This is a genomic window from Bacillus sp. FSL K6-1366 (genome assembly GCF_037976695.1).
Taxonomy (GTDB): domain Bacteria; phylum Bacillota; class Bacilli; order Bacillales; family Bacillaceae; genus Bacillus; species Bacillus subtilis.
In genome coordinates this window covers 2,300,001-2,530,686 of the sequence record NZ_CP150268.1, presented here as the reverse complement: position 1 = coordinate 2,530,686, position 230,686 = coordinate 2,300,001, and the positions used below count along the sequence as shown (strand labels likewise).

The window sequence follows — 230,686 nt, the reverse complement described above, 5'->3', positions numbered from 1 at the left end:
TTCACGACAGCCGGCACACCGATGTACACGTCATCTGCACCGTATTGCCCGTCCAAATATGTGCTGACAGTTAATATGCTGTTTTCATTATGAAGAATGGCTTTTGTAATGCGAGCAAGACTCATCGCAACCCCATAATAAGTCGCGCCTTTTTTCTCAATGATATGGTAAGCTGCGTTTTTCACATCATCTACAATTTGGTCCAGCTCCTCTTGTTTGTATGCATCGTTTTTCTCAACGAGTTCACTGACCGGCACACCGCCGACATTCGCGTGGCTCCAAACAGGAAGCTCTGTGTCGCCGTGCTCTCCGATAATATGCGCGTGTACGTTTTGAGGCGCTGCGCCAAAGTATTCGCTCAGCATGAAACGGAATCTCGCAGAATCTAGTGTTGTGCCGCTTCCGATCACCCGCTCTTTTGGCAGGCCGCTGAATTTCCATGTTGCGTAAGTCAGGATATCAACCGGATTTGTCGCGATTAAGAAAATACCGTCAAATCCGTTCTCCATGACTTCACTAACGATGCCTTTGAAAATCTTCAAGTTCTTTTCTACTAATTCAAGGCGTGTCTCACCAGGTTTTTGGTTTGCTCCGGCGCAAATGCAGACAATATCAGCATCCTTGCAGTCTTCATATGTTCCGTAAGATGTTTTGACCGGTTGTGGCGCAAACGCCTTTCCGTGGTTTAAATCCATCACATCGCCCATTGCTTTTTCTTTATTTACATCAATGACCACAAGCTCATCTGTGATCCCTTGGTTAATTAACGCAAATGCATAACTGCTTCCAACAAAACCCGCTCCGATTAAAGCTACTTTATTTACATGTTTGTTCATCATTAATCATCCTTCCAGGGTATGTTTCTCTTTGATGTCTTTTTCTTTGTGAAGTATTTCACATTTATATTGTGCAACACTTCACAAACTTTTGCAAGGGAAAAGTTTTGTCTGATTTATGAACAAAAAAGAAACCATCATAGATGGTTTCTTTCGGTAATTCCAGTCTAGCCTTGCCCTCAATGGGGAAGAGAACCGCTTAAGCCCGAGTCATTATATAAACCATTTTGCACGTAATCAAAGCCAGGCTGATTCTGGCCAGGCACTTGGGCGCTGCCATTATTAAAAATCACTTTGGCGTTGATTGTATCCGTATCCGCAGGCAGCGTCAGCGTGTAAATTCCGTCTGCATTTTTAGTCATTGGTTTTCCAGGCCAAGATCCGGTCAATTCAATTGCCCCGCCCCCATCATGTTTATAGATATAAGCATTTACCTGGCTCCAATGATTCGGATTTTGATAGCCGATGGTTTTGGCCGAAGCTGGATCTCTTTTAACAAAGCTGTATTCCTCGGTCCTCGTTACACCATCACTGTTCGTTCCTTTTAACATGATGGTGTATGTTTTGCCAAATGGATCTCCTTTTCCGATTGTGAATTGATCTCCATCCTTAAACGCTGTCTCTGGTCCATTATTGATTTGATAAACGGCTTTTGTTGTATTCGCATCTGCACGCAAGGTAATCGTCAGTTGATCATTGAAAGAATGTGTTACACCTGTTTTGTAATTCTCAAGGAAAACATGAGGCGCTTTTGCAATATCATCAGGATAAAGCACAGCTACAGACCTGGCATTGATCGTGCCTGTCAGTTTACCATCGTTCACTTGAAATGAACCCGCTCCAGCTTTATTGTCATACCTGCCATCAGGCAATTTTGTTGGCGTATTGATAGAAACAGAGGATGAACCTGCATTTGCCAGCACAACGCCATGTGAGCCGCGCTGATTCATAAATATCTGGTTGTTTCCATTCGGGTTCGAGAGCTCCTCAGGCTGTCCAGCCATCACATTGTGAAATCTATTGACCGCAGTGATAGCCTGATCTTCAAATAAAGCACTCCCGCGATCGCCTATTTGGCTTTTCCCCGGGAATCTCACACCATTTCCGCCTCCCTCAGGTCTGGAAAAGAAAAGAGGCGTACTGCCTGAACGAGAAGCTATCACCGCCCAGCCTAAACGGATATCATCATCGCTCATCCATGTCGACTCTTCATCATCATTGGCATACGTATCATGCGACTCTACCCATGTCACTAGCTTGTCCGCAGACACATCAGATGCATAGTGGGAGAGATTCGACACGCCCAGATTGCGATTCTTTAAAGCGGACCTTATGGAATGCCCATAGTTAGACGCTGTCACATTCATATAATTCGCATATGCAGCATCTCTGGAGGCACTATCCTGCAGGATTTCTCCGTATTGGAACTCTGCAGCTGTATTTGTGATAGTCGGCCAAAATTGACTGCCGTAACTCCCATCATCCGGAAGCTCTATATGTTTGGCGGCATCAAATCGAAAACCGTCTGCCCCGTCATTCAAAGCCCTTTCTAAGAACCGTTTCAGATAGGACTGTACTTGTGTATTTTGTGTATTCCAGTCATACAGCCCGAGCAATGAATTCTGCGTGACATCCCATCGATCCGACCAGTTTTTAATTTGCGTGTTTCCATGTGTCCAGTTTGGAATACTCTTAATCTCATTGGAAATCGCGGCATAGTCACTGGTGGTATGATTTATGACCGCGTCAACAATGACCTTTATGCCATATTCTTCAGCGGCTGCACACATTTCTTTAAATTCTTGTTCAGTACCTAAGTAACGGTTGCCAATTTGGTACGATGTCGGCTGATACAGCCAGTACCAGTTCGACATGCTTTTATCTCCTTGGTTCCCTTCCTTTACTTGGTTAATCGGAGATGTCTGAATGGCTGTATATCCTGCATCATGAATATCCTTCATATTATGTTTTAACGTATTGAACGACCAATTCCATGCATGAAGAATGGTTCCGCTTTTGATCGACGGTGCTGTAAGCTCATTCGATTTGTTCGCCGTTTCAGCACTCGCAGCCGCCGGTCCTGCCAGAACCAAATGAAACAGCAATAAAAATCCAGCGAATAACGGCAGTAAAGAGGTTTTGAATCGTTTTGCAAACATTCTTGACACTCCTTATTTGATTTTTTGAAGACTTACTTCGGAGTCAAAAATCCCTCTTACTTCATTCTTCCGCTTCCTCCTTTCAAACTGATGTGAAGACTGGAGAATTTTGTTAACGCTTACATTTTAAATTATCACAATCACTCTATCAAAACAACTTGGCAGAGTGAATACAAATCAATGTTCCTATAAAAAAAGCTGCCCGAAACTGTGAACGCTTCCCTCGCTTTCCAAACAAAAAAAGAAACCATCTATTTTTCAAGATGATTTCTTTTTTATTTCTTCTTTTACCGCTCTTCTGTAAGCCAGCTTCACAATCACATACCGAAGCAGAAACAGAACGCCGCCGCAGACGATAAAAAGAAGAATCATTTTCAGCCAAGCGAAGAATGTATGGGGAATCCCCCTGTCGTACATCGTAAGCACCACTACCGCAAAGGCGACCGCAATTGATTCTATTCGCTGCTGCTTCACCCGTTTTTGCAGTTCTTCTTTGGTGTCTATTCTCGGCATGAGCATACCGGATGCCGCAGCCCTGATGCAGTAATATAAGATAATGATGAACAAAAACACAAGGCTTGCAGCCCATTCTTTAAACGGAAATTCAAACATAATGCCGCGGATGATCACATCAAGCAGCGCAAATGCTCCCGCTATCATCCCAATCTCCGACCAGATTTTTTGTTCTTTTTCTTTTACTCTCTTATTTTTCCCATTCACGCCTGAAAGTCTATTACGCAGATTATTCATGACCTTCCTCCCGCACTTTTACGAATGGCTTATGGCTTACATGTTACAATAACAGCCTGCGCTTCTGCAATGAATAACTCAAAAGCCCGCCGTACAAGCCGGCGGGCAGCAATCGTTAAAACGGCCCCCAATTGATCATGACGCCGATCACGATAAAGACAAGCCCGATCAAGAACCAAATCAGAGCAAGCGGCACCATAAACCGCAGCCACTTGACATACGGAATACCGCTGGCGGCAAGCACCGCCATGAGAACGCCGGATGTCGGGTTCACACAGTTGACGACCCCTTCTCCAAGCATAACTGCCTCCACCGCAACCTGTCTCGTGATTCCCATCAAATCAGCGAGCGGCGCCAGGATTGGAATAAATACAACGGCTTCGCCAGAACCTGAAGAAATGAGAAAATGAAGCAGCGCACTGGCGATATACATGCCGATTGCCCCGGCAATCGGGCTGAATCCATCCAAAAGTGAAGCCAAAGCATTGACGACAGTATCGAGAAGCTTTCCATTTTCAAGGATAACGGAAATGCTTCGTGCCATCCCGACAATCAGCGCCCCGTATACAAGACTTTGGCAGCCCGTAATGAAGGTTTTGGCAATATCGTTCGCCGCAAGCCCGCCTATTAAACCGGCAAGGACAGAAATAAAAATAAATGTCGCAGCCATTTGGGAATCTGACCAGCCAAGCTTCAAAGCGCCGTATAAAAATCCGACAAGTGAGAGTCCCGCCACAGCCAAAATCAGCTTATGGCGAACGGTAAACGGCACTGACTGATCTTCTTCTTTACCGGCTTCGCCCATTCCTGCCGCAGGGAACCAATCTGTTCCTAACACACTGGCATCTTTTGATTTTTTTAATTTTCTCGTATACAAATAGATATAAATAATAGAAGACAGCAAAAAGCATATGTATATCACAACTCGCAGGCCGATTCCAGAAAAAAGAGGGAGCTCCGCGATTGATTGTGATAAACCGAGCGGTGACGGTGATAATATGGTGGAGTTAAATCCAGCGTAGCAGCCGATGTAAATAACAGCGGCTCCCGCGACTGCGTCCCATTTTAAGGATCGTGCCACAATGAGGCCGATGGGGATAAAACCGATAACTGAATTCACGACAATCCCGGTTGTTCCGAGAATGGAGAACAATGCGCCGACAATACAAATAAATAATAATTGCTTTGTGCGGAATTTGCTGATGACATTGTAAATCAGGCCATTGATGGCACCCGTTTTTTCTAGAATAGCAATGGTGCCGCCTGTGAATAGAATCAGAAAGATGATGGGTGCTGATCCAACCATTCCATCCTGTAGAGAAGTAAAAAAGCTGATCAAGCTGACCGGAGACTGTTCAATTGAATGATAGCTTCCCGGAACAGCGGTCGTGACATCCCCCTTTGTCACGCGGTCAAATTCACCTGCCGGCACAATATATGAAGCGATTGCGCAAATGAAAGCAATCATAAATAAGAGGACATAGGCGTCAGGCATTTTAAATGTCATTCGTTTTTTCTTAGGCTGTGTTTCGGCTGCTGGCATACTCATATTTCGATCCATCCCCTCTGTTTGAAAATATTAATTATTCTGAATAGTAGCAATATGTGCTATATTATATACAGCCTATCTTCCTGTTTCAATATAAATAAAGTAAAGAAGGTAAAAATTCATTCTGATAGAAGGAGGTATTTCTTACCATGCAAAAGCTTTCAGAAGACATGAAACAAACCATTTTGGACATCTTCGAGCATCTGCACGCGAACCCTGAAGTCAGCTGGAAGGAATATGAGACAACTTCTTTTTTGAAACAAAAGCTTGAGGATTTAGGGTGCCGGACGCGCACGTTTTCAGACTGCACCGGGGTTGTCGGCGAAATCGGCTCAGGCTCACCTGTTGTAGCGGTACGCGCTGATATTGACGCACTGTGGCAGGAGGTTAACGGCACATTTCGCGCCAACCATTCCTGCGGACACGATTCACATATGACAATGGCATTGGGCACGTTAATGCTGCTAAAAAAACAACCTGAGCTTCCGAAGGGCACAATCCGTTTTATCTTTCAGCCGGCAGAAGAAAAAGGCGGTGGCGCCTTGAAAATGATAGAAGAAGGCGTGCTTGATGATATCGACTATTTGTATGGCGTTCACGTCCGTCCGATCCAGGAAACACAGAACGGCCGCTGCGCTCCGTCTATTCTGCACGGATCAAGCCAGCACATTGAGGGAACGATCATCGGGGAAGAGGCTCATGGCGCCCGTCCGCACCTCGGGAAAAACAGCATTGAAATTGCGGCATTTCTTGTACATAAGCTCGGACTCATTCATATTGACCCGCAAATCCCGCATACCGTCAAAATGACAAAACTTCAAGCCGGCGGTGAAAGCTCTAACATCATTCCAGGAAAAGCATCGTTCAGCCTTGATTTGCGCGCACAGACCAATGAAGCCATGGAGGCGTTAATCGCCGAAACAGAAAGAGCCTGTGAAGCGGCCGCCGCTGCATTCGGCGCAAAAATCGAGCTGCAAAAAGAACACAGCCTTCCTGCGGCAACACAAAACAAAGAAGCTGAAGCGATCATGGCAGAGGCCATTACAGATATCATCGGGGCTGAGCGGCTTGATGACCCGCTTGTCACTACCGGCGGAGAGGATTTCCATTTTTACGCCGTGAAGGTGCCGAATCTGAAAACAACGATGCTCGGACTAGGCTGCGGGCTCCAGCCGGGGCTCCATCATCCGCACATGACCTTTGATAGAAATGCGATGTTCAACAGCATTCACATTTTAGCGAATGCCGTGCTCAAAACATTTCAGAAGGCGGAATCACTTGCTGCCGCTAACGCTTCTTAACGCAAAAAAAGCAGCCTGGCTACAGGCTGCTTTCTTCATTACTTCTTCAAATCTTCAATTGAGTTGACGTTTTTCATATATTGAGGAACAACAAGCCCCATCTTCACACCAGTCATACTGGTGCCAATATCGTCATATTTGCCTTTATATTTAGCGGCGTATGCTTTATGGGTATTCGGCAGCCATGCGGAAAGGGATGCATCCGCACTTCCCGTCGCAATTGCAGTCCACATCGGCCCAGCCTCTACCTGAGTAAGTGTTACCTCATAGCCCAAGTCTTCTAAGACTTTGCCTATGACGTTTGTACTTGCAATCTCACTGTCCCACGCCACATAGGCAAGGTTGATTTTGTCTCCCTTCACCTTTTGAACGCCTTTTGTCCATTCGGCAATCTGATCCTTGTGTTTATTGACGTACTCAGCAGCAACTTTGGCAGGTTTCTCGCCTTCTTCCACCTTGATCATGATTTCGCCCATTTCGTCTTGCGTCCATTTAAACTGGCTCAGAAGCTTTGCGGCATTCGGCTGCTCTTTGCTGAAGCCTTTGCGTGTGATCGTATGGATTTCCTCTGCGCTGCCATAAGATTGTTTCGGATCATCGAGATATTTCAGCTTATATCTGGAGAACATCCAGTGCGGTGTCCATCCTGTAATGATAATCGGTTTCTTACGGTCGTATGACTTTTTAAGCGTAGCGGTCATCGCAGCACTTGACGCTGAAATCAATGTCCAGTCATTCAGGTCATAATCCTTCATCGCTTTGTCAGTCAGGGACATAATCCCTGAACCGGGGTCAATCCCGATGATGGTCTTATTCACCTGTTCTGCTGCGGATGCATTTTCATCGTTTTCTGAACCGCAAGCCGCAAGTGAGAGCGCCAGCATGGCGGAAACGCCGATGCCGATGATTTTTTTAAGCATCAGGCATTCCCCCTGCTTTTCTTCTTCACTTTAATATTTTGAGTAATACGGTCCAGCGTAATGGCAACGATAACGATGGCGATACCGGCCTCTACTCCGACCCCGGTTTTCAGCTGTGTAACGGCACTGTATACTTCAGAACCAAGTCCCGGTGCACCGACCATTGCGGCGATAACAACCATTGATAACGCAAGCATGATGCTCTGGTTAATTCCGGCCAAAATCGTTTTTGTCGCAAGCGGAAGCTGAACTTTAAACAAACGCTGAGCTGTTGTAGAACCGAATGCCTCAGTCGCTTCAATCAGATCCGCCGGCACTTGTTTAATACCGAGAACAGTCATGCGGATTGTCGGCGGCATCGCGAAGATAACAGATGCAACAACACCCGGCACAACACCGATGTTAAAGAAGAAAATCGCCGGCAATAGATATACGAAAGCAGGCATTGTCTGCATTAAATCAAGAATTGGCGTTACAATACGGCGAACCGTTTCTTTCTGAGACGCCCAAATTCCGATCGGAACTCCGACCACAATCGAAATAATCACAGATGTCAACACAAGCGCCAATGTTTGCAGCATTGGGTCCCAATATCCTAAATAATCGATCAGGAGGAATCCAATCAACGTAAATAACGCAATTCCCCTTGTACTGATCCACCACGCAAGTGCAGCGAAAATAATTGTTAACAAAATAGATGGAATAAATCCGAGTCCGGTGACAATTCCATTTACAAAAGCGGCCAATCCGTTTGCAATTCCGTCGAAGAATCCGCCAAACGTCATCGTAATCCAGTCAACAAAACGGTCAATGATATCTGCTAAAGGTATTCTAGGCAGTCTATCCATCTTACTTCACCTCCTGTGCAGAAGGATCTTGTGTTTGTTCGTTAGTGCCTTCAGCGTTGATATACTCGTTATTGCCGGCAAGTGCGCCAATCAGCGCGCCTCTTACGACAATTCCTTTCATTCTTTGCTTCTCATCCACAACCGCAATTGGAATATTCGCATCGGACACAACGTCAAAAATCTCAGTCAGATACGTATTCTCTGGTACAGTCGTAAATTCTGTATTCAAGATGTCTTGAAGTGACAAATCAGACTCAGCCGCTTTTTTCGCATCAGACGCATAGATAACACCTAATAATTTCTTTTGTTTATCCACTGCATAAATTGAAGAAATTCCAAGGTTTTTCATCAGTGTCAATGCTACGCGAGGCCCTTTATCAATCCGCACTGTTTCAGCGCGTTTCATAATGTGGCCTGCTGTGAGGACTTTAGACAAATCAACATCTTCGACGAATTTCTCAACATATTCGTTAGATGGATTCATCAGGATTTCTTCAGGCGTGCCGATTTGAACGATGTTGCCGTCCTTCATTAGGACAATTCTGTCGCCGATCCGCAACGCTTCGTCCAAGTCATGCGTAATAAAGATAATTGTTTTTCCGACATTATCGTGAAGATCAAGAAGCTCATCCTGCATATCTTTACGAATCAGTGGATCGAGCGCACTGAACGCTTCGTCCATCAGAAGGATGTCCGGATCATTTGTCAACGCGCGGGCAAGGCCGACACGCTGCTGCATCCCGCCGGAAAGCTGGTCGGGATATTGGTGTTCAAATCCTTCCAGTCCAACGAGCTTAAGAGACTCAAGCGCTTTTTGCTGCCGCTCTTGTTTGTCTACACCTTGAAGCTCCAGTCCGTATTCTGTGTTTTCAAGTATCGTTCTGTGCGGAAACAGAGCGAACTTTTGGAAGACCATGCTGATTTTTTTCCGGCGGACTTCCCGGAGCTGGTCTTTTGACATATTTGTTATCATGTCACCATCAATGTAAATATTTCCGGCAGTCGGTTCAATAAGCCGGTTTAACATCCGTACTAAAGTTGATTTACCGCTCCCTGATAGACCCATGATGACAAATATCTCACCATCATATACTTCAAAATCTGCCTGATTAACCCCAACGGTTGATCCGGTTGCTTTCAGGATCTCTTTTTTTGTCTTTCCGTTGGCAAGCATTTGAACTGCCTTCTTTGTTTGTTTCCCAAAAATCTTAGAGACTTTCTCGACTTTTATCTTAATTGGTTTCTCATCTACACTCATATTTTCCCTCCATATTAAGCAATCTTTATTACCGTAACATTTATGTAACTTCCCACACAAACAGCATATTCTCTTTTATTCTGTACCATTTCTTTATAAACATCCATGTGACCACATGATCTTATTTATGCTTCTAAATGCTCTGTAATCCTCCTATATGATTGTATTTTACGGGTGATTTTTCGCCTATCTTTAGTTGAAAGCGCTTTTATTGGAATTGAATTCCTTCTTCCTCTTATGACTTCCCTCTCCTTTACTGGAAAAATAAGTTGCTTTTTCAACACCCATTATGTATTATAGTTTCATGACTATGAAACAATCAGATGATCAAATCAGAGCGCAAATTTTTAAAGCACTGTCTGATGAATCAAGGCTTGCCATTATTCGTACGCTTTATGTCAGCGGAAAAGAACTCAGCTGCGGTGAAGTAGGTGAAAAGTGCAATATTGTCAAAACCACGGCATCTTATCATTTTAAAACGCTGCGTGAAGCGGGATTGACGGCAACCCGGAAAGATTCGCGGACAAAATACGTCAGTCTGCGTGAAGACACATTTCAAACATACCTGCCTGGCTTTTTGGAAACCCTCTAACAAAGGGTTTTCTCTATACATATCTGTTTCATAGTTTTAAAGTTATAAAACAATAGGAGTGATAAAATTTGAATCGCATTTGGCTTTTCTTCAGTGTCATGTTTGTCATTGGCACGGATACCTTTTTGCTTTCGCCGCTTCTCCCCCTTTTACAGGATCAGTTTCATGTCTCTACTGATTTGTCAGGCTGGATGGTCAGTGCTTATGCACTCGGTTATGCACTCTTCGCTTTCATTGCAGGCCCAATCTCAGACCGGCTGAACAGGAAAACAGTCATGCTGTGGGGACTTGCAGGCTTTATCGTATCCACATTTTTATGCGGCATCGCTCCCTCTTTTGCCGCCATGTGCCTGTTCCGTTTTGCCGCAGGCGTTAGCGCTGCGTTTGTGACGCCTCAAATTTGGGCGTCCATCCCAGTCATTGTCCAGCCTTCTCAGATCATAAAAGGCATGGGGATTGCGACAGCAGGTTTGGCCGCTTCACAAATGCTCGGACTTCCTATTGGAGGGTTTCTCGCTTCCTTTACATGGCATACGCCATTTTTCGTTTTGTCAGCGTGCTCGCTTATTCTACTATTGATCCTTGCGGCGGTCATGCCTGATATCCGGCCTTCTGAACCATTGGCGCGACCATCAATTGTCAACCCCTATCGGGAGCTTTTTTCATTGCCGAAAACATCGGTTATTCTGCTTGCCTATTTTCTGTTTCAAACCGGAAACTTCGCATCGTTCAGCTTTCTGGGTACTTGGCTTTCCGCGGATTATCATTTAACCGTGTCACAAATTGGCGCAGCTATGCTTGTACTCGGACTGGGAAATATGCTCGGGAGCCTTATCGGCAGCCGGGTTTCAGAAAAGCTGGGCATGTTTAAAACACTGATCAGCGGGATGCTGCTAATGGGCGCTCTCTATTTCGCTCTTCCGTTCTTTCCAAACTTGTTTTTAGTAGAAGCCGGCTTTTTTCTCACGTTCTTTACAGCTGGCATCATCTTTCCGTTAATGATGGGTGTCTTTCAATCCATTGCACCAAATGCGCGAGGAACCATCGCTTCCCTTTCCAATGCCGCTATGTATGCCGGGACCACTGTCGGTACAAGTATTGCAGGTTTTTTATATCAAAGCACACAGCATTTCGGAGCTGTCACAGGATTTACTGCCATTTTGTTCATACTTTCTATGACGCTCTACCAGGCAATCAGTAAAACCGGGAAACGCCAATCCGCAGCCCGGGCGCAAATGTAAAAATAGCACCTCATTCAAGAGGTGCCTCAGATTGTTGACAAAATCTTTTCAGCGTGATTGAAAACCCTTGAAGTCTAGGAAGGACGAGCATAGGAGCGGACATTCACAGGATGTGATGACGACGGCGTTTAGGCAGGACGCCTGAGAATTTAGCCGTTGATCCACTTCGCATTGAGCACCGAAGCGCAGTCCTGACAACGAATGCGAGGGTTTGTCGACACGCTGAAAGCACCTCTTTTAAGAGGTGCTTTTCCTATTCTAGCTCAGTTTGTTTCGTTTCTTTCCCCATAATCAAAATACAAGCAACCGCGAGTAAGATTGCAATGCAAAAGATTGAAAAGATGACCGAAAACGAAATATGACGGGCTGCCAGGGTTCCGACGAGCAAAGGCCCGAAGATGCCGCCGATTCTTCCAAACGCTGCTGTCGTTCCTGAACCTGTTGCTCGAATCGCAGTCGGGTATTGCTCCGGGGTATAAGCATACAGCACGCCCCACGCACCGAGATTGAAAAACGATAACAGCATTCCAGCCGTAAGCAGAAGACTTAAGGAATCCGCCGTTCCGAAGAAATAGGCGCTTCCTGCTGTGCCAATCAAGTAAACGACGAGTATCCACTTCCGGCCCGCTTTTTCAATCAGCCATGCGGCAGAGAAATAGCCAGGTAGCTGAGCAAGCGTCATCAGCAGGACATATTCAAAGCTTTGAATCATGCTGAAGCCTTTCAGCAGCATGACACTCGGGAGCCATAGGAACATGCCGTAATAAGAAAACACCACACAGAACCAAACGATCGACAGCATCACCGTCGGCCGTATATACTGTCTTGCCCAGACGCTTTTTACATTCTCCCACACCGACCTCTTTTTGGCAGAAAGCGATTCATATTTCGGCGAATCAGGTAGACTCGTCCGCAGGTACAGCGCATAAAAAGCAGTCAGCGCAGTTAACAGAAGGGCAGCCTGCCAGCCGAAGCTTGGTATCACAAAGTAAGAAATCAAGGCCGCTGCGAGCCAGCCCACGGCCCAAAAGCTTTCCAAAAGCACAATCACTCTGCCCCGCTTTTCAGGCACAACCGCTTCCGAAACGAGTGTTGAAGCGACTGGAAGCTCGCCGCCAAGTCCCATACCAATCACGAAACGAAGGATTAGAAATGCCGATAAGCTCGTCACAAAAGCGGAAATGCCGCTTCCGATGGAAAAGCATAAAAGGGTGATGATGAACACTTTTTTGCGGCCGATTCGATCAGCAAGCAAACCAAACAAAAACGCACCCGCAGCCATGCCGATGGAATTGACGCTTCCGATCCATTTCATTTCCTCGGGCGACAGATTCCACTCTACATGGAGCGCGGCGATAATAAACGATAATATTCCGACATCCATTGCATCAAACAGCCACCCCAAACCGGCGACGCCCAGCAGTTTACGCTGGGATATAGGCTGTTGTTTTCCCATTGCCAACACCTCTGATATGCAAAATGATTACCTTTTAAGTTTACACCTGTCTTTACATATTGTCATTAAATAAATGATGTAATTGAAATACCCCGCTTATGTTCCACAAGCGGGGTTTTTCTTATTGCTGCAATGCTGCTTTTTTAATATTATCCTGAAGCTGTGCAATTCGTCTCGCGCCGTCTTCGCGGAGGCGCTTGTTTTCTTCTTCGATTTGTTTTGTTTCCTGCATGCCGCTGACAATCGTGTTCCAAGACGATTCGATCGTTTCAATATCTATGCTCGGTCTGCCGGCCATTCTCGCAATTTCAACACTTTGGCTCGAGATGTTTTCAGCATTTCGTTTCAGCATCTCGTTTGTCCGGCGGTCAAGCTCGCTCATGGAATCAGCCACAAGCTTTTGCCGCTTTACCGTAACAGCCTGAATAATGCCGTTTTTGAAAATCGGAATGGTAATGATAAACGCGGAGTTGATTTTCCCGATCAGCTTTGCATTTCCGCGCTGCAGGAGACGGATTTGTGGTGCGGTTTGAAGCGCCACCATCCTTGCCATATCCAGATCATACACCCGTTCCTCAAGCGCCTGAATGCCGTTGCGCAATGTATCTAGCTGCATTTGCGCCAGCTGGTTTCCGCTTGCCGCTTTTTCCTCATATGAAGGAAGGATCGACTGCATCTCTTCCAGTTTCATCTGCCCGGCAACGACGTATTTTTCAAGCTCCATATAGTATTTGATATTGTTTTCATACATTTCATCGAGCGTGTAGTTCGTCTTCGTCATCTCATCTTTGTATTTTGAAATCTCAACGTGGATTTTTTCAATCTCTCCGCCAAGTGTCTGATACTTTTTAAAGATTTTTTCAATCATGCTGCCGCCGCGTTTGAAAATCTTCGCCATTAATCCCTTTGGCTCATCAAAATCATTTTTGTCGAAGCGGTCCATGATTTTCCCAAGCTGAGTCAGCATTGTGCCGGAGTCTGTCACGCTTGTTGTTTTCATCATCCCTAAGATGCGGTCAGAGAACTTGGATATTTCAACGGCCGGCTCCTTGCCGTACTCAAGCAGCTCCATTTGGTTTTTGACGTCAATTTGTTGAGCAAGCCGCTTCACTTCTGGTTCCTGACGGAGCTGAAGACGGATATCGTCAGCTTTTTGCTGGGAAATCTCTTCATTTTTATCGAGAACAAGCGGATTTTGATTTTCTGTTGTCATGCTTTTCTTCTCTCCTTATTTTTGGGTAATGGTTCTGAAGAGCCTTTTCACAATCGAAGGCTCTTTGTAGTCCTGCTGAAACACCATGTCATCCAGCCAGTGGATATCATACTGGTCATCTTCAATAAACTGCTCAATATCTTGGTGTCCGGGCGGATTATAAATGATGATATCGATTCCGATTTCATTCAGGAACAGCAGGGCGGCAGCATCCGAACGCGTGAGTCCGCCGCTCATTTCCGTATGATATAAAACGAGTTTCGGAACGGTTTGCGCATAGTCGAACATTTGAATCAATTTCAGCAGATTAGCAGGCAGGTTTGTTGTTTGTTTAAACAAATAGATTTGAACATCCTTGACTTGTTCCTGATGCAAGGCTTTAAGCCGCGGGTGCCTGCACATTCTCGAAATCGTTTTGGCAATGGCAGTCTGAACGCCCGCCGGCAGCTGTTTGTACTGCCACACATTGCTTGCCATCAGCTTGTCCGGATCAATGTTCCCTTCTTGATCAAGTGCGTGGCTGTAGTGAAATTGATAGTTCGACTTTATTTCTTCTGTAAATGGAAAGCTTCTGACCATTTCTGTTTCCTGATAATCCGCTAGAGTATGAAGCCTGTTCCAATATTCCTTATTGTCTTTCGACACGCCCATAATTTTGGCGAATACATTCGGAATCTCAATGGAATGTTTATCAGCTTTGAAATTCGGCCGAATAAAGGCGCGTTCTTTCGCGATTAAAAACAATTCATCATAGGTCGTTTTCAGCGTAACGGACACCGGTGTGTGATCTCTGAACTGCCATGGCTTGTACAGCATGGACTCCTCGTGATTCAGCACATGTTCAATTTCTTTTGTTGAGCGGTAGGCCACTGTTGATTTACGGTCTGGTTTTTCTTTCGGAAACGGCTGAAGCTCCGAAACATCCGGGAGCTTTTCCGTAAAACCGAGCTCCTGCTTCGGGTCGACAAGCGCCAGCTGATCCGTTCCCGCCGGATGGAACAGCAGTACATCACAGCCGACCAGCATCAGATAATATAAGAAATAGAGCTGGCTTTTCGTCGCATCTCCATACCAAACAACCTTCGGCATCTCCCGCTCTATATCGGTTTTTTCCAGCCAAGGGTTCAGATGGTTTAAGGAAAACTTCGAGACATCAAGCAGCACTCTGCGAAAATCAGGATGATTCAGCCCCTTTTCATGACTGTCCGCAAAGGTATGTAAAAGCGTCATCAGCGCTTTTCTTAAATGGCGGTGCATCAGGGGATTTGAGTGCTTCGCAATCAGCTTTTCCCCGTCCAGAAAGGCAACAAAGCGGCTGACTGACAGCCCTTTTTCTTTCTGATTGATGGAATGAATATGCTGAAGCTTTTGAAATGTTTCCGGTTCGATTGTTTTATCAAGCGTTTCACTCAAAATCGTTATGCGGTCGTTTACAGACAGCTCATACAGCTCGTTATAGTAGTCCGTCTCATCAATAGGCGTGCCCAATATCTGACCGGCAAGACGAGAAAAAGAAAGGCCTTGTGCAGTTTCATAGTGATCCCGCTCCGGCAATGGCTGAAACAGCAGGCTTTTCCAATCGCCATCAGCCGGAAGTGCTTTATGAATGGTTAGTTCTTCTTGTCTCATCATATCCTCCTTTCCGGTTTGTCATTGAACGATATTTCGGTAACAAAAAAGGAAGGACATTGAACCTCCCTCCTTGTTTTGTTTTATTCTTCTTTTGAAGCGGCTGTTTGTTCGCGCACCTGCTTTTGTTTATTGATGTAGTGAATGATCAATGTTACCGCAAATGCAGCGATAATGATGATGAAGAATACAGAGTGCGGCATTTCGTAATGGAAAGCGCTCCCCGCCATTTTCAGCGCGATAATGCCGATTAAGACGAATGCTGTGTTTTCCAGCTCAGGAATTTTATCAATCAGCACAAGGAACACTTTTGCCACTGTACGCATCATTAAAATACCAAGCATACCGCCGATCAGAAGCACCCATACTTTTTCAGATACTGCAAACGCGGCCAGGATGCTGTCCACAGAGAAGGCAAGATCCATTAATTCTACTGAAATGACAGTCGCCCAGAAGATCCCAAACGTGCGGACCATCCAAGAGTTTTTCTTGATGCCGTCCGCTTCCTCTTCTTTTTCGCCAATCCAGAAGTGCTTAATGACGAGCCAAGCCAGGTAAAGCGCGCCAAGCACCTTGATCCACCAGAATTTAATGAGAAGCATACCGAGCCCGATGAAAATAAACCTGAAAATATAAGCTCCAAACAAACCATACGTTAACGCTTTTTTCCGCTGTTTTTCCGGCAGGTGTTTAACCATGACCGCAAGAACAAGCGCGTTATCGGCCGATAAAAGGCCTTCCAGAACAACAAGGGAACCGATCAAACCCCAGGAAACAGGATCAGTCAGAACTTCCCCCCACATTTTCCAATCGAAAAATGAAGCATACGTAGACAAAATATGATGTAAAAAGTCCAAGTTTTTTCCTCCTATTAATTTGAAACGGTGACTTCTCTATTTGTCACTCGCTTACACTTGCAAACCGTAATTCCGGCACAATGCAGCCAGCCCGCCGGAAAATCCGCTGCCGATTGCATTGAATTTCCACTCGCCGCCGTGTCTGTAAAGCTCACAAACGACAACAGCTGTTTCAATGGAGAAGTCTTCTCCCAAATCGAAGCGAAGAAGCTCATTCTGCGTTTCTTCATCCACAACGCGGACAAATGCATTGGAAACTTGTCCAAAGTTTTGGCTGCGTGCTTCAGCGTCGTGAATGGTCACTGTGATGCCGATTTTCTCAATGTGAGCAGGGATTTTTGAGAAATCAACGATAATCTGCTCATCATCTCCGTCGCCCTCACCCGTGCGGTTGTCACCCGTATGGATGACACCGCCGCTCGGATGTTCAAGGTTATTATAGAAGACGAAATCGAGATCATTTACGCAGTTATCATGCGCATCAACTAAAAAGGCCGAAGCATCCAGGTCAAAATCGTGTCCGCCGGAGTACTTGTTTGTATCCCAGCCTAAGCCGATCACCGCTTTAGTCAGTCCCGGATTTGTTTTTGTTAAATCAATGCGCTGTCCTTTTGATAATTGAATGGCCATACTGCCTCTCTCCTTTCTGCTCTTCGTATTTGTCTTAACCGACTTGCAAACCGTAGTCTGTTGCAATGCGGGCAAGGCCGCCTTGGTAGCCTGAGCCGATTGCTGAGAATTTCCACTCGCCGTTATGTCTGTAAAGCTCCCCTGCAATGATTGCCGTTTCAATAGAGAAATCTTCTGCAAGATCGTAACGGATGAGCTCTTCATTTGTTTCTTCATTTACGATGCGGACAAACGCGTTTGATACTTGTCCAAAGTTTTGGCTGCGCGCTTCTGCATCGTGAATGGTAATAACAAATGAGATTTTATCAATGTTTGCCGGTACAGCGCTGAGATTTACTTTTACATTCTCATCGTCGCCTTCGCCAGCACCAGTCAGGTTGTCGCCTGAATGAACGACTGAACCGTTGCCGCCTTCAAGCTGGTTGTAGAAAATAAAGTCGTTTGGTGACGCGCATTTGCCTGCGGCGTCTAACAGAAACACACTTGAGTCAAGATCAAAGTCGTGTCCGCCGTCATACTTGTTCGTATCCCAGCCTAAACCGACAACAACCTTTGAAAGACCCGGATTTGTTTTTGTTAAATCTACTTTTTGTCCTTTTGCCAATGAAATTGTCATGTTTCATCCACTCCTTTTCTTTTATACATATCGGCTGATAATATCTTCTAATCTCGTATCGTTTGTGCCTTCACCGATCGCCGCAAACTTCCACTCACTGCCGCTGCGGTAGATTTCTGCTGTAATCAGGCTTGTTCTGCCGGCGTAATTGTCTCTCAAATTGTACTTGAGCATTTCCTCGTGATTAGATTGATCAACTACGCGGATAAACGCATTTTGAATCATGCCGAAATCTTGTTTTCTTCTGACACAATCGTAAATGTTTACTACAAATACAAGCTTATCGATGTTTGCAGGCACTTTATCTAAATCTATCATAATTTGCTCGTCATCGCCCGCACCGTCACCCGTCAGGTTGTCGCCTGTATGCTGTACACCGCCGCAGCGGCTTTTCAGGTTGCCGAAATAAATCAGGTTTTTCTTATCGGTGAATTTTCCGTTTTCCAGCATCAGCACTGAAGCGTCACAGTCGATATTCGGACCGCCTCCGCCAAGCAGTTTGCTGAAGAATCCTCCGCCTGAGGACACTGGGTCCCAGCCGAGACCGACCATCAATTTTGACAGACCGGCTTTTCCTTTTGTTAAATCAATTCGTTGACCTTTTTCTAAAGAAATTGCCACACGATTCACTCCTACTCATCAAAATGTGAAGATAGTCACATTTATTTTTACGCTCACAAGGAAAATAAGCCGTAAATTACTAATATATACGTTTGTTATTATATCAAAGTTTCGTAAAAGTTAAGAATAATTGACGAAAAACCTCGAAAAAAAACTTCCATATTTGATATATGATTTGCAAATGCTATAAAGTGCGCTTCTTAAACAAACCATTTGACGCGGGCAAGTCATTTTGCCTATCCTTGTGTCACCATCTAAAAACAGACAGAAAGGAAGCGGCCTTTTGATTCATTTAAGCATACTTGATCAGGCACCTGTTTCTAAAGGAGAAAGCCCTGTGACAACTCTCCAGCATTCGGTTGAGCTTGCCCAATTAAGCGAACAGTGGGGCTATAAGCGTTATTGGTTTGCCGAGCATCACAGCACGAAAGGACTGGCAAGCACAGCGCCTGAAATCATGATCGCCCGCATCGCAGCACAGACAAACACCATTCGTGTCGGATCAGGCGGCGTGCTTCTGCCCCAATACAGCCCATTTAAAGTGGCTGAAACCTTTCGCCAGCTTGAGGCCCTGTATCCAAACCGGATTGACCTCGGCGTCGGTCGCTCCCCCGGCGGCACGACAAAAACCAGACTTGCATTAACGGACGGGGTGAAAAAAAGCTTAACCGAATTTAACAGACAGCTGCAGGATGTCTCTTATTTTCTAACAGATTCCCTTCCTCCCGACCATCCGTATGCCGGAATCAAAGCGGCGCCCCTTATTGGTACGGCACCCGAGCTATGGGTGCTCGGTCTTGGTGAAAACAGCGCAAGACGCGCGGCGCACCAGGGGATTGGATATGTATTTGGGCATTTCATTAATCCCGAGCGAGGAGAAAATGCATTCCGCATCTACCGGGAAAGCTTTCGGCCCTCAGCCCATTTTTCGAATCCATCCGCACTGTTTACGATTTTTGTCATTTGCGCAAAAACAGATGAAGAGGCAGAAGAACTCGCATTAAGCCAGGATCTGTGGCTTCTTCGCGTCGGAAAAGGCTTGGACAGCCGCGTGCCAAGCATCGAGGAAGCGAAAGCTCATCCCTATACAGCGTCCGATAAAAAACTCATAGAAGAAAACAGAAAGCGGATGGTGATCGGTTCTCCCACCACTGTCAAACAACAGCTGTTAGACCTCACAGGCTGCTACGAAACAAATGAAATCATGGTTCTGTGCAATGTGTTTGATTTTGAGGCGAAAAAAGAATCTTATGAGCGCCTTGCCGAATTGTTTCTATAAAAAAAGCAGTTTTCCCTAGGGAAAACTGCTTTTCATGTTATCGGCTTCTTTTTTTGCGCTGAGCTTCTTTTTTGATAAACGTCCAAACTCCCTGAACTGCAAATCCGATTAATAGCAAAACGATCAATAGCAGGGTAATAGACGGACCTGGCGGCGTCCCGAGCTGATAGGATGATGTCAGCCCCGTAAATACGCTGAATAATGAAATGAGTATGGCTGTAATGAAAACCATGTTAAAGCCTTTTGCAATTCTGATGGCGAATGCTGCCGGCAATACGAGCAGGGCCGATACAAGAAGGACCCCGATGATCGGAATAATGACTGAAATCGCAAGGCCTGTGACAATACTGAATGACAACGAAAGAACGTTTGTATTGATTCCCGATGTTTTGGCTGTTGCTTCATCAAACGTCAGCAGGTAGAGCGGCCTTCTCAGTACAATAAAATAAAGCAGGATCAGCAGTGTGATAATACTGATAATATAGACCTGCTGCTGGTTTACTGTCACAAGCGATCCAAATAGGTATTGATCGATGCTCATATTGGCTGTGCCTTTGGAAAGGCTGATTAAAAACATCGCGAAGGACAAACCAGCTGCCATTAAGATGGCAATGGACACTTCTGAATAAGTCCGATACGCCCGCCGCATGTATTCAATTCCGATCGCGCCGATGGTCACGACGACTATGCTTGCTGCGGTTATATTGGTGCTGAGAAAAAAGCCGATGGCAACACCTGACAATGAGATATGTGAAAGTGTGTCAGCCATTAAGGCCTGTCTTCTGAGAACGAGATACACTCCTAGTATCGGAGCCATGACGGCGATCATGCCGCCTGCTAGAAAAGCTCGTCGCATGAATTCCAAGTCAAACATTTCCATCCGCCTTTTTCTCCTCTCTCTAATCGAATCACTTTATCTAAAAATTGCTGTACTTCGTTTTGTTCGTGAGTAACCATCACAACTGTGCGGTTGTGATTTTTCACAAGGTGATGCATAAATTCGTAAAATCCTTTTCTGCTGTCGTAATCAACAGCTGTCGTCGGTTCGTCCAGCATCAGCAGATCCGGGTTGCTGGCGAGCATTCTGGCGATACAGATTTTCTGTTTCTGTCCGCCTGATAAATCACCGATTTTACGATGGCGGAGCTCCCACATTTCCACCATTTTCAGTGCTTTTTCTACTTCAAGATGATCTTCTTCATTTAAACGTTTAAACCATTTCCCTTTTGTATAGCGGCCTGACTGAACAAGCTCCAGCACCGTGCTCGGAAAGCCGGCATTAAATGAAGAAATTTGCTGCGGGACGTACCCTATGGTCAGGCGTTTCCCTTCTGTATTCCTTTTACTGATCGTCACTGTGCCTTCCCACGGTTTCAGCATGCCGAGCATTACCTTTATGAGCGTCGATTTAGAGGCGCCGTTTGGCCCAGTGATGCCGACGAACTCACCGCTTTCAATATCAAGTGATACTTTATCTAAAACAGGCGTATGGGAATAGCCGAAAACGATATCTTTCAATGAGACGAGATTCATGTTAATCTTCCTTTCTCACAAAGAAATAGTGTGCACCCTCCGGCGCACACTATCTTATGATTTAACCAATAGTGAATCTTTCAGGGCATCGAGGTTTTGTTTCATAATGTCGATATACCCTAAACCTTTATCCTGTTCTTCTTTGCTCAAGCCTTCCAGTGTATTCAGCACTTCTGTCTTTGCGCCGATTTCACTGGCGAGCGTATCTGCGACCTTTGAGGATGCAATTTCTTCAAAGTAAATAACTTTTACATTATGTTCTTTGGCATATGTTTTCAGCTTTGCCAAGCTGGCTGCACTCGGTTCTTGGTCAGGTGAAAGCCCTGCAATCGGAACCTGCTTCAAGCCGTATTCTTTTGCCAGATAGCCAAAAGCTGTATGCTGCGTGATAAATTCTTTTTTCTCCGCTTTTTTTGCGGTTGTACGATATAGTTTATCAAGATCCTGCAGTTTTGCAATATATTCTTTACTATTTTTCTCATAGTATTCTTTGTTATCCGGGTCCTGCTTCACGATTTGCGCCGTAATATTTTTAACTTCCTTCTGTGCCAGAACAGGGCTGAGCCATACGTGAGGGTCCATTGCATGACTGTGCTCATGCTCCCCATGATCATGCTCTTCGTGTTCTTCTTCAGAGCCTTCCATTAAATCAATACCTTTGCTTGCATTAACGAAAACGGCATGGCCTTGGCCCATGCTTTTTTCAGCTGACGGAACCCATGTCTCCATGTATTCACTATTATAAACGAACAAATCAGCATCCTGAATGTTGGCAATGTCTTTCGGCGTCGGTTCCCAATCATGCGGTTCAACGGAAGATGGGATTAACAGATCCACATCGCCTTTGTCTTTTACAATTTGTTTTGTGAATTCATACATCGGGTAGAACGTTGTGACAACGTGCAGTTTATCACCATTTGAATCCACCGACCCTTTTGTTGATGAGTTGCCGCATGCTGCAACTAATAAAAAGCACGCTGCAATCACAAACAAACCGCTCCATTTTTTAAACATATCGTATATCCCCTCTTTTTCAGTAACTTTAAATCAAAATGATAACGATTTTGTAATCCTATATCATAATAAACCGAAGTCATTACGTTTTGCAAGAATAAATTTCATTTTCATTTATTCTTCCCGCCTGCAGAGCGAATATATGTACTAAAAAACCCGGCTAAAAATGCCGGGCTACTTCAATCATTAGTTTGTTTTGTCCAGAAGATAGACCCTGCTCTCATAAGGCCGGAACACCATTTCGTCAGCAAGATCATCGTTGTTATAATTGCTGAGAAGCAGAGAGGCCTGAGCTTTGCCGCAGTTCTTAGGCCACTGAAAAACAGCCTGCTCTTTTGAAAAATTATTGACCGACAAAAGCTGCTGTTTACTGTTTTCTCTCATGTATACAAACAACTGCGGATCGTCCGGAAGCAAAAGATCAAAGCTCCCTTTCATGAGGTCAGCGTACTGCTTTCTCAGGCTGATCAGCTTTTTGTAATAGATTAAGACAGAATCAGGATCTGCCTGCGCTTCCTCCACATTGATTGCGGTGAAGTTCGGATTGACCTTCAGCCAAGGCGTGCCGTCAGTAAATCCGGCATTTTTGCCGCTGTTCCACTGCATCGGGGTCCGGGCGTGATCCCGGCTTTTGGCTAAGATCGATCTCATCACATCATTTGGATCATAGCCTTTTTCAAACACCCGTTTATGATACATATTGATCGTTTGGATATCTTTGTAGTCTTCAATCCGGGTGAACGGCGCGTTTGTCATCCCGATTTCTTCTCCCTGATAAATATACGGCGTGCCCTTCATAAAATAAAGTACGGCTGCCAGCATTTTCGCTGATGCTTTGCGGTATTCCCCATCGTCTCCGAATCTGGACACAATCCGGGGCTGGTCGTGGTTGCACCAAAACAATGTATTCCAGCCTTGATGTTCAAGCTTCTTTTGCCATTTTGTCAAAACCGATTTTAAATCAGAAAGCTCAAGGGGCTTCAAATCCCAATGTTCTTTTCCGGGCTGCTGATCAAGCTCCATATGCTGAAAGTGAAAAATCATATTCAGCTCATGCTTATCTGTTCCCGTATATTTCAAGCCTTCTTCCGGTGTGACACTGCCGACCTCTCCGACAGACATGACATCATAATGAGAAAACACTTCATCTGTGATTTCTTTTAAATAGTCATGGATTTGTTCGCCATTTGGCTGAAAGGGCTTCGGCTCTGCCTGCTGATTGATATAGTCCTCATACGAAGGAAGATATTCTTTCTTAGAAATGAGATGGAGCTGATCAATTCGCAAACCGTCGACCCCTTTATCGAGCCAAAATTTCATCATGTCATACACCGCCTGGCGAACTTCGGGATTTTCCCAGTTTAAATCAGCTTGTTTGACGGCATTCATATGGAGATAGTATTCTCCGGTGTGCTCCTCGTATTGCCAGACCGGGCACCCATAGTTTGAGAGCCAGTCCGTCGGCGGGCCGTTCTTTGTGCCGGGACGCCAATAATAATAGCTGCGGTATTTGCTGTTTTTGTCCAGCTCCGCTTCTTTAAACCACGGATGCTCGACCGAGGTGTGATTTAACACAAAGTCCATCACCAGCTTTAATCCCCGCTGATGCACCTGGTCCAGCAGCTCGTGAAAATCGTCCATTGTTCCGTAAGAATCCATAATCGCCTTATGGTTTGTCACATCATAGCCGTAATCAACATTCGGAGAAGGATAGATCGGGCAAATCCAAATCACATCTGCCCCGAGCTCCTTTATGTAGTCAAGACGGGAAATAATCCCCCGCAAGTCCCCAATTCCGTCTCCATTGCTGTCCTGAAAGCTTCTCGGGTAAATTTGGTACACCACTGCATTCTTCCACCAGTCCGTTTTCATCCCGCAATCCCCCTGTTTTGTCTTCTATTCAAGCTGAGATGGATAAAGTGTCATTCCGCCGTCGACGAAAAGTGTTGCGCCGGTCACATAGCTTGCTTCCTCAGATACGAGCCAAGCTGCTGCTGCCGCCACTTCTTCAGGCTTTCCGAAGGCTTTCATCGGGATTTTTTTCAATTGTTTTTGCCTGCTCTCTTCCTTTTTCGTATCAACATTTGATTCTGTGGCAATGGTGCCGGGCGCTATCGCATTGACGCGGATTCCCTTATCCGCATAATTGAGCGCCAGCGTTTCCGTCATCATCTTGATGCCGCCTTTGGATGTGGAATACTGAACGTTGACAGGGCGCGGAATCTGCTGATGAACACTTGAGATATTCAGCACATTGCCCTTGATATTGTTTTTCATCATGTGGTTAAGTGCTGCTTTCGCTCCCAGAAAGGTTCCGGTAACATTGACATCAATCACTCTCTGCCAATCTTCAAGACTCATCTCATGCGGCATCGCCTCAACGCCGTTAAAACCGGAGTTGTTTACCATCACATCGAGCGTGCCGAAATGCTCTAAAGCTGTGTCCAAGAGCGCCTGAATCCCCTCTTCTTTTGACACGTCCGCCTCAACTGCGACGGCTTTCCCTCCGTTCTGCTTAATGATTTCCAGGGTTTCATCGGCTCCAGACGGGTCGCTGTGGTAGTTTACAACAACATTCATTTTCTCCTGTCCGAACCGTTCCGCAATGGCTTTCCCGATTCCTTTTGAAGACCCTGTCACAATCGCTGTTTTTCCGGTTAAATCTTTGTACATACTTGATATCCTCCTCTGTTTCTCACTATGCAGTGGAAAATACCCTGTTTTTCCGAGTTGAAAACAGCACAAAAAAAGCAGAGAACCTGTAGTTCTCTGCCATTTCCTATTGAAAACGCTGCTCGGCAAGCTTCTTTTTAATATTCATCAGCCTGCTGTAAAAGAAAGCGGCGGACTCGTAATGTTCCAGCTGATTGAAACGTTCCGCTGTATCATGCAGCAGATCTTCGGCGTCAGCAAGAAGCTGCCTGGATTCCAGCAGGTCAAAGCATTCTGTAAGCACGTTCAGGTCGCCGCTTCCAAGATACAGCTCATGAATGAGGCGGAATTTCGTCAAGTACATGTCATCCTCCCATTCAGCCGCGCTCTTTATCCCGCGGTCATACGCCTCTACTGCCTTGTCGTATTTTCCCTCTTTACAGTAGATATGGGTCAGTGAAAATACAGCTTGAACAGCTTGCTGAAAGTTGTGCTCCTCAAAAATGGCGGCGGCTGTTTTGAAATAGCCCTCCGCTTCTTTGTAATCACCCAGACTGTACTTACAGTGTCCGACATTATAATAGGCAGCGGCGATCATGTATGCTTCTTCAAGCTGCCTGGCATGATCTAAAGCGCTGCACAAGTGGGTCAGTGCTTTTTCATGATGATACACATCGGTCAAATTTCCGGCGATGATAAATTCACACTGAACCCGGCGGCGACCGTACAGTTCATATTTCGTATAGATATCAAGCGCCTGGCTCGCATAATTCATGGAAAAATAAGTTTGTTTGATGTGATAATACACTTCTGCGACTTTAAAAAGAAACTCAGCTTTTTCGATCTCATCCTCGACATACTCGAGCTTTTCCTCGGCATGTTTATAATGGTCAATCGCTAATATGAAATTTTTCTGCTTGAATTCGTACATTCCTCTGAAATAATAAAAGTAGTATTCCAATAAGCCCGTGAGTTTTTGCTGATTGCTTTCAATTTCGTTCAGCATATCAGAGAACGGAGGCTTGGTGTCGCTGTCTTTCACCGGCATCAGCTTATCAAGCATGATTCGATGCCGGAATTCCATCAAAGAAAAATATAAAAGCAAGTCCTGGTTCTCTTCCATATCTTCTAAATCGTATTCAATCTCCTGCTTTAACGCTTCTGCTTGATCTGCTTCAAATGCGCGAATGAGCTTGTACCATTCATTCAGCTTTACTGCTACTTCTTCTGATGGAATCTTTGCTCTCATCGGTCTGCCTCCTTCCTCCTGCTACTATTTATGTTATATTTTATCATAGCTGTTCGCTTTTAGAGAGAGTCAATCACTTAAAAGCGTTAACATTCAGCACATCTTGAGAAAGTGAGACCGATATGAAGTTACCCGCAAAAACACTTGTTATTTTATGTATTCTATTTCTTCTAGATCTTTGTTTTAGTTATATTCGGCATGAATGGCATTCTCAAAACGCCTTGCAGGACATGCCTGTCCCCTCGGATCTTCATCCGATTGTGAAGCAGAATGCCGATGCACTCAAAGCCGCTGCAGCGAATAAAGGCATTACCGTCGTCATTACTGAAGGATTCAGGTCCTTTAAGGAACAAGATGAATTATATAAACAGGGACGTACAAAAAAAGGGAATATTGTCACCTATGCAAGAGGAGGGGAATCGTATCATAACTATGGTTTAGCGATTGATTTCGCCCTTCAAAAAAAGGATGGAAGCATCATATGGGATATGGAATATGACGGCAATCAAAACGGAAAATCAGATTGGCTGGAGGTTGTCGAGATCGCTAAGACACTCGGTTTCGAATGGGGCGGGGATTGGAAACGATTCAAGGACTACCCCCACTTGGAGATGATTCCTAACTAGACACCCCTCACAGCCTTTTCTTTTTCCTTATGTGCGCATCAATATAGGAAGGGTAAACCGGCTTATAGACAAGTTTGCAGTGCTGGTCACTGCCTGCAGTAAAGTCAGGCTGCCATTCCAGTTTCACATCAAAAGCGGCTAAAAATGCTTCTTTCGCTTCTTCAGCGGAAACATCCGGCCTGTGATTTATCGCTTCCAATTGTTCAGGTTCAATATCAGGCGCCATAAAAGCGTCAATCAACCCAGTTTCCGGATTGACAATGATGCGGGCAGCGCCGAACCGCAGCGGCACTCCTTTATACCAGACAGAAAAATGGTTGCGGACTCTCCCTCTTTCATCAATTCGGACGGGATTCACCCTGAAAAACTCAGCTGCTCTCGGATAGAGGGCATACAAAAATTGAAGCGCTATCTCTTGGCATTCTTCCGTGGAGCATTGGAGGTTGTTCCGCCAGTCCATAAAAGAAAGCGCTGCTTTTAATTTTCCGGTTCTTTTATCCGTCTTCATTTTGATTGTATTTTTATTTCTCGTTTCAAAATAGCTTCCTATGCTTAAATCCTTACGCTCCGGCGCAGCGCCCCTGCGCCACGTGCTTCCAATTTGTTCTCCAAAGTCTCTTTCACTGACTTTCTGCATATCAGAGGTAAAACCCAGCAAGGCAAATATATCAACTTCTTCCTTGTTCTGAAGCGGCGGCAGTGGCGCCGTGTTTTCTATTCTTTCATCTGCGATATGCTGGTCGGGCACAATTTCGTCTACATCTGCGGGATAGCTGTATCCCGGTAGAATCGGTTCATATACAAGCCTTGGTTCCTGTTCGCCATCAATGACATCGTACATCAGCTCAAAAGACATTGTGTTTAAGTAATGGGACACAACCTTCTCTTTTGCTACAAATTCCGTCGGAACTTCGGCTTTATGCCCTTCCCCGTAATATAGAAAGTGGACAATCTGACCGCTTCGTGTCATATCAATTAAAAAGCCTGAATTGGGAATCGGAAGCCCCAGCTCCATTTTGGTATAGACAAACCGGATGTGCTGCCCCCTTTCTTCCTTGCCTTGAAAATGAAAATTCATAAATGTGCCGGGATGATTGGCAGCGGCAAACTGAAGAGCCGTCAGCTTCAGCTCGGCATCTGGAAGTTTTTTGTCTGTCTCGGAGTGGACAGTTGTTGAAAAGGTGAGCAAGGCGCCGTCATTTCTAAGTTCAACTGTAATGTGCTTTTCCGGATCTTTAGGGTCCTTCCAGATAAAATATGCCTGCCCGTACTTCTTTTGCTTTTGGTCGTAATCTTCTATCTCAAGCTCATAATGCGTCGGTACATTTCCGATCTCCTGCGCCTTCTTTTTCAGCTGTGTATTAACCAATGAAGTCATCCCTTTCAAAGAGTCTACGACAAAGAGAATCCTGTTTATTATATAAAAAGATCTTTCTTCTTTTAAAGTGAAGAAAGGTCCTTTTCTATTATTGTCATTGTTTTTCGAGATTCTTTCTGTTACTTTCATCACGTACTCTCTTCTATACCTGAGGCAATTGCGTGACTTTTGGCTGTTTTACCATGAGCTGAAGACAGGCTCTCCTGTATGTGCATCGATAAAACGCGGATACACCGGCTTATAGACGAGCCGGTAGCTGTGTTCTTCATCATCTCCGTACTCTCTTTCCCAGCCAAGCTCAACTTTAAAATGCTGCCAAAAGATAGCCTTGGCTTGTTCAACTGAAATGGCCGGCACAGGATCAATGGTTGCCAGCTCATTTGGGTCAATATCCGGTCCCATATAAACGGTGATATACCCTGTCTGGCGGCTGACACAAATTTTGATCTGCCCAAATCGGATCGGAACTCCGTGACAATGCGCTTCAAATGTAAAAACAGCGACTGCGTTTTCTTCTTCATCCTTTTCATCGTATCTGATCCTAAAATATTGATCGGCATTCGGAAATAAAGCAAACAGAAAGCGAAGCGCGATTTTTTCGCACTCTGCCAAAGTTACTGTCAGCGGCCCTTTTTCCTCCATAAATGACATGACGCCTTCGAGTTTTCCGGTTTCTTTGTTATAGATGGTTTTCAGCACTTGATGAGTCCGTCCCTTAAACCAGCTGTCCATGCTTTTATCCGCCGGCTGATACACAGGGTCATCCGGATTCCGCCAAACGATTCCGATTCTCCCATCTCCCAAATCCGCTTCCCGCTCTTTGACAAACCCATTTTCAATACCAATCATGCTGTCAGGATCGGCCTTTTCGCGGATGCCCTCGAATAAAGGGAGAGGAAAGCTCTCCGGCTCCCTGTAATCATCGTCATCATCAACTCCTCCTTGTTCTTCTTGAACCAAATCCGCAGGTACGGTAATCGCCCTACATTCAGGCTCATACACCAAATGCGGCTGATCATCTCCATTTCTGTAAACAGAACGATGGAGAACCTCAAACAAAAGGTCGAACTCCACGTCCTTCTTGATAAAGGCAAGTGCCTCTTCAACATCCGCGACCCTCTTTGGCTTGATGATGCTGCCTGCTTCGCCGTAATAGCTGAAGTAAACGATCTCTCCTGATAAGGAAACATCAGCCATAAATCCGCTCATGGGGAGAGGAAGCCCAGCCTCCATTTGAACATATGAAATTCTCACTTTATCGCCGTATGCACGGTCATTTTCTTCACGAACAAAGGCAGAGAGTGCCCCCGGATGATGAGTCTCGACAAATTGGCGCATGATATCCTCTAGTTTCTCCTCAGACAGCCTTTCTCCGATTTCAGGCTCAATATCACAGGAAAGGGATTCCAGCTCCCCGTCCGGTCCAAGTTCCACGATAATGCCGATATTCTCATCCTGAGGATCTCTCCAACAAAAATAGGCTCTTTTGTCATCACCGCCATAATCTTCAATTTCCAGTTTTAAGTGTGTCGGCACCCGGCCGATTTCCAGTGCTTTTTGTTTCAGTCCCTCTTTCTTCACAAAGGCAGCCCCTTTCATCCTTCTTAAGTTCCCTCCAACTAATCAAAAAGTAATAGTCTAAAATACACAGTTTTCTGAGTTTACCAGTTTTACCAGAACATTTTTCACCAAAAATAGGATGATGAACCTATTCAATATAAAAGCTAATAATCTTAAAATTAATTCCGTTGTAACTTTTTATAGGTCCATTCATGACAAAGGAGGGCGGAGTTTCCAGAAAATCCGGTGAAAACCGTGAGAAAAGAACTGATTTTTTTGGTTATATGATGCTAATCCATTCAAAAAGATCCATTTCTCAAAGACAAAAGACTCCCCTTTCCTAAACCATTTGAGGAGGAAAAATGAATGTTTCAGAAAAAAACGTACGCTGTTTTCCTAATTCTTCTGCTGATGATGTTTACAGCTGCTTGTTCCGGCAGCAAAACAAGCGCGGAGAAGAAAGAATCAGAAACAGAAAAAAGCTCAGATATAGCTCAAGTCAAAATCAAGGATGTCTCTTATACGCTTCCGTCTAAATATGATAAGTCCACTTCAGATGACCAGCTTGTGTTAAAAGTCAATGTCGCGGTGAAAAACACAGGAAAAGACCCGCTGAATGTAGACAGTATGGATTTCACATTGTATCAAGGTGATACCAAAATGTCTGACACAGACCCTGAAGACTATAGCGAAAAGCTTCAGGGCAGCACGATTAACGCTGACAAATCCGTTGAAGGAAATCTTTTCTTCGTTGTAGATAAAGGCAAGCAATACGAGCTTAACTATACGCCGGAATCTTACGGTGATAAAAAGCCAAAATCAGTTACTTTTAAAATTGACGGAAAAGACAAAAAAATCCTGGCGACGGCAGATAAGCTCCAAGATTCTGCAAAAGCGTTATCAGCTTATGTTGATGTCCTTCTTTTCGGCAAAGATAACGCCGATTTCGAAAAAATCACCGGCGCTAACAAAAATGAAATTGTAAATGATTTCAATGAATCAGCCAAAGACGGTTATCTCTCAGCTTCCGGCCTTTCCAGCACATATGCGGACAGCAAAGCGCTTGATAATATCGTGAACGGCATTAAAGAGGGATTAAGCAAAAACTCTTCCATTCAGGCAAAAACGACTTCAATCTCTAAAGACGAAGCAATTGTTGAAGCCACAGTTAAACCTGTAGATGCATCTTCTCTTTCAGACCGTATCGAAGACAAAGTGAAAGACTACTACAGTAAAAACTCTAGTGCCAGCTATGAAGAGGCAGTGAAATACGCGCTTCAAGTCTATCCTGAGGAATTCAAAAAGCTTGGACCTGCTTCATCTGAAAAAACAGTTGAAGTGAAAATGAAGAAAAATGACATCGACCAATGGCAGCTTGATATGGATGATTACAGAGCAGCAGAATTAGTCGAAGCATTCATCAAAGAATAAAACACCAAAAGGAAATAGCCATGACGGCTATTTCCTTTTTATTTGAAAATGTCGCTGATGAAATTCACTTCATCTTCGGTGAGTTCAATGTTCAAGGTTTTCAGGTTATCCTGTAATTGCTCAGGTCGTTTAGCTCCTGGAATAATGGCATCAATCGCCGGTCTCGTTAACAGCCACGCCAAGGCGACATGTGCCGTATCCGCTTGTTTTTCCTCCGCTACTGCTTTCAGCTTATCTACTTTTTTGAGATTGTGGATAAACGTTTCACCCTGAAATTGAGGTTTATCCTTTCTGAAATCATCAAAGACTGTGTCTCGCGTGAATTTTCCTGTCAGCAGTCCGGACGCAAGCGGAAAGTAAGGAATAAAGGAGATGCCTTGTTTTTCACAGTATGGAAGAAGCTCTTTCTCGGCATCACGCTGTATGAGAGAATATTCGGCCTGGAAGACCTCCAAATAGCCATCAGCATTAAAATCCTGCAATTGCTGATAATCGAGGTTCGAAGCGCCGATTGCTTTGATTTTCCCCTCATCCTTCAGCTCTTTCAAAGTGCCCGCCACTTCAGCGAGAGGTGTTTTTCCATCCGGAAAGTGAACATAATACAAATCAATATAATCTGTTTTCAGCCGCTTCAGGCTCTTCTCGACCTCGCTGCGAAGAAACTCCCGGCTATTGTCTAATTCAATGCTGCCGTCCACTTCTTTATGAGCTCCTTTGGTGGAGATGATGAGCTCATTCCGCACGCCGCGTTCCTGTACGACTTCGCCGATTAATTCTTCAGATCTCCCCAATCCATATATAAAGGCGGTATCGATAAAATTGACGCCGCCATCCAATGCCGTGCGCACTAAATCCTTCCCTGTTTCATCATTTAGATTTGGAAATAGATTATGCCCGCCGACCGCATTCGCGCCGAATCCGATCCGCTTCACCTTCAGCTTCGTTTTGCCGAGTGTACGTGTTTGATCCATTGTTCCTTCTCCTTTGAAACCAATTTTGATGAAAAATAGTGCAGGGTCACTTTTTGTATTAGATATCCTTTTTCTATTTTCCTTCTTTTTTCAGGATATACAAAAAGGAGAAAGTGTATTTCTCCTTTCGCAAGTTTATTTTGGGAGAACCCATTTGTCTTTCAGGAAGCAGGCTCTGGCTAGTAAAAAGAAGATGGCGATCAGCACGGCGATGGTTCCTGACGTAGACAAAATGGCAGCCGGATCAACCATCCCGAATAAAAGCTGTTTAAATAACGCATGCAGGTTCAGAAACGGGATGAGAAAGTATGATAAGTCAAATTGGTTCGGTGCCTTGCTGAAGATGAAAAACATCGGGAACACAGGCAGAAAGACGACGAGAGACATATAACTTTGCGCTTCTTTTACCGAGCTGGACATGATGCTGATGAAAAGCTCCATCGCAGATATCAGCAATGCAGAGAGCACAATGATTAAGGCTGAAGCGCCGATTACACTCCACATATGATCTCCCAGCTGGAAGGCCGTTTTTAAATTTTCGGTAAATAACACGGTGGACAAAATCAAAAACACCAAAGCAAATACACCTGAAGCCACGCCAAAAGTGGAAACCGCAAGCCACTTGCCGACCAGCACTTTGTTTCTGCTGACTGGCGTTAATAGCAGCGCCTCGATTGACTTTCGGTCCTTTTCACCGGCCATGATATCAAGAGCGATCGGCATTGCGCCGGAAACAATGGAAGTCAGAATCAGCATGGGCAGAATGGCGGAAAGCATAATAGCGGAAGTCCCTTTCTCCTCATCCGCTTCCTTTTGCTGAATTGTAAACGGCTGGATCACCGATTGATCAATATGCTTATTTGTTAAACGTTGCTGCACAATTTCATTTTTGTACTGATCTAAGGCAGACTGCACAAGCTGCATGGCATTTGACGACCCTTGATCGATTGAATTGCCGTAAACATCAACCTTAAAAGGTGTCATGCTGTTGACATATGAGTCGAACTCTTTCGGGACGTTCAGATAGGCATCTGCTTTTCCTTCATCAACTGCCTCTTCAGGCTTTGCAAATGTTTTTACGCTGATTTCGTCAATCTCATTAAGCTTGCTTTCCAGTGCGGGCGGAAGCGAATGGCCGACAGCCAGCGTGTACTGCTCCCCTTTGTCGGACAGCATGCTTTCATAAAAAAAGACAAGTCCAAGCATCATAATCATCGGCACTAAGATTGTGAGTAATATCGTTTTTCTGTCGCGTAAAGCGTCGATCATTTCTTTTTTATAAATATGGCTCAGCATTTAAGAAATCCCCCTGACAAGCTTAGACATAAAGATGTAATTCAAATCCTCACTGCGCTCGCTCTCGTATAGTGATTCAAGCGCCCCTCGGTAAATCACCTCTCCGCTGTGAATCATGATGACACTGTCACAGAGCGCCTGCACTTCCTCCATAATGTGGCTGGAGAAAAGAATCGTTTTTTGTTCTCTTTTGAGCTGCTGTATAAATTCGCGGAAGATGTTGCTTGACGTAATATCAAGCCCAGTTGTCGGCTCATCAAATAAAATGATGTCCGGATCGTGAATCAGCGCTCTGGCAATGGCGACTTTCTGCCTCATGCCTTTAGAAAACCCGCCCACTCTCCGGTTCATATAATCGCGCATGCCGAACCGTTTCGATAAATCTTCTATTCTTGCTTTGATCTCGTGGCGGTTCAGCCCATACAGCCTGCCGAAGTATTGGAGATTTTCTTTAGCGGTCATCCTGTCGTAAAGCCCGGTTTCTCCTCCGAATAAGACACCGATTCTTTGTTTGACCTCAGCCGGCTGCTTGACCGTGTCAAAGCCGTCTACTGTGATTACACCCTGTGATGGTTCAAGCAAGGAAGCAATCATTCTCAGCATCGTCGTTTTGCCGGCACCGTTTTCTCCGAGAATGCCGACGACTTCTCCTTTTTCAATTGTTAAGCTTACATCTCGCACCGCTTTGACTACTTTTTTCTTATCCTGAAACCTGCGGCTGCAATCGGTCAGTGTAATCATGTCACAATCTCCCTTATCTTTATTTCTAGTAATGACTATATACGAAAAGCTGGATTAGTTGGATAAAGTTGTCGCGAAGAGTTCTTTTTATGTCGCGAAATGGGATAGAATAAAGATGATTCTATGTAACTAGGGGAATGATAATGGTAAAAGTCGGACTTGTAGATGATTATCGAGTAGATTTAGAGAAGTTAGAAGCGATCGTGTCCAGAATGCAGGACGTCGAAATTGTCTTTTCCACCGATTCAGCGAAGGAAGCCTACAGGCGGGTAAAGAACGGAGACATTGATCTGCTGCTTGCCGATATCGAGATGCCCCATATGTCTGGCTACGAGCTTGCTGATTTGATCAAATCCCATTCACTTGATGTGGATGTGATTTTTGTTACCGGTCACGGCGGTTATGCGGTTCACGCCTTTGACCTGAACGTCCATGATTATATTATGAAGCCGTACTATGCCGACCGTCTGGCCGCTTCCTTCGACCGCTACTTGAAAAAGAAAACGGAAACGAGTTTGAATGGGCGTATATTGATAAAGCAAAAGTCTGAAATGCACGTCCTGCAAAAGAAGGATATTATTTTCGCAGAACGGACGGGACGTTCGACGACGATTGTGACAACCGCCGAAGAGGTGCAAACGTATCAAACATTAAATGATATTAAAGGCGACCTGCCCGAAAAGGATTTTCTTCGTTCGCATCGTTCCTTTATTATCAACATTCATTACATAAAGCATTTTTCCGCTTATACCAAGCATTCATTCACAGTTTCCTTTGAGGGAACGTCTAAAAAAGCGATGATCACTAAGCAGCAGCTTGATTATTTTCAAAACTACTATTTTTGAGGAGTTTAGTACGTGATTACCCTTTTTCAATGTCTTTATCTGATTTTATTTAGTTTCATATGTTATCAGGGAGCTGCTGCTTTTTCACACAGCACAGCCGCCTCTTGGCTCGCCGCTGCTTTAGGCGCAGCTGCTGCAGGATTGTACATTTGGAATACGAAGCGGGTGTGGAAACACTGTTCCTCAGGGCTTTGTGCGTGGATTGCTGTGATTCAAGTGATGTCGGCGGGAGTAGTGTTGATTGGCACAGACATCATGCCGGTATTATGTGTAATCGCGATATTTGCAGGGTGTGAAGGGCTCCGTATCGGACAGTCTGCTTTGCAGGCAAGGCTTTCTGATCAAATTGATAAGCTGACTCAAGCTGAACAGCACGCCAATCAAATGCTGATTGATGTCAGAAGCCGGAATCATGACACAATGAAACATATCACTGCAATCAAATCAGCTCAGCCCAAGGCAGATACACAAGCATATATTCAAAACTGGGCGGATCAATACAGCCAATATGACCGTTTTTTGAAAGGAGAGAACGCGTACGTTGCAGGGGTGCTTTATGATTTTTTAGAAAAAGCCCGCGCCTCGAATGTGAGTGTTTCGCTGCATATGCATACACCGCTTTCTTCCCTTCCGTTTTCGCCTGCTGATCAGGTCAGCTTGGTCGGCAACATATTAGAAAATGCGCTCGACAGCGCAGCGGAGGCCCGAGAAAAAGCAGAGATTAAACTGGAAACTTCACTGCGCAGCGGACTTTATGTACTGACTTGTGAAAACAGCACTCCCGGGATGGACCCAAAAGTGCTCGATACAATTTATCAATCGTTTGGCCGCTCAACGAAAAACGGCGCTCATGAAGGCATGGGCACATATATCATTCAAAAACTGGTGAAGAGCGCTTTTGGCAGGCTGGATTTTACCTACCGCCACCCCGTCTTCCGGTTAGAAATCAAAATTCCGTTTCAGAAATAAAAAAACCTTGAAAAGCCTGGCTTTTCAAGGTTTTTTCCATTATGAGGATAACGCTTGTGCAAAACGATCTGCTTCATCTTGCAGCGTGCTTTCAATTTCTTTGTAACGGCTGGAAATCGTTGATGCGCTAACGCCGTATTTTTTCGCCAGTTTAGCCTGGGAAACGGACGCGCCGTTAAGAGAAATTGCGTTTACATAATATTCAACTGCCGCCGCAAAAGCTTCCGGCTTTCTGATGACAGGTGATTTTTTCTCGCAGAATGTTTTCCAGATGTCAATAACAGCTGGGATCAATTCAGTCGGATACTCTTCCCCGCTCATGCCTTCTTCAATAGCCGCAGCGGTTTCTTTCTCCAAGTCATTTGCCCACTCAACAGTGCTTACTTCCGCTTTCTCTGCTTGTGGCTCTTCATCTTTCTCAGCTAACAACGCGAACAGAACGTTGTTGAATTCCTGCTTCATGAAGTCCTCCGGCGTTTTGCCGTCCTTCACAGCGGCATCCGCATATTTCTTCACCTTGCTGATCAGCGCTTCTGTTCTCTTCACCGGGAAGATCGTGAACTGCATGAAGAATTCTGCTTTTTCCGCTTCGTGGATTGGGTATCCAAGAATCAGGCTTCCCACTGGAGGAAGGTCTTGATTGCTGGCGTCCATTTCCACTTCGAATTGTTTTGCCGTAATGACATCTTCAAAGTGAATGATGCCTTCCTTCAGGTCCTTCAGCAGCAATAAAGCAGGCGTCATGCTCTGCCATGATTCTACGATCTCACGCGTTTTCGGACGAGTGATCGAATCGCCTTTTTTCTGAAGGTACTCTTCGAAGATTGTCTTCTCACCAGCAAGCGGGTGGAAGAAGATTCCCCAGATTCCTAAGTTAAATACGCTGATGTCTTTCGTCTGTCTGTCCATAGCAGAAAGAAAATCATGCTGGTTGATAAAGCCTGAAATGCTTTCTCTATGTACTGTGAAGGCATACTCCACTAAGTCTTCCTGAATTTGTTTCGCTTCTTTTGCCGCTAGTTCCGCCGGGAAGTCGACAACTTTACTTCCGCAGCATTTTTTATATTTCTTGCCGCTGCCGCATGGGCAAGGGGCATTTCGTTTCACTTTTCCCACAATAAACCCTCCGAATTCTGTTGTAACTTTTCTATTTTAACAAAAATAACTTCTGAGGGCTTGGTTTCGGGCTAAAAAAGAATTTGGTAATGTGATAAGCTGGCTGATTATGCCAATTTACCTATGACATTTTCACCAACTTTTGTGATTTAAGGCTTATCACCTATTCCCACTTTAGGCCCTTCTTTTTTACAATCATTAGGTGTTTATTTAACATTTTAAGGAGTGTTTCTATTGGAACTAGCTGGTTTCATGCTGCGCGCCTGCGCTCTTTTACTTGATGTAATCATTGCCGCAGCAGTGATTTTGGCAGCCGGATTTACGTTTGGCGATGGGTCCGCCGGTGTCATTATTGTCGCCATATTGATGCTGATTGTGTACCCTTTGCTGATGCCGCTGACAAATTGGAAGGGCACACTGGGCAAAAAAATCATCGGGCTGCAAATCGTGAGGGACGAAACATATAAAAAAATATCCTTCCCGCAAGCCATTGTCCGTTACCTGATAGCGTGGGTGCATGTGTTCTCCCGCCTGATCTATTTGACTGCCGCATTTACGAAGAAAAAACAAACCGTTCATGATATGGCTGCGAAAACCATTGTGCTGAAAGCAGAATAACCTTGAAGAATAGCATTCTTCAAGGTTTTGTTTTTCATTAATTCGTATTCTGGCCCCCGCCGTTCAGCCCTTCTTTAATCAGGCTGTTGACTTGGCTGCTGTACAGAAGGCCGATGTGTCCAACGCCATGGATTTGAACGTTTCTAGCACCATCTAATCTTGATAAGTAATTCATGACAATCATATCGGCACTGCTGTAAATGGATGTGTATAAAATCTTTTGATTTGGATCTGTTCCCGGAAGCGCCTTGCCTGTCGTCAAACGGTTCGCGCCGCCAAGCGTCACGACGTTTGCAACTTTATTTCCGCCGTCCAGATTTTTTATGTAGTAAAGTGTGTTCGCGCCCCCCATACTGTGAGCGACAATATCCACTTTTTTCGCACCCGTTTCATCTAAAACCTTTTGCACAAATCGTGATAATACCGGTCCATTGTTATAATTTGTGCCTGTCTTGTCCCAAAAATCAACTGCATACAGCTTGTCCCGCGACCAGCCCTGAGATACGAGATAGCTCTTAATTCCCGCAAAATTGAATGATGCCCCTCCAATGCCGTGAACCATAACGACTGGATTGTGTTCAGCGGCTTTTACTGACGGCTGCAACGCAAACAGCGATGTAACAGACAGCATCAAAATTGTTACAAGTGCAATGATCCTTCTTTTTACAAATTTCATAATATCCTCCTTTTTTTGTAACAAATTCTTCAATTATATTACGTTACCAAATTAATTAAGTAAAGGGTAATTTTGGCTTATTTTTAAAGAAATTTTAAGATTCAGAGGTCATTATTGGTCCTAAAAAGCCAAAAAAAGAAGGCTTATTCGCCTTCTTTTCTTCAATACTCATTGAAATAAGCTTGGATTTTTTGAGGATCATTTGTTTTGGTAAGCGCAAGCATCAGCAACATCCGTGCTTTTTGGGGGTTTAAAGAGTTCGATGCCAGCAAGTCCTTTTCCGCATAGTCTTGGTTTGGTGTGACGACACCATTTCCCGTGCGGGTAGAGCGCACCACTGTGACGCCTTTTTTGACTGCGCTGTCCGCCCCTTTTTCGGCTGCGTCAGATAAAGACCCGTTCCCAGAACCGGCAAATACAATCCCCTTTGCTCCGGCTTTTACAGCAGCGTCAAACAGGTAGCTTCCGTCATTTTGGTATCCATAGATAATGTCAACCTGCGGCAGCTCATCAAGATTAGAAACCGAGAAATCCGTGTCCTTCGTATGCTTACGAGTAATCTCATTATTAAAATAGATATCATCTGCAATTGTTCCGACGAAGCCCATTTCTTCTGATTTAAATGTATCTGTTGTGGTTGTGTTTGTTTTGGTGACATATCGGGCTGAGGCAATCCGGTCGTTAAGAACAACAAGCGTCCCTTTCCCTTTTGCCTCAGGGGCACCTGCCACTTTCACTGCATTGTACAGGTTAGAAGGCCCATCAGCGCTGATGGCTGTGGAAGGTCTCATCGAACCGACAATAACAACCGATTTATCACTTTTCACGGTAAGATTCAAAAAATAAGCGGTTTCCTCCAATGTATCTGTTCCATGAGTCACGACGATTCCGTCTACATCATCTGAAGCGAGCAAGTGGTTGATGCGTTTCGCCAGCTTCAGCAATATTTTATTATTAATATTTGTGCTGCCGACGTTAACAATCTGCTCGCCGCTGACGTTTGCAATGTCTTTCATTTCTGGAACTGCCTCGATCAGTGATTCAACGCCGACAACACCTGCTTTATATTCAGTTGTTGAGGTTTTCGATTGATCGGCACCAGCTATCGTGCCTCCTGTCGCTAAAATTCTAATGTTTGGCAGATCCTTTTTTTCAGAGGCAGAAGCCGAAGAGACTTTTTGTGTCTGCGTTTTTTCTTTCGGGGATTCTTTTGTTTCAGGAGAATGTGAACATCCGGTAAAAACAAACAATAGTGCGGTAAAAAGTACGAGCATTCGTTGTTTTTTCATCTATTTCTCTCCTTACATCCATATGATGATTAATCATTGTACATTTTATCTATTCAGTCAAAAGATCAGTCAGCTTTTCTCTCAGTATTTTTTGTTGTCATATCCTTCTTTTTTTGTCTTTTCATACAATGAATTTTTCTTGACAATTGATGATTGAATCAAGATAATAGACCAGTCACTATATTTTTGATTGCAATTCAGTAAGGTGGGAATGTTATGAGTTATGGAGATTCCCGTGAGAAAATCCTTTCGGCAGCTACCCGGCTTTTTCAGCTGCAGGGGTATTACGGCACGGGGCTGAACCAGATTATAAAGGAAAGCGGCGCGCCTAAAGGCTCTCTTTACTACCACTTTCCCGGGGGTAAAGAACAGCTTGCGATCGAAGCCGTGAATGAGATGAAGGAGTATATCCGTCTGAAAATCGCGGACTGCATGGAAGCCTATACCGATCCAGCGGAAGGCATTCAAGCCTTTTTGAAGGAGCTCTCCTGCCAGTTTTCATGTACGGAAGACATTGAAGGCTTGCCTGTGGGCTTGCTAGCGGCTGAGACGTCATTGAAAAGCGAACCGTTGCGCGAAGCCTGTCATGAAGCCTACAAAGAATGGGCCTCTGTGTATGAGGAAAAACTGCGGCAGACTGGCTGCAGCGAGAGCCGTGCAAAAGAAGCCAGCACTGTGGTTAACGCGATGATTGAAGGTGGCATCCTTTTATCTTTGACGGCAAAAAACAGTACGCCGCTCCTTCATATCTCCAGCTGCATTCCTGACCTGCTGAAGAGATAAAAAAACGACATACTACATGCAGTTGATAGAGAGGGGAAATGATTTTGGAAACAACAGCTAAAGCATCTCAGCAATACAAAGTGATGCCGATTATGATTTCCTTGCTGTTGGCCGGTTTTATCGGCATGTTCAGTGAAACAGCGCTGAATATTGCGTTAACCGACCTTATGAAGGAATTGAACATTACAGCGGCAACCGTCCAATGGTTAACGACGGGCTACCTGCTTGTACTCGGTATCCTTGTTCCTGTTTCAGGACTGCTGTTGCAGTGGTTCACAACAAGACAGCTATTTACCGTGTCACTTATCTTTTCAATTATAGGAACCTTGATCGCGGCACTCGCGCCAAGCTTCCCGTTTTTATTGGCGGCAAGGATCGTTCAGGCACTTGGAACCGGTCTTTTACTGCCGCTGATGTTTAACACAATCTTGGTGATTTTCCCGCCTCATAAACGGGGCGCCGCAATGGGAACGATCGGTCTTGTCATTATGTTCGCGCCCGCCATCGGCCCAACTTTCTCAGGATTGGTTCTGGAGCATCTCAACTGGCACTGGATTTTCTGGATCTCTCTTCCGTTCCTTGTGCTGGCGCTTGTTTTCGGTATCGCATATATGCAGAATGTATCTGAAACGACAAAGCCGAAAATCGATGTATTGTCTATCATCCTGTCGACGATTGGCTTCGGCGGCATTGTGTTCGGATTCAGCAACGCGGGTGAAGGCTCCGGGGGATGGTCCAGCCCGACTGTTATCGTGTCGCTGATTGTCGGCGTTGTCGGCCTTATCCTATTTTCAATCCGCCAGCTGACAATGAAGCAGCCGATGATGAACCTCCGTGCGTTCAAATACCCGATGTTTATTTTGGGTGTGATCATGGTGTTCATTTGTATGATGGTCATTCTGTCATCTATGCTGCTTCTGCCGATGTATCTGCAAGGCGGCTTAGTCCTGACTGCATTTGCATCTGGTCTTGTTCTCTTGCCGGGCGGTATTTTAAATGGATTTATGTCCCCTGTTACAGGCCGCTTGTTCGATAAATACGGGCCGAAATGGCTTGTCATTCCGGGATTTGTGATTGTCACCGTTGTACTATGGTTCTTCTCAAATGTCACGACCACTTCAACAGCTGTGCTGATTATCATCCTGCACACCTGCTTGATGATCGGGATTTCTATGATCATGATGCCTGCACAGACAAACGGTTTAAACCAACTGCCGCGTGAATTTTATCCAGACGGCACCGCCATTATGAACACGCTGCAGCAAATGGCTGGCGCTATCGGAACAGCGGTTGCGGTCAGCATTATGGCTGCAGGCCAGCATGATTATATGAGTACAGTTAAAAACCCTGCCGATCCGGCAGTCATCCCGCAAGCTTTGACAGCGGGTGTACAGCACGCATTTGTGTTTGCAATGATTGTTGCCATTATCGGTTTGATTGGCGCTTTCTTTATGAAGCGCGTGAAGGTAGATCATTAATATGAAAATCCCCTGACTAATGTTCAGGGGATTTTTCATGTTTACTTGTGGATCGTTTTCGCCGCGATTTCATCAATCGCGTGCCGCATTTCCTCCTTCGTATTATAAAAATGGGGAGCGAGACGGATAACTTTTTCCCGCGGCGCGCAAATCACTTTTTTCTTCTTCAGCAACGCCGCCGTTTCCGATGCCCGCTCATCCCGGATCGCAACCATGCCCGGCTGATCCCCACCTTGTGCCGCCGCCAGCTGCAGGCCTTTTTCAGCGGCATATTGAACTGCATCGGCACAGATCGTTTTCACATGATCCCTGATATGAGAAACCCCAATATGATTCAGCAGCGATAAAGCCGCTGCAGCTGCGTATACGCTGATAAAAGCTGGGGTGCCCGTTTGAAAACGGCGCGCGTCTTTTGCATAAGCCCCATCAAATCCGCTCTCTCTTCCGAACCAAGCTGATGCTTTCGGCTTCAGTGCGTCAGCCAGCTCCTTTCTCACATAAAGAAACGCCACACCCGGTATGCCGAGCAAATACTTCCGGGTGCCTGCTGCCAGCATATCTACGCCCCATTCCTTCACATCAATGGGAATATGCCCGGCTGATTGATAAGCATCTACAAACAATAAAGAGCCCTTTCTCTGAGAAATCTCGGCAATCGCTTTTATATCCTGAACATAGCCGTCACGATAATGAACGTGAGGAACACACGTCAGTACTGTTTCATCCGAAATATGCGTTTCATATTGTTCAAGCGGCAGCACGCCGTCTATTGATGGAATGACGGATACGGTATAATCGGAGTGTGCCTGCCAAACATGAGGCACCGCCGGAAAATCCATATCTGTATATACAACGTGCTTCTTTCCAAATGCAGTTAAGGACGATGCTACAGAAACCAGCGCATCAGAAACTGACGGCACAATCGCCACTTCATCCGGTTCAGCCCCGATCAGCTTTGCAAACTCGTTTCTCGCAAACTCTGTTTTTTCGATCGCTTCTTTCCAGTTCGTCCCCATATACAACAGGCTATCATGATAATCCTGGATCGCCCTTGATACAGGCTCTGCCAAAGCGCTCTGAGAACAGCTGGCAAGCATCGTATGCGTCTGCAAGGTTGGGAATAAATGACGATACTGCTGCGGCAAATGCTCCATTATGATTCACTCCTTTACATTATTTTGATGAAAAACCCATAAATAAACAATAGAATAAAAGAAAAAGGAGATGGGAGAATGAGAAAAAAAGTGCTGATCACTGGCTTTGACCCTTTTGACAAAGAAACCGTCAATCCATCATGGGAAGCGGCGAAACGGCTTAATGGCTTCGAGACGGAAGAAGCCATTATTACAGCGGAACAAATTCCTACTGTCTTTAGATCCGCTCTGGACACTCTGCGCCAAGCCATTCAAACACATCAGCCGGATATCGTGATTTGTGTCGGCCAAGCAGGAGGACGGATGCAGATTACACCGGAACGGGTGGCGATCAATCTTGCAGATGCGCGAATCCCCGATAACGAAGGACATCAGCCGATTGATGAAGAGATTTCTCCAGATGGGCCCGCCGCTTACTGGACAGGGCTTCCCGTGAAACGAATAACTGCTAAGATGAAGGAACACGGCATTCCAGCTGCGGTTTCCTACACAGCGGGGACCTTTGTATGCAACTATTTGTTCTACGGGTTAATGGATCACATTAGCCGGACATCCCCGCACATTCGCGGCGGTTTTATTCATATTCCTTACATTCCGCAGCAAACAATCGACAAAACAGCGCCGAGCCTCAGCCTGGACACGATTGTCCGGGCATTGAGAATCGCCGCTGTTACGGCCGCACAATATGATGAGGATGTGAAGTCACCGGGCGGTACGCTGCACTAAGCGGCCGCCGCTGTTTCTTCCCTCAGCCTCTTTTTGTAGACAAACGCCGATAGGGTGACACTCACTTCAAACAGGACAAGAAGCGGGATCATCACGAGAAAATCAGAAATAAAATCAGGCGGTGTAATCAATATAGATACGACAATCAGCAGAAAATAGGACAGCTTTCTCGCTTTGGCCAGTCTGTAAGGATTTAAGATGCCCAGCCTTGTTAAAAACATCACCACCAAGGGCATCTCAAACAAGAAGCCGAACGGCAGGCTCAAATTCACCATAAACCGAAAGTAGCGGTCAGCCGTAAACATCGTTTCAAAGTGGCCGGAGGATAAATGAGTCAAAAAGCTGAGCACGATCGGAAACAAGACAAAGTATCCGAAGGAGATGCCCGCCAAAAACAACGCAAATAAACCTGGTATGTACATGAGCGTCACCTTGCGCTCCGTTTTCGTCAGCGCCGGTGCAACGAAACGCCACAGCTGGTACGCGGCAACAGGGATAGAAGCCGCAATGGCACAAATGCCGGAAAGCATCATATACACCCAGAGGATTTCACTCGGCCCAAGCACAGCCAGCTTTCCATCCAAATCCCTGATTAGCCAGTCATAAATGTCCTGTACGAACAAAAAAGCCGTGATGAGAAATAGAAAAAATGCCGCGAGGGTTACGATAATCCGGCGGCGAAGCTCTTCTAAATGCCCGATCAAATGGGTTTCTTTTTTATCCATTCAAAAAAGCCCTCCCTTTCATAAAAAAAGAGGCAGACCCGGTGTCTGCCTCATCAGCATTCAGCCCGCGTTTTTGTCCTGCTTTACCGCTGTCAGCTCAGCTGATTTCTCTTCTTTTTCATCACCAGACACAAGTGATTTTGTGGCGCTTTTAAATTCCAGCAGTGTCCGTCCGGCGGCACGCCCGATTTCCGGCAGCTTGGAAGGGCCAAAAATAATGAGGGCGATGACGAAGATCAGAATCAAGCCCGGTATTCCAATGTTTGAAAACATAATTTCCACTCCTTAATTCGTGATTTTTGCCCGCTTCTTAATCATTTGTTTTTCGTGGGCTTTGTTGTGCGCAAAGAAACGATCCTCTTCGACCTCATCGGATTGCTTCACCCCGCCTTGGATTGTTGTGGATGATACCTTTCTCAACCCAGTTTGGTCTTTCTGGTAAACGAATGAAGCCCGCGTGGAAATGGCTGCGCCCGGCTCGGTCACAAACGGCATCACCCGATAATCGGCTTTCCACTGGTGAGGCGTCACTGTACAGCGGACATATCCGCGATAGTCGTTAAAGAACTTGATGTGCGGATTTTCTTTTAAAATTTGGTCCGTATCCGCCCGCTTATCGGCGCCGTTTCCTCCGGATGTGATCGAGGTTCCGACAAATTCGGCTCCGAATATTTTTGAACTTGTCTTCTCGAAATCGACATGCAAATTCGATGCCCAGCTTGCGTGTACATCACCTGTCAGTACGACAACATTATTCAGATTTTTGCTTTTAATGAAATTGATCACCCGTTCGCGCTGAGCCGGATAGCCGTCCCACGAATCCATGCTGTAGATCGGGCTTGCGCTTGTCCCGAAATTCCACTTGGCAAAGAAAATCTGCTGCGCCAGCACATTCCAGTGGGCAGTCGAGCTGCCCAAATTGTTGAAGAGCCACTGCTCCTGTTCTTTTCCAAGCAGGGTCCGATTCGGATTGCGCGATTCATCAGAAGGCGGCTTATTGCCGTCGTTATTGGCTTGGTCGTCCCTGTACTGGCGGGTATCAAGCACATTGAAGGACGCCAGGTTTCCGTACGTAAAGTGCCGGTACAGCTGCATATCTGGGCCATTCGGCAAAGAGGAAATGCGGAGCGGCATATGTTCATAGTATGCCTGGTATGCTGCCGCGCGGCGGAGCACGAATGCTTCAACCGACTGTCCTTTTTCCGGTATTTTATTGGCATAGTTGTTTTCAACTTCATGGTCATCCCAAGTTACAACCCAAGGGAATGCCGCATGTGCAGCTTTAAGATTGGCGTCAGAACGGTATTGAGCGTGACGGTTCCGATAGTCTTGCAGCGTAATGATTTCCGCGCTGTTGTGCGTGCGGACATTGCCTGTTTTTGATACATATTCATTTGGACCGTATTCATATATGTAATCACCGAGATGGAAGACAAGATCAAGCTTTTCCTTTGCCATATGCTTGTAGGCCGTATAATATCCGTGCTCATATTGCTGGCAGGAAGCAAATGCAAAGGTCATTTGCGGCACATTGGCGCCAGGGGCAGGCAGTGTTTTTGTTTTTCCGACAGGGCTTAGTTCATGGCCGGTTTTGAAACGGTAATAGTACACTTTGTTTGGCTCAAGCCCGTCCGCTTCCACATGAACGGAATGGGCAAGACTCGGTTTAGCCATTTCAGTGCCTTTTCTTACGATTTTGCGGAAATGCTCATCCTTTGCGACCTCCCATTTGACAGGCACTGCTTGCTTCGGCATTCCCCCGCCATTCAGCGGATCAGGTGCCAGGCGCGTCCAAAGCACGACACTGTCAGAAAGCGGATCACCTGACGCTACCCCTAATGTAAACGGATAGCTTGAGAATTTAGGCGCAGCATTTACTTCAAAGGCCCCAACCGACTGGGCAATCGTTAATCCAAGAGAAAGTCCTGCAATCTTCCCCGCTCCTTGAATAAATTTACGGCGGTCAAACGTATTGTTTTGAAAGCTTTCCTCTTTCAGTTTCTGTACCCATTCATCAAAACGACTGTCGTATGCCATTCAAGATCCCCTCTCTCCTCATTGATCGTCTCCATTATAGGAAATCATTGTTAAACGACTGTGAAGAAGTGTGAACCGATTGTAAGCGCTGAACATTAAAAACAGGTCTTCCCTCACAAGCCTGCCGCTGAAACATGCCGAAAGCTGGCTGAATGACGCGTTTTCTGCATATCCTGTCGTTTGCAAGCCGCCCATTCGGACTATTTTTCTTCACATGATCTTAAAAAAACAAAAACACCGAGCCATTTCGCAGAATGGCTCAGTGCCTTATCAGTTATTTCGAAAACAATCTGCTGAAAAAGCCCTTCTTTTTCGGCTTTTCAGCAGGAGGCTCTTGTTCTCTTACAATCCCTTTTTCCTTCGCTTCTTTCAGCCAAAATGGAAATTCAGCAAGCAGAGCATCATAAAGCTCATCATCAGAAATGCGGTCAATCTCTTCGATATGCAGGAAGTTCGTGTTATCAATGACATGCCCTTCTAACGTATCCAGTTTATTGAGAAAATCAAAGTTTCCGTTTCCGATGCCGACAAACTGCCAGAACACCGGTTTATCAGAAGAAGCTTCAATTATCGGTTTGATTGACTTTTTACAGCCCCCGTCATTGATAAAAACAATGAAAGCAGGATACGAGCTCGGTTCCTCCGCAACATATTTGCACAGCACGTCCTTCATGACTGGCGGCTCATCATTTCTGCCGAATTTATGCAAGCGGTCATTATTTAAAATTTCACGATCGACATAGCCCGAAAAATCCTTTTCTGAAACTGGCTTTAATCGGGAAAATTCATTATCATACACCCATACATCCAGCAAACCGTTATCATCAAACTGATCAGCCACTGCCAAAATCCGCTCCACCACATTTTGAACCGTCCCGTTTTTGTAGAGCGGTCTCATCGATCCCGTCATATCAAGAACCAGTCCGACACGAGCCGTCACCTTCGTTAACTGCTTTTTCTCCAGTACGATCTTTACACTTTTCTTTTGCAGGTCAATTGTTGCCATTCTGTCATCTCCGTCAGCTCTTTTTTCTTCGATTATCTCACAGGAATATTTTCCATTGCATCTTTTCAAATAAAAACACCGTTCAATTTGAACGGTGTCCTGTCTCTAAAATGTGTTATATACATTTTCACACGTCTCCGCCGTCGGCTGATAAAAGCAGTGTGACTTAAATCTGGCCACAAACGGCTGGTTATACCACTGGGCTGGACAGTCTCCCTCCGGCCTGAAGTACCACAAACTAAATTTTGCCGGCCAGCGTCTTTCACCGTTAATCGACCGCCGTGCAAGGGCACGCTCGCTATCTCGCGCCCTTTGATAAAAATATCCATGAGTCACAGCCTCAAACGCGTGTGGCTGATAAATCATCTGCCTGATGGTGCGGAGGCCTTTAAAATCTGAGCAATTCGCCCGCAGCCGATTAATTCCTACGTTGCCGACAAGCAGCATTCCCTGCTTGCCTTCGCCTTCCGCTTCCGCTCTGAGCAGCCTTGCCATCAGATCGACATCCGCACTCGTTGCTCTCACGACCGCCATCACGTCACCTCCCCTTGATCTCTTTTCATCATATTTCATTACTTCAAAAGTGATGACGGAGGGACAGGAGAAGTTTTTAAATTAATTCATCTAAAAACAGCAAACATAATGGGCTGTTGGGCGTCAAAGCAGCGTCCGGTGCGATACAAGCTTCACATTTCCGCTGTCGAAGCGCCGCAGCCTCAATTCCTGGATTCACATCATTGACCCCTCCCCAGCAGATTTGCACCCGCCTCCGAAAAGAAATAAGGTTTAACTTTTTACATTTGAGGAATTATACATAACAAATCAAATGACAAAAGGAGGAATTGTAATGACACATGTGAAAGCGCTCGCTATTAAAGGTATTATGACGATTATTGTGTTGTATCTGGTGCTTGGTCTGGGCTTTGGTTTCACGTTTGGTGATACGCTGCTAATGACGATTGTGTTAGGGGTTATTTCTTATTTGCTGGGCGATCTTTATGTATTGCCGAGATGGAATAATATGATTGCAACTTTGGCTGATTTTGGCTTGGCCTTTCTTGTGATCTGGCTGATGGGCATGCCGCTTTCCCTGGGGATGACTGGCGGTGAAGTTGCATTGGCGGCTTTATTCGGCGCGATCGTCATGGCAATCGGTGAATATTGCTTCCATTTCTATATGATGAGCAAAGAGATTGGCAAGAAGCATTATCTTGAAACAAGAACAGACTCATAATGGAAAGGCCGGTGCTGACAGCATCGGCCTTTTATACATATTGGGCGCCTTTGTTTACGCATCCTGCTTGTCCGCATTCCTGATCGCCATGTAGGAAAAGAATAAACCAAATGCCGCTAACGATAACGGGATATACACAACAGATGAAATCGAGAAGCCCGGACTTGTTGAGCTGATGAGCATCACAATTACTACAGATGAAATGATGGTCGCCGGAACCGAGTGTCTACGCATCCCAAAAAAGATGGGAACTAAACTGGTTCCAGCGGCGCCAAAAGCGAAAACCGCCATTTTGACCGCCTGTTGAGAAATGATCTCGGAAGTAAGCTCTCCCGGTATGAAATGGTAGATCGAGTTCAGCCAAAAGAAACCGGCGGCTATGAGTATATTTGAAAGTAAAATCGTGATAAACGTCAGTCCGCCCGCGATCATGAGCTTAGCGGTGAGCAGCTTTTTACGGCTGATCGGGTACGTGAACATCACAAGAATGGTTTTGTTTTTATATTCCGAAATCACCAATTTTACGATCAGCACAGCGCCAAATACGATAAATACCGCTCTGACGAAGGTGCCGATGATGAGGAATGCTTCATCCGTACTTTGGAACGAAACCCCGCCATCGGCTTTTTCGGAATAACTGATCAACCACATAAAGCCCATAATGATCACGTTGGCAATGAGGGCACCTCTGATATACCAGCCCATTTTCATTTTTCTTAATTCGATTCTGATCAAATTCATCAACGTGTCTCTCCTCCTTTACGCACTGATGCTATTGCCGTTGATCAATTTGATAAAATAATCCTCTAGCGACGTATACTTTCTGTTCAATGATTCAATGTCTACATCATTTAAAATCAGCGCTTTGGATATAGCAGCCTGAGAGGCTTCAGCTTCGTAAATTCGGATTGTTTTCTCATTTAAAATTTTAAAGTTGGTTAATTGCAGCTCTTTCTCCAGCACAAAGCAGGCCTTTGTCTGATTCGATGTAACAAGCTCGATGTATTCAGTGTTCTGACCCTGACATCCTCCATTGATACCTCTTCAAGCAGTCTGCCGTCCCGAATGACGCCGATTGTGTCCGCGATTTGTTCGATTTCACCCAGCAAGTGGCTTGAGATCAGCAGCGTCATACCGTACTCTTTGCTCAGCACTTGAAACAATTGCCTGATCTTTTTAATGCCGATAGGGTCAAGACCATTCACCGGCTCATCCAAAATGAGCAGGTCCGGCTTCGTGAGGATGGCACGCGCAATTCCAAGGCGCTGCTTCATCCCGAGGGAAAAGGTTTTGACGGGTTTTTTGTCGATTTGTTTTAAATTCACCATATCCAGCACTTCTTGTATGGCTTTTTTATTGTGGTATCCCATATATTCACAATGCAGATCTAAATTTTCTTCAGCTGTCAGGTTTTCATAAAAAATCGGATATTCAATCATGCTGCCGATGTTCCCCAGCACCTCATATGACGTGTGGGTGAACTTGTTCCCAAGGATGCTGATTTCTCCGCTTGTCGGTTTGACAAGACTCGTCAGCATTTTCATAATGGTTGTTTTACCCGCGCCATTCGGGCCGAGAAAGCCATAAATTTCGCCTTTTTTAATATGCATGCTGACATTGGAGACGACCTCTTTGCCCTGATATGTTTTGGTCAATCCGTTTGTTTGTACGATATAAGTCAACTTTGTTTCTCCTTCCCTCTCTTTTCCTGTTTTCTATTGTAGCGGCGAGCCCTGTCATTTTTATTTCTCAAACCTTAAGAAATTCTTACGATTAATATGTCATGCGTTTCAATGTGATCGTAAATGCAGTCCGTTCGTACGGCTTGCTTTGGACGGATATGGTGCCTCCCATTTTTTCTGTAAGCCGTTTTGTGATGGTTAAACCCAGGCCGCTTCCTTGAAATGCTTTATTTCTGGATTCTTCCAGTGTGTACAGCCTCTCAAACACCCGCTGCTGATCGGTTTCACTAATCCCTTTCCCGCGATCCCATACGGTGATGGCGATGTTCCTCTCATCATAAGACAGCGTCAGCCCGATTAACTTGCCGGCCGCGCCATATTGAATCGCATTGGACAATAGGTTTTGCAGAATTCTGTCCAGAGCCTCTTCATTCGCCTGCGCATACACCGGCGTATCCGGGATATCGATGGCTGCTTGAAAGCCTTTTGACTGAACAGCGTCATAATAGTGCAGGATATTTCGTTTGCATATGTCGTTCATATGTACTTTGGTGATCGGAATCTCTTTATCTTCAGATTCTAATTTCGCTAAATCAAAAAAGGAGTTGATCATCTGAATGAGTTCATTCGTTTTCTGGCGGAGCTTCTCCAGCAATCTTTCCCGCTCTTCGTCCGGCATGTTCGGGTCACTTTGAATGGCTTCGATATAACCGAGAATGACCGTTAACGGCGTTTTCAGGTCGTGCGACATATTGGTCAGCATCCGCTTCATGGATTGCTCTGTTTTGGCAAATTGGGCGCTGATCTGCTGACGATTCTCAACGATAAGATTGATGTTAACAAGCAAGCCTTTGAGCGAATGATCGTCTGTAGGAAGCAAAATTTGTCCTGCCGAATCCCGGCTGAGCATGTAGCTAAGCTGGTCAGCCGTGTAAGCCAGATTCCCGTCCCGCTTCTTTTTCATTATGAATTGAATCACATTCAGACACGCCAGAGCGATGACAGCGGCCACCCATAGCACTGTCATTCTAAAACTCTCCTAATTTATAACCGATGCCCCATAGCGTTTTAATATATTGAGGGGAGGAGGGGTCATCCTCAATCTTTTCTCTGAGCCGCCGCATATGTACGTTAATGATGTTCTGATCATCAAAGTACTCTTCATTCCAGACGGAACGGTAGATTTGTTCTTTCGTAAACACTTTTTTAGGATTTGATGCAAATAAGCACAGCAGCTGCCATTCTGTTGACGTCAGCTGGAGCGGTTGTCCGTTTTTCAAAACGGAAACATTGTCTACGTCTATCGCAAGCTGGTGAATCCGGATCACCTTATTCACAGCCGGCTCCTCTGCCGAATATTGCGTCGCCCGCCGTATCGCGGCTTTTACTCTGGCTGTCAGCTCAATCATCGAAAACGGTTTGGCGATATAATCGTCCGCCCCAAAGCCCAGTCCCAATGCCTTGTCCACATCTCCATCTTTTGCCGAAATCATTAAGACCGGAACGTTGCTTTTTTCCCGGATGATTTTCAGAAAATCCATGCCGTTCAGCTTCGGGAGCATGATATCAAGGAGGACCAAATCGTATGAACCCTGCTGAAACAGCCGGATGCCCTCTTCTCCGTCGAAAGCATGCACAATTCCAAAGCCTTCTTTTGTTAAATAATGATCCACCATTTCACTGATTGAGTGGTCGTCTTCTACAAGCAATATGCGCTGCATCTTCTCACCTAACCTTTACAAAATCAAAAAACACACACGTAATTACACTTATTGTAATTGAAAAACGTGTGTGTTTTATAAAAATTATTCTTTTTTTCCTGTTTTCAGCTTCCTGTATTCTATGCCCGTAATGACAAAGAATACAGCAGCGCATCCAATGACTTGAATAAGCCGGAGCCGTTCACCGAGAAATAAAGCTCCATAGAAAATCGTCAGGACAGGCCCTGCCATTGAAATGGCGGCGGCAGCTGCCTGTATAACAACACCGCATCTGGCTCAGCACCCATTTGGTATGCCCATTTTATCCAAATCGATTTAGACGCAAAACAAACTGTTCCGATCAGCAAAAAAATCGGACCTGCTGCGGCCTCACGAATCTTACTCTGCTCTTCTGCTCTCATCTCAGCTCAGCTTTTCTCCTTTACTTATTCAAATGCTTTTGGATAAAATCCAGAAGCGTATATCCTTGAGCAGTCAGAATAACACCTTTTCCGCTGCAGGCCGGGCAAGGTGTTCCTTCGATTTCTCCCGCTCTTTCACATTTAGGACATGCGACCTCAAGATCATCAGTTGCAATGACCATTTGATATCCTCCTTTCTAACTCATCTGCTATGCCACCACCAGCCATCGTCCATTGGCCGTCACCTCCTTTAAGAAACACAAAAAACCCCCGTCCTATGCAAAGGACGAGGGTCTCGCGGTACCACCTTTATTAACAGCTATACAGCCGTTCACTCTAAGTACAGAAAACCTATGTTTCGATACTCCTCTCTTGGTAACGGGGAGAGAAACCCGGCATCGCCTACTATCCGTTCAGCAAAGCAATTCAGAAGCCCATTCGGCATCAGGGGAGGATCGGTTCACACCTGCCACCGACTCTCTGAACCTCCATTCTGACACGTACTTGCTCTTCCTCACGATTGTTGATCCGTTCTATTATTTGTAGAGTTTATAATACTCGGTTCATGAAACGAAGTCAATTCTTAATCCGACGATGTTACACCGAGTGCTTCTAGCGCCATATTGACGTGCTCCTCCTGCTGTGTTTGCAGAGCGAATTTAGCTATTTCCAACGGGTATGCCGCTTGCATCTCTGAGATGTGTTCCTGCATTTTTGCCCATTTCCGGCCGCCTGCTTGATCATAGTATTCAAGCAAACGGGCAGTTTCTTTTTCTCCGAAAATGGTTTGATAAAGAACAAAATCCTTAGCTGGGTCAGCAACCTTCGCTTCTGTCCAATCCAGAAGTCCTGTGACACGTCCATTTTGATCGATAAGGATATGCGGCGGGTGGAGATCGCCGTGTATCAGTGCAGAAAAACCAGGCCAGTATGCATCATCATCTATCCACTTTTGCCATCTTTCCCAAAGCGTCGTAGATACGCCAAGCTTATTCTTCACATCAACCATAGAGTCTGCTGTCATTTGCCTGAAATCTTCTGGCCTTATCACTTCTATTCCGGATTGCCCAGCAGATATTTGATCCGTGCCATGTAATTCAGCCAGTATGTCGGCAAGTGTGCGGACAAAGTCGTCTGACGGCGGCTGATGATTCATATTCCAAACATATTGCTTTTGTTCCAAATCAATCCCGGCAGCCGGCGTTCCTTTTAACATTGGGTAAGCGATCAATTCCGGTGTATGAATTCTCCAATCCGGCACATCAGCAGTCAGATTCGCGCGGAGAAAGGCAAGCGTTATGCCTTCCGCAGATGCTCTTTCCACAACATCACTTCGCCGCGGTTTTCGCAGCACCCATGGCATACCTGTGTCGTCCTTGGCAAATACAACTTGAAAGTCCATTCCGGTTTCATTCAATTGCGCGTTCTCAGAATGAACCGTCAAACCTTGGCTGCGTGCAAGCCCGACAATCTCAGTGATAAGCTGTTTTTCGTTAAGGTTTGTCATCCCATTTCCCCTTTCTCATGCTCCGGCCTGCAGTAGAGAGAAGGGATGCTTGAAGGCACAAAAAAGGGCAGGCACGCCACCCTCTTTTTCGATAACCATATAAGGGCTCATACATAGGCGGATTCATCCCGATTCTCTCGCATTCAGGCGAGAGTTGCTCACTATTGAATTCGTGTCACTCGGAATCTCATGAATGCCATGCTGTAACCCCTCCGTTTCCTATACGCTGATTTTCATTTTACAGCATATTCCATCTTCCCGCTATAAAAACATGAATCAAGTCACTGGAGCAGGATTAAACAAGCACAAATCATTATGAAGACCCCAACGGTCTGCCCACGTTTGTTTGCGGCCGCTTGCCACATCCAAAATCGTCCTGAAGATTTCCCAGCCTACGTCTTCGATACTGGCCTCTCCTGTCGCGATTCGGCCGGCATTGATATCGATTAAATCAGCCCAATGCTCTGATAAGGAATGCCGCGTCGATACTTTCAGCACCGGCGCAGCAGCCAGGCTATATGGTGTTCCCCTCCCTGTCGTAAACACCTGCAGATTCATGCCCGCAGCCAGCTGCAGGGTACCGCACACAAAATCGCTTGCCGGTGTCGCCGCGAACAGCAGGCCTTTTTGCTCTGCTCTTTCACCAGGGCCGAGCACGCCGGAGATGGGGCTTGTGCCTGATTTCGCTACCGAGCCTAACGCTTTTTCCACCACATTGGATAATCCGCCTTTTTTATTGCCGGGTGACGGGTTTGCGCTTCGGTCTGCGTCTCCCCGCCGGAGATAACTGTCATACCACTTCATCTCTTTGATCAGCGATTGTCCGACCTCTTCACTGACAGCCCGCGGCGTTAATAAATGAATGGCATCACGTACCTCTGTCACTTCAGAAAACAAAACCGTCGCACCTGCGCGAACCAATAAATCAGCCGCATACCCCACGGCAGGGTTCGCCGTCACGCCGGAAAACGCATCACTTCCGCCGCATTGCAGACCGATAACCAGATCCGAAACAGGGCATGACACCCGGGTTCTGCTGTTCAGCCTGATTAACCGTTCCTCCGCCATTTCCAAAATGGATTGGATCATCGCCGCAAAACCTCGGTGATCCTGGAGTGATAGAATGTCATCATCATTTTCGGAGGCAATTCTTTCCGGGAGGAGCTTTTCACATCCCAATCCGATGACCATTACTTCTCCGCCGAAGTTCGGATGCTTCGCGAGATTTTGAATCGTGCGGATCGGAATGACAGCGTCGGGTGCATTGATCGCCACGCCGCATCCGTATTGATGATGCAGCGGCACAACGTCATCGACATTTGGGTATTTCGGCAGCAGCTCTTCTTTTATTCGCTTGACTGCATAATCCAAAACGCCAACAACACATTGAACACTTGTCGTGATGCCGAGAATATTTTTTGTCCCCGCACTGCCATCCGCATTTCGGTATCCTTCAAACGTGTAGCCTTCAAGAGGCGGCCGCGGCTGCGGCACCCTGTTTGCGAGAGGAAGATCGTCTAACACCGGAGGAGCGGGCATTCTCACGAGGGCTTCCCGTATCCAGCTCCCGCGTTTGATCGTCTCATCAGCAAATCCGATCACCTCTCCGTAACGCACGATTTCGTCCCCTTGATTGAGATCGGTGAGGGCCACCTTATGGCCTTGTGGAACATCCTCTTCAAGTACGAGCCCGCATGAGAAAACAGTGCCCTTTGGCAGTCCTCCATCATTTACAATAATCGCGGTGTTATCTATTTCATGCACTTTGATGTAAAGGGGCGCTTGGTTCTGCCTGAGGTTCATCGCCATATGAAAATCACTCCTCATATCTTAGTAAGCGTTTTCTAAATTGGTTTTAAAAAAACCGCAGCTCTTACGTTTCAACTGCGGTTGTCTCACCATTATTTTTCATCCATTCCGTTTAGAATTTTGTCACGGACAAATTTCAGGTGCTCATACATGTGGTAATGCGCTTTGTAAGGATCTCTTTTAGCAAGGGCGTCGTAGATTTTTTTGTGATATTCGACCGTTACATCTCTCTCCCTGTACGGAATCTGGCTGTCAATTTTCGCATGGGTGATTAAGAGGGACTGAATCATTCCCTCAACGACGGGGTTATTGGCGCTTAACGCAATAATTCGATGGAACTCTTTATCCGCTTCACCATAAAGATTGTCAGTGCTGTTGGCAATATCGTCGATCGTCTTCTGCAAACGCTGAAGCTCATCCCCATTGATTTTTTCCGCGGCAATTGTCACGAGTCCGAGTTCTAACGCCATCCGCGCTTCAATGATAGCCGGAAGATTATCAGTGGCCAAGGCAAGCATGACGGAAAATGGCTGCATGCCGATTTTATCGTTGAAATATGTGCCCCCTCGTGTTTTTCTCGTAATGACGCCCAGCGTTTCAAGTGAACTGAGTGCCTCCCGAAGCACCGGCCTGCTGACATGCAAAATGTCCATCAGTTCCATTTCTGTCGGCAATTTGTCTCCAGCCCTCAACTGTCCGCTCGATAATAAATGGACAATCCGTTCGATGACCTGCTTGGCTAATGTTTTCCGATTGACTGTATCGACTTTCAAATCCTCTAAACCTTCGTACACGAACAACTCTCCCTTCAGTTGTTCAATTGTAAGACAAAATAGCAGATATGACAATATTTACAATAAAACTTATCGCACAAGACACGGGCGCTTCCGGTCAAATTTCCAGTTGTTGATCAGGAATTGCATTGGGATCGCGTCATTCCGTGCGCCTAAATTCATTTTCCGGTAGATCTCATGCGCTTTTTCCACTTGTTCCATATCAATATCGACGCCTAGTCCAGGCTTATCCGGCACCTTGATACAGCCAGAGGAAATCTCAAAAGGCTGTTTCGTTAATCGCTGCCCGTCCTGCCAGATCCAATGGGTATCAATCGCCGTGATCCGCCCCGGAGCCGCTGCTGCCACATGGGTAAACATCGCTAGGGAAATATCAAAGTGGTTGTTGGAATGCGAGCCCCATGTCAAACCCCAATCATAGCACATTTGCGCAACCCGCACCGACCCTTGCATCGTCCAAAAATGCGGATCAGCCAGCGGTATATCCACCGCATGGAGCTGAATTGCGTGACCCATTTCCCGCCAGTCAGTCGCAATCATATTTGTCGCAGTCGGAAGCCCTGTCGCGCGGCGGAATTCAGCCATTACTTCACGAGCGGAGTAGCCATTCTCATCCCCGCACGGATCTTCCGCATACGCGAGCACATCTTGCTTTCCTTTGCATAATGCAATAGCTTCCTCTAATGACCATGCCCCGTTCGGATCAAGAGTGATCCTTGCCTCTGGAAAACGTTTCGATAATGCGGTAACAGCTTCGATTTCCTCTTCTCCCCGCAGCACCCCGCCTTTCAACTTGAAATCCTGAAAGCCATAGCGCTCCTGTGCGGATTCGGCAAGACGCACAATGGCCTCCGGCGTCAGCGCTTCCTCATGGCGCAGACGGAACCACGCACAATCTGACTGCTCATCGCTTTGATACGGCAAGGTCGTCCGCTTTCGGTCGCCGATGTAAAAGAGGTAACCGAGCATTTTTACTTCATCACGCTGCTTCCCTTCGCCCAGCAAAGCCGCGACCGGTTCCTGAAGAAACTTTCCAAGCAAATCTAACAAAGCCGCTTCCAGTGCGGTGACGGCGTGCACAGTGGTGCGCAAATCAAACGTCTGGTTTCCTCGCCCTCCCCTGTCCTGATCGCCAAACTGCTTTCTGACCGTTTGCAATATCGCCTGGTACGCACCGATAGATTTTCCGACAACAAGCGGCTCTGACAACTCCAGTGTGCGGCGAATATGCTCTCCGCCAGGCACCTCGCCGACTCCCTGATTTCCGCTGCTGTCCGTTAAGATTACGATATTCCGGGTAAAAAACGGGCTGTGTGCTCCGCTTAGATTCAGCAGCATGCTGTCATGTCCCGCAACAGGAATCACCTTCATTTCAGAAATAGATGGAATATTCGATCTTTTCTCTTTTTGAACCTGCTCTTGTATCGGTGAACTCATGCATTTTCCTCCCTTTATAAAGCGCTTTCATAAATATTAGACAGGCAACGATTGATCAGGGTCTTGTTCTTGTTTCTTTAACACGACCCGTTTGATCGGCCCGACCAGCAGCAAATAGCTGAGGATCGCCGCAATCGCGTTAGCGCCGACAAACACAAGCGCGCCATTGAAAGATCCAGTGGCATTGACAATGTATCCGATAATAATCGGTGTTGTAATTGAGGCAATATTCCCGAAAGTGTTGAACAAACCGCCGCTTAATCCTGCACACTCTTTCGGAGACGTGTCCGACACGACAGCCCAGCCCAGTGCGCCGAAGCCTTTTCCAAAAAACGCGAGCGACATAATAACAACGACAAGCCACGCTGAATCTGTATAGTTGCAGACAATCATACTGCAAGACAGCAGCATGCCGGCAATGATTGGCACTTTTCTTGCAAAGGTCAGTGAACGGCCTTTTTTGAGTAAGATGTCTGACACAATGCCCCCAAGGACGCCGCCGGCAAATCCGCACAGCGCCGGCAGGGAAGCGACAAACCCAGCTTCAAGAATAGACATGCCGCGGGCCTGAACCAAATATACCGGAAACCATGTGAGAAAGAAATAGGTGAGAGTCGTAATACAGTATTGCGCGATATACACACCAATCAGCATGCGGTTCGTTAACAGCTGTTTGATATACGGCCATTTCGATTCTGTTTCTTGTTTGCTTTTACTGTCATCCATGGAAATCAGCCCGCCGCCCTGTTCGATGTACGCAAGCTCAGCTTCATTAACCTTTGGGTGTTTTTTCGGTTCATACACCGTTTTTAGCCAGATGACAGCCAGAAGAATGCCCGCAATACCCATGACAACGAAGACGGAATGCCAGCCGAAAGAGTGGGTAAGCCAGCCCATTAAAGGAGAAAAAATGACGATTGCGAAGTATTGTGCTGAATTAAAAAAGGCTGAAGCTGTCCCGCGCTCGGAGCTTGGAAACCATGAGGCAACAACTCTGCCGTTTCCGGGAAATGAAGGCGCTTCTGATAAACCAACCAGAAAACGCAGTGCAAACAGCAGGATAATCGCTGTGCCGGCGGAGAAAAAGCCAATCGCCCCTTGCAGCAGCGTAAAAAACGACCAAAAAAAGATGCTTAACGCAATGATAGTCTTTGAACCAAAACGGTCCAGCAGCCAGCCGCCCGGAAGCTGTCCGATGACATAGGCCCAGCCAAAGGCAGAAAAGACATATCCCATGGCGACCGAGTCCAATCCCAAATCATGCTGGACGGAATCTCCGGTGATGGAAAGCGTCGCTCGATCCGCGTAGTTAATAGAGGTCACAAGAAACAGCATAAACACGATGAACCAGCGCACGGACGTTTTTTTGCCCGCCGGTGTAACACTCGCAAAGTCTTTTTTCATAGTATCTTCTCCTTTTCAAAGTAGAGAATCATATGCTGGCTGTGATAAAGCCGGGAAAGAGACGCACGCCTCTTTCCAGCACCATTACGGCTTCACAAAAACGGTTTTGATCGCTGTGAAAAAGTCCTTCGCTGCCTCACCCTGTTCTCGGGAGTGGGAGCTCGACTGCTTCATGCCGCCAAAAGGCGCCTGCAGCTCAACACCTGCGCTTTCTGCATTGATCCGAACCAGTCCGGCATCGATTTCATCAATGAAAGAAAGCATTCGGCCGATGTTTTCCGTGAAGATGGATGCACTTAAACCGAACTTCACATCATTGGCGATGTTCAGCGCCTCCTCCATCGAGTCCACCTTGATCAAGGCGATCACCGGACCGAAAATTTCCTCCTGGGAAATTGTCATCTCAGATGTCACATTGTCAAAGATGGCAGGCTGAACATAATAGCCGTTTTGATACTTTCCGTTCTCCAGCTTTTCTCCTCCTATTAAAAGGGAAGCGCCCTCCTGTTTGCCTTTCTCAATGTATGACAGGCAGTTATCAAGCTGATTCTTGCTGGCTATCGGTCCCATCCAGACATCCTCTTTTAAGCTGTCTCCGATTGTAATATCTTTTGTGCGCTGGAGCAGTTTTTCTTTAAAGCGCCCGTAAATTCCGCTTTGTACGATGACACGGCTTGTCGCGGTGCATTTCTGGCCGGTTGAACGGAAGGCCCCCGTTATGACAGCTTCGGCCGCAGCTTCCAGGTCAGCGTCATCAGCTACGATAACAGGGTTTTTGCCGCCCATCTCAAGCTGGTACTTGGCTCCCCTCGCTAAAGCGGCTTGCCCGATGATTTTTCCGACTTGATTTGAACCGGTAAACGTAACGGCGTTTACACCGTCATGCTCAGCAAGCCCCTGCCCGACAACAGAACCCGGGCCTGTCACCAAATTGATGACCCCTGCCGGGAGCCCCGCTTCTTCAAAGCAGGCAATGATCTTCGCGCATGTCACAGCTGTTTCTGTCGCCGGTTTGATGACAACGGTATTGCCGTATACCAATGCCGGCGCCATTTTCCAAATCGGAATCGCCACTGGGAAGTTCCACGGAGAAATCACGCCGACCACACCGAGCGGAACACGGGTGGTAAACATGAGCGCGTCTTTGTCAGTAGACGGAATGACGTCACCCGTTTTTCGCATGCCCTCTCCGGCGTAATAGCGCAGAATGGCAATCCCCCGGGCTGTTTCTCCCTTCGCTTCCGGCAATGTTTTCCCCATTTCACGCGTTGCACAGGCGGCGATTTCCTCCAAGCGCTTCTCCATGATATCCGCTGTTTTGTATAAGTATTGGCCGCGCTCGGCACCCGTCAGCTTTCTCCAAGCCGTTTTGGCTTCATTGGCGGCGGCGACGGCACGTTCCACATCTTCAGCCGTTGAATTCTGTACATATCCGACAATATCATTCACATCGGCAGGGTTTTCGACCTTGACCATATCGCCTGATTGAGACTTAACCCACTCTCCGTTAATAAAGTTGAGGTACGTGTTTTGTTCCGTGATCACAGACATGCCCATTGCCCCTTTCGTGTTTTTTCTGGTCAAACCGTCGCGGCTTTTTTCGGAAAACGGTCAGCCGCCTGCTTCAAAATTGCTTCCAATTGCTGATAATGATCTTTTTCAACCGGGCCGACAGGCGGTCTGGCTGTATTCCTTACATTCAAACCCATGATTTCCATACCGGCTTTAATCAAGGATACGGCGTAGCCTTTCCGTTGTTTGCGAATGTCGTTGATCGGCAGAATCACATGCCGATAGAGTTCCTTCACAAGCTCGTCATTTCCGTTTTTCAATGCATCATAGAACATTCGCGAAATATGCGGGATATAATTTGAAATCGCTGAAGAGTAAGAGTGGAACCCGATCGGCAGATAAGCCGGCATCGTCACTTCAGCCATCGGCATTCCGTTGAGCCATCCTAAGCGGTCGCCGATCGTATAGACGAGGTTGATATTCAAATCCATATTTCCTACCCCGTCTTTGACACCGACAAGCTGTTCACATTCGGTCAGACGTTTGATCTGTTCAACAGAGAGAACTGCGTTATCGCGCTGATAAAGAATCGCGTTCAAGTCAGTGCTTTCAATAATCGTTTTCGCATACTGGTACAGCCCCTCCTGTTCGCCATGCACCAAATACGGAGGCAGGATCAAGTAGCCATCGGCGCCTTTTTTCTCCGACAGCTGCGCCCAATCAAGCGCTGTGCTGAGGTTGCCGCCTACCCCCGTGTAGACCGGCACCTTTCCTCCGGCTGCCGAGACTGCGACTTCCACCATTTGCTCATATTCCTTCTGACTGAGAGATTGGAATTCACCAGACCCGCAAGCGATAAAAATCGCTTCCAAGCCCTCATTCAGCAAAAACTCAATGTTTTGAAAAAGAGCTTCTTCCTCCAGTTTTCCTTGTGTGTTAAAAGGAGCAACCGGAAAACCTAAAATTCCAGCGGGTGCTTTTCTGATACGGCTCATCAACATAACCTCCTGTTATTTGTGTATACAGCCTCTATCTGTAAGCGCTTTTATTAATTTTTCTTTCACATCCGCTCCTTCCCCATATATCCTTTTGTTTAATTGTAAGACAAATAAACAATAAGTCAATATCTTTATTTTCTGATATTTTATAAAAAAGCGGAAAATCACTGTCCGGCCGGAATTCTGCGCAGCAAAAAAACAGCCTGGTCAGCCGGCTGTTTGGTTTATATCCTTCTTTGTTTCATCGTCTCATGCAAAAGCTTTGCTTCTAAAAAAAACACGTGGATGAATTTTTTCATATTTATTCTAGCAGGTGCAAGGGGTTTTGCATCCTTGGATTGGAGCTCTTTCATTTTCTGGCTGACAACCGGAAAATCAAAGAATTTCGATGCATAGGTTTCAAATTTTGGATTCGAAAAATCAGTTGTGCCCAATGAAGCAAAATGGTGCAGCGAATGAATAATCGCTCTGCGGATACGCTGCTCCGAGGCTTTCATTTCGCGATTGACTTCCGTCTGTGAGGCCCCTGTCCCCAGCTTCCGTACCGCTACTTGGGTGAATATTTGTTTTAGCGAAGGGCTTTGTTTTTCGTGCGGCTCGGATTGCTCGTGTTCTGCTAAATACTGCAGGACCGCCATGAGATCATGTGCGCCGCCTTCTCCCATCATGCCCAGCTCGGACAACAGGAATGTTCCTGCCTCTTTTAAACCGCTGTCACTCTTCTGCTGGGGACGCGCTTTCCGTTCAGTCCGATTGACAAGCCGGCTTAGAGAATGCTGAATGGCTCCAATCGAGTGTTCAAGCTCGATCCGCTCCTTCACCTTTTGGAGAACCGTGACAATTTCAATGCGGTTAATCGGCTTATGGATAAAATATTCGATGCCGAGCGAGTACGCTTCCCCGACCATTTCCTTCGCCTCCACTTGAGAGATCATTACGATTTTGCCGGAGTACGTATTCTGGATCTGACGAATCGTCTCAATGCCGTCTCTTCCGGGCATTAACAGATCGATTAATAAAATATCAATCTGCTTAAATTGCAGCATATGCCCTTCCACTTGGCTTCCGTCGTCTGCTTCACCAGCAGCTTCCCCGAGATCTTCGTCCTCAATGATCTGCCTTAAAATTGACCGCACCGCACGGTCATCATCTGCAATAAAAAAACGCATAGCTTTCGGTTCACCCTTTCTGAATCAAATGCCGGACAGGCAGCCTGATGGCAAACACCACTCCCCGCTGCTGATTATCAAACGTGATATCCCCTTCTAGCTCTGTCACGATTTCCTTTACGTAGGAAAGTCCGATACCTGTAGAAGGCGTGCCAAATTCGTCATATTTTGAAGTAAAGCCCGGGTCAAACACAATGTCTCCGATTTTCTCGGAAATCCCGGGGCCATTGTCTTCCACCTGGAATTCTACCATACTCTCATTTGGCTTACGGAGCCTCAGGCTGACCATTCCCTCTTCATCCATAGCCTCTACCGCATTTGCTGTTAGATTATTAATGATCGAAAGCACGATAAATACGTGATATTCGTCATGCTCTCCCTCGATCGAGCAGTAAAAATCAATCTGCTTCCCTAGTGCTTCAGCGTACTTTTCATTCATTCGAATCACGAGCTGCAGCAAATCAGAAGCCCTCATATAATCTCTCAAACTCTCATTCGAAATCAGTTTTGAAAGCCCTGCGAATATCCGCTGGTTGTCCTTTTTCACTTCATGAATCTCTCCGGCCAGTCTCAGGATTCTGCCGCTCAGCTGAACATCCTTGCCCTTCATTTCCCGATAGAGCTGATACGAATCGTTTGTCACTTTCTCTGTCGTTTTCAATGTCTTTTTTAGGTGCACCGTTTCCTCATATAAATTGGAAACGATCATCAGCATGTGCTCGTGCTGCTGCCTTGTCTGTTTTTCTCTCGATTGTGTTTCATACAGCTTCAGCACACTATAAAAGCTCATCACAATAAATGTGTGAGAAATCGCAATCACCGCAATGTCAGTGATTTTCTCAGGCGTGACAACCGTATGAAAAATGAGAAATTGCACAGCCAGCTCGACACAATCTGACACAACTTCAATCATAAACCCAATGAAACCGAGCATAATCGGCCGTTCACGGAAACGATTGGCCTTTAATATGGAAAACAGACAGGCGTAAGTCATATAAAAGAAAAAGCCAGACGCTTGATCATACAGAATCGGAGTCAGTCCATTGTGTCCTCCGCCCCATAATTCCAGAAAGACGCGAAAGATGAAAACAGCCGCTCCAGTCAGAAAACCCGGCAGCACAGCGGGCACATGCCGCAACAATGATAAAAAGAAGAAAAAAACCGGTGCCCCAAAGCTGACCCGGAATTCTTCATTGAGGGGATAAAATTTCAGTTCACCGGCCAGCGGCACCGTAATCAGCATGAGGGCCAATATATATCCGTCTTTTTCAATAAACCGTTCCAGTTTTATGTTGATCACATCCTCGCTTTTTATTTTGGGGAATCGGGAGAAAACCTGCAAATTGCTTTTGACCCAGAACATGAGGTTTTTATAAATCTTACTGCTTATTTTCAAAATGTTTTTGTCGTATTTTGTATGATTCTGTAGTCTCCATTATACAGTAATTATACCTTCCGCTATTATGAAAGCGTTTAACGCCCCTTTAGCCTTCGTTTTGATTCACCTCAGTCCTTTAAGAAAAAAATCAGTGAGGAGGAATTCGATGAAAGAATTGATAAAAGAGCACCAGAAAGACATAAACCCTGCGTTACAGCTTCATGATTGGGTTGAATACTATCGCCCTTTTGCCGCCAATGGACAAAGCGCAAACTATATCCCCGCTTTAGGAAAAGTCAATGATTCACAGCTCGGCATCTGTGTATTGGAGCCTGATGGAACGATGATACACGCCGGCGACTGGAACGTCTCTTTTACCCTGCAAAGCATTTCAAAAGTGATTAGCTTTATTGCCGCCTGCATGAGCCGCGGCATTCCCTATGTGCTTGACCGCGTAGATGTCGAGCCGACAGGTGACGCCTTTAATTCAATTATTCGGCTCGAAATCAACAAGCCGGGAAAGCCCTTCAATCCCATGATCAACGCGGGTGCCCTCACCATCGCTTCGATCCTTCCCGGAGAATCGGCATACGAAAAGCTCGAGTTTCTTTACTCGGTGATGGAAACTTTGATAGGAAAACGGCCGAGAATTCATGAGGAAGTGTTCCGTTCTGAATGGGAAACCGCCCACCGCAACAGAGCGCTGGCCTACTATTTAAAAGAAACAAACTTTTTAGAAGCTGAAGTAGAAGAAACACTTGAGGTGTACTTGAAGCAATGCGCTATGGAGAGCACCACAGAAGACATTGCGTTGATCGGCCTGATCCTTGCTCATGACGGGTACCATCCGATTCGACGCGAGCAGGTGATTCCAAAAGATGTGGCAAAATTGGCCAAGGCATTAATGCTGACGTGCGGCATGTACAACGCTTCAGGCAAATATGCGGCGTTTGTCGGCGTGCCGGCCAAAAGCGGCGTCTCCGGTGGCATCATGGCGCTGGTGCCTCCAAGCGCCAGAAGAGAACAGCCTTTTCAATCCGGATGCGGCATCGGCATTTACGGGCCTGCCATTGATGAATACGGCAACAGCCTCACTGGCGGTATGCTGCTGAAGCATATGGCGCAGGAGTGGGAGCTCAGCATTTTTTAAACATGAAAAAAGAGGTGATTGTATGCAGCAAATCCTGGAACATATCGTCGGTATTGCAAATGATCTTTTGTGGTCAAAGCTATTAATTGTTTTGCTCCTTTCTCTGGGAATCTATTTTACGTTCAGGCTTAAGTTTTTACAGGTTCGCATGCTGAAAGAAATGGTCAGGGTATTAAGAGAAGGTGCTGCTTCCCGGTCAAAAAACACCATTTCTCCGTTTCAAGCCTTTTGCATCAGCATGGCGGCCCGTGTCGGAACGGGAAATATTACGGGCATTGCCATCGCCATTGCACTCGGCGGGCCCGGTGCAATCTTCTGGATGTGGATTATCGCTATTATCGGATCAGCATCCAGCTTTGTGGAAAGCACACTGGCTCAGATTTATAAAGTAAAAGATGTAAACGGCTTCCGCGGCGGGCCGGCGTATTACATGGAAAAAGGGCTGAACAAAAGGTGGATGGGCGCGCTGTTCGCTGTGTTAATCACCTTATCGTTCGGTATCGTCTTCAACTCGGTTCAATCCAATACAGTCAGCCTTGCCTTTGAAAACGCGTTTGGCACAAACCGCCTGACATTGGGACTCATTTTAATTGCTGTATTCGGCACGATTATTTTTGGCGGAGTCAAGCGCATTGCAAAGCTGGCTGAATCCATTGTCGTCGTATTGGCTGTCCTGTATATCGGAGTTGCGTTTTTCGTCATTTTCTCCAACATTACGCAGCTGCCAGGTGTGCTTGCGCTAATCGTGAAAAATGCGTTTGGTTTTGACCAGGCCGCCGGCGGGGCTTTGGGCGCGGCACTCATGCAAGGCGTCAGACGGGGAATCTTTTCAAACGAAGCGGGAATGGGAAGCGCACCGAATGCCGCTGCCACCGCCACAACAAGCCATCCCGTCAAACAGGGGCTGATCCAAGCTTTTGGTGTACTGACAGATACACTGGTCATTTGTACAAGCACCGCCTTTATCATCCTGTTTTCGGATGCCTATCATACTCCGGGTCTGAGCGGAATCGCCTTGACACAAGCCTCTCTCAGCTCCCATGTCGGATCATGGGCATCAGGCTTTCTCGCCATTCTGATTTTGTTATTCGGATTCTGTGCTTTAATCGGAAACTATTATTATGGCGAAACCAATATCGGCTTTTTGAACAAAAGCAAAAAACTGATTTTTGTCTACCGTATCAGCGTGCTGGCAATGATCGTGTTTGGCTGTGTTGCCAAAGTCCAGCTCGTCTGGGATCTTGCTGATTTGTTCATGGGTTTGATGGTCGTCGTGAATTTAATCGCGATTTTCTTACTATCAAAGGTCGTTTTTACAGCGCTGAAAGACTATACACGCCAGAAAAAAGCAGGCAAAGATCCGGTCTTTTATAAAGATGTGCTCAAAAACCACAATGGCATTGAGTGCTGGCCGGTTTCAGACACAAAGACTGACACGCACAACAAACAAATATCATAAAAAAAGGGTGTTCAGACATACGGGCTGAACACCTTTCTCTTGTTCGTTTATTGACAAACGTGTAAGCGTCCATTACGATTTTCATATCTTTTTCAAAAAAATCTGAAAGAAGGCATCGGTACATTCTATGAATCCTATCCAACACATTCTTGATACATACCCGCTCATCGTATTAGACGGCGCAATGGCAACCGAGCTTGAACGCAAGGGCTGTGATTTGAACGACAGTCTCTGGTCGGCAAAAATTCTGCTGGAAGAGCCGAACCTGATTAAACAAGTTCATACTGATTATTTCGCGGCAGGCGCTGACTGTGCGATTACCGCCAGCTATCAGTCTACGTTTGAGGGCTTTGCCGCACGCGGGCTGAGCGAAGTGGAAGCACGCCGGCTCATCGAGATGTCCGTCACCATCGCAGCTGAAGCACGTGATGAATTTTGGGCGGTTGAAGAGAACCGTCTGAATCGGCCAAAACCGATTATTGCGGCTTCTGTAGGCCCTTATGGCGCTTATCTTGCGGACGGCTCTGAGTATCGCGGCAACTACGGAATCTCAGAGGATGAACTGGTTGAATTTCATCGCCCCCGCATGAAAGCGCTGATCGAAGCCGGAGCTGATGTTTTGGCATGTGAAACAATTCCGTGTCTGACCGAAGCAAAAGCGATTGTGCGGCTGCTGAAGGAGTTCCCTGAAACATATGCGTGGATCAGCTTCAGTGCAAAAGACGGCCTGTACATCAGTGACGGAACACCTGCCGCTGACTGTGCGTCATGGCTTGATGAGCACCGCCAAATTGCAGCGCTCGGCATTAACTGCACGCCGCTCCAGCATATCCCTTCCTTGATAGAGGAGTTAAAAAAGCACACATCAAAACCGATCATCGTCTACCCGAATTCAGGCGAGCAGTATGATCCGGAAACAAAAACGTGGAACGGCGCAGCATGCGCAGAGCCTTACGGAACAAGCGCCCGCACCTGGCATGAAAAAGGAGCGAAGCTGATTGGCGGCTGCTGCCGCACAAAACCCGAAGATATTCAAGAAATTGCGGCTTGGGCGCGCTCATTAAAAACAACTTGACTTATCGGAATTGTTTGTATATTCTATCTAAAAGCCGGTACGCCGGAGTCTCGTGTCACTCGCTGACATGAGATTTTTTATTAGGAAGGAAATAAATCGCCGATAGAAAGTTGGAAAAAGATGAACTCTGCTCACAACAAGAATGAGACAAACTTTCAGAGAAGTATGAAAAGCCGGCACCTCTTTATGCTTTCCTTAGGAGGTGTCATCGGAACCGGACTGTTTTTAAGCTCCGGCTACACCATTCAGCAGGCAGGCCCGGCGGGAACGATACTCGCCTACCTAGTCGGGGCTGGAATCGTCTATTTGGTCATGCTGTGCCTCGGTGAGCTGTCAGTGGCCATGCCTGTAACAGGCGCCTTTCACACCTATGCAGCCAAATACATAGGGCCGGGCACCGGATTCACGGTCGCTTGGCTGTACTGGCTGACATGGACCGTGGCATTGGGATCAGAATTCACAGCAGCCGGCCTGTTAATGCAGCGCTGGTTTCCCCATACATCGGTTTGGATGTGGAGTGCCGTCTTTGCGCTGTTCATTTTCTTGCTTAACGCATTTTCGGTCAAGTTTTTCGCTGAATCAGAATTTTGGTTTTCCAGCATCAAAGTATTAGCCATTGTATTATTTATTCTTTTAGGCGGCTCTGCCATGTTCGGCATCATCCCGATCAAAGGCGGAGAATCCGCTCCGATGCTGTCCAACTTCACCGCGGAAGGCGGGCTTTTTCCAAATGGATTTGTCCCGATTTTGATGACGATGCTGTCCGTCAATTTTGCCTTTTCGGGAACGGAACTAATCGGAATCGCAGCCGGTGAAAGCGTTGATCCTGACAAGACAATACCAAAAGCGATTAAAACAACGGTCTGGCGTCTTTCACTCTTCTTTGTCGGAACTATTTTTGTGCTGTCAGGGCTGATTCCAATTCAAGATGCAGGTGTCATCAAAAGCCCGTTTGTCGCTGTCTTTGACAGAGTCGGTGTACCATACGCAGCCGATATCATGAACTTTGTTATCCTGACAGCGATCCTGTCAGCGGCTAATTCCGGACTCTACGCTTCTTCCCGGATGCTTTGGTCTTTATCAAAAGAAAAAACGCTTCATCCGACATTTGCAAAGCTGACGTCAAAAGGAACCCCGTTTAACGCGCTGGTGTTCAGCATGATCGGAGGCATTCTGTCGTTGCTGTCCAGTGTATTTGCACCAGACACTGTATACGTTGTGCTCGTGTCGGTTTCCGGTTTTGCCGTCGTTGTCGTGTGGATGGGTATCGCTGCTTCTCAATTCATGTTTAGAAAACGTTATATCGAAGCGGGAAACAAGGTTACTGATTTGAAATACAGAACCCCTTTGTATCCGTTCGTGCCGATTGCCGCGTTCCTGTTATGCCTGGCTTCCGTTGTTGGCATTGCCTTTGATCCGAATCAAAGAATCGCACTCTATTGCGGTGTTCCGTTTATGGCCATTTGCTATGCAATGTATTATGTAAAGAACCGCAAAAGCCAGCCGGCTGCTGATATGACTCATTCAAAATAAAAAGAACCTGCCTTCGGGCAGGTTCTTTTTCGATTTTCACACTTCCACTGTCCAGTTAAACGGGCCTTTCACCTTGCCAAGCTGAATATCTGTTATCGTTTCATACAGCTTTTTTGATAGCTCCCCGATTTGCCCGTCTCCTACAATCACCGTTTTTCCATGAATGTTGAGTTCACCGACAGGCGTAACGACGGCTGCCGTGCCTGTGCCGAAGACCTCTGTCAATTCTCCGCGTGCAGAGGCCGCATACACCTCATCAATCGATATTCTCTCTTCACGAACCGGAATGCCCCAGCTTCGAATCAATTCAATCGCAGACGCACGTGTAACCCCGCTTAAAATGCTTCCGCTTAAAGCAGGTGTGACAGCTTCCCCGTTTATGACGAAAAAGATGTTCATGCTCCCTACTTCTTCCACATATTTCTTTTCGATGGCGTCCAGCCACAGTACCTGGTCAAAGCCCAGTTCATTCGCTTTCCGCTGTGCCTGAAGACTGGCGGCATAGTTTCCAGCCGTTTTTGCAAACCCGACTCCTCCGTTGACCGCCCTCACATACTCATCTTCGACATAGATTCTAACCGGCTTCAGCTGATCGTCGCCATAATAGGAGCCGACAGGCGAAAGCACGATCATAAATGTATAGCTCCTGGATGCCTTCACACCGAGACTCGGTTCTGTGGCAATGACAAAAGGACGAATATACAGTGACGTTCCTTTTTCCTTTGGAACCCAATCTTTCTCCAGCTCAACTAATTGCGTCAATGCCTCAAGCACCAGCTCTTCGTCTAAAGGGGGCATGCTCATGCGCTCACACGATCTGTTCAGCCGTTTGATATTTTGATCCGGACGGAACAGCAGCACCCTGCCGTCGTCTGTTCTGTATGCTTTTAATCCTTCAAAAACAGCCTGGCCGTAATGAAAAACAGATGAAGACGGATCAAGCGTAAGCGGTGCGTACGGCGCAATTCTCGGATGATGCCATCCAATCCCCTCTTCGTAGTCCATCACAAACATATAATCTGTAAAATATTGTCCAAACCCCAAGGAAGACGGGTCGGGCTTTTCCTTATAATATACAGTTTTTTCTCGTTCAATAAGCTTATTCAATCTGATCAGCACACCTTTCATATAATTGTTTAAATATTCAGTCTTTTTAAAGCTGCAAAAAACATACAGCCCTTCCTTTCATGATACGCCGCACCACACCGATAAATTTCAGAATATTCTTTAGGATCATCAGCTATTATACACCACATTCATTGTCAGATGAAGCTGAAATTAAAGAAAACAGCCAGTTTTATTCTGGCTGTTTGATTTAGAGCGCTAAACAAAGGACGACAATGTGGCAAATCAGCAAAATATACACTGCGAATACAAATTGCCAATTGATCTTCCGCGCCCATGCAAACACCACCATCAAAACAGGCAGCATCACAGTCCCCGCCAGCTTGTTAACCGTCAGATCCGGACTGTTCGCAACATCATAATGAATCGGCATCTGCGTCGGCAGAAAAGGGTAAAATACAATTGAAAGGATGAATGCAGCAATCACTGCTCCCCACAGCACTTTTCCATTCGTAAATAAAAACATAGAACCACCATTCCCTTCTTAAAACACATTGCTTTATGAATGATATGACTGTTCTACGGTGAATTTCGTTCGGTCTCCCCGTGTAATAATTTGCGCATATTCCACCACTTCTTCATTTTTATCATAGGTAAGGGATTCTGATAAAAACGCAGGCGCTCCGACATTGGTTAATAAGTGTCCGCTGATCGTTTCATCCGTTAAAATCGGTTCGATCGATTCCGTGCCCCTGCTGATTTCAATATTGTATTTTGTCCTTAACAATTCAAACAGCGAGCCGGTGCATTCCTCCTGCGCCAGCCCCGGTGCCGCCTTCCAGGGAATATATGAGGTATGATACTGCAAAGGTTCCCCCTCGGCGTATCTGACTCTGACAAGCTTGTTGACAGGTTCATTCTCTTTCATTTTCAAAAGCTCGGCGATGGAATGATCGGCAGGAATCACCACAAGCTCAAGCACTTTTGATTCAGAACGAAGTCCTCTCATTTGTTCTGCAAAGCTCGTAATCTTATGCGGAATCGGCGTTTGTATTTTTGCCGCCGATACAAATGTCCCTTTTCCTTGAATTCTTTTAATATATCCCTCAAGCTCTAGCTGCTGCAGAGCCAGTCTCACAGTTGTTCTGCTGACATCATATTGTTCGCAAAACTCACTCTCTGTCGGCAGCTGATCATTCGCCTGATATTTGCCCGATTTAATTAACTCAATGATTTTAAACTTGATAACAGAATATAAAGCTGTCATTTCATTCTCCCCATTCTGTATGCATTCCGTTCTTTTTCATTGAGACCATAATACCATTTGCCATCCCAATATGAAAGATTTGTATCCTTCTTTTATAACAAATTTTCAGAAATTAATATTGACAGTTTGATAAGGGCGGTGCTAAATTCGTAATGACAAGTATCATAAATTGGTCATAACAAATAAGGTGCTTGTCTATCTCTTTGAGGGGGTGTCACATGAAGATTCTGATCGCCGAGCACTACGAAGAACTCTGTAAGTTAAGCGCTGCCATTATTAAAGAACAAATACAAGCTAAGAAAGATGCCGTTCTCGGCCTGGCAACAGGAAGCACACCGGTCGGCTTGTATAAGCAGTTGATTTCAGACTATCAGGCAGGCGAAATTGATTTTTCAAAGGTTACTACATTTAATTTGGATGAATACGCTGGTCTCTCTCCATCTCATCCGCAAAGTTATAACCACTTTATGCATGAGCATCTATTTCAGCATATCAATATGCAGCCTGATCATATTCATATCCCGCAAGGAGACAACCCGCAGCTTGAGGCGGAATGCAAAGTATACGAGGATCTCATCCGCCAGGCGGGAGGCATTGATGTCCAAATTCTCGGCATCGGCGCCAATGGCCATATCGGTTTCAATGAACCGGGATCTGATTTTGAAGACCGGACACGTGTTGTGAAGCTCTCGGAAAGCACGATACAGGCAAATGCCAGATTCTTCGGCGGTGATCCGGTGCTGGTGCCGAGACTCGCGATTTCAATGGGCATTAAAACCATCATGGAATTCAGCAAACATATTGTGCTTTTAGCAAGCGGCGAGGAAAAAGCAGACGCTATTCAAAAGATGGCTGAAGGTCCTGTCACGACAGAAGTACCAGCCTCCATTCTTCAAAAACACAATCATGTAACCGTTATCGCCGATTATAAAGCAGCTCAAAAATTAAAGAGTGCACCATGCTCATAAAACAATAAAAGGAGACTGTCATGTTTAAAAAGGCATTTCAAATTCTGCAGCAGCTTGGCCGCGCGTTGATGACTCCGGTTGCCGTCCTGCCGGCAGCAGGTCTTTTGCTCCGTTTCGGAGACAAGGATTTACTGAACATCCCTATTATAAAGGATGCAGGCGGCGTTGTATTCGATAATCTCCCGCTGATTTTCGCCGTAGGGGTCGCGATCGGATTAGCCGGCGGAGAAGGTGTAGCCGGACTTGCCGCTGTCATCGGATACTTAATTTTAACCGTCACCCTCGACAATATGGGAAAATTACTCGGCCTTCAGCCTCCGTATGAAGGAGCCGAGCACCTGATTGATATGGGGGTTTTCGGAGGAATCATCATCGGGCTTCTCGCCGCCTATTTATATAAGCGATTTTCATCAATCGAGTTGCATCCGGTCCTTGGATTTTTCTCTGGAAAACGCTTTGTCCCGATTATTACTTCCGTCAGTTCATTGGTGATCGGCGTCATTTTCTCATTCGTTTGGCCGCTGATCCAAAACGGAATTAACGCAGCCAGCAGTTTAATTGCCGATTCAACAGTCGGCCTGTTCTTTTATGCAACGATCTATCGTTTGCTGATTCCTTTTGGCCTGCATCATATTTTTTATACGCCTTTCTATTTTATGATGGGAGAATACACAGACCCATCAACAGGCAACACCGTAACCGGAGACCTGACAAGGTTTTTCGCGGGAGACCCGACAGCCGGGCGCTTTATGATGGGGGATTTCCCTTACATGATTTTCTGTCTGCCGGCAGTTGCACTTGCCATTATCCATACCGCGCGTCCGGAAAAGAAAAAAATGATCTCCGGCGTGATGATTTCTGCGGCGCTCACATCTATGCTGACCGGAATTACAGAGCCGGTTGAGTTTTCTTTCTTGTTCGTTGCGCCCGTGCTCTATTTGATTAACTCTATTCTTGCTGGCGTCATCTTTGTCGTTTGTGATTTATTCCATGTCCGCCACGGCTATACGTTCTCAGGCGGCGGAATTGACTACGTCTTGAACTACGGACTGTCTACAAACGGCTGGGTTGTCATTCCTGTCGGGATCGTGTTTGCTTTCATTTATTATTATTTGTTCCGATTTGCGATTCTGAAATGGAATTTGAAAACGCCCGGCCGTGAGACAGATGAAGACGGTCAGAATGAGGAGAAAGCTCCAGTTGCAAAAGACCAGCTTGCCTTTCACGTGCTGCAGGCCTTGGGCGGACAGCAAAATATCGCTAACCTGGATGCGTGTATCACAAGGCTTCGTGTGACCGTTCATCAGCCAAGCCAAGTCAGCAAGGATGAATTAAAACGGCTTGGTGCAGTAGGTGTGCTGGAGGTCAACAACAACTTCCAGGCAATATTCGGAACCAAGTCCGATGCCTTAAAAGACGACATCAAAACAATCATGGCCGGAGGCGTCCCTGCCACCGCCGCCGCGCTGGACACGGTAACTGACAAACAGCAGAAGCCCGATTCCGGTGAGACCTTTATCTATCCGATTAAAGGAGAAACAGTCTCTTTAGAGGATGTGCCTGATCAAGTCTTTTCAGAAAAAATGATGGGCGAGGGATTTGCGATTATACCATCAGAAGGAAAAGTCGTTGCACCTGCGGACGGCGAGATCGTCTCGATTTTTCCGACAAAACACGCCATCGGCTTTATGAGCGCCGGCGGCACTGAAATCCTGATTCATGTCGGCATCGATACCGTCAAACTGAATGGGGAAGGCTTTGAAGCACATGTCACAAGCGGACAAGCCGTCAAACAAGGCGAACTGCTTCTCACCTTTGATCTCAATTACATCAAGCAGCATGCCGCTTCAGCCATAACACCGGTTATTTTCACAAATACCTCTGAAGAAGATCTAAAGCACATTCAAATGAAGTAAAAAAGTCCCCCCTGCTGCGGGGGACTTTTTCGCCAACATAATGAAAGCGCTGTCAAAATAAAATAACTTGAAAAAAGGTGTTTGCATTTGAATCACGAATGATATGAATATGCCTACATTCTATCGTTCTAAAGGGGGATTCATTTGAAAAAATTAATCGCGTTTCAAATTTTAATCGCTTTGGCTGTCGGCGCAGTGATCGGCCACTTTTTTCCTGATTTCGGGATGGCACTGAGGCCTGTCGGAGATGGATTTATCCGCCTGATTAAAATGATTGTTGTGCCGATTGTGTTTTCTACCATTGTCATTGGAGCCGCAGGAAGCGGAAGCATGAAAAAAATGGGCAGCCTTGGTATCAAGACGATCATTTGGTTCGAAGTGATTACAACGTTGGTATTAGGGCTTGGACTTTTATTAGCGAATGTCTTAAAACCAGGTGTCGGGCTTGACCTCTCCCATTTGGCAAAAAAAGATATCCATGAACTTTCCGGCTACACAGACAAAGTTGTTGATTTCAAGCAAATGATCCTGGATATTATCCCTACAAACATTATTGATGTCATGGCCAGAAATGATTTGCTTGCCGTTATTTTCTTCGCCATTTTATTTGGTGTCGCCGCAGCTGGTATCGGCAAAGCTTCTGAACCAGTAATGAAGTTCTTTGAATCTACCGCTCAGATTATGTTCAAGCTCACACAAATCGTCATGGTCACTGCTCCTATCGGCGTGTTAGCCCTGATGGCAGCTTCTGTAGGCCAATACGGCATTGAACTCCTCCTCCCTATGTTTAAGCTGGTTGGCACCGTATTCCTTGGCCTGTTCCTGATCCTCTTTGTCCTCTTTCCGCTTGTCGGTCTCATCTTTCAGATTAAGTATTTCGAAGTATTGAAAATGATATGGGATCTGTTTTTAATTGCATTTTCCACCACCAGCACTGAAACCATTCTCCCTCAGCTGATGGATAGAATGGAGAAATACGGCTGTCCCAAACGAGTGGTATCATTTGTCGTTCCCTCCGGCTTGTCATTGAACTGTGACGGCTCCAGCTTATATTTATCAGTTTCTTGTATCTTTCTCGCACAGGCCTTTCAAGTAGACATGACATTGTCCCAGCAGCTGCTCATGATGCTTGTGCTTGTGATGACCAGTAAAGGCATTGCAGCTGTACCCTCAGGATCGCTTGTAGTTCTTCTGGCGACTGCTAATGCTGTAGGACTGCCGGCTGAAGGCGTTGCCATTATCGCGGGTGTTGACCGCGTCATGGACATGGCGAGAACGGGCGTGAACGTACCGGGACATGCGATCGCCTGTATCGTGGTATCAAAATGGGAAAAGGCCTTCCGCCAAAAAGAATGGGTTTCCGCAAACAGCCAAACTGAAAGCATATAGAAAAAAAGAACACCTCAATACGAGGTGTTCTTTTTTTATTCAGCAGCAGCGTGATCTTCTGTTTCAATCGCTGCCAGTCTTGCGTTTACTTCTTCTTCTGTCATATTATGCTCTTTCACATACAGGTTTCTTGGGTTCGTGCGGCATTCGTGGCTGCAGCTGCGCATATATTTATACTCATTTTCCGGTGTGCATATCATTTTTTTATTGCAAGATGGATTTGCGCAGTTCACATAACGCTCACACGGTTCTCCTGTAAAGTAGTCCTTACCGACAATCACATGCTCAACACGGTTGACAGGCACGCTGATTCTTTCATCAAATACGTAGCACTGGCCGTCCCAAAGCTTGCCTTGCACCTCTGGATCTTTTCCGTATGTCACGATTCCGCCGTCAAGCTGTGCTACATCTTCAAAGCCTTGCTTCACCAGCCATCCTGAGAACTTTTCACAGCGCACGCCGCCTGTACAGTACGTTAAAATCTTTTTGCCTTCAAGCATATCTTTGTGCTCTTCAATCCATTCAGGTAATTCACGGAAGGCTTCGATGTCAGGACGGACCGCACCTCTGAAATGGCCAAGGTCATACTCGTAATCGTTACGCGCGTCGATTACAATTGTGTTTGGATCCTGCATCTTCTCATAAAATTCTGCAGGCTTCAAATGCTGGCCTGTTGTTTCGTTCGGATCGACATCATCTTCAAGACGAAGCGTTACAAGCTCTTTTTTATGGCGGACGAAGATTTTTTTGAAGGCATGGCCTTCTGCTTCATCAATTTTAAATACCATGTCCGCAAAACGAGGATCAGCTTTCATTGTTTCCATATATTTTTCAGTCTGATCAACCGTACCTGATACCGTACCGTTAATTCCTTCAGAAGAAACAAGGATACGGCCTAACAAACCAAGCTCCTTACAAAAAGCCAGATGCTGCTCTCTAAACGCCTCTGGATCTTCAATCGGAACATATTTATAGTAAAGTAATACTCTGTATTGTTTTTCCATGTTTTAAACACCCTGTTCAATTATAGTTAGTTGCTATGCACACTCTTACTATATCATACAGGAAAATGCCGCAAAGATGAACAGATCCGCCCAGACTGATAAAAATAACCAAGCTCTTACAAACCTAAGCAGCACAAGGGTTTCTCATGGCAAACAAGTATTTTCCATTCATTTACTAATCAATATAGTTATCTGAAAACTATCAAACAAAAGGTGAACTCTACCTGTTATAGCACAGGAAGACGCCGCTCACTTGATAATGACAGATGGCGTGATATGCTCCAGCCAAATGACACCGTCATATTGTTCCTTAAGGATCATCCGCTCTTCCATGTACCCCCAATAGAGCGCAGTCCGCGGGGTATACATCCACGAAGTGCCTTTCTTGTTTTTTGTATGGAGAAAATCAACAAAAACAACTGGATGATCCGCAGCTTTCAGCAAAGCTTCAAGACTACCAGACGGCGGCGGGCTTGTAACCGGCATAACCGTCTTATTATCAGAACTATCCAGACTTGCACCTGAGTAAGCATAAATGCCAATCGTATATGTTTGTTTTTTCAGCCGCTCCGGCAAATAATCACCCATGTTAGGGCCGTTTAGCTGTACCCAGTCCTTTATCATCTTCGTATTCTGTTTGCGTAGATGGTAATTGTGGCCCCAGACAATGATTTTCTTTTTCGGATAAAGGGTGTCAGCTACCCACTGAAATTGTTCAGCCATCATGCGGTCTCTCATAAAGAATGAAAAATCCTCAATATTCTCCGGATACTCCTCTAGTTTTTCTCTCATTTCTTCCAGCATATACGTTTCCATTACGTCAATTCTTAGCTGAAGAGACCGCATAAACATCTCATAAGCTTTCGGCTCTTTTGGAAGGTTTTCTTTTAGCTCTGAAGCATGTGTTTCAGCGAACTTGATCAGCTTCTGATAGTTTTTCACAAGCTTTTCCTTCTTTTGCGAAAATTCATCAAACGTATTGCTGTCTGTCACTAATGTTGAAAAATTATTTTCTGATTGGGAGAGCAACTCTGCTTTCTCAGGGTCCAGCGCTTTTACCCATTGAGTCGCAGCATCATTGAATGAATTCTTCATGCTTTGAATATCAAAACCGGTAAGGATCAGCGGATCGCCTTTCTCTTTTTGCTCTTTCATGTAATCAAACAATTCAACGACATCTTCTGTGTGCCATACAGCGTAAATGGAGTTTTTCATCGTGCTTTTAGGGGTTAATTGGTCCATATTAAGGTAGGATGCATTTGTATCAGGAAAACCGGACTCAAAGGCCAATACATCGTATCCCAGCTCTTCGTGGAGATATTTGATCATTCTGACCTTTGTGGCGTTGATTTCACCAGCGCCGTGTGTGGTTTCTCCTAACTGAACGATTCGTTTTCCCTTCAGCACCTTCTTCAGAAAGCGAAGGTCTTTGTTTGAAGCATTGGAAGCATCCAGCGGCTGTGCATGTCGTTCAATCCATGAACCCCAATATTTTTCTTCAGAAGCAGCACGGGCAGAGGCTGAAAAAGAAGAAAACGCCAGACAAACGATCAGCAGCGGCAGGGTCATTCTCACTATCATTCGTTTCAATTCTATCTCTCCTTTTCTGCTAGGTTCTCTAGTCATTACGAGATAGATATAGAAAAAGTTTCCTTTTCCTACCAACAAAAAAAGCTTCTCTGTTGAAAGAAGCTTTAGCTGGATTCTCTCATCACCTGATGAAAGTAAAACCGATACGTATTTCGTAAAAATGTCTCAACCGGAAGCTGCACATCCGCTTGGTATTTGCTGATGATGAATGGAAACCGCTCGATTCCTTTTTCGCGCAAATTGTTCGCTTGTTCATCATCTATTGCCTTCTCTTGCAAAACCGCTTCAACGATCGGCCAGCACACTTCTCGCACTTGCCGCAGGACGGCTTCATCTCCGGTGTTCTGATAATCTGTAATCCAGCTGATGATTTGTTTCTCCATGAATCTCACCTTTCTTCAAAAAAAAGAGGCGCTGCGTTTATGCAAGCTCCTCTTTTTACTCTTCATAACCTATCAGTTCTCCGACTTGAACTTCTTGGCCTTCTGCTAAATGGGCGGACGGCTGGAACGCGTCTTTTTCAAAAATCAAAATGACGGTTGAGCCAAATGAAAAGTATCCCAGCTCTTCGCCGATCTCCAATTCAGCACGGGTGCTCGTCTGCACGATAGAATTAATATTCATCGCGCCGACAGGAATCATCAGGACATTTCGGCTGCCGCTATTCAGCTCGTACACAAACCGGTAATTTTTCGACAGCACATCTTTCCCGTATTTTAAGCCTAGTTGATTTACCGGGTAGGAGCGATTTCCGAGCTCGGCCAGCTTTTGATACCTGCAGCTGATCGGAGAATGGAAACGGTGATAATGCCTCGGGCTTAGATACAGCACGACGAAATATCCGCCGTTGTATTGATGGTCTGCGCTTTTACAGCCGGTCAGCTCAGCGAATGAGTAATCTTTTTCCTTCACCGTAAAGGTTTGATTCGGGTTGATGATTCCTACCGTCTGAACCACACCGTCAACAGGGCTGACCACCGCATGCGGCTCTTTTGACACAGGGCGCCGCTCCAGATTTATTTGTCGAATGAACAATTCGGACAGCGATCCGTAATCAGCAGCCGTACCGTCCACATCATCCCAATTCAGCCGAAAATGTTTTGAGAAAAGCGGAATGACCGGTTTGCTGATTTTCGACTCGCAAAATCCTTTAATCAGATAGGATGACAAACGATGATTCGTCAGCTCTATCAATGATCGATACAGAATCTTTACAGCCGTATTAAACATGAATAATCCCTATAACCCTTCCGATTGTAATAAAAACAAAGCACCATAAAAAGGCGCCGATTGCCGCAAACGCAACATACGTTTTCAGATCCATTTTGCCGATCCCCGAAAAGTAGCACGTCACATGTCTGACGCCGGGAATAAAATAACCTAAAATAAGAGAATATGGACCGTATTTCTTCATCCATTTTTCCACTTTCATCATTCTTTTTTCTTTTAAGCCGACCCACTTGCCGTACTTGTCAATAAACGGGCGTCCGGCTTTTCTGCCAATCATGTAGCTGATCAGCATACCTAACAAAGCCCCGACAAAACTAATCAATATCGAAAGCTCATAATTCAATACATCGGTATGCGTGAAATAGCCAACAACGGTCATCATCACTTCATCTGGAATCGGCAATCCTACAATTCCTAATACCAGCATCAAAAAAATAGCGAGATAACCGTAATCCGCTATGAGCTGCTGAACTAATTCCATCTCCCAGACTCCAGGTTTTCTGCCGCATGTTTTTTAAAATGAGGGAATTTTATTTTACTCACCATCAAATATGAAAGTCCGCAAGTGCCGATTGCCAGAAGGATCGGGTTATAGGTAAAGCTTAAAATAACGAGACACATGCCCGCAAACGGAATCGGCATACCGATAAATGTCGGGAGCTTGCTTTGTTCAATGTTAAATTTAGAGAGGCGAAGCATTCCGCAAATGCTGTACGTCAATGCGCATAAGATCCCGATAAATGGCAGGGTATACAACGCGACACTGTAAGCAAGCATAGAAGGAGCCACCCCAAACGTAACCAGATCGGCAAACGAATCCAGTTCTTTCCCCATATCAGAAACGGCATTCAGCTTACGAGCAGCCATCCCGTCAAAGAAATCAAGGAACATGCCTGTAAAAATAAAAAGCACTGCTGAATGAATGTTGTGATATAGCAAGGAATGAATCGCCAGCAATCCGCAAATGAAGTTTCCTATCGTAATCATACAGGGGATGTAATTCACAGTGTAACCAAACCTCCAATTGTAAAACCATCTATATTATTTGACGATAGTGATCGAATAGCGTTACAGGAAAAATTTTTCTCCAATAAGCATGATAACATAGAATGCTCCCAAAAAAAGCAGCATTCAAATTCTATTATTATACAACATTTGTTACCTTTTGAAAAATGAATGCCAATCTTTTCATGTTCCTTACTAGTTTATCCCCCCGCATAAAAAGGACAAGACGCGTTGATTGACGTACTCTGGCTGCTCCAGAGATAACAGATGTCCGGCGTTCTTTACGATTTCAGCCTGAATTCCCGGCACCAATACCGAAGCCCGCTCAAAGGCCATTTGCTGATGGTACATGACCTCGTGCTCACCGAACATCAGCAGTACCGGGACTTGTATCGATTTCAATTCCTGGTCTGTGAACACGTACGGAAAGCCGTTTTCTGTCGGCTTCAGGCTCCTTTGCTCATCCTTCCATTCCACGCCCGCCACAATTTGTCTTTGCAGTAAAGGATGCAGATCATAACTGTCGCCTGTGATCCACTTGATATATGATTCAGCTCCTCTTGCCCCTGTAAGCTCTGCAGCGTATTTATAGACATCCGGATGAAATGAAATAAACGCTTCAGCGGGACTCATAACAACCGCCCGCTCTACTCTTTCAGGCGCGCGGAGTAAGAAATTCACGATATGGGACCCGCCAAGCGAAAGGCCGGCCAGGTGTGCCGTCTCTAGTCCAAGAGAATCAAAGACATCTTTCATCCATTCTGCAAAATCAGCTCTCGTTTCCATGGCTGCTGATGGTATACTTTTATTTTTGTCTCCTATTATATCGACCGCATATGTACGAAATTGACTGCTCCACGCTGCGATATTCGGATACCACATCGCAGAGCTGAAAAGGCCTCCGTGAAGCAAAATGAGCGAAGGTGCGTCCTTTGGCCCACTTGCAATGATATGTGTTTTTCCAAAACGAGTAGAAACATAGAATGCTTCCGACTCAATCGGCCACAAAGAAAGGCTTTGATCATATGCCTGGTAAAAGCGCAGACCACTTTCAACCGCGGCAAACTGCATTGAATCTTGTATCATCTTCTTCTTTTTCCTCCGGGTTTGATTAATATAAAATAAAGGATAACGCCCCTTTTGTCTCGTAAGAAAAAATACCTATTTCTTATTATCTCACATAATAAATTTCCAGTATATAGTTTGGTTTCCTGCAATAAATAAAAAGGCAGTTCCCTTAAAATCAAGGAAACTGCTATTCTTTGAAGACTAATGGAATGGCATGATCTTTTTTATCCTCTGTTAACGAGATGTGATGGGTTACTGATGTTTCACCCTTCGTCAACGCGACTGAGTAATCGCCTTTTCTGCCGGTATCCCATTTGATATCTCCGTTTTTGTCTGTTTTACCGAGTATCTCGCCAATCTCTGTACTCGGCTCCTCATCTGAAGCAGGCGCTTTGACAATCGTCACTTGAACCCCTTCGACCGGCAGCCCCTTAGCATCCTCCACATGAAGAGTGACAGGAATAGTCGTTTCTTTTTGAGAAGAATGCGCCTGCGAACTGCATCCGCATAAAAACAAAATAGACATGAATATGGCTAGTTTGCTGTATTTATTGATTTGCCCAATATTGAATATTGTTGAATACATCGTTCGTCACCCTTGTTCCCAAGTTATATGACGATCCTCCGTTCGTGTGAATGGCAATCGCTGTCTGCCCTGTATCACTGTAGTTTCGATAAACAGGCGAGCCGCTTTGGCAGCCGTACGTATCGGTTGTATAGGTCAGCTTATACGTTTCAGCGGAGCGAATCGGCTTTGTATCAGACCACATCGTGCCAAAGGTTTTGTCACACGGGAATCCTGTCACTGACGAGGAAAGACCCACGGGACTGCTGCTGTTTGTAGTCCGGTAGCCGTACCAGCCAACCGTGTTTCCAGGAGAACCGTTTAATTTAATAGCTCCGTAATCATAGTTGGTGTCTTTGCTTTCCGTCCATCCTTTGACGGAGTAAAACATCGTGCCTGAATAAGTACCGTACGGATATGACGAACCATTGCGGCCCGGCGCGGCGGTTATCGTCGAAGCCCATCCATGATCCTGGCTGTACACACAATGTCCAGCCGTGACGACTGTATTTGGATTGACTAAAAATCCGGTACATCCATAAGTGCTTGAAGTGTTGGGATACTTGATTGACAGTTGAACGGTTGCTCTATATGGAAAAGATGTAGTGCTGGAGATTCTGGTGCGTTCATCAGTTCCGATAATGCTCGAAGGCTGTAAGGTTTGAATGTTTTTCTCCAGTTCCGTTTGGCCGCCGTATAACGATTTACTTGTTTTTCCGGTTCCCTCATAAGGGGCGGAAACCTGTTCTGCTTTTGACGTTTGGTTTTTCGTGGCATCAGCTTCTTTACCGGTATTCGATACAGAAGTTTGCGGGTTCTCTGCCGCTTTTGCCGGTACGCCAAAAGAAACCGCTGCTGCCAAAGCCAAACACAAAACCGTTAAGTAAGCGAACCATTGTTTTCTGAATCTTGGAACTAATTTCATTTTGTCATCTCCCTCCTTTAGTGTCAACCACCCGTATTGATGGAAGACTTTTACATTATAATCAGGTTTCTGATTCTTATGATAAAACTTTTACGGAGAAAGAAAAAAACAGGCCTTGTCCCATGACAAGACCTGCTCAAACTCTATTTTATCGTTAGCTGTTCCAACGCTTTCTTTGCATTCTCTCTTGCCGTTTCAACTGAATCAGCAGCAGAGAACGCAACTGCCATACGACGTCCGGCTTTCGTTATCGGCTTTCCAAAGACGCGCACTTGAGTCTTTGGGACTGCCAGTGCGTTTTCCAATCCTTCAACAGTGTAATCCGCTAATTCTTCCGGCGCTTTGAGGGGCCTGCTGGCGCCAGGAGAAAGCTGTGTGATTTCTGTAATCGGAAAGCCGAGAACCGCCCGGACATGCAGTGCAAATTCTGACAAATTTTGCGTCACCAGCGTGACAAGGCCTGTATCATGCGGACGGGGAGATACCTCACTGAAATATACCCTATCTTTCGCAAGGAACAGCTCAACACCAAACAGGCCGTATCCGCCAAGCTCATCCGTGATCGTTTTTGCAATATGCTTCGCTTCTTCTATTTGCTGCTCTGTCATATCATGCGGCTGCCATGATTCGATATAATCCCCGTCCTTTTGCACATGACCGATCGGCTCACAAAATGCCGTACCGTTAACCGCACGTACGGTTAAGAGTGTGATTTCTGATTCGAATGGGATAAACTCCTCAACGATCACGCGGCCGTTTTTCACCCGTCCGCCTTCCAACGCCGTCTCCCAGCAGCTCTCTAAATCCGCTTCAGAGCGGCAGATACTTTGGCCTTTTCCAGAAGAACTCATCAATGGTTTAACGACACAAGGAAAACCGATCTGTGCTGCCGCTTGTATAAATTCATCATATGTATTCGCAAATTCATAGCCAGCCGTCGCAAGTCCAAGCGTTTCCGCCGCAAGCCGTCTGATGCCTTCCCGATCCATCGTCAGCTTGGCCGCACGGGCATTCGGGATGACGTGAAACCCTTCCTCTTCAAGCTTCAGCAATTCATCCGTCGCGATCGCCTCCACCTCAGGCACAATCAAATCCGGCTTTTCTTTCTCAATAATGGTTCTGATCTGCTCGCGGTCCAGCATATCAACGACATAACTGTTATGCGCGACCTGCATCGCCGGAGCATGCTCGTAACTGTCAACTGCCACCGTCTGTACCCCAAGACGCTGGGCTTCAATCACTACCTCTTTACCTAATTCACCTGAACCTAACAATAAAACCTTCTTTGATTGATACATCTTTGCCCCTCCTATCTGTTCCAAACCATTATAACTGAAATATTTGAAAAATAAATTTTTATTAAAAAAGATAAAATTATTATTGAGGGTTAAAATCTTTTAAATTCTTAAACGAAAGCAGACCAATAACGGTCTGCTTTCTCTATTCCTAAACAGCAACATCATACAAGAAATCCCCCTAAATCATGCTACACTTAATCCAAGACCACCACACCGACAGGAGGCATCCCATGCAAAACGAAACCCGCACACTGCAGCTTGACCCACACCTTCATATAGAAGCCTACCGTTTCAAGGGAATTATGCAAAAGTTCCCGAACCACTTTCACGATTATTATGTGATTGGATTTATTGAAAAAGGGCAACGGTATCTGGCCTGTCAGGATCAAGAATATATCATCAATCCAGGTGATCTTCTCCTCTTTAACCCCCGTGACACGCATAGCTGTGAACAGATTGACGGCCGGACGCTTGATTATCGGTGTATCAATGTCATGCCGGATATCATGGAGAAGGCGGTGAAAGAGATTACTGGCGCCGGGCATCTCCCTTATTTCTCCCAGCATGTGTTATTCCGCCATGAGCTGACAGCCAGCCTGCAGGAATTGCATATTTTGATATCCGAGGAAAAACAAGCTTTGCGTAAGGAGGAGCTGTTTCTTCATCTATTAGAGGAGCTGATCCGCCATTATTCAGATGTCACGTTCCTTAGCAGCGTTCCAGAACCATCAGACGAAGTCAAAATGGTTTGTGAATTTTTAGAAGAGCATTATGCCGAAAATGTCACACTCAATGATTTGAGTGAATTAACAGGCTGGAGCAAGTATCATTTATTGCGTTCATTTACAAAACAAAAAGGCATTACCCCTAATAGCTACATGGAAACAATCCGGATTAATCAAGCCAAAAAACTCCTTGAACAAGGGGTAAGACCGATTGATGCGGCATTTCAGACAGGATTCAGCGATCAGAGCCATATGACGAAGTTTTTTAAACGGCAGGTGGGGCTGACACCGAAGCAATACATGAAGATTTTTGAAAAGGAGCTTCACAGATGAACATACAAAGAGAAACTTCGGGGCATATCGCAGCCATTGTGACCATTCTGATTTGGGGGACGACCTTTATTTCGACAAAAGTTCTGCTGGCTGACTTCTCTCCAATGGAAATATTATTTTATCGGTTTTTGATGGGCTTTATCGCTCTTATCCTTGTCCGTCCCAACATGATTCCGTTCAGGAATTGGCGGCAGGAGCTGTTATTTGCCGGGGCTGGTTTATTTGGCGTAACCTTATACTTTCTATTAGAAAATATAGCTCTCACCTATACATACGCATCCAATGTCGGCATGATCGTGTCCATTATACCGATGATCACTGCGGTTTTGGCCCATTTTCTGCTCGAAGGCGAAAAACTGCGTCTGACTTTTTTGATTGGATTTGTCTCGGCACTGATCGGGCTTTTATTGATTACGTTTAACGGCAATGTGGTACTGCGTCTAAATCCGCTCGGAGACATCATGGCAGCCGGGGCTGCTCTCGTGTTTGGCGGATACTCGATATTCATGAAAAAATTAAGCGCTTACGAATACCACATCATCGAGCTGACACAGAGAGTATTTTTGTATGGCCTATTATTTATGGTTCCCGCTTTATTTTTGTTCGACTTCCATTTTGACCTAAGCCGATTTTCATCTGCTTCAAATATACTCAACATGCTTTTCTTAGGGATTGGCGCTTCTGCCCTGTGCTTCGCCACTTGGAATTATTCAGTCGGCGTGCTCGGAGCCGTCAAATCCAGTGCGTATATATACATGGTCCCGGTTATCACAATCGCCGCCTCCGTCCTGATCCTGCATGAAAACATGACATGGATCGCTCTTCTAGGAGGCGCCCTTACACTTTTAGGCCTCTACATCTCGGAGATGAAACCGAAAGCGAAGCTGTTGGAGAACGGATGTAAAATGGATGCTTAACGGCATCCATTTTTTTTATTTTGTCCTACGTTTGCCACCTATAAATGAACGCAATCTAACAAAGGAGGAATCGAAATGGTTGATGAAATGGTCTTAATCACACAGCAATGGCTGAACGATACGTACAGCGGCAAACATGGGTATAACCCAGTTGAAGAAAGCGGGAAAACTGGGTGGGATACGATCTACGGTCTGACTCGGGCGCTTCAAATTGAATTGGGTATCTCAGAGCCAGCCGATAACTTCGGGCCGACAACACAGCGCTTATTTAAGCCTCTTAGACGCCAAGCTCCAGATTCAAAACCAAGCAACATGAATTTTATTTTACAAGGGGCTTTATGGTGTAAAGGCTTTAATCCCGGCGGTTTTACAGGCGTCTTTTACGAAAAAACAGAAAATGCGGTAAAAGAATTTCAAAAAGCTGCCGGACTGACAACACAGGATGGGATTGTCACCACGTTAATTATGAAAGCCTTATTAGACATGAGCGCTTTTAAGCTGGTGTCTGGGGGTGATTCAAGAATTCGCCAGATTCAACAAAACTTAAATCGGGACTACAATGACTATATCGGGTTAATGCCTTGTGACGGACTGTATGGCCGCGATACAAATAAAGCTCTTATTTATGCCCTGCAAAAAGAAGAAGGCATGAGCACAAGTGTTGCCAATGGATTTTTCGGAAACGGCACCACAAGTTTGTGCCCTACTTTAACTCCCGGCGATTCAAGAACAGGATTTGTCTTAATTGTTCAGTACGCCCTCTATTGTAACGGAAAATCGTTCGATCCTGGTGAGTTTGACGGCAAATATGGTGTGGGTGTTGTTTCAGCTGTTAAAGCATTTCAAGAGTTCATGTGCCTGCCGCAAACAGGTTATGCAGATATGCCAACCATTAAAGCTTTATTATCAAGCTCAGGAGACACAACTCGCGCCGCTTCTGCTTGTGACACTGCTACAATTATAACCGCAGAAAAAGCTCAAACACTGCGGAATAACGGTTATAAAACGGTTGGCAGATATTTGACCGGAAATGTGCGGACAAGCAGCGGTCTCACATCAAAAGCCCTGACATCTAAAGAGCTTGCAGTTATTCTCGATGCCGGATTGAAGGTTTTCCCAATTTATCAAGACGGCGGCTATGAATCTTCTTATTTTGTCAAAGACCAAGGCACAAGAGATGCATATAGCGCCGCTTCTGCTGCTAGAAGATTAGGTTTTCCGTCAGGCACGACCATTTATTTCGCTGTCGATTTTGATGCATACGATTATGAAGTGACCGATAAAATCATTCCTTATTTCCAAGAGATTAAGTCAGCATTTACAAAAATGCAGACATTTCCAACCGCACCTAAGTATGAAATAGGGGTTTACGGACCAAGAAACATTTGTATCCGTACAGCAGAAGCAGGACTGACAAAGTATAGTTTTGTGGCAAATATGTCAACAGGATTTAGCGGCAATCTCGGCTATCCGATGCCAAACAACTGGGCCTTTGATCAATTTTATGAAGGAACCATCGGAAGCGGTTCTGGAAGCATCGGGATTGATAAAGACGGATTTTCAGGAAGAGACTCAGGTGCAAGCAATGTAAATCCGCCGTCTGATCCGGTATATGATGCAAGGCTGCGTACACTGACAGACATTTTATCTACCATTCCGGCTTTAGAAAATCTAACAAGTTTGGCAAACGCAATGTTTGAATTTGATACGACAGAAACCATTTTCACATCACCTGAGTTGGATATTATTCTATCAACTTCACTTCTGGCAACCATACCAAGTGAAGGTTCACCAAACACAATTACCATTACAAATGGTAAACCAGGTGCCTATATCACGGGTTTATTGGGCGACACTCAAACGTCTCTCACTGCGTCACAAATCGACTCTTATCAAAACCTTTTAAATAGTCTGAGCTTATCAGTACGCAACGGTTATTTGGAGGTTTACGTAAATCCAACAGCTGAATCTTTAAATATTCAAATTAAAATCTATACACCTGATATTCCAGTAGGTGACAATGTCACAACTGGACTAACGACTACGATTACGTTTAAAATAAAGACGTACAAGGGAATACCAGTTACGTCTCCCGAGAGTGAATTAGCGTTAGATTGGCCGTCTTATGATCAATATTTATTCCCTGTTGTAGGTGTTGCTGCACTTTTACTAATTGGGAATATGGGCAGTGATTTAACGAACAATAAAGGAGTCAAAGTAGCTACCGCATTATCTGCTATGTTACTGGCCATTTTTGCTTATTATACTAGCTAACTTTAATACAAAACTGCATGAACATAAGTTAAAATATGCTCATGCAGTTTTTTTAGTTTATCTATCGTCTTTTGGAGGTTTATCAAAAATGAAAAATGATCAAATAGTTTTTGAAAAAACAAAAAACATCGCTCATGATATCAATCAGATGCAAAATCAGCAGGAGATAATAGATTATCTTTTTCGCCAAGATTCTCTGACACTCAACCAGTTGAAGCACTATTATTCGGAACCTTCTCTTCCGCTTCAGTTTCTTGTGAAAGTAGCAGTTTTATGCATGTTTATATCTATGACTTTAGCTTCTTTCCTTTTCATCCAAGCAAAAGAAGTCTTCACCAATACTATTCTTTCAGATATTTCACCTGCAGTGTTTTCTATTTTTACAGTCATTTGTATTTTTATGACTTATACTAAAATCATAAAAAAAGGAAATGAAAACAAAGGAAAAGCATCCCTTAATCAACGATCTGAATTCTATGAGAAAAACAAGTTAATTAATGCAATACTTTATAAAAAATATAAAATGGATCAACAAAACATACAGGCTAATAAACATACTGCCTCTGATAATGAAGATTCAATGAATTTTAGTGCTGTATTGAATCATGTTCTTACAATTAGTAAAAATGATAAAGAGCTTTTGGGCTACTTAGATACAAGAGATAATGCTATGCTAAGCCAATTAAAAGCATATTTTTCAACTCGTCCATTTTCCCTTCCACATTATATGAGTTTGATGTTTTGCGGAAGTATTATTGTTGTCTATGCAACTTCTTTATTTTCAGGACAAATCAATTACATTGACATACCACACATTTTTATCTTTCTATTATTAATTATTTTCTTGAAAATCCTTATTGATTTGATAAAGCTTTTAAATATATCTAGAAAAGGACAATTACATACTGTTCTGCACTTTGCACAGAGAGCCGAATATTTGCGAATGAGAGGAGTTATAGATTTTATTCTAACTGAAAGATATAACAAAAAAATCATGTAGTTTTGTTTCATCCTTACTAAGAAATACTCAATTTTTATACTTTAAGAGATGTATATATTGAATGTAGACCACCATACATATAAAGAAACAGAAACAGCAACTTTATTTTAGAACATAAAAAGATGATAAAGAACTTCTTATTTTCCTAAACAAATATGATTTAATCATGCTGAATCAATTAAAGGTATTCTTTAGTGAACCACAGCTTATATTCAAACACACTTTCCAAAATCGTATGTACTGTGACATTAATAACGTTATACTTCTATTTTTTCAGCACTCGTTTTAATGAATTAATAGAATTAGCTGTACAAATGTTTTTTGCCTTGATCGGCCTTTTTTGGGTTTTTATTGTTTCCCCATTTTCAAGAAAAGTTCAAATTTCTGAACGCTTCAAACAAAAATCCGAAAACGCCCGCATAGTCGGTATGATCGACTTCGTATTAGAACAAAAATACAAAAAAAGCATCTCTGAATAATCCCAAATCAGAGATGCTTATCCTCTGCTCTCATCACTTCTCTACCACAGCCGCACTGTCACGCGTAACCGCCGCTGGCTCCCTCAGCATCACATTCATTACGCTTGCAAGCACGAGCATTCCAATCGACAAATAAAAAGCCAGTGTATACTCACCCGTTACCGTGTAGATGACGCCGGGCACATACGCACCTAGTGCCGATCCGATCTGATGGGCGAGTGACAGCCAGCCAATCATGAGGCCGATCGAGTAGTTTTGAAAGTACTGGGTGGCGAGCATTTGAGTCGGTGCTACCGTTGCAAAGTCCACTAATCCAAACAGAATCGCAAAGGCTAAAAGCAAGTAGGGCTCGTGGCTGTAAATAAGAATCACGATCGACAGCGCCCGCACCGCATATAAAAAGCACAGGATTTTCCGGCTGCTCCACCGGTCCGCTACAATTCCGGACAGCAAGATGCCAGCAATATTAAAGCCTGCCAGCAGACTGACAGCAGCACTCGTGACTGTCGTTGAAAAGCCATGATCATGAGAAAACGGAATCAAATGGGTATCCATCAGCCCCACGGTCGTAAATCCACAGATCAAAAACGGAAAAATCAAGAACCAGAATTGCCTCATACGAAACATCCCGGCCACTGAAAGAGCTGTTGTTTTGGGTGCTGTTTCTTTTTCTGATGCAGCCAGTCCGCCTATCGGCTCTGTATTCTTTTCTGAAGGATTGTTCCGCAGCATCAGCAGCGCAGCCGGAAAGACAATCACGATTAACAGCAGTCCCAACACCACAACCGTCAGCTTCCAGCTAAACCAATGGATCAACATGAGTGAGCCGGGAACGAGAAGCATTTGCCCCGCGCCAAAGCCTGCTTCCATGATCCCAAAGGCTAGTCCCCGCTTTTTGCTGAACCAATTGACGACCAATACACTTGCCGCCACATTCGATGCTCCGCCCACTCCAAGCGAGACACCCAGCCCATAAAGCAGAAACAGCTGCCAAGGCGAAGTCACTAGGTATGTTAAGAAAATGCTGACTCCTGTCAGTAACGCACTCCATGCCAAAACAGCCCGGGCACCCCATTTGTCCACAAGCCGACCGATCACAGGCTGTGATATGCCATAAACAATAAAACTCATCGTCGAAATCAGCGAGATGGTGCTTCTATCCATTGAAAATTGCCGTTCCCACGGCTCCACAAACGCACCAAACGACAGCCGCACCCCCTGAACCGCCAATAAGATCAAGAAGGTGACGGAGACGATGATCCACGCATAATGCAGTCTTTTCATGACAGCTCCAAATCCCACCGTTCTTCTGTCAGCTGCTGTCCCCATAATGGCGCTTCTTGTTTTACTTCACTTATGCTGAATCCAAATTTTTCATAGAGCGGACGAGCCTCAGCCATGGTGCTCACCGTCCAAAGGAAAATGCGGTCAAACTTCATGTCTTGGCAGTATGCAACCAGATGCTCCAGCAATTGCGTGCCGAGCCCCCTGCCCCGAAAATCCGCATCAACAAGAAACCATCTGAGCTGGACTGTCTTTTCATCGTGCTTGACCAACCCGACAGAGCCGGCAAATTTCCCGCCGCTTTCTGCAATCCATATTTTTTCGATGTCAGCGTCAAATGTCTCCTGAAGATAAGCTAAAAACGTGTCATCCCAACCGTGAGCCTCCGCGTAAAATTGCCTTTGTTTCTCAATAAGGAGTTGAAGATCCTCCGAAAGAAAATAATCTCTAATCGATATCTCTGATGTTCTGGCAGAAAGCGACTGTGAAAGGATCGCTTCAATCTCTGCCATCGCCTCGGCAAGCCTGTGCTGCTCCTTTTGGTTGATTTCCTTCAGCATCAGTTCTACTTGTTCGTTGGCTTTCTCCTCCAGCTTTTTATAAATCGTTTTTCCTGTTTCTGTGACAAAAATGTAATGGTGGCGGGCGTCATCTTTGCTCCTCTGTTTATAAATCAAATCTTCTTTTTCAAACTGCTTCACAATCCTGCTGACATATCCCCGGTCAAGCCCCAGCTTATCCTGAAGAGCTTTTGCCGTACAATTAGGCGTATTATAAATCTCAAATAAAATCCGTGTTTCTGTTAAGGAAAACGGGCTGTCGTAAATGTGCTCATTAAGGAAACCAAGGACGTTTGTATAGAATCGATTGAACTTTCTGAATTTTAACCCGACAGATGATTCTCTTGTTTTCAAATCAATCCCCACTTTCTAATATTGTTGACTAAGGCAATTATAATCACATATAGTTGCTTTAGTCAACGATATGTCAGAAAGTGAGGTCTTTTTAATTTCCTGATTCCTTCCTTTTCTTTACCACAATCAATGTGATATAGGATAAAGCCAGAGAAACCAAGCTATAGACAACAGCCCATCCCAAAAATGATTCATTAAAAATGGTAAAGGTGAGCACAAGAGAAATCACCAAACTAAGCATTGGCATCAGATACGGGTTTTTACAAATACAGGTCCCGACAATCGATAGCAGCATAATTCCTAACGGTAAAATAAAGAATGCGATATCTAATTCATCCACCTTTAAACAGCCTCCCTCCAGATTTTTATATTACTAGTAAAAAATATAATTGCATTTAGTAAAAGGATAATATTTACTTCCCTAAGGCCCAATTTGAAAATTACCCGTTTACATTCGCTCCGGACTATGATAATTTAAGAAAGCGCTATCATGATAAGTTAATAGCTTGGATGGAGATGAGGAGAGCCAGGAATCCAACCCCTTTTGACAAGGGGTGTTTTCTGGCTCTTTTTGTTTTTCGGGAAAGGAGGCACGCCACACATCCAGCACAAACAGCAAAGGGGGATAATTATTAATGCTTAATATATTTAAACCGGCTCCTCATATTGAGAGACTGGATGATTCAAAGATGGATGCGGCATACAAACGGCTCAGGCTGCAAGTATTCATTGGTATTTTCATTGGCTACGCAGGCTACTACCTGCTGCGGAAAAACTTTGCCTTTGCCATTCCTTATCTGCAGGAACAGGGATTTTCGAAAACAGAACTGGGTTTGGTGCTGGCCGCTGTGTCCATTGCGTACGGCTTCAGCAAATTCATCATGGGAATGGTGTCTGACCGCTGTAATCCGAGATATTTTCTGGCGACAGGCCTATTTTTATCAGCAATCGTTAATATTCTATTCGTTTCAATGCCTTGGGTGACTTCGAGCGTCACCATCATGTTTATTTTTATGTTTATCAACGGATGGTTCCAAGGAATGGGCTGGCCGCCATGCGGCAGGACGATGGCCCATTGGTTCTCCATAAGTGAACGCGGCACAAAAATGTCGATCTGGAATGTCGCCCATAACATAGGCGGCGGTATTCTTGCTCCGCTTGTCACTCTTGGGATCGCGATGTTCGTCACTTGGAAAAGCGTGTTTTTCTTCCCTGCCATCATCGCCATTATCATTTCATTTTTAATTGTTTTATTGGTTCGTGATACGCCTCAATCCTGCGGACTCCCGCCAATTGAAGAGTATCGGAATGACTATCCAAAACACGCTTTTAAAAATCAGGAAAAAGAATTAACAACAAAAGAAATTCTTTTTCAATATGTGCTGAACAACAAATTTCTTTGGTACATCGCTTTTGCCAATGTATTTGTTTATTTCGTGCGATACGGCGTGGTTGACTGGGCGCCTACTTACTTAACAGAAGCCAAAGGCTTTTCTCCTGAAGACTCACGCTGGTCGTATTTTCTTTACGAATACGCAGGCATACCGGGAACGATCTTGTGCGGCTGGATCAGTGACCGATTCTTCAAAAGCCGCCGGGCACCGGCAGGCGTTTTGTTTATGGCGGGTGTTTTCATTGCCGTATTGGTGTACTGGCTGAATCCGGCCGGCAACCCGCTCGTAGACAATATCGCCTTAATCAGCATTGGCTTCTTAATCTACGGACCTGTTATGCTGATCGGCCTGCAAGCGATCGATCTAGCACCGAAAAAAGCAGCCGGAACTGCAGCCGGTTTGACCGGATTTTTCGGATACATCGGCGGATCCGCTTTCGCAAACGCCATTATGGGCTTTGTCGTTGACCGTTTTAACTGGAACGGCGGCTTTATCATGCTGATCTCTTCCTGCATTCTTGCCATCGTCTTCTTGGCTTTGACGTGGAATACAGGAAAACGGGCAGAGCATGTTTAAGAAAGACACATAAAAGATTAATAGTTTTCCAACACGCCGTTTACATCCGTTTTTTAATATGAAAGACAGGTAGTGCTTATCTATAAGGAGGAGAAATCATGAGAAAAAATAGAATACTGGCCTTGTTTGTTCTGTCGCTGGGCTTACTCTCATTTATGGTAACGCCAGTGTCGGCAGCGTCAAAAGGAAACCTGCTGTCACCTGACCGTATCCTGACCGTCGCGCACAGAGGGGCTTCTGGATATGTGCCTGAGCACACGATTCTGTCTTACGAAACCGCTCAGAAAATGAAAGCTGATTATATTGAATTGGATCTGCAAATGACAAAAGACGGGAAATTGATTGTCATGCATGACGAAAAACTGGACCGTACCACAAACGGAACGGGCTGGGTGAAAGACCATACGCTCGCAGACATTAAGAAGCTTGACGCCGGTTCTTGGTTTAATGAAGCCTATCCGGAAAAAGCAAAGCCGCAGTACGTCGGCCTTAAAGTTCCTACATTAGAAGAGGTATTAGACCGTTTCGGAAAGCACGCGAACTACTACATTGAAACAAAATCGCCTGACACCTACCCAGGTATGGAAGAAAAACTGATCGCTTCTTTGCAGAAACATAAATTACTGGGGAAACATTCTAAGCCAGGCCAGGTGATCATTCAATCGTTCAGCAAAGAAAGTCTGGTAAAAGTCCATCAATTACAGCCAAACCTGCCGACTGTTCAATTGCTGGAAGCCAAACAAATGGCGTCAATGACAGATGCTGCCCTGGAAGAAATCAAAACATACGCTGTCGGTGCGGGCCCGGATTATAAATCGTTAAATCAAGAAAACGTCCGTATGATCCGCAGCCACGGCCTCCTGCTTCACCCTTACACAGTCAATAATGAAGCAGATATGCATCGCCTCCTTGATTGGGGCGTAACAGGAGTGTTCACCAACTATCCTGATCTTTTCCACAAAGTAAAAAAGAGTTATTAAAAGCAAAAAACCTTGCGACAACTATCGCAAGGTTTTCTTCATATTTTATTCTTTTCCGGCAGCAGCTTCTGACTGTCCATTAAGCAGCTGAGAATTTATCTCTTTCGCATCCTTTAAGTATTCTGTCTGGTAGCCGCTCTTCAGCGCCCACACATAGAATACAAGTGATACCATCGCAATCAGAACCATATCCCAGCCATAATGAATGACATTCAGGCCGCCGAATTTATCACTGCCCAAATAAGAAATGACCATCATGGCCAGCAGATAAAACACCATCCAGACGCCGGCTTTAAAGTTCCGGCCAAACCCTTTCCATTTCGCCTTCGCCTGATAATAGAAATAAATCGGAAGACCGATCAGGATAATAAACAGAACCTGTCCTGTTAACGGCCAGCGCGCCCAATACAGCACTAGTGACGCAAAGATAAATCCAAGCGGCGCAATCACGTTTAAGCCTTTTAAACGAAGAGGCCTGTACAGGTCTTTCCCCGTCCGTCTCAATGTCATGACTGTGATCGGGCCGGTGATATAAGAAATTAACGTAGCAACGGAAATAATTTCCGCTAATACGCCCCACCCTCTGAACAGGAACAAAAAGATGAACGACACAATCAAGTTAAAGAACATTGCTTGTCGCGGAACGCCGTAAATCGGATGAAGCTTCCCGAATATACTTGGCATATATTTGTTTTTTTCCATTCCGTAAATCATTCGGGACGTTGTCGCCGTATACGTAATCCCTGTTCCAGACGGTGATACAAATGCATCCGCATATAACACAATAACTAGCCAGTTAATATTCAGCGCAATCGCCAGATCAGCAAAAGGAGAATTAAAATTCAGATGGCTCCAGCCGTGAGCAATATCAGAAGGATTCACAGCTCCAATGAAGGCGATCTGCAGCAGGACATAAATCACTGTCGCAACGAAAAGAGAGCCAACAACCGCAATCGGGATTGATTTCCCCGGGTTTTTTGCTTCACCCGCCATATTAATCGGGCTTTGGAAACCATTAAACGCAAAAACGATACCTGAAGTGGCAACCGCCGTCAGCACACTTGCCCAGCCATTCGGCGCAATGCTTTGACCGCCAGTAAAGTTTTCTCCGTGGAATCCGACAAACAGCAAAGCTCCAATCGTAAGACCCGGAATAATAATTTTAAAAATCGTAATTAATGAATTCGCTTTCGAAAATAGATTGACTGTCCAGTAGTTCAGCAGAAAATAAATGAGAAGCAATACAGAGGCAAATGCTAGTCCTTCCCCAGTCAGCGTTCCATTCTTCACCAAACCGCTTGTCCATTTCGCCCATTCCCAAGGCCAAGAACTCATATATTGAACGGAGGCCACCGCTTCAACCGGAATGACGGACACAATCGCAATCCAGTTGGCCCAGCCCGCAATAAAACCGATAAACGAACCGTGTGAATATTGCGTATATTTTACCATTCCCCCCGCTTCAGGGAACATAGAACCTAGTTCACTATAAGAAAGAGCAATAAATAAAATGACGACCATTCCAATAACCCATGAAATAATAGCAGCTGGCCCTGCTATTTGAGCCGCACGCCAAGCCCCGAACAGCCAGCCTGAACCGATCATCGATCCGAGCCCGACCATCATGAGGGAAAACGTTCCCATTCTTCGATGCAATTGATTCATATCGTAAACACCTTTCATGTATGATGACATTCTCTTGCTAATTATATTATTATTCTGATTACTTTACTTTGTCAATATTTATCGAATTTTGACTGAAACTATAATAAGTCAATGTATATTACCTTCCAATACAGGAATGAAGTCACTAGTTTCTTCTTAAATGGAATTTACTGTGAACCCCAATGATAAAAACACAATAGGTTTAGCTATTTCCAAAACGGGAATGATACAGGAAACACTATTCTTAAAATAGAAAGGAGTATCACCATGAAACAAAAGCTGTTACTTTCAGGTCTCGCTGTTTCAACTGTCGGCATCACTTCTTATCTATTAAAAGACCCGTCAAATCGCCAAAAGGCAAGAGAATTCATTCACAGCATGAAGATGAAAATAACAAAACAGCCCGACATGGAAACGTTCCCAGTTGATAAAGCCGGCCACCCGGACCCGCAAGATATCGAGGACAACAAAATGGTTTCAGAAGGCTCCATGTATCCCGTCCAATACTACGATGAAAAAAAGAAGTAATCAAAAAGCTCTCTTCGATAAAGGAAGAGAGCTTTTTAATTTAACTTTTTCGCCTGATTCCGCTCATTACGAAGCCGCTTTCAGGCAATGACGGCATTCTGGCGAGACTGTAATGCAGTGATTGTTCCGGAACATCGTATTCAATCTGATGGACGAGGAAATCCAGGCTCGCTTTCATGACTTCAATTGTAATGCCTTCCCCTGGACAGCGGTGGCCTTTTTCGGCGTGCCCCCCGCCTTGAGGAATCATATCAAACGGATTTTCTTCCCGCTCCGCAAATCGTTCAGGCCGGAATTCATCGGGGTGATCCCATAGACGAGGGTCGTGGTTCGTTCCATATACATCGAGCAGCACCGATGTGCCCTTCTTAAACTCACAGTTATTCCATACAAAATCCTTTTTGACAAGCGCCCCTAAAAACGGGCCGAACGGATAATATCTGCGGACCTCCTGCACAAACATTTCTCTTTCCCGGCTGTTTCCAGACCGCAGCCATTCCTTATACTTCGGATGCTCATGAAGCGCCAAAGCTGAAAACACCAGAAAGTAAGAAATGGCGACAATAGGCCGCAATACATTAATCAGCTCAATGGCTGCCATGCGGGAATCCAGCTGGCTTCCATCTTCTTGTGTGTGAAAAGCCATTTCATGCAGCGCTGTTCCGGGAGTCGTTTTCAGCAAGCCGGCACGAGCATCTTCAATCATGACTTCAATCCACTCTTCTGCACGCGGCCTTGCTCTTCTTCCCTTCCAATGCCGCGGTCCCACAGCACCGAACGCGTCGACCATGTCAATGAAGTCATCCGCTCTCTCTTTGACTTCCGTTTCCTTCAACGGAACACCTGCCCAATAGCACGCTACCCGGCACAGGATTTCTTTTGCTTCCTCAAATAACACAACCTCATCTGCCTTCTCCCATCTTGTGACTGCTGCTTTCCACTCCTCTGTCATCAACTTAGCCAAACGTTTTTGATGCGGCGGTGTCATCAATGACAGAAAAAGCATCTTCCGATGGATATGCGCGCTGCCATCCATTCCCTGAATCGCATTAACACCAAACAGCGATTTCTGCACCCGCTTAGGCAAAGCGTTCTGCCGCTGGAATCGATCCGTATCATAAAACACCTTCGCCGCCTCAGCGCCAGTCATGCAAATAAAGTTTTTTCCCAACAAACGGGCCTGAAACAGATCTGAATTGTAGCGCTCTGTTCTGTTTTTAATAAATAAATACCCTTCCTTCAGCAGTGTCAGACTGTTATCGAGACTTTTGTCATGTGGAATCTGCTCATTCATCCGCTTACCCTGCCTTCCTTTTTACCCTCTATTTTCACGTTATCTTCCGACTATAAACCCAGTAACAGTATTTGTTTGCAAAACCAAATTTAAGCGCTTTTTGATTATTTTTTAAAGGAAGAACAAACGAAAGAGAGAAAAGGTAGTTAATCAAAACAAAGGGGAGAACAAAATGAAAAAATGGATATATGTTGTGCTTGTGCTGAGTATTGCAGGAATCGGCGGCTTCTCCGTCCACGCAGCGTCATCTGCTCATGAAAAACACTTGAATGTCAGCAGAATGAATGTCGATGATGAATTCAAGGATACGGATGGAACCTTCATTCTTCACGATTTACAAAAGGAGCAGACATTTGTCTATAACAGAAAACGGGCAAATCAAAGACAAACTCCGCAATCCACCTTTAAAGTCGTGAACGCTTTAATCGGTTTGCAGGTCAAAGCTGTAAGAGATGAATACGATGTTAAACGATGGGACGGGGTCAAGCGTGAATTCGAATCATGGAATCGCGACCATACGCTTGGCTCGGCCATGCGCGAATCCGCAATCTGGTATTATCAGGAATTAGCGAGAGATATCGGCGAGGAAAGAATGAAAACATGGCTTCATACACTATCTTACGGCAACAAGGATATCAGCGGGGGAATTGACCAGTTTTGGCTGCAAAGCTCGCTCACAATATCTCCGCTGGAACAAGAAACCTTTTTGGAGAAACTATTTAAAGAGGAGCTTCCATTTGACAAACCGGTGATGAAAACCGTCAAGCGCATGATGATTCAAGAGGAAGGCGATCATTACACACTCTACGGGAAAACCGGAACCCGCCTGACTGATATGGGATTAGGATGGTTTGTCGGATTCATCAAAACAGAGCATGGCTCTTATGTCTTTGTCACCAATGTCGATGATTCCGGCACAAAAGCCAAAAACATCACCGTGGATATCCTGAAAAAGTATGGCCTGATCACATCCTAAATAAAAGAGCCCTGCACGGCAGGGCTCTAAATCTCATGCTCAAAACAATAATGATTCACAAGCTCTTCAATCAAATCATGATCGGGATATTCCCCGTTAAATTCAAATTCGATTTCTTCCACAAACTCTCCTTGATGGTACACATGGATGGCTCCGTTTTGACGGACAACGCTAAACTCCGGCTGAAATGTATATCCGCTTCGTTCAATTGCTCCCATTTCTTACCCGCCTTTCTCAAAGCAGTAATTCATACACCTCGTTTAATTCCTTGGCCCGTTTTTGATCCTGTTCATTCTGGGCATACTTAATTTCTTTTTCTAATACATGGTTCAAAAAAGACATTTCATTATCATCTAAGTCTTTTACAAATTCCTCTTCATTTGCATAACGCTTCGCCAGCATCTTCTTGCAAATACGCTGGCAGACTTCATTTTCTAGATGATTCGAAAGTGATTCGCGCAAATAACCGAGTGTAACATCCATTTCATGAACACCTTTCCTTCTGCTATCTTTACCCTATAGCTTGCTAAAATAGGGAAAATCCATACGCGAAAAATAAAAAAAGAGACATCCGTGAATGTCTCTTTTTTATCGTTATTCAGCTGCTTGTTCGCTTTTTGTCAAATTGGCCTGCGTGCGTTTGCCAATCCCAAACACATAATAACTAATGACCACAAGCGCTAAGAAAATTACGCCTACAATCAGAGAGATACGAGTATCATCGTTAAACCACATGCCAACCAGAACCATCAGCAAGAAAGCAATCGTCAAATAGTTAGTAAAAGGAGCAAACGGCATTTTGAATGGATGTTTATCTAATGCAGCACCCTTCGCTTTTCTGAATCCGATATGGCTGATCAAAATGATAAACCAAGGAATCATCCCTGGGAGCACGCTTGCGCTGTATACATAGACAAAGATCTTCGGCGGCGCGATATAGTTCAGTACAACACCGACAGCCAAACCGATCAGCACCGCAATTGTGCCATACAGCGGCACACCATTGCGTGAAATCTTCTTAAAGAATTTCGGTGCTTGTCCATTGACACCCAGTGTATACAGCATGCGGCCCGCGCTGAAAATACCGCTGTTACAGCCGGACATTGCCGCAGTAATCACGACAAAGTTAATAATGCCGGCCGCTGCCGTAATCCCGATTTTCGAGAACGTAGACACAAACGGACTTCCGAGTGAGTTGAGCTCATCCCAAGGATACACCGTCACGATCACAAAAATAGCGCCAATGTAGAAAATCAAAATACGCCAGATAATACTTTGAATCGCATTTCTTAGCGTGTTTTGCGGATCCTTTGCTTCACCCGCTGTAATCCCGATCAGCTCAACTCCTTGATAGGCCGCAATGACAAGAGACAGTGCAAAGAAGAAACCTGAGAAACCTCCTGCAAAGAAGCCCCCGTGAGACCACAAGTTCGACAAACCGATCGCATCTCCGCCATTGCCAAAACCGAAGAAAATAATTCCGATTCCCGCAATAATCATCAAGATAATCGTCACGATTTTAATCATCGCAAACCAAAACTCAAATTCCCCAAACGACTTAACAGAAATTAAATTCGCCGCACCAAGAATCACCATTGCCACGATACCAGGTATCCAAGCAGGCAAATCCGGGAACCAATACTTCATATAAGAACCGACAGCGATAATTTCTGACATGCCGACGATAATCCACTGGAACCAGTTGCTCCATGCTGTTATATAACCTGCCATCGGATGAATATATTGATGGCCGAACGTCGCAAAAGAACCTGTGCTCGGCTCGACATACAGCATTTCACCCATCGCACGCATAATAAAAAAGATAAAAATTCCGCATATTGCATAAGCCAGAAGGACAGATGGGCCAGTCCATGAAATCGTGCTGGCAGAACCCATAAACAAGCCAACACCGATTGTACCGCCCAAGGCGATCATCTGAATATGGCGCGCGCCCAGGCCCCTCTTTAATTCTTTATTTGCCACTCCTCTTCCTCCTCCTAACAAAATACTCATAAATGAGAAAACAGCAGACCTGCTTGCCTTCACATGAATCAGTGATAACAATCAGAAAATTCAAACTTAAAATTGTTATATAATCTCCTAAATTACTTATTTCATCATAATAAATTTCTCTGGAAAATACAATTGTTTTTTTCAGGTAAACACCTTTGTTCAGAGTTTTGAATCGTTCACTTCTTTTAAAATCTTTTATATAAAAATAATAAAATTATTTGAATATTTAAATTAATACACCCCTTATATTCTCATAAAAAATAAGCTGTTCTACATGAACAGCTTACCTAATAATTCACACCCGTTTGACGCTTTAATGCTTCAAGCCACCCGGTATCTCCGGTCCCATAGCTCTTGCTTTGTCCCACATCTCTCAGAGATCCATTGCTGTAATCAATTGATAGGATGAATTCCGGAATGGCATTATACCCGGCTTCCGCGATTTTACTGAGCTCTGAACGATAGTAAGATATAGCATAAGAAGCCGTTTGCTTCTGCGCTGGATCTTTTTCAAGCTCTTCCCTATATACATCTATTAAATCACGTCCATCAGGCGTGACGTACCGTCCATCAATGACTTCTAAATCCTTCAAATGGTAGCCTGTAACTTCGTACATCTCACGAGCAGCCTGATACTTTTGATATGCCTCTTCGGAAAATTGTGCTGAATCAGGACTCTGGCTTTTCATAATATGCAAAAATAGCTCTTTGCTGTTGTCCCCAGATTGCAGCACTTGCTCAATCTGCTTAATCAGTGCCTGATCGTCTGACCCGCTTACCCGCACCTGATAGTCAATCGGTGTGATTGTAAACGTCAGCTCCGTCCCCTCCGGAATGTGAATATGGTTCCGATTCAACAGCACTTGCAGCTGCTGGTTAACCTGTCCCCGCTGATACACCTTTTCATTCTCAGCTTCCACTTCCCCATGAAATGTGACATTCCGAAACGCAGCATCCTGGAGGTTATAGTTTTGCGCCTTCCCTTTGAATAACCATTCTGTTTCATTATCGTAAGCGGCCTGTCTTTCTGCAGCTGACAGATCACTTCTGAAATAAGGAGACTTTGAATTTTGGTACTTATCCTTAATATAGCCTAATGGATCAGACTTTGTTTTATTAATCGCATTCATCCTGCTGTATTTTTCATCTAGTATTTTGATTCTGATATCACTCTCAGATTCATAGGGGTTTTGGGATTGAATCACTGTTTCTTCCCCTGTGTCTGTCACTGTTCGATCATTCGCTGATTGATACACTTTGCTGAACGTCCCGCTGTTTCCCGACACGCCGGTTTTAGAATAATTGAACTGATTGATTCCCCCAGTTGAAGATTGTGACTTAAGCCTGCTGTATGCCTTTTCCAGAACTGCCGCTGGATTTTCAGTCGCATTCTCCCGTTTGGCAAGCGCATTCTTGCTCAATATGTTCTGTGCCATCAGCTGAGTGCGGATAAATTGCCGATTCAGACGCATTGAATTCCCTCCCGAGTATTCTCTCTTATTCTTTTTTATCGGCAAAGATAATGTATATATTAACCTAAAAAAACATTTATTTACACCTAAATCGTTATTATGTATGATGGAAATAAAAGGAGGTTGTTTGCATGGTGAAAAAATGGCTTATTCCATTCGCTGTTATGCTGTCTGTCTTATTCACCTTTACGTATTCGGCATCAGCTGTCGGAGTCACTGCTATCACAGGAAACAATTCATTTGATACCGCAATGCCGATCGGTTATTGGAAATATAAAAATATCGATACAACAATACTGGAAGCTGGACAAGATGAAGCCTATTTCACTTTTACGGCTAATAAGGGAGAAAAAGTATACGTGAGGAGTACATACCAGAGCGCGTATACAGGGATGAAAATTGAAATTTATGATAAGAATAGAATACCTGTTTCTCAAGGGACAGAAGTCATTAACCCTAATACGTTTTCTTCTTTTATTTATGCAAATGCAGACGCCCAAAACACGACGGATACCTTTTATGTGAAAGTGTCACGAGGCACCTATACCGGAAACATGTATTTTACACTTTCAATTGAAGACCGAATCAAATCGGGCAGCGGAACGTTCCAATTCAGCGGCGTTGCTGAAAATAAAGGAAATACAAGCCTTAGCCCCTCAGGTTCTGACTCCAGCGTAATCAAGGTAGATTTAACAAACCAATCCGGGATACCGCGTGATGCCATTGTAACCAGAGTTCAAACAACCGCCACTCAAACACCAAGCCAGGGAAATACACGCCATCTGATCATGACAAGCGAAAACAACGAATGGCGCCGTGCTCTTGTAAACAGCTCGACTTCAGGGTCTTATGATATCTCTTTGTCAGATCAACTCAGTGTGGCAAAGGTATGGAGTTTTAAATATAATACATTAGCGACAGCCAGATCGACGATGAGCAACGTAAAAGCAAAAATAGATTATGAATACGACGTGACAAAGCAGTTTTAACTTATACCGAGCCGGTTATCCGGCTCTTTTTTATTCTCCGTCTAGAAGGTAAACTATAGTCAGTACAACCAAGGGAAGTGCAGACATGGCATTAAAACTTCTAAAAAAACTGCTTTTTGACCGCCCTCTAAAGAACGGCGTTATCTTAAATCATCAATACAAAATCGAAGAGTGCCTCGGTATGGGAGGCTACGGTTTGGTTTATTTGTGCACCGATATCCTAACTCAAACACCTTATGTCTTAAAACAGCTTCGGCCGACAAAAGCCAAAAAGGAAAAAGAGACAGTCCGATTCCAGCAGGAAATAAAACTGCTCAAAAGCATTCACCACCCGCAAATTCCGGGCTTCATAGATAAGTTCATCATAGACGGACAGGCTTATTATGTCATGCAGTTCATCGAGGGAGAGAATATAGAAGAATTATTATTTTTTCGAAAACAGCCGTTCACAGAGCTTATGGCGTTACAACTGATTTCGCAGCTGCTTGAGATTATAGAATACCTGCATGATCGCCTAATCTTTCACAGCGACATCAGAACGCCTAATATCATCATCAATGACGGCAGGCTCTGCCTCATCGATTTCGGCCTTGCCAAACAATTGACTTTTGAAGAAATGGAGGAAATAAAGGTACGAAAACAGGATGACTTCTTCGATCTCGGAGAAACACTGTTATTCCTGCTGTACTCTCAATATAAAGGAAAAAAGAAGAAAAACGGCACTTGGCTGGAGGAATTAACACTGACAAAGGAAGTAACCCTGCTGCTGAAAAGATTATTGGGCATTGAGGAAGAGTATCAGCACACCGCTTCCATTCGCGAGGATCTAAACCGGGCCATTCAATCGGTCACATAAAAAAACCCTTGTCCCAAAAGCGGAACAAGAACTTTTTTTGGATTAACTGCTGCTGTAGCTCCGGCGTTTGTAACGATGACTGCCGCCATAACGGTCGTAGTGTCTACTTTTGCCTGAGCTGCTGCTGTAGCTGCGATAATGTCTGCGCCGGCTGCTGCTGTAATGCCGATGTCTGCGATATCGGTCACTAGAACTGCTTGAGAGGTACTTAATCGTTTTGATGATTTTTTTAAACATATGATGTTCACCCCATTTCTTTCTCCCTATTATATAAATTTTATAGGAGAAAGAAAAACATCAGCGGGGTCATTCTTTTGAAAACAAGAACCCCGTTCCGTTATCATTTGTATGCAGCTCATAAGTAATCGCAAGCAGCCTGCATGTATCCTCAATAATCTTTAACCCAAGTCCCTCACTGCCCTCATTCCGATCAAATCCAATACCGTCATCACGAATAAAAACATTGTCATGTTCAATCGTGACTTCCATCTTTTCAGCTTTTGAATGCTTTAACGTATTTTGAAAAATATTATCAAACAGCCTTTGCATCCATAACGCGTTGCTCATCCATATCACATCTTGATCTGCCGGCTTATAGTGCAGCTCAATCCCACTCATACTGTATAAATAATCCCACTTTTTCACCGCTGTTTCTAATAGCTCGTTTAGACGCACTTCTTCATTTACAATATAAGAGCTTTCCAGCGTCTCAGCGGAATATAGATTGAATTCATTGGTTAATTCCGAGATATATTCGATTTGCTGATACAATGATTCGAATACAGCCTGACCATGACATTGATCTTCCAAATAAAATAACTGCAGCCTGAGAGCGGTTAAAGGTGTATTAATGTCATGCCGCAGTTTTTGCAAAAGCTCCTTTTTGATTTCCTCCTGCTGTCTCAGCTCCAGTTCACGAAATGTCGTCCGTTCAATTAACAAATTGACCGACTTGATCAGTTCCCCGATTTCATCAGCACGCTTCACTTCAATTTTATCGGGCACCCTTTGATCACTCGCCAAATGCCGAATGGTTTGATTTAATAGATTGATTTTATGCAACAGAGAATGAATCGACTTTGAAAATAAAAAAGCTAACAATAAGAGTGATATCAAAAATACAACGATCATTGCCGGGTACGCAAACGACCTGTGAAAGGGCATACCATGATTCATCGGTTTAAACATGCTGTCATAAATCACCGACATCAAAACACTGACCGCCAGCAATAGCATCGGAACACTAATGACTGCCGTAAACAATAACAACTGATATTTTGTCTTGAGCTTCATTTCTTCACAACGGTATTCAGCCGATACCCTTCTCCATATATATTTTCAATCATCTCACCCGCTTGATCATTGATTTTAGCTCTGATTTTTTTAATATGCACATTGACAATATTCGGGTTTCTATCTTCGAGCTGCCATAGATATTCAAAGAAATGTTCCTTTGTCAGGATACTGTCTCTATTTTCATATAAATAAAAGAAAATTTTCCGCTCAATCGCAGTAAACAATACCTCATCATGCAGGCTTTCATTGAACACTTTTTTCGTTACCGCATCAATATACAAATGTTTGATTTGCGTAAAGGTGCCATAATGATGCTCAAGCATATTCCGCATTCTTAATAGCAGCTCTCTCGGATCAAAGGGCTTTACCATATAATCCTCGCCGATCTGCAAACCTTGAAGCTTGCTGTCCATGTCATTGCGGGCCGAGAGAAAAATAACCGGAATGCCCAGCCCCAGCTCTTTGATTTTTGCAGACATTTGATACCCGTCTTCACCCGGCAGCATCACATCCATAATGACCAAGTCCACCTTCTGAATCACCGAAAGCACATCCGCTCCATCTGTTTTCCATATCACACGATATCCCTCACGCTGCAAAATCTTTTGCAGCAATTCACCAATCATCACATCGTCTTCAACGATTAAAATATGATAACCCTTCATCCTAGCGAACCTTTCTCATAAACTCCATGGAAAGTTTATATATTTGATCAGGCTGATATAAATAAATACTGTGTGTTCCCCTCAGTTCCTTTATATCGGCTGTATTAAATTGAGTCGCAAACGCTTCATAATCTTTTCGGTTTTGTATGGCATAATTTGAATGTCTATTTTGGTCAGAGACCGCATCTAAAATCAAGACGGGAGTTTCCTTTGGCGCCGGCAGATTCACAGATTTGCTGCCGTTTTGGTAAGACTGTAAAAGCTCATGCTCCATATCTGCATTAAAAAATTGCTTAAAGTTAATGGCTTTATAGATTTCTTTTTCTTCATCAGTTAAAAACGACTGCCGAATCACCTCAGGATTATATACAGCGGAAGGCATAAACCGATGAAAACCAATCGAGGTTAACAGGTGGAACCCTCTCACTTTCAATCTGTCAACTCCGCTCAATTTATACGTGACGTACTGCTGGGGCAATCCAATATCCATCGCAATAATGGCCTTGATTTCCTTAGGATATTTCTGTGCCCAATACATCGCTTCAATCCCGGATATCGAATGAGGCATTAAAATATAAGGAGGCTTATTTCCGCTTTTCATAAGCGCTTTCCTCGTCTGTTCCAATACCGTATCAATATCTCTGTCATCGTGAGACACTTCACTGTATCCATAACCTGCCCGATCTACAACAGCAATCTTATTTTCTTTTGAAAACTTGCTGTACAGCCCCTTCATTTCATAAGCAGGCGCAGCAATCCCCGAACCGGACATAAACACAAATGTATCCTTCCCGCTTCCCTCTTGATACACATTCATCTTTTTACCGTCAACATCGACTACTGTGCCTTTACCTTTCAGCAGTGCCGCCTCCTTATTTAGCTGGAAATGGTGATAAATAAATACCGAGACGCATACAAGCAAAACCAAAGCAGCCAAGCTGACAAAAACAATTTTTAGGACTTTCCATAATGTTTTCATATGATGCTCCTTTCACGTGATACTGAAAGGATACAATATGAAAATAAATTTCTGATTAACTTTGGAACAGTTTTATTTTCACATTTGACTTTGCCCTTACGGAAAGGTGTACATTTGGAGCATAGAGGTGATCACTCGGCTATCGATCGGCGAATTTTCAAAGATATGCAAAGTATCAACAAAAACACTGCGATACTATGATGAAATCGGACTCATCCACCCAGAAGACATTAATCCTGAAATGGATATCGGAAGGTCTATCCGCAAAGTCCGAGAATTTCTTATACGCAGCCTTCTCCAACCGAGAACGACATTGAGAAGGCTACCGCTTATATCAATCTTTCACAAAACATAATTCAGGGGTATTTAATCTATTTATTCCTATTTATTCACACAACAAAGTCACCACAAAGCTTTTTTCTCTTCTTCCTGCTCGATAAACAGATAATTTTCAGGACGGGCCAAAACAGAAAAAAGTGCCAAAAGCAACTTCCAACCTCGAAGCGGACTTCCGCATCTAAACTTCAACACTTCTCCTTCCGCTAAAGTAAACCTCAAAGTTGGGCTTGTACACCAAGCAATCTTCACTTGAATAACATGCTCACCAGGCGGTAAATCAATTCGCAGCCTTCCTCCATCTTTGATAGTTCCCATCTCAGCCCCATCAATTAGCACTGAATACTCTCTCATTTTGTTGATGTACTGCGATGTCCTGCTCATTTCAATGTACGTCTTTTGATTCACGATGACACATCCTCAAAGTAATGATCTTACAGGCGAGAAGCGCTAGAACCCTTCCGCCATACCGTTATTTCCCTTCCTAGTATATTATAACTTGCTGTGCTTCAGCTCTCCGTCGGCAAAAATCCCTTTCAGCTTCAGTGTGCCTTCTACTTGAGCTTTTTAAAAAAACACCCGCTTGTATAACGAGCGGATGTTAGATCTTTCGAAATTATTGATTGATATCTTTTAGCGCTTGTTTCGGTTGCGAATTGAAAATCAGCAATGATGCAATAATGGCAATCATAACCCCTAACGCACCAACCCAGGTAATCGAGGCCAATGATACGTTTTCCACAAAAACCCCTCCTATACCTGCGCCGACCGCCATGGCGAATTGCATCATTGACTGATTCATGCTAAGCAAAACTCCTGACATTTCCGGTTCTATTGTAGCCAGGTGAAATTGCTGTGTCGGACCGGTGGACCATGCGGCAAACGACCATAATATGAGAATCACCAACACTCCGATATAGGAATGAGTAACAAGTGACAGAAGAATCAGTGTGACGATATGCAACGTCATCCCGCCAACGAGTGTAAAGGACACTCCCCATTTATCGGTGCTATATCCCCCAAACTTCGATCCAACCAAACTGGCAATTCCAAATATAAGCAAAACACCGCTGAGCAGCTTGCCATTTATACCTGAGATGTTCAAGAGATACGGTGACAAATAAGTGTAAGCAACAGAATATCCCCCGAGCCAGAAGAAAGTGATTGACAATCCCATAGCCACTTTCCGTTTCTTAAAAAGAGCAAGCTGTTGAAGCAAAGGCACAGGTTTATCCCCTTCAGTATGCGGAAGAGTAAAGAATATAACGACCATCGCGATCAATCCCAACAGAGCAATGGCACCAAATACAGACTTCCAGCCTAAAGCTACTGCTATCATTCTTCCAAGCGGAACACCTATGATTAAAGAAGCGGTAAAGCCCATCACGACCGTAGCGATGGCACTGCCCTGCTTCCCTTCCGATGCAATCTTAGCCGCAATCGTTAATGCGGTGACAACAACCACACCTGCTCCCATCGCCATAATGATCCGCGCTGCAATAAACCATCCATAACCAGGCAGTACAAAAGCCAGGACATTACCGAACACAAACAAACCTAGGGCATACATCATCAATTTGCGTCTATCCATACTCGCTGTCAATGCCATAAGTACGGGTGTAGAAAGAGCATATACAAGTGAGAAAATGGTAATAAGCTGGCCCGCGGCAGCTAAAGTGATCCCGAGAGTATGAGCAATTTGATCCAAAATTCCGGAAATGATGTACTCTGAGGTTCCAACTAAAAAGCTGACAATGGCTAAAATATAAATTTTCCAAGTGTTAGACATAAAACATTCACTCCTTAATTATTAATAAACATATCACGAATTATCGATTTGTTATTATAAAAAATAAACACATCGTAATATGTCGATATGTATGGTGTAAAAATAAACATCTTTTGATGTTTATTTTTATATCTCTGTTTTAAGAAAGTCAGCAAGTTTCCCAATGGCTTCTTCATCTCTTTTGTAATACGTGTACTTTCCGATTCGCTCCGCCTTAATTAGGCCGGCTCTTAAAAGGATGGTAAGATATTGGGAAGCCGTCGATTGCGTCATTTTCAATTTGTCTGTTATTTGACTGACACATACCCCGATTGTGTTCATATCAATCCCTTCATGGGGTGCAAAATGACGATCGGGCTCCTTCAGCCATTGCAAAATTTGCAGCCTTGATTCATTTGATAAGGCTTTGAATACTTCAATTGGTTCCATATCGATTATTATATCGTTATATTCCGATATGTCAATCCGTTTTTTGGATATATTTAATTAAAGGTTTATCTCTGACTAATTCCGTGAAATGAAACTGAAGACAGCATATCAATTTTGTTCACCGCTTAAATTTATCATCAAGCTTTACGAAATTGGTCTCATAATCATGTCACTAAACACTTGGGGGAACCTGGCAGGTGACAAGGATGTTTTCAATTAAAATGAATTTAGTATTGTTCAAGTGACTAAGTACAAGCATCAAATTCATGTATTTAAAATAGATGTAAAAAAACATCCGCTCATAACAACAGCGGATGTTAGATCTTTCGACAGGAATAACAAAACAGTATACTATGAATTGACATCTCTTTATGTCCGCTTAGGATATGAATAAAAGTTATCAATGATGCCATAATTGTAAAACAAAAGAAGCGGCAGTTCATTATGTTCAATTCACAACAGATTCCATACCGTCAAAACATTTTAATTTCTTTAGATTATAAGATCTTTTCCAAATTTTTCTCTAGATCATTACATAATTTAAATACCATCACTCGTTCACCTGTCCGGGAGCTTAAATCAGTATGAAAACTTTTCACTTTTTCTCCGGTTATTTTAAGGATAATATCCTTAAGGCCATCTATACCTGATTCGACTAACTCCGAACGAGTTTGTTTGATAGATAACATACCCTCTTTTGATCCACAAACTACATATTCGGCTGGTGTTAAAATCCCTTTTAAATTGACGATGATCATGTCCCGCAGTATATCAGTCTTAACAGATACAGACCCCCGCCCAAGATAATCCTTCTCCCATTGAGTAATGGACTTACTGATCTCTGATTCAATAGAACCCTTAGACTTTTTCATATCTAATACATCTCCTGAGCAAAAAAATTGGCATATTCTATTTGTGATTTCGTCTCATTAATATTCTCTTACAACATATCCTTCATATACACCTTCAATATCCAAATCAGTTTTACCGTTTCTTGTGACCACTATCATTTTGGATAACATATTTTCTTCCATCATAGAGTGGACATGCAAAAATCGAACGTTTCCTGAATGGGTTTCCTCAACTTCTTCATAAGATTTTAGATGATAAAAATCAATTGCTTTTCTAATTAGTTTTTTCATACATTCCATATTTTCACGATCAAACGAGTTCATTTCCTCTATTGTTTTCGTGACAAAATCAGTTAAATTAGCGCTCATACAATCTCCTTAGAACTGCTTTCTCCATATATGGGTGCGTTAGAAGTTGAACCTGCATTTCATCATGACAAGCAATGATCAGGTAAGGCTTGACCTGTTTTAATAGCTGGATCCTCCACAATTGAGGGTTCTCCATCCTTATGATGAACGAATAAACCTCTAACTTTAACATATGACGGCACTAGGGGGTGATGTCGAATCATATCAACACTTTTTTCAATGGTGTCACTGCTATTTTCATTTAGCCATTCATCGACCGTACCACCTAAAAATTCAGGCTTGCAATTTTGAAAAAGATAATCCAATGTTTGTATTTTATCTTTCATTGTTTCAAGTTGAGTTAGTCCATTACCTGCGGAAGTCTTCTTATCTTTTGTTCCTACTACAAAAATCTCCTCAACATCTTCCTGGTAAATCGCAAAAATAACAGACCTCATGATTTCTCCATAAGGATGTGAAATACCGGCACCATAGCTTTGTATAGTCAACATATTCTCTGCAGAAGTGTTAGTCGCTTCTTGTAAAATAGGCTCCAAACCGTTTTCAATATCCGTCAAAAATAATACTTTTTTATTTTGGTTTACATTCATACAGCACACCTCTTCCTTATGTTTATCATTTTTATTTTGAATAACAAATCCATTTGATAAATGCTTAGATTCATCATTACCAGCTTTCCCAACATCCTTCTGGATCAAGACTAGCCAGTCGGACCCATCCATTTTGAACTTTTTGCAGAAATGCTGAATCATTATTTAATAACCGTTCTACATATTCTCTAGGTGCTTGGATGAGTATCAATAAACGAAGAGGAGAATGATAGGCCTCGTGATCTGATTCCATGACGGATTGCCAAGGCAGTCCGGCTAACAAGTCGCTTGCATTCCCCTGCATAACGCCGAGACCTGCAGTAACGGTTTGAGTTGCTTTATTTCCGCTGCCATAATAATGAGGTGCTACCGTTGATGCGTAATATTGTAAATTAATCCATTGGGCTACAGTTCCAGGTCCTGCAATAATATTTGCTAGGAGTTCACCGCTTTCATCCTGCTTCCAATCATAATTATGGAGAAAGGCTCTGCCTTCCAAATCACAATCCTGAGTTAGTTCACGTTTACCGATAATAAAAGCGGCATTACGAGCCAGTCCCCATTCCGGACGTATCTCACTCCAATCTTCCGCAAATCGGTTTGCCTCAGCCTTCGGATTTTTTAGCTTCGATTGGAAATTCGGTAATTGGGCTAGACGTTCTGCGTTTACATGATGTCTCACTTTCGGCATAACGGCTTCAATTTGTTCAAATGCTTCTTGTGCAGCTTCGGAAAGCTCTGGTACATAAAGCCAATGTAATTCATCTACTGTTGTATTATGTTCAGCTGCTGCAAAAACCGTATCCTCAGGAATTTTAATTCCTTCAGCTAAAAGAGCTTCTCGTACCTCTGATAGATTACATAAAGCAGCTAAAACTCTTGCATTGAATCCACCGGCCGCTCCACCGCAGGCACCACAATCAAGGGCTGCAGAATAAGGATTATTAGTGCTTTGACTGCCATGCCCGCAAATTACGACCAATGGTGCGATGTTCTCTGTTAACCCCATCATTTTTAATGCTTGGCGAGCATAGTTCACTTTTTCTTCATCAGTAAAACCCACAGGTATTTCTGCCTCTGTAGCATCATGATGAAGCGAGAGTTTTGTATCAGGTTTGCGTAACCAAGCCTCACGGAGATTACGAATGAAACGACCCGCCTTTCTTGGCACAAAGCTACGGGCTGCCATTTGCAGAGTAAGCCAAGGTCCGCTTAGCTCAGGCAGTAGTAAGCTCGAAAGCGCATTCTGCTTCATCGTTTTAAAGGTATGGCTTAAAGAATGAATTGCTTGCTTCCGTTGATTGTATTTTTTGAATACATCCTCATCTGCGAACTCTTTTATTTTATTTTGCGGTTTTTGTATGATCGGCAAGGAAGCATGACTGTGTTTACTGCCAAGTTCACAAGTTGCAATTGGCACCCCGAAGAAACCAGCAATACCAATCGTTTCAAACGGGCCTTCTTTTTCTAGTTGACGACGAAAAGGTTCTGATCGTACATCGATGCAGAATGCTAATTGAGCTAATGCAGATTTTTCACGGCCGGTTTCACGTTGTTTCGAGATGATCTTCTGGCTTAATCGGTCAGTGTACGTTTGTTCCCAAGCTTCTAACCAAAGTTTCTTGCGAAGTTTCTCATCAAAGCTGTAGGCAAATGATAAATATTCGTTTTGTTCAATGGCCGTCATCTGTGACCATTCTTCTAATGTAAGCCCACCCCAATGAATCCAAGCTGCTATAAGGGGAGCAATTGAAATTGTTTTCTTAGATCGTTCATTAGTCAAAGGTAAATATGGCTTTATAAGAGCCCACTCCATGGATATTCGAACCGCTAAATATTCTGTTAGGAGTGCATGTTCGTGGCTCGATTGTTGGGAGCGCCAAAGCATCATCCCTGCCCATCCAGGTAATGAAAGTAAATGACCTTCAAGATAAGTCTGGATTTCTGACTTTGGGATTTCTAGTGCGAATAAAGCTTTCTGTAAAGCCAAATGTGCCTCTTTCGGCCAACCCTTTACCCTTTCTCGCTGCTTTTTGCTAAGTGCTGGATCATATTGAATGAGATGCTGCCAAGCACGATAGAAACCTTCCTCACGATTAGGCATTGTCCAGCCTGCTTGAGAGTCATCAAGATATAATTTACTCCACTTAATGACATGATGATCTAGTATATTGACTAGCCTTTCACCATCTTGATTCTCTATATGCGAACTTAGTGGCTGCATAAACACATTCTCGATATGATCCAATCCACTACATTCACCTACTAATTTCTCCAGCTCATGTGATGATAAAAGGTCGGAAGGCAGGGGATCTAACTTTAATGCAGCATGACAAAATCGCTCTGCCACGTCCCGTGGGATGTGATAGGAATGTGAATCAAGCCAACGCTGCAGCCCCATTTCCACAAAATCTTCATCAATCTCACCATTATTCTTTGCTGAACGGATCATAGACGCACTAGGGTATATATCAACATCACGAGTGTTTTTCAACCAACTTGCAACCTGATCAAAAGGTTGGTTTTCAAGTCCCATCCACGGATTACGTGCAGCAAATGTAGAAATAGGCCAAAGTGGCGCAATCACTCGGCTGGCAGATGTAATGAAAACGTTAAGATCCCTTTCTTGAACATCAATATCTGTATCTATCTTTTTTACATTATCTTTCGTTAATACGGATGTAATGCCCATCTCAGATTAGCTCCTTATGAAATATATTGTTTAAGGTAGTCTGGGTGACTCTCTACTGACTTTGGTTTTGCTTCACCTAATCGAACTAACCAAAGATAGAGTACCGCGAAAAAAACGGAAGAACGATGACGAGCAACCCACGTACCTAAAGCACTGCCAAATAGTAAGAGACATACGACAATCATGACAGCTGACATTGGAGGTTGAACACTTTGAAAAATGGTTGTATGCAGCCACTTATAGAAAAGGTTATGAATGATAAAATATACGAGGGCTGCTCCTCCTAAAACAGTTAAGCCGGCAATTCGGCCAATTCGGCCCTCTCCAAAAGCGACAAGCTGAGTCCAAGAAACGGACAATGACCACCCTAAGATCAGCGCACTTATTAAGTGATACCCGTCTCCAGGAGCAGTGAGCCAAAAAGCAACACCTATAACTAAGGATAAAATCCGACCAGCCATGACCCATAAATAGGATGTTCTTTCATTAGTGCGAGCCGATACTTCATGACGCCCTACTGCTGAACCAGCTTGTAGAAACAACGTAGCTTTGAATAAACCATGTAAAATAAGATGAATAATGGCTGCTATATAGGCGCCTAATGCACACTGAATGAGCATAAACCCCATTTGTCCAATCGTGGAGCCTACTAACTGGCGTTTATAATCAACCTGGACTAAACTAATTCCAGTTCCAATCAATACAGAAATGCCAGCAAGCAGAAGTAAGATAATCGAAGCGATACCACCATGAAATAGAGGTGAAAATCGAGTTAGTATTATTCCTCCAGCATTTACTAAACCTGCATGCATAATTGCAGAAACTGGGGTTGGAGCAACAATAGACTCAACCAACCATCTTTGGAACGGCCATTGACCTGCAGGAATGATCACCGCCAGTACAATCAATAGCTGAATCCCTGTTCTCTCCCATTCTCCCAGCCCAGCTATACTTTCATTTGTTACAACCAATGATAGCTGCCATTGACCTGTGGCATGAAAAAGCCACATCATCGCAAAAAACAAAGAAAACCAACTTAACAAAAATAACCGGCCAGAAATTTTGGCTGCTTCACTAGCCACTTGCCAAGCACTGTTTAACCTAATAAGTAAGGTTAATCCAACAAGAGTCGCTCCCCAAAATAGAACCATCAAGCGGAGATCACCACTTAACCATGTCATAGAAGCAGCACCTGTTGTGAAAGTAAAAAGCGCAAAATATTTTCGATAAGATTGATCCCCCATTAAGTAACGTACAGAAAAACGCTGAATGATGAATCCAATTGCAAGAACAAAGAAAGTCATTAAACAAGCTAAGGAATCTAAGTGCCAAGGGCCAACATTTCCACTCACACCACTATTGGCAAGAATCAGTAAGGAAACCAAAAGTGGTAAAGCCAAGATCCCAATATGAATGCGAACAAAACTCAAGGGTACTCGCGGATGTAAAAACAATAGTCCACTAATCCCAGAAGCCATAAGCATAATAAAAAATAATGTTAATAATGATGACAAACTCAGCGAAACTAACATTCTAAATTCTCCCTTTTTTAAAACTCATTATTGGTCAAAAGACCTTTCAATCAGATCATATTTGTCTATTATTTATTTCAATTTTTATTTATCTCTATTTTTTTCCAACAAAAAAGCCGACAACTTCAAAATTTCAATGATTATGTTAGATCATTGAATCCTGAAAATTGTCGGCTTCACTTCAACTAACTTCAGCGAAGTTTTTTGAAGTGCTACCTTATTATTGGTCTTTACTTTATGCTATGTTTTCATTTCCTTTAATATAGTCCTGATTATCAAATAAATCGACTCATGTTCTCTTCCTTTTTTATTAGGATACTTTTTCATCCTATCAATATTTAAAATGAAATATGAAAAGAATGCTAAAGGCCTACATATTTTAAAAGGAAAAATAAACATCTGCATCGATTATTAAGTTACGTATAAGATATGCTAAATTTTAAAAGTTGTCAAGTTTATCAGTAAACTGGTCTTTACTTTCCTCTAAAAGAATCCAACCCATTATAGATGATTCACTTTCAATGAGGAACATCCATTTCAGATGAAGCTCGCTTTTCCAGATCGAGGAGCAGTGTCTTCATTTCAAATCCGCCCCGATAGCCAGTTAATGAGCCATTCTTTCCTATTACACGATGGCACGGTACAGTAATTAATACCGGATTAGCCCCAATAGCCGCACCTACAGCACGAACAGCTGCTGGTTTATTTATATCATTTGCAATGTCGGAATAGGATTTCGTCTGTCCATAAGGAATTTCACAAAGTGCATTCCAGACGGCTAGCTGAAATTGCGTACCGGCGTACTCAACTGGAACAGTAAAGTTTTTCCGCTTTCCTTCTAGATATTGAGTGATTTCAACAGCATAGGGTTCAAGCTTATCATCATCTTCAACAAGAAGACTTCCTGGAAAGCGTTTCTTAGCCCATTCGAACAATTCCTCGATTGGTTTGTTCTGTGAACCTACAAACACAAGCCCCTTTAAAGTTGAAGCAATATAAAAATTCCAATTCTTGAACATTAGTAAAGACCAATAAAGGGTTGGTTTATTTGTTTCCATTGTACGTTTCCTCCATTTTACTCATTTGACGAAATTGTGCTGGTGTCTGTCCAGTTTTCTTTTTAAATAAAGTAATAAAATAAGGCGCGTTAGCTATACCCACACATATAGCGATATCTCCAATCGATTTATTTGTCTGAATCAAATACTTTTTAGCCGCGTGTACTCTAACTTGTTGTATATACTCAACCAGCGTAATGCCTTTAATCTTTTTAAATGTTCGATGCATATGATACGGACTCCCATGACAAATATCTGCTAACGATTCTAGCGTTAATTTTTCTGTGAAATTTTTATCAATGTATTCAGTAATTAAATCAACCCACTCGCTATCAGGCATTTTTTCATTAGTGGGCTTGCAACGTTTACAAGGGCGAAAATTTGCGCGGAGAGCTTGTTCTGCGTTTGGAAAAATGCATACATTTTCTTTTTTCGGAACGCGAGATTTACAGGATGGTTTACAGAATATCCCTGTCGATTTTACAGCGTAGAAAAATTGATTATTGTACGCTGCATCATTATTTATAATGGCTTGCCACTTTTCATCTGTTATCATTTCTGCATCATTCGAAATTCTATGCTCATGGCTCTCTTTATGTCCGTTATTGATACTATCCGGCATTTATCTCACCTCTCCTTACAATGCTCATCTAATTCAGTTTGAATTGAATCCCAATTTAAATTTTCGACACGCGTTTTTTATATCTTGGGCCATTTTTATCTACTCCCGTTTAGCATTCTTGATAACTACACTATAACCTCATAAATAGAAAAAAATAAGGTGGTTAGAATGTAATAGCAAGATAACAAAATGAGTAAAGATGATTATGTGATAAACTAATTTCAACCAGCGTGAGTTTTCTTATAATTATTTAAGATAAGGAGAATGAAAAAGTGACATGGCATGAAGTCAATGATGTTATCGTCATTACATTACCTGAAACATTCGACATGAATGCGAACCTAGGCTACCTAACCAGGGAAAAAAATGAATGCATGTATGAAATAGAAAACAATATCATTACAAAAGTTATAGCCATTGGGGAAATTCGGTCCTTAGTGCAGGTAAGCGTAATCAATAATAAACAAATGATTGTTCAATTCCTAAACGATTCTAGACCTGTTGAGCAGTGGAAACGGGAAGAGATTGTAAAATATATTCATGAATGGTTTGATCTTGATAACGATTTAACTCCATTTTATGAAATGGCAAAAGCAGATCCATTACTTAAAATGCCTGCCCGAAAATTTTATGGGTTGCGAGTGATCGGCATTCCCGATTTATTTGAAGCTTTATGTTGGGGAGTTTTAGGGCAACAAATTAACTTAGCCTTCGCGTACTCCTTAAAGAAGCAATTTGTAGAAGCATTTGGCGATTCTATTGAATGGAATGGTAAAAAGTATTGGGTGTTCCCACCGTACGAACGAATTGCACGGTTAACCCCTACCGACCTGGCAGATATTAAAATGACGGTAAAAAAAAGTGAATATATCATTGGAATAGCCAGATTAATGGCAAGTGGAGAATTATCGAGGGAAAAATTAATGAAAATGAACTTTAAAGATGCTGAAAAAAACTTAATTAAAATACGAGGAATCGGTCCTTGGACAGCCAATTATGTTCTAATGCGCTGCCTTAGGTTCCCGACAGCTTTTCCAATCGATGATGTGTGTCTAATTCGTTCGATAAAAATATTACGTAATATGAATCGAAAGCCTACGAAAGATGAAATCTTAGAAATATCGTTTTCATGGAAAAAATGGGAGTCATACGCTACCTTTTATTTATGGCGTGTCCTTTACTGAATCATTTCAACTTAAACCGGAATGTACTCAATAAAAAAAGGATGAACTTTAAAACCTAATCTCACAAGTACATTGTAAGTGCGACTTCTAGAATTCTTTTGCCTTTATTAATTGACAATAAAAAAACACGTTATCATTCCAATAGGCTCTCCGGTTTTCGGATTTCTAGCATGCTTTATTCCAACTGCTATCAAAAGCGTATCATAATGAGGAACTGCTCTCTTATATCTGTATTAACATTAGAAAACTCAGTTAGGCAAAAGTCTTAATGCCTTTTAACCTGATTGACCGACCTAATGTGGAAACATCTTAAATCTATAGCCATGGCCGATAGATAGTCGAGTCCTGTAGCATCACCTTCTTTAATCCATTTTTCCACTGTAGACGTTCTTTCTCTTTTGGACATAAAAACACCCCTTTAGACAATCTTATCCAAAGGGGTTAAACATTTATTACTCCACAGTAACACTCTTCGCAAGGTTACGCGGTTTATCAACATCACAGCCGCGATGCAGTGCAGCATAGTAAGCGATCAGCTGCAATGGAACAACAGATACCAACGGAGCAAGTGCTGGGTTTACTTCCGGCAGTACGAATCTGTCATCCGCATCGTCTAGGCCTTTCAGTGAGATGATGCATGTGTTTGCTCCGCGAGCGGCAACTTCTTTGACGTTTCCGCGGATGCTTAGGTTTACGTGCTCTTGAGTTGCCAGTGCGAATACTGGTGTTCCTTGTTCGATCAAGGCAATCGTTCCGTGCTTTAGCTCACCGCCGGCAAAACCTTCTGCCTGGATGTAAGAAATCTCTTTCAGCTTCAGTGCGCCTTCGACACATACGAAGTAGTCAAGGCCGCGTCCGATGAAGAAAGCATTTCTGGATACAGTCAGGTATTCACGGGCGATCATTTCCATTTCGTCTTTCTGGTCGCATAGAGCTTCCATTGCGTTTGCAGCGATACCGAGTTCTTTGACGAGGTCAAATCCGATATCGATGCCGTTTTTGTCAGCAGCCACAGAAGCAAGAACCGCAAGAACTGCAATTTGTGCAGTGTATGCTTTCGTTGACGCAACAGCGATCTCAGGGCCTGCATGAAGCAGCAATGTATAGTCAGCTTCACGAGAAAGCGTTGATCCAGGTACGTTTGTGATTGTCAGGGCTTTGTGTCCGAGTGCTTTGACTTGAACGAGAACCGCGCGGCTGTCTGCTGTTTCTCCGCTTTGAGAAAGGAAAATGAAGAGCGGTTTCTTAGACAGAAGCGGCATGTTGTAGGAGAATTCACTCGCTACATGCACTTCAACCGGCACGTTTGCCCACATTTCAATATATTGTTTACCGACAAGTCCTGCATGGTAGCTTGTTCCGCAGCCAATGATATAGATGCGGTCCGCTTCCGCTACAGCGGCAGCGATATCACCAGGCACAGACAGCTTGCCGTTTTCATCTTGATACGTTTGGATGATTTTGCGCATAACAACAGGCTGCTCATCCGTTTCTTTCAACATGTAGTGAGGGTACGTGCCTTTTTCGATATCACTGGCATCAAGCTCAGCAATATAAGACGCACGTGTAATCACGTCACCATCAAGGTTTTTGATGACAACTTGGTCATCAGTGACGATAACCATTTCTTTATCCATCAGCTCAACATATTCGTTGGTTACTTGAAGCATCGCCATTGCATCAGATGCTACGACGTTGAATGTATCTCCAAGACCTACTAATAGAGGGCTTTTGTTTTTCGCTACAAAAATCGTTTCTCTGTTGTCGTTATCGAATAAAGCAATTGCATAAGAGCCTTTTAACAGTGTAAGTGTTTTGCGGAACGCTTCTTCTGTCTCAAGTCCTCCATTGACGAATTGCTCGATTACTTGAACGACTACTTCTGTATCGGTGTCACTTTTGAGCTCTACATCTTGCAAATACTCTTGCTTCAGCTGAACATAGTTCTCGATCACGCCGTTATGAACAAGTGTAAAGCGGCCCAGTGCGCTTTGATGCGGGTGAGCGTTCAGATAGCTTGGTTCGCCGTGTGTCGCCCAGCGAGTATGCCCAATTCCGGCTTTCGCTTCTACATTGGCATCCACAACTTCACGAAGATCTGCAATGCGTCCTTTTTCTTTGAACACATGGATTCCCTGTTCGTTGGCAACAGCAATACCAGCAGAGTCATAACCGCGATACTCAAGCTTTTCTAACCCTTTTAATAAAATTTCCTTCGCATCAAGCTGACCGATATAACCTACGATTCCACACATATTTTTCTTCCTCCTAAGATTGTAAAAGGAGACGAAGAAAGTCAAATTTCAAGGGGACTTTCAATCGTCCCCTCCTACATGTTTTTTGGAAGATCATGTGATTTCTCTTTGTTCAAGGAGTCACCCCCTTGGTTTGAAGAAATCCTTACGGCTGTGATCTGCACACTCAGCCGGGAGGCATCCGCCGAAAATTCGATAACCTCCATCCTCGTCAACTAAGCCTTTTTCCGGGCGCTTAGTTCGGGCGCTATAATTATAGGTAAAGCAATAATCCCGTCTTCTTTTCCTATTGAGAAAATAAGAACAAGACAAGCTTGATTTTACAACATGTGGCATAAACGGTCAATTGTTTTTTAAACAACTTTGCCGTATGTCTCACAATTATCTTATGTAAACCTCGCTTGTCTTGTTCACTCTCTGATAATAGACTTCGTTACTCTAATCCCATTTCTGACCGGACGACTTCAACAATGCGATTGACATACTCATCGCACAGCTCTTTCGTCTTCGCTTCAGCCATGACACGGACGAGCGGTTCAGTTCCTGAAGGGCGCACCAAAATCCGGCCGTCGCCGTTCATTTCTTTTTCAACTTCAGAAATAACTGCTTTTACTTTTTCATTTTCTTCAACTTTATATTTATCAGTCACTCTCACATTGACTAACAGCTGCGGGAACTTCTGCATTTCAGCTGCAAGCTCTGACAGTGGCTTGCCTGTGGCTTTCAAAGTGTTCATCAGCATAATAGCAGACAATAATCCGTCCCCTGTCGTGTTGTAATCAAGGAAAATAAGATGTCCTGACTGCTCTCCGCCGACGTTGTAGCCGTCTTTTTTCATTGCTTCTACTACGTAGCGGTCGCCGACAGCTGTCTGTACGCTTTTGATGCCTTCTTTTTCGAGCGCCTTATAGAAGCCGAGGTTGCTCATCACGGTTGAAACCAAAGTATCATCCTTTAAACGGCCCTCTGATTTCAGATGTTTTGAGCATATGTACATGATTTGGTCGCCGTCTACAATATTTCCTTTTTCATCGACAGCAATCAGGCGGTCGCCGTCACCGTCGAACGCAAGACCAAGATCCGCGTTTTTCTCTTTGACAAACGCGCTGAGCGCTTCGGGATGAGTCGAACCGACGCCGTCATTAATGTTTAATCCGTTCGGGGAAGTCCCCATTGTAGAAACATCTGCATCTAAATCAGCAAACAGGTGTGTCGCCAAGGATGACGTTGCGCCATTGGCACAGTCCAATGCCACATGAATGCCTGTGAAATCTTCATCAGCTGTCTGTTTTAAGAATTGCAGATATTTTTGTCCGCCTTCAAAATAATCGTTTACAAGTCCAAGGTCTGCTCCGACAGGTCTTGGCAGCTTATCCTCAGGTTCGTCCATCAGGCGCTCAATTTCAGCCTCTTGTTCATCAGAAAGCTTAAATCCATCTCCCCCAAAGAATTTGATGCCGTTATCCTGCACTGGGTTATGAGAAGCGGAAATCATGACGCCCGCCTCTGCATCCATCGCTTTTGTCAAATAAGATACACCTGGTGTAGAAATGACACCCAGGCGCATGACTTCTGCGCCAATGGATAAAAGTCCGGCGACAAGGGCTCCCTCCAGCATATGGCCGGAGATGCGTGTATCGCGGCCTATCAGCACTTTTGGACGTTGTTTGTCTTTTGTCAGCACATAACCGCCGAAACGTCCGACTTTAAAGGCCAGCTCAGGTGTAAGCTCACTATTGGCGACACCTCTTACACCGTCTGTTCCAAAATACTTGCCCATTTTATAATCGCTCCTTTTTTATTCCGATGAGGATTGTGAATTCGCAGTGGATTCATCCTCATCCTGATCTTGGTTTTGATCTTTATTTTCGTCTTGGTTTTGATCGTTGTTGTTTTTATCAGTGTTCTTTGTATCTTCTTGCTGATTGTTCTTTTGATCATTTGTTTGTTTATCTGTGTCATCCTGGTTCCCTGATGTATTGCTGCTGTTATCATTCGTTGATGTATTGCTTTTCTTAGACGTCAGCTTGATTTTGGCGTTTTTCCGCCCCAAGGACCAAGTTACATTCTGTGGCCCGTTCACTTCAAGCTTCACGCTATGCTCCCCGTCCTCTAAATCTGAAACATTCACATACAATTCAATATCTGATTTTTTCAGCTTTTTTATATTCGTGGGAGAGCCTTTAGCCGTTACATCTATCGCTTGTGATTCAGGATCAAGAAATTCAATGTTTTGTGAGCTGCTCAGCCCTACAGTCTTGATAGGGACATTCTCGAACTTCTGATCCGCTTCACTATCGACTTCTATATGCAAAGTCACCTTTGACGGTGAGATTTTTTTGACACCGTCAGGAAGCGGAATATCTGCCTCGATATCGGAATCCTTGTTAATTTTACTTAAATCTAAGCTGACGCCGTCAATAAATTCAAGAGAATCCAACACATCCTGTGAGCCGTAAACCGTTACCTCACTGGGGCTGGATTCAATATTCGCTATGCTGACACCGTCAGGAAGGCTTCCTGTCCGTTCAATTTTAAAGGGCACTTTTTTACTCGGGCTTGTCACCGGAACGGTAATCTTGATGACCGAGGGCTCCACGTCGACAGGAAGCGCGTTTCCGTCTTTATCATAGACAGTCACTTTCGCTTCCTTTTCAATCGTTTCATCTGCGTTTTCCAAATTCACTGAAGCTTTTACAAGAGAAATATTATCGATGACATTTTTCGATCCGGTAATCTGCACATTTTTCGGACTGACAATCGGCTGCTCCGGAGAATAGCCTTTTTTCATCTTGCTTTTGTTGTAGTACTCCACTTCTACGGGAAAACTTTTGGTCGTCCGTTCCTGAATGGTCACTGTCGTAACAGACGGATTAATTGAGATTGTCAGCCCATCCGACACGTTTTTGGCCTTAAGCTCAACCTTATGTGTGCCGGTTTTCAAATGTTCCATATCAGCATATATTTCAAAGTTTTTGGTCTGCCGAGCCTTTTTCACGGCGCTTGTCGAGCCTTTTATCGTGACATTAACTGTTTGCGGAACACCCGTCACGACGTAATTTTCATCATCATAATACGCTTTAACCGGAATATCAGTCAGAGTTGCTTCATCAGTTGTTGATGTCGGAAAGAAAGATTCACCCGGTTTTTTCGGAGTCGGTGCTTGGTTGCTGTTAACCGCCACATAAAGCAAGAGCGCGAAAAGCAGAGCAATGATTTTCACAGCCCAGCGGTTGTTTAAGAATTTATCCATTTTTCTTGCCCCTCCAATACCAGCGGTTAGAAGAAGTGTCTCTGGTGTTTTTCTTAAACTCGGCTTCAAGCATTTCTTTCAGCGCTTCTTCCGTAAGCTCTCTGTGAAGGTCGCCGTTCTTTGCCACACTGACGCCGCCGGTCTCTTCAGACACAATAATCGTCAAACTGTCTGTTACTTCACTGATACCGACAGCCGCTCTGTGCCGCGTGCCCAGTTCTTTTGAAATAAACGGGCTCTCAGAAAGCGGCAGATAACAGGCGGCTGCGGCAATTTCATTATTTTTCATAATCACCGCACCGTCATGAAGCGGGGTGTTTGGAATAAAAATATTGATCAGCAGCTCAGAGCTGACTTTGGCATTTAGTGGTATGCCGGTCTCAATATAATCCCCCATTCCAGTATCCCGCTCAATGGTCAGCAGGGCGCCTATACGGCGTTTCGCCATATAATTGATCGCTTTTGTAATGGCCTCAATCGTTTTCTGCTGCGCTTCTTCAACAGGCGTGCCGCTCCTCGAAAAAAAGCGGCCGCGGCCTAGCTGTTCAAGCGCTCTTCTCAGCTCAGGCTGAAAAATAATAATAATTGCTAAAAATCCCCATGTTATCGCTTGGTCCATCAGCCATTGAAGTGTGCTGAGGCCCAAATATTGGCTGGCCATACGAACAAGCACGATGACTACAATTCCTTTTAACAGCTGAACCGCTTTCGTGCCGCGTATCACCATAATCAATTTATATATCACATACCAAACAAGGAGAATATCAACGGCATTGCCGAGGTACTGCAAAAAAGGGATATCCTCAAAAGCCATTTCCTCGTCCTCCAAGATTTCAGTCATTTCGTATTTTGTGTTTTACGTGTTACGCATATGTACTTTACATAGCGAGCCCATTATACCACATTTCGATTTAGCAAGTGAAATGTGCCAGCCCTCTCAGCCCGCAAAAAAAGAGCAAAGCGGCTAACGCGCTTTACTCTTCTCCGTTCGGACTGAATGCATCGAGTACACTTTTCCCCGCAGACTTCATCTTGTACCATGTCCAATCGAATAATTGATTGATTTCTTCAATCTGACCGGTGACTTGTCCAGCAGAGGCCATATATTTTTCTCCGTTTACGACGGTTACATCCCCGTCTATTTTGCCTTTAATAATCAGCTTGCCGTTTTTGACAGTGACATCACCTTTGACCGTCTCACCTTCTGGCACGGTCACAGTATGGTTATGAACCACAAGATTCGGCTGCTTGGACACGCTGAAATTGTGGTCATTATGCCAGCTGTTAAAAAAACCCCCGCCCATCAAAATGATGAATACCGCAGCAGCTGCGATAACGGGATGGGATCTGAACCATCTTTTTACAGAAGCTCTTTTCTTCTCCTTAGGCAATTTTGCCATGACATTAGCGGTAAAATCCGCGGGGGCTTCGACATGCGATGTGCTCCGTACGAGCGCTATGGATTTCTCCATCTCGTAAAAATGCTTTCTGCATTTCTCGCATGTCTCCAGATGTTCATTTAATACGTGTTCATCTTTTGGAAGGATATCTCCATCAAGATGCATATGCATAAGCTGCACAATTTGTTCAGGACAGCTCATTTCATCACCCCACTTAAAGATCCCTTAATTGTTTTCTAAGAGCCTCTCTGCCTCTGTGAATCCGCGTTTTCACAGTCCCCACAGGAATGTTTAGAATCTCCCCGATTTCAATTAATGAGAGTTCGTCAATATACTTTAATACGATGACTGTTCTGTATTTGTCAGGAAGCTTTAAAATTTTCTGCTGTATCGTGTTTGAGAGCTCCAGCGACACAACTGCATCTTCAGGCAAAACACCATCTGCGGCGATTTGAGAATACATGGTCAAGCCTTCCGTACCAGCCACCTCTGCATCGAGGTAATAATCCGGCTTCTTTTTGCGAATGCGGTCAATGGTCAAATTGGTCGCGATTCGATAAAGCCAAGTTGAAAATTTCCGGTTAATATCAAAACTGTCGATATTAACGTACGCTCTGATGAAAGCTTCCTGTGCAATATCCTCCGCCTCATGCACATTGCCAAGCATACGGTAGCAAAGCTGATAAATTTTATCTTTGTAAATATCTACGATGTCCGCAAATGCATCCTGGTCGCCTTTTTTGACTTGTTTAATTCTTTTTTTAATCATCATTTCCATATTTATCTAACCTCTGCCTTCACCGGTCTGTATGTATACGAGCTTCGTTTCAAAAGGTTTCAATTTTTTTATAAAATAAGTTTATCAAATTTTTGGCAGGGTGTAGATGGTAATTCGTGAATAAACTACCTTAACATATTTTTAAAATTATTATACAGACTGAACAGTTAGAAGTTGGAATGATTTTTCCGAAAAGAAAAAAGACACCTTTTGATCAAAGGTGTCTGTGACTGGGCTAGCTGGATTCGAACCAACGCATGACGGAGTCAAAGTCCGTTGCCTTACCGCTTGGCTATAGCCCAATAATGGTGGAGGGGGGCAGATTCGAACTGCCGAACCCTGAGGGAGCGGATTTACAGTCCGCCGCGTTTAGCCACTTCGCTACCCCTCCACATAAAATTTTGAAAAAACAGTGCCGGCAAGAGGACTTGAACCCCCAACCTACTGATTACAAGTCAGTTGCTCTACCAATTGAGCTACACCGGCAAGATGGTGGAGGATGACGGGCTCGAACCGCCGACCCTCTGCTTGTAAGGCAGATGCTCTCCCAGCTGAGCTAATCCTCCAAATGGTGACCCGTACGGGATTCGAACCCGTGTTACCGCCGTGAAAGGGCGGTGTCTTAACCGCTTGACCAACGGGCCGTTGTGTTCTCGTCGAGCTGACAAAAGTTATTATATACAGGTCACCCCCTGTTTGTAAAGAGAAAAATTAAATTTTTTATTTTCAAACTTTTTAACTCCTTTTTTAACTGAAAAAGCCTCCCAACTAAAGCCATTTATTTTATGATAGAGACAAGCAAAGCAAGAGAGGAGAAACCAATATGATTCTAGTCAGTTCTTGCCTTGGAGGCATTGAATGCAGATATAACGGCTCTCACGCAGCGTCGGAGAAAATCAGAAAACTAGTCGATGAAAAGAAAGCAGTCATGGCTTGCCCTGAACTTCTCGGCGGCTTCTCTACCCCACGCGAACCCGCAGAAATCATAGGAGGCACTGGCGAGGATGTCCTCAATGGAACAGCGAAAATCGTGACAGCTTCAGGAGAAGACGTCACAGAGCTATATATGGAAGGCGCCGCGAAAACATTGGCTTACGCAAAAGAAATCAACGCTTCTGCCGTCATATTAAAAGAAAACAGTCCATCTTGCGGAAGCGGTTTTATCTATAACGGCACATTCTCTGGCAAAAAAATCACCGGCAGCGGAGTAACCGCCGCACTGTTAAAACAAGCGGGCTACCGCGTCATTTCGGAAAACGAGCTTGACGACATATTGTAAGGAGGCCACCCCATGACTCAAGACATTTCTTTATCCTTCTATAAGCCTGAACACTTGCCCGAGCTTCAATCATTCACGCTCACCAACGATGACAAACGCTTTACCTCCCTCCCGAAAGAGGTGCTGTCTCAGGCTTTGGGCATACAGGACCGATATCCGGTTGTCATCTTAAAAGACGACCTTCCAGTCGGTTTTTTCATTTTACATGCATCAAAAGAAACGCTTGCTTCTTATTCTAACAATCCATTTGCTTTACTGCTCAGCTCCCTGTCTTTAAACGCTGTGCATCACGGAAAAGGCTATGCGAAAAAAGCCATGCTTTTGCTTCCCGCTTTTGTGAGCGGATATTTTCCATGGTGCGACGAAATCATCTTGGCCGTCAATCATCTGAACATACGCGCAAAACACCTTTATATGAAAAGCGGGTTCCTTGATAAAGGACGGCGAAGAATCGGCCCGCTTGGAGAACAGTTGATCCTTCATCATTTCTTATAGTCTTGAGTGAAATAAAATTTCAAAAATTTAAAAACATAGTTGAAATATCATAACAGCAATGAATATACTGAATATTGAGATATATCATTTTAAAACAGGGGGGCATCCTCATGTCAGAACCATTAAACCTTCACCGTCTTACAACGGAATCACGCAATAGTCAAACAGTTGAAATCCACAAAGCAAACACTCTCGGCATCCTTAAAATGATCAACAACGAAGATATGAAAGTCGCTGCAGCCGTTCAGGAGGTTCTCCCCGACATCAAAACAGCTGTAGACTGCGCATATGAATCGTTTCAAAATGGAGGCCGGCTCATATATACAGGCGCCGGCACAAGCGGCAGACTCGGCGTCATGGATGCTGTTGAATGTCCTCCCACCTACAGCGTAAGCCCTGATCAGGTCATCGGAATCATGGCTGGAGGCCCCAAAGCCTTTTTACAGGCAGCAGAGGGCATTGAAGACAGTGAAGAAGCAGGAGCTGAAGATTTAAGAAACATACAGCTCACTTCAAATGACACCGTCATTGCCATCGCAGCAAGCGGCCGCACACCGTACGCCGCAGGCGCCCTAAGATACGCCCGAAAAGTCGGAGCACACACCATCGCCCTTACTTGCAATGAAAACTCCGCCATCAGCAAGGATGCGGATCACAGCATTGAGGTTGTCGTCGGACCTGAGGCCATTACAGGATCAACACGTATGAAAGCCGCAACCGCTCATAAAATGATTCTAAACATGATATCTACCGCTGTAATGGTCAAAATCGGCAAGGTTTACGAAAACTTGATGGTAGACGTCAACGTCAGCAACAAAAAACTAAAAGAACGCGCCATCAGCATCATCCAAAGCCTTACAAACGCTTCATACGACACAGCCAGATACACTCTGGAACAAGCCGATCATCACGTCAAAACAGCAATCGTCATGCTCAAAACAAGCACAGATCAGAAACAAGCACAGACATTACTCGATGAAGCAAACGGTTTCATTGACAAAGCAATCGAACATTACCATCCATGATAAGGAGAGAACTAGAATGGCCACAGGCGGTTTAGCGATCATCCAATCAATGAAGCATAAGCTCCCTCCATCCGAGCGCAAACTTGCAGATTATATCCTAGCCCATCCCCACAAAGCAATCGAAAGCACGGTCAACGAAATCAGCGCCTTAGCCAATTCAAGTGACGCTGCCGTCATCAGGCTCTGCAAATCACTCGGTTTGAAAGGATTTCAAGATTTAAAAATGAGAGTAGCGGGCGATCTGGCAAAGCCTACTTTTCAGGGCTACCGGGATATTGTTCCCCACGAGCCGCTGCCCTCCATTTCCGAAAAAACGGCCGGCAATGCCATTCAAGCCATTCAGGATACTTCAGACCTGATGGACTACAAAGAGCTTGAGCGAGCGGTTTCTATGCTTCTCAAAGCTCATACCGTGCATTTTATCGGCCTCGGGGCTTCCGGCATTGTCGCCAAGGACGCCCAGCAAAAGTGGCTTCGCATTCATAAACAAGCAACCGCGTTTACAGACACTCATCTTGTGGCATCTTTAATCGCAAATGCAGATAAAGACGACATCGTATTCGCCATCTCGTTTTCAGGAGAGACACAGGAAATCATTGAACTGTTCGCCATGGCTAAGGAAAAAGGCATCACAACGATCAGCCTCACACAATTCAGTCAGACATCCGTCTCCGCACTGGCTGATGTCCCATTATATACAGCCCATTCCAATGAAGCCTTGATTCGAAGTGCGGCCACTTCCTCCCGCCTCGCCCAGCTTTTTATAATTGATGTTTTGTTTTTAGGCATGGCGGCTGAGCAGTATGAAACGACAACCGGTTATATCGATAAAACGAGAGCAGCCATCCAATCTATGAGAAAAAAATAAGGCATCTTGAAGGGGAGGGGTTTTAATGAGCAAAGAAAATAACTACCATCATCTCGCACAGAAAATCCTTGAGCTATGCGGAGGAAAATCCAATATTTCTTCATATACGCATTGCATGACACGCCTGCGCATTACGCCTTACGATGAAAGCAAAGCAGATGCTCAGGGTTTAAGAAAGCTTGACGGCGTATTGGGGGTCGTTGAAGCTGAAACCTTACAAATTATCCTCGGCACAGGAGTCGTCAATCATGTTACAGCTGCTTTCTCAAAGCTCGTGTCAGCAGAAGAAGGTGCCGATGTCAAAGAAGCAGCCGCCAAAAAGAAAGCCGATATCAATCGGAAAAATGCCACTCCTTTTAAACTTTTCTTACGTAAAATTGCCAGCATTTTTATCCCTCTTATTCCCGTTTTAGTCGCTTCCGGTTTAATTACTGGGATTACCAAAGCAATTATTCAAGCAGGCTGGCTCTCTGCAGACTCACAAATTGCGATTATCCTGACAGTCATTGGATCAGGGCTGTTCACTTATCTCGGCATTCTCGTCGGTATTAACGCTTCGAAAGAATTTGGCGGGACACCCGCACTTGGGGCTTTGGCCGGGATCTTGATTATCAATCCGGAGATCGCAAAAATCAGTTTATTTGGAGAAGAGCTTCTCCCGGGCAGGGGAGGTCTGATCGGCGTCCTTTTCGCAGCCATATTCATTGCTTACACCGAACAATTTATTCGCCGTTTTATTCCTCAATCACTTGATATCATTGTCACACCCACCGTTTCACTGTTAATCACCGGAATCGTAACGTATGTCGTATTTATGCCTTTAGGCGGATTCATTTCTGATGCTATTACATCCGGCCTACTGTCCATCCTGGACATCGGCGGCATCGCTGCAGGCTTTATTCTGGGCGCAACCTTCCTTCCTCTCGTCGTAACCGGACTGCATCAAGGCTTGACGCCTGTGCACATGGAACTGATCAATTCAATTGGCAATGATCCTCTGCTCCCTATTTTGGCTATGGGAGGTGCAGGACAGGTAGGCGCGGCCTTTGCCGTTTTCGTGAAGACGAAAAAAACAACACTGAGGAAAGCAATCGCCGGCGGGCTTCCATCGGGACTGCTCGGCATTGGTGAACCGCTTATTTTCGGAGTCACGCTGCCGCTCGGCCGTCCGTTTTTAACAGCATGTTTAGGAGCTGGAATCGGCGGCGCCTTTCAAGCTTATTTTCAAGTAGCCACCATTGCGATTGGTGTCTCCGGACTGCCGCTATCTTTTCTAGTCCTGCCTTCGCAAATCATCCTGTATATCGTTGGGCTCTTTATTTCCTACGCGGCCGGTTTTTTATTGACCTATGCATTCGGATATAAAGATGAAATGCCTTCTCAGTTCGATTAAATTGTTTCTGTTTTAGGGATAGTAAACGGGATAGAAGCACAGAAAGGGGCTAGCCTGTGAAAACAAAGACACTGTTCATATTCAGTGCCATTTTAACCCTATCGATATTTGCGCCAAATGAAACCTTCGCACAAACAGCAGACAACTTGGTTGAGCCGAAAACCATAAATGCAGAAACTGCACAATTCTCGACGAAGAAGCTAAGGAAGGTAGATCAGATGATAGAACGGGATATTGCAGCAGGATTTCCAGGCGCCGTTCTTGTGGTGGTGAAGGATGGACGCATCATAAAAAAAGCAGCATACGGCTACAGTAAAAAGTACGAAGGATCAGAACTGCTGCGCCGTCCGGCCAAAATGAAAACCCGCACGATGTTTGACTTAGCCTCAAATACAAAAATGTACGCAACAAATTTTGCATTGCAGCGCTTAGTCAGCCAAGGAAAACTTGACGTCTATGAAAAAGTTTCTGCATATTTGCCGGGTTTCAAGGATCAGCCGGGTGACCTCATAAAAGGAAAAGACAAGATACGTGTCATTGATGTCCTCCAGCACCAATCAGGGCTCCCATCAAGCTTTTACTTTTACACGCCGGAAAAAGCCGGCAAGTACTATTCCCAGGAACGGGACAAAACGATTGAATATTTGACGAAAATTCCGCTCGATTACCAAACTGGGACAAAGCACGTATACAGTGACATTGGATATATGCTACTCGGATGTATTGTCGAAAAACTCACCGGTCAACCGCTTGATGTCTACACGGAGCAAGAGCTCTACAAACCGCTCAGGCTGAAGCATACCTTGTACAATCCGCTGCAAAAGGGCTTTAAACCGAAACAGTTCGCAGCTACTGAACGCATGGGCAATACACGTGACGGCGTTATTCAATTCCCTAACATCCGCACAAACTCGCTGCAAGGAGAGGTGCATGACGAAAAAGCGTTTTACTCAATGGGTGGCGTGTCTGGGCATGCCGGATTGTTCTCAAATGCAGATGATATGGCCATACTGCTGCAAGTCATGTTAAACAAAGGTTCATACCGAAACATTTCTTTATTTGATCAGAAAACAGCCGACCTGTTTACAGCACCTTCAGCAACAGATCCGACATTCGCTCTTGGCTGGAGGCGGAACGGAAGTAAAAGCATGGAATGGATGTTTGGCCCTCATGCCAGCGAAAATGCTTACGGGCATACCGGCTGGACGGGGACAGTTACAATTATTGATCCAGCATACAATTTAGGCATCGCATTGTTAACAAATAAAAAGCATACACCAGTTATTGATCCGGAAGAAAATCCAAACGTCTTTGAGGGTGATCAATTTGCAACAGGCAGTTATGGAAGTGTCATAACCGCGATTTACGAAGCGATGGAGTGAATGATTAGACGATAGGAGGAAGTTTCTATGAGACCTGTCTTTCCGCTTATCCTTTCAGCCGTTCTCTTTCTTTCATGCTTTTTCGGGGCCAGACAGACAGAAGCCTCTGCATCCAAACGTGCAATCGATGCCAATCAGATTGTCAATCGTATGTCGTTAGATGAAAAACTCGGCCAGATGCTGATGCCTGATTTTAGAAATTGGCAAAAGGAAGGCGAGTCCTCTCCGCAAGCCCTTACAGAAATGAATGATGAAGTCGCCAGCCTCGTCAAGAAATATCAATTCGGAGGCATCATCCTTTTTGCAGAAAATGTAAAAACAACAAAACAAACTGTCCAGCTGACAGACGATTACCAAAAGGCAAGTCCAAAAATCCCGCTCATGCTGAGTATTGATCAGGAAGGCGGCATTGTAACGAGGTTAGGGGAGGGCACTAATTTCCCAGGGAATATGGCGCTGGGCGCAGCCAGAAGCAGAATCAATGCGTATCAGACCGGCAGCATCATCGGGAAAGAGCTCTCTGCCTTAGGCATCAATACAGATTTCAGCCCTGTCGTGGACATTAACAATAATCCTAATAATCCTGTAATCGGCGTACGGTCATTCAGCTCCAATCGAGAACTGACATCACGCCTCGGTTTATACACGATGAAAGGGTTGCAGCGGCAGGATATCGCGTCTGCCCTCAAACATTTCCCGGGACATGGAGACACGGACGTTGACAGCCATTATGGACTGCCGCTCGTTTCCCATGGCCAAGAACGGCTTCGTGAGGTCGAGCTTTATCCTTTTCAAAAAGCAATTGATGCTGGTGCTGATATGGTGATGACAGCCCATGTTCAGTTTCCCGCCTTTGATGACACCACTTACAAAAGCAAACTCGATGGATCGGACATTCTGGTTCCAGCTACACTTTCAAAAAAAGTGATGACAGGTCTTCTTCGTCAGGAAATGGGCTTTAATGGTGTGATCGTTACCGATGCACTCAATATGAAGGCAATCGCAGATCATTTCGGACAGGAGGAGGCTGTGGTCATGGCCGTAAAAGCTGGTGTCGATATTGCATTAATGCCAGCCTCAGTCACTTCAATGAAAGAAGAACAGAAATTCGCACGTGTTATTCAAGCTTTGAAAGAAGCCGTGAAAAACGGGGATATTCCTGAACAACAAATCAACAAATCAGTTGAAAGAATCATTTCCCTGAAAATAAAACGCGGCATGTATCCAGCGCGAAACAGCGACAGTACAAAAGAAAAAATAGCCAAAGCCCAAAAAATCGTAGGAAGCAAGCAGCACCTGAAAGCAGAGAAAAAAATAGCTGAAAAAGCAGTAACTGTATTAAAAAATGAACAGCACACTTTGCCGTTCAAGCCTAAAAAAGGCAGCCACATCTTAATTGTGGCACCTTACGAAGAACAAACTGCTTCAATCGAACAAACCATTCACGATCTCATCAAGCGAAAGAAAATCAAACCCGTATCTGTCGACAAAATGAATTTTGCCAGCCAAGTATTTAAGACCGAGCATGAAAAACAAGTAAAAGAGGCTGATTATATCATAACCGGCTCCTATGTCGTCAAAAATGACCCTGTCGTCAACGACGGTGTCATCGACGACACAATATCAGATTCAAGCAAATGGGCCACCGTGTTTCCGAGAGCTGTCATGAAAGCCGCACTGCAGCACAACAAACCATTTGTCTTAATGAGCCTGCGCAACCCCTATGATGCAGCCAATTTCGAAGAAGCAAAGGCACTGATTGCAGTCTATGGCTTTAAAGGATACGCAAATGGCCGTTATCTTCAACCTAATATTCCGGCCGGAGTGATGGCGATATTCGGCCAGGCAAAACCTAAAGGCACACTTCCAGTTGACATTCCGTCAGTCACGAAACCAGGGAACACCCTTTACCCATTTGGCTACGGATTAAATATCAAAACGGGAAGACCGCTTTAATAAGGAGGGACACATGAGAAAAACAATATTCGCTTTTCTGACAGGGCTCATGATGTTCGGAACGATAACCGCTGCCTTTGCTTCACCCGATTCAAAGAATCAAACGGCTAAAAAACCTAAAGTCCAGACTGGGATAGACACGCTCTTGCCAGACTATAAAAAACAGCTCAAGGGAAAACGCATCGGACTGATCACCAATCCAACCGGAGTAAACGCATCTCTGAAAAGCAGTGTCGATATCCTTTACGAGAACCCGGATATCAAACTGACAGCTTTATTCGGCCCTGAACACGGCGTCCGCGGTGACGCCCAGGCTGGAGACGAAGTAGGCTCTTACATTGACGAAAAAACCGGGGTTCCCGTATACAGCCTCTACGGAAAAACGAAAAAACCGACTCCAGAAATGCTGAAAAATGTCGATATTCTAATGTTTGACATTCAGGATGTCGGGACCCGTTTCTACACGTACATTTATACAATGGCATACGCAATGGAAGCCGCTAAAGAAAACGGCATTCCAGTTATGGTGCTGGACCGTCCGAATCCTCAAGGCGGGAATCATATTGAAGGGCCAATCTTAGAACCTGAATACGCCTCATTTGTCGGATTGTATCCCATTCCATTGAAGCATGGGATGACGATAGGCGAATTGGCTTTACTGTTCAACAAAGAATTTAGTATTGATGCCGATCTTACAGTGGTAAAAATGAAACATTGGAAACGAAAAATGGATTTTGACGATACCCGATTGCCTTTCGTCCTCCCTTCGCCTAACATGCCGACGGTGGAAAGCACATTTGTTTATCCTGCAACCGGGCTGATTGAAGGAACAAATATATCCGAAGGGCGAGGGACAACAAAGCCATTCGAATTGATCGGAGCTCCCTTTATCAAAAGCACAGAACTTGAAGAAACATTAAACAGCCTCCATTTGCCGGGCGTAACATTTAGGGCAGCATCCTTCACACCGACGTTTTCTAAACATCAAGGAACGCTTTGCCACGGTGTGCAGCTCTATGTGACAGACAGAGATAAGTTTGAAGCCGTTAAAACGGGTCTTTCAGTCATTAAAACCATACACGATCTCTATCCTGAGGATTTTGAGTTCCTGTCAACAGGTTCATTCGATAAACTGGCAGGCAACGGCTGGATCAGGACAAAAATTGAAAATGGAACTTCGGTTGAGGACATCATAAACAGCTATGAAAAAACACTCCAACAATTCAGCAAAACAAGAAAAAAGTATCTCATTTATTAGAACGTAAGCATCGTATGTTACACGTGTAACATATTCTTACTGAACGAAAGACCCTTACTTTTACACATAAGTAAGGGTTTTTTTCATGCTAAAAACCCACCCGCTTTATATAGGAAAACTTTCATTTATTTGGTACAATTTTTATTGAAAATGATTATCAATTGAACGTTTCTGAAAAGGTGGTCTACTCGTGCAAAATGCAGTGATTTATCAACCGGTACAAATTGAATATCTAAAAAAGACAAGTGATCTCTTCTCAGAACAGCAATTAGCCGATTCATTCGTGCTGATTTTTCATTTAAAAGGAAACGGCTATATTTCGATCGGAACAAACACCAATCCTTTGCAAAAAAAGACACTTTATGTTTGTCCGCCTAACGAGACCTTTGGCTTTATGCCAGCAGCCGATGGACATATAGATGCCTGTCTGATCAGGCTTCAAAGCTATATCAAGGAAGCCGGCCAAGATATTTACACACCGTGCACAGAATCGGAATTAGCCAAACTGAAGCTTATGAATGTTTCACATATCGAAAATCTTGCAGTCCGGCTTCAAGAGCTTGCCGCACAATGGAATGAATCGTCTCAGCTTTCTCAGCTAAAATGTGTGATTGAAGTACAAAGCCTGATTTATGATCTTTTTACTGCCAGTCTATCTGATCAAACGGATACACATTCAGCAATCGAAAAAACAAAACACTATATCGAAACCCATGCCGATACAAAAATCACGCTTGCCCAGCTGTCGCAAATGGCAGGAATCAGTGCCAAACACTACAGTGAAAGCTTTAAAAAATGGACAGGACAGAGCGTAACAGAATTTATTACGAAAACACGAATCACAAAGGCAAAACGGCTCATGGCAAAATCAAACTGCAAATTGAAAGAAATCGCACACCAAACCGGTTATCAAGATGAATTTTATTTCAGCAGAATCTTCAAAAAATATACAGGCTGTTCACCTACAAGCTATATGAAAAAACGCCGAAAGAAAATCGCCGCATACGGAAGGGGCACAATGGGCCATCTCATCCCTCTTCACCACATACCTTTTGCGGCCGCTCTGCATCCGAAATGGACGTCTTACTACTATCAGCATTATTCGACAGATATACCCGTCCAGCTCAGTGCATACCGGTTTAATGAAAAGTGGGAAGAAAACCTGTACACGTTATCACAGGCAGAACCAGATGTGATTGTCAGCATGGATTCTATTTCTCCAGAAGAACAAGATCGCCTGAATCGCATCGCAGAAGTCATGTACCTTCCTTCAGAAGAAAGCTGGAGAACCCACTTTCTGCAAACTGCCTCATTTTTAAAGGAGGAATCCGAAGCAGAGAAGTGGCTAGCGGATTATGACCAGCAGACAACAGCCGCCAAAAAAACACTTCAGCACGTTCAAGGGCTGCGTTTTCTCTTTTTGAGGCTGCATAAGCAAAACTTCTATCTGGCACATAACCGAAGTGTCCGCGAAGTTTTCTTTGGAGATTTAGGATTCAGCTCGGCAACAACGGCTGACACACCTTCAGAACAAGCGATTTCGTTAGAAAATATCGCAAATTACCAAGCTGACTGTATGATGCTTTTTCTTTTTAAAGAGCCGGAGACCATAGCTTACTACCAGCAATTACAGCAGACAGAAGCATGGCAAAACCTAAGCGCAGTACGAGATAACCGTGTTTATCTTCTATCCCTTGACCCGTGGAATGAATACTCAGCTTGCGGGCACGAACGCATCGTTCAGCAAACTGTTTCTTTACTATCCGGAGATTGTCCATGATAAATCAGGAATTTGTCCATGGCGTTATATCTGTTCATTCTCTATAATTCCAATTGATAATAGTTATCAATTGAACAGGAGGCTCTATAGATGAAAAAGATATCTCTTACCTTATTAATCTTGCTTCTCGCGCTGACGGCGGCAGCTTGCGGCAGCAAAAATGAATCAACTGCCAGCAAGGCAAGCGGCACAGCATCTGAGAAGAAGAAAATTGAATATCTTGATAAAACATATGAAGTAACTGTACCGACAGACAAAATCGCCATTACTGGAAGCGTTGAATCAATGGAAGACGCGAAATTGCTTGACGTTCATCCGCAAGGCGCAATTTCATTCTCCGGCAAATTCCCTGATATGTTCAAAGACATCACTGATAAAGCCAAACCAACCGGAGAAAAAATGGAGCCAAATATTGAAAAGATTCTTGAAATGAAGCCAGATGTTATCCTTGCTTCAACAAAGTTTCCGGAAAAAACGCTGCAAAAAATCAGCACAGCAGGCACGACGATCCCAGTTTCTCATATCTCTTCAAACTGGAAGGAAAACATGATGCTGCTTGCCCAGCTGACCGGAAAAGAGAAAAAAGCAAAGAAAATTATTGCAGACTATGAACAGGATCTAAAGGAAACAAAAACAAAAATCAACAATAAAGCGAAAGATTCAAAAGCGCTTGTCATTAGAATTAGACAAGGCAACATTTACATTTACCCTGAACAGGTGTATTTCAACTCCACACTATACGGTGATTTAGGCCTTAAGGCGCCGAACGAAGTAAAAGCTGCAAAAGCGCAAGAGCTGATTTCATTAGAAAAATTAAGTGAAATGAACCCGGACCATATTTTCGTCCAATTTTCTGATGATGAAAATGCAGACAAACCTGATGCCTTAAAAGATTTAGAGAAAAATCCAATCTGGAAAAGCCTTAAAGCAGTCAAAGAAGACCATGTGTATGTCAACTCAGTGGACCCTCTCGCACAAGGCGGCACAGCTTGGAGCAAAGTCCGTTTCCTGAAAGCGGCTGCTGAAAAATTGACACAAAACTAATTCAGAGTAGGTTTTTGTATGTATTCAAAACAGTGGACACGTATCATATTGATTACTTCTCCATTTGCTATAGCGCTGTCACTTTTACTTTCAATCCTTTATGGGGCAAAGCATCTTAGCACAGATATTGTTTTTACATCTCTTATTCATTTCGATCCGGGAAACACAGACCATCAAATTATATGGCATTCCCGGATTCCAAGGGCTGCCGGCGCTCTGCTCATAGGGGCAGCCCTTGCTGTTTCTGGAGCGCTTATGCAGGGCATTACGCGCAATTATTTAGCTTCGCCATCCATTATGGGTGTTTCAGATGGTTCAGCGTTTATCATTACGCTTTGCATGGTTCTGCTCCCGCAATCATCTTCGATTGAAATGATGATATACTCTTTTATCGGCTCAGCGTTAGGAGCTGTGTTAGTATTCGGCCTTGCCGCCATGATGCCAAACGGATTTACCCCCGTGCAGCTCGCCATCATCGGCACAGTCACAAGCATGCTGCTCAGCAGCTTATCAGCGGCCATGTCGATTTATTTTCAAATTTCTCAGGATCTCAGTTTCTGGTACAGTGCCAGACTTCATCAAATGAGTCCGGATTTCCTGAAGCTTGCCGCTCCGTTTTTCCTGATTGGCATTATAATGGCCATTTCTCTCAGCAAAAAGGTGACCGCTGTATCATTAGGGGACGACATTTCTAAAAGCTTAGGACAAAAGAAAAAAACCATTAAAATCATGGCGATGCTTTCCGTCATCATTCTAACCGGCAGTGCCGTAGCGCTGGCCGGAAAAATTGCGTTTGTCGGGTTGGTTGTTCCGCATATCACGAGATTTCTCGTCGGCTCTGATTACAGCAGGCTGATTCCGTGTTCCTGTCTTTTGGGCGGAATCTTTTTAACCCTGTGTGATCTCGCAAGCAGATTTATCAACTATCCGTTTGAAACACCGATTGAGGTCGTAACATCCATTATCGGCGTACCTTTCTTCCTTTATTTAATTAAACGAAAAGGAGGGGAGCAAAATGGCTAAAAAATATGCATTGTTCATCGCTTTGATTCTTGTTGTCAGCTATTTCAGCTTAACGAGCGGATCATTTTCTGTTCGTCCTGCTGAGCTGCTCTCCACTCTTTTTCAAATCGACCCGAATCCGCAGTATGAAATTTTGCTGTTCGATTTAAGACTGCCGCGGGTTGTCATGGCTGCTATTATTGGACTCGGTCTTGGCATTGCAGGCGCTGTTATCCAAGCCATCACGAGAAACGGGCTTGCTGACCCTGGAATTCTCGGAATCAACGCAGGGGCGGGAGCCGGCATTGTAGCGTTTATGCTCTTATTCCAAGGCCAGAAGGAAGTGACATCCATAGCTGCAGCGATGGGAATGCCGCTCTTTGGATTGATAGGCGGGCTCATCGCGGCGATCCTGATTTACATATTTGCATGGCACAGAGGCAATTTAGATTCAGGAAGAATTATTCTGGTAGGGATTGCGATCAATTCAGGATTCAGCGCACTGTCTTTGTTTTTATCTTTAAAAATGGACCCGCAAGACTATCAAATGGCCATGGTGTGGAAAAACGGAAGCATCTGGTCTGCCAACTGGACGTATATCACAGCCGTTCTCCCATGGATGCTGCTGTTTATACCGATTCTTATCGGCAAATCCCGCCTGCTCGACACCATTCGTTTTGATGAAGACACAGTCAGAAGCCTCGGCATTTCATCAAATAAAGAAAAAACCATCCTTCTCGTAGCCTGTGTAGCAATCATCAGCGCCTGTGTCTCCGTAGCGGGAAGCATGGCGTTTGTCGGCTTAATTGCTCCCCATATCTCACGGAGACTGGCTGGCGTCGAACATCGCTATATCCTGCCACTGAGCGGTTTAATCGGGATGCTTCTTGTGATAAGCGCAGACTTTGCCGGAAAACTGTTTTTTCAGCCTGCAGAAGTGCCCGCAGGCATCATTTTGGCGATCCTCGGAGTTCCTTATTTCTTATATCTGCTTTTCAAGCAAAAAAAGGGGGAGAATGCTTGAAAGGATCTCTTTCAGAACACAAAGCCGGCAACAGGAGGTTCACGCTGTACCTCCCTCCTTCCTACAGCACAGACAGCGGGGGATTTCCTGCTGTTTACGTGCAGGATGGCAGTTCTTTGTTCCAAAACCAAATCGAATTATTAGAAAGCGCATATCAACAGCAAAGGCTCCCTGAACTCGTGCTAATTGGTATCGAACCCGAAAACCGGCTAAATGAATACACACCTTGGCCGGCTGCATCACTCAGTGATCGGTTCACGGACTTCGGCGGAATGGGATATCACTATCTGTCTGATATAACGAACCAGTTCATTCCGCTAATCGAAGAAAACTGGAACGTCACCAGGGAACCGCAGTCAAGAGGAATGATCGGTGCCTCATTAGGCGGCCTCATCTCAATGTTCGCCATATTAAAATATCCGTCAATGTTCGGGAAAATAGGCTCTATATCAGGTTCATACTGGTACGAGAACGCAGCGGAAACCATTCATATATCTTCTTTAAAGCCCGGCACTGCACGTGTTTTCATGTCTATCGGGAGTGAAGAAGGCCGTGAAAAACAATCCATTCAGCGACATATGCTGAAAAGAACAAAGCAAGTTCATCAAAGTCTAAAAGAAAAAGGCTTCACTGAAGACCAGTTGTGTCTTTCAATTGAAAAAGGAGCGGTGCACCACCGCAAGTATTTCTGCAAACAGTTCATCAACGCGCTCGAATGGCTATACGGAAAAAACCGCTCAACCCTATGAGCGGTTTTTTTATGCCTTCTGCAACATTGGTTTTAATTCAAAACGATTCAGCATATAGCCAAACAAAGCAGCCAATATCTGCTGAAACAGCATGCCGATCACAACAGGAACGGCAACCTGAGACGGGAAGAACGTAACGGCAAGAACTGCGCCGGCACTAATATTCCTCATGCCTCCCGTAAATATAAGAGAGACTATTTCCTCTTGCCGCCTTTTCATCATTTTTCCGATCAGCCAAGCAGCGGCATAGCCTGTTAACGCAATAAAGAATACCGTTACAGCTATTCCTGCAAATCTCAAATCAATGGATTTGAAATAAGGAGCAATCGCTGAACTGTTAATCGCAATCACTGCCATCAAGCAAAGCTTTGAAAAAGGCGACAGCGCACTGCTCACAGACGCAGTTCTTTCTGGAGATGACATCTGATTAAACAGCATGCCCAAAAAAGAAGGAATTACGACCATTACAATCAGACCTTTCATCATTCCCCACACATCCATGTGAACCTGAGCGCCGGCCAGCAACGAAAGACTCAGCGGTACGATTAGCGGTGACAGCACAGTATCAACTAAAATAATCGAAAGTGTCAAACCGACATTCCCTTTGTACATCGCTGCCCAAATCAAGCTTGTAATCCCCGTAGGAATCACAACAGCCAATGTTAAACCGGTAATCGTCAAAGGATCACCTTTAAATATAAGATGGCCGCTGCCCCAAGCAAAAAGCGGCATGAAAATATGAAGAACGAATAGTGCAAGAATCATAGGGAGAGGATGAGACAATGCATGTCTCAAAGATTGAAAGTTCGCGCTCAAACTGCCTGCAAACGTAATAAAAGCAAAGATCCAAGGCACAGCCCATTCATACCCATTTAAAAACTGAGACAGCAGCACGCCCAGCACCACACTAGTCGGCGTCAACAGCGGCATAACCCTCCCCAATACACGGTTCAGCTTCTGAAGCATCATATGCAAGTCCCCTATTTAAAATTTCTCTTCTCTCTATTATATCAATGCTGCTTAAGTGTATGTTATATAAAAAAGCCCAGATCTCATTCATCTGGGCTTCTCTATTTTATGCCATCTGTTTCATTAAAGATTTACTCGCTTTATTCAAACCTTTTAACTCAGCTTCAATGCCTTGTTCCTTAAACTTCGCAACAATCTTATCAAGTGCGGCCGCTCCAGAATCGTCCCATACGTGAGCTCCAGTTAAGTCAATCACAACCCGCTCAATATCCTCTTGATATATAAACGCATTCGTAAGATCAGTCACTGACGCAAAAAAGATTTGCCCCTTCACTTGATACGTTCTAAGCTTTTGATCCTCTGCATGAGAAACGATTTTCAGCTTCGAGATTTTTGCCACAAAGAACACGGCACTTAAAAGAACACCGACAAATACACCCTTAGATAAGTCATCCGTCACAACAACCGTAACCACAGTCACAACCATGACAATCGAGTCCGTGAGCGGCGCTTTTTTGAGACCTTTTAAGGAAGACCAATCAAAAGTGCCGACAGACACCATAACCATTACAGCTACTAACGCCGCCATTGGGATTTTCACCACGACATGACTTAACACCGCAATTAAAAACATCAGAAAAGCACCGGCAACAAATGCTGACAAACGTCCGCGACCGCCCGCTTTTGTATTAATGACAGATTGTCCGATCATAGCGCAGCCTGCCATTCCGCCAAAGAGTCCAGTCACGATATTCGCAATTCCCTGTCCGCGGCTCTCTTTATTTTTATCACTGTCCGTATCCGTCATTTCATCAATAATCTGTGCTGTCAGCAAAGATTCAAGCAACCCGACAAACGCTAAAGCAATTGAATAAGGAAAAATAATTTGCAGTGTTTCAAAGGTAAACGGAACATCAGGGATTAAGAAATGAGGCAATGAACTAGAAATATTGCCCATATCACCAACCGTCCGCACATCCACATGGAAAGTGACCGCAATAATTGTCATCACAATAATCGCCACAAGCGGAGACGGAACAGCAGTCGTAAACCTTGGCAGCACATAAATAATAACCAACGACCCGGCAAGCATCGCATACATGCTCCAAGAAGCACCTTCAAACTGGGGAAGCTGCGCAGAGAAGATAAGGATCGCCAGCGCATTCACAAACCCGATCATCACAGAACGCGGGATGAATTTCATTAATCTTGCAATTTTACTGATACCTAAAATCACCTGAATAATGCCTGTCAAAATCGTAGCCGCAAATAAATACTGAAGCCCATGATCAGCAACCAGCGACACCATAACGACTGCCATTGAGCCTGTCGCAGCTGAAATCATGCCAGGTCTGCCGCCAAAAATAGAAATAATAATGGCTATGCAAAATGACGCATAAAGACCGACCATCGGATCCACACCGGCTATAATAGAAAAGCCAATCGCTTCAGGTATTAACGCTAACGCAACTAAAATGCCAGCAAGAATGTCTTTTCGGATATTCCCGAACCATTGCTGTTTTAATGTAAAACTATTATTCAAATATAACGACTCCTTTTTAGTAAAAAATAAATCCGCACCATATCTATTGTATTGGGAGCTTTTTTTATTTTACGGGAGAAAATGAAAAGAAAAACGACCGGGGAAAACGGGGAAACGTTGAGTATATTGTATTGAGGCAAGGAGTTGTCATACAAAGAGTATCATAATAAATTTTTATCAATTACGCAAGATGATTGCTGAAGAAAAAAATGGCTCAAATATAGTCTGAGACATTTTATCATATCCGGATGAAACCAAGAATCGTTTTAATGACAGTAATATCTTTTCTCTCATTTGACAACCCGGTCCGATTTTCGAAAAAATAACCTATTATCATTATCTCAGGCTGATAAATATGAGCGGCCTCATTTAACTCTGTATTTTGGCAATCAATAAAATAGCTTTTGCAGGGATTATTCTAAGTTTTTTCTTAGGACTTATTTATGGCCGGCATGTTCGCCATTATCTTAATTGTCACCAATCAATTTTATCATGAAAAAACAGAACAAACGACAGGCATGCTGCTCGCTGCCAATGGATTGGCGGCACTACCCTGCCAATTGCAGTCGGATGGATTCTGGATGAGTTTCCCGTTCAAACTGCATTTTGATTATTTATGACTCTCATGTTGATCATGCTGGGGTCGGCACAGATATAAAATAAAAAACCCAGCTCAATGAGCTGGGTTTAAGCTTGCTTGGCGGCGTCCTACTCTCACAGGGGGAAACCCCCGACTACCATCGGCGCTGAAGAGCTTAACTTCCGTGTTCGGTATGGGAACGGGTGTGACCTCTTCGCTATCGCCACCAAACAAATTGAGAGTGTTCTCTCAAAACTAGATAACAGGTGTGACATCATTCAAAAATATGGTTAAGTCCTCGATCGATTAGTATCTGTCAGCTCCATGTGTCGCCACACTTCCACCTCAGACCTATCAACCTGATCATCTTTCAGGGATCTTACTTCCTTGCGGAATGGGAAATCTCATCTTGAGGGGGGCTTCATGCTTAGATGCTTTCAGCACTTATCCCGTCCGCACATAGCTACCCAGCGATGCCCTTGGCAGAACAACTGGTACACCAGCGGTGCGTCCATCCCGGTCCTCTCGTACTAAGGACAGCTCCTCTCAAATTTCCTGCGCCCGCGACGGATAGGGACCGAACTGTCTCACGACGTTCTGAACCCAGCTCGCGTACCGCTTTAATGGGCGAACAGCCCAACCCTTGGGACCGACTACAGCCCCAGGATGCGATGAGCCGACATCGAGGTGCCAAACCTCCCCGTCGATGTGGACTCTTGGGGGAGATAAGCCTGTTATCCCCGGGGTAGCTTTTATCCGTTGAGCGATGGCCCTTCCATGCGGAACCACCGGATCACTAAGCCCGACTTTCGTCCCTGCTCGACTTGTAGGTCTCGCAGTCAAGCTCCCTTGTGCCTTTACACTCTGCGAATGATTTCCAACCATTCTGAGGGAACCTTTGGGCGCCTCCGTTACCTTTTAGGAGGCGACCGCCCCAGTCAAACTGCCCACCTGACACTGTCTCCCCGCCCGATAAGGGCGGCGGGTTAGAAGGTCAATACAGCCAGGGTAGTATCCCACCGATGCCTCCACCGAAGCTGGCGCTCCGGTTTCCAAGGCTCCTACCTATCCTGTACAAGCTGTACCAACATTCAATATCAGGCTGCAGTAAAGCTCCACGGGGTCTTTCCGTCCTGTCGCGGGTAACCTGCATCTTCACAGGTACTATAATTTCACCGAGTCTCTCGTTGAGACAGTGCCCAGATCGTTGCGCCTTTCGTGCGGGTCGGAACTTACCCGACAAGGAATTTCGCTACCTTAGGACCGTTATAGTTACGGCCGCCGTTTACTGGGGCTTCAATTCGCACCTTCGCTTACGCTAAGCGCTCCTCTTAACCTTCCAGCACCGGGCAGGCGTCAGCCCCTATACTTCGCCTTACGGCTTCGCAGAGACCTGTGTTTTTGCTAAACAGTCGCCTGGGCCTATTCACTGCGGCTCTCTCGGGCTTGCACCCTAACAGAGCACCCCTTCTCCCGAAGTTACGGGGTCATTTTGCCGAGTTCCTTAACGAGAGTTCTCTCGATCACCTTAGGATTCTCTCCTCGCCTACCTGTGTCGGTTTGCGGTACGGGCACCTCTCACCTCGCTAGAGGCTTTTCTTGGCAGTGTGGAATCAGGAACTTCGCTACTATATTTCGCTCGCCATCACAGCTCAGCCTTATGGGAAACGGATTTGCCTATTTCCCAGCCTAACTGCTTGGACGCGGATATCCAATACCGCGCTTACCCTATCCTCCTGCGTCCCCCCATTGCTCAAATGGTGAGGAGGTGGTACAGGAATATCAACCTGTTGTCCATCGCCTACGCCTTTCGGCCTCGGCTTAGGTCCCGACTAACCCTGAGCGGACGAGCCTTCCTCAGGAAACCTTAGGCATTCGGTGGAGGGGATTCTCACCCCTCTTTCGCTACTCATACCGGCATTCTCACTTCTAAGCGCTCCACCAGTCCTTCCGGTCTGGCTTCACAGCCCTTAGAACGCTCTCCTACCACTGTTCGAAGAACAGTCCGCAGCTTCGGTGATACGTTTAGCCCCGGTACATTTTCGGCGCAGAGTCACTCGACCAGTGAGCTATTACGCACTCTTTAAATGGTGGCTGCTTCTAAGCCAACATCCTGGTTGTCTAAGCAACTCCACATCCTTTTCCACTTAACGTATACTTTGGGACCTTAGCTGGCGGTCTGGGCTGTTTCCCTTTCGACTACGGATCTTATCACTCGCAGTCTGACTCCCAAGGATAAGTCATTGGCATTCGGAGTTTGACTGAATTCGGTAACCCGGTAGGGGCCCCTAGTCCAATCAGTGCTCTACCTCCAAGACTCTTACCTTGAGGCTAGCCCTAAAGCTATTTCGGAGAGAACCAGCTATCTCCAGGTTCGATTGGCATTTCACCCCTACCCACACCTCATCCCCGCACTTTTCAACGTGCGTGGGTTCGGGCCTCCATTCAGTGTTACCTGAACTTCACCCTGGACATGGGTAGATCACCTGGTTTCGGGTCTACGACCACGTACTCATGCGCCCTATTCAGACTCGCTTTCGCTGCGGCTCCGCATCTTCTGCTTAACCTTGCACGGGATCGTAACTCGCCGGTTCATTCTACAAAAGGCACGCCATCACCCGTTAACGGGCTCTGACTACTTGTAGGCACACGGTTTCAGGATCTCTTTCACTCCCCTTCCGGGGTGCTTTTCACCTTTCCCTCACGGTACTGGTTCACTATCGGTCACTAGGGAGTATTTAGCCTTGGGAGATGGTCCTCCCGGATTCCGACGGAATTTCACGTGTTCCGCCGTACTCAGGATCCACTCAGGAGAGAACGAAGTTTTGACTACAGGGCTGTTACCTCCTATGGCGGGCCTTTCCAGACCTCTTCATCTACCTCGTTCTTTTGTAACTCCGTATAGAGTGTCCTACAACCCCAAGAGGCAAGCCTCTTGGTTTGGGCTAATCCCGTTTCGCTCGCCGCTACTCAGGGAATCGCATTTGCTTTCTCTTCCTCCGGGTACTTAGATGTTTCAGTTCCCCGGGTCTGCCTTCTCATATCCTATGAATTCAGATATGGATACCACTCCATTACGAGTGGTGGGTTTCCCCATTCGGAAATCTCCGGATCAAAGCTTGCTTACAGCTCCCCGAAGCATATCGGTGTTCGTCCCGTCCTTCATCGGCTCCTAGTGCCAAGGCATCCACCGTGCGCCCTTTCTAACTTAACCGTTAAAAAGAATCACTATGTGATATCTTGTGTTACTAATTGAATGTGATGTCTACTGTTATCTAGTTTTCAAAGAACACATTTCGAAGGAATGATCCTTCAAAACTAAACAAGACAGGGAACGTTCTGTTTATAAGACCCAAGGTCTTATATTCCGTATAATATCCTTAGAAAGGAGGTGATCCAGCCGCACCTTCCGATACGGCTACCTTGTTACGACTTCACCCCAATCATCTGTCCCACCTTCGGCGGCTGGCTCCTAAAAGGTTACCTCACCGACTTCGGGTGTTACAAACTCTCGTGGTGTGACGGGCGGTGTGTACAAGGCCCGGGAACGTATTCACCGCGGCATGCTGATCCGCGATTACTAGCGATTCCAGCTTCACGCAGTCGAGTTGCAGACTGCGATCCGAACTGAGAACAGATTTGTGGGATTGGCTTAACCTCGCGGTTTCGCTGCCCTTTGTTCTGTCCATTGTAGCACGTGTGTAGCCCAGGTCATAAGGGGCATGATGATTTGACGTCATCCCCACCTTCCTCCGGTTTGTCACCGGCAGTCACCTTAGAGTGCCCAACTGAATGCTGGCAACTAAGATCAAGGGTTGCGCTCGTTGCGGGACTTAACCCAACATCTCACGACACGAGCTGACGACAACCATGCACCACCTGTCACTCTGCCCCCGAAGGGGACGTCCTATCTCTAGGATTGTCAGAGGATGTCAAGACCTGGTAAGGTTCTTCGCGTTGCTTCGAATTAAACCACATGCTCCACCGCTTGTGCGGGCCCCCGTCAATTCCTTTGAGTTTCAGTCTTGCGACCGTACTCCCCAGGCGGAGTGCTTAATGCGTTAGCTGCAGCACTAAGGGGCGGAAACCCCCTAACACTTAGCACTCATCGTTTACGGCGTGGACTACCAGGGTATCTAATCCTGTTCGCTCCCCACGCTTTCGCTCCTCAGCGTCAGTTACAGACCAGAGAGTCGCCTTCGCCACTGGTGTTCCTCCACATCTCTACGCATTTCACCGCTACACGTGGAATTCCACTCTCCTCTTCTGCACTCAAGTTCCCCAGTTTCCAATGACCCTCCCCGGTTGAGCCGGGGGCTTTCACATCAGACTTAAGAAACCGCCTGCGAGCCCTTTACGCCCAATAATTCCGGACAACGCTTGCCACCTACGTATTACCGCGGCTGCTGGCACGTAGTTAGCCGTGGCTTTCTGGTTAGGTACCGTCAAGGTACCGCCCTATTCGAACGGTACTTGTTCTTCCCTAACAACAGAGCTTTACGATCCGAAAACCTTCATCACTCACGCGGCGTTGCTCCGTCAGACTTTCGTCCATTGCGGAAGATTCCCTACTGCTGCCTCCCGTAGGAGTCTGGGCCGTGTCTCAGTCCCAGTGTGGCCGATCACCCTCTCAGGTCGGCTACGCATCGTTGCCTTGGTGAGCCGTTACCTCACCAACTAGCTAATGCGCCGCGGGTCCATCTGTAAGTGGTAGCCGAAGCCACCTTTTATGTTTGAACCATGCGGTTCAAACAACCATCCGGTATTAGCCCCGGTTTCCCGGAGTTATCCCAGTCTTACAGGCAGGTTACCCACGTGTTACTCACCCGTCCGCCGCTAACATCAGGGAGCAAGCTCCCATCTGTCCGCTCGACTTGCATGTATTAGGCACGCCGCCAGCGTTCGTCCTGAGCCAGGATCAAACTCTCCGATAAAGTAGTTTGACTGACTACGCACATCGCTGTGCGATTTTTAAAAACTGAATTAACAGGTACGTTTTGTCTTGTTTAGTTTTCAAAGATCATTTTGTTTGTCCGCTTTGTTAAAGCAACTTTATTAGTATACAACGTCACTTCTTCAAAGTCAATAACTTTTTTAAAAAATTACACTAACGTGCAATTGCTTGGCGGCGTCCTACTCTCACAGGGGGAAACCCCCGACTACCATCGGCGCTGAAGAGCTTAACTTCCGTGTTCGGTATGGGAACGGGTGTGACCTCTTCGCTATCGCCACCAAACAAATTGAGAGTGTTCTCTCAAAACTAGATAACAGGTGTGACATCATTCAAAAATATGGTTAAGTCCTCGATCGATTAGTATCTGTCAGCTCCATGTGTCGCCACACTTCCACCTCAGACCTATCAACCTGATCATCTTTCAGGGATCTTACTTCCTTGCGGAATGGGAAATCTCATCTTGAGGGGGGCTTCATGCTTAGATGCTTTCAGCACTTATCCCGTCCGCACATAGCTACCCAGCGATGCCCTTGGCAGAACAACTGGTACACCAGCGGTGCGTCCATCCCGGTCCTCTCGTACTAAGGACAGCTCCTCTCAAATTTCCTGCGCCCGCGACGGATAGGGACCGAACTGTCTCACGACGTTCTGAACCCAGCTCGCGTACCGCTTTAATGGGCGAACAGCCCAACCCTTGGGACCGACTACAGCCCCAGGATGCGATGAGCCGACATCGAGGTGCCAAACCTCCCCGTCGATGTGGACTCTTGGGGGAGATAAGCCTGTTATCCCCGGGGTAGCTTTTATCCGTTGAGCGATGGCCCTTCCATGCGGAACCACCGGATCACTAAGCCCGACTTTCGTCCCTGCTCGACTTGTAGGTCTCGCAGTCAAGCTCCCTTGTGCCTTTACACTCTGCGAATGATTTCCAACCATTCTGAGGGAACCTTTGGGCGCCTCCGTTACCTTTTAGGAGGCGACCGCCCCAGTCAAACTGCCCACCTGACACTGTCTCCCCGCCCGATAAGGGCGGCGGGTTAGAAGGTCAATACAGCCAGGGTAGTATCCCACCGATGCCTCCACCGAAGCTGGCGCTCCGGTTTCCAAGGCTCCTACCTATCCTGTACAAGCTGTACCAACATTCAATATCAGGCTGCAGTAAAGCTCCACGGGGTCTTTCCGTCCTGTCGCGGGTAACCTGCATCTTCACAGGTACTATAATTTCACCGAGTCTCTCGTTGAGACAGTGCCCAGATCGTTGCGCCTTTCGTGCGGGTCGGAACTTACCCGACAAGGAATTTCGCTACCTTAGGACCGTTATAGTTACGGCCGCCGTTTACTGGGGCTTCAATTCGCACCTTCGCTTACGCTAAGCGCTCCTCTTAACCTTCCAGCACCGGGCAGGCGTCAGCCCCTATACTTCGCCTTACGGCTTCGCAGAGACCTGTGTTTTTGCTAAACAGTCGCCTGGGCCTATTCACTGCGGCTCTCTCGGGCTTGCACCCTAACAGAGCACCCCTTCTCCCGAAGTTACGGGGTCATTTTGCCGAGTTCCTTAACGAGAGTTCTCTCGATCACCTTAGGATTCTCTCCTCGCCTACCTGTGTCGGTTTGCGGTACGGGCACCTCTCACCTCGCTAGAGGCTTTTCTTGGCAGTGTGGAATCAGGAACTTCGCTACTATATTTCGCTCGCCATCACAGCTCAGCCTTATGGGAAACGGATTTGCCTATTTCCCAGCCTAACTGCTTGGACGCGGATATCCAATACCGCGCTTACCCTATCCTCCTGCGTCCCCCCATTGCTCAAATGGTGAGGAGGTGGTACAGGAATATCAACCTGTTGTCCATCGCCTACGCCTTTCGGCCTCGGCTTAGGTCCCGACTAACCCTGAGCGGACGAGCCTTCCTCAGGAAACCTTAGGCATTCGGTGGAGGGGATTCTCACCCCTCTTTCGCTACTCATACCGGCATTCTCACTTCTAAGCGCTCCACCAGTCCTTCCGGTCTGGCTTCACAGCCCTTAGAACGCTCTCCTACCACTGTTCGAAGAACAGTCCGCAGCTTCGGTGATACGTTTAGCCCCGGTACATTTTCGGCGCAGAGTCACTCGACCAGTGAGCTATTACGCACTCTTTAAATGGTGGCTGCTTCTAAGCCAACATCCTGGTTGTCTAAGCAACTCCACATCCTTTTCCACTTAACGTATACTTTGGGACCTTAGCTGGCGGTCTGGGCTGTTTCCCTTTCGACTACGGATCTTATCACTCGCAGTCTGACTCCCAAGGATAAGTCATTGGCATTCGGAGTTTGACTGAATTCGGTAACCCGGTAGGGGCCCCTAGTCCAATCAGTGCTCTACCTCCAAGACTCTTACCTTGAGGCTAGCCCTAAAGCTATTTCGGAGAGAACCAGCTATCTCCAGGTTCGATTGGCATTTCACCCCTACCCACACCTCATCCCCGCACTTTTCAACGTGCGTGGGTTCGGGCCTCCATTCAGTGTTACCTGAACTTCACCCTGGACATGGGTAGATCACCTGGTTTCGGGTCTACGACCACGTACTCATGCGCCCTATTCAGACTCGCTTTCGCTGCGGCTCCGCATCTTCTGCTTAACCTTGCACGGGATCGTAACTCGCCGGTTCATTCTACAAAAGGCACGCCATCACCCGTTAACGGGCTCTGACTACTTGTAGGCACACGGTTTCAGGATCTCTTTCACTCCCCTTCCGGGGTGCTTTTCACCTTTCCCTCACGGTACTGGTTCACTATCGGTCACTAGGGAGTATTTAGCCTTGGGAGATGGTCCTCCCGGATTCCGACGGAATTTCACGTGTTCCGCCGTACTCAGGATCCACTCAGGAGAGAACGAAGTTTTGACTACAGGGCTGTTACCTCCTATGGCGGGCCTTTCCAGACCTCTTCATCTACCTCGTTCTTTTGTAACTCCGTATAGAGTGTCCTACAACCCCAAGAGGCAAGCCTCTTGGTTTGGGCTAATCCCGTTTCGCTCGCCGCTACTCAGGGAATCGCATTTGCTTTCTCTTCCTCCGGGTACTTAGATGTTTCAGTTCCCCGGGTCTGCCTTCTCATATCCTATGAATTCAGATATGGATACCACTCCATTACGAGTGGTGGGTTTCCCCATTCGGAAATCTCCGGATCAAAGCTTGCTTACAGCTCCCCGAAGCATATCGGTGTTCGTCCCGTCCTTCATCGGCTCCTAGTGCCAAGGCATCCACCGTGCGCCCTTTCTAACTTAACCGTTAAAAAGAATCACTATGTGATATCTTGTGTTACTAATTGAATGTGATGTCTACTGTTATCTAGTTTTCAAAGAACACATTTCGAAGGAATGATCCTTCAAAACTAAACAAGACAGGGAACGTTCTGTTTATAAGACCCAAGGTCTTATATTCCGTATAATATCCTTAGAAAGGAGGTGATCCAGCCGCACCTTCCGATACGGCTACCTTGTTACGACTTCACCCCAATCATCTGTCCCACCTTCGGCGGCTGGCTCCTAAAAGGTTACCTCACCGACTTCGGGTGTTACAAACTCTCGTGGTGTGACGGGCGGTGTGTACAAGGCCCGGGAACGTATTCACCGCGGCATGCTGATCCGCGATTACTAGCGATTCCAGCTTCACGCAGTCGAGTTGCAGACTGCGATCCGAACTGAGAACAGATTTGTGGGATTGGCTTAACCTCGCGGTTTCGCTGCCCTTTGTTCTGTCCATTGTAGCACGTGTGTAGCCCAGGTCATAAGGGGCATGATGATTTGACGTCATCCCCACCTTCCTCCGGTTTGTCACCGGCAGTCACCTTAGAGTGCCCAACTGAATGCTGGCAACTAAGATCAAGGGTTGCGCTCGTTGCGGGACTTAACCCAACATCTCACGACACGAGCTGACGACAACCATGCACCACCTGTCACTCTGCCCCCGAAGGGGACGTCCTATCTCTAGGATTGTCAGAGGATGTCAAGACCTGGTAAGGTTCTTCGCGTTGCTTCGAATTAAACCACATGCTCCACCGCTTGTGCGGGCCCCCGTCAATTCCTTTGAGTTTCAGTCTTGCGACCGTACTCCCCAGGCGGAGTGCTTAATGCGTTAGCTGCAGCACTAAGGGGCGGAAACCCCCTAACACTTAGCACTCATCGTTTACGGCGTGGACTACCAGGGTATCTAATCCTGTTCGCTCCCCACGCTTTCGCTCCTCAGCGTCAGTTACAGACCAGAGAGTCGCCTTCGCCACTGGTGTTCCTCCACATCTCTACGCATTTCACCGCTACACGTGGAATTCCACTCTCCTCTTCTGCACTCAAGTTCCCCAGTTTCCAATGACCCTCCCCGGTTGAGCCGGGGGCTTTCACATCAGACTTAAGAAACCGCCTGCGAGCCCTTTACGCCCAATAATTCCGGACAACGCTTGCCACCTACGTATTACCGCGGCTGCTGGCACGTAGTTAGCCGTGGCTTTCTGGTTAGGTACCGTCAAGGTACCGCCCTATTCGAACGGTACTTGTTCTTCCCTAACAACAGAGCTTTACGATCCGAAAACCTTCATCACTCACGCGGCGTTGCTCCGTCAGACTTTCGTCCATTGCGGAAGATTCCCTACTGCTGCCTCCCGTAGGAGTCTGGGCCGTGTCTCAGTCCCAGTGTGGCCGATCACCCTCTCAGGTCGGCTACGCATCGTTGCCTTGGTGAGCCGTTACCTCACCAACTAGCTAATGCGCCGCGGGTCCATCTGTAAGTGGTAGCCGAAGCCACCTTTTATGTTTGAACCATGCGGTTCAAACAACCATCCGGTATTAGCCCCGGTTTCCCGGAGTTATCCCAGTCTTACAGGCAGGTTACCCACGTGTTACTCACCCGTCCGCCGCTAACATCAGGGAGCAAGCTCCCATCTGTCCGCTCGACTTGCATGTATTAGGCACGCCGCCAGCGTTCGTCCTGAGCCAGGATCAAACTCTCCGATAAATGGATCACAGGTTAAGTTCACCGCATCCTGCGGCGACACCTGTGTGACCTGCGTCGTGCAGGCCCTAGTTTGACTGACTACGCACATTGCTGTGCGATTTATAAAAAATGAATTAACAGGTACGTTTTGTCTTGTTTAGTTTTCAAAGATCATTTTGTTTGTCCGCTTTGTTAAAGCAACTTTATTAGTATACAACGTCACTTCTTCAAAGTCAACAACTTTTTTTAAAACTTTTGGTGGAGCCTAGCGGGATCGAACCGCTGACCTCCTGCGTGCAAAGCAGGCGCTCTCCCAGCTGAGCTAAGGCCCCATAAAAATGGTCGGGAAGACAGGATTCGAACCTGCGACCCCATGGTCCCAAACCATGTGCTCTACCAAGCTGAGCTACTTCCCGATTTCCTATCTATTCTATTAAAAGATATGGCGCGCCCGAGAGGAGTCGAACCCCTAACCTTTTGATCCGTAGTCAAACGCTCTATCCAATTGAGCTACGGGCGCAATTCAATTTACAATATCCCGTTGGGATAAATGGAGCGGAAGACGGGATTCGAACCCGCGACCCCCACCTTGGCAAGGTGGTGTTCTACCACTGAACTACTTCCGCATCTCGCAATAAAAAAAGCTTTCTCCTTATTGAGAAACCTTGGTAATAATACATTTAATAAAGCTTCCAAGCGTAATCGAACCGCTGACCTCTTCCTTACCACGGAAGAGCAACTTGAAAGTTTATATCCGGTTTCTTAGGACAAAGGTAATTATAGCAGGGTTTTGATAAATGTCAATACGGTTTAGACAAATTTAGAAAGGTGGCGAATAATCGTGTTTGCCACCTTTCTGCCACCCTGGGTAGCGGACACCTAAAATTAAACGAATAAATAATTCATTAAAATTAAAAATTAGTGCAAAATAAAAAAACATCTATTAATAACATGGCTTCCATCTAACAACTCTCAATGTTCTTGGTAATCCTTCTTCCCACGTTAAATATTTCAGACCATCTAATAGCTCTCATTTATTTTACTCGGTGAGTTTTACCCTCAAGAAATTCAAAGCCTGTTCTTAAAGCTCTTTATCTGCCCTTCAGGACATTCTTTTTCTTTATACATTACCCAAGGTTATTTATGTTCCTCCAATGACTTATAGTAATCAATCTTTTCTACTATCTTCGTTAAGTTATCCTTTAAACCTTCAATTTCTTCAAGAACATTTTTTGATGCATTTCTAACAATTCCAGTCGCTTTTTCACCGTAGGTTCCCCTTGGCTTCTAAGATCGGAAAACCGTATCATGTCCGTAATTGACATCCCAGTTGTTCGTAAACGGATTAAAAAATTGATCCAAGACATATCAGACTCCGTGTACTTTCGATAACCGTTTTTATCCCGTCTCACTTCACGAAGCAACCCTATCTTTTCGTAGTAGCGTAAAGTGTGGACGGATAGTTTAGTCATATTTGAAATTTGCTGAATCGTATAAAGTTTTTCCATATCAATCATTTTAGCACAAAAAAAGTATTGCTTTAGAGTGCACTCTAAAGTGTAGCATTCAATTCGAAAGATCGACTAATCTAAAAGGAGAGAATGAAATGAACAACGATCGGTATCAGCGAGGTTGGCAAAAACTTATGGAAGTAGATGGAGAGGGTGGGCAACGTGTAATTGATTCACTTAAAGACATTGCTCCTGATCTCGGAAAATACGTAGTGGAATTTGCTTTTGGAGATGTATATCAGAGAGAAGGACTTGACCTAAAGCAACGACAATTAATTACAATTGCAGCACTCACTGTTGGGCTTTCACCAGGTGAGATAGTTGAATCAATATTTCACTGTACGCCTTATACCGGCTTTCTAAGAGTGCTGAATGCAACCTTTGTAGCAAAACGAATTTTTGAAGAGCATAACATTCAAACGATATCCACTTAAAAAATTATAAGCTTTCCCGTTTAGGCGCCAGAGGAACCCTGGCGTTTTATATTATGTTCTACTTTAATGGAAAGAATCGTTTTGAATGATTTGAAAAAGAAGACAGGAAAGAATGAAGAGGATATCCGTGCAACTGTGAAGTATGTTTAAGGTTATTACTATCATTTCTTGTTTATTCTTTTAATTTGATTTAGAACATTTATAAGTTAATGTTAATACTACAATACGGTTTCCTAAGAGCAACCTCAGTTCTACTATCGACCCATTAGCTTAAACGTAAAAAGCACCCGTTTTCAGGTGCCCCAAACAACTATGATATTTTCCTCAATCTATTAGCGCTGAATCCACTGCTTTGGTATGTTTTGACGAGATCGCCCAATCGTACCGAAAAGCCCAAGATGCCGCTGCCCCTGTTCGTTCCACGCGGTACATCATACCAATGTCCGCTCAATTCCACCGCTCCACTCCAATCGTAACTCACTTCCCCTTCTAACACATTGGTCCAATTATGACCACTGCCGTTGTCGCTTAATCCTACCCACCAGACCTTATTGTTATCGAGATGGCGGATGTAGTAAATGCCTCCATCGTCGCCTCGCCAGGTTCCTGTCAAATCGTACGCAGGTTGCCTCCAATGAGTTAATATAGGTACCTGATTGTAGTACATAAGTAGCTCTCCTCTATTGGAATTTTTATTCGTTACAGCATAAGTCCACTACATTTAATACCGAATTCGTTGCCATGTAGTCGCGCCAATTCCACCGGATACCTTAGTCAACCGGTCTCCACTACGGGCGACGACTAAGGTGCCACTGCCCCTGTTCGTTCCACGCGGTACATCGGCCCAATTTCCAGAGATCACCTCTGATCCAGTTTCATCAAACATCCGCATTCCATGAAACACGTGTGTCCAGTGTTGCCCCCTACCGTTGTCGCTGAAGCCTGCCCACCAGACATGGGGGTCATCATGCCGGATGTAGTACACGCCTCCATCGTTGCCTCGCCAGATTCCTGTCATATCCGCTTCCTGCCGAGTCACTTGTGCATCAACAAAAGACTCCCAATCATGCATATGCCTCCAATGAGTTAGCATAGGAACCTGATTGTAGTACATAAATAGCACTCCTCCATTGGAATTTTTGGGTTTATTACACATAACATATGATGAAACATAACAATTGAACCTAGGCAAATGCTGATTTGAGATTATAAATATCGATGAGAATCTGATTCAAATAATAGGTTAAATGACACACATCAAATTGATCATTTCGCTTTTTTAAAATGACATTACATTCTGCTTCTACTTTTTCTTATGGTAAAATTTCGTTGAAGCTTTTTAAATGAAAGGATATGATCATGAAGGTATTTGAAGCTAAATCATTGCTTTCTGAAGCTGAAAACCGTGCAAAGGAATACAAAGATACAAGGAGTCAAATGGTCAAATTAAAGAAAGCCTTCAAATCAGTGGCTGATCTTGATGACAGTGAGTTTTCAGGTAAGGGTGCCAATAACATAAAGGCATTTTATGAAGATCAAGCAGGGATCGCTGACCAGTGGATTGATTTGATTGACATGAAAATCGCATTTCTCACGAGTGTTACTGGCATTCTGGAAGACGCAAGCTTATCGGATGCCTACATAGAAGAATCTTTTTTAGAGCACGAGCTGGCAAACGCTTATACTAAATCAAAATCCATCATGTCAGAACAGAAAAAAGCAATGAAGGACATTCTAAATGACATCAACGACATACTACCGCTAGATTTATTCTCCACAGAAACTTTTAAAGACGAACTCTCTTCAACCGACAACAAACGTACCAAGACTATCAAAAAAATTTATGATATCGATGAAAATTTAACATCTGAATATGCGCTCTCAGAAGCAAATGAACAATTGATTCAAGCTGATTACCAAGCACTCATGAACGCTACATCAAAAGGCAAAAGCGCCTCCCCTATTTACTATAATGCAAAAGCTTATAGGGACAGTGAAATTCATAAGATGACCGAGGATGTAAAAAAACAATCTACTGATTATATTTCCTTCAAAGATCAGCAGGCCGAACAAAGAAGAATTGCGAAAGAACAGGAAGAACTCGCAAATAGGCCATGGTATGAAAAGACTTGGGATTTCGTTTGTAATTTTACGGGGGAAGTCTCCGGATATTATGATTATAAGAGAGCTGCTGATGGTGTCGATCCAGTCACCGGTGAAAAATTAACTGATGGGCAACGGGTGGCAGCTGGCGCAATGGCTGCGGCAGGATACATCCCTATAGTTGGCTGGGCCGGGAAATTAGCCAAAGGCGGAAAGGCTGTTTACTCAACGAGCAAAGCCATCTATAGGGCAGACAAAGCGCTTGATATCTATAAAACTTCTAAGACATTCCCTGCCCTTCAAAACTCCAGTAAAGGACTCTACGGTCTTGCGTCAGCGAATGGTTTTAGTGAAGCAATAACCGGTCGAGATATGTTCGGGAATAAAATTTCTGAGGAGAGACGTGAAAACAGCTTTAATAGTGCTCTAGCTGCTCTCGGGCCTATAGGAGCAATCGGAACCGGCAAAGTATTGAAAGCAAGCGTAGGAGCCGGAAAATCTTCAAATCTCTATCGCGGGGATAAAGATTTATATTCCACCAAAGCAGCTAATGGCTTAGGAAAATTACATATTGATCCGGACACCGGAAATCTTGTGCCAATAAATAAAGAAGGAATGTATAAAGGTAGACAAGTCACAGTAACAGAACATATTTTAGGCGGATTTAGAGGAGCCCAAAAGTCTAATAGTCCGTACACCAGTTTCACAATGAATAAAAATATAGTCACTAATTATGGTGATAATTCTATTGAATTAAATCTGCCGGCTTTGCGAAAGGCCATCCAGTCAGGAGAAGTAAAAGGAGTAGCTATTTTATCTCCCAAAAAAATTGAACGTCTAATAAAGAATGATAAGCATTCAGATTATTGGAAGAAAAGAGCTCTTAGTTGGACAAAAAGAGATACTGAATATTTAATAAGAGGTGAGATACCAAGCGAGTACTTCAAACTGCAATCAAAGGAGGAAAAATAAGTGTTCCTTTACTATAAAGATGAAAAGTTAGGCGAAATTCACGTCGTTAGCGGAGAAGGTATGTGGATGTACGGTATTCTCAGTCCATATGAAAACATTGAGACCTTTCGAGACCTTTTTAATGACCTTATTGACGAAGATGGTGACTTCGATGAAACGAAATACGACGAAGAATGGCTAAATGACGAAAACTGGTTCGTTTCGGATAATGGGAATAAAAGAGGCATTATTGTTCCGGCTGTTTATCCTGACGGTGCTATAAACTGGAGATGGATATAAAAAGGGGCCCAACATGGGCCCTTTTTTTATCCAAAACTAGAAACAGACGTATATAAATAATGTTTACTTACTCTTGATTTTAAATCGTAGTTGATAGACCCTTGTCCAATAACACCATATTTCAATCGATACCGAGCAGATGCAGAAGCTTTAGAAGTTTCTTGTGCACGAGTTATCTTTAGCTCATCACCTTGCACAGTAAATGGTGGCGCAACAAAATGCCATTCATCCCATGCCTTTGTGATTTTGCTGTAGGAAATTACTTTCTTCGGCTTTGGTCTACTTACTTTGATACGGTAGCTTAGATTTATTACTCCAGTATTCCAGTAGATTTTAAAGGTTGTTGTACCTACCGGAACAGGGTATGTACCCATAGTACTGAATTCATCTTCAGTCTTTTCTGGAATAATCCCCATAGTTCCAACATACTTTCCATTATCGTCATAAATTTTTTGCTCCTGAGGTTTGGTCGAATCCATGTCAAATGCGACTTCTTTCTCAGGTAAAACCGGTTGCTGTGGCATTTCCGCAGCCTTTGATGTGTTTTCAAATGTTGTTGACAAAACGAGAGCTAAAACCGTGGCAATAACGACTGTCACAAACTTTTTCATGCTACTCCTCCTATCAAACTTTTTTCGAAACAATGCCATATTAACACAAATATACAAATAAATACATACTTTTCTATATTTATTCCTACGAAAAAACATGTATAATGACACTTGAAATCTACAACTGCTTCTAGGTTACACTAGGAGAAAGCCTAAAAAGAAAGGTTGATGGGTTTGAACTTATATTTAGTAACAGCCCTTGTAATATCAGTATTATTAAACGTAATTTTATGTATTCAGCTAGGAAAATTCAGAACAAGTCGAATTTCCAAATGGAAAGAAGGCATGGGAATTAACACTCCATTCGCGGCATTAGTCTGGGCTTTCCTTGCTATAACAATTGTTTTGAGTCTTATAGGTTTATTGGCTGGAGTTAGTGATTTATAAAAGGAGGAACTAAAGTGGAAATGTTTCTAACTTGGATCACAACGATTATACCTTTTATCTTTTTGTTTATTGGAGTTAGCGTTATTTGGTGGGTAGTACGGTATTTACTCACGATTAGAAAAAATTCTTTCAAGAAGATTGAACAAAACAATGAAATCATCAGTCTACTAAAAAACAGGTGACAGACTCTCATCAATGAATTTTTAAAAAAGCCCTCCATTTTAGGGAGGGCTTTTTGTTATTTTAGAAGTCATTCAATTTTCGCTTTTGTCTTAAGTAGATCAATGTAACCGAATTGTTCTATGGATTTTTTCAGGGCATCATACTCCAGATCGCCTGGCTGAAGATCAATCCGGGGATTGTAGGGAGCGGGGTTAATCTTTTCTACTGATATAGTTCTAATATCCATGATGTTTCGCCTCCATATAAAAAAGCACCCAAATGGATGCTAAATAATTAATTAAACTTATTCTGCATATTTTTTATAAGCGACTTAATTTTTATTATGTTTTGTTCCTCTGTAGATTCAATGATATAGGATTCGGTTTTATCAGGAGAAATTAAAATCAACTCAAGATTTTCTTTTGAATCGTTTAACCACACAACATCCCAATTAAGTGCCAATTTCATTTTCATTTCTTTTATATGACTATTAAATTCCTCAACTTTTTTTAGTTTTTCTTCATAAGCTTGTTTAGTGATTAGATAAAGCCTCGATGTAATCCTTAAAGAAAATCTTCTTATCAATAAGCAAACTCCTAATATTAAAATTATATAGAGAAACATTTTAAATAAGAGTTCACCATTTCTGTAATATGCGCTATTTATTATGGCCTTTAATATCTCATCTAATTGGTTGTTTGCAGGATCTGCTATATCAAAAAACTCAAAAAAAGACTTGCTCGGATTTGATCTTGTTTCTTTTATGTATTCTTGTTGAATTCCAAAAGAAGTTAAACCAAATATAAATGTAAAGAGTGGAACTAAAAAGGTGACTGCAGCACTAAAGAAAGGCAATGTTATTAAATTAATGAAAGCTGCACGAGAAGCAAAGTTTTCTTTTCTTTTAAACTCATCTTCAGCTGCAATCTTTATCATTTCTAATTTATCTAGGCTATGTTCACTTATCAACCAATTTTTGATAAAACTCATTCTACCTAAACTCAATAAGTCAATAATATGCAATTTAGACTCTCGAGTATTTTTCAATATATAATTTTTAATTATTAAATCATTTTTCTCTAAGAGTTTCTTTATAAAGAAAACAAAAGCTACTACTAGTATTAGGGGAATAATCATCAAAATAACCTCCTGTAATCCCCCTTTATTTTACAGCATAATAAATTAAGTTAGAATAAGCTGTTCACCTTTTTCTTCGAATTCTACCCCCAACACGTCTAAATGTGTCACGTTTCGTTCCCATGATTTCTTCCCAATCCTGCCTTGTCAAAGGTTCATCTGCCTTTGTTGAGGGACTTAACACTTTTTTAAGCTGCTGTTTCGTGTCAGCAGATAAAACGTCTCTCATCTTCATCTTTCATTACTCCTTGCCGAATAAGCACCGCCTTACGCTATTCGCTTTTATTAATTTGTGGCCCGCCGATTTCCCCTAGGAGGTAAGCAAAGAAAATGGAGAGCCGGTTTAAAGACTTTCCTTGCAAGCGGGATCTCACCGCTTGCGTTCCCCCTGACTATCGCGCGCAATACTGCATAGACTCGCTCCTCCTGTGAAGCTAACGACCTTCATAGTCATTCGATACATCCGAGTGCACACTTGATAAAGGAAAGGTGCGTCTCCTGGTTTGGCCATAAAAAAACGGCCACTAATCAGCTGTACAAATTCCCATGTACAAAAGATCAGCGTCCGTAGGTATCTCCTTTTGGGACTGTTATTCACGTTCGTTTTCTTGTCTCTATCGTATGACAATCTAAGCATTGAAAAACCCCCAATTTTCTCGGCATTTTGTCGGGCAGCTACCATTCCTAAATCAAATTCTTCCAACTTGAGTTAAAGTATATAAAAAGGAATTTGAATCTAATGCGAAAATTCATTTTTCCTATTGTCTTTTCAAGTTTGTGTTTAGGTTTTATTCAGTACTTAATTGCTGGTGCTTATTCTGGAGTTTATTTGATTTCTATATTTGCTTGTTATTTTTTTGTACCTTATTTGATATTTGCACTTCCCTTACAATACTTTCTCAATAAGATTCCGAAGAGATATTCAATTGTTTATTTTATTTGCTCTTGTCTTTAGTAGCGAATTTTTTGATTTTTCATTCCCAGAGTATCCCGGAATACCCGCCATTAATTACAAGGCCGAAAGTATATTTTTATTGCTTTATAACAGCCATTGTGTATTGGTTTTGGGATTCAGTTTATACACAAAAGAAACGTTTTTAGCAGAGCAGGAGATATTGGTTGCTTTATATCCTTCTATGTTATTTCATGGCTTAAATAGAACACAAAAAGAGCAGACCTTTATTAGTCTTCCTTTTTTATCAATTAATCCCACTATTTAGTAGAGACACTTGTTAATGGATTTGTTAATTTCTCAAGTGTAATTCTGCTTTCTTATTATCCCCATCTACAAAACTACGAACATCAAACACAACTTCATATGTTCCTTTTTGGTTAGATAAACTAAAACGTGAAACCGTATCATCAAAAGGAACAGGATCTTCTTCTACAAGTTTATACTGCCATGAGATTCCAGGGCCAATGTATGGTTGAGAAATTTGAATCCCAAGATCTCCTCCACCAGAATAAAATGTTTTTGAACGCGTTTTAAACGTAGAGGATCCTAAGTAATCCCTCTCTCCTGCTCCTAAAACAGAGAATAGGCTTACATCATCAGAAATCTTTTTAATCTTCGGTTGTACTGTAGATTGATCGTTAATACCATCTTCTGGACCATCTTTTGCAACGACAGGATCTAATACATCAGTTCGTCCATCTTCCGAACCAATTTTATCACCTATCGGGTCGATTTCTTCAGCACTTACAGAATTAATACCAACACTAGACACAAAGAACCCAGCAACAATCGCACCTACAATGAATATTTTTTTCATTCCCTTTTCCCCCAAATAAATCATTTTATTTTTTCAATCGATTTAACAGGTACTTCCGGCGGATTGAGTATTAAGTCAATCCGTTGAACAGTGACAAAGACGACAGAAAAAATCAAGGAACAAAGAAAGGTTAGTAAAAGTATTTTCCACCAATTTAAGTTATTCATCATCTCTCCCTCTTTTCTTAATTGTTAATATTACCTATTTCCAATATTAAACACATTTAGGTAAAAAGTACGGGGGGAAAGGGAACATTTTGTTAAAATCCTTGAAGCATGTAAGTCAAAAAAATAAGCACCACAATTATGGTTACGACAATAATTGCTTCTTTAAAATAATTTTTGTCATCTTCTTATTCTTGTTTCTTCTTTTTAATTTCATCTCTATACTTTTGTTGAACTTCTTTCTTCTTATCATTTGTTTTCATGATTAAACCCCTTTGAATCCAATTTTATTTAGATTCATCATTCCATCCCCCCTTTCAATTTATTGCAATTTTAACGCGCAACAATTAAGTACACCAGTGTAAAAAGCCTCGGCTATTATCCTACTAACGATCACTCGCAATTGTAGATCTTAATACAGAATTGACGTTTAAGGGCACAAAAAAACAGCCCTTAGATTATTCCAAGAGCTGTTGCAATAGCGTTGATAGCATGCTTCTTTAACATATAAAATTTATCCGATTTAAAGCCAAGTTCCATATAAAAGTAGCAGATATAAAAAGGCTTTACAGCAAATCTTGAACGCCGATTCTAAAAATCTCAATCGCTTTTCAAGTTCTTCATCTGTCAGCTTAGAAAGATCTGGTCCGTGTCCTGGAACCATCCTGAAATCTTCCGTAAGACGTTTTATATCGAATCATTAGAGATATTTTAGGGCGAGAAGCTGAGTGGAAAATAATAAAAGAAAACCCTGCTGAAAATGTAAAGCGGCCAAAACAAAAATACAATGAATATGAAATTTATACTGAAGAAGAAATAAAGGAAATCTTTATGCTATTAGATGAACACGCTCCATTGAGGAACAGAGTTATGATTAAATTTGCGTTTACAGGTGGATTTCGTAGAGGAGAACTATTAGCAATCGATGAAACAGATTTATTTTTTGATACTAATGAAGTCAGAATTGATGAGTCTTTACAATATACAAAGAAGAAAGGTTATCGGTTTAAAGATCCTAAAAGTAACTCTTTCCGTAAAGTTACGATGCCGCCTGATGTAATTCAAGAAGCAGCCATTTTGCTACGGGAGATCAAGAAGAATAAATTACTGTTGGGTGAACTGTGGAGAGGAATAGATAAGCTTTTGTTATTTGGTGGGGATATGGGGCAACCCCAGTATCCTACCTCACCTAATACTTGGTGGCAGAGATTCACTAAGAGGCACAATATCAAGCCAGGACGTCTTCATGATATGAGACACTCTCACGCAACAATGTTAATAAATCAAATTGGGAAAGTACCTGGATTAAACATTAAAGCTATTTCTCAGAGGCTTGGCCATGCTAACGTCCAAACCACATTGAATATTTACACTCATGCTAACCGTGAATCAGATATTTTAGTTGCTGATGCAATCAATAATATATTTAAAACGGGGACATTTTAGAGAGATTCTCTAATTTGCCACCCGTATGACACCCACATATTTAGACAAAAAAATAACAGTTCCATATTTCGCGGAAACTGCATAAGATCAACGTATTTTAGATAAGCTTCCAAGCGGGCTCGAACCGCTGACCTCTTCCTTACCATGGAAGTGCTCTACCTGCTGAGCTATGGAAGCAATGGCTCCGCAGGTAGGATTCGAACCTACGACCGATCGGTTAACAGCCGATAGCTCTACCACTGAGCTACTGCGGAATAATATAAAGCTTCATAAACAAACATGGTAGAATTAATAAATCTGCTTGGCGGCGTCCTACTCTCACAGGGGGAAACCCCCGACTACCATCGGCGCTGAAGAGCTTAACTTCCGTGTTCGGTATGGGAACGGGTGTGACCTCTTCGCTATCGCCACCAAACAAATTGAGAGTGTTCTCTCAAAACTAGATAACAGGTGTGACATCATTCAAAAATATGGTTAAGTCCTCGATCGATTAGTATCTGTCAGCTCCATGTGTCGCCACACTTCCACCTCAGACCTATCAACCTGATCATCTTTCAGGGATCTTACTTCCTTGCGGAATGGGAAATCTCATCTTGAGGGGGGCTTCATGCTTAGATGCTTTCAGCACTTATCCCGTCCGCACATAGCTACCCAGCGATGCCCTTGGCAGAACAACTGGTACACCAGCGGTGCGTCCATCCCGGTCCTCTCGTACTAAGGACAGCTCCTCTCAAATTTCCTGCGCCCGCGACGGATAGGGACCGAACTGTCTCACGACGTTCTGAACCCAGCTCGCGTACCGCTTTAATGGGCGAACAGCCCAACCCTTGGGACCGACTACAGCCCCAGGATGCGATGAGCCGACATCGAGGTGCCAAACCTCCCCGTCGATGTGGACTCTTGGGGGAGATAAGCCTGTTATCCCCGGGGTAGCTTTTATCCGTTGAGCGATGGCCCTTCCATGCGGAACCACCGGATCACTAAGCCCGACTTTCGTCCCTGCTCGACTTGTAGGTCTCGCAGTCAAGCTCCCTTGTGCCTTTACACTCTGCGAATGATTTCCAACCATTCTGAGGGAACCTTTGGGCGCCTCCGTTACCTTTTAGGAGGCGACCGCCCCAGTCAAACTGCCCACCTGACACTGTCTCCCCGCCCGATAAGGGCGGCGGGTTAGAAGGTCAATACAGCCAGGGTAGTATCCCACCGATGCCTCCACCGAAGCTGGCGCTCCGGTTTCCAAGGCTCCTACCTATCCTGTACAAGCTGTACCAACATTCAATATCAGGCTGCAGTAAAGCTCCACGGGGTCTTTCCGTCCTGTCGCGGGTAACCTGCATCTTCACAGGTACTATAATTTCACCGAGTCTCTCGTTGAGACAGTGCCCAGATCGTTGCGCCTTTCGTGCGGGTCGGAACTTACCCGACAAGGAATTTCGCTACCTTAGGACCGTTATAGTTACGGCCGCCGTTTACTGGGGCTTCAATTCGCACCTTCGCTTACGCTAAGCGCTCCTCTTAACCTTCCAGCACCGGGCAGGCGTCAGCCCCTATACTTCGCCTTACGGCTTCGCAGAGACCTGTGTTTTTGCTAAACAGTCGCCTGGGCCTATTCACTGCGGCTCTCTCGGGCTTGCACCCTAACAGAGCACCCCTTCTCCCGAAGTTACGGGGTCATTTTGCCGAGTTCCTTAACGAGAGTTCTCTCGATCACCTTAGGATTCTCTCCTCGCCTACCTGTGTCGGTTTGCGGTACGGGCACCTCTCACCTCGCTAGAGGCTTTTCTTGGCAGTGTGGAATCAGGAACTTCGCTACTATATTTCGCTCGCCATCACAGCTCAGCCTTATGGGAAACGGATTTGCCTATTTCCCAGCCTAACTGCTTGGACGCGGATATCCAATACCGCGCTTACCCTATCCTCCTGCGTCCCCCCATTGCTCAAATGGTGAGGAGGTGGTACAGGAATATCAACCTGTTGTCCATCGCCTACGCCTTTCGGCCTCGGCTTAGGTCCCGACTAACCCTGAGCGGACGAGCCTTCCTCAGGAAACCTTAGGCATTCGGTGGAGGGGATTCTCACCCCTCTTTCGCTACTCATACCGGCATTCTCACTTCTAAGCGCTCCACCAGTCCTTCCGGTCTGGCTTCACAGCCCTTAGAACGCTCTCCTACCACTGTTCGAAGAACAGTCCGCAGCTTCGGTGATACGTTTAGCCCCGGTACATTTTCGGCGCAGAGTCACTCGACCAGTGAGCTATTACGCACTCTTTAAATGGTGGCTGCTTCTAAGCCAACATCCTGGTTGTCTAAGCAACTCCACATCCTTTTCCACTTAACGTATACTTTGGGACCTTAGCTGGCGGTCTGGGCTGTTTCCCTTTCGACTACGGATCTTATCACTCGCAGTCTGACTCCCAAGGATAAGTCATTGGCATTCGGAGTTTGACTGAATTCGGTAACCCGGTAGGGGCCCCTAGTCCAATCAGTGCTCTACCTCCAAGACTCTTACCTTGAGGCTAGCCCTAAAGCTATTTCGGAGAGAACCAGCTATCTCCAGGTTCGATTGGCATTTCACCCCTACCCACACCTCATCCCCGCACTTTTCAACGTGCGTGGGTTCGGGCCTCCATTCAGTGTTACCTGAACTTCACCCTGGACATGGGTAGATCACCTGGTTTCGGGTCTACGACCACGTACTCATGCGCCCTATTCAGACTCGCTTTCGCTGCGGCTCCGCATCTTCTGCTTAACCTTGCACGGGATCGTAACTCGCCGGTTCATTCTACAAAAGGCACGCCATCACCCGTTAACGGGCTCTGACTACTTGTAGGCACACGGTTTCAGGATCTCTTTCACTCCCCTTCCGGGGTGCTTTTCACCTTTCCCTCACGGTACTGGTTCACTATCGGTCACTAGGGAGTATTTAGCCTTGGGAGATGGTCCTCCCGGATTCCGACGGAATTTCACGTGTTCCGCCGTACTCAGGATCCACTCAGGAGAGAACGAAGTTTTGACTACAGGGCTGTTACCTCCTATGGCGGGCCTTTCCAGACCTCTTCATCTACCTCGTTCCTTTGTAACTCCGTATAGAGTGTCCTACAACCCCAAGAGGCAAGCCTCTTGGTTTGGGCTAATCCCGTTTCGCTCGCCGCTACTCAGGGAATCGCATTTGCTTTCTCTTCCTCCGGGTACTTAGATGTTTCAGTTCCCCGGGTCTGCCTTCTCATATCCTATGAATTCAGATATGGATACCACTCCATTACGAGTGGTGGGTTTCCCCATTCGGAAATCTCCGGATCAAAGCTTGCTTACAGCTCCCCGAAGCATATCGGTGTTCGTCCCGTCCTTCATCGGCTCCTAGTGCCAAGGCATCCACCGTGCGCCCTTTCTAACTTAACCGTTAAAAAGAATCACTATGTGATATCTTGTATTACTAATTGAATGTGATGTCTACTGTTATCTAGTTTTCAAAGAACACGTTTCGAAGGAATGATCCTTCAAAACTAAACAAGACAGGGAACGTTCTGTTTATAAGACCCAAGGTCTTATATTCCGTATAATATCCTTAGAAAGGAGGTGATCCAGCCGCACCTTCCGATACGGCTACCTTGTTACGACTTCACCCCAATCATCTGTCCCACCTTCGGCGGCTGGCTCCTAAAAGGTTACCTCACCGACTTCGGGTGTTACAAACTCTCGTGGTGTGACGGGCGGTGTGTACAAGGCCCGGGAACGTATTCACCGCGGCATGCTGATCCGCGATTACTAGCGATTCCAGCTTCACGCAGTCGAGTTGCAGACTGCGATCCGAACTGAGAACAGATTTGTGGGATTGGCTTAACCTCGCGGTTTCGCTGCCCTTTGTTCTGTCCATTGTAGCACGTGTGTAGCCCAGGTCATAAGGGGCATGATGATTTGACGTCATCCCCACCTTCCTCCGGTTTGTCACCGGCAGTCACCTTAGAGTGCCCAACTGAATGCTGGCAACTAAGATCAAGGGTTGCGCTCGTTGCGGGACTTAACCCAACATCTCACGACACGAGCTGACGACAACCATGCACCACCTGTCACTCTGCCCCCGAAGGGGACGTCCTATCTCTAGGATTGTCAGAGGATGTCAAGACCTGGTAAGGTTCTTCGCGTTGCTTCGAATTAAACCACATGCTCCACCGCTTGTGCGGGCCCCCGTCAATTCCTTTGAGTTTCAGTCTTGCGACCGTACTCCCCAGGCGGAGTGCTTAATGCGTTAGCTGCAGCACTAAGGGGCGGAAACCCCCTAACACTTAGCACTCATCGTTTACGGCGTGGACTACCAGGGTATCTAATCCTGTTCGCTCCCCACGCTTTCGCTCCTCAGCGTCAGTTACAGACCAGAGAGTCGCCTTCGCCACTGGTGTTCCTCCACATCTCTACGCATTTCACCGCTACACGTGGAATTCCACTCTCCTCTTCTGCACTCAAGTTCCCCAGTTTCCAATGACCCTCCCCGGTTGAGCCGGGGGCTTTCACATCAGACTTAAGAAACCGCCTGCGAGCCCTTTACGCCCAATAATTCCGGACAACGCTTGCCACCTACGTATTACCGCGGCTGCTGGCACGTAGTTAGCCGTGGCTTTCTGGTTAGGTACCGTCAAGGTACCGCCCTATTCGAACGGTACTTGTTCTTCCCTAACAACAGAGCTTTACGATCCGAAAACCTTCATCACTCACGCGGCGTTGCTCCGTCAGACTTTCGTCCATTGCGGAAGATTCCCTACTGCTGCCTCCCGTAGGAGTCTGGGCCGTGTCTCAGTCCCAGTGTGGCCGATCACCCTCTCAGGTCGGCTACGCATCGTCGCCTTGGTGAGCCGTTACCTCACCAACTAGCTAATGCGCCGCGGGTCCATCTGTAAGTGGTAGCCGAAGCCACCTTTTATGTTTGAACCATGCGGTTCAAACAACCATCCGGTATTAGCCCCGGTTTCCCGGAGTTATCCCAGTCTTACAGGCAGGTTACCCACGTGTTACTCACCCGTCCGCCGCTAACATCAGGGAGCAAGCTCCCATCTGTCCGCTCGACTTGCATGTATTAGGCACGCCGCCAGCGTTCGTCCTGAGCCAGGATCAAACTCTCCGATAAATGGATCACAGGTTAAGTTCACCGCATCCTGCGGCGACACCTGTGTGACCTGCGTCATACAGGCCCTAGTTTGACTGACTACGCACATCGCTGTGCGATTTATAAAAATGAATTAACAGGTACGTTTTGTCTTGTTTAGTTTTCAAAGATCATTACTGCCGCTTAACGAAGCAGCTTTATTACTATAACATTTAGCTTCTTTTAAGTCAACAACTTTTTTCAAAGTATTTAATGAAGCTTTTAGTTGATGTCAGCTGTTTATCAGCGACGAATAATAGTATATCACGGATATTATCAAAAGGTCAATACCCAATTTAGGCTGTATGTGAAGAGACATTTTATCGGTTATATTCAATTGTCCATGCTCATAAGATGTAAAACAAGAATGATGGACAAGATAAGGAGGCATCATCAGTGAATCACTTCTATGTGTGGCACATTAAACGGGTAAAACAATTAATTATTATACTTATCGCCGCATTTGCAGCTGCCAGCTTTTTTTATATCCAAAGAGCTGTCCCGCTTCCCGTGTTTTCAACTGACACCGGACCTAAAGCCATTTATAAAGGAGAAACAGACTCTAAAGATATTTCACTTACTTTCGATATCAGCTGGGGTGATGAGAGAGCAGAACCGATACTTAATACTCTGAAAGCAAACGGGATTAAAAACGCAACGTTTTTCCTGTCCGCTTCTTGGGCAGAACGCCATCCCGACACAGTGGCCCGTATCGTAAAGGACGGCCATCAAATCGGGAGCATGGGCTACGCTTATAAAAACTATGCCAATTTAGAGAGCAGCGAAATAAAAAAGGACATGAACCGTGCGCAAACAGCCTTTGAAAAGTTAGGGGTCAAAGACATACAGCTATTAAGACCCCCTACCGGCCAATTCAATAAGAATGTTCTAAAGGTCGCAAAGCAATACAATTATACAGTCGTTCATTACAGTGTGAACTCTCAAGACTGGACAAATCCCGGAGTTGAAAAAATCATCGACAATGTGACCAAGCAAGTTTCCGGTGGAGACATTATTCTTTTACATGCCTCCGATTCTGCAAAACAAACAGAAGAAGCATTGCCTGATATCATCCATCAGCTGAAAGAAAAAGGATTAAAAAATGTAACCGTGGGTGATCTCATCGCAAATTCTGATGCCAAATCCGCAGAGGTAAAGTAATTACTTTGCTGCAAACTTCGGCAGCATCAGCAATTGGAAGGCATTACATGCCATTAAAGGAAAAAGCATTAAATAAAGCCAGTCCTCATCATTTACTCTTAATGCAGGGAACCATTCTAATGCGGTAATCACAACCATCAAAAATAACGATGACACAAATGTTTTCTTAGAGGACTGCTTTTGCTTTATATAAGCTGTAATCACTCCAAAGATCAATAAAAACACCGGTAACCACGCATAGCCAGCCAGCGATTCTCCGCTCTCTCCAAAAAATAAAAAACGCACGTACATTAAATCAAAAGCAACAAATAGGATGAAAAACAACTGCAGCAAATTCCACAAAGAGGAGGACCTTAATATCTCAAGCGCAAACCGATGAACTGTTAAAAACACGAAAAAACCCATTTGGCTGATCACACTGAAAATCATGCCTACACCGATAAACCAAAATAAAACAGAGAAAATCTGTCCCGCTTCAAATGTCAGAAACAGCCCTCTATATTCTCCCCATTTTAAAGCAAAACCCACAATACTCGTGATAAGCGCCCCGACAGCTAAAATAGAAAAGAAAAAACGAACTAAACCACGGCTTTTCATTTCTTTATTCATCCCCTCAAAAATCGCGAACAGCGATATTTTGTTATGTATAATTCCAAACAGATGAATCATATTAAAGGTAAGACAAGTATGTGAAAGGAGCTTAAGCATGTCAAAAGCCAAAACGCTATTGATGAGCTGTTTTTTGTTATTATCTGTAACAGCTTGCGCTCCAAAAGACCAAGCAGCGGATATGGACTATGATCAGACCAAAAAAATGGTTGTTGATATATTAAAAACTGATGATGGAAAGAAAGCTATTAAGGAATTATTAAATGATGATGCCATGAATGAAGCGCTGGTGATTGACCAAGATGCAATTAAAGGAACAATAGAAAAAACACTCACATCTAAAAAAGGTGAAGAATTTTGGAAAAACATCTTTGAAGACACTGATTTTGCTGAGGGCTTTGCCAAAACTCTTCAGACAGAGCATGAAAAAGTGATTAAAAAGCTGATGAAGGATCCAGATTACCAGAAGATGCTGATGAGCGTGATGCAGGATCCCGGCATGGATAAAAAGTACAGCCAGCTGGCAAAAAGCCAAGAATTCCGCAGTTATTTAGAAGAGGTTATTAACGAAACACTTTCTAGTCCGCTTTACAAAAAGCAGTTCGAAGATGAGCTGAAAAAAGCAGCAAAAGACACAGCAAAAGAAAGTGAATAAAGGGAAAGCCGGGATCTGGAATCCCGGTTCACCTTTTATACCTGCACTGACATTTTTGCATCTATTTTTTTTGCGATGTCCTGATATATTTCTCCGATTGGATGATTTTCGTCATAAACAGACGGAGCAAATTGGTCCTTATCCCAATCGGGCTGTTTCAATGGGATTCTGCCGAGCAAAGGCACGTTTAGTTCCTCAGCCAGTTTATCTCCTCCGCCTTTTCCAAACACATATTCTCTTTCCCCTGTCTTTGCACTTTCATAATAAGCCATGTTCTCTATGACACCCACGACCTCATGATCGGTTTTAATCGCCATAGAGCCCGCTCTGGCCGCGACAAAAGCAGCTGTCGGATGTGGCGTAGATACGATAATTTCTTTGCAGCTCGGAAGCATTGTATGTACATCGAGAGCAACGTCCCCTGTACCAGGCGGAAGATCAAGAACGATATAGTCTACTTCTCCCCACTCTACTTCATGGAAAAAATTATTCAGCATTTTGCCGAGCATCGGCCCTCTCCATACGACCGGGGCATTTTCTTCTACGAAAAAGCCCATTGACATGACCTTTACTCCAAAGCGTTCAACAGGAAGAAGTTTCTCTCCTTCAATTGTTGGACGCACAGTGATACCCATCATGTCCGGCACACTGAACCCATAAATATCCGCATCAATTAAACCAACCTTTTTCCCTAGACGAGCCAGAGAAATAGCTAGGTTTACTGACACAGTTGACTTGCCTACGCCGCCTTTTCCACTTGCTACAGCAAGAAAGACTGGCGGGTTATCCATATTTAATAATGTTTTTTTCTCAGCTGACGGCGCCCGGAATTTAGCAACCGTTTCTTCAGGCAGCTCTTCAAATCGAAGGCCGACTGTCTCAGCTCCTGCCCCTTTTAATACGTTTACGATCTCTTGCTGAATCTGCATTTGTTCTGCAGTTCCTGTTTTTGCAAGAGCGACTTTTACACTGATATGCCGTTTTTCAGGCTTTATTTTAATTTCCTTAACGGCATCCAATTCTCCCAGAGGTCTTTGAAGAAAAGGTTCGCGCATTTCTCCGACTAGTTTTCTTACTTCATCTTCTCTTATCATCGAACCTCACCCTTTTGTGTATTCGTTTACAATTATTATTATATCATACATAAATGGCGGGTGTCTTATGCTTAGAACCACAAGAAAACCCTCCATTACTCCGGAGGGTCTCCTTTTTCTGTGAAATATCGCAAAATGCCTTTATATATGGAAGATGCCACCTTGTCTTGATATTTCGGTTTACCGAGCAGCGTTGCTTCGTTTGGATTGGATAAAAATCCGACTTCTATAAGCGCCCCCGGTTTGGTGACGTTTTGCATTAAGTAGATACCATGAATCCGCTTTGCTTTCCGGGTTGTGTTTTCCAGATTTCTTCTCAGCTCATCCTGGATGTATTTTGCGACTTTCTCATTTTCCGCATATTTCCCGTAATAAAAGCTTTGGGCTCCGCTCCATTTTTGTGACGGAATCGCATTAAGATGAATGCTGATATAGAGCTCCGCCTCTGAATGGTTTATTAATTTGACTCGTTGTCTTAGATCCTCAGCTTTTCGTCGACTATAGCCTTTTGTTCCTTCTGGAGCGAGATCAGTATCACTTTCTCTGGTCATGATAACAAGCGCTCCTTGTTCTTGAAGATAATCCCTGACTCTAAAGGCCACTTCCAGGGTAACATCCTTCTCTAACAGCTTTCCGCCGACTGCTCCGCCGTCAGGCCCGCCATGACCTGGATCTAGATAAATGATTTTACCGCTCAAGGGCAGGCTCCACGGCTTCCAAGAGTCGTTATTGCTGAACTGATATTTGAACAGAAATAGTAATACGATGAAGCCTAGCAAAAAACTGAGCCATTTAAGCTTTTTCCTCATCCCTTCCCCTCCCGCTTGTCCGTTATTACATAACTATGGGACAGGGCCGGGAAATATGATTACCGCATGCGAAGCTTACACTGTTTTTCTCTTTGAACAAACCCCGCTGTCCACCAATCTTTAATGAACTTGCGTGCCGCTTCATAAACCGTGTTTTTATCAAATGTTGCGTATTGCTCGTGTATCCAATTATAGAGATAATCAAAAAACTCCATACGAAGCTCTTCTTCTTCTCTTGCAGAGCGTGCACTGATACTCTGCATGGATTCTCCGTAATAGCCGAATATCCCAAAACGCCCGCCTAACAAATAGGCTTCTATAGCAAAATCAATACAGCCTTCGGTAATAATATCTCGCTCATCATGTAAAAATGGAAACAATGGTTCCAAACAATCCTTAACAGACTGGATAATTTGTCTCAGAGAGAGTTCTTTGAGCAAGTTCTTTTCTAATTCAAAATCCTTTTGGCGTTTCACATCCATAAAAGACAGTACTTCTGCCATATAAATTCACTCTCCTTTTACCGATTATTTTGAGGTTTGGATGATGAAACAATGCCCGAATTCGGTTGGAAATTCGCCCAAATGAAGGTGTAAAATCGATAAAAAATCAGCTTTCCGCAGGGTGCGGAACAAACGTTCTGTAATTGGTTATGAAAAAAGCAGCCCCTCTAACAGGTCGCTGCTTTTCATACTTTCACGCTTCTTGTTGCAGAATATGTATGGATATATTGGTCTAATACAAACCCGCCTTTATCTTCATAAAAACCAGTAACGATAAAACCGGCATCAATTTGGCCTTTGATTTGGTCTTCTAAGGAATGGCCGAATTCCAGAGCCTCATTATTTTCGATCAGTTTTTTCACTTTATGTTTCGGAAGATCTTCTGGGTCAGCGTATGGAATGGAGTGTTTTACTTTTAAAACACCTTGCTGTTCTAATTCTGTATCAAACAGAAATACAACAGGATTGACAAAACCCGAGATTAGAATGCCGTTCCTTTTCAACACACGGTGCGCTTCCTTCCATACCGGGAGGACATTCTCAACAAAAACATTGGCAACAGGATGTACAATGACATCAAATGATTCATCATTAAATACACTTAAATCGTCCATGCTTCCTTTGACAGTGTGTATCGTGAGACCATCTCGCTCAGCAATCATTCTATCCTGATTCAGCTGTTTTTCTGAGTTATCTAGTACGGTGACATCCGCGCCTGCGGCTGCCAAAACTGGACCCTGCTGGCCGCCGCCTGATGCTAAACAGAGTACTTTCAGACCTTTGATAGGCGGAAACCAATCCTTCGGTACATCTTTCATTGGTGTTACCCTTATATCCCAATTGCCTTTTTTTGCTTGTTCGATAACCTGCTGTTCAACAGCAACAGTCCATTCATTGCCTGTTTCTACTTTTTTATCCCAGGCTTTGCTATTATGAGCTACTAACGCATTCATGAATCTTCTCCTTACTTTAATGTATAGAGTATAACAAATATTTCTAGATTGATATCGCTTTCCCTTTGCATATTTAGAAAAAAGTTCATAAAAACGCAAAAAAATCACAAAGGAGATATGTGATTTATATCATCAGATTTACTTTTACTTCGTTACATAAAGCCATTAGCAATGAGAGCTATTGTTTCTCCGGGTTAAGAATCAGCAGTGAACTTTAACGGATGAGATACAGTGGTTAGATGAAGCTGGGCTGATCACATAACGATAATAAACATTGACCGAAGTTCCAATTGAATAAGAATGAAAGCTATCATGATTATTACAAAGAGACCGTTTATAAACAAACAATTTGCTTAACCCCGTCAAGCGTCCATTCAGTTGTTATTTTTATGCGGGCTGCCACGTTTTATTGAAAGAAAAAAGCTCCCAACCCAAGGTCGAGAGCTTTTTGAAAACGTAAAATTAACGTTTTGAGAACTGAGGTGCACGACGAGCGCCTTTAAGACCGTATTTTTTACGTTCTTTCATACGAGCGTCACGAGTCAGAAGACCTGCACGTTTAAGAGTTGTACGGTATTCTGGATCTGCTTCAAGCAAAGCACGAGCGATACCGTGACGGATTGCTCCAGCTTGACCAGATAAGCCGCCTCCATGTACGTTTACTAAAACATCATAAGTGCCAGCTGTTTCAGTCAAAGTTAATGGTTGTTTGATATCTTCGATTAAAGCTGCAGATGGGATATGTTCGCTGATTTCACGATTATTAACGACGATACGGCCTTCTCCTGGAACTAAACGCACACGCGCTACAGAGCTTTTACGACGGCCAGTACCGTAATATTGAACCTGTGCCAAATTGGTAACCTCCTTTTTAATTAACCGCGAAGTTCGTAAACTTCAGGTTTTTGTGCTTCGTGTGGATGCTCAGAACCACGGTATACGTTCAATTTTTTGAACATTTGACGACCTAGAGAACCTTTTGGAAGCATGCCTTTGATAGCAAGCTCAAGCATTTTCTCAGGGTAGTTTGTACGCATTTCAAGAGCAGTTCTTGATTTTAATCCGCCTGGATGTTGAGTGTGACGGTAGTAGATTTTGTCAGTTAACTTTTTACCAGTTAACTCGATTTTTTCAGCGTTGATGATGATCACATGATCTCCAGTATCAACGTGTGGTGTGTAAGTTGGTTTGTGTTTTCCGCGAAGGATAGCTGCAACTTCTGAAGAAAGACGACCTAAAGTCTTGCCAGCAGCATCAACAACTAACCACTTGCGTTCAATAGTACTTGCGTTAGCCATAGGTGTTGTACGCATTGAATTTCCCTCCTAAATGATCTGTCATTTTCAATAAACTTCGATTACGTTCTATTTCACAACACAATAAGTTCCGGGGCTTATCGTGGGGTTGAAATACATACCATATGATATCTTATAACTTTATGCAGACTCTGTCAAGAAAATATTATACACCTGGTTTAGTTGTCATAGTAAACGTTCCATAAATATAGCCCGTGCCCCGGCGCTGTGCGCCCTGCCGCTTCGCGATCCTTCGCTTCCAGCATGGATTTCACCTTATCGGGAGAAATTTTTCCAATACCTGCATCAAGCAAAGTACCCGCAATAATTCTGACCATATTATATAAGAAACCGCTGCCTGTGATCCGCATTTGCAGGCCGTCAGCCGTCTCAGTCCAATCAAGTTCGTATATCGTTCTTACCTTGTCCTGCACTTCTGTTTTAGCCGCGCAAAAGCTCGTAAAATCATGTGTCCCTATAAGATGCTTTGCCGCTTCTCTCATGTCCTGCACATTAAGGCGATATGAAAAATGGTAAGCGTAATGCCGTTTAAATACGTCCGGGTGTTTCTCCGTGTATACAAAGTAGCGATATTCTTTTTTGACTGCGCTAAATCGTGCATGGAACCCATCATCCGCAATTTCTGCCTGTTTGACTGCGATATCGTCCGGAAGCAGTGCATTTAAGGCATATGGCCATCTCTCAGCCGGGATAGACAGTGGAGTGTCAAAATGAATCACCTGTCCGGCTGCGTGAACCCCGCTGTCTGTTCTTCCAGACGAAACGACCGGAATTCTGTCTTTTGACTTATGCAGGACAGCCAAAGCCTTCTCCAGTTCATCCTGAACTGTTCTTTTGCCCGGCTGAACCTGATAACCGTTAAACAAATGTCCGTCATAAGAAATCGTGCATTTCAGTCTCATACAGCACCTCTAAGCCCTTAAGAAAAATAACAAAGCAGCTAATACAATTAAGCTGACAATGACAGAAGTGTCTTTCCCTGTCCATACAAGCTTTCTATATTTCGTACGTCCTTCTCCGCCTTGATAGCCTCTTGCTTCCATTGCCACCGCAAGCTCTTCGGCGCGTTTAAATGCGCTGACGAAGAGCGGGACAAGAAGCGGGACAATAGCCTTCACTCTATCTTTGACAGGCCCGCTTGTAAAATCAACGCCTCGCGCCATCTGAGCCTTCATGATCTTATCTGTCTCCTCCATCAGTGTCGGAATAAACCGTAAAGAAATTGACATCATAAGAGCCAGCTCATGAACAGGAAGCTTTAATTTTTTCAATGGGTTCAGCAGCTGTTCCATTCCATCGGTAATCTCAATCGGTGTGGTCGTAAGCGTTAATAAGGTTGTGATTAAAATCAAATAGACGAATCTAAGAGAAATGAATATCCCCTGAACCAGACCGCCCTCATAGACTTTGAAAAAACCTATTTGAAAGATAATCGGTCCTTCATGTGTCATAAGGATGTGAAGAAGGAACGTAAAAAGGACAATCCAGATGATTGGCTTCAGCCCTTTCATTAAAAAAGAGAAAGGAACTCTTGTTAAAGAAACGACGCCAATTGTAAATAAACCAAGCAACGCATATGTCTGAACATTATTGGCTAAGAATACAATGCAGACAAATAAAAAGATCGTGATCAGTTTTGTTCTGGGGTCAAGCCGGTGCACAAGTGAAGTCCCCGGTACATACTTGCCGATAATCATGCTGTCCATCATAAAGTCTTCTCCCCCTGAAAAAGAGCACGGATTTCAGCAGCGGCATCTTCGATTGTGAGCATAGGCTCATTAAATCTCACACCCAGTACAGCTTCAAGGTGTCTTTGGAATTTTATTGTTTCAGGAAGATCCAGCCCCCAGCCGGCCATCTCTTCACCCTTTAAAAACAGATCACGCGGACTGCCTGATGCTTGTATCGTTCCTTTATGCATAACAATCATTTCATCAGCGTATGCAGCTGCATCCTCCATGCTGTGTGTCACAAGGATCGTCGTCAGGTTCCCACGTTGATGAAGCTCATAAAACATGTCCATAATCTCTTTTCGCCCTCTTGGGTCCAATCCTGCAGTCGGTTCATCCAGAACAAGCACTTCAGGGTCCATTGCAAGTACGCCGGCAATTGCAACTCTGCGCATTTGTCCCCCGCTTAATTCAAAGGGTGACCTGTCCAAAAGCTCTTCTGATAAACCTACAAGCTGCAGCATCTCTCTCGCTTTTTGTTCAGCATCTTCTTTTTTAACACCAAAGTTCATCGGTCCGAATGAAATATCTTTAAGAACTGTTTCTTCGAATAATTGATGCTCAGGAAATTGGAAAACGATTCCGACTTTTTTACGAAGTTTTTTCAGTTCTTTATTCTTTTTCCCTGCCTGAATGACAGTGCTGCCTAGTGATATCTGTCCCTTCGTCGGCTTCAGGAGACCATTTAGGTGCTGAAGAAGAGTGGACTTACCAGAGCCTGTATGCCCGATAACGGCTACGTAGCTTCCTTCTTTAATCGATGCATTGATATCATACAGTGCTAGGCGCTCAAACGGCGTCTTCATCTGATAACGATGCTCTACATCTTTGATTGTAATATCCACAGCTCTTTCACCAGCCCTTCCTGAGTCAAATGGTTTTCTTCCAAAGCCAGTCCATTTTCTCTTAAAAGCTGGCTAAGCTGGAATGAGAAGGGTAAATCAAGCCCAATTCGAACAAGTTCTTTATTCAATTTAAAAATCTCTTCAGGCGGCCCTTCAGCATATTTTTTACCGCCATTCATGACAATGATCCTGTCTGCTTTTGCTGCCTCATTCAGGTCATGTGTAATGGATATGACAGTCGCCATGCCCTGCTCTTTTAAATGTCTTACCGTTTCAAGCACTTCTTCTCGCCCGATCGGATCAAGCATGGATGTTGCTTCATCTAAGATAATAATATCAGGACGTGCGGCAATAACCCCCGCAATCGCAACTCTCTGCTTTTGGCCTCCGGAGAGATGGTGCGGCTCTTGATCGAGAAAATCTTGCATATTCACCTGTTTTACTGCCCAGTCTACTCTCTCAATCATTTCTTCCCGCGGTACACCATTGTTTTCTAAACCAAAAGCCACATCATCGCGAACAGTCGTTCCGACAAATTGGTTATCCGGATTTTGAAAGACCATACCTATCTTCTTACGCACTTCCCAAACAGATTCCTCTGTCAATTGAATCCCGGCAACCTCAATGTCGCCTGATTCAGGAAGAATTAAACCATTCAATGCCCGGGCCAGTGTTGATTTCCCTGAACCGTTATGACCTACGATTGCAAGCCATTCACCCTCATACACCTGCAGGGAGACGCCGTCTAGTGCTCGTCTTTCTGCGTCCTTCCGATATCGAAATACGATATCCTCTACCGATATCAACTGATTTTGATTCATGGAAAACCGGCCTCCTCTCAGCTAATGCTCTGCTTTTCTCTCTATTAAAAGTTGCAGTATCTAAAAAAAGGGCATAGATCCAGTTAGAAACTGTCCCGCCCTTCTTTAGATACACAAAAATATGTGATTAAACCAATTCGATAATTGCCATTGGTGCTCCGTCACCACGGCGAGGACCAAGCTTCATAATACGTGTGTATCCGCCTTGGCGCTCCTCGTAACGAGTTGCAATGTCAGAGAATAATTTTTGAAGTGCATCTTGGTTATTTTCTTCGTTTGCAACCTCGTTGCGGATGTATGCAGCAGCTTGACGGCGAGCGTGAAGATCACCGCGTTTGCCAAGCGTGATCATTTTTTCAACTACAGAGCGAAGTTCTTTCGCACGTGTTTCAGTTGTTTCGATTCTTTCGTTGATGATCAAATCAGTTGTAAGATCACGAAGCATAGCTTTACGCTGTGCACTCGTACGTCCTAGTTTTCTGTATGACATGTGATGTCCCCTCCTTTATTGGAATGCTGTTTCTGAATAATAAACACACGAAAATCCTAGTTCACAAGGGAAACTAGTCAATCGTCTTTGCGAAGTCCGAGTCCAAGTTCTTCTAGTTTCGCTTTCACTTCTTCAAGTGATTTGCGTCCTAGATTTCGAACTTTCATCATATCTTCTTCCGTCTTGTTCGCAAGCTCTTGAACCGTGTTAATACCCGCACGCTTTAAGCAGTTGTAAGAACGAACAGAAAGATCCAATTCTTCAATTGTCATTTCAAGAACTTTCTCTTTTTGATCTTCTTCTTTTTCAACCATGATTTCAGCATGTTGAGCTTCGTCAGTTAAACCAACGAATATATTAAGGTGTTCAGTTAAAATCTTTGAACCAAGCGCAATTGCTTCTTTCGGTCCAGTGCTTCCATCAGTCCAAACATCAAGTGTAAGTTTATCATAGTTTGCAACTTGGCCTACACGAGTGTTCTCTACCTGATAAGATACACGAGAAACTGGTGTATAGATAGAATCGATCGGAATCACGCCGATTGGCTGATCGTCTCTCTTGTTTGCGTCAGCAGGCGTATACCCACGTCCTCTTTGAGCAGTAAGGCGAACTCGGAAACTCGCATTCTCACCAAGAGTCGCGATATGAAGATCAGGATTTAAGATCTCTACATCACTATCGTGTGTAATATCAGCTGCCGTTACAGTTCCTTCACCCTGTACATCAATTTCTAGCGTCTTCTCTTCATCAGAGTAGATTTTCAATGCAAGCTTTTTAATGTGTAAGATAATCGTTGTAACATCTTCCACAACGCCTTCAATTGTCGAGAATTCGTGCAGTACACCATCTATCTGGATTGATGTTACAGCGGCACCAGGGAGTGAGGATAAGAGGATACGACGTAAGGAGTTACCCAGAGTTGTACCATATCCACGCTCAAGTGGCTCTACGACAAACTTACCAAATTTGGCATCGTCGCTGATTTCAACCGTTTCGATTTTTGGTTTTTCAATCTCGATCATTACTTAAAACCCTCCTTCAAAACGTCGAAACCTCGAATAGAATCATATGAGATTCCATCCGAAATTCCCCATTGTTTAGTCCCGTATGTGCTCAGGCAACGAGTCGGTGCATTCGTTTCATAAATAACTGTATCATAACCCATTATTGACAGGGACACAAAATCTATACAAACAAATTACACGCGGCGACGTTTTGGTGGACGGCATCCGTTATGAGGAACAGGAGTTACGTCTCTGATAGCAGTGACTTCTAGTCCAGCAGCTTGAAGTGCACGGATTGCAGCTTCACGGCCTGAACCAGGTCCTTTAACAGTAACCTCTAGAGTTTTAAGACCATGTTCGATTGAACCTTTAGCAGCTGTTTCTGCAGCCATTTGCGCAGCAAAAGGAGTAGATTTACGAGAACCTCTGAATCCTAAAGCTCCGGCACTAGACCAAGAAATAGCATTACCATGAGTGTCAGTGATCGTAACGATCGTGTTATTGAAAGTTGAACGAATATGAGCAATTCCAGACTCAATATTCTTTTTCACGCGACGTTTACGCGTGTTAGATTTACGAGCAGCAGCCATTGTTTAAGAACCTCCCTTACTTATTTTTTCTTGTTAGCTACAGTACGACGCGGACCTTTACGAGTACGCGCGTTGTTTTTAGAGTTTTGTCCGCGAACAGGTAATCCTCTGCGATGACGGATTCCGCGGTAGCTTCCGATTTCGATCAGACGTTTGATATTAAGAGAAACTTCACGGCGAAGGTCACCTTCTACTTTCAGTTTGTCAATAATATCACGGATTTTACCAAGTTCTTCTTCAGTAAGATCGCGCACACGAGTATCTTCTGAAACTCCAGCTTCTTTTAAAACTTGCTGAGCCGTTGTGCGGCCAATTCCGAAGATGTATGTTAAAGAAATAACAACACGTTTGTCACGTGGGATATCTACACCAGCAATACGAGCCATTCTCTGGGCACCTCCTTATAAATTATCCTTGTTTTTGTTTATGCTTTGGATTTTCACAGATCACCATTACTTTTCCTTTTCTGCGAATAACTTTACATTTTTCGCAGATTGGTTTAACTGATGGTCTCACTTTCATGTGTTTCCAACCTCCTTCAGTTTCCGGAGTGCTTTATTTGTAACGGTACGTAATCCTGCCACGAGTTAAGTCATATGGAGATAATTCTACCGTAACTTTGTCTCCAGGTAAAATGCGAATGAAGTGCATGCGGATTTTACCAGATACATGAGCCAAAACAGTGTGGCCATTTTCAAGTTCAACTTTGAACATCGCGTTTGGCAGTGTTTCGACTATAGTACCTTCCACTTCAATTACATCGTCTTTCGCCATTCAAGTGTTCTCCCTTCTTCAAATCAGTAACTTGCTTTCTGACAAATTTCAAAAGAAGTTTGTCACACGCCCTGTTTCGTTTATACTGTTCTGAACTTCCGGAGATACGCAATCATAAAGGGTTAAATGATTGATATTCTTTTTCTTAGGAGAATGAAATGTACGCTTTTCTCCGTCTGCTGTTAGTACATTGATGATGGTTAAAATTCCAACGACAAGCAGCAAGATGAATTCGGTCTTGCCAATGTTCACCCAAGCTTTCTGCCCTATCAAGCTTGAAAAACATCTGTCTTCGGAATTATTTTCATCATCTAGACTCTCGTCAGTATATCAAAACCCGTTTCCGTAATCGCAATCGTATGTTCAAAATGAGCACACTTTTTCCCATCTACCGTTACAACCGTCCAGTTATCAGCCAATGTTTTCACGTAGCGGCTGCCAGCGTTCACCATAGGTTCAATAGCGAGAACCATGCCAGGTTTAAGCCGTGGTCCTTTGTTGGGCGGACCGTAATGAGGAATTTGCGGGTCCTCATGCAAGTCTTGACCAACACCATGTCCGACATACTCCCTAACAACTGAAAACTGCTCATTTTCGACATACGTTTGTATTGCGTGGGAAATATTCGACAAACGTTCACCTGGTTTTGCTTCCTGCAAGCCTTTATATAAAGACTCCTCTGTCACTTCCAGAAGTTTTTTGTCATCATCGCTGATGTTTCCTACCGGATATGTCCATGCAGAGTCACCATGATAACCATTTAATTTAGCACCGATATCAATACTGATGATGTCTCCGTCCTTCAGCACCCTGCTGCCAGGAATGCCGTGAACGAGTTCTTCATTAACTGATACGCAAATGCTCCCGCGAAACCCATTATACCCCTTAAAAGATGGGATTGCACCCTGCTTCTTAATAAAACGTTCGGCAATTTGATCCAATTCTTTTGTCGAGATTCCTGGTTTAATGTGCTTTTTTAACTCTTCATGAGTTAAAGCCACGATTCGCCCTGCTTCCCGCATGATACCAAGTTCACGTGGGGTTTTACAGATAATCATTTTTTTAATCCTCCAAGAAGATCCTTCACATCTGCATAAACGTCTTGAATGTCCTGTTGGCCATTCACGTTTGCAAGATAACCTTTCTCTGAATAGAAATCGAGTAAAGGCTGAGTTTGCTTCATGTTTACCTCAAGCCGTTTAGAGACTGTTTCCTCATTATCATCTGCCCGTTGATAGAGTTCGCCTCCGTCTTTATCACAAATACCCGGCGTTTTCGGCGGATTAAAGACTAAATGATAGGTTGTGCCGCAAACACTGCAAATTCTGCGTCCAGTCAGACGTTCCATCAGAACATCTTTGTCGACTTCAATGTTAATGACATAATCAATCGGCTTGCCGTATTCCTCAAGAATTTCTTCAAGAGCTTCGGCTTGAGCGACTGTTCGCGGAAATCCGTCCAGAAGAAAACCTCTTTCACAATCATCTTTGCCAAGTCTCTCTTTTACAATTCCGATTGTGACTTCGTCAGGTACGAGCTCTCCCTTATCAATATAAGATTTTGCTTCGAGTCCGAGTGGTGTTTCTTCTTTCATAGCAGCACGGAACATATCTCCTGTTGAGATATGAGGAATCCCATAATCCTCAACAATTCGTTCGCCCTGTGTGCCTTTACCGGCACCAGGAAGCCCCATTAAGACTAAGTTCATTCGGATTTCCCCCGTCCTCTCTTTATTAAGAGGGAATGGATAAATCCATTTCCTCTAGTTTTTCATAAATCCACGGTAGTTTCGTTTCACCAACTGGCTTTCTAGTTGTTTCATTGTCTCCAAGGCTACCCCGACAACAATTAACAAAGATGTTCCGCCAATTTGTGCACTTTGAGGCAATCCAGCGAATTGAATGAAAAAGATAGGAAGAATGGAAATCACGGCTAAGAATATAGAACCCACAAACGTAAGTCGATACAAAATGCTCGTAATTCTATCTTGAGTCATTTTCCCTGGACGAACCCCCGGGATATAGCCACCCTGTTTTTTAAGGTTATCAGCCATTTGTTCAGGGTTTACCTGTACAAAAGCATAAAAGTACGTAAAGGCAATAATCAACGCAACATATATCGCCATACCCACCGGATGCGTGTTATCAAAGTTGTTTTGAATCCACTTTGTCACATCGTTTGTTCCAAAGAATGACGCGATCGTCCGCGGCGTTATCAAAAACGCAACCGCAAAGATTACCGGAATAACCCCTGCAGGATTCACTTTCAATGGAAGGTGTGTAGACTGACCTCCGCCAGCAGGTGAACGACCTGTGCCTTTAGCATATTGAATCGCAATTTTCCGTACGGCTTGCTGAATGAAAATAACTCCAACAATAACTGCTAAAATCGCAATCACAAGAAGTGCGACTTTCACAATATGAATAAACAACTGATCGTTGCTGCCGACAAATTGAGTCTCATATATTTGCCCAATTGTTTTTGGAATACTAGACACAATCCCCGCGAAGATAATGATCGATATTCCGTTGCCTACTCCATGAGAAGTAATTTGTTCCCCAAGCCACATTAAAAAGGCAGTTCCGCCAGTGAGCACTAAAGCAATGATAAGATATGTCGATACACCGGATTTTTCGATCAGCATACCGTTTGCCAGATTGTTGAATCCATATGACATACCTAACGCTTGGATGAAACCAAGCACAATCGTAAAGTACCTTGTGAACTGAGCTAATTTACGGCGGCCAACTTCACCTTGCTTAGACCACTCGGTAAACTTCGGTACCACATCCATCTGAAGCAGCTGAATGATGATCGAAGCCGTGATATAAGGAGTAATTCCCATTGCGAAAATGGAAAATTGGTAAAGCGCACCGCCGCCAAATGTATTAAGGAGATCAAAAACACCCATTTGAGACTGTGCCTGTAACGCTTCAGCGTTAACGTAAGGCACAGGAATAAACGCACCTATGCGAAAGACGATAAGCATGAGTAAAGTGAATATGATTTTATTCCTGATATCACTCACACGCATAAAGTTGGAGATTGTTTTAAACAAGTTAGATCACCTCAGCTGTACCGCCAGCAGCTTCAACAGCTTCTTTCGCAGAAGCAGAGAATTTATTGGCTTTTACAGTTAATTTTTTCTCTAATTTACCGTTGCCAAGAATCTTTACTCCTGCATTAAGTTTGCTAATAACACCAGTCTCTAGAAGAAGTTCAGGAGTGACTTCCGTTCCTTCTGCAAAACCGTTCAATTTGTCTAGGTTGACTACAGCGTATTCCTTGCGGTTGATGTTAGTGAAACCGCGTTTAGGAAGACGTTGGAATAAAGGCATTTGTCCCCCCTCGAATCCAGGGCGTACACCGCCGCCAGAACGAGCGTTTTGACCTTTGTGACCTTTACCAGCTGTTTTACCGTTGCCAGAACCAATACCACGACCTACGCGATTACGCGTTTTGCGTGAACCTTCTGAAGGTTTTAATTCATGAAGTTTCATTAGGACACCTCCTTATCCGATCAAATATTTTTATTGTTCTTTAACAGAAACTAAATGAGATACTTTATTAATCATACCACGGATCGCAGCGTTGTCTTCATGAACAACAGTTTGGTTTGTTTTCTTTAAACCAAGTGTTCTTACAGTAACGCGTTGGTCTTCCGGGCGACCGATTACACTTCGTTTGAGGGTAATTTCTAATTTAGCCATTAATGTTCCCTCCTTATCCTAACAGTTCTTCTACAGATTTTCCACGAAGCTTCGCAACGTCTTCAGCACGTTTAAGCTCACTTAAACCTTGAAGTGTTGCACGAATCATGTTGATCGGTGTGTTAGAACCTAAAGACTTAGAAAGGATATCAGCTACACCAGCTAGCTCAAGTACCGCACGTACAGGGCCTCCAGCGATAACTCCAGTACCTTCAGAAGCAGGTTTTAACAAGATGTTACCTGCACCGAAACGTCCGATGATTTCGTGTGGAATTGTAGTTCCAACCATTGGTACTTCAATCAAATTCTTTTTCGCATCTTCAACAGCTTTGCGGATCGCTTCTGGTACTTCTTGTGCTTTACCAGTACCGAATCCTACGTGTCCGTTTTTGTCACCGACAACGACTAGAGCTGCGAAGCGGAAACGACGACCACCTTTAACAACTTTCGCTACGCGGTTAACCGTAACTAAGCGTTCTTCTAACTCTAATTTGCTTGGGTCAATACGACGCATAATCATGTGTCCCTCCTTCTTTTATTAAAATTTAAGTCCAGCTTCACGAGCGGCATCAGCCAAAGCTTTTACACGTCCATGGTATAAGTATCCGCCACGGTCAAATACTACGTCAGAAATGCCTTTTTCAGCAGCGCGTTTTGCAACTAATTCTCCAACTTTAGTAGCAGCAGAAGTATCTCCAGTGCTTTCAACGTTCAAGTCTTTATCGAGAGTAGATGCACTAGCAAGTGTTACACCATTTACATCATCGATGATTTGAGCGTAAATGTGCTTGTTAGAACGGAAAACGTTCAGGCGCGGTCTTTCAGCAGTACCGGAAAGTTTAGCGCGAACACGAGCGTGTCTTTTAAGACGAGCAGCATTTTTGCTAGTTTTCGTAATCATCTAGGTCACTCCTTTCTTCACTTTAAGCGATCTTACTTAGCAGATTTACCTTCTTTACGGCGAACAACTTCACCTTCGTAGCGGATTCCTTTACCTTTGTAAGGCTCTGGAGAACGTACAGCGCGGATGTTAGCAGCAATAGCTCCTACGCGTTCTTTGTCTGTACCTTTTACAACTACTTTTGTTTGAGAAGGAACTTCGATTTCGATGCCTTCTTCAGGAACGATCTCAACAGGATGAGAGTATCCAACGTTTAAAACAAGTTTATTTCCGGATTTAGAAGCACGGTAACCGACACCGACTAATTCCAAACCTCTTTCAAATCCTTTAGATACACCTTCAACCATGTTGCCAAGCAGACTGCGAGTCGTACCATGCAGGGCACGGTGCTCTTTTTGATCAGAAGGACGAGCGACTGTAAGCACATTGTCCTCTACTTTAATCTCCATATCAGGGTGAAACGTACGAGTTAATTCTCCTTTTGGTCCTTTCACAGCTACAGTGTTGTTATCATTTAACGTTACTGTAACATCAGAAGGAATCTCAAGTAGCTTCTTACCTACACGAGACATACCAAACACCTCCATTCATGTTAAACTTCTTACCAAACGTATGCTAGAACTTCTCCACCAGCTTGTTTTGCACGGGCTTCTTTGTCCGTTAAAACACCTTGTGATGTAGAAATAATCGCGATTCCAAGACCGTTAAGTACGCGGGGTACTTCATTAGATTTAGCATAAACACGCAAACCAGGCTTGCTGATTCTTTTAAGACCAGTGATAACGCGCTCGTTGTTTTGTCCGTATTTCAAGAAAACGCGGATGATACCTTGTTTGCTGTCTTCTACGAACTCAACGTCACGAATGAAACCTTCACGCTTTAAAATTTCAGCAATTTCTCTTTTCAATTTAGAAGCAGGAATTTCAAGCTTCTCATGACGTACCATGTTTGCATTGCGAATACGAGTTAGCATATCTGCAATTGGATCTGTCATAACCATTATATAATTACCTCCTTCCCTTTCTTGGGGATTACCAGCTGGCTTTTTTCACGCCAGGAATTTGTCCTTTATATGCAAGCTCACGGAAACAAATACGGCAAAGTTTAAATTTACGAATGACTGAATGCGGACGTCCGCAGCGTTCACAGCGTGTGTACTCTTGTACTTTAAACTTTGGTGTACGTTGTTGTTTCGCAATCATAGACTTTTTAGCCACGATTTCGCCTCCCTTTCATTGATTATTTCTGGAACGGCATACCTACTTGAGTTAATAGCTCACGAGCTTCTTCGTCAGTATTAGCAGTTGTTACGATAACGATGTCCATTCCGCGAACCTTTGTTACTTTATCGTAGTCAATTTCAGGGAAGATTAACTGTTCTTTGATACCAAGTGTGTAGTTACCGCGACCGTCGAAAGATTTTTTAGAAACCCCGCGGAAGTCACGTACACGCGGTAAAGATACAGAAATAAGTTTATCAAGGAAATCATACATGCGCTCTCCGCGAAGAGTTACTTTCGCACCGATAGGCATTCCCTCACGAAGACGGAATCCAGCAATTGATTTCTTCGCACGAGTAACGACAGGTTTTTGACCTGCGATAAACGTTAATTCTTCAACAGCACTGTCGATTGCTTTGGCGTTTTGAACAGCGTCACCAACACCCATGTTGATTACGATTTTTTCGATTTTAGGCACTTGCATGACTGAATCATAATTGAACTTAGTCATTAAAGCAGGTGCAATTTCTTTATTGTACTTTTCTTTAAGGCGGTTCATGAGATAGACCTCCCTTCCTTTTAATACTATTTATCTAGAACTTGCCCAGATTTTTTTGCTACACGAACTTTTTTGCCATCTTCCACTTTGTATCCTACGCGAGTCACTTCACCTGTTTTAGGATCGAGCGGCATAACGTTTGATACATGAATTGGCGCCTCTTGATTAGAAATACCGCCTTGAGGGTTAGCTTGAGTTGGTTTAGAGTGTTTCTTTACCATGTTAACACCTTCAACTAAAACGCGGTCCTTTTTAGGGAAAGCAGCAAGGATTGTTCCTTGTTTGCCTTTATCTTTACCAGAGATAACCATAACTTTATCGCCTTTTTTTACATGCATCCTGATCGCACCTCCTTGAGTAAGGCATTTATTTCATTAGATAACTTCTGGAGCTAGAGAAACAATTTTCATAAAGTTGTTTTCACGCAATTCACGAGCAACTGGTCCGAAGATACGAGTTCCGCGTGGGCTCTTGTCGTCACGGATGATAACACATGCATTCTCATCGAAGCTGATGTATGAACCGTCACTTCTGCGCGCTCCGCTTTTAGTGCGAACGATAACAGCTTTTACGACTTCACCTTTTTTGACAACGCCTCCTGGTGTTGCTTGTTTAACCGTGCAAACAATTACATCACCAATGTTAGCTGTTTTACGTCCAGAACCACCAAGAACTTTAATAGTAAGTACTTCACGTGCGCCAGAGTTGTCAGCTACTTTTAAACGAGTCTCTTGTTGAATCATTATTTGTTACCTCCCTTCGGAAAAAGAATTCCGAACTTTATTAGATAATAACAGCTTCTTCGACAACTTCAACTAGACGGAAACGCTTAGTTGCAGACAATGGACGAGTTTCCATGATCTTAACGATGTCACCGATTTTAGCTTGATTATTTTCATCATGTGCTTTGAATTTTTTTGAGTATTTTACGCGTTTACCGTAAAGTGTATGTTTTTTGTATGTCTCAACAACAACAGTAATGGTTTTATCCATTTTGTCAGAAACAACACGGCCTTGGTAAACTTTGCGTTGGTTACGTTCGCTCATGCTCACGACCTCCCCTCAGTGATTATTTATTAGCAGCAATTTCTCTTTCACGAATCACAGTTTTCATGCGCGCGATAGCTTTGCGCACTTCACGAATGCGAGCAGTATTTTCAAGTTGTCCTGTCGCTAATTGAAAGCGAAGATTGAAAAGTTCTTCTTTAAGAGACTTTACTTTTTGTTCAATTTCAGCAGTGGTAAGGTCACGAATTTCATTAGCTTTCATTTGATTCACCACCAATTTCTTCACGTTTTACGAACTTCGTTTTAATTGGCAATTTGTGAGATGCAAGGCGAAGCGCTTCACGAGCAACCTCTTCAGACACACCAGAAATTTCAAATAAAACTTTGCCCGGTTTTACAACAGCTACCCAACCTTCTGGAGCCCCTTTACCGGATCCCATACGTACCTCAAGTGGTTTAGCAGTGTAAGGTTTAGAAGGGAAAATTTTGATCCAAACTTTACCGCCACGTTTCATGTAACGAGTCATCGCAATACGTGCAGCTTCGATTTGACGGTTAGTAATCCAAGAAGCTTCTAGAGCTTGGATACCGAATTCTCCGAAATGTACTTCAGTACCGCCTTTCGCACGGCCACGCATTTTTCCGCGATGCTCTCTGCGATATTTAACGCGTTTTGGTAATAACATATTATTTTCCTCCTTCCTCATTTTTCTTCTTAGTAGGAAGAACCTCTCCACGATAGATCCAGACTTTTACACCAAGCTTACCGTAAGTAGTATCAGCTTCAGATGTTGCATAGTCAATGTCCGCACGTAATGTGTGCAATGGAACAGTTCCTTCACTGTAGTATTCAGAACGAGCGATATCTGCACCGCCAAGACGACCAGAAACCATTGTTTTCACACCTTGTGCTCCAGCACGCATAGTACGTTGGATTTGTTGTTTCTGCGCACGGCGGAAAGAAACACGGTTTTCTAATTGACGAGCGATGTTGTCAGCAACTAGCTGTGCATCAAGATCTGCTCTTTTGATTTCAAGAATGTTAATGTGTACACGCTTGCCAGTAAGGCTGTTAAGGGCTTTGCGAAGTGCTTCGACTTCAGAACCGCCTTTACCGATAACCATACCAGGCTTAGCTGTGTGGATCGTAATGTTAACGCGGTTTGCTGCACGCTCGATTTCTACTTTAGAAACAGAAGCGTCAGAAAGGCGTTTGCTAATGTATTCACGAATTTTTAAATCTTCGTGCAGGAAGTCAGCGTAATCTTTACCAGCGTACCACTTAGATTCCCAATCACGAATGACTCCGATACGAAGACCGACTGGATTTACCTTTTGACCCACTACTTATCCCTCCTTCTTTTCTGATACAACGATTGTAATGTGGCTCGTACGTTTGTTGATTTGGCTCGCACGTCCCATAGCACGTGGGCGGAATCTTTTTAACGTAGGGCCTTCGTCAACGAATGCTTGAGAAATAACCAGGTTGTTAGCGTCCATTTCATAGTTATGCTCAGCATTTGCAATAGCGGATTTTAATACTTTCTCGATAATTGGAGAAGCAGCTCTTGGTGTAAGGTTCAAGATTGATACTGCCTCACCTACTTGCTTGCCTCGAATCAGGTCCATTACTAGACGTGCTTTACGAGGAGCAATACGGACTGTTCTTGCAACAGCTTTAGCTTGCATTTAAAAGCCTCCTCTCTTAGCGTCTTGTTTTTTTGTCATCACTAGCATGACCTTTGTACGTACGAGTTGGAGCGAATTCACCCAACTTGTGCCCTACCATATCTTCAGAGATGAATACAGGCACGTGTTTACGTCCGTCATAGACTGCGATTGTGTGACCAATAAACTGTGGGAAAATAGTAGAACGACGAGACCAAGTTTTTACGACTTGTTTCTTGTCTGTTTCATTTAATTTCTCGATTTTAGTCATCAAGTGTCCATCGACAAATGGTCCTTTTTTTAAGCTGCGAGCCATTTTGGAACCTCCCTTCGTGATTGCACTACGGTCCGAAAAGAACCGTAGACAACCCCGTTATTTATTTTTACGACGACGTACGATAAATTTATCGGATTTGTTCTTTTTCTTACGAGTCTTGAATCCAAGAGTTGGTTTGCCCCATGGAGACATTGGTGATTTACGTCCGATTGGCGCACGTCCTTCACCACCACCGTGTGGGTGATCGTTAGGGTTCATTACAGAACCACGAACTGTAGGACGGATGCCTTTCCAGCGAGAACGTCCAGCTTTACCAATGTTGATAAGTTCGTGCTGTTCGTTACCTACTTGACCGATAGAAGCACGGCAAGCAGAAAGGATCATGCGAACTTCACCAGAGTTAAGACGTACAAGAACGTATTTACCTTCTTTACCAAGAACCTGAGCAGATGTACCAGCTGAACGTACAAGCTGTCCGCCTTTACCAGGTTTTAATTCAATGTTATGCACAACTGTACCAACAGGGATGTTGATAAGTGGAAGTGCATTACCTACTTTAATGTCAGCTTCAGGACCTGACATGATTTCAGTACCTACTTGAATTCCTTTAGGAGCAAGAATGTAACGTTTTTCTCCGTCTGCATAGTTGATTAGAGCGATGTTAGCTGAACGGTTTGGATCGTATTCAACTGTAGCAACGCGTCCAGGTATACCATCTTTATCGCGTTTGAAGTCGATAACACGGTATTGGCGTTTATGTCCGCCACCTTGGTGACGTACAGTCAATTTACCTTGGTTGTTACGTCCGCCTTTTTTGTGAAGGGGAGCAAGCAAGGATTTTTCCGGCTTGTCAGTCGTGATTTCAGCAAAATCTGAAGTTGTCATGCCACGACGTCCATTAGAGGTCGGTTTATACTTTTTAATCGCCATTTTGAATTTCCCTCCTTCTTTTTACAGATAATTAAGCTTCAAAAATTTCGATTTCTTTGCTGTCTGCAGTAAGTTTTACGATCGCTTTTCTGCGACGGCTAGTCATACCAGTGTAGCGTCCAACACGTTTTGATTTGCCTTTGTAGTTCATGATGTTGACTTTGTCAACTTTCACTCCAAAGATGCTTTCAACCGCGTCTTTCACTTCTGTTTTGTTAGCTCTTACATCAACTTCAAAAGTATATTTCTTTTCAGTCATTAAATCAGCAGAACGTTCAGTAATGACGGGGCGCTTTAGAACATCACGAGGATCTTTCATTATGCAAGCACCTCCTCTACTTTTTCAACCGCTGCTTTTGTAATCAGAAGCTTCTCGTGGTTGACAACGTCTAAAACGTTGATTCCGTTAGCTTCAACAACAGTAACTCCAGGAATGTTACGAGCAGATAATGCTACTGCTTCGTTTGCATCCGCAGTTACGATTAAAGCTTTTTTCTCAACAGATAATCCTTTAAGGATAGCTGCCATTTCTTTTGTTTTAGCCGTATCAAGAGTAAGATCTTCAAGAACGATGATGTTGTTGTCGATCACTTTAGAAGACAATACTGATTTGATTGCCAAGCGGCGAACTTTTTTAGGTAATTTATAAGAATAGCTACGTGGTGTTGGGCCGAATACGACACCACCTCCGCGCCATTGCGGTGAACGGATTGAACCTTGACGGGCACGTCCAGTACCTTTTTGACGCCATGGTTTACGACCTCCGCCGCGTACTTCAGAACGATTTTTTACTTTGTGAGTTCCTTGACGTAAGGAAGCTCTTTGCATAAGAATAGCGTCGAATACAACACTCTCATTTGGTTCGATACCAAATACAGAAGCGTTTAATTCGATGTCACCAGCAGTAGAACCGTTTTGGTTGTATAATGCTACTTTTGGCATAATCAATTTCCTCCTTTCCTAAGAGAATTATTTAGATTTAACAGCACTTTTAACAGTGATTAAAGATTTCTTCGCACCAGGTACGTTACCTTTGATCAAAAGAAGATTGCGTTCTGCATCAACTTTTACGATTTCAAGGTTTTGAACAGTGATTTGCTCTCCGCCCATACGTCCAGGTAATAATTTACCTTTGAATACACGGTTAGGATCTACAGGTCCCATTGAACCAGGACGACGGTGGTAGCGTGAACCGTGAGACATAGGTCCGCGAGATTGTCCGTGGCGCTTGATTGCACCTTGGAAACCTTTACCTTTAGATACTCCTGTTACATCTACGATTTCTCCAGCAGAGAAAATTTCAACCTTGACTTCCTGACCAACTTCATACGCATCCATTTCCACTCCGCGTAATTCTTTAACGAAGCGCTTAGGAGCAGTTTCCGCTTTTGCAACGTGCCCTTTTTCAGGTTTGTTAGAAAGCTTTTCACGCTTGTCGTCAAAACCAAGCTGGATTGCTTCGTAACCGTCGTTTTCAGCTGTTTTCTTTTGAAGAACAACGTTTGGAGCAGCCTCGATAACAGTTACCGGAATAAGATCACCATTCTCAGCGAATACTTGCGTCATACCAATTTTTCTTCCTAAGATTCCTTTGGTCATTCGTCACACCTCCTATTAAGATCATTCTATATTTTAGAATTAAAGTTTAATTTCGATATCGACACCAGATGGTAAGTCTAATCGCATAAGAGCATCAACAGTTTGTGGTGTTGGGTTCACAATGTCGATTAAACGTTTATGTGTACGCATTTCAAATTGCTCACGAGAATCTTTGTATTTGTGCACCGCACGAAGGATTGTGTAAACTGATTTTTCAGTTGGCAACGGAATCGGACCAGATACGCTGGCACCAGAACGTTTTGCCGTTTCAACAATCTTCTCTGCAGATTGATCAAGGATTCTATGATCATATGCTTTCAAACGAATACGAATTTTTTGTTTTGCCATTATTTTCCCTCCTTTTCGCCTACATCACGTTAGACAGTTCTCCGTGAGAAAAACCTGAACACCTTGCCATGGCAAAGCGGCCGGGTGTGTCAGCAACCTCTCACTTCATCGCAGTCAAAGACCAACATACACCATTATACAGAAAATAGGCGCATGTTGCAAGACTTATTTAAAATATGCATGATTTGCACACTTTTTTTATTATACAGGGGTTTTTCTTATTTATCAAGGATCTATCATAAATGGTGTCGTGCATGTCGACTTAATGTGTTCGCGAATAATGCCGGCTCCTCAATATGCGGGGTGTGAGCTGAGTTCTCAAATTGAAACCAGCGCTTTTTGGGTGCCTCAAGCACTTGATAATACTGTTTCGATATTTCAGCAGGAACAATTAAGTCATGTTTCCCTGAAATGAAAACACACGGTACTTTAATAGAAGGAACTGATGTAAAAGCATTAAACCGGTACAACTCATCAGTTAAATGTTTTTTACTGAAGCGCAATCCATTTAGGAAGCTGTGCATGTTCCGCACTCCATACTCATTGCCAGTAAGCATTTGAAATATTACAGCTAGAGATTGACGATGACGACGAGTGAAGCCTCCCCTGCTAAGCTCGACACAAAACCGATAGATAAGGTGCTGGATATCCTGCTTCCAAGGCGGAGCACCAATGAAACGTGTGAGGAAAGATAATAAGCTGGCTTTTTTTGATTCAGAAATTTCACGAATATGTTGATAAGCAGTTGATTCTTCATCGTGAGGGTTAACAACCTGGCTGATTCCATAATACGCGTAAAATAAATCAGGACACTGCTGCAGCACATGAAGCGCTAGTATTGACCCCCAAGAATGACCGGCTAGGTAAAGTTTTGATTTTGAAAAATGAGCTAAAAGCCATTGAGTGACTTGGATTGTATCTTTAATGAAGTGATTTATTGTCATAGAGTGATGCGAAATTCGCTTAGAATAAGAAAGCCCCGATCCTCTCTGATCCCAATGAACTACTGTAAAATACTGTTCCAGCTCTTTTTGATAATGTCTAACATATCCGATTTGCGGCGTTCCCGGCCCGCCATGTAAAAAAAGGAGCAATGGATTTTTCACGTCAACTCCATTAATCATCAGCATTTGCTTTGTATTTCCAATGCTTAGTTCTTTCATGATTGCGATTGATTTCTTTTCAGGAATCATAAATATTAACCCCTCGAATATGATAGATCCTATTATACAAGAAAAAGATAAGCAAACAAAAAACGAGACCCGCAGGGGTCTCGTTTAAAATCATACTATTACTCAGTGATTGTAGAAACAACGCCTGAACCAACAGTACGTCCGCCTTCACGAATAGAGAAACGAGTTCCTTCTTCGATAGCGATTGTAGAAATAAGTTCAACGTTCATTTCAGTGTTATCTCCAGGCATAACCATTTCTACGCCTTCTGGAAGATGGATGATACCAGTTACGTCAGTTGTACGGAAGTAGAACTGAGGACGGTAGTTAGAGAAGAATGGAGTATGACGTCCACCCTCTTCTTTAGAAAGAACGTAAACTTCAGCTTTGAATTTGCTGTGTGGAGTGATTGTACCTGGTTTAGCAAGTACTTGACCACGTTGGATTTCTTCACGAGATACACCGCGAAGAAGGGCACCAATATTGTCACCAGCTTCAGCGTAATCAAGAAGCTTACGGAACATTTCAACACCTGTAACAGTTGTTTTCTTGTTCTCTTCTTGAAGACCGATGATTTCAACTTCGTCACCGACTTTAACTTGTCCGCGTTCTACACGGCCAGTAGCAACTGTACCACGACCAGTGATTGAGAATACGTCCTCAACTGGCATCATGAATGGTTTTTCAGTGTCGCGTTCTGGAGTTGGGATGTACTCATCAACCGCATCCATAAGTTCGAAGATTTTAGCTTCCCACTCAGCGTCTCCTTCAAGAGCTTTAAGAGCAGAACCTTTAACAACTGGTACATCATCACCAGGGAAGTCGTATTCGCTAAGAAGATCGCGAACTTCCATTTCAACTAGTTCAAGAAGCTCTTCGTCGTCTACCATGTCGCATTTGTTTAAGAATACAACGATGTATGGTACACCAACGTTTTTAGAAAGAAGGATGTGCTCACGAGTTTGTGGCATTGGGCCATCAGCAGCAGATACTACAAGGATAGCTCCGTCCATTTGCGCAGCACCAGTGATCATGTTTTTAACATAGTCAGCGTGTCCTGGGCAGTCAACGTGTGCATAGTGACGAGTTTCAGTTTCGTACTCAACGTGTGCAGTAGAAATTGTGATACCGCGCTCGCGTTCTTCTGGAGCACCATCAATTTGATCGTACGCCATAGCTGTACCTTTACCAGATTTCTTATGAAGTACTGTTGTGATAGCAGCAGTTAAAGTTGTTTTACCATGGTCAACGTGTCCAATTGTACCAATATTGGCATGTGATTTGGAACGGTCGAATTTTTCTTTAGCCATTCTAAAATCCTCCTTAAGAGCTTTTAATTAGTAATGTATAGAGTGATAGGAAGTGAAAGAAAGCTTTCACTTCCTCATCTTACAATAGTAGTTATACTTGAGTTAAGCGGCAAAATCAATTATTCGCCTTTATTTTTTTTGATAATTTCTTCTGCGACGCTCTTCGGCACTTCTTCGTAGTGATCCATGTGCATAGTGAACGTACCGCGACCTTGCGTATTAGAACGAAGTGCAGTAGCGTAACCGAACATTTCAGCAAGAGGAACCATAGCACGAACAACTTGAGCGTTACCGCGTGCTTCCATACCTTCTACGCGTCCGCGACGTGAAGTGATATCACCCATGATATCTCCCATATATTCTTCTGGAATAACCACTTCCACTTTCATGATTGGTTCAAGAAGAACTGGGTTACATTTGCTGACTGCATTTTTCAATGCCATAGAAGCAGCGACTTTAAATGCCATTTCGTTTGAGTCAACATCATGGTAAGAACCGTCGAAAAGTTTAGCTTTAATGTCGATAAGCGGGAAGCCTGCTAGTACACCATTTTCGAGTGCATCTTCCAGACCTGCTTGAACAGCTGGGATGTATTCACGAGGAACGACCCCACCGACAATCGCATTTTCAAATTCAAAGCCAGCGCCTTCTTCGTTTGGTTCGAATTCGATCCAAACGTGTCCGAACTGACCGCGTCCACCAGACTGACGTACGAATTTACCTTCAACTTTTGCACCGGTACGGAATGTTTCACGGTACGCAACTTGAGGAGCACCAACATTGGCTTCTACTTTAAATTCGCGTTTCATACGGTCAACAATGATATCAAGGTGAAGTTCACCCATACCAGAGATGATCGTTTGGCCAGTTTCTGGGTTTGTTTGAGTACGGAATGTAGGATCTTCTTCAGCAAGTTTCGCTAAAGCGATACCCATTTTATCTTGGTCAGCTTTTGATTTAGGCTCAATAGCAACGTCGATAACTGGTTCTGGGAATTCCATTGACTCAAGGATAACAAGATCCTTCTCATCACATAGAGTATCTCCAGTAGTTGTATCTTTTAGACCTACAGCAGCTGCGATATCCCCTGCGTATACAGTAGAGATTTCTTCACGGCTGTTAGCGTGCATTTGAAGAATACGTCCAACACGCTCACGTTTGCCTTTAGTAGAGTTTTTCACGTATGAACCAGAATCAAGTGTTCCAGAGTACACACGGAAGAACGTCAACTTACCAACGTAAGGGTCAGTCATAACTTTAAATGCTAATGCAGAGAATGGCTCTTCGTCAGAAGAATGACGCTCAATCTCTTCATTTGTATCAGGACGTGTACCTTTGATTGCAGCAACGTCAGTTGGTGCAGGAAGGTAGTCAAGAACAGCATCAAGTACTAGTTGAACACCTTTGTTTTTGAAGGCAGAACCAACAAGAACAGGGTAGAATTCAACATTTAATGTACCTTTACGAATTCCTGCTTTTAACTCGTCAATTGTGATTTCTTCACCCTCAAGGTACTTATCCATAAGCTCTTCATCAAGCTCACATACAGCTTCAATAAGGCTGTTGCGAAGCTCTTCAGCTTGCTCTTTGTACTCTTCAGGGATTTCTTTTGCATCAGAACGAGTTCCGAGGTCATCTTCGTAGAAATACGCAACGTTTTCTACAAGGTCAATGATACCTTCGAAGTTATCTTCAGCACCGATCGGCAATTGAATTGCATGAGCGTTTGCTTGAAGACGGTCTCTTAAAGTTCCTACAGAGTAAAGGAAGTCTGCACCGATTTTGTCCATTTTGTTAACAAAAACGATACGCGGTACTCCATAAGTTGTTGCCTGACGCCAAACAGTTTCTGTTTGAGGCTCAACGCCTGATTGCGCGTCAAGTACAGCAACAGCACCATCAAGTACACGAAGAGAACGTTCAACTTCAACTGTGAAGTCTACGTGTCCTGGAGTATCGATGATGTTTACGCGGTATCCTTTCCACTGTGCAGTAGTCGCAGCGGAAGTGATTGTGATACCACGTTCTTGTTCCTGCTCCATCCAGTCCATTTGTGAAGCTCCTTCATGAGTTTCACCAATTTTGTGGATACGACCAGTATAGAACAAGATACGTTCTGTAGTAGTCGTTTTACCGGCATCGATGTGAGCCATGATACCGATATTACGAGTTTTTTCTAAGGAGAACTCTCTTGCCATTGGGTAATTTCTCCTTCCTTATTAGGAAATTGTGTTTTGTTAATCTATAAATCCTACCAGCGATAGTGAGCAAATGCTTTGTTTGCTTCAGCCATCTTATGAGTGTCTTCACGTTTCTTAACAGCAGCACCAGTGTTGTTAGCTGCGTCAAGGATTTCGTTAGCTAAACGCTCTTCCATCGTTTTTTCTCCACGAAGACGAGCGTAGTTAACTAACCAGCGAAGTCCAAGAGTCGTACGACGTTCAGGACGAACTTCTACAGGAACTTGGTAGTTCGCACCACCTACACGGCGTGCTTTTACTTCAAGTACAGGCATGATGTTTTTCAATGCTTGTTCGAAAACCTCCATTGCATCATTGCCAGTACGTTCTTTAATGATATCGAATGACTTGTATAGGATCGTTTGAGACTTACCTTTTTTACCATCGATCATCATTTTGTTGATTAAACGAGATACAAGCTTAGAGTTGTAAATCGGATCAGGTAAAACATCTCTTTTTGCTACAGGACCTTTACGTGGCATCTGAATATCCTCCCTTCATCAATTATGCGTATTTTCGTATATTATTTTGCTTTAGGTTTTTTCGTACCGTATTTAGAACGGCCTTGTGCACGATTTTCAACTCCAGCAGTATCAAGCGCACCACGAACGATGTGGTAACGTACCCCTGGTAAGTCTTTTACACGTCCGCCGCGGATAAGTACAACACTGTGCTCTTGCAGGTTGTGACCGATACCAGGAATGTAAGCAGTAACCTCGATTCCGTTAGTCAAACGAACACGAGCATATTTACGAAGTGCTGAGTTCGGTTTTTTCGGTGTCATTGTACCAACACGAGTACATACCCCGCGTTTTTGTGGAGAAGATACGTTAGTGTGCTCTTTTTTAAAGCTGTTGTATCCTTTGTTAAGTGCAGGAGACTTTGAGTTTTCTACTTTACTCACGCGTCCTTTGCGAATTAGCTGATTAATTGTAGGCATGAATTTTTCCTCCCTTCATTACGTTTTATAACCCACATACCCAGGTGGTTCATCAAAAGGCAAAAAACAATGTCTTTACACAAGATGGAATCTTACGCAAAAACAAAAGTACGTTATAAAATAATGGCAACAGCGGCTGCTCCTACCTCAATTCCGCAGGCTTTGCCGAGCTTTTTCATGGATTCAACCATTGAGACAGAGATACCTTGATCTTCAGCAAGTGAAACAACACTTGACGTGAGTATCGGATCTGCGTCTTTTGCAACGACTACTTCCTTTACTGAACCTCGCTTTAGAGCTTTCACTGTTTGCTTCGTACCAATAATAATTGATTTGGCCTGTGATACTTTATCATAAGACATAAACATATCCTCCAAAGTAACAGGTTTATTTCGAGCACCTTGGTTATATTATCATTCTAGGAGACGAATGTCAACAAGGTATGACATTTTTTAGATTCGTTCTTCTCATAGAGTGACTTTTTCATAAATATATCTGCTGAAAGACTGTTTTTGCAGTCTTTCAGCAGAATTAAATCAGTTATTCAACCGGGACCATATCGTCAGTCGGCTGAACATTTGATACTGGTTTTACTTTACGGTATTTCATCATTCCTGTACCAGCTGGAACAAGCTTACCGATGATAACATTCTCTTTCAAGCCGAGAAGCTCGTCACGCTTACCTTTGATCGCTGCATCTGTAAGGACACGTGTTGTTTCCTGGAAGGAAGCAGCAGATAAGAATGAATCAGTTTCAAGAGATGCTTTTGTAATACCGAGTAAGACAGGACGGCCTGTAGCAGGTCGATTGCCTTCAAGTAATACCTTTTTGTTCGCTTCAGTAAATTGGTGAATATCAAGCAATGTACCTGGAAGCACATCAGTGTCACCGGCATCAATTACGCGTACTTTGCGAAGCATCTGGCGAACCATTACTTCTACGTGTTTATCTCCGATTTCAACACCCTGCATACGGTAAACCTTTTGAACCTCATGGAGAAGATACTCTTGAACAGTCGTCAGGTCAGTCACTTTAAGAAGTTCTTTCGGATCGATTGAACCTTCTGTCAGTACTTGGCCTCGAGTAATTTTATCTCCTTCCGCTACTTTCAAGCGGGAGTTGTAAGGTGCCGTATAAGAACGTGTTTCCACTGCGCCTTGAACCACAATTTCCTGTTGCTTGTCACGAACTTCATTGATCTCAACGACTGTACCGTCGATTTCTGTAATTGTTGCCTGACCTTTCGGATTACGCGCTTCGAAAAGCTCTTGGATACGCGGAAGACCCTGTGTGATATCGTCTCCGGCAACCCCGCCTGTATGGAATGTACGCATTGTTAACTGTGTACCAGGCTCACCGATTGATTGGGCAGCAATGATTCCGACAGCTTCACCGACTTCAACATCGGAGCCAGTTGCAAGATTTCGGCCATAGCATCGTTTACATACACCATGAGGCGTATTACATGTGAAGGCAGAACGGATCCACACTTCTTCAATGCCGGCTTCGACAATCTCCAGTGCTTTATCTTCATCGATCAGTTCGTTTTCATTCACAAGCACTTCACCTGTTTCAGGGTGCTTCACTTGTTTTCTTGCAAAACGTCCGATTAAGCGTTCTTCTAAGCGCTCAATTGTTTCAGTTCCTTCTTTAAGTGGCTTAGCAAGAATGCCTCGGTCAGTTCCGCAATCAGTTTCACGAATGATAACATCCTGCGCAACGTCAACGAGACGGCGTGTAAGGTAACCTGAGTCAGCAGTTTTAAGAGCGGTATCGGCAAGACCTTTACGCGCACCGTGTGTGGAGATAAAGTACTCCAATACTGTCAGACCTTCACGGAAACTTGATTTGATCGGCAACTCAATGATACGTCCAGCCGGGTTGGCCATCAGGCCGCGCATTCCGGCAAGCTGCGTAAAGTTAGACGCGTTACCACGGGCACCAGAGTCACTCATCATGTAGATCGGGTTGAGTTCATCAAGTGATTTCATCAGTTTGCCTTGGATAACGTCTTTTGCAGCACTCCAGATAGAGATGACTCTCTCATAGCGTTCTTCTTCAGTGATAAGACCGCGGCGGAACTGCTTCATAACGTTGTCAACTTTGCTTTGCGCTTCTTCAAGAATTTCTTGTTTATCATCGAGTACGACGATGTCAGAAACCCCAACTGTAATACCAGCTTTTGTTGAATATTTGAAACCTAGGTTTTTCATGCGGTCAAGCATTTTAGACGTTTCCGTAATATGGAATCGTTTAAAGATTTCCGCGATGATTTTACCCAGAATGCCTTTTTTAAACGGCGCATTGATTGGCTGCTGTGCGATAACAGCTTTAACGTCAGCACCTTTTTCTAAGAAGAAACGGTCAGGTGTTTTCTCTTCAATGTTGCTCTTCGTTGGTTCATTCATGTAAGGGAATGATTCCGGAAGAATTTCATTGAAGACAAGCTTACCGACAGTTGTAATTAACAATTTTGAGCGCTGTTCTTCGGTAAATGTCACATTCTTAAGTGAGTTAGCTGCAACAGCTACTCTCGTATGAAGGTGAACATATCCGTTTTGATAAGCAAGAAGCGCTTCGTCTGTATTCTTGAAGACCATACCTTCACCGACAGCACCGGCACGCTCAAGTGTCAGGTAATAGTTACCCAGTACCATATCCTGAGACGGTGTTACAACCGGTTTACCATCTTTAGGGTTCAAGATGTTTTGAGCAGCAAGCATCAAGATGCGTGCTTCAGCTTGTGCTTCAGCAGATAATGGTACGTGAACCGCCATTTGGTCACCGTCAAAGTCAGCGTTGTAAGCTGTACATACGAGCGGGTGAAGACGGATTGCGCGTCCTTCAACAAGCGTTGGTTCAAACGCCTGGATACCTAATCTGTGAAGTGTAGGGGCACGGTTCAGCAGTACCGGGTGCTCCTTAATAACTGATTCTAGTACATCCCAAACTTCAGGCTGTACGCGCTCAATTTTGCGTTTCGCACTCTTAATGTTGTGAGCAAGACCTTTTTCAACAAGTTCTTTCATAACGAAAGGTTTGAAAAGTTCAAGCGCCATTTCCTTCGGTAATCCGCATTGGTACATTTTCAAATGAGGACCAACAACGATTACAGAACGTCCGGAGTAATCGACACGTTTACCAAGAAGGTTTTGACGGAAACGGCCTTGCTTCCCTTTCAGCATGTGAGAAAGAGATTTTAACGGTCTGTTACCAGGACCTGTTACAGGGCGTCCGCGGCGGCCGTTGTCAATTAGGGCATCGACAGCCTCTTGAAGCATACGCTTTTCGTTTTGAACGATGATGCTAGGCGCACCAAGGTCCAAAAGGCGTTTCAAACGATTGTTACGGTTGATGACACGACGATAAAGGTCATTCAAATCAGAAGTCGCAAAACGTCCGCCATCTAGCTGAACCATCGGTCTAAGCTCCGGAGGAATAACAGGAAGCACATCAAGGATCATCCAAGAAGGCTTGTTTCCTGAGTTACGGAAGGCTTCTAAAACTTCAAGACGTTTGATCGCACGAGTACGTCGTTGTCCTTGTGAAGTTTTCAGCTCTTCTTTTAACATATCAACTTCTTTGACAAGATCGATATCTTGAAGAAGTTTATGAATTGCTTCAGCACCCATAGATGCTTGGAATTTATTACCGTATTTATCAAGATAAGCACGGTATTCTTTCTCAGACAGAAGCTGTTTCTTTTCAAGCGGTGTATTCGCCGGATCAGTTACAACGTAAGAAGCAAAGTAAATGACTTCTTCTAAAGCACGAGGTGACATATCCAGCACAAGACCCATACGGCTTGGAATACCTTTGAAATACCAAATGTGGGAAACTGGGGCAGCCAGTTCAATGTGCCCCATTCTCTCACGACGGACTTTAGCCCGTGTTACTTCGACTCCGCAGCGGTCACAAACTACGCCTTTATAACGAACTCGCTTGTACTTCCCGCAATGACATTCCCAGTCCTTAGTAGGTCCGAAAATGCGTTCGCAGAATAGACCGTCCTTTTCAGGTTTTAACGTACGATAGTTTATCGTTTCAGGCTTTTTCACTTCACCAAAAGACCATGAACGGATTTTATCTGGTGAAGCAAGACCGATGTTCATATACTCAAAATTGTTCACATCTAGCAAGGGGCCTACCTCCCTTTTTATCTTCGGATTAACCGATGTCACTTGCCTTTATAACTAGAGATTATTCTTTTGTTACTACATCGCGTTCAACGTCTGCAGATGCTGTTTCTTCCGGCTCTTCATCACCTGATAATGCCAGGCCGTCAGCTTGTTTCGCATCTTCTTCGTCTTCTAAATCTCTCATTTCTATTTCTTCTTCATCACCAGAAAGGATTTTGACATCCATACCTAAGCTTTGAAGTTCTTTGATTAATACTTTGAATGATTCCGGAACACCTGGTTCAGGAACATTGTCGCCTTTAACGATGGCTTCGTATGTTTTCACACGTCCAACCACGTCATCAGACTTAACAGTCAGAATTTCTTGAAGAGTATAAGCCGCACCGTAAGCTTCAAGTGCCCAAACCTCCATCTCACCAAAACGCTGTCCGCCAAATTGCGCTTTACCGCCAAGAGGCTGCTGCGTAACAAGTGAGTAAGGACCTGTAGAGCGTGCATGAAGTTTATCGTCAACCATGTGAGCTAGTTTGATCATGTACATGATACCGACAGATACACGGTTATCAAACGGCTCTCCAGTACGTCCGTCGTAAAGTACTGTTTTGGCGTCACGAGACATGCCGGCTTCTTCAAGTGTTTCCCAGACATCCTCTTCTCGCGCTCCGTCAAATACAGGAGATGCAATGTGAATGCCAAGGTAACGAGCGGCCATACCCATGTGAAGTTCCAATACCTGCCCGATGTTCATACGTGATGGTACGCCCAGCGGGTTAAGCATGATATCAATCGGTGTGCCGTCAGGAAGGTAAGGCATATCCTCTTCAGGAAGAATCTTAGAGATAACACCTTTGTTACCGTGACGACCGGCCATTTTATCCCCTTCAGAAATCTTACGTTTCTGAACGATATATACGCGTACTAACTGGTTAACACCTGGAGGAAGTTCGTCTCCGTCTTCACGGTTGAAGACTTTAACGTCATGGATAATTCCGCCGCCGCCGTGAGGCACACGAAGAGAAGTATCACGAACCTCGCGGGCTTTCTCGCCAAAAATGGCGTGAAGAAGGCGTTCTTCTGCAGTCAGTTCAGTTACGCCTTTAGGCGTTACTTTACCAACAAGAAGATCTCCGTCTTTTACTTCTGCCCCAATACGGATGATTCCGCGGTCATCAAGATTGCGAAGCGCATCTTCACCGACGTTTGGAATATCGCGAGTGATTTCTTCAGGTCCAAGTTTCGTATCACGTGCTTCTGATTCGTATTCTTCAATGTGGATAGATGTATAAACATCATCCTTCACTAGGCGTTCACTCATGATGATGGCATCCTCATAGTTGTAGCCATCCCATGTCATGAAGCCGACCATTACGTTACGGCCAAGTGCAAGTTCACCAAGCTCCATAGAAGGACCGTCAGCAAGGATTTCTCCTTTTACCACTTCATCGCCGACACTTACGATCGGACGCTGGTTGTAGCACGTACCTTGGTTAGAGCGGACAAATTTCAGCAGGCTGTATTTATCCAGGTTTCCTTTTACTTTTTGACCGTCTACTTCTTCATAACGGCGAACCCAAACGTTTTTCGCTTCTACGCGTTCAACGATACCAGGGTGTTTACAAATAACAGCGGCACCAGAGTCTTTTCCTGATACGTATTCCATACCAGTTCCAACAAATGGCGCTTCCGGTTGCATCAAAGGCACAGCCTGACGCTGCATGTTCGCTCCCATGAGGGCACGGTTGGAGTCATCGTTTTCTAAGAACGGGATACATGCTGTCGCAGCAGATACAACCTGCTTAGGCGATACATCCATGTAGTCTACACGGTTTCTGGAAACAACAGTGTTCTCCCCGCGGAAACGAGCTACGATGCTGTCATCAATAAAGGCGCCTTCGTCATCAAGACGAGCATTCGCTTGAGCGACAACATAGTTATCCTCTTCATCAGCAGTTAAGTAATCGATTCTGCCCGTTACCTTCCCTGTTTCAGGGTCAACGCGGCGATATGGCGTTTCAATAAAGCCAAAACGGTTTACTTTTGCATAAGATGATAGTGAGTTGATCAAACCGATGTTCGGGCCCTCAGGCGTTTCAATCGGACACATACGGCCATAGTGGGAGTAGTGAACGTCACGCACTTCCATTCCGGCACGCTCACGTGTCAATCCGCCCGGTCCTAATGCTGACAGACGACGCTTGTGCGTTAATTCAGCAAGCGGGTTCGTCTGATCCATGAATTGAGAAAGCTGTGAGCTTCCAAAGAACTCTTTAATGGACGCAATAACAGGACGAATATTGATCAGCTGCTGAGGCGTAATTGTATTCGTATCTTGAATTGACATTCTCTCACGAACCACACGCTCCATACGGCTTAAACCGATACGGAATTGGTTCTGGAGAAGCTCGCCTACAGAACGTAAACGGCGGTTTCCAAGATGATCGATATCATCTGTGTCGCCTACTCCGTGCAGCAGGTTGAAGAAGTAGCTGATTGAAGAAATAATATCAGCAGGCGTGATGTTTTTAATCTCTTCTTCGATGTAAGCATTGCCGATTACATTGATAACCTGTTCTCCTTCTTGATCAGTCGGAGCAAAGATTTTAATTGATTGAAGAGTCACTTCATCTTCAACAACGCCGCCATTCGGATACAGCTTTCGGAAACCGATTCCGTTTTCTAAGTATGGCAGTACTTTATCAAGCGTTCTTCTATCAAGAATCTGGCCTTTTTCAGCAAGGATTTCTCCTGTTTCAGGATCAACAAGCGTTTCAGCAAGTCTCTGATTGAAGAGGCGATTCTTAATATGAAGTTTTTTATTAATTTTATAGCGTCCTACATTGGCAAGATCGTATCGTTTCGGATCAAAGAAACGAGAATCAAGCAAGCTTTTCGCATTTTCTACTGTAGGCGGCTCTCCAGGACGGAGACGCTCGTAAATTTCCAGCAACGCTTTGTCGCTGTTTTCTGTGTTATCTTTATCAAGCGTATTTCGCAGATATTCGTTTTCTCCTATGAGATCAAGAATCTCTTGATCGGAGCCGAAGCCGAGAGCACGCAAAAGAACCGTAACCGGCAACTTACGTGTGCGATCAATGCGGACATAAACAACATCTTTCGCATCAGTTTCGTATTCTAACCATGCGCCACGGTTTGGAATGACAGTTGCGGTAAAACCTTTTTTACCGTTTTTGTCTACTTTACCACTGAAATATACACTTGGAGACCGAACAAGCTGGGAAACGATAACACGTTCCGCACCGTTAATGATAAAAGTACCTGTATCTGTCATAATAGGGAAATCACCCATGAAGACATCTTGGTCTTTTACCTCTCCAGTTTCTTTGTTAATTAAACGAACCTTCACTCTTAGCGGAGCTGAGTAAGTCACATCACGTTCTTTTGATTCCTCTACAGGATATTTAGGCTCACCTAAACTATAATCAATGAACTCAAGAGAGAGGTTACCAGTGAAATCCTCAATTGGTGATATGTCTTGAAACATCTCTCTAAGACCCTCATCAAGAAACCACTGATAAGAAGAGGTTTGAATTTCAATGAGATTTGGTAATTCTAACACTTCGCTAATGCGAGCATAGCTTCTGCGCTGGCGGTGTCGTCCATACTGAACTAGTTGACCTGTCAACTGATTCACCCCTCAAATCATGCGTATTATATGTGTAATAAGCATTTCTTCCAAAGAAAGAAAATACTTTTACAAGACAAAAGAAAAAAGGGTTTCTAATTAAGAAAACCACATCCAAAAACAAATACCGATTTTATTAGCATTTCCATACTTGTATAATTTATACATAGATATTGACAATTCATCATATCAAGCAAAATATATACATTGGCATTTTACAATATTAACATAGTTAAAATACCGAGTCAAACTTTTTTTGCTTTTATGATATAATAGCCTTTCTTTTTTTGAACGACGGAAACCTCATCGAACAGTTCCTCGAGCTTTTCAATGGCAGAAGGCGCGCCTTGCTTTTTCTGTATGACGATCCACAATTCACCTGAAGCTTTTAAGTGTTCAGCGCTTTTCTCAAAGATAGCATGGACAACTTTTTTTCCGGCTCGGATTGGGGGATTTGTAAGAATAGAAGCAAATGTTTGAGCAGAATCAACGTTTGAAAACAAATCGCTTTGATAAATCTTAACGTTTGTTATTCCGTTATGTTCCGCATTTTCATTTGATAGTTCTACGGCTCTCTCATTAACGTCAATCATGTGGATAGTCCGGTCTTTAAAGTCGCTGGCGAGCGATAAACCAATCGGGCCGTATCCGCAGCCTACATCCAAAATGCCGCCCTCAACCTCAGGCTCTTCAAAAGAATCAATCAGCAGGCGGGAGCCGAAATCAACTTCTTTTTTAGAAAAAACCCCGCTGTCGCTGGTAAACGTGAAATCTTTATTCCGAAGCCTAAAAGACCAGGTTTGCTTGTTGCTTTTCACTGAAGGTTTTTCTGAATAATAGTGCTCACTCATTATTAGAACCTCCTTTTTTCATGGCTTAAAGAATGGCAAAGAAAAAGCTCGCCTCATAAAAGCGAGCTTCCCCTACAGGTAAGTGAAGATTACTTAACTTCTACAGAAGCGCCAACTTCTTCAAGTTTAGCTTTAAGCTCTTCAGCTTCTTCTTTAGCAATACCTTCTTTAAGTGGTTTTGGAGTGTTGTCAACAAGTTCTTTAGCTTCTTTCAAGCCAAGACCAGTGATTTCACGTACAACTTTGATAACTTTGATTTTTTGAGATCCTGCACCAGCAAGGATAAGATCGAATTCGCTTTGCTCTTCAGCAGCTCCGCCAGCAGCAGCTCCGCCAGCTACAGCTACAGGAGCAGCAGCAGTTACGCCAAATTCTTCTTCGATTGCTTTTACTAGGTCGTTCAATTCAAGTACAGTTGCTTCTTTAACGGAAGCAATGATTTCTTCGATATTTAAAGCCATTTGTAATTCCTCCATTTTGTTTTAATTTATGAAAAACTGATTAGATTAAGCGCCTTGTTCTTCCTTTTGTTCTGCCACAGCTTTTGCAGCAAGAGCAAGGTTGCGAACTGGAGCTTGAAGTACGCTAAGCAACATAGAAAGCAAGCCTTCGCGTGATGGAAGTTCAGCAAGAGCTTTCACTTCTTCAACAGTAGAAACTTTACCTTCGATAACGCCAGCTTTGATTTCAAGAGCTTCGTGATTTTTAGCGAAGTCATTAAGAACTTTAGCCGGAGCGACAACATCTTCAGTGCTGAATGCGATCGCGTTCGGTCCAGTTAAGAAATCATTCAAACCATTAAGCTCAGCTTGTTCAACCGCACGGCGAGTCATCGTATTTTTGTAAACTTTGAACTCAACGTTAGCTTCGCGAAGCTGTTTACGAAGTTCAGTTACTTCAGAAACGTTAAGTCCGCGATAGTCAACGATGATCGTTGATTTACTTTCTTTCAGTTTAGAAGCAATTTCTTCAACAACAACTTTTTTTATTTCAATTGCGCTGCTCATGGTTACACCTCCTGTAGATTCTTGTGTAACACTTATACCGTTAGGTGATCACGACTGAGACGACGGATTCCATATAAAAAGCCTCCATGAGACATGGAGGCTGTATATACAAGCATACGTAACGTAATAGCTGTGATAATATACACCTCGGTAGGATAATTAAGCGGTTAGGCCCCTACTGTCTACGGTATAAATGATATTCTATTTTACAACATTTTGAATAATATCAGAATGTTGATGTCATGTCAATATTATTTTACGTTAAAAGTTGAAGAGTCTACTTTGACACCAGGTCCCATAGTAGAAGTTACAGCAACGTTTTTCACGTAAACGCCTTTAGCTGCAGCAGGTTTAGCTTTAAGGATTGTATCGTACATTGTTGTGAAGTTCTCAACAAGTTTTTCATCCTCGAAAGAAACTTTACCGATAGGAACATGAATGTTTCCAGCTTTATCAACGCGGTATTCAACTTTACCAGCTTTGATTTCGCCGATAGCTTTTTCAACTTCGAAAGTAACTGTACCAGTTTTAGGGTTTGGCATTAAACCTTTTGGTCCAAGTACACGACCGATTTTACCAACTTCACCCATCATGTCAGGTGTAGCTACGATAACATCGAAATCGAACCAGCCTTGTTGAATTTTGTTGATGTAGTCAGTATCGCCTACGAAATCTGCACCAGCAGCTTCAGCTTCTTTCGCTTTTTCGCCTTTTGCGAAAACGAGAACGCGCTGAGTTTTACCAGTTCCGTTTGGAAGCACAACTGCTCCACGGATTTGCTGGTCGTTTTTACGAGGGTCAACCCCTAAACGGAAAGCCACTTCAACTGTAGCGTCGAATTTAGCTGTGTTTGTTTTTTTAACGAGAGCTACTGCTTCAGAGACGTCGTAAGCTTTAGAACGGTCTACAAGCTTAGCAGCTTCAACGTACTTTTTACCTTTTTTAGCCATTTTAAAATTTCCTCCTTATGTGGTTATAGCGGAATAACCTCCCACGAATAAGGGTTGCGAACTTGTTAAAACTCGCAACCCGACAAGAAACAAATTAATCCTCGATTACAATACCCATACTGCGGGCAGTACCTTCAACCATGCGCATTGCCGCTTCAACGTCTGCTGCGTTTAAGTCAGGCATTTTCGTTTCAGCGATTTCGCGTACTTTATCGCGCTTAACGGTTGCCACTTTATTACGGTTTGGTTCACCAGAACCAGACTCAATTCCAGCTGCTTTTTTAAGCAATACTGCAGCAGGTGGAGTTTTTGTAATAAATGTAAATGAACGGTCTTCGTAAACCGAAATTTCAACAGGAATGATTAAACCAGCTTGGTCAGCTGTACGAGCGTTAAACTCCTTACAGAATCCCATGATGTTAACACCGGCTTGACCAAGTGCAGGTCCAACTGGTGGTGCTGGGTTAGCTTTTCCAGCAGGAATTTGCAATTTTACAACTTTAACTACTTTTTTAGCCACGAGACACACCTCCTTAAGTCCGTGATGTGGTAATAGGGTAAACCCTCCCACTCAAGGTTTCATTCTTTATATGAATGACGAAATATCATGCTAGTTGCCTTGGATAAGTCCAAGACGTACCTTTGCTATATTATCATTTATATATAGCAATTTCAAGTTTTTTCACATTACAATTTATCGATTTGGGTAAATTCCAGCTCAACCGGCGTTTCACGGCCAAACATATTAACGAAAACTTTGACCTTGCTTTTATCATAATCAATCTCTTCAATTGATCCTGTAAAGTTAGCAAAAGGTCCGTCTATTACTTTCACTGTCTCTTTCAGTTCAAAGTCAATATCAGTTTTTCGTTCATCCATGCCCATTCTCTTCAGAATGGTTTCTGCTTCCCCCGGAAGAAGCGGCGTCGGTTTTGAACCTGACCCGGCAGATCCTACGAATCCAGTAACGCCCGGCGTGTTGCGGACGACATACCAAGAGTCGTCTGTCATTACAATTTCAACAAGCACATAACCAGGGAATACTTTCTTTTTCACGACTTTTTTCTTGCCGTTTTTGATATCCGTTTCTTCTTCTTCGGGTACGACTACACGGAAAATTTTATCCTGCATCCCCATTGATTCAACACGCTTTTCCAAGTTGGCTTTTACTTTATTCTCATAACCAGAGTACGTGTGAACAACATACCAATTCTTTTCCATTCTATTCAGGACTGTCCAGTCCTTCCCTCCCCGCATTTGGTTTTAGTGAATTACCATAACGCTTCAAAAAATAGGCGGCAAGCCTATGATAACTTTCATTTTAAGCCACAATAAAAAACCCGCTGAACGGGTTTTGGCAAGTAATATTATGATCTATTATAGCACGTATTGCTGATCATTATTCAACTATTAAACGAATTAATTGAGAAATTCCTGTGTCAAGGAGGGCAAAAAAGATAACAAAAAAGATAACTGTTGAAATTACCGTAATGGTATAACGCGTTAACTCTTTTCCTTTAGGCCAGCTTACCTTTTTCATTTCTTTCCCAACATCTTTAAAGAATTTCATAATACGCATGTAAAAGACCTCCACAATTTAAAAGCGCAAAAACTATTTTGTTTCAAGATGAGCTGTATGTGAATTGCAAGTACTGCAGTATTTCTTTACTTCTAATCGCTCAGCCGCTGATGCAGAGCTCTTCATTGTCGTATAATTACGGTTTCCGCATGTCTTGCATGCTAACGTAATCTTTTTTCTCATGTCATTACACCTTTTTCTAAATAGACATTAGTTCTTATCTTTAGTAACATATCATAGTCAGAAAAATACTGTCAATATAGCATAAATTCCTATTACAAACTGATTTCGCGAATTTCCAAGTACTTCTCCAGCTTGCGTTTCACACGCTGAAGGGCATTGTCGATCGATTTCACATGTCGGTTCAGTTCATCAGAAATCTCTTGGTAACTTCTCCCGTCGAGATATAAGACGAGTACTTTTCTCTCTAAATCACTTAATAGTTCTCCCATTTTCATTTCAATATCATCAAATTCTTCCTGATTAATGATCATTTCCTCAGGATTTAAGGTTTTCGCTCCTGAAATGACATCCAGCAGCGTTCGGTCTGATTCTTCATCAAAGATCGGTTTATCTAATGAGACGTAGGAATTCAAAGGAATGTGTTTCTGGCGAGTAGCTGTCTTTATTGCGGTAATAATTTGGCGGGTAATACATAATTCTGCAAAAGCTTTGAATGAGGTAAGCTTGTCCTCTTTGAAGTCACGAATAGACTTATAGAGGCCTATCATGCCTTCCTGAACAATATCCTCTCTGTCCGCCCCTATTAAGAAATAGGATCTTGCTTTTGCCCGAACAAAGTTTCGGTACTTCGTAATCAAGTAATCTAACGCATCACTGTCCCCAACATGAACCTTTTCAATGACCTGCTCGTCCTCCAACTGGCAAAACTGCTCTTTGTTGAATTTTCCCTTGTTGTTCTGTAGATTCACTCCGATCCCCCCGGCGCACGTAGATAGAAATATTATACAGTATTGGGCAAAAAAGCGTCAACTTAATCTAAGTCTCCCCGCCTCCACTTTTCAAACGTTTTCAAAACCTCTTCCGATAAAGCAATTTTACCCGCCGGCTTTTCGGAAGTGATTTTTCTTACCCGTCTCTCTATTCGCCTTTCAATCGTTTCTACCTCTCTCAGAAGCTCCCGGGCCGATTTCCGCAATGCCCCCTGTCCGAAAATCGCCCACTGCTCAGTATAGTCAGAGGTCGCAACGTGAATTTGAGTCGCAATATTATTCAAAGCCTGAGCGAGCTTTTCTATCCGCTCATCAGCCGTCTCATTTTCTTTTGTAAAAATTACTTCAACTCTATGGTTGGTCTGTTTTTTCTCAAGCCCTTTTACGAGATGCGCGTCAAAAACAACAATAACCCTGTTTCCTGTATACGATTGATATTCCGCCATTTTCTGAATCAGTACGTCTCTCGCCTCTTCAAAACTGTTCGCTTTTAAATCCTTCAGCTGCGGCCAGGCTCCAATCATGTTGTACCCGTCTACTAACAGGATATCCATGGGTCTTTATTCTCCCAGAGGGTTTCGTTTCCGGTAGACTTCATACATCAAAAGACCAGCCGCGACAGATGCATTTAGTGAAGTTACCTTTCCGGCCATCGGGAGTTTAATGAGAAAATCGCACTTTTCTTTCACAAGGCGGCCCATCCCTTTTCCTTCACTTCCGATGACTAGAGCCAAAGGCATATTGCCGTCCATATTACGGTAATCCTCACGCGCGGACGCATCCGTTCCGACAACCCAGATTCCCCGCTCTTTCATCTCTTCTAACGTCCGTGCCAAATTGGTGACTCTTGCTACAGGAATGTGCTCAATTGCTCCTGTTGAAGCTTTTGCCACTGTTGTTGTCAGCCCGACAGCTCTCCGTTTTGGAATGACGATGCCATGAGCGCCGACCGCATCTGCTGTCCTCATAATGGAACCAAGATTATGAGGGTCTTCAAGCTCGTCCAGAATGAGGAAGAAAGGCTGTTCATTTTTTTCTTCGGCTGCTTTATATAAATCATCCAGTTCTGCATATTCATACGCTGCAACCTGTGCCACTACGCCCTGATGCTGTCCTGTCACCATTTGATCGAGTTTTTTTCTCGGGACGTATTGAATCGTGATTCCCTGCTTTTTGGCAAGCTCAATCACTTGCTGTGCTTGTCCCTTTACGGTGTTTTCCGCCATCCACAGCTTATACAGCTTCCGATCAGATTTTAACGTCTCGATCACTGCATTTTTCCCTATGACGTAATCATGTTGCTGACTCATTTGTTTTCCTCCCTGACGTCCCGAATTGTATAGCTTCGGCTACGAGCTGACTAAGTCGTTCCTCTTTTTTCTCTAGAAAAAGGTAGCCCAGAAGCGCTTCAAATGCTGTACTGTAGCGGTACGTCTGAACATCTGTATTTTTAGGTATTGTCCCTGACTTGGCATTTCTGCCTCTTTTCAGCACCGCTTCCTCTTCTTCCGTAAAAAATGATTGATTCTGCAGAAAAAATAGGATCTCAGCCTGTGACTTTGCTGAAACAATCCGGCTTGATTTCTTATGAAGATCATTTGGTTTGGTAAAGCCCTGCTTAAGCAGGTGATGCCTGACATACACTTCAAAAATGGCATCACCTATATAAGCAAGCGCAAGACCGTTAAGCTGCTTAGAATCTTTTATCGTATCAAATTCAAGCATCTGTTATTCTCCCCGTTTCCAGCGAGTGCCTTGAGCCGTATCTTCAAGAATGATATTCATGCTTTTCAGCTGGTCGCGGATCTGGTCTGACAATGCAAAATCGCGATTCCGGCGCGCTTCATTTCGCTTTTCGATTAAGTCTTCAATCTCTTGATCGAGAAGTTCCTGCTCACCCAACGAAAAACCGAGGACAGAAACAATGCGGTCAAACATCTCAATAAACGCCGTAATCACATGATCAGCCGTATGATCTTTCTGAAGATAATAATTGGCGTGTTTCGCTAAGTCAAACAAGACTGAAATGGCATTCGCCGTATTAAAATCATCGTCCATCGCTTCTTCGAATGCTTTGCGGTGTTCTTCAACTTTTTCAAGCCATTGATCGTCATCTTCGGTTAAATTCGTACTGCTGTTCTGACGGTGCTGAAGATTGCTGTACGCTGTTTTTAAACGGTTGAACGCGCTTTTCGTATTCTCCAGAAGCTCTTCTGAATAGTTAATCGGATGGCGATAATGAACAGATAGCATAAAGAATCTCAAAAGCTGCGGATCATGCTGTTTAATGATGTCATGCACAAGCACAAAGTTGCCTAGTGATTTTGACATTTTTTCATTATCAATATTGATATAACCATTATGAAGCCAGTACTTCGCAAACGTTTTGCCTGTCAGCGCCTCAGATTGCGCAATTTCGTTTTCATGGTGAGGGAATGTTAAATCCTGTCCGCCCGCATGGATATCAATCTGGTCACCGAGATACTTTTTCACCATTGCTGAGCATTCAATGTGCCAGCCCGGACGTCCTTTCCCCCAAGGGCTATCCCAAGAGATTTCTCCTTCTTTTGCCGCTTTCCACAATGCGAAATCAAGAGCATCTTCTTTTTTCTCGCCGACTCGGATGCGTGCACCTGATCTAAGTTCATCGATTGATTGCTGAGAAAGCTTTCCGTACCCTTCAAATGCTCTGGTTTTGAAATATACGTCACCTTCTGATTCATATGCGTAGCCCTTTTTCACGAGCTGATCTACGAATTCGATAATGGCATCCATGTTCTCCATTACTCGCGGATGAAGGTCGGCTTTTCGGCAGCCGAGCGCACCTACGTCTTCAAAGTATGCTTTAATAAAACGCTCTGAAATGGTGGGTACATCCTCACCGAGTTCATTTGCCGCTTTAATTAATTTATCGTCTACGTCTGTGAAGTTAGAGACATACTGCACATCATAGCCTTTATACTCTAAATAGTTTCGCACCGTATCGTAAACGATTGCCGGACGCGCGTTCCCGATATGAATGTAATTGTAAACCGTGGGTCCGCATACATACATTTTCACTTTTCCCTCTTCAAGAGGAACGAATGTTTCCTTCTGTCTAGTCAATGTATTATAAAGTGTGATTGTCATTTTTGGTTGATCCTTTCTTTTCTGTCTTCAAGTTCTGCCTTCAGCTCTAAAATCTGCTGTTCCAAAGACTTAAAGCGGTCAGCAACTGGATCGGGCAAATCCTGATGGTTTAAATCGCGTCTTACTTTCTTGCCATTTTGTACAACGACCCGTCCAGGGATACCGACAACTGTTGAAAAATCAGGAACATCATGCAGCACTACTGAACCAGCCCCAATCTTTGAGCCTTCACCGACCGTAATAGAACCGAGCACTTTAGCACCTGTGGCTATCAATGCGTCATCTTTAATCGTTGGGTGCCTTTTTCCCTTTTCTTTCCCCGTTCCCCCGAGGGTAACCCCCTGAAAAACGGTTACGTTATTGCCGATTTCACATGTCTCCCCAATGACAACCCCCATGCCGTGGTCTATGAAAAATCTTCTCCCGATTGTAGCGCCGGGGTGGATTTCTATCCCGGTAAAAAATCGGCTTACTTGAGATATAAGGCGTGCAAGGAAATAAAATTTTCGTTTATATAAAGCATGTGCAATCCGATGCGCCCATATAGCATGTAAACCGGAATAAGTTAAAATCACTTCAAAATAGCTTCTTGCTGCGGGATCTTGATCGAACACAGTATCAATGTCTTCTTTGAGCATTCTAAAAAACACATGCTTCCCCCCGTTTCTCTATCTGATTTCCTCTACCCAATAAAAAAAGCGTCTCTGCATGTAAACATGACAGAGACGCTTTAACCGCGCGGTTCCACTCTGTTTGAAAAGCAGACTTCTGCTCTCCCAACTTCAGCCTGTAACGGCGGCGGCCGCCTTTGAATACTGATTTCAAAAAACGTTCTTCAAAGGTCTTAAGGGCGCACTTCTAAAACCCGGCTCATGGATCTCTCTCAGCCAATGGAGATCCTTTCTGTAATGGCCTAAAGCTTTATACTCTTCCCTGTCAACAATCATTTATTTAGATATTCTTTAAACGCTGAATTGCAGTCTCTTTACCGATCAATTCAATTGATTGCGGCAGTTCCGGACCGTGAGTTTGCCCTGTTACAGCAACACGAATCGGCATAAACAGTTTTTTCCCTTTATGGCCAGTTTCTTTCTGCACTGCTTTGATTGATGCTTTGATATTATCCGGAGTGAACTCCTCAAGCTCTTCAAGCTTCGCTGCGAATGTGCTGAGCACTTCAGGAACCTGTTCTTCTTCCAGAACAGCTTTCGCTTCTTGATTATACTCGATCTCATCCGTAAAGAACAAATCAGTCAGCTCAACAATTTCCGCACCGTAGCTTAATTGCTCATGATACAGGGAAATCAGTTTACGAACCCACTCTTGTTCTTCAGCAGAAAGCTCAGTGCCAACTTTGCCCGCTTTTTGCAAATGCGGAAGCGTCAGTTCAACAACCTGATCAAGATCCAGCTTCTTCACATATTGGTTGTTAACCCATTTTAGCTTATGCATATCAAACAAAGCTGGTGATTTAGATAAACGATTTACATCAAAAATTTCAATAAACTGCTCTTTTGTGAAAAGCTCTTCTTCTCCAACCGGTGACCAGCCTAACAGGCCGATAAAGTTGAACAGTGCTTCTGGCAGGTAGCCAAGCTCTTTGTACTGCTCGATGAATTGAATAATGGATTCATCACGTTTACTGAGCTTTTTACGGCTTTCGTTTACGATCAGCGTCATGTGTCCGAACTGAGGAATATCCCATCCAAATGCTTGATAAATCATAATCTGTTTCGGTGTGTTAGAAATATGATCCTCACCGCGCAGCACGTGTGTCATTTTCATTAAGTAGTCATCAATCGCTACCGCGAAGTTGTAAGTCGGCGTTCCGTCCTTTTTCACAATAACAAAGTCGCCGATGCCATCTGATTCAAAAGAAATTTCGCCTTTTACGATATCATTGAAGGCGATGATTTTTCCTTCCGGCACGCGGAAACGAATACTTGGTTTTCTGCCTTCAGCGATAAATTTCTCCTGTTCTTCCTGAGTCAGGTCTCTGTGTTTTCCGGAATAACGAGGCATTTCTCCGCGGGCAATCTGTTCTTCACGCTCTTTTTCAAGCTCTTCTTCCGTACAGTAACATTTATAAGCAAGCCCTTTTTCAAGAAGCTCTTCATAGTACACTTTATAGATATCGTTACGCTCTGACTGACGGTATGGGCCGTACTCTCCTCCGACATCCACACTCTCATCCCAGTCAATACCTAGCCACTTCAGATAATTCAGCTGGCTTTGTTCTCCGCCCTCAATATTGCGCTTTTTATCTGTATCCTCAACTCGAATGATAAACTTACCGCCTTGATTGCGGGCAAATAAATAATTAAAAAGCGCCGTTCTGGCATTTCCAATATGCAAATGTCCGGTTGGACTCGGTGCATAACGGACGCGTACTTCGTTTCCCATTTTCAAATACTTCCTTTCATGTCATGTATGGCCTCAGGCAAAAATGTATGAATCTATTCTACCACCAAATAGACCCGGCATCAAAACAAGTTAGCCTTTTTGTATCAGTACTGTCGCCTGAGCCGCTATTCCTTCCGCCCGGCCTGTAAATCCAAGCTTTTCTGTCGTTGTTGCTTTTACATTTACTTGAGAAACATCTGCCTCAAGGCCTTCAGCAATTCTTTTTCTCATATCTTCTATGTACGGCAGCATCTTCGGCTTTTGCGCTATGATGGTGCAATCAATGTTCCCAAGGACATACCCCTTCTGTTTCACGATTCCCCAGACATGCTGAAGTAATTTGAAAGAATCTGCGTCCTTGAACTCGGGATCTGTGTCAGGAAAATGCTTGCCGATGTCTCCTTCACCCACAGCTCCCAGGCAGGCGTCAGCGACGGTATGCAGCAAAACGTCTGCATCAGAGTGGCCAAGCAGCCCTTTTTCGTACGGGATTTCAATTCCGCCAATAATGAGAGGACGGCCCTCAACTAATTGATGCACATCAAATCCTTGTCCAATTCTAAACATGTTTATTCCCACTTTCTGATTCCATGATAGCTTCAGCTGACGTCAAATCGTCTGGCGTCGTCAGCTTAATATTTGTATAGCTGCCTTCTACAACACGGACCGAACCGCCTTCCATCTGTTCAACGAGGCTGGCGTCATCCGTCCCTAAAAATCCCTTGCGCTCAGCCTCAGCGTGAGCCTTCATCAATAAAGAAAGACGAAAAGCTTGTGGCGTTTGGACAGCCCACAAGCTTGAACGTTCAATCGTCTCACTGACTTGTAAATCTTGAACGCGTTTAATCGTATCTTTTACCGGAACAGCAAGGATGGCCGCTCCTGTCTGTTCCGCCTCTGCGATCAGTTCGTCAATTTGTTCATGTTTTATAAATGGGCGGGCACCGTCATGTACAAGGACAATCTTTTCCTGCTTTACGGCTTTCAGCCCCTTATACACACTGTGCTGACGCTCTTCTCCGCCTGCAACAAGCTCAATTGAAGTTTGGAACGGGTAATCGGACAGCAATTGCTGAAAGTGCTCCCGCTCCTGCTCGTTAATCACCAAAATGATTTTATCGCACTGCCGGTGGCTGTCAAACACTCTTAACGTGTGTATGATCACCGGGTCTCCCTTCAGCTCAATGAACAGTTTATTTCTCCCTGCCTTCATCCGCTTTCCCTGTCCGGCTGCAGGAATCACCACATCATAACTCATTGTTTCTTCTCCCTTTACAGCGCCTTCTCCAACAGCTTAGGCTTCGCAAAAATCATTCGTCCCGCTGCTGTCTGCAGCACACTTGTGACGAGTACATCAATATGCTTGCCGATATAATTCCGTCCTTCTTCAACGACAATCATCGTACCGTCATCCAAGTAGGCAACTCCCTGATTATGCTCTTTCCCGTCCTTAATGACCTGAACATTCATTTCCTCGCCAGGAAGCACAACAGGCTTGACCGCATTGGCAAGGTCATTAATGTTTAATACTGCTACCTTCTGAAGCTCGCACACTTTATTTAAATTAAAATCATTCGTCACGACGACCCCGGATGTCAGCTTAGCAAGTTTGACGAGCTTGCTGTCAACCTCCTGAATATCTTCAAAGTCGCCTTCGTAAATTTCAACTTCAATGTCTAATTCTTTCTGAATGCGGTTCAGGATATCAAGACCGCGGCGTCCTCTGTTTCGTTTTAAAACATCTGAAGAGTCTGCAATATGCTGCAATTCCTCAAGGACAAACTGCGGAATCACGATAACTCCCTCTAAAAAACCAGTCTGACAAATATCTGCTATTCTCCCATCAATAATAACACTAGTGTCCAAAATTTTCAGCTTCTTGTCTTGAACCTCATGTTCTTCATCAGCTGTTCCTTTTTTCTTTTGCATTCTGGCGGAAATGGAAAACAGGCTGATCAATTCATCCTTTTTCTTAAAGCCCACCTGGAAGCCGAGATAACCGAGGAAGAAAGCCAAAAATACAGGAATTATTGTGCTGAATATGCGGTAAGGTATATTGTCTAAAGGAATAACATTTACGATAAGATAAGCAATTATAAGTCCAAAAACTAAGCCAAGACTTCCAAATAACAAATCTGGAACCGGCGCTTTTAACAATGAATCCTCTATCCACTTCACCCAGTTCACAACGTATTCTGTACCCCATATACTGATGAGAAAAAAGATAATTGCTCCTATTGCCGCAGACGTATATGCGTTTGTTATTAAAGGTATGTCCTGTATATTTAACAGTACAAACAATTCAGGTATCAAAAATATACCAACAACGCCGCCAAAAATAATGAAGAACGCCTGAACTATTCGTTTTAACATACCCCCACCTCCTTTTTTAACATTTTAATTTCACAAAGTCTTATGCATCCTACGAATATCAGAATAAACAAAAACCAACATTAATATACCCGTATTCATAAGGTTTTAACCGAAATCACAGTTGTCTGTCTAAATAATGCTTCTCTTGCAGGCGTTTTAATCCTTTTTTGATTTTTTGGGCTCGTACTTCACCGATTCCCTCTACTTCATCTAATTCTTCTGCACTCGCCTCAATAATCCTTGGCAGGACTCCAAATGCTTCTACAACATTTTCAACAATCGGCATCGGAAGACGCGGTATCTTATTTAACAGCCTGTATCCTCTCGGCAATACATAATCATCAAGATTAGTAGAAGCAGGGTAACCGAGAAGCTTATACACAATGGAATCATCCAGCAGATCATAACTGGACATATCCTGCAGCTCCTTCAAGAGAACAAACGGATCTTTAATCTTTTCTTTTACATAGTCCTTAATAAATAAAGCAGCCTCTTCTTCCATATCCGTAATCAGTTCAATGACTTGCAGTTTGATCAGATGCCCTTCTGTCCCCAGCTCTTTGATATACATATTAATTTCGTTTTTGATTCTCAGTACCATTTCATAACGATGCATGACAGACAAGACATCACTGAAGGTAACAAGTTCCTCAAACTCTAACGCGTTCAGTGCATTAATCGTTTTATCGAGGATTGTCTTATACTTTTCAAGTGTTTGAATGGCTTGGTTCGCCTTGGTTAAAATAAATCCTATGTCTTTTAGTGTATACTTCATGTTTTCCTGATATAACGTTATGACATTTCTTCTTTCAGAAATGGCGATTACAAGACAGCCAGTTTGCTTAGCTACTCTTTCGGCAGTTCTGTGCCGCATTCCTGTTTCTGATGAAGAAATTGTGGCATCCGGCATCAGCTGAGTATTCGCGTATAGGATCTTTTGACCAGAATCACTTAAAATGATCGCTCCATCCATTTTAGCCAGCTCATATAAATGCGCCGGAGAAAAAGCCGTGTTTATGTGAAAGCCGCCGTCCACTACTTCTTTTACTTTATCATTATATCCAACAACAATCAGACCGCCTGTATTTGCTCTCAAGACGTTTTCCATCCCCGCTCTGAGCGGTGTACCCGGAGCAACAAACTGCAATATAGATGACAGGTCTAACTCGTGTTTCGCCCCTTTTTTCTCTTTTTCCATCTATTATCCTCCTAATGAAGTACGAAGCGCTTCTGCAACATTTGCTACTCCGATAACCTCAATCCCTTTTGGTTTTGTCCATCCATCCAGATTTGCCGCGGGTATGATCATGCGTTTAAAACCAAGCTTTGCCGCTTCTTTCACACGCTGTTCAATTCTTGAAACCCGCCGGACTTCTCCGGTTAATCCCACTTCTCCAATAAAGCAATCTGCAGGATTTGGAGGTGTGTCTCTAAAGCTTGATGCAATACTAATCACAATCGCAAGATCAATTGCCGGTTCATCAAGCTTAACGCCGCCAGCCACTTTCAAATAAGCATCCTGATTTTGCAGCAGCAGTCCAACTCTTTTTTCTAACACAGCCATTAACAGAGAAACCCTGTTATGGTCTATTCCCGTTGCCATACGCCTTGGGTTGCCAAAGCTTGTTGGCGAGATGAGTGCCTGAATTTCAACGAGAATCGGTCTAGTGCCCTCCATAGAGGCAGTGATACTCGAGCCTGCGGAACCAGCAGAGCGTTCTTCTAAGAAAATTTCCGAAGGATTCAAAACCTCAGTGAGCCCCTCTTCCCGCATTTCGAAAATGCCCATTTCGTTTGTGGATCCGAAACGGTTTTTTACAGCCCGCAAAATACGGAAAGTATGGTGGCGTTCTCCTTCAAAATATAAAACAGTGTCAACCATATGCTCCAACAGTCTTGGACCTGCAATAGACCCTTCTTTCGTTACGTGCCCTACGATAAAAATCGGAATACCTTTTGTTTTTGCAATTTTCATCAGCTCAGCGGTACATTCTCTGACCTGTGACACACTGCCTGGAGCCGATGTAATATCGCTTTGGTAAACCGTTTGAATAGAGTCAACAACGACAAACGCTGGATTCATCTCTTGTATAGCAGACGAAATATACTCCATATCGGTTTCAGATAAAACATGCAGTGACGGATTATTAATGCCGAGACGGTCTGCTCGCAGCTTCGTTTGCTTTACAGATTCTTCTCCCGAAATATACAGGACACTGTTTGATGAGCCTGATAATTGAGCGGAAACCTGCAGTAATAGCGTTGACTTTCCGATACCAGGATCACCGCCAATTAAAACGAGGGAGCCTTTAACGACACCTCCGCCGAGTACTCTGTTAAACTCGCCAAGCTGGGTTTTGACGCGGGGTTCTTCTGATGTTTCGATTGATGTAATAGGTGAAGGTTTCTGTACAGTTTGAACAGAATGAGAAAAAGCCGCTCTCCGATTGGCCGGTGCTTTTTTAATCATTTCTTCCACCATTGTATTCCAAGCACCGCAGCCCGGACATTTCCCCATCCATTTTGGAGACTCGTAGCCGCAGGATTGGCAGATGAATTTCGATTTTGTTTTAGCCATATATAGTGTAAGACCTCTCCCTTGTTCTATTTCTTGATATGAAAGTGAGGCATACACTTACATGCTGTATGCCTCATTTCCGTCTTCTATATTAATTCGTTTTAGCAGTCGTTTTTACGACAAATTCGCCATCTTCTACATCAAGAACAATATGCTGTCCTTTATGAATATTTCCTCTGAGGAGTTCTTCAGATAAACGATCCTCGACATGTTTTTGGATCGCTCTTCTTAACGGACGGGCACCGTATTCCAGGTCAACGCCCTCTTCCGCGACTTTCGCTTTTGCAGCATCTGTCAATTCGATAGAAAGATCTTGTTCTTTCAGGCGTTTCGTTAATTGATCAGACATTAATGACACAATTTCAGTAAGATGTTTTTTCTCAAGTGAATGGAAGACAATGATTTCATCAATACGGTTGATGAACTCAGGTCTGAACGCTCGTTTCAATTCACCCATCACTTTATCTTTCATGTCTTTATGATTTTGAGTTTCATCCTGAACGTTAAAGCCGACATATTTATTGCGTTTCAGCTCACTTGCTCCGACGTTTGATGTCATGATCAGAATGGTATTGCGGAAATCGACTGTGCGTCCTTTAGAATCTGTCAATCGTCCGTCTTCAAGAACTTGCAGAAGGATATTGAAGACATCAGGGTGCGCTTTCTCGATCTCATCAAGAAGCACGACAGAGTAAGGTTTTCTTCTGACTTTCTCTGTCAATTGACCGCCTTCATCATATCCCACATATCCCGGAGGTGAACCAACAAGTCTTGAGGTTGAGTGTTTTTCCATGTATTCAGACATATCAATTCTGATCATGGATTCTTCATCGCCAAAAATGGATTCAGCAAGTGCTCGTGCAAGCTCTGTTTTACCTACACCTGTAGGGCCTAAGAAAATGAATGAGCCGATTGGGCGTTTAGGATCTTTTAATCCTGCTCTCGCACGTCTGACGGCTTTTGCAACAGCTACAACTGCCTCATCCTGGCCGATGACGCGGGAATGAAGAATGTTTTCCATATTGAGAAGCTTATCAGTTTCAGTTTGGGCGATTTTAGATACAGGCACACCGGTCCAGCTGGATACAACCATCGCAATATCATCCACAGTAACCTCTGAGTTTTCCTGCCCTTGCTTCTCTTTCCATGATTTCTTCGTATCCTCTACTTGCTCGCGCAGGCGTTGTTCAGTATCACGCAAGGAAGCAGCTTTTTCAAACTCTTGGCTTTGCACTGCCGCATCCTTCTCTTTACGAACCTCATCAAGCTTCTGCTCAAGCTCTTTTAAGTTAGGAGGCGTTGTAAATGAGCGCAGTCTCACCTTTGAACCCGCTTCATCGATCAAGTCAATTGCTTTATCCGGAAGGAAGCGGTCAGAAATATATCTGTCAGAAAGCTTAACCGCAGCTTCAATGGCATCATCAGTGATAGAAACGCGGTGGTGGGCTTCGTATCTGTCACGCAGACCTTGTAAAATTTGAATACTTTCATCTACAGATGGCTGATCAACCTGAATCGGCTGAAAACGGCGTTCCAGTGCTGCATCTTTTTCAATATATTTACGGTACTCATCAAGAGTCGTTGCACCAATACATTGGAGTTCGCCACGAGCAAGTGAAGGTTTTAAAATATTAGATGCATCAATAGCACCTTCTGCTCCGCCTGCCCCGATTAATGTATGGAGCTCATCGATGAATAGAATGATATTTCCTGCCTGGCGAATTTCATCCATGACCTTCTTCAGGCGATCCTCAAATTCTCCGCGGTATTTTGTGCCGGCAACAACTGTTCCCATGTCTAATGTCATCACACGTTTATCACGCAAAATTTCGGGTACTTCATTATTGATAATTTGCTGTGCCAAACCTTCTGCGATAGCCGTTTTACCTACACCTGGTTCCCCAATGAGAACAGGGTTGTTTTTCGTTCTGCGGCTTAACACTTCAATGACACGCTGGATCTCCTTGCTTCTGCCGATTACAGGGTCAAGGCTGTCTTCCTTCGCAATAGCAGTTAAGTCTCTTGCCAAGCTGTCAAGCGTAGGCGTATTCGCATTGCTGTTTGTTCCTGCCGCTGATGATCCTGTTTCATTACTTCCTAGAAGCTGGAGCACCTGCTGTCTTGCTTTATTTAAGCTGACACCGAGATTATTCAGAACTCTCGCAGCAACACCTTCTCCTTCACGAATCAGACCAAGAAGAATATGTTCTGTTCCCACATAAGAATGACCGAGTTTTCTTGCCTCATCCATTGAAAGCTCAATGACTTTTTTAGCTCTAGGAGTATAATGAATCGTTTGAGACATTTCCTGCCCGCGCCCGATCAAACTTTCTACTTCTTTCTGAATTTTTTCTGAACCGAGTCCAAGCGCTTGAAGAGCTTTAGCAGCAATGCCCTCTCCTTCTCTTACCAGTCCTAATAAAATATGCTCAGTGCCAATGTTATTATGACCTAACCGAAGTGCTTCTTCCTGTGCTAGCGCCAGTACTTTTTGAGCTCGTTCTGTAAATCTTCCAAACATCATATCGATTCATCCTCCTGTCTTTTCCCATTCATTTCTAAGTGAAGCCGTTCTCTGATGAGAGCCGCTCTTCGAATGTCCCTTTCGTTCGGACGCAAAGCGCCTCCCGAGTATTGCTGTAAAAACCCTGGCTGCGTCAAAATCATAAGTTCGTTAAGTATGTTGCTTGAAAGTCCTTTTATTATGCCTAAGTCTATGCCTAACCGAACATCTGAAAGGCACTTTGCAGTTTCTTTCGATTCTATCATCCGGCAATTAGACAAGACCCCATATGACCGATATACCCGATCCTCAAGTTCGATTTTAGAAGTTTGATAAATCGCTTCTCGGGCAGATCGTTCTTGTTCAATCAACTGAGCAGCAACACTGTTAAGATCCTCTACAATATCCTGCTCCGACTTACCAAGCGTGATCTGATTTGAAATTTGAAAGATATTCCCTACTGCTTCGCTGCCTTCCCCATAAATTCCTCTAACAACTAAGCCTAATTGATTAATTGCCGGTATAATTCGATTTATTTGCCTAGTTAAAACCAGTGCCGGCAGATGCATCATGACCGAAGCCCTTAAACCTGTACCTACGTTTGTAGGACAGCTGGTTAAGTATCCTCTTTGCTCATTGAATGCATAATCAACTTTTTCTTCAATCCAGTCGTCGACCTGGTTTGCGGCTTTCATTGCTTCCAAAAGCTGAAATCCAGGGAAAAGACACTGAATTCTAATATGGTCCTCTTCATTTAGCATGACGCTTACTTCCTCATTTTCAGAAAGCAAACAGCCGCCAAAAGGAGACTCTGTCAGATTCGGACTGATTAGATGTTTTTCAACAAGTACACGCTTCTCTAAAGGCTGTGCATCATTCATTCTAATCAAAACAAATTTGCCGATTCCGGGAATTTCTTGCTCTGAAAACTGATCTTCAAATTGCTGTATGATGGATGAGGCTTCTTCATTGGAATACCGCGTAGGGAACCGAATATGCTCAAAGTTCCTTGCTAAACGTATGCGGCTGCTGAG

Annotated in this window: 224 protein-coding genes, 11 tRNA genes, 9 rRNA genes, 7 pseudogenes and 3 other annotated features (2 of these 254 only partly in view); of the genes and pseudogenes, 56 read left to right on the top strand and 195 right to left on the bottom strand. The window is 44.1% G+C overall.

Annotated features, from left to right (window positions below):
• From MHI44_RS13345 to MHI44_RS13330, 4 genes and pseudogenes are all read right to left on the bottom strand, one after another.
• Window positions 1-839 carry the 5' portion of an L-lactate dehydrogenase gene (locus MHI44_RS13345; protein WP_217020489.1) on the bottom strand. The gene continues 127 nt to the left of window position 1, outside the view, so only the first 839 of its 966 coding nucleotides appear in the window; its start codon is at window positions 837-839; its stop codon lies beyond the left edge, outside the window.
• A 176-nt stretch (window positions 840-1,015) separates the two neighbouring features.
• On the bottom strand, window positions 1,016-2,995 hold the full coding sequence (gene amyE, locus MHI44_RS13340) for an alpha-amylase (protein ID WP_339202110.1): 1,980 nt from the start codon (window positions 2,993-2,995) through the stop codon (window positions 1,016-1,018).
• Window positions 2,996-3,143: 148 nt separating this feature from the next.
• Window positions 3,144-3,745: pseudogene (locus tag MHI44_RS13335) on the bottom strand (DUF6773 family protein).
• Between the two features lie 115 nt (window positions 3,746-3,860).
• On the bottom strand, window positions 3,861-5,294 hold the full coding sequence (locus MHI44_RS13330) for a YfcC family protein (RefSeq protein WP_003246402.1): 1,434 nt from the start codon (window positions 5,292-5,294) through the stop codon (window positions 3,861-3,863).
• Window positions 5,295-5,443: 149 nt separating this feature from the next.
• Between MHI44_RS13330 and MHI44_RS13325 the strand changes: the two genes are divergently transcribed.
• Window positions 5,444-6,595, top strand: a complete 1,152-nt coding sequence (locus MHI44_RS13325; RefSeq protein ID WP_339202108.1) for a M20 peptidase aminoacylase family protein — start codon at window positions 5,444-5,446, stop codon at window positions 6,593-6,595.
• Between the two features lie 38 nt (window positions 6,596-6,633).
• Here MHI44_RS13325 and opuAC read toward each other — a convergent pair whose 3' ends face one another.
• From opuAC to opuAA, 3 genes are read right to left on the bottom strand one after another with little or no spacing between them, the layout of a single operon-like run.
• Window positions 6,634-7,515, bottom strand: coding sequence for a glycine/proline betaine ABC transporter substrate-binding protein OpuAC (gene opuAC / locus MHI44_RS13320; RefSeq protein WP_003246462.1), 882 nt, complete (start codon window positions 7,513-7,515; stop codon window positions 6,634-6,636).
• Window positions 7,515-8,363 (bottom strand): glycine/proline betaine ABC transporter permease subunit OpuAB, encoded by an 849-nt coding sequence (gene opuAB / locus MHI44_RS13315; protein WP_003234703.1) that lies wholly within the window; start codon window positions 8,361-8,363, stop codon window positions 7,515-7,517. The genes opuAC and opuAB overlap by 1 nt, the downstream gene beginning before the upstream one ends.
• Window position 8,364: 1 nt before the next feature.
• Window positions 8,365-9,621, bottom strand: a complete 1,257-nt coding sequence (opuAA, locus tag MHI44_RS13310; protein WP_003246301.1) for a glycine/proline betaine ABC transporter ATP-binding protein OpuAA — start codon at window positions 9,619-9,621, stop codon at window positions 8,365-8,367.
• A gap of 289 nt (window positions 9,622-9,910) precedes the next feature.
• Here opuAA and MHI44_RS13305 point away from each other — a divergent pair, with 289 nt between their 5' ends.
• Window positions 9,911-10,213, top strand: coding sequence for a metalloregulator ArsR/SmtB family transcription factor (locus MHI44_RS13305; protein WP_010886398.1), 303 nt, complete (start codon window positions 9,911-9,913; stop codon window positions 10,211-10,213).
• A 68-nt stretch (window positions 10,214-10,281) separates the two neighbouring features.
• The gene (locus MHI44_RS13300; RefSeq protein WP_339202107.1) at window positions 10,282-11,454 is read left to right on the top strand and encodes an MFS transporter; all 1,173 of its coding nucleotides are present in this window, start codon (window positions 10,282-10,284) and stop codon (window positions 11,452-11,454) included.
• Between the two features lie 253 nt (window positions 11,455-11,707).
• Here MHI44_RS13300 and niaP read toward each other — a convergent pair whose 3' ends face one another.
• The 7 genes from niaP to MHI44_RS13265 form a co-directional block, all read right to left on the bottom strand.
• Window positions 11,708-12,910 (bottom strand): niacin permease NiaP, encoded by a 1,203-nt coding sequence (gene niaP, locus MHI44_RS13295; RefSeq protein ID WP_015715206.1) that lies wholly within the window; start codon window positions 12,908-12,910, stop codon window positions 11,708-11,710.
• Between the two features lie 121 nt (window positions 12,911-13,031).
• Window positions 13,032-14,123 carry a toxic anion resistance protein gene (locus MHI44_RS13290; protein WP_003234715.1) on the bottom strand — a complete coding sequence of 364 codons (1,092 nt, stop codon included), beginning with the start codon at window positions 14,121-14,123 and terminating at the stop codon, window positions 13,032-13,034.
• A 15-nt stretch (window positions 14,124-14,138) separates the two neighbouring features.
• Entirely contained in the window at window positions 14,139-15,752 is a 1,614-nt protein-coding gene (locus tag MHI44_RS13285) for a YceG family protein (RefSeq protein ID WP_339203552.1), read from the bottom strand.
• Between the two features lie 83 nt (window positions 15,753-15,835).
• On the bottom strand, window positions 15,836-16,609 hold the full coding sequence (locus tag MHI44_RS13280; RefSeq protein ID WP_003234719.1) for a TerC family protein: 774 nt from the start codon (window positions 16,607-16,609) through the stop codon (window positions 15,836-15,838).
• Window positions 16,610-16,660: 51 nt separating this feature from the next.
• On the bottom strand, window positions 16,661-17,239 hold the full coding sequence (locus MHI44_RS13275; protein WP_003241242.1) for a TerD family protein: 579 nt from the start codon (window positions 17,237-17,239) through the stop codon (window positions 16,661-16,663).
• 34 nt (window positions 17,240-17,273) lie between these two features.
• Window positions 17,274-17,855: a TerD family protein gene (locus tag MHI44_RS13270; RefSeq protein WP_003234723.1), complete on the bottom strand. Its 582-nt coding sequence runs from the start codon at window positions 17,853-17,855 to the stop codon at window positions 17,274-17,276.
• 21 nt (window positions 17,856-17,876) lie between these two features.
• Window positions 17,877-18,476: a TerD family protein gene (locus tag MHI44_RS13265; RefSeq protein WP_042977278.1), complete on the bottom strand. Its 600-nt coding sequence runs from the start codon at window positions 18,474-18,476 to the stop codon at window positions 17,877-17,879.
• A gap of 283 nt (window positions 18,477-18,759) precedes the next feature.
• Here MHI44_RS13265 and MHI44_RS13260 point away from each other — a divergent pair, with 283 nt between their 5' ends.
• A complete protein-coding gene (locus MHI44_RS13260; RefSeq protein ID WP_003246351.1) occupies window positions 18,760-19,755 on the top strand; it encodes an LLM class flavin-dependent oxidoreductase in 996 nt (331 codons plus the stop codon).
• Between the two features lie 37 nt (window positions 19,756-19,792).
• On the opposite strand, the gene znuB is transcribed toward MHI44_RS13260, so the two are convergent.
• From znuB to rapJ, 6 genes are all read right to left on the bottom strand, one after another.
• Entirely contained in the window at window positions 19,793-20,635 is an 843-nt protein-coding gene (znuB, locus tag MHI44_RS13255; RefSeq protein ID WP_003246340.1) for a zinc ABC transporter permease ZnuB, read from the bottom strand.
• Window positions 20,593-21,288, bottom strand: a complete 696-nt coding sequence (znuC, locus tag MHI44_RS13250) for a zinc ABC transporter ATP-binding protein ZnuC (protein WP_014475714.1) — start codon at window positions 21,286-21,288, stop codon at window positions 20,593-20,595. Before znuC ends, znuB begins: the two co-directional genes overlap by 43 nt.
• 54 nt (window positions 21,289-21,342) lie before the next feature.
• Window positions 21,343-22,302: a metal ABC transporter substrate-binding protein gene (locus tag MHI44_RS13245; RefSeq protein ID WP_339202104.1), complete on the bottom strand. Its 960-nt coding sequence runs from the start codon at window positions 22,300-22,302 to the stop codon at window positions 21,343-21,345.
• Between the two features lie 186 nt (window positions 22,303-22,488).
• On the bottom strand, window positions 22,489-24,174 hold the full coding sequence (locus MHI44_RS13240) for an alpha-glucosidase (protein WP_339202101.1): 1,686 nt from the start codon (window positions 24,172-24,174) through the stop codon (window positions 22,489-22,491).
• Window positions 24,175-24,198: 24 nt separating this feature from the next.
• The gene (locus MHI44_RS13235; RefSeq protein ID WP_003234739.1) at window positions 24,199-24,975 is read right to left on the bottom strand and encodes an SDR family oxidoreductase; all 777 of its coding nucleotides are present in this window, start codon (window positions 24,973-24,975) and stop codon (window positions 24,199-24,201) included.
• A 106-nt stretch (window positions 24,976-25,081) separates the two neighbouring features.
• A complete protein-coding gene (gene rapJ / locus MHI44_RS13230) occupies window positions 25,082-26,203 on the bottom strand; it encodes a response regulator aspartate phosphatase RapJ (protein WP_339202099.1) in 1,122 nt (373 codons plus the stop codon).
• Window positions 26,204-26,325: 122 nt separating this feature from the next.
• Between rapJ and cwlK the strand changes: the two genes are divergently transcribed.
• The gene (gene cwlK / locus MHI44_RS13225) at window positions 26,326-26,829 is read left to right on the top strand and encodes a peptidoglycan L-alanyl-D-glutamate endopeptidase CwlK (RefSeq protein ID WP_327847577.1); all 504 of its coding nucleotides are present in this window, start codon (window positions 26,326-26,328) and stop codon (window positions 26,827-26,829) included.
• Window positions 26,830-26,836: 7 nt separating this feature from the next.
• On the opposite strand, the gene MHI44_RS13220 is transcribed toward cwlK, so the two are convergent.
• On the bottom strand, window positions 26,837-28,198 hold the full coding sequence (locus MHI44_RS13220) for a YcdB/YcdC domain-containing protein (protein WP_339202096.1): 1,362 nt from the start codon (window positions 28,196-28,198) through the stop codon (window positions 26,837-26,839).
• A gap of 186 nt (window positions 28,199-28,384) precedes the next feature.
• Window positions 28,385-29,806 carry a YcdB/YcdC domain-containing protein gene (locus MHI44_RS13215; protein ID WP_339202094.1) on the bottom strand — a complete coding sequence of 474 codons (1,422 nt, stop codon included), beginning with the start codon at window positions 29,804-29,806 and terminating at the stop codon, window positions 28,385-28,387.
• A gap of 173 nt (window positions 29,807-29,979) precedes the next feature.
• Here MHI44_RS13215 and MHI44_RS13210 point away from each other — a divergent pair, with 173 nt between their 5' ends.
• Entirely contained in the window at window positions 29,980-30,111 is a 132-nt protein-coding gene (locus tag MHI44_RS13210; RefSeq protein WP_003246334.1) for a hypothetical protein, read from the top strand.
• Between the two features lie 22 nt (window positions 30,112-30,133).
• Entirely contained in the window at window positions 30,134-31,198 is a 1,065-nt protein-coding gene (locus MHI44_RS13205) for a DUF4352 domain-containing protein (RefSeq protein WP_003234750.1), read from the top strand.
• 38 nt (window positions 31,199-31,236) lie between these two features.
• On the opposite strand, the gene MHI44_RS13200 is transcribed toward MHI44_RS13205, so the two are convergent.
• The 3 genes from MHI44_RS13200 to natA all read right to left on the bottom strand — a co-directional run bounded on the left by MHI44_RS13200 (window position 31,237) and on the right by natA (window position 34,206).
• Window positions 31,237-32,169 carry an aldo/keto reductase gene (locus tag MHI44_RS13200; protein ID WP_015715197.1) on the bottom strand — a complete coding sequence of 311 codons (933 nt, stop codon included), beginning with the start codon at window positions 32,167-32,169 and terminating at the stop codon, window positions 31,237-31,239.
• 135 nt (window positions 32,170-32,304) lie between these two features.
• Window positions 32,305-33,465 carry a sodium ABC transporter permease NatB gene (gene natB / locus MHI44_RS13195; protein ID WP_003234755.1) on the bottom strand — a complete coding sequence of 387 codons (1,161 nt, stop codon included), beginning with the start codon at window positions 33,463-33,465 and terminating at the stop codon, window positions 32,305-32,307.
• Window positions 33,466-34,206, bottom strand: a complete 741-nt coding sequence (natA, locus tag MHI44_RS13190) for a sodium ABC transporter ATP-binding protein NatA (protein WP_003234757.1) — start codon at window positions 34,204-34,206, stop codon at window positions 33,466-33,468.
• Between the two features lie 143 nt (window positions 34,207-34,349).
• On the opposite strand from natA, the gene natR reads away from it, so the two are divergent.
• Window positions 34,350-35,051 (top strand): two-component system response regulator NatR, encoded by a 702-nt coding sequence (gene natR / locus MHI44_RS13185; RefSeq protein ID WP_003234759.1) that lies wholly within the window; start codon window positions 34,350-34,352, stop codon window positions 35,049-35,051.
• A gap of 12 nt (window positions 35,052-35,063) precedes the next feature.
• Window positions 35,064-36,020, top strand: coding sequence for a two-component system sensor histidine kinase NatK (gene natK / locus MHI44_RS13180; protein WP_069322339.1), 957 nt, complete (start codon window positions 35,064-35,066; stop codon window positions 36,018-36,020).
• A gap of 39 nt (window positions 36,021-36,059) precedes the next feature.
• On the opposite strand, the gene MHI44_RS13175 is transcribed toward natK, so the two are convergent.
• Window positions 36,060-37,136 (bottom strand): helix-turn-helix domain-containing protein, encoded by a 1,077-nt coding sequence (locus MHI44_RS13175; RefSeq protein WP_003246276.1) that lies wholly within the window; start codon window positions 37,134-37,136, stop codon window positions 36,060-36,062.
• Window positions 37,137-37,370: 234 nt separating this feature from the next.
• On the opposite strand from MHI44_RS13175, the gene MHI44_RS13170 reads away from it, so the two are divergent.
• Complete coding sequence (locus MHI44_RS13170; protein WP_009966469.1) at window positions 37,371-37,754, top strand: RDD family protein; 384 nt, start codon at window positions 37,371-37,373, stop codon at window positions 37,752-37,754.
• A 37-nt stretch (window positions 37,755-37,791) separates the two neighbouring features.
• Here the strand turns inward: MHI44_RS13170 and lipA are convergent, their stop codons facing one another.
• Together lipA and ansZ are read right to left on the bottom strand one after the other, a co-directional pair.
• A complete protein-coding gene (gene lipA, locus MHI44_RS13165) occupies window positions 37,792-38,430 on the bottom strand; it encodes a lipase LipA (protein WP_038428323.1) in 639 nt (212 codons plus the stop codon).
• A gap of 161 nt (window positions 38,431-38,591) precedes the next feature.
• Window positions 38,592-39,719, bottom strand: coding sequence for an asparaginase AnsZ (gene ansZ, locus MHI44_RS13160; RefSeq protein ID WP_339202091.1), 1,128 nt, complete (start codon window positions 39,717-39,719; stop codon window positions 38,592-38,594).
• Window positions 39,720-39,935: 216 nt separating this feature from the next.
• Between ansZ and lmrA the strand changes: the two genes are divergently transcribed.
• Window positions 39,936-40,502, top strand: coding sequence for a transcriptional regulator LmrA (gene lmrA / locus MHI44_RS13155; RefSeq protein WP_339202090.1), 567 nt, complete (start codon window positions 39,936-39,938; stop codon window positions 40,500-40,502).
• Between the two features lie 38 nt (window positions 40,503-40,540).
• Window positions 40,541-41,980, top strand: coding sequence for a lincomycin efflux MFS transporter Lmr(B) (gene lmr(B) / locus MHI44_RS13150; protein ID WP_032728901.1), 1,440 nt, complete (start codon window positions 40,541-40,543; stop codon window positions 41,978-41,980).
• A 41-nt stretch (window positions 41,981-42,021) separates the two neighbouring features.
• On the opposite strand, the gene MHI44_RS13145 is transcribed toward lmr(B), so the two are convergent.
• The gene (locus MHI44_RS13145; protein WP_041850661.1) at window positions 42,022-43,134 is read right to left on the bottom strand and encodes an aminotransferase class V-fold PLP-dependent enzyme; all 1,113 of its coding nucleotides are present in this window, start codon (window positions 43,132-43,134) and stop codon (window positions 42,022-42,024) included.
• A 78-nt stretch (window positions 43,135-43,212) separates the two neighbouring features.
• Between MHI44_RS13145 and pcp the strand changes: the two genes are divergently transcribed.
• On the top strand, window positions 43,213-43,860 hold the full coding sequence (gene pcp, locus MHI44_RS13140) for a pyroglutamyl-peptidase I (protein WP_339202087.1): 648 nt from the start codon (window positions 43,213-43,215) through the stop codon (window positions 43,858-43,860).
• Here the strand turns inward: pcp and tatC are convergent.
• From tatC to MHI44_RS13105, 7 genes are all read right to left on the bottom strand, one after another.
• Window positions 43,857-44,585, bottom strand: a complete 729-nt coding sequence (gene tatC, locus MHI44_RS13135) for a twin-arginine translocase subunit TatC (protein ID WP_014475692.1) — start codon at window positions 44,583-44,585, stop codon at window positions 43,857-43,859. The genes pcp and tatC overlap by 4 nt on opposite strands.
• A 60-nt stretch (window positions 44,586-44,645) precedes the next feature.
• Window positions 44,646-44,858 (bottom strand): sec-independent protein translocase protein TatAD, encoded by a 213-nt coding sequence (tatAD, locus tag MHI44_RS13130; RefSeq protein ID WP_003223835.1) that lies wholly within the window; start codon window positions 44,856-44,858, stop codon window positions 44,646-44,648.
• 12 nt (window positions 44,859-44,870) lie between these two features.
• Window positions 44,871-46,622 carry an alkaline phosphatase PhoD gene (gene phoD, locus MHI44_RS13125; RefSeq protein WP_014475691.1) on the bottom strand — a complete coding sequence of 584 codons (1,752 nt, stop codon included), beginning with the start codon at window positions 46,620-46,622 and terminating at the stop codon, window positions 44,871-44,873.
• An 18-nt stretch (window positions 46,623-46,640) separates the two neighbouring features.
• Window positions 46,641-46,817, bottom strand: a complete 177-nt coding sequence (locus tag MHI44_RS13120) for a hypothetical protein (protein ID WP_003234785.1) — start codon at window positions 46,815-46,817, stop codon at window positions 46,641-46,643.
• A gap of 79 nt (window positions 46,818-46,896) precedes the next feature.
• Entirely contained in the window at window positions 46,897-47,628 is a 732-nt protein-coding gene (locus tag MHI44_RS13115) for a VWA domain-containing protein (protein ID WP_339202084.1), read from the bottom strand.
• Between the two features lie 105 nt (window positions 47,629-47,733).
• Complete coding sequence (gene cwlJ, locus MHI44_RS13110) at window positions 47,734-48,162, bottom strand: cell wall hydrolase CwlJ (RefSeq protein ID WP_015715185.1); 429 nt, start codon at window positions 48,160-48,162, stop codon at window positions 47,734-47,736.
• A 76-nt stretch (window positions 48,163-48,238) separates the two neighbouring features.
• A complete protein-coding gene (locus MHI44_RS13105; RefSeq protein WP_339203602.1) occupies window positions 48,239-48,361 on the bottom strand; it encodes a hypothetical protein in 123 nt (40 codons plus the stop codon).
• A gap of 114 nt (window positions 48,362-48,475) precedes the next feature.
• On the opposite strand from MHI44_RS13105, the gene MHI44_RS13100 reads away from it, so the two are divergent.
• Window positions 48,476-48,862 carry a YndM family protein gene (locus MHI44_RS13100; protein ID WP_014478718.1) on the top strand — a complete coding sequence of 129 codons (387 nt, stop codon included), beginning with the start codon at window positions 48,476-48,478 and terminating at the stop codon, window positions 48,860-48,862.
• The gene (locus tag MHI44_RS13095) at window positions 48,822-48,956 is read left to right on the top strand and encodes a hypothetical protein (protein WP_119122840.1); all 135 of its coding nucleotides are present in this window, start codon (window positions 48,822-48,824) and stop codon (window positions 48,954-48,956) included. Before MHI44_RS13100 ends, MHI44_RS13095 begins: the two co-directional genes overlap by 41 nt.
• Here MHI44_RS13095 and MHI44_RS13090 read toward each other — a convergent pair.
• The 15 genes and pseudogenes from MHI44_RS13090 to glnK all read right to left on the bottom strand — a co-directional run bounded on the left by MHI44_RS13090 (window position 48,917) and on the right by glnK (window position 64,539).
• The gene (locus MHI44_RS13090; RefSeq protein WP_080121049.1) at window positions 48,917-49,603 is read right to left on the bottom strand and encodes an ABC transporter permease; all 687 of its coding nucleotides are present in this window, start codon (window positions 49,601-49,603) and stop codon (window positions 48,917-48,919) included. The two genes, MHI44_RS13095 and MHI44_RS13090, sit on opposite strands and share 40 nt — an antisense overlap.
• Window positions 49,604-49,621: 18 nt before the next feature.
• Window positions 49,622-50,544, bottom strand: a pseudogene (locus MHI44_RS13085) (ABC transporter ATP-binding protein).
• Window positions 50,545-50,635: 91 nt separating this feature from the next.
• A complete protein-coding gene (ycbM, locus tag MHI44_RS13080; protein WP_015715182.1) occupies window positions 50,636-51,571 on the bottom strand; it encodes a two-component system sensor histidine kinase YcbM in 936 nt (311 codons plus the stop codon).
• Between the two features lies 1 nt (window position 51,572).
• A complete protein-coding gene (gene ycbL, locus MHI44_RS13075) occupies window positions 51,573-52,253 on the bottom strand; it encodes a two-component system response regulator YcbL (RefSeq protein ID WP_080121048.1) in 681 nt (226 codons plus the stop codon).
• Between the two features lie 96 nt (window positions 52,254-52,349).
• A pseudogene (locus tag MHI44_RS13070) lies at window positions 52,350-52,666 on the bottom strand (EamA family transporter).
• 20 nt (window positions 52,667-52,686) lie between these two features.
• Entirely contained in the window at window positions 52,687-52,848 is a 162-nt protein-coding gene (rtpA, locus tag MHI44_RS13065) for an anti-TRAP regulator (RefSeq protein ID WP_003234807.1), read from the bottom strand.
• Between the two features lie 97 nt (window positions 52,849-52,945).
• Window positions 52,946-53,193 (bottom strand) — a binding site (T-box leader).
• A 56-nt stretch (window positions 53,194-53,249) separates the two neighbouring features.
• Window positions 53,250-54,173, bottom strand: a complete 924-nt coding sequence (gene mphK / locus MHI44_RS13060; protein WP_339202083.1) for a macrolide 2'-phosphotransferase MphK — start codon at window positions 54,171-54,173, stop codon at window positions 53,250-53,252.
• Window positions 54,174-54,449: 276 nt separating this feature from the next.
• Window positions 54,450-55,982 carry a galactarate dehydratase gene (garD, locus tag MHI44_RS13055; RefSeq protein ID WP_339202081.1) on the bottom strand — a complete coding sequence of 511 codons (1,533 nt, stop codon included), beginning with the start codon at window positions 55,980-55,982 and terminating at the stop codon, window positions 54,450-54,452.
• A 92-nt stretch (window positions 55,983-56,074) separates the two neighbouring features.
• On the bottom strand, window positions 56,075-56,776 hold the full coding sequence (locus tag MHI44_RS13050; protein WP_339202079.1) for a FadR/GntR family transcriptional regulator: 702 nt from the start codon (window positions 56,774-56,776) through the stop codon (window positions 56,075-56,077).
• Window positions 56,777-56,845: 69 nt separating this feature from the next.
• Window positions 56,846-58,213, bottom strand: coding sequence for a glucarate dehydratase (gene gudD / locus MHI44_RS13045; protein ID WP_339202078.1), 1,368 nt, complete (start codon window positions 58,211-58,213; stop codon window positions 56,846-56,848).
• Window positions 58,214-58,249: 36 nt separating this feature from the next.
• The gene (gudP, locus tag MHI44_RS13040; RefSeq protein WP_003234818.1) at window positions 58,250-59,617 is read right to left on the bottom strand and encodes a glucarate transporter GudP; all 1,368 of its coding nucleotides are present in this window, start codon (window positions 59,615-59,617) and stop codon (window positions 58,250-58,252) included.
• Window positions 59,618-59,701: 84 nt separating this feature from the next.
• A complete protein-coding gene (gucD, locus tag MHI44_RS13035; RefSeq protein WP_339202075.1) occupies window positions 59,702-61,168 on the bottom strand; it encodes an alpha-ketoglutaric semialdehyde dehydrogenase GucD in 1,467 nt (488 codons plus the stop codon).
• 29 nt (window positions 61,169-61,197) lie between these two features.
• Window positions 61,198-62,124 (bottom strand): 5-dehydro-4-deoxyglucarate dehydratase, encoded by a 927-nt coding sequence (gene kdgD, locus MHI44_RS13030; RefSeq protein WP_003246372.1) that lies wholly within the window; start codon window positions 62,122-62,124, stop codon window positions 61,198-61,200.
• Window positions 62,125-62,351: 227 nt separating this feature from the next.
• Complete coding sequence (gene glnL / locus MHI44_RS13025) at window positions 62,352-63,296, bottom strand: glutamine utilization two-component system response regulator GlnL (protein WP_003234824.1); 945 nt, start codon at window positions 63,294-63,296, stop codon at window positions 62,352-62,354.
• Window positions 63,297-63,306: 10 nt separating this feature from the next.
• The gene (gene glnK / locus MHI44_RS13020) at window positions 63,307-64,539 is read right to left on the bottom strand and encodes a two-component system sensor histidine kinase GlnK (protein ID WP_072692859.1); all 1,233 of its coding nucleotides are present in this window, start codon (window positions 64,537-64,539) and stop codon (window positions 63,307-63,309) included.
• 301 nt (window positions 64,540-64,840) lie between these two features.
• Here glnK and MHI44_RS13015 point away from each other — a divergent pair, with 301 nt between their 5' ends.
• The 4 genes from MHI44_RS13015 (at window position 64,841) to mmuP (ending at window position 69,891) form a co-directional block, all read left to right on the top strand.
• Entirely contained in the window at window positions 64,841-65,824 is a 984-nt protein-coding gene (locus tag MHI44_RS13015; protein ID WP_014475676.1) for a glutaminase, read from the top strand.
• A 22-nt stretch (window positions 65,825-65,846) separates the two neighbouring features.
• The gene (locus MHI44_RS13010; protein WP_339202072.1) at window positions 65,847-67,283 is read left to right on the top strand and encodes an alanine/glycine:cation symporter family protein; all 1,437 of its coding nucleotides are present in this window, start codon (window positions 65,847-65,849) and stop codon (window positions 67,281-67,283) included.
• Between the two features lie 127 nt (window positions 67,284-67,410).
• Entirely contained in the window at window positions 67,411-68,358 is a 948-nt protein-coding gene (gene mmuM / locus MHI44_RS13005; protein ID WP_339202071.1) for a homocysteine S-methyltransferase, read from the top strand.
• A 120-nt stretch (window positions 68,359-68,478) separates the two neighbouring features.
• Window positions 68,479-69,891, top strand: coding sequence for an S-methylmethionine permease (mmuP, locus tag MHI44_RS13000; RefSeq protein ID WP_339202069.1), 1,413 nt, complete (start codon window positions 68,479-68,481; stop codon window positions 69,889-69,891).
• Between the two features lie 36 nt (window positions 69,892-69,927).
• Here the strand turns inward: mmuP and MHI44_RS12995 are convergent, their stop codons facing one another.
• The 3 genes from MHI44_RS12995 to gamR form a co-directional block, all read right to left on the bottom strand.
• Entirely contained in the window at window positions 69,928-70,998 is a 1,071-nt protein-coding gene (locus MHI44_RS12995; protein WP_116316168.1) for a branched-chain amino acid aminotransferase, read from the bottom strand.
• Between the two features lie 208 nt (window positions 70,999-71,206).
• Entirely contained in the window at window positions 71,207-71,482 is a 276-nt protein-coding gene (locus MHI44_RS12990; protein ID WP_003234840.1) for a DUF1648 domain-containing protein, read from the bottom strand.
• Window positions 71,483-71,515: 33 nt separating this feature from the next.
• Window positions 71,516-72,223, bottom strand: coding sequence for a transcriptional regulator GamR (gene gamR / locus MHI44_RS12985; RefSeq protein WP_003234841.1), 708 nt, complete (start codon window positions 72,221-72,223; stop codon window positions 71,516-71,518).
• A 218-nt stretch (window positions 72,224-72,441) separates the two neighbouring features.
• On the opposite strand from gamR, the gene nagB reads away from it, so the two are divergent.
• The 3 genes from nagB to gltP all read left to right on the top strand — a co-directional run bounded on the left by nagB (window position 72,442) and on the right by gltP (window position 76,496).
• A complete protein-coding gene (gene nagB, locus MHI44_RS12980; RefSeq protein WP_116316169.1) occupies window positions 72,442-73,191 on the top strand; it encodes a glucosamine-6-phosphate deaminase in 750 nt (249 codons plus the stop codon).
• Window positions 73,192-73,211: 20 nt separating this feature from the next.
• Window positions 73,212-75,107: a glucose-specific PTS transporter subunit IIBC gene (gene ptsG, locus MHI44_RS12975; RefSeq protein ID WP_116316170.1), complete on the top strand. Its 1,896-nt coding sequence runs from the start codon at window positions 73,212-73,214 to the stop codon at window positions 75,105-75,107.
• Between the two features lie 144 nt (window positions 75,108-75,251).
• The gene (gene gltP / locus MHI44_RS12970; protein WP_003234847.1) at window positions 75,252-76,496 is read left to right on the top strand and encodes a glutamate-aspartate/proton symporter GltP; all 1,245 of its coding nucleotides are present in this window, start codon (window positions 75,252-75,254) and stop codon (window positions 76,494-76,496) included.
• 35 nt (window positions 76,497-76,531) lie between these two features.
• On the opposite strand, the gene MHI44_RS12965 is transcribed toward gltP, so the two are convergent.
• From MHI44_RS12965 to purT, 10 genes are all read right to left on the bottom strand, one after another.
• A complete protein-coding gene (locus MHI44_RS12965) occupies window positions 76,532-77,500 on the bottom strand; it encodes a rhodanese-related sulfurtransferase (RefSeq protein WP_003234849.1) in 969 nt (322 codons plus the stop codon).
• 249 nt (window positions 77,501-77,749) lie between these two features.
• Complete coding sequence (locus tag MHI44_RS12960) at window positions 77,750-79,090, bottom strand: erythromycin esterase family protein (protein WP_339202067.1); 1,341 nt, start codon at window positions 79,088-79,090, stop codon at window positions 77,750-77,752.
• Between the two features lie 104 nt (window positions 79,091-79,194).
• Window positions 79,195-79,473, bottom strand: coding sequence for a hypothetical protein (locus MHI44_RS12955; protein WP_021481898.1), 279 nt, complete (start codon window positions 79,471-79,473; stop codon window positions 79,195-79,197).
• Window positions 79,474-79,528: 55 nt separating this feature from the next.
• The gene (locus MHI44_RS12950; protein WP_339202065.1) at window positions 79,529-80,320 is read right to left on the bottom strand and encodes a phosphatidylserine decarboxylase; all 792 of its coding nucleotides are present in this window, start codon (window positions 80,318-80,320) and stop codon (window positions 79,529-79,531) included.
• Window positions 80,313-80,801: a DedA family protein gene (locus MHI44_RS12945; protein WP_003234861.1), complete on the bottom strand. Its 489-nt coding sequence runs from the start codon at window positions 80,799-80,801 to the stop codon at window positions 80,313-80,315. The genes MHI44_RS12950 and MHI44_RS12945 overlap by 8 nt, the downstream gene beginning before the upstream one ends.
• Window positions 80,792-81,325, bottom strand: coding sequence for a CDP-diacylglycerol--serine O-phosphatidyltransferase (gene pssA / locus MHI44_RS12940; protein ID WP_014475661.1), 534 nt, complete (start codon window positions 81,323-81,325; stop codon window positions 80,792-80,794). The genes MHI44_RS12945 and pssA overlap by 10 nt, the downstream gene beginning before the upstream one ends.
• A gap of 195 nt (window positions 81,326-81,520) precedes the next feature.
• Window positions 81,521-82,411: an enantioselective carboxylesterase CesB gene (cesB, locus tag MHI44_RS12935; RefSeq protein ID WP_101501818.1), complete on the bottom strand. Its 891-nt coding sequence runs from the start codon at window positions 82,409-82,411 to the stop codon at window positions 81,521-81,523.
• Between the two features lie 169 nt (window positions 82,412-82,580).
• Window positions 82,581-82,979, bottom strand: a complete 399-nt coding sequence (locus tag MHI44_RS12930) for a YbfJ family protein (RefSeq protein WP_339202062.1) — start codon at window positions 82,977-82,979, stop codon at window positions 82,581-82,583.
• The gene (gene mpr, locus MHI44_RS12925) at window positions 82,942-83,883 is read right to left on the bottom strand and encodes an extracellular metalloprotease Mpr (RefSeq protein WP_015252930.1); all 942 of its coding nucleotides are present in this window, start codon (window positions 83,881-83,883) and stop codon (window positions 82,942-82,944) included. The genes MHI44_RS12930 and mpr overlap by 38 nt, the downstream gene beginning before the upstream one ends.
• Before the next feature lie 143 nt (window positions 83,884-84,026).
• Window positions 84,027-85,181 carry a phosphoribosylglycinamide formyltransferase 2 gene (gene purT / locus MHI44_RS12920; protein WP_339202059.1) on the bottom strand — a complete coding sequence of 385 codons (1,155 nt, stop codon included), beginning with the start codon at window positions 85,179-85,181 and terminating at the stop codon, window positions 84,027-84,029.
• A gap of 230 nt (window positions 85,182-85,411) precedes the next feature.
• On the opposite strand from purT, the gene MHI44_RS12915 reads away from it, so the two are divergent.
• The 4 genes from MHI44_RS12915 to MHI44_RS12900 all read left to right on the top strand — a co-directional run bounded on the left by MHI44_RS12915 (window position 85,412) and on the right by MHI44_RS12900 (window position 90,430).
• Window positions 85,412-86,239: an AraC family transcriptional regulator gene (locus tag MHI44_RS12915; protein ID WP_015382640.1), complete on the top strand. Its 828-nt coding sequence runs from the start codon at window positions 85,412-85,414 to the stop codon at window positions 86,237-86,239.
• Window positions 86,236-87,156, top strand: a complete 921-nt coding sequence (locus tag MHI44_RS12910) for a DMT family transporter (protein WP_031600098.1) — start codon at window positions 86,236-86,238, stop codon at window positions 87,154-87,156. Before MHI44_RS12915 ends, MHI44_RS12910 begins: the two co-directional genes overlap by 4 nt.
• Before the next feature lie 75 nt (window positions 87,157-87,231).
• Window positions 87,232-89,430 carry a glycoside hydrolase domain-containing protein gene (locus MHI44_RS12905; RefSeq protein WP_339202057.1) on the top strand — a complete coding sequence of 733 codons (2,199 nt, stop codon included), beginning with the start codon at window positions 87,232-87,234 and terminating at the stop codon, window positions 89,428-89,430.
• An 88-nt stretch (window positions 89,431-89,518) separates the two neighbouring features.
• Window positions 89,519-90,430 carry a hypothetical protein gene (locus MHI44_RS12900; RefSeq protein WP_268555797.1) on the top strand — a complete coding sequence of 304 codons (912 nt, stop codon included), beginning with the start codon at window positions 89,519-89,521 and terminating at the stop codon, window positions 90,428-90,430.
• 512 nt (window positions 90,431-90,942) lie between these two features.
• Here MHI44_RS12900 and MHI44_RS12895 read toward each other — a convergent pair.
• The 3 genes from MHI44_RS12895 to MHI44_RS12885 all read right to left on the bottom strand — a co-directional run bounded on the left by MHI44_RS12895 (window position 90,943) and on the right by MHI44_RS12885 (window position 93,447).
• Entirely contained in the window at window positions 90,943-92,193 is a 1,251-nt protein-coding gene (locus tag MHI44_RS12895) for an MFS transporter (protein WP_133953793.1), read from the bottom strand.
• The gene (locus tag MHI44_RS12890) at window positions 92,190-93,107 is read right to left on the bottom strand and encodes a helix-turn-helix domain-containing GNAT family N-acetyltransferase (RefSeq protein WP_339202054.1); all 918 of its coding nucleotides are present in this window, start codon (window positions 93,105-93,107) and stop codon (window positions 92,190-92,192) included. Before MHI44_RS12890 ends, MHI44_RS12895 begins: the two co-directional genes overlap by 4 nt.
• Window positions 93,108-93,198: 91 nt before the next feature.
• Window positions 93,199-93,447, bottom strand: coding sequence for a YbeF family protein (locus MHI44_RS12885; protein ID WP_335451266.1), 249 nt, complete (start codon window positions 93,445-93,447; stop codon window positions 93,199-93,201).
• Window positions 93,448-93,742: 295 nt separating this feature from the next.
• Here MHI44_RS12885 and glpT point away from each other — a divergent pair, with 295 nt between their 5' ends.
• Both glpT and MHI44_RS12875 read left to right on the top strand, forming a co-directional pair.
• Window positions 93,743-95,077 (top strand): glycerol-3-phosphate transporter, encoded by a 1,335-nt coding sequence (glpT, locus tag MHI44_RS12880; RefSeq protein WP_003246460.1) that lies wholly within the window; start codon window positions 93,743-93,745, stop codon window positions 95,075-95,077.
• A 98-nt stretch (window positions 95,078-95,175) separates the two neighbouring features.
• A complete protein-coding gene (locus tag MHI44_RS12875) occupies window positions 95,176-96,057 on the top strand; it encodes a glycerophosphodiester phosphodiesterase (RefSeq protein ID WP_339202049.1) in 882 nt (293 codons plus the stop codon).
• A 45-nt stretch (window positions 96,058-96,102) separates the two neighbouring features.
• Here the strand turns inward: MHI44_RS12875 and MHI44_RS12870 are convergent, their stop codons facing one another.
• Window positions 96,103-97,722, bottom strand: a complete 1,620-nt coding sequence (locus MHI44_RS12870; RefSeq protein WP_003246447.1) for an APC family permease — start codon at window positions 97,720-97,722, stop codon at window positions 96,103-96,105.
• Between the two features lie 267 nt (window positions 97,723-97,989).
• Between MHI44_RS12870 and MHI44_RS12865 the strand changes: the two genes are divergently transcribed.
• The gene (locus tag MHI44_RS12865) at window positions 97,990-98,250 is read left to right on the top strand and encodes a hypothetical protein (RefSeq protein ID WP_003234883.1); all 261 of its coding nucleotides are present in this window, start codon (window positions 97,990-97,992) and stop codon (window positions 98,248-98,250) included.
• Window positions 98,251-98,290: 40 nt separating this feature from the next.
• Here MHI44_RS12865 and cypC read toward each other — a convergent pair whose 3' ends face one another.
• Window positions 98,291-99,544 (bottom strand): fatty-acid peroxygenase, encoded by a 1,254-nt coding sequence (cypC, locus tag MHI44_RS12860; protein ID WP_339202046.1) that lies wholly within the window; start codon window positions 99,542-99,544, stop codon window positions 98,291-98,293.
• A gap of 172 nt (window positions 99,545-99,716) precedes the next feature.
• On the opposite strand from cypC, the gene blaOXA reads away from it, so the two are divergent.
• The gene (blaOXA, locus tag MHI44_RS12855; protein ID WP_198879023.1) at window positions 99,717-100,520 is read left to right on the top strand and encodes a class D beta-lactamase; all 804 of its coding nucleotides are present in this window, start codon (window positions 99,717-99,719) and stop codon (window positions 100,518-100,520) included.
• 26 nt (window positions 100,521-100,546) lie between these two features.
• Here blaOXA and MHI44_RS12850 read toward each other — a convergent pair whose 3' ends face one another.
• The 4 genes from MHI44_RS12850 to MHI44_RS12835 form a co-directional block, all read right to left on the bottom strand.
• Window positions 100,547-100,738: a DUF5370 family protein gene (locus tag MHI44_RS12850; protein WP_003234886.1), complete on the bottom strand. Its 192-nt coding sequence runs from the start codon at window positions 100,736-100,738 to the stop codon at window positions 100,547-100,549.
• 16 nt (window positions 100,739-100,754) lie between these two features.
• The gene (gene csgA, locus MHI44_RS12845; RefSeq protein WP_003234887.1) at window positions 100,755-101,003 is read right to left on the bottom strand and encodes a sigma-G-dependent sporulation-specific acid-soluble spore protein CsgA; all 249 of its coding nucleotides are present in this window, start codon (window positions 101,001-101,003) and stop codon (window positions 100,755-100,757) included.
• A 111-nt stretch (window positions 101,004-101,114) separates the two neighbouring features.
• Window positions 101,115-102,503 (bottom strand): amino acid permease, encoded by a 1,389-nt coding sequence (locus MHI44_RS12840; RefSeq protein WP_015252942.1) that lies wholly within the window; start codon window positions 102,501-102,503, stop codon window positions 101,115-101,117.
• Between the two features lie 317 nt (window positions 102,504-102,820).
• Entirely contained in the window at window positions 102,821-104,005 is a 1,185-nt protein-coding gene (locus tag MHI44_RS12835) for a DUF4885 domain-containing protein (protein WP_339202042.1), read from the bottom strand.
• 131 nt (window positions 104,006-104,136) lie between these two features.
• Here MHI44_RS12835 and MHI44_RS12830 point away from each other — a divergent pair, with 131 nt between their 5' ends.
• Both MHI44_RS12830 and MHI44_RS12825 read left to right on the top strand, forming a co-directional pair.
• Complete coding sequence (locus MHI44_RS12830) at window positions 104,137-104,994, top strand: hypothetical protein (RefSeq protein WP_123374006.1); 858 nt, start codon at window positions 104,137-104,139, stop codon at window positions 104,992-104,994.
• A gap of 85 nt (window positions 104,995-105,079) precedes the next feature.
• Window positions 105,080-105,850: a protein kinase gene (locus MHI44_RS12825; protein WP_339202039.1), complete on the top strand. Its 771-nt coding sequence runs from the start codon at window positions 105,080-105,082 to the stop codon at window positions 105,848-105,850.
• Here the strand turns inward: MHI44_RS12825 and MHI44_RS12820 are convergent.
• Genes MHI44_RS12820 through MHI44_RS12805 form a run of 4 tightly spaced genes read right to left on the bottom strand, consistent with a single transcriptional unit; the run spans window position 105,835 to window position 108,790 of the window.
• The gene (locus tag MHI44_RS12820; protein ID WP_339202038.1) at window positions 105,835-106,098 is read right to left on the bottom strand and encodes a hypothetical protein; all 264 of its coding nucleotides are present in this window, start codon (window positions 106,096-106,098) and stop codon (window positions 105,835-105,837) included. The two genes, MHI44_RS12825 and MHI44_RS12820, sit on opposite strands and share 16 nt — an antisense overlap.
• A 58-nt stretch (window positions 106,099-106,156) precedes the next feature.
• The gene (ybdK, locus tag MHI44_RS12815; RefSeq protein WP_339202035.1) at window positions 106,157-107,143 is read right to left on the bottom strand and encodes a two-component system sensor histidine kinase YbdK; all 987 of its coding nucleotides are present in this window, start codon (window positions 107,141-107,143) and stop codon (window positions 106,157-106,159) included.
• Entirely contained in the window at window positions 107,140-107,811 is a 672-nt protein-coding gene (gene ybdJ, locus MHI44_RS12810; protein ID WP_015252948.1) for a two-component system response regulator YbdJ, read from the bottom strand. The genes ybdK and ybdJ overlap by 4 nt, the downstream gene beginning before the upstream one ends.
• 1 nt (window position 107,812) lies before the next feature.
• A complete protein-coding gene (locus MHI44_RS12805; protein WP_268555786.1) occupies window positions 107,813-108,790 on the bottom strand; it encodes an alpha/beta hydrolase in 978 nt (325 codons plus the stop codon).
• Window positions 108,791-108,920: 130 nt separating this feature from the next.
• On the opposite strand from MHI44_RS12805, the pseudogene MHI44_RS12800 reads away from it, so the two are divergent.
• Window positions 108,921-109,073 (top strand): annotated as a pseudogene (locus tag MHI44_RS12800) (MerR family DNA-binding transcriptional regulator); the annotation flags it as partial.
• Window positions 109,074-109,192: 119 nt separating this feature from the next.
• Here the strand turns inward: MHI44_RS12800 and MHI44_RS12795 are convergent.
• The 10 genes from MHI44_RS12795 to adaA form a co-directional block, all read right to left on the bottom strand.
• Window positions 109,193-109,534 (bottom strand): hypothetical protein, encoded by a 342-nt coding sequence (locus MHI44_RS12795; RefSeq protein ID WP_032724785.1) that lies wholly within the window; start codon window positions 109,532-109,534, stop codon window positions 109,193-109,195.
• A 208-nt stretch (window positions 109,535-109,742) separates the two neighbouring features.
• Window positions 109,743-110,915 (bottom strand): MFS transporter, encoded by a 1,173-nt coding sequence (locus MHI44_RS12790; protein ID WP_021481923.1) that lies wholly within the window; start codon window positions 110,913-110,915, stop codon window positions 109,743-109,745.
• Between the two features lie 126 nt (window positions 110,916-111,041).
• Window positions 111,042-111,344 (bottom strand): metalloregulator ArsR/SmtB family transcription factor, encoded by a 303-nt coding sequence (locus tag MHI44_RS12785; RefSeq protein WP_003234907.1) that lies wholly within the window; start codon window positions 111,342-111,344, stop codon window positions 111,042-111,044.
• Between the two features lie 497 nt (window positions 111,345-111,841).
• The gene (locus MHI44_RS12780) at window positions 111,842-112,216 is read right to left on the bottom strand and encodes a DUF2294 domain-containing protein (protein ID WP_015482722.1); all 375 of its coding nucleotides are present in this window, start codon (window positions 112,214-112,216) and stop codon (window positions 111,842-111,844) included.
• Window positions 112,217-112,273: 57 nt separating this feature from the next.
• Complete coding sequence (locus MHI44_RS12775) at window positions 112,274-112,564, bottom strand: DUF6407 family protein (RefSeq protein ID WP_014475635.1); 291 nt, start codon at window positions 112,562-112,564, stop codon at window positions 112,274-112,276.
• Between the two features lie 62 nt (window positions 112,565-112,626).
• Complete coding sequence (locus tag MHI44_RS12770; RefSeq protein WP_339203548.1) at window positions 112,627-113,154, bottom strand: carbonic anhydrase; 528 nt, start codon at window positions 113,152-113,154, stop codon at window positions 112,627-112,629.
• 76 nt (window positions 113,155-113,230) lie between these two features.
• Complete coding sequence (locus MHI44_RS12765) at window positions 113,231-115,846, bottom strand: YbcC family protein (RefSeq protein ID WP_339202033.1); 2,616 nt, start codon at window positions 115,844-115,846, stop codon at window positions 113,231-113,233.
• Between the two features lie 14 nt (window positions 115,847-115,860).
• Window positions 115,861-117,378 carry an NADH dehydrogenase subunit 5 gene (locus MHI44_RS12760; RefSeq protein ID WP_339202031.1) on the bottom strand — a complete coding sequence of 506 codons (1,518 nt, stop codon included), beginning with the start codon at window positions 117,376-117,378 and terminating at the stop codon, window positions 115,861-115,863.
• 518 nt (window positions 117,379-117,896) lie between these two features.
• Complete coding sequence (gene adaB, locus MHI44_RS12755; protein WP_029726931.1) at window positions 117,897-118,436, bottom strand: methylated-DNA--[protein]-cysteine S-methyltransferase; 540 nt, start codon at window positions 118,434-118,436, stop codon at window positions 117,897-117,899.
• On the bottom strand, window positions 118,423-119,058 hold the full coding sequence (gene adaA / locus MHI44_RS12750) for a bifunctional transcriptional activator/DNA repair enzyme AdaA (RefSeq protein WP_014478655.1): 636 nt from the start codon (window positions 119,056-119,058) through the stop codon (window positions 118,423-118,425). The genes adaB and adaA overlap by 14 nt, the downstream gene beginning before the upstream one ends.
• Window positions 119,059-119,330: 272 nt before the next feature.
• Here adaA and alkA point away from each other — a divergent pair, with 272 nt between their 5' ends.
• Entirely contained in the window at window positions 119,331-120,242 is a 912-nt protein-coding gene (gene alkA, locus MHI44_RS12745; protein ID WP_015252960.1) for a DNA-3-methyladenine glycosidase II, read from the top strand.
• A gap of 265 nt (window positions 120,243-120,507) precedes the next feature.
• Here alkA and MHI44_RS12740 read toward each other — a convergent pair whose 3' ends face one another.
• The 12 genes from MHI44_RS12740 to MHI44_RS12685 form a co-directional block, all read right to left on the bottom strand.
• Window positions 120,508-120,648, bottom strand: a complete 141-nt coding sequence (locus tag MHI44_RS12740) for a hypothetical protein (RefSeq protein WP_192858156.1) — start codon at window positions 120,646-120,648, stop codon at window positions 120,508-120,510.
• 46 nt (window positions 120,649-120,694) lie between these two features.
• Window positions 120,695-122,497, bottom strand: coding sequence for a glutamine--fructose-6-phosphate transaminase (isomerizing) (gene glmS / locus MHI44_RS12735; protein ID WP_015252962.1), 1,803 nt, complete (start codon window positions 122,495-122,497; stop codon window positions 120,695-120,697).
• A gap of 433 nt (window positions 122,498-122,930) precedes the next feature.
• Window positions 122,931-124,277: a phosphoglucosamine mutase gene (gene glmM, locus MHI44_RS12730; RefSeq protein ID WP_080528846.1), complete on the bottom strand. Its 1,347-nt coding sequence runs from the start codon at window positions 124,275-124,277 to the stop codon at window positions 122,931-122,933.
• 18 nt (window positions 124,278-124,295) lie between these two features.
• Complete coding sequence (gene cdaR, locus MHI44_RS12725; RefSeq protein ID WP_131227045.1) at window positions 124,296-125,750, bottom strand: CdaA regulatory protein CdaR; 1,455 nt, start codon at window positions 125,748-125,750, stop codon at window positions 124,296-124,298.
• On the bottom strand, window positions 125,743-126,564 hold the full coding sequence (gene cdaA / locus MHI44_RS12720) for a diadenylate cyclase CdaA (RefSeq protein ID WP_003223651.1): 822 nt from the start codon (window positions 126,562-126,564) through the stop codon (window positions 125,743-125,745). The genes cdaR and cdaA overlap by 8 nt, the downstream gene beginning before the upstream one ends.
• 160 nt (window positions 126,565-126,724) lie before the next feature.
• Window positions 126,725-127,351: an anti-sigma-W factor RsiW gene (gene rsiW / locus MHI44_RS12715; protein ID WP_029317269.1), complete on the bottom strand. Its 627-nt coding sequence runs from the start codon at window positions 127,349-127,351 to the stop codon at window positions 126,725-126,727.
• Between the two features lie 13 nt (window positions 127,352-127,364).
• Window positions 127,365-127,928: an RNA polymerase sigma factor SigW gene (gene sigW, locus MHI44_RS12710; protein WP_003223646.1), complete on the bottom strand. Its 564-nt coding sequence runs from the start codon at window positions 127,926-127,928 to the stop codon at window positions 127,365-127,367.
• A gap of 230 nt (window positions 127,929-128,158) precedes the next feature.
• Window positions 128,159-128,230, bottom strand: a tRNA-Gln gene (locus MHI44_RS12705).
• A 4-nt stretch (window positions 128,231-128,234) separates the two neighbouring features.
• Window positions 128,235-128,319: transfer RNA gene (locus MHI44_RS12700), tRNA-Tyr, on the bottom strand.
• Window positions 128,320-128,341: 22 nt separating this feature from the next.
• Window positions 128,342-128,414, bottom strand: a tRNA-Thr gene (locus MHI44_RS12695).
• Window positions 128,415-128,418: 4 nt separating this feature from the next.
• A tRNA-Val gene (locus MHI44_RS12690) sits at window positions 128,419-128,494 on the bottom strand.
• 3 nt (window positions 128,495-128,497) lie between these two features.
• Window positions 128,498-128,572, bottom strand: a tRNA-Glu gene (locus tag MHI44_RS12685).
• A 179-nt stretch (window positions 128,573-128,751) separates the two neighbouring features.
• Between MHI44_RS12685 and MHI44_RS12680 the strand changes: the two genes are divergently transcribed.
• From MHI44_RS12680 to MHI44_RS12620, 13 genes are all read left to right on the top strand, one after another.
• Window positions 128,752-129,207: a DUF523 domain-containing protein gene (locus MHI44_RS12680; RefSeq protein WP_021481932.1), complete on the top strand. Its 456-nt coding sequence runs from the start codon at window positions 128,752-128,754 to the stop codon at window positions 129,205-129,207.
• Window positions 129,208-129,219: 12 nt separating this feature from the next.
• The gene (locus MHI44_RS12675; RefSeq protein WP_014475628.1) at window positions 129,220-129,702 is read left to right on the top strand and encodes a GNAT family protein; all 483 of its coding nucleotides are present in this window, start codon (window positions 129,220-129,222) and stop codon (window positions 129,700-129,702) included.
• Window positions 129,703-129,812: 110 nt separating this feature from the next.
• Window positions 129,813-130,727, top strand: a complete 915-nt coding sequence (murQ, locus tag MHI44_RS12670; RefSeq protein ID WP_041850631.1) for an N-acetylmuramic acid 6-phosphate etherase — start codon at window positions 129,813-129,815, stop codon at window positions 130,725-130,727.
• A 16-nt stretch (window positions 130,728-130,743) separates the two neighbouring features.
• Complete coding sequence (locus tag MHI44_RS12665; RefSeq protein WP_029317271.1) at window positions 130,744-131,595, top strand: MurR/RpiR family transcriptional regulator; 852 nt, start codon at window positions 130,744-130,746, stop codon at window positions 131,593-131,595.
• 25 nt (window positions 131,596-131,620) lie between these two features.
• Window positions 131,621-132,988 carry a PTS transporter subunit EIIC gene (locus MHI44_RS12660; protein ID WP_339202025.1) on the top strand — a complete coding sequence of 456 codons (1,368 nt, stop codon included), beginning with the start codon at window positions 131,621-131,623 and terminating at the stop codon, window positions 132,986-132,988.
• 56 nt (window positions 132,989-133,044) lie between these two features.
• The gene (amiE, locus tag MHI44_RS12655; RefSeq protein ID WP_043858233.1) at window positions 133,045-134,370 is read left to right on the top strand and encodes an N-acetylmuramoyl-L-alanine amidase; all 1,326 of its coding nucleotides are present in this window, start codon (window positions 133,045-133,047) and stop codon (window positions 134,368-134,370) included.
• A gap of 27 nt (window positions 134,371-134,397) precedes the next feature.
• Window positions 134,398-136,326 carry a beta-N-acetylhexosaminidase gene (gene nagZ / locus MHI44_RS12650; protein WP_339202022.1) on the top strand — a complete coding sequence of 643 codons (1,929 nt, stop codon included), beginning with the start codon at window positions 134,398-134,400 and terminating at the stop codon, window positions 136,324-136,326.
• 13 nt (window positions 136,327-136,339) lie between these two features.
• The gene (locus tag MHI44_RS12645) at window positions 136,340-137,584 is read left to right on the top strand and encodes an exo-beta-N-acetylmuramidase NamZ domain-containing protein (RefSeq protein WP_339202020.1); all 1,245 of its coding nucleotides are present in this window, start codon (window positions 136,340-136,342) and stop codon (window positions 137,582-137,584) included.
• Between the two features lie 190 nt (window positions 137,585-137,774).
• Window positions 137,775-139,364 (top strand): bacillibactin transport transcriptional regulator Btr, encoded by a 1,590-nt coding sequence (gene btr, locus MHI44_RS12640; RefSeq protein ID WP_339202018.1) that lies wholly within the window; start codon window positions 137,775-137,777, stop codon window positions 139,362-139,364.
• A gap of 90 nt (window positions 139,365-139,454) precedes the next feature.
• Window positions 139,455-140,408 carry an iron ABC transporter substrate-binding protein FeuA gene (feuA, locus tag MHI44_RS12635; RefSeq protein WP_338731993.1) on the top strand — a complete coding sequence of 318 codons (954 nt, stop codon included), beginning with the start codon at window positions 139,455-139,457 and terminating at the stop codon, window positions 140,406-140,408.
• An 18-nt stretch (window positions 140,409-140,426) separates the two neighbouring features.
• Window positions 140,427-141,431, top strand: coding sequence for an iron ABC transporter permease (locus MHI44_RS12630; RefSeq protein ID WP_014478640.1), 1,005 nt, complete (start codon window positions 140,427-140,429; stop codon window positions 141,429-141,431).
• A complete protein-coding gene (gene feuC / locus MHI44_RS12625) occupies window positions 141,424-142,434 on the top strand; it encodes an iron ABC transporter permease FeuC (protein ID WP_003234980.1) in 1,011 nt (336 codons plus the stop codon). Before MHI44_RS12630 ends, feuC begins: the two co-directional genes overlap by 8 nt.
• Window positions 142,431-143,183, top strand: coding sequence for an alpha/beta hydrolase (locus MHI44_RS12620; RefSeq protein ID WP_339202016.1), 753 nt, complete (start codon window positions 142,431-142,433; stop codon window positions 143,181-143,183). The genes feuC and MHI44_RS12620 overlap by 4 nt, the downstream gene beginning before the upstream one ends.
• A 9-nt stretch (window positions 143,184-143,192) precedes the next feature.
• Here the strand turns inward: MHI44_RS12620 and MHI44_RS12615 are convergent, their stop codons facing one another.
• A complete protein-coding gene (locus tag MHI44_RS12615) occupies window positions 143,193-144,113 on the bottom strand; it encodes a bile acid:sodium symporter family protein (protein WP_072557088.1) in 921 nt (306 codons plus the stop codon).
• 145 nt (window positions 144,114-144,258) lie between these two features.
• A complete protein-coding gene (locus MHI44_RS12610) occupies window positions 144,259-145,695 on the bottom strand; it encodes a SulP family inorganic anion transporter (protein ID WP_339202014.1) in 1,437 nt (478 codons plus the stop codon).
• Window positions 145,696-145,999: 304 nt separating this feature from the next.
• On the opposite strand from MHI44_RS12610, the pseudogene MHI44_RS12605 reads away from it, so the two are divergent.
• A pseudogene (locus MHI44_RS12605) lies at window positions 146,000-146,302 on the top strand (MFS transporter); the annotation flags it as partial.
• Between the two features lie 88 nt (window positions 146,303-146,390).
• Here the strand turns inward: MHI44_RS12605 and rrf (MHI44_RS12600) are convergent.
• The 11 genes from rrf (MHI44_RS12600) to MHI44_RS12550 form a co-directional block, all read right to left on the bottom strand.
• Window positions 146,391-146,506: ribosomal RNA gene (rrf, locus tag MHI44_RS12600) — 5S ribosomal RNA — on the bottom strand.
• Between the two features lie 55 nt (window positions 146,507-146,561).
• Window positions 146,562-149,489: ribosomal RNA gene (locus tag MHI44_RS12595) — 23S ribosomal RNA — on the bottom strand.
• 170 nt (window positions 149,490-149,659) lie between these two features.
• Window positions 149,660-151,209, bottom strand: a 16S ribosomal RNA gene (locus MHI44_RS12590).
• A 186-nt stretch (window positions 151,210-151,395) separates the two neighbouring features.
• Window positions 151,396-151,511, bottom strand: a 5S ribosomal RNA gene (gene rrf, locus MHI44_RS12585).
• A gap of 55 nt (window positions 151,512-151,566) precedes the next feature.
• Window positions 151,567-154,494, bottom strand: a 23S ribosomal RNA gene (locus MHI44_RS12580).
• A gap of 170 nt (window positions 154,495-154,664) precedes the next feature.
• A 16S ribosomal RNA gene (locus MHI44_RS12575) occupies window positions 154,665-156,214 on the bottom strand.
• Together the 16S, 23S and 5S rRNA genes with 4 tRNA genes alongside form the textbook arrangement of a ribosomal RNA operon.
• A gap of 235 nt (window positions 156,215-156,449) precedes the next feature.
• A tRNA-Ala gene (locus MHI44_RS12570) sits at window positions 156,450-156,525 on the bottom strand.
• A 7-nt stretch (window positions 156,526-156,532) separates the two neighbouring features.
• A tRNA-Pro gene (locus tag MHI44_RS12565) sits at window positions 156,533-156,609 on the bottom strand.
• Between the two features lie 27 nt (window positions 156,610-156,636).
• Window positions 156,637-156,713, bottom strand: a tRNA-Arg gene (locus MHI44_RS12560).
• Between the two features lie 31 nt (window positions 156,714-156,744).
• A tRNA-Gly gene (locus MHI44_RS12555) sits at window positions 156,745-156,819 on the bottom strand.
• A gap of 576 nt (window positions 156,820-157,395) precedes the next feature.
• Complete coding sequence (locus MHI44_RS12550; RefSeq protein ID WP_311315605.1) at window positions 157,396-157,665, bottom strand: MerR family transcriptional regulator; 270 nt, start codon at window positions 157,663-157,665, stop codon at window positions 157,396-157,398.
• Between the two features lie 134 nt (window positions 157,666-157,799).
• On the opposite strand from MHI44_RS12550, the gene MHI44_RS12545 reads away from it, so the two are divergent.
• The 3 genes from MHI44_RS12545 to MHI44_RS12535 all read left to right on the top strand — a co-directional run bounded on the left by MHI44_RS12545 (window position 157,800) and on the right by MHI44_RS12535 (window position 161,492).
• Window positions 157,800-158,138 (top strand): carboxymuconolactone decarboxylase family protein, encoded by a 339-nt coding sequence (locus MHI44_RS12545; protein WP_339202012.1) that lies wholly within the window; start codon window positions 157,800-157,802, stop codon window positions 158,136-158,138.
• A 1,359-nt stretch (window positions 158,139-159,497) separates the two neighbouring features.
• A complete protein-coding gene (locus MHI44_RS12540; RefSeq protein WP_339202010.1) occupies window positions 159,498-161,213 on the top strand; it encodes a T7SS effector LXG polymorphic toxin in 1,716 nt (571 codons plus the stop codon).
• Window positions 161,214-161,492, top strand: coding sequence for a hypothetical protein (locus MHI44_RS12535; RefSeq protein WP_181217389.1), 279 nt, complete (start codon window positions 161,214-161,216; stop codon window positions 161,490-161,492).
• A gap of 26 nt (window positions 161,493-161,518) precedes the next feature.
• Here MHI44_RS12535 and MHI44_RS12530 read toward each other — a convergent pair whose 3' ends face one another.
• The 4 genes from MHI44_RS12530 to MHI44_RS12515 all read right to left on the bottom strand — a co-directional run bounded on the left by MHI44_RS12530 (window position 161,519) and on the right by MHI44_RS12515 (window position 164,024).
• Window positions 161,519-162,103, bottom strand: a complete 585-nt coding sequence (locus MHI44_RS12530; protein WP_181217390.1) for a DUF5626 family protein — start codon at window positions 162,101-162,103, stop codon at window positions 161,519-161,521.
• Window positions 162,104-162,740: 637 nt separating this feature from the next.
• Entirely contained in the window at window positions 162,741-162,899 is a 159-nt protein-coding gene (locus MHI44_RS12525; protein ID WP_181217391.1) for a hypothetical protein, read from the bottom strand.
• 47 nt (window positions 162,900-162,946) lie between these two features.
• Window positions 162,947-163,789 (bottom strand): hypothetical protein, encoded by an 843-nt coding sequence (locus tag MHI44_RS12520; RefSeq protein WP_181217392.1) that lies wholly within the window; start codon window positions 163,787-163,789, stop codon window positions 162,947-162,949.
• A 64-nt stretch (window positions 163,790-163,853) separates the two neighbouring features.
• The gene (locus MHI44_RS12515) at window positions 163,854-164,024 is read right to left on the bottom strand and encodes a hypothetical protein (RefSeq protein ID WP_339202007.1); all 171 of its coding nucleotides are present in this window, start codon (window positions 164,022-164,024) and stop codon (window positions 163,854-163,856) included.
• A 504-nt stretch (window positions 164,025-164,528) separates the two neighbouring features.
• Here MHI44_RS12515 and MHI44_RS12510 point away from each other — a divergent pair.
• Window positions 164,529-164,744: a UPF0715 family protein gene (locus MHI44_RS12510; protein WP_250540516.1), complete on the top strand. Its 216-nt coding sequence runs from the start codon at window positions 164,529-164,531 to the stop codon at window positions 164,742-164,744.
• Window positions 164,729-164,890: a hypothetical protein gene (locus tag MHI44_RS12505; protein WP_306799837.1), complete on the top strand. Its 162-nt coding sequence runs from the start codon at window positions 164,729-164,731 to the stop codon at window positions 164,888-164,890. Before MHI44_RS12510 ends, MHI44_RS12505 begins: the two co-directional genes overlap by 16 nt.
• 143 nt (window positions 164,891-165,033) lie before the next feature.
• Here MHI44_RS12505 and MHI44_RS12500 read toward each other — a convergent pair whose 3' ends face one another.
• Window positions 165,034-165,561 carry a hypothetical protein gene (locus tag MHI44_RS12500; protein WP_029318121.1) on the bottom strand — a complete coding sequence of 176 codons (528 nt, stop codon included), beginning with the start codon at window positions 165,559-165,561 and terminating at the stop codon, window positions 165,034-165,036.
• 259 nt (window positions 165,562-165,820) lie between these two features.
• Window positions 165,821-165,988, bottom strand: a pseudogene (locus MHI44_RS12495) (hypothetical protein).
• A 568-nt stretch (window positions 165,989-166,556) separates the two neighbouring features.
• Here MHI44_RS12495 and MHI44_RS12490 point away from each other — a divergent pair.
• Window positions 166,557-167,171, top strand: coding sequence for a site-specific integrase (locus MHI44_RS12490; RefSeq protein WP_339202003.1), 615 nt, complete (start codon window positions 166,557-166,559; stop codon window positions 167,169-167,171).
• A 104-nt stretch (window positions 167,172-167,275) separates the two neighbouring features.
• On the opposite strand, the gene MHI44_RS12485 is transcribed toward MHI44_RS12490, so the two are convergent.
• The 5 genes from MHI44_RS12485 to MHI44_RS12465 all read right to left on the bottom strand — a co-directional run bounded on the left by MHI44_RS12485 (window position 167,276) and on the right by MHI44_RS12465 (window position 172,289).
• Window positions 167,276-167,348 (bottom strand) — tRNA-Thr (locus MHI44_RS12485).
• A gap of 2 nt (window positions 167,349-167,350) precedes the next feature.
• Window positions 167,351-167,425: transfer RNA gene (locus tag MHI44_RS12480), tRNA-Asn, on the bottom strand.
• Between the two features lie 45 nt (window positions 167,426-167,470).
• Window positions 167,471-167,586, bottom strand: a 5S ribosomal RNA gene (gene rrf, locus MHI44_RS12475).
• A 55-nt stretch (window positions 167,587-167,641) separates the two neighbouring features.
• A 23S ribosomal RNA gene (locus MHI44_RS12470) occupies window positions 167,642-170,569 on the bottom strand.
• Window positions 170,570-170,739: 170 nt separating this feature from the next.
• Window positions 170,740-172,289, bottom strand: a 16S ribosomal RNA gene (locus MHI44_RS12465).
• A 414-nt stretch (window positions 172,290-172,703) separates the two neighbouring features.
• Between MHI44_RS12465 and pdaB the strand changes: the two genes are divergently transcribed.
• Entirely contained in the window at window positions 172,704-173,468 is a 765-nt protein-coding gene (gene pdaB / locus MHI44_RS12460) for a polysaccharide deacetylase family sporulation protein PdaB (RefSeq protein WP_003235130.1), read from the top strand.
• Here the strand turns inward: pdaB and kbaA are convergent, their stop codons facing one another.
• Window positions 173,469-174,065 (bottom strand): KinB-signaling pathway activation protein, encoded by a 597-nt coding sequence (gene kbaA / locus MHI44_RS12455; protein WP_004399693.1) that lies wholly within the window; start codon window positions 174,063-174,065, stop codon window positions 173,469-173,471.
• A gap of 109 nt (window positions 174,066-174,174) precedes the next feature.
• Here kbaA and gerD point away from each other — a divergent pair, with 109 nt between their 5' ends.
• Window positions 174,175-174,732, top strand: coding sequence for a spore germination lipoprotein GerD (gene gerD / locus MHI44_RS12450; protein WP_003235126.1), 558 nt, complete (start codon window positions 174,175-174,177; stop codon window positions 174,730-174,732).
• Window positions 174,733-174,767: 35 nt separating this feature from the next.
• Here gerD and salA read toward each other — a convergent pair whose 3' ends face one another.
• The 71 genes and pseudogenes from salA to MHI44_RS12095 form a co-directional block, all read right to left on the bottom strand.
• Window positions 174,768-175,826: an iron-sulfur carrier protein/transcriptional regulator SalA gene (gene salA, locus MHI44_RS12445; RefSeq protein WP_003235124.1), complete on the bottom strand. Its 1,059-nt coding sequence runs from the start codon at window positions 175,824-175,826 to the stop codon at window positions 174,768-174,770.
• A 95-nt stretch (window positions 175,827-175,921) separates the two neighbouring features.
• Window positions 175,922-176,635 (bottom strand): N-acetylmuramoyl-L-alanine amidase CwlD, encoded by a 714-nt coding sequence (gene cwlD, locus MHI44_RS12440; protein ID WP_015252979.1) that lies wholly within the window; start codon window positions 176,633-176,635, stop codon window positions 175,922-175,924.
• Between the two features lie 59 nt (window positions 176,636-176,694).
• On the bottom strand, window positions 176,695-177,138 hold the full coding sequence (locus MHI44_RS12435) for a YbaK family protein (RefSeq protein WP_003235118.1): 444 nt from the start codon (window positions 177,136-177,138) through the stop codon (window positions 176,695-176,697).
• A 185-nt stretch (window positions 177,139-177,323) separates the two neighbouring features.
• A complete protein-coding gene (locus MHI44_RS12430; protein WP_029317184.1) occupies window positions 177,324-178,091 on the bottom strand; it encodes a class I SAM-dependent methyltransferase in 768 nt (255 codons plus the stop codon).
• A gap of 462 nt (window positions 178,092-178,553) precedes the next feature.
• Window positions 178,554-178,946 carry a 30S ribosomal protein S9 gene (rpsI, locus tag MHI44_RS12425; protein WP_004399691.1) on the bottom strand — a complete coding sequence of 131 codons (393 nt, stop codon included), beginning with the start codon at window positions 178,944-178,946 and terminating at the stop codon, window positions 178,554-178,556.
• Window positions 178,947-178,966: 20 nt separating this feature from the next.
• On the bottom strand, window positions 178,967-179,404 hold the full coding sequence (gene rplM, locus MHI44_RS12420; RefSeq protein ID WP_003241966.1) for a 50S ribosomal protein L13: 438 nt from the start codon (window positions 179,402-179,404) through the stop codon (window positions 178,967-178,969).
• Window positions 179,405-179,565: 161 nt separating this feature from the next.
• On the bottom strand, window positions 179,566-180,309 hold the full coding sequence (gene truA, locus MHI44_RS12415) for a tRNA pseudouridine(38-40) synthase TruA (protein WP_163189951.1): 744 nt from the start codon (window positions 180,307-180,309) through the stop codon (window positions 179,566-179,568).
• A gap of 9 nt (window positions 180,310-180,318) precedes the next feature.
• Window positions 180,319-181,116, bottom strand: a complete 798-nt coding sequence (locus MHI44_RS12410) for an energy-coupling factor transporter transmembrane protein EcfT (protein ID WP_029317183.1) — start codon at window positions 181,114-181,116, stop codon at window positions 180,319-180,321.
• Window positions 181,113-181,982, bottom strand: a complete 870-nt coding sequence (locus tag MHI44_RS12405; RefSeq protein WP_046664349.1) for an energy-coupling factor ABC transporter ATP-binding protein — start codon at window positions 181,980-181,982, stop codon at window positions 181,113-181,115. The genes MHI44_RS12410 and MHI44_RS12405 overlap by 4 nt, the downstream gene beginning before the upstream one ends.
• Window positions 181,958-182,803: an energy-coupling factor ABC transporter ATP-binding protein gene (locus MHI44_RS12400; protein ID WP_339202002.1), complete on the bottom strand. Its 846-nt coding sequence runs from the start codon at window positions 182,801-182,803 to the stop codon at window positions 181,958-181,960. The genes MHI44_RS12405 and MHI44_RS12400 overlap by 25 nt, the downstream gene beginning before the upstream one ends.
• 127 nt (window positions 182,804-182,930) lie before the next feature.
• Window positions 182,931-183,293: a 50S ribosomal protein L17 gene (gene rplQ, locus MHI44_RS12395; RefSeq protein WP_003225836.1), complete on the bottom strand. Its 363-nt coding sequence runs from the start codon at window positions 183,291-183,293 to the stop codon at window positions 182,931-182,933.
• Between the two features lie 77 nt (window positions 183,294-183,370).
• Window positions 183,371-184,315 carry a DNA-directed RNA polymerase subunit alpha gene (locus tag MHI44_RS12390; protein WP_003225835.1) on the bottom strand — a complete coding sequence of 315 codons (945 nt, stop codon included), beginning with the start codon at window positions 184,313-184,315 and terminating at the stop codon, window positions 183,371-183,373.
• A 176-nt stretch (window positions 184,316-184,491) separates the two neighbouring features.
• Entirely contained in the window at window positions 184,492-184,887 is a 396-nt protein-coding gene (gene rpsK / locus MHI44_RS12385; RefSeq protein WP_009966385.1) for a 30S ribosomal protein S11, read from the bottom strand.
• A 20-nt stretch (window positions 184,888-184,907) separates the two neighbouring features.
• On the bottom strand, window positions 184,908-185,273 hold the full coding sequence (gene rpsM / locus MHI44_RS12380) for a 30S ribosomal protein S13 (protein ID WP_003235095.1): 366 nt from the start codon (window positions 185,271-185,273) through the stop codon (window positions 184,908-184,910).
• 22 nt (window positions 185,274-185,295) lie between these two features.
• A complete protein-coding gene (gene rpmJ / locus MHI44_RS12375; RefSeq protein ID WP_003156543.1) occupies window positions 185,296-185,409 on the bottom strand; it encodes a 50S ribosomal protein L36 in 114 nt (37 codons plus the stop codon).
• A 33-nt stretch (window positions 185,410-185,442) separates the two neighbouring features.
• Complete coding sequence (gene infA / locus MHI44_RS12370; protein WP_003156508.1) at window positions 185,443-185,661, bottom strand: translation initiation factor IF-1; 219 nt, start codon at window positions 185,659-185,661, stop codon at window positions 185,443-185,445.
• Window positions 185,639-185,907, bottom strand: a pseudogene (locus tag MHI44_RS12365) (ribosome-binding protein ybzG). Before MHI44_RS12365 ends, infA begins: the two are co-directional and overlap by 23 nt.
• A gap of 65 nt (window positions 185,908-185,972) precedes the next feature.
• Complete coding sequence (gene map / locus MHI44_RS12360; protein WP_003225828.1) at window positions 185,973-186,719, bottom strand: type I methionyl aminopeptidase; 747 nt, start codon at window positions 186,717-186,719, stop codon at window positions 185,973-185,975.
• On the bottom strand, window positions 186,716-187,369 hold the full coding sequence (locus MHI44_RS12355) for an adenylate kinase (protein ID WP_004399686.1): 654 nt from the start codon (window positions 187,367-187,369) through the stop codon (window positions 186,716-186,718). The genes map and MHI44_RS12355 overlap by 4 nt, the downstream gene beginning before the upstream one ends.
• A gap of 54 nt (window positions 187,370-187,423) precedes the next feature.
• Window positions 187,424-188,719 carry a preprotein translocase subunit SecY gene (secY, locus tag MHI44_RS12350; protein WP_004399662.1) on the bottom strand — a complete coding sequence of 432 codons (1,296 nt, stop codon included), beginning with the start codon at window positions 188,717-188,719 and terminating at the stop codon, window positions 187,424-187,426.
• A 1-nt stretch (window position 188,720) separates the two neighbouring features.
• Window positions 188,721-189,161, bottom strand: a complete 441-nt coding sequence (rplO, locus tag MHI44_RS12345) for a 50S ribosomal protein L15 (RefSeq protein WP_003225819.1) — start codon at window positions 189,159-189,161, stop codon at window positions 188,721-188,723.
• Between the two features lie 30 nt (window positions 189,162-189,191).
• Window positions 189,192-189,371, bottom strand: coding sequence for a 50S ribosomal protein L30 (gene rpmD / locus MHI44_RS12340; RefSeq protein ID WP_003156497.1), 180 nt, complete (start codon window positions 189,369-189,371; stop codon window positions 189,192-189,194).
• 13 nt (window positions 189,372-189,384) lie between these two features.
• Window positions 189,385-189,885, bottom strand: a complete 501-nt coding sequence (gene rpsE / locus MHI44_RS12335) for a 30S ribosomal protein S5 (protein WP_003328273.1) — start codon at window positions 189,883-189,885, stop codon at window positions 189,385-189,387.
• Between the two features lie 24 nt (window positions 189,886-189,909).
• The gene (gene rplR, locus MHI44_RS12330; protein ID WP_003225816.1) at window positions 189,910-190,272 is read right to left on the bottom strand and encodes a 50S ribosomal protein L18; all 363 of its coding nucleotides are present in this window, start codon (window positions 190,270-190,272) and stop codon (window positions 189,910-189,912) included.
• 32 nt (window positions 190,273-190,304) lie between these two features.
• A complete protein-coding gene (gene rplF / locus MHI44_RS12325) occupies window positions 190,305-190,844 on the bottom strand; it encodes a 50S ribosomal protein L6 (protein ID WP_004399690.1) in 540 nt (179 codons plus the stop codon).
• A gap of 29 nt (window positions 190,845-190,873) precedes the next feature.
• The gene (rpsH, locus tag MHI44_RS12320) at window positions 190,874-191,272 is read right to left on the bottom strand and encodes a 30S ribosomal protein S8 (protein WP_003241998.1); all 399 of its coding nucleotides are present in this window, start codon (window positions 191,270-191,272) and stop codon (window positions 190,874-190,876) included.
• A gap of 31 nt (window positions 191,273-191,303) precedes the next feature.
• The gene (gene rpsN, locus MHI44_RS12315) at window positions 191,304-191,489 is read right to left on the bottom strand and encodes a 30S ribosomal protein S14 (protein ID WP_003156488.1); all 186 of its coding nucleotides are present in this window, start codon (window positions 191,487-191,489) and stop codon (window positions 191,304-191,306) included.
• Between the two features lie 22 nt (window positions 191,490-191,511).
• Window positions 191,512-192,051: a 50S ribosomal protein L5 gene (gene rplE / locus MHI44_RS12310; protein WP_003225809.1), complete on the bottom strand. Its 540-nt coding sequence runs from the start codon at window positions 192,049-192,051 to the stop codon at window positions 191,512-191,514.
• A gap of 26 nt (window positions 192,052-192,077) precedes the next feature.
• Window positions 192,078-192,389, bottom strand: a complete 312-nt coding sequence (gene rplX, locus MHI44_RS12305; RefSeq protein WP_003156486.1) for a 50S ribosomal protein L24 — start codon at window positions 192,387-192,389, stop codon at window positions 192,078-192,080.
• Between the two features lie 36 nt (window positions 192,390-192,425).
• Entirely contained in the window at window positions 192,426-192,794 is a 369-nt protein-coding gene (gene rplN, locus MHI44_RS12300; protein WP_003225805.1) for a 50S ribosomal protein L14, read from the bottom strand.
• A 40-nt stretch (window positions 192,795-192,834) separates the two neighbouring features.
• On the bottom strand, window positions 192,835-193,098 hold the full coding sequence (gene rpsQ / locus MHI44_RS12295) for a 30S ribosomal protein S17 (protein ID WP_003225804.1): 264 nt from the start codon (window positions 193,096-193,098) through the stop codon (window positions 192,835-192,837).
• A 22-nt stretch (window positions 193,099-193,120) separates the two neighbouring features.
• Window positions 193,121-193,321, bottom strand: coding sequence for a 50S ribosomal protein L29 (gene rpmC / locus MHI44_RS12290; RefSeq protein WP_003156482.1), 201 nt, complete (start codon window positions 193,319-193,321; stop codon window positions 193,121-193,123).
• Window positions 193,311-193,745, bottom strand: coding sequence for a 50S ribosomal protein L16 (gene rplP / locus MHI44_RS12285; protein ID WP_003225801.1), 435 nt, complete (start codon window positions 193,743-193,745; stop codon window positions 193,311-193,313). The genes rpmC and rplP overlap by 11 nt, the downstream gene beginning before the upstream one ends.
• A 1-nt stretch (window position 193,746) precedes the next feature.
• Window positions 193,747-194,403: a 30S ribosomal protein S3 gene (rpsC, locus tag MHI44_RS12280; RefSeq protein ID WP_003235068.1), complete on the bottom strand. Its 657-nt coding sequence runs from the start codon at window positions 194,401-194,403 to the stop codon at window positions 193,747-193,749.
• A gap of 3 nt (window positions 194,404-194,406) precedes the next feature.
• Window positions 194,407-194,748: a 50S ribosomal protein L22 gene (gene rplV, locus MHI44_RS12275; RefSeq protein WP_003156475.1), complete on the bottom strand. Its 342-nt coding sequence runs from the start codon at window positions 194,746-194,748 to the stop codon at window positions 194,407-194,409.
• 16 nt (window positions 194,749-194,764) lie between these two features.
• The gene (rpsS, locus tag MHI44_RS12270) at window positions 194,765-195,043 is read right to left on the bottom strand and encodes a 30S ribosomal protein S19 (RefSeq protein ID WP_003156472.1); all 279 of its coding nucleotides are present in this window, start codon (window positions 195,041-195,043) and stop codon (window positions 194,765-194,767) included.
• A 57-nt stretch (window positions 195,044-195,100) separates the two neighbouring features.
• The gene (rplB, locus tag MHI44_RS12265) at window positions 195,101-195,934 is read right to left on the bottom strand and encodes a 50S ribosomal protein L2 (protein ID WP_003225795.1); all 834 of its coding nucleotides are present in this window, start codon (window positions 195,932-195,934) and stop codon (window positions 195,101-195,103) included.
• Window positions 195,935-195,965: 31 nt separating this feature from the next.
• Window positions 195,966-196,253 (bottom strand): 50S ribosomal protein L23, encoded by a 288-nt coding sequence (rplW, locus tag MHI44_RS12260; RefSeq protein WP_003156467.1) that lies wholly within the window; start codon window positions 196,251-196,253, stop codon window positions 195,966-195,968.
• Window positions 196,253-196,876, bottom strand: coding sequence for a 50S ribosomal protein L4 (rplD, locus tag MHI44_RS12255; RefSeq protein WP_004399658.1), 624 nt, complete (start codon window positions 196,874-196,876; stop codon window positions 196,253-196,255). Before rplD ends, rplW begins: the two co-directional genes overlap by 1 nt.
• A gap of 27 nt (window positions 196,877-196,903) precedes the next feature.
• Window positions 196,904-197,533 carry a 50S ribosomal protein L3 gene (gene rplC, locus MHI44_RS12250; RefSeq protein ID WP_004399671.1) on the bottom strand — a complete coding sequence of 210 codons (630 nt, stop codon included), beginning with the start codon at window positions 197,531-197,533 and terminating at the stop codon, window positions 196,904-196,906.
• 39 nt (window positions 197,534-197,572) lie between these two features.
• Window positions 197,573-197,881 (bottom strand): 30S ribosomal protein S10, encoded by a 309-nt coding sequence (gene rpsJ, locus MHI44_RS12245; protein WP_003156464.1) that lies wholly within the window; start codon window positions 197,879-197,881, stop codon window positions 197,573-197,575.
• 236 nt (window positions 197,882-198,117) lie between these two features.
• On the bottom strand, window positions 198,118-199,074 hold the full coding sequence (locus MHI44_RS12240; protein WP_339202000.1) for an alpha/beta hydrolase: 957 nt from the start codon (window positions 199,072-199,074) through the stop codon (window positions 198,118-198,120).
• 98 nt (window positions 199,075-199,172) lie between these two features.
• Window positions 199,173-200,363, bottom strand: a complete 1,191-nt coding sequence (gene tuf, locus MHI44_RS12235) for an elongation factor Tu (RefSeq protein ID WP_003235058.1) — start codon at window positions 200,361-200,363, stop codon at window positions 199,173-199,175.
• 119 nt (window positions 200,364-200,482) lie between these two features.
• On the bottom strand, window positions 200,483-202,561 hold the full coding sequence (fusA, locus tag MHI44_RS12230; RefSeq protein ID WP_003235056.1) for an elongation factor G: 2,079 nt from the start codon (window positions 202,559-202,561) through the stop codon (window positions 200,483-200,485).
• 53 nt (window positions 202,562-202,614) lie between these two features.
• Window positions 202,615-203,085: a 30S ribosomal protein S7 gene (gene rpsG / locus MHI44_RS12225; protein WP_003225784.1), complete on the bottom strand. Its 471-nt coding sequence runs from the start codon at window positions 203,083-203,085 to the stop codon at window positions 202,615-202,617.
• Window positions 203,086-203,126: 41 nt separating this feature from the next.
• Window positions 203,127-203,543: a 30S ribosomal protein S12 gene (rpsL, locus tag MHI44_RS12220; RefSeq protein ID WP_003225781.1), complete on the bottom strand. Its 417-nt coding sequence runs from the start codon at window positions 203,541-203,543 to the stop codon at window positions 203,127-203,129.
• A 113-nt stretch (window positions 203,544-203,656) separates the two neighbouring features.
• Window positions 203,657-203,905 carry a 50S ribosomal protein L7ae-like protein gene (locus MHI44_RS12215; protein WP_003225778.1) on the bottom strand — a complete coding sequence of 83 codons (249 nt, stop codon included), beginning with the start codon at window positions 203,903-203,905 and terminating at the stop codon, window positions 203,657-203,659.
• 178 nt (window positions 203,906-204,083) lie between these two features.
• A complete protein-coding gene (gene rpoC, locus MHI44_RS12210) occupies window positions 204,084-207,683 on the bottom strand; it encodes a DNA-directed RNA polymerase subunit beta' (protein WP_004399688.1) in 3,600 nt (1,199 codons plus the stop codon).
• Window positions 207,684-207,744: 61 nt separating this feature from the next.
• On the bottom strand, window positions 207,745-211,326 hold the full coding sequence (gene rpoB, locus MHI44_RS12205; protein ID WP_009966326.1) for a DNA-directed RNA polymerase subunit beta: 3,582 nt from the start codon (window positions 211,324-211,326) through the stop codon (window positions 207,745-207,747).
• A 245-nt stretch (window positions 211,327-211,571) separates the two neighbouring features.
• A complete protein-coding gene (locus MHI44_RS12200; protein ID WP_015252989.1) occupies window positions 211,572-212,177 on the bottom strand; it encodes a class I SAM-dependent methyltransferase in 606 nt (201 codons plus the stop codon).
• 89 nt (window positions 212,178-212,266) lie between these two features.
• Window positions 212,267-212,638, bottom strand: a complete 372-nt coding sequence (gene rplL, locus MHI44_RS12195) for a 50S ribosomal protein L7/L12 (RefSeq protein WP_003156436.1) — start codon at window positions 212,636-212,638, stop codon at window positions 212,267-212,269.
• 45 nt (window positions 212,639-212,683) lie between these two features.
• On the bottom strand, window positions 212,684-213,184 hold the full coding sequence (rplJ, locus tag MHI44_RS12190) for a 50S ribosomal protein L10 (protein ID WP_339201997.1): 501 nt from the start codon (window positions 213,182-213,184) through the stop codon (window positions 212,684-212,686).
• A gap of 65 nt (window positions 213,185-213,249) precedes the next feature.
• Window positions 213,250-213,390: a sequence feature (ribosomal protein L10 leader region), on the bottom strand.
• 45 nt (window positions 213,391-213,435) lie between these two features.
• Window positions 213,436-214,134, bottom strand: coding sequence for a 50S ribosomal protein L1 (gene rplA, locus MHI44_RS12185; protein WP_003235040.1), 699 nt, complete (start codon window positions 214,132-214,134; stop codon window positions 213,436-213,438).
• A 94-nt stretch (window positions 214,135-214,228) separates the two neighbouring features.
• On the bottom strand, window positions 214,229-214,654 hold the full coding sequence (gene rplK / locus MHI44_RS12180; RefSeq protein ID WP_003156430.1) for a 50S ribosomal protein L11: 426 nt from the start codon (window positions 214,652-214,654) through the stop codon (window positions 214,229-214,231).
• Window positions 214,655-214,821: 167 nt separating this feature from the next.
• Complete coding sequence (gene nusG / locus MHI44_RS12175) at window positions 214,822-215,355, bottom strand: transcription termination/antitermination protein NusG (RefSeq protein WP_003225764.1); 534 nt, start codon at window positions 215,353-215,355, stop codon at window positions 214,822-214,824.
• Between the two features lie 178 nt (window positions 215,356-215,533).
• On the bottom strand, window positions 215,534-215,713 hold the full coding sequence (gene secE / locus MHI44_RS12170; protein WP_004399676.1) for a preprotein translocase subunit SecE: 180 nt from the start codon (window positions 215,711-215,713) through the stop codon (window positions 215,534-215,536).
• A gap of 33 nt (window positions 215,714-215,746) precedes the next feature.
• Window positions 215,747-215,896: a 50S ribosomal protein L33 gene (rpmG, locus tag MHI44_RS12165; RefSeq protein ID WP_003156421.1), complete on the bottom strand. Its 150-nt coding sequence runs from the start codon at window positions 215,894-215,896 to the stop codon at window positions 215,747-215,749.
• A 92-nt stretch (window positions 215,897-215,988) separates the two neighbouring features.
• Entirely contained in the window at window positions 215,989-216,645 is a 657-nt protein-coding gene (gene sigH, locus MHI44_RS12160) for an RNA polymerase sporulation sigma factor SigH (protein ID WP_003225758.1), read from the bottom strand.
• 62 nt (window positions 216,646-216,707) lie between these two features.
• The gene (rae1, locus tag MHI44_RS12155) at window positions 216,708-217,220 is read right to left on the bottom strand and encodes a ribosome-dependent mRNA decay endonuclease Rae1/YacP (protein ID WP_003235032.1); all 513 of its coding nucleotides are present in this window, start codon (window positions 217,218-217,220) and stop codon (window positions 216,708-216,710) included.
• Between the two features lie 6 nt (window positions 217,221-217,226).
• On the bottom strand, window positions 217,227-217,976 hold the full coding sequence (gene rlmB, locus MHI44_RS12150) for a 23S rRNA (guanosine(2251)-2'-O)-methyltransferase RlmB (protein ID WP_014475598.1): 750 nt from the start codon (window positions 217,974-217,976) through the stop codon (window positions 217,227-217,229).
• Window positions 217,960-218,391 (bottom strand): mini-ribonuclease 3, encoded by a 432-nt coding sequence (locus tag MHI44_RS12145; RefSeq protein ID WP_014475597.1) that lies wholly within the window; start codon window positions 218,389-218,391, stop codon window positions 217,960-217,962. The genes rlmB and MHI44_RS12145 overlap by 17 nt, the downstream gene beginning before the upstream one ends.
• Before the next feature lie 3 nt (window positions 218,392-218,394).
• The gene (gene cysS, locus MHI44_RS12140) at window positions 218,395-219,795 is read right to left on the bottom strand and encodes a cysteine--tRNA ligase (protein WP_339201995.1); all 1,401 of its coding nucleotides are present in this window, start codon (window positions 219,793-219,795) and stop codon (window positions 218,395-218,397) included.
• Window positions 219,792-220,445: a serine O-acetyltransferase gene (gene cysE / locus MHI44_RS12135; protein ID WP_003225749.1), complete on the bottom strand. Its 654-nt coding sequence runs from the start codon at window positions 220,443-220,445 to the stop codon at window positions 219,792-219,794. Before cysE ends, cysS begins: the two co-directional genes overlap by 4 nt.
• Before the next feature lie 68 nt (window positions 220,446-220,513).
• Window positions 220,514-220,744 (bottom strand) — a binding site (T-box leader).
• 2 nt (window positions 220,745-220,746) lie between these two features.
• Window positions 220,747-222,198, bottom strand: a complete 1,452-nt coding sequence (gltX, locus tag MHI44_RS12130; protein ID WP_014478617.1) for a glutamate--tRNA ligase — start codon at window positions 222,196-222,198, stop codon at window positions 220,747-220,749.
• Window positions 222,199-222,288: 90 nt separating this feature from the next.
• Window positions 222,289-222,765, bottom strand: coding sequence for a 2-C-methyl-D-erythritol 2,4-cyclodiphosphate synthase (ispF, locus tag MHI44_RS12125; RefSeq protein WP_003225745.1), 477 nt, complete (start codon window positions 222,763-222,765; stop codon window positions 222,289-222,291).
• On the bottom strand, window positions 222,758-223,456 hold the full coding sequence (ispD, locus tag MHI44_RS12120; protein ID WP_015252991.1) for a 2-C-methyl-D-erythritol 4-phosphate cytidylyltransferase: 699 nt from the start codon (window positions 223,454-223,456) through the stop codon (window positions 222,758-222,760). Before ispD ends, ispF begins: the two co-directional genes overlap by 8 nt.
• Before the next feature lie 14 nt (window positions 223,457-223,470).
• Window positions 223,471-224,571, bottom strand: a complete 1,101-nt coding sequence (locus MHI44_RS12115; protein ID WP_003235014.1) for a PIN/TRAM domain-containing protein — start codon at window positions 224,569-224,571, stop codon at window positions 223,471-223,473.
• 115 nt (window positions 224,572-224,686) lie between these two features.
• Window positions 224,687-225,769: a DNA integrity scanning diadenylate cyclase DisA gene (disA, locus tag MHI44_RS12110; protein ID WP_003225736.1), complete on the bottom strand. Its 1,083-nt coding sequence runs from the start codon at window positions 225,767-225,769 to the stop codon at window positions 224,687-224,689.
• Window positions 225,770-225,772: 3 nt separating this feature from the next.
• Window positions 225,773-227,149, bottom strand: coding sequence for a DNA repair protein RadA (gene radA, locus MHI44_RS12105; protein WP_014475593.1), 1,377 nt, complete (start codon window positions 227,147-227,149; stop codon window positions 225,773-225,775).
• A gap of 91 nt (window positions 227,150-227,240) precedes the next feature.
• Entirely contained in the window at window positions 227,241-229,673 is a 2,433-nt protein-coding gene (gene clpC, locus MHI44_RS12100; RefSeq protein ID WP_003235011.1) for an ATP-dependent protease ATP-binding subunit ClpC, read from the bottom strand.
• On the bottom strand, window positions 229,670-230,686 hold the 3' portion of the coding sequence (locus tag MHI44_RS12095; RefSeq protein WP_003235007.1) for a protein arginine kinase. Its footprint extends 75 nt past the window's final position; only the last 1,017 of its 1,092 coding nucleotides appear in the window; the start codon falls outside the window, past its right edge; the stop codon is at window positions 229,670-229,672. Before MHI44_RS12095 ends, clpC begins: the two co-directional genes overlap by 4 nt.

Coding starts and splice junctions, on each gene's coding strand:
- kbaA (WP_004399693.1), bottom strand. CDS start 174,065: ATGAAAAGCCGTGGTTTAGTTCGTTTTTTCTTTTCTATTTTAGCTGTC.
- MHI44_RS13200 (WP_015715197.1), bottom strand. CDS start 32,169: ATGGATCAAACACGTACACTCGGCAAAACGAAGCTGAAGGTGAAGCGG.
- MHI44_RS12215 (WP_003225778.1), bottom strand. CDS start 203,905: ATGTCTTATGATAAAGTATCACAGGCCAAATCAATTATTATTGGTACG.
- rplP (WP_003225801.1), bottom strand. CDS start 193,745: ATGTTATTACCAAAACGCGTTAAATATCGCAGAGAGCATCGCGGAAAA.
- ybdJ (WP_015252948.1), bottom strand. CDS start 107,811: ATGAAGGGTTATCATATTTTAATCGTTGAAGACGATGTGATGATTGGT.
- MHI44_RS12490 (WP_339202003.1), top strand. CDS start 166,557: ATGCTATTAGATGAACACGCTCCATTGAGGAACAGAGTTATGATTAAA.
- MHI44_RS13330 (WP_003246402.1), bottom strand. CDS start 5,294: ATGAGTATGCCAGCAGCCGAAACACAGCCTAAGAAAAAACGAATGACA.
- ybdK (WP_339202035.1), bottom strand. CDS start 107,143: ATGAAGCTCAAGACAAAATATCAGTTGTTATTGTTTACGGCAGTCATT.
- niaP (WP_015715206.1), bottom strand. CDS start 12,910: ATGGGAAAACAACAGCCTATATCCCAGCGTAAACTGCTGGGCGTCGCC.
- rpsE (WP_003328273.1), bottom strand. CDS start 189,885: ATGCGTCGTATTGACCCAAGCAAATTAGAGTTAGAAGAACGCTTAGTT.
- tuf (WP_003235058.1), bottom strand. CDS start 200,363: ATGGCTAAAGAAAAATTCGACCGTTCCAAATCACATGCCAATATTGGT.
- MHI44_RS12680 (WP_021481932.1), top strand. CDS start 128,752: ATGATTCTAGTCAGTTCTTGCCTTGGAGGCATTGAATGCAGATATAAC.
- feuA (WP_338731993.1), top strand. CDS start 139,455: ATGAAAAAGATATCTCTTACCTTATTAATCTTGCTTCTCGCGCTGACG.
- MHI44_RS13285 (WP_339203552.1), bottom strand. CDS start 15,752: ATGAGACAAGAAGAACTAACCATTCATAAAGCACTTCCGGCTGATGGC.
- rplJ (WP_339201997.1), bottom strand. CDS start 213,184: ATGAGCAGCGCAATTGAAATAAAAAAAGTTGTTGTTGAAGAAATTGCT.
- rplA (WP_003235040.1), bottom strand. CDS start 214,134: ATGGCTAAAAAAGGTAAAAAGTACGTTGAAGCTGCTAAGCTTGTAGAC.
- rpmG (WP_003156421.1), bottom strand. CDS start 215,896: ATGAGAAAAAAGATTACGTTAGCATGCAAGACATGCGGAAACCGTAAT.
- kdgD (WP_003246372.1), bottom strand. CDS start 62,124: ATGAGCCGTATCAGAAAAGCACCCGCTGGAATTTTAGGTTTTCCGGTT.
- rpsJ (WP_003156464.1), bottom strand. CDS start 197,881: ATGGCAAAACAAAAAATTCGTATTCGTTTGAAAGCATATGATCATAGA.
- MHI44_RS12660 (WP_339202025.1), top strand. CDS start 131,621: ATGAGCAAAGAAAATAACTACCATCATCTCGCACAGAAAATCCTTGAG.
- sigW (WP_003223646.1), bottom strand. CDS start 127,928: ATGGAAATGATGATTAAAAAAAGAATTAAACAAGTCAAAAAAGGCGAC.
- gltX (WP_014478617.1), bottom strand. CDS start 222,198: ATGGGAAACGAAGTACGCGTCCGTTATGCACCGAGTCCAACCGGACAT.
- MHI44_RS12515 (WP_339202007.1), bottom strand. CDS start 164,024: ATGAAGATGAGAGACGTTTTATCTGCTGACACGAAACAGCAGCTTAAA.
- MHI44_RS12645 (WP_339202020.1), top strand. CDS start 136,340: ATGAGAAAAACAATATTCGCTTTTCTGACAGGGCTCATGATGTTCGGA.
- rpsH (WP_003241998.1), bottom strand. CDS start 191,272: ATGGTTATGACAGATCCAATTGCAGATATGCTAACTCGTATTCGCAAT.
- gamR (WP_003234841.1), bottom strand. CDS start 72,223: ATGACAGCTTTATATTCTGTTATCAAGTTTAAAATCATTGAGTTAATT.
- rplB (WP_003225795.1), bottom strand. CDS start 195,934: ATGGCGATTAAAAAGTATAAACCGACCTCTAATGGACGTCGTGGCATG.
- rplQ (WP_003225836.1), bottom strand. CDS start 183,293: ATGTCATACAGAAAACTAGGACGTACGAGTGCACAGCGTAAAGCTATG.
- clpC (WP_003235011.1), bottom strand. CDS start 229,673: ATGATGTTTGGAAGATTTACAGAACGAGCTCAAAAAGTACTGGCGCTA.
- MHI44_RS12835 (WP_339202042.1), bottom strand. CDS start 104,005: ATGCGTCTGAATCGGCAATTTATCCGCACTCAGCTGATGGCACAGAAC.
- MHI44_RS12900 (WP_268555797.1), top strand. CDS start 89,519: ATGAAAAATGATCAAATAGTTTTTGAAAAAACAAAAAACATCGCTCAT.
- salA (WP_003235124.1), bottom strand. CDS start 175,826: ATGATAAGAGAAGATGAAGTAAGAAAACTAGTCGGAGAAATGCGCGAA.
- cypC (WP_339202046.1), bottom strand. CDS start 99,544: ATGAATGAGCAGATTCCACATGACAAAAGTCTCGATAACAGTCTGACA.
- MHI44_RS12500 (WP_029318121.1), bottom strand. CDS start 165,561: ATGAAAAAAATATTCATTGTAGGTGCGATTGTTGCTGGGTTCTTTGTG.
- cdaR (WP_131227045.1), bottom strand. CDS start 125,750: ATGGATAAATTCTTAAACAACCGCTGGGCTGTGAAAATCATTGCTCTG.
- opuAB (WP_003234703.1), bottom strand. CDS start 8,363: ATGGATAGACTGCCTAGAATACCTTTAGCAGATATCATTGACCGTTTT.
- MHI44_RS13240 (WP_339202101.1), bottom strand. CDS start 24,174: ATGAAAACGGACTGGTGGAAGAATGCAGTGGTGTACCAAATTTACCCG.
- MHI44_RS12955 (WP_021481898.1), bottom strand. CDS start 79,473: ATGGAGAAACAAATCATCAGCTGGATTACAGATTATCAGAACACCGGA.
- MHI44_RS13305 (WP_010886398.1), top strand. CDS start 9,911: ATGTATTATAGTTTCATGACTATGAAACAATCAGATGATCAAATCAGA.
- MHI44_RS12895 (WP_133953793.1), bottom strand. CDS start 92,193: ATGAAAAGACTGCATTATGCGTGGATCATCGTCTCCGTCACCTTCTTG.
- rplE (WP_003225809.1), bottom strand. CDS start 192,051: ATGAACCGCCTTAAAGAAAAGTACAATAAAGAAATTGCACCTGCTTTA.
- rplW (WP_003156467.1), bottom strand. CDS start 196,253: ATGAAAGATCCTCGTGATGTTCTAAAGCGCCCCGTCATTACTGAACGT.
- cdaA (WP_003223651.1), bottom strand. CDS start 126,564: ATGGCTTTTGAGGATATCCCTTTTTTGCAGTACCTCGGCAATGCCGTT.
- MHI44_RS12990 (WP_003234840.1), bottom strand. CDS start 71,482: ATGTTTTTATTTACGAATGGAAAAGTGCTGTGGGGAGCAGTGATTGCT.
- amyE (WP_339202110.1), bottom strand. CDS start 2,995: ATGTTTGCAAAACGATTCAAAACCTCTTTACTGCCGTTATTCGCTGGA.
- cwlD (WP_015252979.1), bottom strand. CDS start 176,635: ATGAGGAAAAAGCTTAAATGGCTCAGTTTTTTGCTAGGCTTCATCGTA.
- rplV (WP_003156475.1), bottom strand. CDS start 194,748: ATGCAAGCTAAAGCTGTTGCAAGAACAGTCCGTATTGCTCCTCGTAAA.
- znuB (WP_003246340.1), bottom strand. CDS start 20,635: ATGGAAATGTTTGACTTGGAATTCATGCGACGAGCTTTTCTAGCAGGC.
- MHI44_RS12905 (WP_339202057.1), top strand. CDS start 87,232: ATGGTTGATGAAATGGTCTTAATCACACAGCAATGGCTGAACGATACG.
- tatAD (WP_003223835.1), bottom strand. CDS start 44,858: ATGTTTTCAAACATTGGAATACCGGGCTTGATTCTGATCTTCGTCATC.
- MHI44_RS12410 (WP_029317183.1), bottom strand. CDS start 181,116: ATGATGGACAGCATGATTATCGGCAAGTATGTACCGGGGACTTCACTT.
- MHI44_RS13245 (WP_339202104.1), bottom strand. CDS start 22,302: ATGTTTAAAAAATGGAGCGGTTTGTTTGTGATTGCAGCGTGCTTTTTA.
- MHI44_RS12945 (WP_003234861.1), bottom strand. CDS start 80,801: ATGGAATTAGTTCAGCAGCTCATAGCGGATTACGGTTATCTCGCTATT.
- rpsL (WP_003225781.1), bottom strand. CDS start 203,543: ATGCCTACAATTAATCAGCTAATTCGCAAAGGACGCGTGAGTAAAGTA.
- opuAC (WP_003246462.1), bottom strand. CDS start 7,515: ATGCTTAAAAAAATCATCGGCATCGGCGTTTCCGCCATGCTGGCGCTC.
- cwlJ (WP_015715185.1), bottom strand. CDS start 48,162: ATGGCGGTCGTGAGAGCAACGAGTGCGGATGTCGATCTGATGGCAAGG.
- ptsG (WP_116316170.1), top strand. CDS start 73,212: ATGTTTAAAAAGGCATTTCAAATTCTGCAGCAGCTTGGCCGCGCGTTG.
- truA (WP_163189951.1), bottom strand. CDS start 180,309: ATGAGACTGAAATGCACGATTTCTTATGACGGACATTTGTTTAACGGT.
- rplM (WP_003241966.1), bottom strand. CDS start 179,404: ATGCGTACAACACCTATGGCTAACGCAAGTACTATTGAACGCAAGTGG.
- rlmB (WP_014475598.1), bottom strand. CDS start 217,976: ATGAGTCAGCAACATGATTACGTCATAGGGAAAAATGCAGTGATCGAG.
- MHI44_RS12240 (WP_339202000.1), bottom strand. CDS start 199,074: ATGATTCCTGAAAAGAAATCAATCGCAATCATGAAAGAACTAAGCATT.
- MHI44_RS12760 (WP_339202031.1), bottom strand. CDS start 117,378: ATGTTAGTTTCGCTGAGTTTGTCATCATTATTAACATTATTTTTTATT.
- MHI44_RS12915 (WP_015382640.1), top strand. CDS start 85,412: ATGCAAAACGAAACCCGCACACTGCAGCTTGACCCACACCTTCATATA.
- MHI44_RS12790 (WP_021481923.1), bottom strand. CDS start 110,915: ATGTCTAACACTTGGAAAATTTATATTTTAGCCATTGTCAGCTTTTTA.
- MHI44_RS13235 (WP_003234739.1), bottom strand. CDS start 24,975: ATGTACAAAGATTTAACCGGAAAAACAGCGATTGTGACAGGGTCTTCA.
- MHI44_RS12780 (WP_015482722.1), bottom strand. CDS start 112,216: ATGAAAAAGTCTAAGGGTTCTATTGAATCAGAGATCAGTAAGTCCATT.
- MHI44_RS12950 (WP_339202065.1), bottom strand. CDS start 80,320: ATGTTTAATACGGCTGTAAAGATTCTGTATCGATCATTGATAGAGCTG.
- rpsS (WP_003156472.1), bottom strand. CDS start 195,043: ATGGCTCGCAGCTTAAAAAAAGGACCATTTGTCGATGGACACTTGATG.
- MHI44_RS12630 (WP_014478640.1), top strand. CDS start 140,427: ATGTATTCAAAACAGTGGACACGTATCATATTGATTACTTCTCCATTT.
- natR (WP_003234759.1), top strand. CDS start 34,350: ATGGTAAAAGTCGGACTTGTAGATGATTATCGAGTAGATTTAGAGAAG.
- rplN (WP_003225805.1), bottom strand. CDS start 192,794: ATGATTCAACAAGAGACTCGTTTAAAAGTAGCTGACAACTCTGGCGCA.
- MHI44_RS12430 (WP_029317184.1), bottom strand. CDS start 178,091: ATGAATGCGTTAGTAGCTCATAATAGCAAAGCCTGGGATAAAAAAGTA.
- lmrA (WP_339202090.1), top strand. CDS start 39,936: ATGAGTTATGGAGATTCCCGTGAGAAAATCCTTTCGGCAGCTACCCGG.
- MHI44_RS13290 (WP_003234715.1), bottom strand. CDS start 14,123: ATGACAACAGAAAATCAAAATCCGCTTGTTCTCGATAAAAATGAAGAG.
- rpsG (WP_003225784.1), bottom strand. CDS start 203,085: ATGCCACGTAAAGGTCCTGTAGCAAAAAGAGATGTTTTACCTGATCCG.
- adaB (WP_029726931.1), bottom strand. CDS start 118,436: ATGGAAACAAATAAACCAACCCTTTATTGGTCTTTACTAATGTTCAAG.
- ispF (WP_003225745.1), bottom strand. CDS start 222,765: ATGTTTAGAATTGGACAAGGATTTGATGTGCATCAATTAGTTGAGGGC.
- MHI44_RS13325 (WP_339202108.1), top strand. CDS start 5,444: ATGCAAAAGCTTTCAGAAGACATGAAACAAACCATTTTGGACATCTTC.
- MHI44_RS13215 (WP_339202094.1), bottom strand. CDS start 29,806: ATGAAAGGGGCTGCCTTTGTGAAGAAAGAGGGACTGAAACAAAAAGCA.
- MHI44_RS12785 (WP_003234907.1), bottom strand. CDS start 111,344: ATGGAACCAATTGAAGTATTCAAAGCCTTATCAAATGAATCAAGGCTG.
- MHI44_RS12775 (WP_014475635.1), bottom strand. CDS start 112,564: ATGAGCGCTAATTTAACTGATTTTGTCACGAAAACAATAGAGGAAATG.
- MHI44_RS12435 (WP_003235118.1), bottom strand. CDS start 177,138: ATGGCAGAAGTACTGTCTTTTATGGATGTGAAACGCCAAAAGGATTTT.
- nusG (WP_003225764.1), bottom strand. CDS start 215,355: ATGGAAAAGAATTGGTATGTTGTTCACACGTACTCTGGTTATGAGAAT.
- MHI44_RS12740 (WP_192858156.1), bottom strand. CDS start 120,648: ATGTCCAAAAGAGAAAGAACGTCTACAGTGGAAAAATGGATTAAAGAA.
- rsiW (WP_029317269.1), bottom strand. CDS start 127,351: ATGAGCTGTCCTGAACAAATTGTGCAGCTTATGCATATGCATCTTGAT.
- glmS (WP_015252962.1), bottom strand. CDS start 122,497: ATGTGTGGAATCGTAGGTTATATCGGTCAGCTTGATGCGAAGGAAATT.
- MHI44_RS12145 (WP_014475597.1), bottom strand. CDS start 218,391: ATGCTTGAATTTGATACGATAAAAGATTCTAAGCAGCTTAACGGTCTT.
- nagB (WP_116316169.1), top strand. CDS start 72,442: ATGAAGATTCTGATCGCCGAGCACTACGAAGAACTCTGTAAGTTAAGC.
- rpsK (WP_009966385.1), bottom strand. CDS start 184,887: ATGGCTGCTGCTCGTAAATCTAACACGCGTAAACGTCGCGTGAAAAAG.
- rplD (WP_004399658.1), bottom strand. CDS start 196,876: ATGCCAAAAGTAGCATTATACAACCAAAACGGTTCTACTGCTGGTGAC.
- ansZ (WP_339202091.1), bottom strand. CDS start 39,719: ATGAAAAAACAACGAATGCTCGTACTTTTTACCGCACTATTGTTTGTT.
- glpT (WP_003246460.1), top strand. CDS start 93,743: ATGCTTAATATATTTAAACCGGCTCCTCATATTGAGAGACTGGATGAT.
- ispD (WP_015252991.1), bottom strand. CDS start 223,456: ATGAGTTATGATGTGGTGATTCCTGCAGCCGGACAGGGAAAGCGGATG.
- MHI44_RS12355 (WP_004399686.1), bottom strand. CDS start 187,369: ATGAACTTAGTCTTAATGGGGCTTCCTGGTGCCGGTAAAGGCACACAG.
- glnL (WP_003234824.1), bottom strand. CDS start 63,296: ATGCGTTTTTTTATTGCAGATGATGACCGTGCGGTGCGGTCAATTTTA.
- MHI44_RS12805 (WP_268555786.1), bottom strand. CDS start 108,790: ATGAAAACATTATGGAAAGTCCTAAAAATTGTTTTTGTCAGCTTGGCT.
- MHI44_RS12770 (WP_339203548.1), bottom strand. CDS start 113,154: ATGAATGTAAACCAAAATAAAAAAGTATTATTTTTGACGGATATTGAA.
- rplR (WP_003225816.1), bottom strand. CDS start 190,272: ATGATTACGAAAACTAGCAAAAATGCTGCTCGTCTTAAAAGACACGCT.
- MHI44_RS12825 (WP_339202039.1), top strand. CDS start 105,080: ATGGCATTAAAACTTCTAAAAAAACTGCTTTTTGACCGCCCTCTAAAG.
- MHI44_RS13015 (WP_014475676.1), top strand. CDS start 64,841: ATGAAAGAATTGATAAAAGAGCACCAGAAAGACATAAACCCTGCGTTA.
- mphK (WP_339202083.1), bottom strand. CDS start 54,173: ATGACAAACCTTAACGAAAAACAGCTTATCACTGAGATTGTCGGGCTT.
- purT (WP_339202059.1), bottom strand. CDS start 85,181: ATGTATCAATCAAAGAAGGTTTTATTGTTAGGTTCAGGTGAATTAGGT.
- MHI44_RS12830 (WP_123374006.1), top strand. CDS start 104,137: ATGGTGAAAAAATGGCTTATTCCATTCGCTGTTATGCTGTCTGTCTTA.
- MHI44_RS12525 (WP_181217391.1), bottom strand. CDS start 162,899: ATGGATATTAGAACTATATCAGTAGAAAAGATTAACCCCGCTCCCTAC.
- MHI44_RS12910 (WP_031600098.1), top strand. CDS start 86,236: ATGAACATACAAAGAGAAACTTCGGGGCATATCGCAGCCATTGTGACC.
- natA (WP_003234757.1), bottom strand. CDS start 34,206: ATGATTACACTGACCGATTGCAGCCGCAGGTTTCAGGATAAGAAAAAA.
- glmM (WP_080528846.1), bottom strand. CDS start 124,277: ATGGGCAAGTATTTTGGAACAGACGGTGTAAGAGGTGTCGCCAATAGT.
- gudD (WP_339202078.1), bottom strand. CDS start 58,213: ATGAGTTCACCGATACAAGAGCAGGTTCAAAAAGAGAAAAGATCGAAT.
- mmuP (WP_339202069.1), top strand. CDS start 68,479: ATGAACTCTGCTCACAACAAGAATGAGACAAACTTTCAGAGAAGTATG.
- cesB (WP_101501818.1), bottom strand. CDS start 82,411: ATGATACAAGATTCAATGCAGTTTGCCGCGGTTGAAAGTGGTCTGCGC.
- rplL (WP_003156436.1), bottom strand. CDS start 212,638: ATGGCTTTAAATATCGAAGAAATCATTGCTTCCGTTAAAGAAGCAACT.
- MHI44_RS12870 (WP_003246447.1), bottom strand. CDS start 97,722: ATGAATCAATTGCATCGAAGAATGGGAACGTTTTCCCTCATGATGGTC.
- radA (WP_014475593.1), bottom strand. CDS start 227,149: ATGGCTAAAACAAAATCGAAATTCATCTGCCAATCCTGCGGCTACGAG.
- cysS (WP_339201995.1), bottom strand. CDS start 219,795: ATGACAATCACACTTTATAATACATTGACTAGACAGAAGGAAACATTC.
- gudP (WP_003234818.1), bottom strand. CDS start 59,617: ATGAAAAAAGACTTTGCGAGTGTTACACCGGCGGGCAAAAAAACGTCC.
- rplF (WP_004399690.1), bottom strand. CDS start 190,844: ATGTCTCGTGTAGGTAAGAAGCTACTTGAGATTCCTTCTGATGTTACA.
- MHI44_RS12550 (WP_311315605.1), bottom strand. CDS start 157,665: ATGACTAAACTATCCGTCCACACTTTACGCTACTACGAAAAGATAGGG.
- MHI44_RS12400 (WP_339202002.1), bottom strand. CDS start 182,803: ATGAATCAAAATCAGTTGATATCGGTAGAGGATATCGTATTTCGATAT.
- MHI44_RS12200 (WP_015252989.1), bottom strand. CDS start 212,177: ATGAGTGAGCACTATTATTCAGAAAAACCTTCAGTGAAAAGCAACAAG.
- csgA (WP_003234887.1), bottom strand. CDS start 101,003: ATGGATGTTACACTCGGTTATTTGCGCGAATCACTTTCGAATCATCTA.
- infA (WP_003156508.1), bottom strand. CDS start 185,661: ATGGCGAAAGACGATGTAATTGAAGTGGAAGGTACTATAGTCGAAACA.
- nagZ (WP_339202022.1), top strand. CDS start 134,398: ATGAGACCTGTCTTTCCGCTTATCCTTTCAGCCGTTCTCTTTCTTTCA.
- rpsM (WP_003235095.1), bottom strand. CDS start 185,273: ATGGCTCGTATTGCTGGTGTAGATATCCCACGTGACAAACGTGTTGTT.
- feuC (WP_003234980.1), top strand. CDS start 141,424: ATGGCTAAAAAATATGCATTGTTCATCGCTTTGATTCTTGTTGTCAGC.
- MHI44_RS12665 (WP_029317271.1), top strand. CDS start 130,744: ATGGCCACAGGCGGTTTAGCGATCATCCAATCAATGAAGCATAAGCTC.
- MHI44_RS12675 (WP_014475628.1), top strand. CDS start 129,220: ATGACTCAAGACATTTCTTTATCCTTCTATAAGCCTGAACACTTGCCC.
- garD (WP_339202081.1), bottom strand. CDS start 55,982: ATGGCGATGAACCTCAGGCAGAACCAAGCGCCCCTTTACATCAAAGTG.
- pcp (WP_339202087.1), top strand. CDS start 43,213: ATGAGAAAAAAAGTGCTGATCACTGGCTTTGACCCTTTTGACAAAGAA.
- lipA (WP_038428323.1), bottom strand. CDS start 38,430: ATGAAATTTGTAAAAAGAAGGATCATTGCACTTGTAACAATTTTGATG.
- rae1 (WP_003235032.1), bottom strand. CDS start 217,220: ATGGATATCCTGTTAGTAGACGGGTACAACATGATTGGAGCCTGGCCG.
- map (WP_003225828.1), bottom strand. CDS start 186,719: ATGATTATCTGTAAAACCCCACGTGAACTTGGTATCATGCGGGAAGCA.
- MHI44_RS12865 (WP_003234883.1), top strand. CDS start 97,990: ATGAAACAAAAGCTGTTACTTTCAGGTCTCGCTGTTTCAACTGTCGGC.
- MHI44_RS12520 (WP_181217392.1), bottom strand. CDS start 163,789: ATGATTATTCCCCTAATACTAGTAGTAGCTTTTGTTTTCTTTATAAAG.
- MHI44_RS12615 (WP_072557088.1), bottom strand. CDS start 144,113: ATGCCGCTGTTGACGCCGACTAGTGTGGTGCTGGGCGTGCTGCTGTCT.
- MHI44_RS13010 (WP_339202072.1), top strand. CDS start 65,847: ATGCAGCAAATCCTGGAACATATCGTCGGTATTGCAAATGATCTTTTG.
- rplX (WP_003156486.1), bottom strand. CDS start 192,389: ATGCATGTAAAAAAAGGCGATAAAGTTATGGTTATCTCTGGTAAAGAT.
- disA (WP_003225736.1), bottom strand. CDS start 225,769: ATGGAAAAAGAGAAAAAAGGGGCGAAACACGAGTTAGACCTGTCATCT.
- tatC (WP_014475692.1), bottom strand. CDS start 44,585: ATGGATAAAAAAGAAACCCATTTGATCGGGCATTTAGAAGAGCTTCGC.
- rpmD (WP_003156497.1), bottom strand. CDS start 189,371: ATGGCTAAATTAGAAATTACCCTCAAACGAAGTGTAATCGGTCGCCCG.
- blaOXA (WP_198879023.1), top strand. CDS start 99,717: ATGAAAAAATGGATATATGTTGTGCTTGTGCTGAGTATTGCAGGAATC.
- gucD (WP_339202075.1), bottom strand. CDS start 61,168: ATGTCTGTGATCACGGAACAAAACACGTACCTCAACTTTATTAACGGA.
- cwlK (WP_327847577.1), top strand. CDS start 26,326: ATGAAGTTACCCGCAAAAACACTTGTTATTTTATGTATTCTATTTCTT.
- MHI44_RS12875 (WP_339202049.1), top strand. CDS start 95,176: ATGAGAAAAAATAGAATACTGGCCTTGTTTGTTCTGTCGCTGGGCTTA.
- znuC (WP_014475714.1), bottom strand. CDS start 21,288: ATGAATCTCGTCTCATTGAAAGATATCGTTTTCGGCTATTCCCATACG.
- MHI44_RS12540 (WP_339202010.1), top strand. CDS start 159,498: ATGAAGGTATTTGAAGCTAAATCATTGCTTTCTGAAGCTGAAAACCGT.
- MHI44_RS13275 (WP_003241242.1), bottom strand. CDS start 17,239: ATGGCCATTCAATTATCAAAAGGACAGCGCATTGATTTAACAAAAACA.
- mpr (WP_015252930.1), bottom strand. CDS start 83,883: ATGAAATTAGTTCCAAGATTCAGAAAACAATGGTTCGCTTACTTAACG.
- MHI44_RS12510 (WP_250540516.1), top strand. CDS start 164,529: ATGCGAAAATTCATTTTTCCTATTGTCTTTTCAAGTTTGTGTTTAGGT.
- MHI44_RS13205 (WP_003234750.1), top strand. CDS start 30,134: ATGTTTCAGAAAAAAACGTACGCTGTTTTCCTAATTCTTCTGCTGATG.
- rpmJ (WP_003156543.1), bottom strand. CDS start 185,409: ATGAAAGTGAGACCATCAGTTAAACCAATCTGCGAAAAATGTAAAGTT.
- natB (WP_003234755.1), bottom strand. CDS start 33,465: ATGCTGAGCCATATTTATAAAAAAGAAATGATCGACGCTTTACGCGAC.
- MHI44_RS12965 (WP_003234849.1), bottom strand. CDS start 77,500: ATGGAAAAACAATACAGAGTATTACTTTACTATAAATATGTTCCGATT.
- phoD (WP_014475691.1), bottom strand. CDS start 46,622: ATGGCATACGACAGTCGTTTTGATGAATGGGTACAGAAACTGAAAGAG.
- MHI44_RS13145 (WP_041850661.1), bottom strand. CDS start 43,134: ATGGAGCATTTGCCGCAGCAGTATCGTCATTTATTCCCAACCTTGCAG.
- MHI44_RS13090 (WP_080121049.1), bottom strand. CDS start 49,603: ATGAATTTGATCAGAATCGAATTAAGAAAAATGAAAATGGGCTGGTAT.
- glnK (WP_072692859.1), bottom strand. CDS start 64,539: ATGCTGATTACGGTGCCGCTGGCCGGTGAACTGAAATTTTATCCCCTC.
- gerD (WP_003235126.1), top strand. CDS start 174,175: ATGTCAAAAGCCAAAACGCTATTGATGAGCTGTTTTTTGTTATTATCT.
- MHI44_RS13210 (WP_003246334.1), top strand. CDS start 29,980: ATGACAAAGGAGGGCGGAGTTTCCAGAAAATCCGGTGAAAACCGTGAG.
- MHI44_RS13100 (WP_014478718.1), top strand. CDS start 48,476: ATGACACATGTGAAAGCGCTCGCTATTAAAGGTATTATGACGATTATT.
- rplO (WP_003225819.1), bottom strand. CDS start 189,161: ATGAAACTTCATGAATTAAAACCTTCAGAAGGTTCACGCAAAACGCGT.
- rpmC (WP_003156482.1), bottom strand. CDS start 193,321: ATGAAAGCTAATGAAATTCGTGACCTTACCACTGCTGAAATTGAACAA.
- adaA (WP_014478655.1), bottom strand. CDS start 119,058: ATGCCGGATAGTATCAATAACGGACATAAAGAGAGCCATGAGCATAGA.
- MHI44_RS12930 (WP_339202062.1), bottom strand. CDS start 82,979: ATGTATTCAACAATATTCAATATTGGGCAAATCAATAAATACAGCAAA.
- murQ (WP_041850631.1), top strand. CDS start 129,813: ATGTCAGAACCATTAAACCTTCACCGTCTTACAACGGAATCACGCAAT.
- MHI44_RS13120 (WP_003234785.1), bottom strand. CDS start 46,817: ATGGGCGGCTTGCAAACGACAGGATATGCAGAAAACGCGTCATTCAGC.
- MHI44_RS12545 (WP_339202012.1), top strand. CDS start 157,800: ATGAACAACGATCGGTATCAGCGAGGTTGGCAAAAACTTATGGAAGTA.
- MHI44_RS12390 (WP_003225835.1), bottom strand. CDS start 184,315: ATGATCGAGATTGAAAAACCAAAAATCGAAACGGTTGAAATCAGCGAC.
- rplC (WP_004399671.1), bottom strand. CDS start 197,533: ATGACCAAAGGAATCTTAGGAAGAAAAATTGGTATGACGCAAGTATTC.
- rtpA (WP_003234807.1), bottom strand. CDS start 52,848: ATGGTCATTGCAACTGATGATCTTGAGGTCGCATGTCCTAAATGTGAA.
- mmuM (WP_339202071.1), top strand. CDS start 67,411: ATGAATCCTATCCAACACATTCTTGATACATACCCGCTCATCGTATTA.
- MHI44_RS12530 (WP_181217390.1), bottom strand. CDS start 162,103: ATGAAAAAGTTTGTGACAGTCGTTATTGCCACGGTTTTAGCTCTCGTT.
- MHI44_RS12765 (WP_339202033.1), bottom strand. CDS start 115,846: ATGGGCATTACATCCGTATTAACGAAAGATAATGTAAAAAAGATAGAT.
- MHI44_RS13270 (WP_003234723.1), bottom strand. CDS start 17,855: ATGACAATTTCATTGGCAAAAGGACAAAAAGTAGATTTAACAAAAACA.
- ycbM (WP_015715182.1), bottom strand. CDS start 51,571: ATGACAGTGCTATGGGTGGCCGCTGTCATCGCTCTGGCGTGTCTGAAT.
- secE (WP_004399676.1), bottom strand. CDS start 215,713: ATGCGTATTATGAAATTCTTTAAAGATGTTGGGAAAGAAATGAAAAAG.
- MHI44_RS13115 (WP_339202084.1), bottom strand. CDS start 47,628: ATGGCAACAATTGACCTGCAAAAGAAAAGTGTAAAGATCGTACTGGAG.
- fusA (WP_003235056.1), bottom strand. CDS start 202,561: ATGGCAAGAGAGTTCTCCTTAGAAAAAACTCGTAATATCGGTATCATG.
- rpsQ (WP_003225804.1), bottom strand. CDS start 193,098: ATGAGCGAACGTAACCAACGCAAAGTTTACCAAGGCCGTGTTGTTTCT.
- rapJ (WP_339202099.1), bottom strand. CDS start 26,203: ATGAGAGCAAAGATTCCATCAGAAGAAGTAGCAGTAAAGCTGAATGAA.
- MHI44_RS12115 (WP_003235014.1), bottom strand. CDS start 224,571: ATGTTAAAACGAATAGTTCAGGCGTTCTTCATTATTTTTGGCGGCGTT.
- MHI44_RS12850 (WP_003234886.1), bottom strand. CDS start 100,738: ATGGGAGCAATTGAACGAAGCGGATATACATTTCAGCCGGAGTTTAGC.
- opuAA (WP_003246301.1), bottom strand. CDS start 9,621: ATGAGTGTAGATGAGAAACCAATTAAGATAAAAGTCGAGAAAGTCTCT.